This is a genomic window from Pseudomonas sp. WT-JTC (assembly GCF_056711565.1).
The window spans coordinates 4,350,149-4,580,834 of sequence record NZ_CM160042.1 but is presented as its reverse complement, the minus strand read 5'-3'; the positions used below and the strand labels follow the sequence as shown (position 1 = coordinate 4,580,834).

Annotated in this window: 188 protein-coding genes, 4 tRNA genes and 5 pseudogenes (2 of these 197 cut by a window edge); 108 read left to right on the top strand and 89 right to left on the bottom strand. The window is 61.1% G+C overall.

The features are described 5' to 3' along the window. Positions 1-796: the 3' portion of a sensor histidine kinase gene (locus AC06G5_RS20825; RefSeq protein WP_480458237.1), read on the top strand. The gene continues 518 nt to the left of window position 1, outside the view; 796 of the gene's 1,314 nt are visible here — the last part of the coding sequence; its start codon lies off the left edge, out of view; the stop codon is at positions 794-796. Positions 797-926: 130 nt separating this feature from the next. Here AC06G5_RS20825 and AC06G5_RS20820 read toward each other — a convergent pair whose 3' ends face one another. From AC06G5_RS20820 to AC06G5_RS20810, 3 genes and pseudogenes are all read right to left on the bottom strand, one after another. Continuing rightward, positions 927-2,603: an MFS transporter gene (locus AC06G5_RS20820; RefSeq protein ID WP_413423033.1), complete on the bottom strand. Its 1,677-nt coding sequence runs from the start codon at positions 2,601-2,603 to the stop codon at positions 927-929. Positions 2,604-2,915: 312 nt separating this feature from the next. Further along, a pseudogene (locus AC06G5_RS20815) lies at positions 2,916-3,509 on the bottom strand (methyl-accepting chemotaxis protein); the annotation flags it as partial. 264 nt (positions 3,510-3,773) lie between these two features. Beyond that, positions 3,774-4,844, bottom strand: a pseudogene (locus AC06G5_RS20810) (methyl-accepting chemotaxis protein); the annotation flags it as partial. A 578-nt stretch (positions 4,845-5,422) separates the two neighbouring features. Between AC06G5_RS20810 and AC06G5_RS20805 the strand changes: the two are divergent. The 4 genes and pseudogenes from AC06G5_RS20805 to AC06G5_RS20790 all read left to right on the top strand — a co-directional run bounded on the left by AC06G5_RS20805 (position 5,423) and on the right by AC06G5_RS20790 (position 9,008). Continuing rightward, positions 5,423-6,739, top strand: a complete 1,317-nt coding sequence (locus AC06G5_RS20805; protein ID WP_413423035.1) for a Na+/H+ antiporter family protein — start codon at positions 5,423-5,425, stop codon at positions 6,737-6,739. 215 nt (positions 6,740-6,954) lie between these two features. Next, positions 6,955-7,779: pseudogene (locus AC06G5_RS20800) on the top strand (cache domain-containing protein); the annotation flags it as partial. A gap of 36 nt (positions 7,780-7,815) precedes the next feature. Further along, the gene (locus AC06G5_RS20795; protein WP_431196858.1) at positions 7,816-8,637 is read left to right on the top strand and encodes a methyl-accepting chemotaxis protein; all 822 of its coding nucleotides are present in this window, start codon (positions 7,816-7,818) and stop codon (positions 8,635-8,637) included. 209 nt (positions 8,638-8,846) lie between these two features. Beyond that, positions 8,847-9,008 carry a metallothionein gene (locus AC06G5_RS20790; protein WP_085718940.1) on the top strand — a complete coding sequence of 54 codons (162 nt, stop codon included), beginning with the start codon at positions 8,847-8,849 and terminating at the stop codon, positions 9,006-9,008. A 27-nt stretch (positions 9,009-9,035) separates the two neighbouring features. Here AC06G5_RS20790 and AC06G5_RS20785 read toward each other — a convergent pair whose 3' ends face one another. Further along, positions 9,036-9,314: a hypothetical protein gene (locus AC06G5_RS20785; protein WP_413423037.1), complete on the bottom strand. Its 279-nt coding sequence runs from the start codon at positions 9,312-9,314 to the stop codon at positions 9,036-9,038. A 33-nt stretch (positions 9,315-9,347) separates the two neighbouring features. Then, the gene (locus tag AC06G5_RS20780; RefSeq protein WP_413423039.1) at positions 9,348-9,575 is read right to left on the bottom strand and encodes a DUF6555 family protein; all 228 of its coding nucleotides are present in this window, start codon (positions 9,573-9,575) and stop codon (positions 9,348-9,350) included. 146 nt (positions 9,576-9,721) lie between these two features. Between AC06G5_RS20780 and AC06G5_RS20775 the strand changes: the two genes are divergently transcribed. From AC06G5_RS20775 to mnmH, 5 genes are all read left to right on the top strand, one after another. Continuing rightward, positions 9,722-10,501 (top strand): AraC family transcriptional regulator, encoded by a 780-nt coding sequence (locus tag AC06G5_RS20775; protein WP_413423041.1) that lies wholly within the window; start codon positions 9,722-9,724, stop codon positions 10,499-10,501. 105 nt (positions 10,502-10,606) lie between these two features. After that, the gene (locus tag AC06G5_RS20770) at positions 10,607-10,780 is read left to right on the top strand and encodes a DUF1427 family protein (RefSeq protein ID WP_413423043.1); all 174 of its coding nucleotides are present in this window, start codon (positions 10,607-10,609) and stop codon (positions 10,778-10,780) included. 27 nt (positions 10,781-10,807) lie between these two features. Beyond that, positions 10,808-11,764 carry a quinone oxidoreductase family protein gene (locus AC06G5_RS20765; protein WP_413704383.1) on the top strand — a complete coding sequence of 319 codons (957 nt, stop codon included), beginning with the start codon at positions 10,808-10,810 and terminating at the stop codon, positions 11,762-11,764. Positions 11,765-11,940: 176 nt separating this feature from the next. Next, positions 11,941-12,975: a selenide, water dikinase SelD gene (gene selD, locus AC06G5_RS20760; RefSeq protein ID WP_413423047.1), complete on the top strand. Its 1,035-nt coding sequence runs from the start codon at positions 11,941-11,943 to the stop codon at positions 12,973-12,975. Continuing rightward, complete coding sequence (mnmH, locus tag AC06G5_RS20755; protein WP_480458236.1) at positions 12,975-14,078, top strand: tRNA 2-selenouridine(34) synthase MnmH; 1,104 nt, start codon at positions 12,975-12,977, stop codon at positions 14,076-14,078. Before selD ends, mnmH begins: the two co-directional genes overlap by 1 nt. 137 nt (positions 14,079-14,215) lie before the next feature. Here mnmH and AC06G5_RS20750 read toward each other — a convergent pair whose 3' ends face one another. Then, the gene (locus AC06G5_RS20750) at positions 14,216-14,887 is read right to left on the bottom strand and encodes a histidine phosphatase family protein (RefSeq protein WP_413704385.1); all 672 of its coding nucleotides are present in this window, start codon (positions 14,885-14,887) and stop codon (positions 14,216-14,218) included. Positions 14,888-15,254: 367 nt separating this feature from the next. On the opposite strand from AC06G5_RS20750, the gene AC06G5_RS20745 reads away from it, so the two are divergent. Both AC06G5_RS20745 and hemB read left to right on the top strand, forming a co-directional pair. After that, positions 15,255-15,965, top strand: coding sequence for a glutathione S-transferase family protein (locus AC06G5_RS20745; RefSeq protein WP_413423053.1), 711 nt, complete (start codon positions 15,255-15,257; stop codon positions 15,963-15,965). A 138-nt stretch (positions 15,966-16,103) separates the two neighbouring features. After that, the gene (gene hemB / locus AC06G5_RS20740; RefSeq protein WP_008021700.1) at positions 16,104-17,078 is read left to right on the top strand and encodes a porphobilinogen synthase; all 975 of its coding nucleotides are present in this window, start codon (positions 16,104-16,106) and stop codon (positions 17,076-17,078) included. A 139-nt stretch (positions 17,079-17,217) separates the two neighbouring features. On the opposite strand, the gene AC06G5_RS20735 is transcribed toward hemB, so the two are convergent. Next, the gene (locus AC06G5_RS20735) at positions 17,218-18,753 is read right to left on the bottom strand and encodes an FAD-dependent oxidoreductase (protein ID WP_480458235.1); all 1,536 of its coding nucleotides are present in this window, start codon (positions 18,751-18,753) and stop codon (positions 17,218-17,220) included. Between the two features lie 137 nt (positions 18,754-18,890). Here AC06G5_RS20735 and AC06G5_RS20730 point away from each other — a divergent pair, with 137 nt between their 5' ends. Further along, positions 18,891-19,985 carry a DUF1615 domain-containing protein gene (locus AC06G5_RS20730; RefSeq protein WP_413423058.1) on the top strand — a complete coding sequence of 365 codons (1,095 nt, stop codon included), beginning with the start codon at positions 18,891-18,893 and terminating at the stop codon, positions 19,983-19,985. Between the two features lie 256 nt (positions 19,986-20,241). Here the strand turns inward: AC06G5_RS20730 and AC06G5_RS20725 are convergent, their stop codons facing one another. Next, positions 20,242-20,526: a hypothetical protein gene (locus tag AC06G5_RS20725; RefSeq protein WP_413704388.1), complete on the bottom strand. Its 285-nt coding sequence runs from the start codon at positions 20,524-20,526 to the stop codon at positions 20,242-20,244. A 261-nt stretch (positions 20,527-20,787) separates the two neighbouring features. Here AC06G5_RS20725 and AC06G5_RS20720 point away from each other — a divergent pair, with 261 nt between their 5' ends. Then, on the top strand, positions 20,788-21,411 hold the full coding sequence (locus tag AC06G5_RS20720; RefSeq protein WP_480458234.1) for a glutathione S-transferase family protein: 624 nt from the start codon (positions 20,788-20,790) through the stop codon (positions 21,409-21,411). Positions 21,412-21,538: 127 nt separating this feature from the next. Here the strand turns inward: AC06G5_RS20720 and AC06G5_RS20715 are convergent, their stop codons facing one another. Beyond that, complete coding sequence (locus AC06G5_RS20715; protein ID WP_413423062.1) at positions 21,539-21,979, bottom strand: CBS domain-containing protein; 441 nt, start codon at positions 21,977-21,979, stop codon at positions 21,539-21,541. Between the two features lie 330 nt (positions 21,980-22,309). On the opposite strand from AC06G5_RS20715, the gene AC06G5_RS20710 reads away from it, so the two are divergent. Further along, a complete protein-coding gene (locus AC06G5_RS20710) occupies positions 22,310-24,670 on the top strand; it encodes a DNA polymerase II (RefSeq protein WP_480458233.1) in 2,361 nt (786 codons plus the stop codon). On the opposite strand, the gene AC06G5_RS20705 is transcribed toward AC06G5_RS20710, so the two are convergent. Both AC06G5_RS20705 and AC06G5_RS20700 read right to left on the bottom strand, forming a co-directional pair. Then, positions 24,635-25,105: a DUF1810 domain-containing protein gene (locus AC06G5_RS20705; protein WP_413423066.1), complete on the bottom strand. Its 471-nt coding sequence runs from the start codon at positions 25,103-25,105 to the stop codon at positions 24,635-24,637. The two genes, AC06G5_RS20710 and AC06G5_RS20705, sit on opposite strands and share 36 nt — an antisense overlap. A gap of 29 nt (positions 25,106-25,134) precedes the next feature. Next, positions 25,135-25,956: an aldo/keto reductase gene (locus AC06G5_RS20700; RefSeq protein ID WP_413423068.1), complete on the bottom strand. Its 822-nt coding sequence runs from the start codon at positions 25,954-25,956 to the stop codon at positions 25,135-25,137. Between the two features lie 255 nt (positions 25,957-26,211). Between AC06G5_RS20700 and AC06G5_RS20695 the strand changes: the two genes are divergently transcribed. After that, entirely contained in the window at positions 26,212-26,997 is a 786-nt protein-coding gene (locus AC06G5_RS20695; protein WP_480458232.1) for a sulfite exporter TauE/SafE family protein, read from the top strand. Between the two features lie 20 nt (positions 26,998-27,017). On the opposite strand, the gene AC06G5_RS20690 is transcribed toward AC06G5_RS20695, so the two are convergent. Next, positions 27,018-27,386, bottom strand: coding sequence for a VOC family protein (locus AC06G5_RS20690; RefSeq protein ID WP_413423131.1), 369 nt, complete (start codon positions 27,384-27,386; stop codon positions 27,018-27,020). 181 nt (positions 27,387-27,567) lie between these two features. Here AC06G5_RS20690 and AC06G5_RS20685 point away from each other — a divergent pair, with 181 nt between their 5' ends. Further along, a complete protein-coding gene (locus tag AC06G5_RS20685; protein ID WP_480458231.1) occupies positions 27,568-28,128 on the top strand; it encodes a DUF4174 domain-containing protein in 561 nt (186 codons plus the stop codon). Positions 28,129-28,204: 76 nt separating this feature from the next. Here AC06G5_RS20685 and AC06G5_RS20680 read toward each other — a convergent pair whose 3' ends face one another. Then, positions 28,205-28,840, bottom strand: coding sequence for an HNH endonuclease family protein (locus AC06G5_RS20680; protein ID WP_413423074.1), 636 nt, complete (start codon positions 28,838-28,840; stop codon positions 28,205-28,207). Further along, complete coding sequence (locus AC06G5_RS20675; RefSeq protein WP_413704390.1) at positions 28,833-30,200, bottom strand: AAA family ATPase; 1,368 nt, start codon at positions 30,198-30,200, stop codon at positions 28,833-28,835. The genes AC06G5_RS20680 and AC06G5_RS20675 overlap by 8 nt, the downstream gene beginning before the upstream one ends. Positions 30,201-30,723: 523 nt before the next feature. Between AC06G5_RS20675 and AC06G5_RS20670 the strand changes: the two genes are divergently transcribed. After that, positions 30,724-31,071, top strand: coding sequence for a DUF6124 family protein (locus tag AC06G5_RS20670; RefSeq protein WP_480458230.1), 348 nt, complete (start codon positions 30,724-30,726; stop codon positions 31,069-31,071). A 50-nt stretch (positions 31,072-31,121) separates the two neighbouring features. Here AC06G5_RS20670 and ampC read toward each other — a convergent pair whose 3' ends face one another. From ampC to AC06G5_RS20655, 3 genes are all read right to left on the bottom strand, one after another. Then, positions 31,122-32,231, bottom strand: coding sequence for a class C beta-lactamase (gene ampC / locus AC06G5_RS20665; RefSeq protein ID WP_480459913.1), 1,110 nt, complete (start codon positions 32,229-32,231; stop codon positions 31,122-31,124). A gap of 142 nt (positions 32,232-32,373) precedes the next feature. Further along, entirely contained in the window at positions 32,374-33,717 is a 1,344-nt protein-coding gene (gene gudD / locus AC06G5_RS20660; RefSeq protein WP_413423078.1) for a glucarate dehydratase, read from the bottom strand. 24 nt (positions 33,718-33,741) lie between these two features. Continuing rightward, positions 33,742-35,088 carry an MFS transporter gene (locus tag AC06G5_RS20655; protein ID WP_413423080.1) on the bottom strand — a complete coding sequence of 449 codons (1,347 nt, stop codon included), beginning with the start codon at positions 35,086-35,088 and terminating at the stop codon, positions 33,742-33,744. A gap of 280 nt (positions 35,089-35,368) precedes the next feature. On the opposite strand from AC06G5_RS20655, the gene AC06G5_RS20650 reads away from it, so the two are divergent. Continuing rightward, a complete protein-coding gene (locus AC06G5_RS20650; protein WP_413423082.1) occupies positions 35,369-36,079 on the top strand; it encodes a FadR/GntR family transcriptional regulator in 711 nt (236 codons plus the stop codon). A gap of 162 nt (positions 36,080-36,241) precedes the next feature. Here the strand turns inward: AC06G5_RS20650 and AC06G5_RS20645 are convergent, their stop codons facing one another. Further along, positions 36,242-37,153, bottom strand: a complete 912-nt coding sequence (locus tag AC06G5_RS20645; RefSeq protein WP_480458229.1) for a DMT family transporter — start codon at positions 37,151-37,153, stop codon at positions 36,242-36,244. 96 nt (positions 37,154-37,249) lie between these two features. Between AC06G5_RS20645 and AC06G5_RS20640 the strand changes: the two genes are divergently transcribed. After that, positions 37,250-38,113 carry a LysR family transcriptional regulator gene (locus AC06G5_RS20640; RefSeq protein WP_057397001.1) on the top strand — a complete coding sequence of 288 codons (864 nt, stop codon included), beginning with the start codon at positions 37,250-37,252 and terminating at the stop codon, positions 38,111-38,113. Between the two features lie 41 nt (positions 38,114-38,154). Here the strand turns inward: AC06G5_RS20640 and trhP are convergent, their stop codons facing one another. Continuing rightward, on the bottom strand, positions 38,155-39,480 hold the full coding sequence (trhP, locus tag AC06G5_RS20635) for a prephenate-dependent tRNA uridine(34) hydroxylase TrhP (protein ID WP_413423088.1): 1,326 nt from the start codon (positions 39,478-39,480) through the stop codon (positions 38,155-38,157). A 160-nt stretch (positions 39,481-39,640) separates the two neighbouring features. Between trhP and AC06G5_RS20630 the strand changes: the two genes are divergently transcribed. Continuing rightward, positions 39,641-40,702, top strand: a complete 1,062-nt coding sequence (locus AC06G5_RS20630; RefSeq protein WP_413423090.1) for an AI-2E family transporter — start codon at positions 39,641-39,643, stop codon at positions 40,700-40,702. Here the strand turns inward: AC06G5_RS20630 and AC06G5_RS20625 are convergent. The 3 genes from AC06G5_RS20625 to AC06G5_RS20615 all read right to left on the bottom strand — a co-directional run bounded on the left by AC06G5_RS20625 (position 40,699) and on the right by AC06G5_RS20615 (position 41,797). Further along, positions 40,699-40,890 (bottom strand): hypothetical protein, encoded by a 192-nt coding sequence (locus AC06G5_RS20625; protein WP_413423092.1) that lies wholly within the window; start codon positions 40,888-40,890, stop codon positions 40,699-40,701. The two genes, AC06G5_RS20630 and AC06G5_RS20625, sit on opposite strands and share 4 nt — an antisense overlap. Positions 40,891-41,005: 115 nt before the next feature. Next, a complete protein-coding gene (locus AC06G5_RS20620; protein ID WP_413704394.1) occupies positions 41,006-41,200 on the bottom strand; it encodes a hypothetical protein in 195 nt (64 codons plus the stop codon). 234 nt (positions 41,201-41,434) lie between these two features. Continuing rightward, a complete protein-coding gene (locus AC06G5_RS20615; protein WP_413423094.1) occupies positions 41,435-41,797 on the bottom strand; it encodes a hypothetical protein in 363 nt (120 codons plus the stop codon). Between the two features lie 246 nt (positions 41,798-42,043). On the opposite strand from AC06G5_RS20615, the gene AC06G5_RS20610 reads away from it, so the two are divergent. Continuing rightward, positions 42,044-42,862: a shikimate 5-dehydrogenase gene (locus tag AC06G5_RS20610; RefSeq protein WP_480458228.1), complete on the top strand. Its 819-nt coding sequence runs from the start codon at positions 42,044-42,046 to the stop codon at positions 42,860-42,862. 8 nt (positions 42,863-42,870) lie between these two features. After that, on the top strand, positions 42,871-43,389 hold the full coding sequence (locus tag AC06G5_RS20605) for a cupin domain-containing protein (RefSeq protein ID WP_413423098.1): 519 nt from the start codon (positions 42,871-42,873) through the stop codon (positions 43,387-43,389). 272 nt (positions 43,390-43,661) lie between these two features. Here the strand turns inward: AC06G5_RS20605 and AC06G5_RS20600 are convergent, their stop codons facing one another. Further along, positions 43,662-44,306, bottom strand: coding sequence for a YceH family protein (locus AC06G5_RS20600; protein WP_413428924.1), 645 nt, complete (start codon positions 44,304-44,306; stop codon positions 43,662-43,664). Positions 44,307-44,610: 304 nt separating this feature from the next. On the opposite strand from AC06G5_RS20600, the gene AC06G5_RS20595 reads away from it, so the two are divergent. The 10 genes from AC06G5_RS20595 to AC06G5_RS20550 all read left to right on the top strand — a co-directional run bounded on the left by AC06G5_RS20595 (position 44,611) and on the right by AC06G5_RS20550 (position 52,864). Continuing rightward, on the top strand, positions 44,611-45,351 hold the full coding sequence (locus tag AC06G5_RS20595; protein ID WP_322616459.1) for a glycosyltransferase family 2 protein: 741 nt from the start codon (positions 44,611-44,613) through the stop codon (positions 45,349-45,351). Continuing rightward, complete coding sequence (locus AC06G5_RS20590; protein ID WP_413428745.1) at positions 45,348-45,626, top strand: lipid-A-disaccharide synthase N-terminal domain-containing protein; 279 nt, start codon at positions 45,348-45,350, stop codon at positions 45,624-45,626. The genes AC06G5_RS20595 and AC06G5_RS20590 overlap by 4 nt, the downstream gene beginning before the upstream one ends. 3 nt (positions 45,627-45,629) lie before the next feature. Continuing rightward, the gene (locus AC06G5_RS20585; protein ID WP_413428744.1) at positions 45,630-47,039 is read left to right on the top strand and encodes an ArnT family glycosyltransferase; all 1,410 of its coding nucleotides are present in this window, start codon (positions 45,630-45,632) and stop codon (positions 47,037-47,039) included. Positions 47,040-47,190: 151 nt separating this feature from the next. Further along, on the top strand, positions 47,191-48,363 hold the full coding sequence (locus AC06G5_RS20580) for an acyl-CoA dehydrogenase family protein (protein WP_413428743.1): 1,173 nt from the start codon (positions 47,191-47,193) through the stop codon (positions 48,361-48,363). Beyond that, a complete protein-coding gene (locus AC06G5_RS20575; RefSeq protein ID WP_480458227.1) occupies positions 48,360-49,553 on the top strand; it encodes an acyl-CoA dehydrogenase family protein in 1,194 nt (397 codons plus the stop codon). Before AC06G5_RS20580 ends, AC06G5_RS20575 begins: the two co-directional genes overlap by 4 nt. A 13-nt stretch (positions 49,554-49,566) precedes the next feature. Beyond that, on the top strand, positions 49,567-50,349 hold the full coding sequence (locus tag AC06G5_RS20570) for an SDR family oxidoreductase (RefSeq protein WP_480458226.1): 783 nt from the start codon (positions 49,567-49,569) through the stop codon (positions 50,347-50,349). A gap of 2 nt (positions 50,350-50,351) precedes the next feature. Next, positions 50,352-50,810: a MaoC family dehydratase gene (locus AC06G5_RS20565; protein ID WP_413428740.1), complete on the top strand. Its 459-nt coding sequence runs from the start codon at positions 50,352-50,354 to the stop codon at positions 50,808-50,810. Positions 50,811-50,840: 30 nt separating this feature from the next. After that, positions 50,841-52,043 (top strand): acetyl-CoA C-acyltransferase, encoded by a 1,203-nt coding sequence (locus AC06G5_RS20560; RefSeq protein WP_413428739.1) that lies wholly within the window; start codon positions 50,841-50,843, stop codon positions 52,041-52,043. Beyond that, complete coding sequence (locus tag AC06G5_RS20555) at positions 52,044-52,433, top strand: steroid Delta-isomerase (RefSeq protein WP_413428738.1); 390 nt, start codon at positions 52,044-52,046, stop codon at positions 52,431-52,433. Further along, positions 52,430-52,864: a nuclear transport factor 2 family protein gene (locus AC06G5_RS20550; RefSeq protein WP_413428737.1), complete on the top strand. Its 435-nt coding sequence runs from the start codon at positions 52,430-52,432 to the stop codon at positions 52,862-52,864. Before AC06G5_RS20555 ends, AC06G5_RS20550 begins: the two co-directional genes overlap by 4 nt. 537 nt (positions 52,865-53,401) lie before the next feature. On the opposite strand, the gene AC06G5_RS20545 is transcribed toward AC06G5_RS20550, so the two are convergent. After that, on the bottom strand, positions 53,402-53,899 hold the full coding sequence (locus tag AC06G5_RS20545) for an SRPBCC family protein (protein WP_413428518.1): 498 nt from the start codon (positions 53,897-53,899) through the stop codon (positions 53,402-53,404). A 13-nt stretch (positions 53,900-53,912) separates the two neighbouring features. Next, positions 53,913-54,689: an SDR family oxidoreductase gene (locus tag AC06G5_RS20540; RefSeq protein WP_413428517.1), complete on the bottom strand. Its 777-nt coding sequence runs from the start codon at positions 54,687-54,689 to the stop codon at positions 53,913-53,915. Positions 54,690-54,968: 279 nt separating this feature from the next. On the opposite strand from AC06G5_RS20540, the gene AC06G5_RS20535 reads away from it, so the two are divergent. Genes AC06G5_RS20535 through dmpG form a run of 4 tightly spaced genes read left to right on the top strand, consistent with a single transcriptional unit; the run spans position 54,969 to position 58,559 of the window. Next, entirely contained in the window at positions 54,969-55,796 is an 828-nt protein-coding gene (locus AC06G5_RS20535) for an alpha/beta fold hydrolase (RefSeq protein WP_413704397.1), read from the top strand. After that, a complete protein-coding gene (locus AC06G5_RS20530; protein ID WP_413428515.1) occupies positions 55,793-56,584 on the top strand; it encodes a fumarylacetoacetate hydrolase family protein in 792 nt (263 codons plus the stop codon). The genes AC06G5_RS20535 and AC06G5_RS20530 overlap by 4 nt, the downstream gene beginning before the upstream one ends. A gap of 18 nt (positions 56,585-56,602) precedes the next feature. Beyond that, the gene (locus AC06G5_RS20525; protein ID WP_413428514.1) at positions 56,603-57,511 is read left to right on the top strand and encodes an acetaldehyde dehydrogenase (acetylating); all 909 of its coding nucleotides are present in this window, start codon (positions 56,603-56,605) and stop codon (positions 57,509-57,511) included. 13 nt (positions 57,512-57,524) lie between these two features. Further along, positions 57,525-58,559: a 4-hydroxy-2-oxovalerate aldolase gene (gene dmpG / locus AC06G5_RS20520; RefSeq protein ID WP_413428513.1), complete on the top strand. Its 1,035-nt coding sequence runs from the start codon at positions 57,525-57,527 to the stop codon at positions 58,557-58,559. Between the two features lie 64 nt (positions 58,560-58,623). On the opposite strand, the gene AC06G5_RS20515 is transcribed toward dmpG, so the two are convergent. The 4 genes from AC06G5_RS20515 to AC06G5_RS20500 all read right to left on the bottom strand — a co-directional run bounded on the left by AC06G5_RS20515 (position 58,624) and on the right by AC06G5_RS20500 (position 62,283). Beyond that, positions 58,624-58,791 carry a hypothetical protein gene (locus AC06G5_RS20515; RefSeq protein WP_413428512.1) on the bottom strand — a complete coding sequence of 56 codons (168 nt, stop codon included), beginning with the start codon at positions 58,789-58,791 and terminating at the stop codon, positions 58,624-58,626. A gap of 544 nt (positions 58,792-59,335) precedes the next feature. Further along, positions 59,336-59,884, bottom strand: coding sequence for an ADP compounds hydrolase NudE (gene nudE, locus AC06G5_RS20510; protein WP_413428511.1), 549 nt, complete (start codon positions 59,882-59,884; stop codon positions 59,336-59,338). A gap of 88 nt (positions 59,885-59,972) precedes the next feature. After that, positions 59,973-61,103: a helix-turn-helix transcriptional regulator gene (locus AC06G5_RS20505; protein ID WP_095967425.1), complete on the bottom strand. Its 1,131-nt coding sequence runs from the start codon at positions 61,101-61,103 to the stop codon at positions 59,973-59,975. Between the two features lie 136 nt (positions 61,104-61,239). Next, positions 61,240-62,283, bottom strand: a complete 1,044-nt coding sequence (locus AC06G5_RS20500) for a 3-ketosteroid-9-alpha-monooxygenase, oxygenase component (RefSeq protein WP_413428510.1) — start codon at positions 62,281-62,283, stop codon at positions 61,240-61,242. A gap of 146 nt (positions 62,284-62,429) precedes the next feature. Between AC06G5_RS20500 and AC06G5_RS20495 the strand changes: the two genes are divergently transcribed. From AC06G5_RS20495 to AC06G5_RS20485, 3 genes are read left to right on the top strand one after another with little or no spacing between them, the layout of a single operon-like run. After that, positions 62,430-63,269: an SDR family NAD(P)-dependent oxidoreductase gene (locus AC06G5_RS20495; protein WP_480458225.1), complete on the top strand. Its 840-nt coding sequence runs from the start codon at positions 62,430-62,432 to the stop codon at positions 63,267-63,269. Beyond that, positions 63,256-64,182 carry an alpha/beta hydrolase gene (locus AC06G5_RS20490; RefSeq protein ID WP_413428508.1) on the top strand — a complete coding sequence of 309 codons (927 nt, stop codon included), beginning with the start codon at positions 63,256-63,258 and terminating at the stop codon, positions 64,180-64,182. The genes AC06G5_RS20495 and AC06G5_RS20490 overlap by 14 nt, the downstream gene beginning before the upstream one ends. Further along, complete coding sequence (locus AC06G5_RS20485; RefSeq protein ID WP_413428507.1) at positions 64,179-65,294, top strand: 3,4-dihydroxy-2-butanone-4-phosphate synthase; 1,116 nt, start codon at positions 64,179-64,181, stop codon at positions 65,292-65,294. Before AC06G5_RS20490 ends, AC06G5_RS20485 begins: the two co-directional genes overlap by 4 nt. A gap of 421 nt (positions 65,295-65,715) precedes the next feature. Here AC06G5_RS20485 and surE read toward each other — a convergent pair whose 3' ends face one another. The 3 genes from surE to AC06G5_RS20470 form a co-directional block, all read right to left on the bottom strand. After that, the gene (gene surE, locus AC06G5_RS20480) at positions 65,716-66,693 is read right to left on the bottom strand and encodes a 5'/3'-nucleotidase SurE (RefSeq protein WP_413704401.1); all 978 of its coding nucleotides are present in this window, start codon (positions 66,691-66,693) and stop codon (positions 65,716-65,718) included. Positions 66,694-66,771: 78 nt separating this feature from the next. Further along, a complete protein-coding gene (locus AC06G5_RS20475; protein WP_413428782.1) occupies positions 66,772-68,151 on the bottom strand; it encodes a DUF1329 domain-containing protein in 1,380 nt (459 codons plus the stop codon). 23 nt (positions 68,152-68,174) lie between these two features. Beyond that, positions 68,175-69,752, bottom strand: a complete 1,578-nt coding sequence (locus AC06G5_RS20470) for a DUF1302 domain-containing protein (RefSeq protein ID WP_480458224.1) — start codon at positions 69,750-69,752, stop codon at positions 68,175-68,177. Between the two features lie 266 nt (positions 69,753-70,018). On the opposite strand from AC06G5_RS20470, the gene AC06G5_RS20465 reads away from it, so the two are divergent. Both AC06G5_RS20465 and AC06G5_RS20460 read left to right on the top strand, forming a co-directional pair. Next, complete coding sequence (locus AC06G5_RS20465; RefSeq protein WP_413704403.1) at positions 70,019-71,761, top strand: FAD-binding protein; 1,743 nt, start codon at positions 70,019-70,021, stop codon at positions 71,759-71,761. Continuing rightward, positions 71,758-72,636 carry an SDR family NAD(P)-dependent oxidoreductase gene (locus AC06G5_RS20460; protein ID WP_413428779.1) on the top strand — a complete coding sequence of 293 codons (879 nt, stop codon included), beginning with the start codon at positions 71,758-71,760 and terminating at the stop codon, positions 72,634-72,636. The genes AC06G5_RS20465 and AC06G5_RS20460 overlap by 4 nt, the downstream gene beginning before the upstream one ends. 254 nt (positions 72,637-72,890) lie before the next feature. Here the strand turns inward: AC06G5_RS20460 and AC06G5_RS20455 are convergent, their stop codons facing one another. The 6 genes from AC06G5_RS20455 to AC06G5_RS20430 form a co-directional block, all read right to left on the bottom strand. Next, positions 72,891-74,471, bottom strand: coding sequence for a FadD3 family acyl-CoA ligase (locus tag AC06G5_RS20455; protein WP_480458223.1), 1,581 nt, complete (start codon positions 74,469-74,471; stop codon positions 72,891-72,893). 72 nt (positions 74,472-74,543) lie between these two features. Continuing rightward, entirely contained in the window at positions 74,544-75,290 is a 747-nt protein-coding gene (locus AC06G5_RS20450) for an SDR family NAD(P)-dependent oxidoreductase (RefSeq protein ID WP_322615449.1), read from the bottom strand. 228 nt (positions 75,291-75,518) lie between these two features. Continuing rightward, positions 75,519-76,607 carry a 2Fe-2S iron-sulfur cluster-binding protein gene (locus AC06G5_RS20445; RefSeq protein WP_413704404.1) on the bottom strand — a complete coding sequence of 363 codons (1,089 nt, stop codon included), beginning with the start codon at positions 76,605-76,607 and terminating at the stop codon, positions 75,519-75,521. Positions 76,608-76,620: 13 nt separating this feature from the next. Beyond that, positions 76,621-77,376, bottom strand: a complete 756-nt coding sequence (locus tag AC06G5_RS20440; protein WP_413428786.1) for a glucose 1-dehydrogenase — start codon at positions 77,374-77,376, stop codon at positions 76,621-76,623. Beyond that, positions 77,364-79,043 (bottom strand): FAD-binding protein, encoded by a 1,680-nt coding sequence (locus tag AC06G5_RS20435; protein WP_480458220.1) that lies wholly within the window; start codon positions 79,041-79,043, stop codon positions 77,364-77,366. The genes AC06G5_RS20440 and AC06G5_RS20435 overlap by 13 nt, the downstream gene beginning before the upstream one ends. Before the next feature lie 9 nt (positions 79,044-79,052). Beyond that, a complete protein-coding gene (locus AC06G5_RS20430) occupies positions 79,053-79,568 on the bottom strand; it encodes a flavin reductase family protein (RefSeq protein ID WP_413428784.1) in 516 nt (171 codons plus the stop codon). A gap of 1,080 nt (positions 79,569-80,648) precedes the next feature. Between AC06G5_RS20430 and AC06G5_RS20425 the strand changes: the two genes are divergently transcribed. The 15 genes from AC06G5_RS20425 to AC06G5_RS20355 all read left to right on the top strand — a co-directional run bounded on the left by AC06G5_RS20425 (position 80,649) and on the right by AC06G5_RS20355 (position 95,845). After that, on the top strand, positions 80,649-81,833 hold the full coding sequence (locus tag AC06G5_RS20425) for an acyl-CoA dehydrogenase family protein (RefSeq protein WP_413427846.1): 1,185 nt from the start codon (positions 80,649-80,651) through the stop codon (positions 81,831-81,833). A gap of 123 nt (positions 81,834-81,956) precedes the next feature. Continuing rightward, a complete protein-coding gene (locus AC06G5_RS20420; RefSeq protein WP_096510012.1) occupies positions 81,957-83,078 on the top strand; it encodes an LLM class flavin-dependent oxidoreductase in 1,122 nt (373 codons plus the stop codon). A gap of 708 nt (positions 83,079-83,786) precedes the next feature. After that, complete coding sequence (locus tag AC06G5_RS20415; protein WP_413427845.1) at positions 83,787-84,146, top strand: DUF6124 family protein; 360 nt, start codon at positions 83,787-83,789, stop codon at positions 84,144-84,146. Between the two features lie 338 nt (positions 84,147-84,484). Next, entirely contained in the window at positions 84,485-84,724 is a 240-nt protein-coding gene (locus AC06G5_RS20410) for a hypothetical protein (protein ID WP_413427844.1), read from the top strand. 461 nt (positions 84,725-85,185) lie between these two features. Further along, on the top strand, positions 85,186-86,082 hold the full coding sequence (locus AC06G5_RS20405) for a VOC family protein (protein WP_480458216.1): 897 nt from the start codon (positions 85,186-85,188) through the stop codon (positions 86,080-86,082). An 11-nt stretch (positions 86,083-86,093) separates the two neighbouring features. Next, the gene (locus tag AC06G5_RS20400; protein ID WP_480458214.1) at positions 86,094-86,975 is read left to right on the top strand and encodes a CoA transferase subunit A; all 882 of its coding nucleotides are present in this window, start codon (positions 86,094-86,096) and stop codon (positions 86,973-86,975) included. Positions 86,976-86,987: 12 nt separating this feature from the next. Then, complete coding sequence (locus AC06G5_RS20395) at positions 86,988-87,776, top strand: CoA-transferase subunit beta (RefSeq protein ID WP_413704407.1); 789 nt, start codon at positions 86,988-86,990, stop codon at positions 87,774-87,776. Between the two features lie 23 nt (positions 87,777-87,799). Beyond that, positions 87,800-88,672 (top strand): enoyl-CoA hydratase, encoded by an 873-nt coding sequence (locus AC06G5_RS20390; protein ID WP_413427840.1) that lies wholly within the window; start codon positions 87,800-87,802, stop codon positions 88,670-88,672. 2 nt (positions 88,673-88,674) lie between these two features. Then, complete coding sequence (locus AC06G5_RS20385) at positions 88,675-89,742, top strand: NAD(P)H-dependent flavin oxidoreductase (protein WP_480458211.1); 1,068 nt, start codon at positions 88,675-88,677, stop codon at positions 89,740-89,742. Positions 89,743-89,754: 12 nt separating this feature from the next. Beyond that, positions 89,755-90,510, top strand: coding sequence for an enoyl-CoA hydratase family protein (locus AC06G5_RS20380; RefSeq protein WP_413427838.1), 756 nt, complete (start codon positions 89,755-89,757; stop codon positions 90,508-90,510). A gap of 10 nt (positions 90,511-90,520) precedes the next feature. Then, a complete protein-coding gene (locus AC06G5_RS20375) occupies positions 90,521-91,687 on the top strand; it encodes an acyl-CoA dehydrogenase family protein (protein WP_413427847.1) in 1,167 nt (388 codons plus the stop codon). A 10-nt stretch (positions 91,688-91,697) separates the two neighbouring features. Then, positions 91,698-92,753, top strand: a complete 1,056-nt coding sequence (locus AC06G5_RS20370) for an acyl-CoA dehydrogenase family protein (RefSeq protein WP_480458209.1) — start codon at positions 91,698-91,700, stop codon at positions 92,751-92,753. Between the two features lie 203 nt (positions 92,754-92,956). Continuing rightward, the gene (locus tag AC06G5_RS20365; protein WP_413704410.1) at positions 92,957-94,105 is read left to right on the top strand and encodes an acetyl-CoA C-acetyltransferase; all 1,149 of its coding nucleotides are present in this window, start codon (positions 92,957-92,959) and stop codon (positions 94,103-94,105) included. Positions 94,106-94,267: 162 nt separating this feature from the next. Then, positions 94,268-95,143 carry an SDR family oxidoreductase gene (locus AC06G5_RS20360; protein ID WP_413427835.1) on the top strand — a complete coding sequence of 292 codons (876 nt, stop codon included), beginning with the start codon at positions 94,268-94,270 and terminating at the stop codon, positions 95,141-95,143. A gap of 192 nt (positions 95,144-95,335) precedes the next feature. After that, positions 95,336-95,845, top strand: a complete 510-nt coding sequence (locus AC06G5_RS20355; RefSeq protein ID WP_413427834.1) for a DUF1993 domain-containing protein — start codon at positions 95,336-95,338, stop codon at positions 95,843-95,845. A gap of 186 nt (positions 95,846-96,031) precedes the next feature. Here the strand turns inward: AC06G5_RS20355 and sstT are convergent, their stop codons facing one another. Then, on the bottom strand, positions 96,032-97,264 hold the full coding sequence (sstT, locus tag AC06G5_RS20350) for a serine/threonine transporter SstT (RefSeq protein ID WP_413427833.1): 1,233 nt from the start codon (positions 97,262-97,264) through the stop codon (positions 96,032-96,034). A 304-nt stretch (positions 97,265-97,568) separates the two neighbouring features. On the opposite strand from sstT, the gene AC06G5_RS20345 reads away from it, so the two are divergent. Then, positions 97,569-98,723: an MFS transporter gene (locus tag AC06G5_RS20345; protein WP_413427832.1), complete on the top strand. Its 1,155-nt coding sequence runs from the start codon at positions 97,569-97,571 to the stop codon at positions 98,721-98,723. A gap of 5 nt (positions 98,724-98,728) precedes the next feature. On the opposite strand, the gene nhaR is transcribed toward AC06G5_RS20345, so the two are convergent. Continuing rightward, on the bottom strand, positions 98,729-99,628 hold the full coding sequence (gene nhaR / locus AC06G5_RS20340) for a transcriptional activator NhaR (RefSeq protein WP_413427831.1): 900 nt from the start codon (positions 99,626-99,628) through the stop codon (positions 98,729-98,731). A gap of 135 nt (positions 99,629-99,763) precedes the next feature. Between nhaR and AC06G5_RS20335 the strand changes: the two genes are divergently transcribed. Next, positions 99,764-100,006 (top strand): hypothetical protein, encoded by a 243-nt coding sequence (locus AC06G5_RS20335; protein ID WP_413427830.1) that lies wholly within the window; start codon positions 99,764-99,766, stop codon positions 100,004-100,006. Positions 100,007-100,035: 29 nt separating this feature from the next. Beyond that, complete coding sequence (locus AC06G5_RS20330) at positions 100,036-100,785, top strand: TerC family protein (protein ID WP_480458205.1); 750 nt, start codon at positions 100,036-100,038, stop codon at positions 100,783-100,785. A 79-nt stretch (positions 100,786-100,864) separates the two neighbouring features. Here the strand turns inward: AC06G5_RS20330 and AC06G5_RS20325 are convergent, their stop codons facing one another. Next, on the bottom strand, positions 100,865-101,032 hold the full coding sequence (locus AC06G5_RS20325; protein WP_413427828.1) for a hypothetical protein: 168 nt from the start codon (positions 101,030-101,032) through the stop codon (positions 100,865-100,867). 179 nt (positions 101,033-101,211) lie between these two features. Between AC06G5_RS20325 and AC06G5_RS20320 the strand changes: the two genes are divergently transcribed. The 3 genes from AC06G5_RS20320 (at position 101,212) to AC06G5_RS20310 (ending at position 102,465) form a co-directional block, all read left to right on the top strand. Further along, the gene (locus AC06G5_RS20320; RefSeq protein WP_413427827.1) at positions 101,212-101,946 is read left to right on the top strand and encodes a peptidase C39 family protein; all 735 of its coding nucleotides are present in this window, start codon (positions 101,212-101,214) and stop codon (positions 101,944-101,946) included. 94 nt (positions 101,947-102,040) lie between these two features. Continuing rightward, positions 102,041-102,247: a DUF6021 family protein gene (locus AC06G5_RS20315; protein WP_413704411.1), complete on the top strand. Its 207-nt coding sequence runs from the start codon at positions 102,041-102,043 to the stop codon at positions 102,245-102,247. 17 nt (positions 102,248-102,264) lie between these two features. Then, positions 102,265-102,465: a hypothetical protein gene (locus tag AC06G5_RS20310; RefSeq protein ID WP_413427825.1), complete on the top strand. Its 201-nt coding sequence runs from the start codon at positions 102,265-102,267 to the stop codon at positions 102,463-102,465. 56 nt (positions 102,466-102,521) lie between these two features. On the opposite strand, the gene pbpG is transcribed toward AC06G5_RS20310, so the two are convergent. Together pbpG and folD are read right to left on the bottom strand one after the other, a co-directional pair. Next, complete coding sequence (pbpG, locus tag AC06G5_RS20305) at positions 102,522-103,460, bottom strand: D-alanyl-D-alanine endopeptidase (RefSeq protein ID WP_413427824.1); 939 nt, start codon at positions 103,458-103,460, stop codon at positions 102,522-102,524. A 236-nt stretch (positions 103,461-103,696) separates the two neighbouring features. After that, positions 103,697-104,551: a bifunctional methylenetetrahydrofolate dehydrogenase/methenyltetrahydrofolate cyclohydrolase FolD gene (folD, locus tag AC06G5_RS20300; RefSeq protein ID WP_322615469.1), complete on the bottom strand. Its 855-nt coding sequence runs from the start codon at positions 104,549-104,551 to the stop codon at positions 103,697-103,699. Between the two features lie 274 nt (positions 104,552-104,825). Between folD and AC06G5_RS20295 the strand changes: the two genes are divergently transcribed. The 11 genes from AC06G5_RS20295 (at position 104,826) to AC06G5_RS20245 (ending at position 115,263) form a co-directional block, all read left to right on the top strand. Further along, positions 104,826-104,902, top strand: a tRNA-Arg gene (locus AC06G5_RS20295). A 32-nt stretch (positions 104,903-104,934) separates the two neighbouring features. Then, positions 104,935-105,010, top strand: a tRNA-His gene (locus AC06G5_RS20290). 57 nt (positions 105,011-105,067) lie between these two features. Continuing rightward, positions 105,068-105,152: transfer RNA gene (locus AC06G5_RS20285), tRNA-Leu, on the top strand. Positions 105,153-105,229: 77 nt separating this feature from the next. After that, a tRNA-His gene (locus AC06G5_RS20280) sits at positions 105,230-105,305 on the top strand. 386 nt (positions 105,306-105,691) lie between these two features. Further along, complete coding sequence (gene tig / locus AC06G5_RS20275) at positions 105,692-107,002, top strand: trigger factor (protein WP_413704412.1); 1,311 nt, start codon at positions 105,692-105,694, stop codon at positions 107,000-107,002. A 93-nt stretch (positions 107,003-107,095) separates the two neighbouring features. Further along, positions 107,096-107,731: an ATP-dependent Clp endopeptidase proteolytic subunit ClpP gene (gene clpP, locus AC06G5_RS20270; protein WP_008019823.1), complete on the top strand. Its 636-nt coding sequence runs from the start codon at positions 107,096-107,098 to the stop codon at positions 107,729-107,731. A 111-nt stretch (positions 107,732-107,842) separates the two neighbouring features. Beyond that, a complete protein-coding gene (clpX, locus tag AC06G5_RS20265) occupies positions 107,843-109,126 on the top strand; it encodes an ATP-dependent Clp protease ATP-binding subunit ClpX (RefSeq protein ID WP_008019824.1) in 1,284 nt (427 codons plus the stop codon). A 161-nt stretch (positions 109,127-109,287) separates the two neighbouring features. After that, positions 109,288-111,684, top strand: coding sequence for an endopeptidase La (gene lon, locus AC06G5_RS20260; RefSeq protein WP_413427021.1), 2,397 nt, complete (start codon positions 109,288-109,290; stop codon positions 111,682-111,684). 149 nt (positions 111,685-111,833) lie between these two features. Continuing rightward, positions 111,834-112,106, top strand: coding sequence for an HU family DNA-binding protein (locus tag AC06G5_RS20255; RefSeq protein WP_002552737.1), 273 nt, complete (start codon positions 111,834-111,836; stop codon positions 112,104-112,106). Between the two features lie 233 nt (positions 112,107-112,339). Further along, the gene (locus AC06G5_RS20250) at positions 112,340-114,211 is read left to right on the top strand and encodes a SurA N-terminal domain-containing protein (RefSeq protein ID WP_413427019.1); all 1,872 of its coding nucleotides are present in this window, start codon (positions 112,340-112,342) and stop codon (positions 114,209-114,211) included. Positions 114,212-114,414: 203 nt separating this feature from the next. Further along, positions 114,415-115,263 (top strand): DUF2242 domain-containing protein, encoded by an 849-nt coding sequence (locus tag AC06G5_RS20245; protein WP_413427017.1) that lies wholly within the window; start codon positions 114,415-114,417, stop codon positions 115,261-115,263. Between the two features lie 343 nt (positions 115,264-115,606). Here the strand turns inward: AC06G5_RS20245 and AC06G5_RS20240 are convergent, their stop codons facing one another. The 5 genes from AC06G5_RS20240 to AC06G5_RS20220 all read right to left on the bottom strand — a co-directional run bounded on the left by AC06G5_RS20240 (position 115,607) and on the right by AC06G5_RS20220 (position 122,441). Next, positions 115,607-116,647 carry an AraC family transcriptional regulator gene (locus AC06G5_RS20240; RefSeq protein WP_413427015.1) on the bottom strand — a complete coding sequence of 347 codons (1,041 nt, stop codon included), beginning with the start codon at positions 116,645-116,647 and terminating at the stop codon, positions 115,607-115,609. A 3-nt stretch (positions 116,648-116,650) separates the two neighbouring features. After that, positions 116,651-117,781, bottom strand: coding sequence for a nitrilase-related carbon-nitrogen hydrolase (locus tag AC06G5_RS20235; RefSeq protein WP_413427013.1), 1,131 nt, complete (start codon positions 117,779-117,781; stop codon positions 116,651-116,653). Positions 117,782-118,027: 246 nt separating this feature from the next. After that, on the bottom strand, positions 118,028-119,356 hold the full coding sequence (locus tag AC06G5_RS20230; RefSeq protein WP_413427011.1) for a TolC family outer membrane protein: 1,329 nt from the start codon (positions 119,354-119,356) through the stop codon (positions 118,028-118,030). Position 119,357: 1 nt separating this feature from the next. After that, entirely contained in the window at positions 119,358-120,698 is a 1,341-nt protein-coding gene (locus AC06G5_RS20225) for an HlyD family type I secretion periplasmic adaptor subunit (protein WP_413427009.1), read from the bottom strand. Between the two features lie 6 nt (positions 120,699-120,704). Continuing rightward, positions 120,705-122,441 carry a type I secretion system permease/ATPase gene (locus tag AC06G5_RS20220; protein WP_413427007.1) on the bottom strand — a complete coding sequence of 579 codons (1,737 nt, stop codon included), beginning with the start codon at positions 122,439-122,441 and terminating at the stop codon, positions 120,705-120,707. A 674-nt stretch (positions 122,442-123,115) separates the two neighbouring features. Between AC06G5_RS20220 and AC06G5_RS20215 the strand changes: the two genes are divergently transcribed. Beyond that, positions 123,116-133,666 carry a peroxidase family protein gene (locus AC06G5_RS20215; protein WP_480458197.1) on the top strand — a complete coding sequence of 3,517 codons (10,551 nt, stop codon included), beginning with the start codon at positions 123,116-123,118 and terminating at the stop codon, positions 133,664-133,666. A 291-nt stretch (positions 133,667-133,957) separates the two neighbouring features. On the opposite strand, the pseudogene AC06G5_RS20210 reads toward AC06G5_RS20215, so the two are convergent. Together AC06G5_RS20210 and AC06G5_RS20205 are read right to left on the bottom strand one after the other, a co-directional pair. Next, a pseudogene (locus tag AC06G5_RS20210) lies at positions 133,958-134,319 on the bottom strand (DDE-type integrase/transposase/recombinase); the annotation flags it as partial. Beyond that, positions 134,302-134,942: pseudogene (locus AC06G5_RS20205) on the bottom strand (type I secretion system permease/ATPase); the annotation flags it as partial. The pseudogenes AC06G5_RS20210 and AC06G5_RS20205, both read right to left, overlap by 18 nt. A gap of 674 nt (positions 134,943-135,616) precedes the next feature. Between AC06G5_RS20205 and AC06G5_RS20200 the strand changes: the two are divergent. The 5 genes from AC06G5_RS20200 (at position 135,617) to AC06G5_RS20180 (ending at position 152,101) form a co-directional block, all read left to right on the top strand. After that, on the top strand, positions 135,617-146,305 hold the full coding sequence (locus AC06G5_RS20200; protein ID WP_413427003.1) for a peroxidase family protein: 10,689 nt from the start codon (positions 135,617-135,619) through the stop codon (positions 146,303-146,305). A gap of 190 nt (positions 146,306-146,495) precedes the next feature. Further along, the gene (locus AC06G5_RS20195) at positions 146,496-147,071 is read left to right on the top strand and encodes a hypothetical protein (RefSeq protein ID WP_413704415.1); all 576 of its coding nucleotides are present in this window, start codon (positions 146,496-146,498) and stop codon (positions 147,069-147,071) included. A gap of 700 nt (positions 147,072-147,771) precedes the next feature. Continuing rightward, positions 147,772-148,419, top strand: coding sequence for a hypothetical protein (locus AC06G5_RS20190; protein WP_413428895.1), 648 nt, complete (start codon positions 147,772-147,774; stop codon positions 148,417-148,419). 586 nt (positions 148,420-149,005) lie between these two features. Then, complete coding sequence (gene hutH, locus AC06G5_RS20185) at positions 149,006-150,538, top strand: histidine ammonia-lyase (RefSeq protein ID WP_480458194.1); 1,533 nt, start codon at positions 149,006-149,008, stop codon at positions 150,536-150,538. Positions 150,539-150,691: 153 nt separating this feature from the next. Continuing rightward, positions 150,692-152,101: an amino acid permease gene (locus AC06G5_RS20180; protein WP_413428358.1), complete on the top strand. Its 1,410-nt coding sequence runs from the start codon at positions 150,692-150,694 to the stop codon at positions 152,099-152,101. A gap of 92 nt (positions 152,102-152,193) precedes the next feature. Here the strand turns inward: AC06G5_RS20180 and AC06G5_RS20175 are convergent, their stop codons facing one another. The 6 genes from AC06G5_RS20175 to AC06G5_RS20150 form a co-directional block, all read right to left on the bottom strand. Beyond that, entirely contained in the window at positions 152,194-153,102 is a 909-nt protein-coding gene (locus AC06G5_RS20175; RefSeq protein WP_413428357.1) for a MurR/RpiR family transcriptional regulator, read from the bottom strand. Positions 153,103-153,228: 126 nt separating this feature from the next. Then, complete coding sequence (locus AC06G5_RS20170; RefSeq protein ID WP_413428356.1) at positions 153,229-153,993, bottom strand: ABC transporter ATP-binding protein; 765 nt, start codon at positions 153,991-153,993, stop codon at positions 153,229-153,231. Between the two features lie 18 nt (positions 153,994-154,011). After that, positions 154,012-155,124, bottom strand: a complete 1,113-nt coding sequence (locus AC06G5_RS20165) for a succinylglutamate desuccinylase/aspartoacylase family protein (RefSeq protein ID WP_413428355.1) — start codon at positions 155,122-155,124, stop codon at positions 154,012-154,014. A gap of 9 nt (positions 155,125-155,133) precedes the next feature. After that, a complete protein-coding gene (locus AC06G5_RS20160) occupies positions 155,134-155,832 on the bottom strand; it encodes an ABC transporter permease (RefSeq protein ID WP_008018917.1) in 699 nt (232 codons plus the stop codon). Between the two features lie 13 nt (positions 155,833-155,845). Beyond that, complete coding sequence (locus AC06G5_RS20155; RefSeq protein WP_480458191.1) at positions 155,846-156,535, bottom strand: ABC transporter permease; 690 nt, start codon at positions 156,533-156,535, stop codon at positions 155,846-155,848. A gap of 91 nt (positions 156,536-156,626) precedes the next feature. Beyond that, complete coding sequence (locus AC06G5_RS20150; protein WP_480458189.1) at positions 156,627-157,403, bottom strand: ABC transporter substrate-binding protein; 777 nt, start codon at positions 157,401-157,403, stop codon at positions 156,627-156,629. Between the two features lie 324 nt (positions 157,404-157,727). Here AC06G5_RS20150 and AC06G5_RS20145 point away from each other — a divergent pair, with 324 nt between their 5' ends. Next, positions 157,728-159,767, top strand: coding sequence for an oxidoreductase (locus AC06G5_RS20145; protein ID WP_480458187.1), 2,040 nt, complete (start codon positions 157,728-157,730; stop codon positions 159,765-159,767). A 168-nt stretch (positions 159,768-159,935) separates the two neighbouring features. After that, entirely contained in the window at positions 159,936-160,862 is a 927-nt protein-coding gene (locus tag AC06G5_RS20140; protein WP_413704419.1) for a 1-aminocyclopropane-1-carboxylate deaminase/D-cysteine desulfhydrase, read from the top strand. 25 nt (positions 160,863-160,887) lie between these two features. Here AC06G5_RS20140 and AC06G5_RS20135 read toward each other — a convergent pair whose 3' ends face one another. From AC06G5_RS20135 to AC06G5_RS20125, 3 genes are all read right to left on the bottom strand, one after another. Beyond that, on the bottom strand, positions 160,888-161,448 hold the full coding sequence (locus AC06G5_RS20135) for a cytochrome b (protein WP_413428350.1): 561 nt from the start codon (positions 161,446-161,448) through the stop codon (positions 160,888-160,890). A 235-nt stretch (positions 161,449-161,683) separates the two neighbouring features. Further along, on the bottom strand, positions 161,684-162,511 hold the full coding sequence (gene phnX / locus AC06G5_RS20130; RefSeq protein ID WP_413428349.1) for a phosphonoacetaldehyde hydrolase: 828 nt from the start codon (positions 162,509-162,511) through the stop codon (positions 161,684-161,686). A gap of 165 nt (positions 162,512-162,676) precedes the next feature. Next, positions 162,677-163,786 (bottom strand): 2-aminoethylphosphonate--pyruvate transaminase, encoded by a 1,110-nt coding sequence (locus AC06G5_RS20125; protein WP_480458184.1) that lies wholly within the window; start codon positions 163,784-163,786, stop codon positions 162,677-162,679. 109 nt (positions 163,787-163,895) lie between these two features. Here AC06G5_RS20125 and AC06G5_RS20120 point away from each other — a divergent pair, with 109 nt between their 5' ends. Then, positions 163,896-164,759: a LysR substrate-binding domain-containing protein gene (locus tag AC06G5_RS20120; RefSeq protein ID WP_413428347.1), complete on the top strand. Its 864-nt coding sequence runs from the start codon at positions 163,896-163,898 to the stop codon at positions 164,757-164,759. Positions 164,760-164,851: 92 nt separating this feature from the next. Here the strand turns inward: AC06G5_RS20120 and AC06G5_RS20115 are convergent, their stop codons facing one another. Next, positions 164,852-165,724, bottom strand: a complete 873-nt coding sequence (locus AC06G5_RS20115; protein WP_413428690.1) for a LysR family transcriptional regulator — start codon at positions 165,722-165,724, stop codon at positions 164,852-164,854. A gap of 268 nt (positions 165,725-165,992) precedes the next feature. Here AC06G5_RS20115 and AC06G5_RS20110 point away from each other — a divergent pair, with 268 nt between their 5' ends. Together AC06G5_RS20110 and AC06G5_RS20105 are read left to right on the top strand one after the other, a co-directional pair. Next, on the top strand, positions 165,993-167,318 hold the full coding sequence (locus AC06G5_RS20110) for an MFS transporter (RefSeq protein WP_413428689.1): 1,326 nt from the start codon (positions 165,993-165,995) through the stop codon (positions 167,316-167,318). Positions 167,319-167,388: 70 nt separating this feature from the next. After that, complete coding sequence (locus AC06G5_RS20105) at positions 167,389-168,780, top strand: FAD-dependent oxidoreductase (protein WP_480458181.1); 1,392 nt, start codon at positions 167,389-167,391, stop codon at positions 168,778-168,780. A gap of 3 nt (positions 168,781-168,783) precedes the next feature. On the opposite strand, the gene AC06G5_RS20100 is transcribed toward AC06G5_RS20105, so the two are convergent. Beyond that, positions 168,784-170,205, bottom strand: coding sequence for a type VI secretion system Vgr family protein (locus AC06G5_RS20100; RefSeq protein WP_480458179.1), 1,422 nt, complete (start codon positions 170,203-170,205; stop codon positions 168,784-168,786). Positions 170,206-170,430: 225 nt separating this feature from the next. Between AC06G5_RS20100 and AC06G5_RS20095 the strand changes: the two genes are divergently transcribed. After that, on the top strand, positions 170,431-171,135 hold the full coding sequence (locus tag AC06G5_RS20095; protein ID WP_413428686.1) for a YebC/PmpR family DNA-binding transcriptional regulator: 705 nt from the start codon (positions 170,431-170,433) through the stop codon (positions 171,133-171,135). Positions 171,136-171,250: 115 nt separating this feature from the next. Here the strand turns inward: AC06G5_RS20095 and AC06G5_RS20090 are convergent, their stop codons facing one another. The 9 genes from AC06G5_RS20090 to AC06G5_RS20050 form a co-directional block, all read right to left on the bottom strand. Continuing rightward, positions 171,251-172,564, bottom strand: a complete 1,314-nt coding sequence (locus AC06G5_RS20090) for a leucine-rich repeat-containing protein kinase family protein (RefSeq protein ID WP_413428685.1) — start codon at positions 172,562-172,564, stop codon at positions 171,251-171,253. A gap of 81 nt (positions 172,565-172,645) precedes the next feature. After that, the gene (gene zapE, locus AC06G5_RS20085) at positions 172,646-173,770 is read right to left on the bottom strand and encodes a cell division protein ZapE (protein ID WP_413428684.1); all 1,125 of its coding nucleotides are present in this window, start codon (positions 173,768-173,770) and stop codon (positions 172,646-172,648) included. Between the two features lie 254 nt (positions 173,771-174,024). Continuing rightward, positions 174,025-175,071 carry an ABC transporter substrate-binding protein gene (locus AC06G5_RS20080; protein ID WP_413428877.1) on the bottom strand — a complete coding sequence of 349 codons (1,047 nt, stop codon included), beginning with the start codon at positions 175,069-175,071 and terminating at the stop codon, positions 174,025-174,027. An 18-nt stretch (positions 175,072-175,089) separates the two neighbouring features. Further along, positions 175,090-176,205 carry an NAD(P)/FAD-dependent oxidoreductase gene (locus tag AC06G5_RS20075; protein WP_413428878.1) on the bottom strand — a complete coding sequence of 372 codons (1,116 nt, stop codon included), beginning with the start codon at positions 176,203-176,205 and terminating at the stop codon, positions 175,090-175,092. Beyond that, entirely contained in the window at positions 176,202-177,557 is a 1,356-nt protein-coding gene (locus AC06G5_RS20070; RefSeq protein ID WP_480458175.1) for an FAD/NAD(P)-dependent oxidoreductase, read from the bottom strand. Before AC06G5_RS20070 ends, AC06G5_RS20075 begins: the two co-directional genes overlap by 4 nt. 145 nt (positions 177,558-177,702) lie before the next feature. Then, positions 177,703-177,993 (bottom strand): (2Fe-2S)-binding protein, encoded by a 291-nt coding sequence (locus AC06G5_RS20065; RefSeq protein WP_413428857.1) that lies wholly within the window; start codon positions 177,991-177,993, stop codon positions 177,703-177,705. A 7-nt stretch (positions 177,994-178,000) separates the two neighbouring features. Continuing rightward, positions 178,001-178,795, bottom strand: coding sequence for an ABC transporter permease (locus AC06G5_RS20060; RefSeq protein ID WP_480458173.1), 795 nt, complete (start codon positions 178,793-178,795; stop codon positions 178,001-178,003). 6 nt (positions 178,796-178,801) lie between these two features. Further along, positions 178,802-179,671 (bottom strand): ABC transporter permease, encoded by an 870-nt coding sequence (locus AC06G5_RS20055; protein WP_413428858.1) that lies wholly within the window; start codon positions 179,669-179,671, stop codon positions 178,802-178,804. Further along, a complete protein-coding gene (locus AC06G5_RS20050; RefSeq protein WP_413704423.1) occupies positions 179,668-180,693 on the bottom strand; it encodes an ABC transporter ATP-binding protein in 1,026 nt (341 codons plus the stop codon). The genes AC06G5_RS20055 and AC06G5_RS20050 overlap by 4 nt, the downstream gene beginning before the upstream one ends. A 245-nt stretch (positions 180,694-180,938) precedes the next feature. Here AC06G5_RS20050 and AC06G5_RS20045 point away from each other — a divergent pair, with 245 nt between their 5' ends. Beyond that, positions 180,939-181,775, top strand: coding sequence for an IclR family transcriptional regulator (locus tag AC06G5_RS20045; protein ID WP_413428860.1), 837 nt, complete (start codon positions 180,939-180,941; stop codon positions 181,773-181,775). A 123-nt stretch (positions 181,776-181,898) separates the two neighbouring features. On the opposite strand, the gene AC06G5_RS20040 is transcribed toward AC06G5_RS20045, so the two are convergent. Next, positions 181,899-182,651 carry an anti-sigma factor family protein gene (locus tag AC06G5_RS20040; protein WP_413427491.1) on the bottom strand — a complete coding sequence of 251 codons (753 nt, stop codon included), beginning with the start codon at positions 182,649-182,651 and terminating at the stop codon, positions 181,899-181,901. Continuing rightward, positions 182,648-183,154, bottom strand: coding sequence for a sigma-70 family RNA polymerase sigma factor (locus tag AC06G5_RS20035; protein WP_413427492.1), 507 nt, complete (start codon positions 183,152-183,154; stop codon positions 182,648-182,650). The genes AC06G5_RS20040 and AC06G5_RS20035 overlap by 4 nt, the downstream gene beginning before the upstream one ends. A 158-nt stretch (positions 183,155-183,312) precedes the next feature. On the opposite strand from AC06G5_RS20035, the gene AC06G5_RS20030 reads away from it, so the two are divergent. Both AC06G5_RS20030 and AC06G5_RS20025 read left to right on the top strand, forming a co-directional pair. After that, positions 183,313-184,398 (top strand): catalase family peroxidase, encoded by a 1,086-nt coding sequence (locus AC06G5_RS20030; protein ID WP_413427493.1) that lies wholly within the window; start codon positions 183,313-183,315, stop codon positions 184,396-184,398. Next, entirely contained in the window at positions 184,395-184,940 is a 546-nt protein-coding gene (locus AC06G5_RS20025; protein WP_413427494.1) for a cytochrome b, read from the top strand. Before AC06G5_RS20030 ends, AC06G5_RS20025 begins: the two co-directional genes overlap by 4 nt. Before the next feature lie 52 nt (positions 184,941-184,992). Here AC06G5_RS20025 and AC06G5_RS20020 read toward each other — a convergent pair whose 3' ends face one another. Beyond that, positions 184,993-186,144 (bottom strand): M14 family metallopeptidase, encoded by a 1,152-nt coding sequence (locus AC06G5_RS20020; protein ID WP_413427495.1) that lies wholly within the window; start codon positions 186,142-186,144, stop codon positions 184,993-184,995. Positions 186,145-186,625: 481 nt separating this feature from the next. Continuing rightward, positions 186,626-186,967 (bottom strand): DUF6124 family protein, encoded by a 342-nt coding sequence (locus tag AC06G5_RS20015; protein WP_413427509.1) that lies wholly within the window; start codon positions 186,965-186,967, stop codon positions 186,626-186,628. Between the two features lie 129 nt (positions 186,968-187,096). Between AC06G5_RS20015 and AC06G5_RS20010 the strand changes: the two genes are divergently transcribed. Next, on the top strand, positions 187,097-187,744 hold the full coding sequence (locus AC06G5_RS20010; RefSeq protein WP_413427496.1) for a LexA family protein: 648 nt from the start codon (positions 187,097-187,099) through the stop codon (positions 187,742-187,744). Positions 187,745-187,783: 39 nt separating this feature from the next. Here the strand turns inward: AC06G5_RS20010 and AC06G5_RS20005 are convergent, their stop codons facing one another. The 4 genes from AC06G5_RS20005 to AC06G5_RS19990 form a co-directional block, all read right to left on the bottom strand. Next, a complete protein-coding gene (locus tag AC06G5_RS20005) occupies positions 187,784-189,739 on the bottom strand; it encodes an acetyl/propionyl/methylcrotonyl-CoA carboxylase subunit alpha (protein WP_413427497.1) in 1,956 nt (651 codons plus the stop codon). Further along, a complete protein-coding gene (locus tag AC06G5_RS20000; protein WP_085718284.1) occupies positions 189,739-190,551 on the bottom strand; it encodes a gamma-carboxygeranoyl-CoA hydratase in 813 nt (270 codons plus the stop codon). Before AC06G5_RS20000 ends, AC06G5_RS20005 begins: the two co-directional genes overlap by 1 nt. Positions 190,552-190,688: 137 nt before the next feature. Further along, entirely contained in the window at positions 190,689-192,296 is a 1,608-nt protein-coding gene (locus tag AC06G5_RS19995; protein ID WP_413427498.1) for a carboxyl transferase domain-containing protein, read from the bottom strand. Between the two features lie 12 nt (positions 192,297-192,308). Then, a complete protein-coding gene (locus AC06G5_RS19990) occupies positions 192,309-193,472 on the bottom strand; it encodes an isovaleryl-CoA dehydrogenase (protein ID WP_413427499.1) in 1,164 nt (387 codons plus the stop codon). A 303-nt stretch (positions 193,473-193,775) separates the two neighbouring features. Between AC06G5_RS19990 and AC06G5_RS19985 the strand changes: the two genes are divergently transcribed. Further along, complete coding sequence (locus tag AC06G5_RS19985) at positions 193,776-195,473, top strand: AMP-binding protein (RefSeq protein ID WP_413427500.1); 1,698 nt, start codon at positions 193,776-193,778, stop codon at positions 195,471-195,473. A gap of 691 nt (positions 195,474-196,164) precedes the next feature. Here AC06G5_RS19985 and AC06G5_RS19980 read toward each other — a convergent pair. From AC06G5_RS19980 to AC06G5_RS19970, 3 genes are all read right to left on the bottom strand, one after another. Continuing rightward, the gene (locus tag AC06G5_RS19980; RefSeq protein WP_413427501.1) at positions 196,165-197,064 is read right to left on the bottom strand and encodes a hydroxymethylglutaryl-CoA lyase; all 900 of its coding nucleotides are present in this window, start codon (positions 197,062-197,064) and stop codon (positions 196,165-196,167) included. A 157-nt stretch (positions 197,065-197,221) separates the two neighbouring features. After that, positions 197,222-197,623 carry a MerR family transcriptional regulator gene (locus AC06G5_RS19975; protein WP_007980992.1) on the bottom strand — a complete coding sequence of 134 codons (402 nt, stop codon included), beginning with the start codon at positions 197,621-197,623 and terminating at the stop codon, positions 197,222-197,224. A gap of 137 nt (positions 197,624-197,760) precedes the next feature. Further along, entirely contained in the window at positions 197,761-198,690 is a 930-nt protein-coding gene (locus tag AC06G5_RS19970) for a LysR family transcriptional regulator (RefSeq protein WP_008053617.1), read from the bottom strand. A 166-nt stretch (positions 198,691-198,856) separates the two neighbouring features. Here AC06G5_RS19970 and AC06G5_RS19965 point away from each other — a divergent pair, with 166 nt between their 5' ends. Continuing rightward, positions 198,857-200,086 carry an acyl-CoA dehydrogenase gene (locus AC06G5_RS19965; RefSeq protein ID WP_413427502.1) on the top strand — a complete coding sequence of 410 codons (1,230 nt, stop codon included), beginning with the start codon at positions 198,857-198,859 and terminating at the stop codon, positions 200,084-200,086. A gap of 104 nt (positions 200,087-200,190) precedes the next feature. Here AC06G5_RS19965 and AC06G5_RS19960 read toward each other — a convergent pair whose 3' ends face one another. Next, positions 200,191-201,531, bottom strand: coding sequence for a substrate-binding domain-containing protein (locus AC06G5_RS19960; RefSeq protein WP_413427503.1), 1,341 nt, complete (start codon positions 201,529-201,531; stop codon positions 200,191-200,193). 190 nt (positions 201,532-201,721) lie between these two features. After that, the gene (gene xthA, locus AC06G5_RS19955) at positions 201,722-202,534 is read right to left on the bottom strand and encodes an exodeoxyribonuclease III (RefSeq protein ID WP_413427504.1); all 813 of its coding nucleotides are present in this window, start codon (positions 202,532-202,534) and stop codon (positions 201,722-201,724) included. Between the two features lie 257 nt (positions 202,535-202,791). Here xthA and AC06G5_RS19950 point away from each other — a divergent pair, with 257 nt between their 5' ends. The 7 genes from AC06G5_RS19950 (at position 202,792) to AC06G5_RS19920 (ending at position 214,608) form a co-directional block, all read left to right on the top strand. Continuing rightward, a complete protein-coding gene (locus AC06G5_RS19950) occupies positions 202,792-203,442 on the top strand; it encodes a GNAT family N-acetyltransferase (protein ID WP_413427505.1) in 651 nt (216 codons plus the stop codon). Positions 203,443-203,507: 65 nt separating this feature from the next. Next, complete coding sequence (locus AC06G5_RS19945; protein ID WP_480458163.1) at positions 203,508-205,235, top strand: autotransporter assembly complex protein TamA; 1,728 nt, start codon at positions 203,508-203,510, stop codon at positions 205,233-205,235. After that, positions 205,232-208,903: a translocation/assembly module TamB domain-containing protein gene (locus tag AC06G5_RS19940; protein WP_413427507.1), complete on the top strand. Its 3,672-nt coding sequence runs from the start codon at positions 205,232-205,234 to the stop codon at positions 208,901-208,903. The genes AC06G5_RS19945 and AC06G5_RS19940 overlap by 4 nt, the downstream gene beginning before the upstream one ends. Before the next feature lie 868 nt (positions 208,904-209,771). Then, complete coding sequence (locus AC06G5_RS19935) at positions 209,772-210,245, top strand: MarR family winged helix-turn-helix transcriptional regulator (RefSeq protein ID WP_008020670.1); 474 nt, start codon at positions 209,772-209,774, stop codon at positions 210,243-210,245. Beyond that, positions 210,242-211,711, top strand: coding sequence for an efflux transporter outer membrane subunit (locus AC06G5_RS19930; protein WP_413704431.1), 1,470 nt, complete (start codon positions 210,242-210,244; stop codon positions 211,709-211,711). Before AC06G5_RS19935 ends, AC06G5_RS19930 begins: the two co-directional genes overlap by 4 nt. Positions 211,712-211,726: 15 nt before the next feature. Then, positions 211,727-212,929, top strand: coding sequence for an HlyD family secretion protein (locus tag AC06G5_RS19925; protein ID WP_413426055.1), 1,203 nt, complete (start codon positions 211,727-211,729; stop codon positions 212,927-212,929). A gap of 146 nt (positions 212,930-213,075) precedes the next feature. After that, positions 213,076-214,608, top strand: coding sequence for a DHA2 family efflux MFS transporter permease subunit (locus tag AC06G5_RS19920; protein WP_413426053.1), 1,533 nt, complete (start codon positions 213,076-213,078; stop codon positions 214,606-214,608). Positions 214,609-214,741: 133 nt separating this feature from the next. On the opposite strand, the gene lpxH is transcribed toward AC06G5_RS19920, so the two are convergent. Together lpxH and AC06G5_RS19910 are read right to left on the bottom strand one after the other, a co-directional pair. Further along, the gene (gene lpxH / locus AC06G5_RS19915) at positions 214,742-215,494 is read right to left on the bottom strand and encodes a UDP-2,3-diacylglucosamine diphosphatase (RefSeq protein ID WP_413426051.1); all 753 of its coding nucleotides are present in this window, start codon (positions 215,492-215,494) and stop codon (positions 214,742-214,744) included. Further along, positions 215,491-215,994 carry a peptidylprolyl isomerase gene (locus AC06G5_RS19910; RefSeq protein WP_008020681.1) on the bottom strand — a complete coding sequence of 168 codons (504 nt, stop codon included), beginning with the start codon at positions 215,992-215,994 and terminating at the stop codon, positions 215,491-215,493. The genes lpxH and AC06G5_RS19910 overlap by 4 nt, the downstream gene beginning before the upstream one ends. Before the next feature lie 251 nt (positions 215,995-216,245). On the opposite strand from AC06G5_RS19910, the gene AC06G5_RS19905 reads away from it, so the two are divergent. Both AC06G5_RS19905 and cysS read left to right on the top strand, forming a co-directional pair. Further along, a complete protein-coding gene (locus AC06G5_RS19905; protein ID WP_413426049.1) occupies positions 216,246-217,943 on the top strand; it encodes a glutamine--tRNA ligase/YqeY domain fusion protein in 1,698 nt (565 codons plus the stop codon). 15 nt (positions 217,944-217,958) lie between these two features. Continuing rightward, positions 217,959-219,341 carry a cysteine--tRNA ligase gene (cysS, locus tag AC06G5_RS19900; RefSeq protein WP_322616746.1) on the top strand — a complete coding sequence of 461 codons (1,383 nt, stop codon included), beginning with the start codon at positions 217,959-217,961 and terminating at the stop codon, positions 219,339-219,341. Positions 219,342-219,467: 126 nt separating this feature from the next. Here cysS and AC06G5_RS19895 read toward each other — a convergent pair whose 3' ends face one another. Then, positions 219,468-221,321 carry a sigma-54-dependent Fis family transcriptional regulator gene (locus tag AC06G5_RS19895; protein WP_480458159.1) on the bottom strand — a complete coding sequence of 618 codons (1,854 nt, stop codon included), beginning with the start codon at positions 221,319-221,321 and terminating at the stop codon, positions 219,468-219,470. Between the two features lie 381 nt (positions 221,322-221,702). On the opposite strand from AC06G5_RS19895, the gene AC06G5_RS19890 reads away from it, so the two are divergent. The 7 genes from AC06G5_RS19890 to AC06G5_RS19860 all read left to right on the top strand — a co-directional run bounded on the left by AC06G5_RS19890 (position 221,703) and on the right by AC06G5_RS19860 (position 228,096). Next, entirely contained in the window at positions 221,703-222,797 is a 1,095-nt protein-coding gene (locus AC06G5_RS19890; RefSeq protein WP_413426044.1) for an ABC transporter ATP-binding protein, read from the top strand. Continuing rightward, positions 222,797-223,933, top strand: coding sequence for an ABC transporter ATP-binding protein (locus tag AC06G5_RS19885; RefSeq protein ID WP_413426042.1), 1,137 nt, complete (start codon positions 222,797-222,799; stop codon positions 223,931-223,933). Before AC06G5_RS19890 ends, AC06G5_RS19885 begins: the two co-directional genes overlap by 1 nt. Then, entirely contained in the window at positions 223,930-224,796 is an 867-nt protein-coding gene (locus AC06G5_RS19880; protein WP_480458156.1) for a carbohydrate ABC transporter permease, read from the top strand. The genes AC06G5_RS19885 and AC06G5_RS19880 overlap by 4 nt, the downstream gene beginning before the upstream one ends. Positions 224,797-224,805: 9 nt before the next feature. After that, positions 224,806-225,606, top strand: coding sequence for a carbohydrate ABC transporter permease (locus AC06G5_RS19875; RefSeq protein WP_480458154.1), 801 nt, complete (start codon positions 224,806-224,808; stop codon positions 225,604-225,606). 10 nt (positions 225,607-225,616) lie between these two features. Then, the gene (locus AC06G5_RS19870) at positions 225,617-225,889 is read left to right on the top strand and encodes a DUF2160 domain-containing protein (RefSeq protein ID WP_057399940.1); all 273 of its coding nucleotides are present in this window, start codon (positions 225,617-225,619) and stop codon (positions 225,887-225,889) included. A gap of 48 nt (positions 225,890-225,937) precedes the next feature. Continuing rightward, positions 225,938-227,680 (top strand): ABC transporter substrate-binding protein, encoded by a 1,743-nt coding sequence (locus AC06G5_RS19865; protein WP_322616743.1) that lies wholly within the window; start codon positions 225,938-225,940, stop codon positions 227,678-227,680. Between the two features lie 215 nt (positions 227,681-227,895). Continuing rightward, entirely contained in the window at positions 227,896-228,096 is a 201-nt protein-coding gene (locus AC06G5_RS19860; protein WP_480458151.1) for a co-regulatory protein PtrA N-terminal domain-containing protein, read from the top strand. 209 nt (positions 228,097-228,305) lie between these two features. Here AC06G5_RS19860 and AC06G5_RS19855 read toward each other — a convergent pair whose 3' ends face one another. From AC06G5_RS19855 to nuoN, 3 genes are all read right to left on the bottom strand, one after another. Beyond that, complete coding sequence (locus AC06G5_RS19855; protein ID WP_413704437.1) at positions 228,306-228,683, bottom strand: type II toxin-antitoxin system VapC family toxin; 378 nt, start codon at positions 228,681-228,683, stop codon at positions 228,306-228,308. Continuing rightward, positions 228,680-229,033, bottom strand: coding sequence for a type II toxin-antitoxin system Phd/YefM family antitoxin (locus AC06G5_RS19850; RefSeq protein WP_480458148.1), 354 nt, complete (start codon positions 229,031-229,033; stop codon positions 228,680-228,682). The genes AC06G5_RS19855 and AC06G5_RS19850 overlap by 4 nt, the downstream gene beginning before the upstream one ends. A 205-nt stretch (positions 229,034-229,238) precedes the next feature. Beyond that, positions 229,239-230,686: the 3' portion of an NADH-quinone oxidoreductase subunit NuoN gene (gene nuoN / locus AC06G5_RS19845; protein ID WP_008020698.1), read on the bottom strand. It continues 16 nt past the right edge of the window; only the last 1,448 of its 1,464 coding nucleotides appear in the window; its start codon lies off the right edge, out of view — the gene reads right to left on this strand; it ends in the stop codon at positions 229,239-229,241.

The following is a 230,686-nucleotide window of genomic DNA, read 5'->3' as shown; positions in this document are numbered from 1 at the left end:
GATTACCGTGCGCCGCGCCTTGCGGCCGCTGGAGCAGGCGCGCGAACAGATCGCGCAGTTGCAGCGGGGCCAGCGCTCGCAACTCGATGATCAGGTGCCGGTGGAACTGGAGCCACTGGTGGCGCAGATCAATCACTTGCTGGCCCACACCGAGGACAGCCTCAAGCGCTCGCGCAATGCCCTGGGCAACCTCGGCCACGCGTTGAAAACGCCGTTGGCGGTGTTGTTGAGCCTGGCCTCGAGCGAACAGCTTGAGGCGCACCCGCAATTGCGCAAGACCCTCAGGGAACAACTGCAGCAGGTCGAACAGCGGCTCAACCGGGAGCTCAATCGTGCGCGGTTGTCCGGCGATGCGTTGCCGGGCGCACTGTTTGATTGCGATGCCGAGTTCCCCGGATTGCTGGCAACCCTGAACATAATCCATGGCGAACACCTGGCGCTGAGCTACCGCGCACCGACCGGCCTGCAATTGCCATGGGATCGTGAAGACCTGCTGGAACTGTTGGGCAACCTGCTGGATAACGCCTGTAAATGGGCGGATGCCGAGGTTCGCGTGAGTGTGGCCGAAACGGCGGACGGGTTTGAACTGAGTGTCGAAGACGACGGCCCGGGCATCCCCGAAGAGCGTCGCGATCAGGTGTTCAGCCGAGGTACGCGGCTGGATGAACAAACCCATGGGCATGGCCTGGGGCTGGGCATCGTGCGCGACATCGTCGATAGCTGGGGCGGGAAACTGTCGTTACTGCAAAGCGAATGGGGCGGGCTGAAGGTCGTCATCGAATTACCCAGACACTGAGATCCATTGTGGGAGCGGGCTTGCTCGCGAAGGCGGTGTGTCAGTCGATAAAAATGTCTGCTGACACTCCGCCTTCGTCGGAACGCCGCCCGGAGCAAGCCCGCTCCCACAAGGGAGTGGCGCACCGGGCTCAGGTGTGATGAATCTCCCGATCCTTGGTTTCCGGCATGAAGAAAATACCCAGCACAGCCGTCATCACCGCGATGACGATCGGATACCACAGCCCATAGTAGATATCCCCGGTGGCCGCCACCATGGCAAACGCCACCGTCGGCAGGAAGCCACCGAACCAGCCGTTGCCGATGTGATAGGGCAGCGACATCGAGGTGTAGCGGATGCGCGCCGGGAACAGTTCCACCAGCCAGGCGGCAATCGGCCCGTAGACCATGGTCACGTAGATCACCAGGATCGTCAGCAGCAACAGCACCATCGGGTAGTTGGTCTTGGCCGGGTCGGCCTTCTCGGGGTAGCCGGCGTCCTTGAGGGCGGTGGCGAGGGTGGCGGTAAAGGCGTCGTTTTTGGCCTTGAAGTCGGCGCCCGGCATACCGGTGCCCTCGAAGCTCTCGATCACTTTCTCGCCAATGCGCACCTGCGCAACAGCGCCCGGCTCGGCTTTCACGTTCGCATAGGGGATGGCCCGCTTTGCCAACACGGTCTTGGCCAGGTCACAGGAACTGGTGAATTTGGCCTTGCCCACCGGGTCGAACTGGAACGAACACTGGTCGGGATTGGCAATGACCGTGACCGGATTTTTCTCCTGCGCGACGAACACGTCGGGGTTACCGTATTGGGTCAACGCATGGAAGATCGGGAAATAGGTCACGGCCGCGATAATGCAGCCGGCCATGATGATGCCTTTGCGGCCGATGCGGTCGGACAGGCTGCCGAAAAAGACAAAGAACGGAGTACCGATCAGCAGCGAGCCGGCAATCAGCAGGTTGGCGGTCTGCGGTTCGATCTTCAGCGTCTGCAGCAGGAAAAACAGCGCATAGAATTGCCCGGTGTACCAGACCACGGCCTGGCCGGCGGTGCCGCCGAGCAGGGCCATGATCACGATCTTGAGGTTGTCCCAACGGGCGAAGGATTCGGTCAATGGTGCCTTGGAGGACTTGCCTTCGGCTTTCATTTTCTGGAACACCGGCGACTCGCTGAGCTGCAGGCGGATGTACACCGAGATTATCAACAACAGGATCGACAGCAGGAACGGAATCCGCCAGCCCCAGGCTTCGAAGGTTTCGGTGCCCAGGACGGTGCGGCAGGCGAGGATCACCAGCAGTGAAAGAAACAGGCCGAGGGTGGCTGTCGTCTGAATCCACGAGGTGAAGTAGCCGCGTTTGCCCTTGGGGGCATGTTCGGCCACGTAGGTGGCTGCGCCGCCGTACTCACCGCCCAGCGCCAGACCTTGCAACAGGCGCAGGCTGATCAGAATGACCGGCGCGGCTACGCCGATGGTTGCATAGCCAGGCAGCATGCCTACCACGGCCGTGGAGACGCCCATGATCACGATGGTGATGAGAAAGGTGTGTTTGCGTCCGATCATGTCACCCAGCCGGCCGAACACGATGGCGCCGAAGGGCCGGACGGCGAAGCCTGCGGCGAAGGCGAGCAGGGCGAAGATGAAGGAAGTCGTTTCGTTGACACCGGCAAAGAAGTGCTTGGCGATGATCGCCGCGAGGGAACCGTACAGGTAGAAGTCATACCATTCGAACACGGTGCCCAGGGATGACGCGAATATGACCTTGCGTTCCTCCCGGGTGATTCCGTGATGGGGTGTATGGTCCGTGGATGTGCTGTCGATTACTGCCATGAGTATTCTCCGTCTTGCACTTGTTGTAGGCCGGAGTTCCCACCAACATTTACCCTACCCAGGCCCTGGGGGTGATGTCATCGAATTACGGGTCTTGCATACAGGTTGACGCCTTGAAACGCTGCAAGGTTCCTAGAAGCATAATCACCTTGTGGCAGATATCCACTCGCCACTACGCCTTAGGTTGAAAGGGGGGGGCTGGCACAAGAACTGTAGGAGCGAGCCTGCTCGCGATGGTGTGTCAGTGACGCCAAGGTGGCTGACACACCATCGCGAGCAAGCTCGCTCCTACAGGGGGGATGTTTGCGGGGTTTAAACGCGGAACTGATCCATCAGGCTCTGCTGCTGGTTCGCCAGGCTGTTGAGCGACTGGCTGACCCGTGCCGATTCATTGGCCTGGCCCGACAGCGACTCGGTCACGTCGCGAATGGTCGCCACGTTGTTGTTGATCTCCTCGGCCACCGCGCTTTGCTCTTCGGCGGCACTGGCGATCTGCATGTTCATGTCGTTGATCACGGTCACCGCATCACCGATCTGGCGCAGCGCCGTCACGGCCTGGCCAACCTGCTCGACACTGCCCTGGGCCTGACGATGGCTGTTGTTCATCGAACCCACTACATCTTGTGTGCCGCTTTGCAGTTGTTCGATCACCAGGCGGGTTTCCTCCACTGACTCCTGGGTCCGTCGCGCCAGGTTGCGCACCTCATCGGCGACCACGGCAAAACCGCGTCCGGCCTCACCGGCACGGGCTGCTTCGATCGCGGCGTTGAGAGCCAGCAGGTTGGTCTGCTCGGCGATCGCACGGATCACTTCCAGTACCGTGCCGATCTTCTCGCTGTTGGCTGCCAGGCCTTCGACCTGAACCATCGCCGCGCTCATGTCGGCGGCGAGGTTGTCGATGCTGGCGGTGGTGCGGTCGATCACGGTCAAACCCTGACGGGTCGCCTGATCGGCATCGCGGGCGGCGTGTGCCGCTTGCGCGGCGCTGCGGGCAACATCCTGGGCGGTGGCGCTCATTTCATGGGACGCCGTCGCAACCTGATCCACCTGACGGTACTGCTGTTCCATGCCGGCGCTGGTCTGGGTGGCGATGGCGGACGACTGGTCCGCGGTGCTGCGGGCGTCCTGCACCGAGCGTTTCACTTCGGCGATGATCGGTTGCAGCTTGTCGAGGAAACGGTTGAACCAGCCGGCCAGTTGGCCCAGTTCATCCTTCTTGTCGTAAGCCAGCCGACGGGTCAGGTCACCTTCGCCGCTGGCGATGTCTTCGAGCATGTGCGCCACGCCGAGGATCGGTTTGGTGACGCTGCGGGCCATCAGCCACACCAGCACCAGGCCCAGCAGCGCGGCGAGTATCCCCAGGCCGAGCTCGACCAGCGTACCGGCGGTGTTGCTGTCGTCCAGTTGCTTTTTCAGGGCTTCGGCGGGGCCGACCAGGACTTTTTCCGGCACGTCGAGCAGCACGCCCCAGGATTTTCCGCCGGGAATCGGCTGGAACGGTGCCAGCACTTTCAGTTGCTGATTGCTGTGCAGGCTGCCGGTCTTGCTGCTGGCGGCAAGCATGCGCAGCAGTTCGGCGCCACTGGCCTTGTCCACGGCCTCCAGGCGCTGGCTGAGTTTGCTGGCGTCCGGGCTGTAGCCGGCGAGCAGGCCGGCCGGGCTGATGATGCTGACACTGGTCTGGCCGTCGTAGAGCTTCTTGCTGGCGCCCAGGCTGACCGCTTGCAGGCTGTTGAGGTTGATGTCCACCGACAGCGAGGCGATGACCTTGCCGTTGACCATCAGCGGGAAAACGATGCTGGTCATCAGCACGTTCTGGCCGTCGATCTCATAGAAGTACGGTTCGATCACGCACGGCTTGAGTGTGGTGCGCGGGCACGTGAACCAGGCGTTGGCCGCTTCGCCGCTGGGGCCGGTGCTGGTGTCGGCCATGTCCTTTTCCGGCAAGGCCATGGACGTCACTTTGCCCGGCGTCGGCTGCGACCAGTAGAGGGCGAAACGGCCCTTGTCGTTGCTGCCCAGTTCGGCTTGGCCGGTGAACAGGTCGTCCTTGCCATCCAGCCCGTTGGGTTCGAACACCAGGGACAGGCCGAGCAGGTCCGGGTTGGCCTGCAGGGCCGACTTGACCTGGCGGGTCAGGTCTTCGCGCAGGTCGAAGGCATCGAGGAAGCGTTTCTCGGCCTGCTCACGCAGAAACAGTACCTGGCGGGAGAAACCATGGCCGTACTGATAGGCGTCCATGAACTGCTGGCGAATCACCAGCGCCTGGTTTTCGCCCTGGGACTCGATCCGGGCCTGGGCCGCTTCGGTCAGCATCTCCATGCTCGAGGCTTTCACCATCCCGGAGCTGTGCTCCATGCGGTACAGGGAAAGGCCCACCAGCAGGGTCACGATGCCCGCCAGGCACAGCCCGGCCAGCAGGGTGATTTTCCATTGAATGGAAAGTTGTCTGAGCGACATGGAGACGTCCTTATTCGATAAATATCTGAGACTTTGCACTGTAGCGGCCGGAATTTCGGTTTCTTTATCCCGTCTATCGGCTATCAAGCACTTCCCCCTGTAGGAGCGAGCCTGCTCGCGATGGTCGTCAACGATGATGATGGAAACCTGATACCCCAAGGTGCTCTCAAGTGCATCTCGAGCTAGCTCGCTCCTACAGGTCTCACATGCCGTTACATATCGATAGCGCCGGGGTGCTTTGACAAGTAGGTGATGCTGCGGCACAGTGCGCGCCCTCTAATAAAACCCATTCCTTAATCCGCTGGCGGCTCTTCGCAGACTGCCGGACGGAGTCTTTTCGTTTGTCTCGAGGTAAAGAAATGAATGCAGTAATTGCCGCGGTCGGCATCATGCTGGTACTCAGCCTGTCCCGCGTGCATGTAGTGATCGCCCTGATCGTCGGTGCGCTGGTCGGTGGCCTGACCGGTGGCCTGGGGATCGAGGCGACACTCAAGGCTTTCAACAGTGGCCTTGGCGGTGGGGCGACGGTGGCGCTGTCCTACGCCTTGCTGGGCGCTTTCGCCGTGGCCATTGCCAAGTCCGGCATGGCCCATGCGCTGGCGGACAAGGCGCTGGCAATGGTCGATCGCCAGCACGCCAGCGGCGGTGGTCAGGTCAAGTGGCTGCTGATCGGCCTGCTCTGGGTCGTGGCCATTGCCTCGCAGAACATCCTGCCGATCCATATCGCGTTCATTCCGTTGCTGGTGCCGCCGCTACTGTATGTGCTGACCAGACTGCAACTGGACCGTCGACTGATCGCCTGTGTCATGACCTTCGGTTTGATCACGCCCTACATGTTCCTGCCGGTGGGCTTCGGCAACATCTTCCTCAATGAGATCCTGCTGGCCAACGTCGCGCGCAGCGGGGTGGACATCAGCGGCATCAATGTGACCCACGCCATGGGCATTCCCGCCCTGGGCATGGTGGCGGGCCTGCTGATCGCGTTTGTCAGCTACCGCAAGAAGCGTGTCTACGATCTGGCAAGGATCGAACAGGTCGAGCAAGTGGCGGTGCAGTACAACCCGCTGAGCCTGATGGTGGCTGGCGTGGCCGTCGCGGCGGCGTTCATCGTTCAGTTGTTGCTGGATTCTATGATTATCGGTGCACTGGTCGGCTTCCTGATTTTCTCGGTGTCGGGCATCGTCAAATGGCGCGACACCGATGACCTGTTCACCGAAGGCATGAAAATGATGGCGATGATCGGTTTCATCATGATCGCCGCCTCGGGATTTGCCGAAGTGATGAAGGCCACCGGTGAGGTGCAGACGCTGGTCGAGTCGTCGGCGTCGTACATCGATCACAGCAAGGGCATCGGTGCCTTGCTGATGCTGCTGGTGGGGCTGCTGGTGACCATGGGCATCGGCTCTTCGTTCTCCACCGTGCCAATTCTGGCGGCGATCTTCGTGCCGCTGTGCGTGCAACTGGGCTTCAGCCCGTTGGCGATCGTGTGCATCGTCGGTACCGCCGGTGCCTTGGGCGACGCCGGGTCGCCGGCTTCGGACTCGACCCTCGGCCCGACCTCCGGCCTGAACATCGACGGCCAGCACCATCACATCTGGGACACCGTGGTCCCGACCTTCCTGCACTACAATCTGCCGCTGCTGGCGTTCGGCTGGGTGGCGGCGATGGTCCTGTAACCCCGGAACCCCGGAACCCCTTGTAGGAGCGAGCTTGCTCGCGATGGTCGTTAACGATGCCGCGTGTTTACTGACTAAACGCAGCGCTCTTGGGTCCATCGCGAGCAGGCTCGCTCCTACAGGGGCTCGCAAGTCCATCTCACAGCGTTCAACTTTTGCCCTGGCGTGCCGTTAAAGCTTTTACCCACGCCAACAAAATCAAAAGAGTGAACGTCATGCGCATGAGCCTCAAGGCTAAAGTCCTGTCCCTTGCCGTCCTCCCGGTGTTGCTGTTTGCGCTGGTCATCAGCCTGACCACGCTGTTCATTCTTCAGGATCAGGCGCGCAAGGAAGTCGAGCAGACCCGCGAACGCCTGCTCAGCGATGCCAAGGCGACCCTGCAAAGCTACGTGGCCGTGGCCATGACCGCGATCAAACCGCTTTACGACGCGGCCGCCCCCGGCGATCAGGCGGCGCGGGCCCAGGTGATCAAGCTGCTGTCGAGCATCACCTATGGCAAGGACGGCTACTTCTTCGGCTACGACTCCAACACCGTGCGCCTGTTCAAGGCCAGCAGTCCCGAAGGCGTGGGCCAGAGCTTCAAGGACAACCGCGATCCGAACGGTGTCTACGTCAACCGCGATCTGGTGAAAGTCGCCAGGGACGGTACGCACTACCTGCAATACAGCTCGCCATTACCCGGTAACTCCCAGGTGCTGGTGCCCAAGCTCGGCTACACCGAATACCTGCCGAAGTGGGACATGGCGGTCGGTACCTCGGTCAACCTCGACGGCATTGAAGCGCAAGTGGCGGTGGTCGAAGCCAAGGTCCAGGAGCGCATGCAAGGCATGGTGCTGAGCATCGTCGGCGTGGCGGTCGTGGTGCTGCTGGTGATTGCCGCTGCCGGAATGTTGCTGGCCAACACCATTCTGCGTCCGCTGCATCTGATGAAAGCCAACCTCGACGACATCGCGGCAGGCGAGGGCGATCTGACCCGTCGCCTGACGCTCACCAGTCAGGATGAGCTCGGCGAGCTGGCGGGCTCGTTCAACCGTTTCGTCGACAAGATTCACGGGCTGGTACGGCAGATCACCGAAATGACCTCGCAACTGACCGGGCTGGTGAGTCAGGTGTCCGACCAGGCCCATCGCTCGGACCAGGCCATGGAGCGTCAACGCCATGAGACCGATCAGGTGGCCACGGCGATCAATGAAATGTCGGCGGCGGCCCAGGAAGTGGCCAAGAGCGCGCAGAACGCCGCGGTGGCAGCCCAGCAGACCGACGAAGAAGGGCAGGCGGCCAAGCGTGTGGTGGCCGGCAGCATCGAGAAGATCCATGCGCTGGTGGACGACATCCGCAGTAGTGGCGTGTCCCTCGACAGCTTGCAAAAAGACGTGTCGTCGATTGTCAGCGTGCTCGGGGTGATCCGCTCGATTGCCGAGCAGACCAACCTGCTGGCGCTCAACGCGGCCATCGAAGCCGCCCGTGCGGGGGAGGCCGGACGCGGTTTTGCGGTGGTGGCCGATGAAGTGCGGGCGCTGGCCAGCCGCACGCAAATCAGCACCCAGGAAATCCAGGGCATGATCGACCGCTTGCAGGCCGGCACCCGGTCTGCAGTGGAGGCGATGCGCCGCTCCAGCGAGGCTGGCGATGGCACCTCGGCCCAGGCCAACGAGGCGGGGGCTTCGCTGGACACCATGGCGCAACTGATCGCGACCATCAATTCGATGAATGCGCAGATCGCCAGCGCCGCCGAAGAGCAGACCGCCGTGGCCGAAGAGATCAATCGCAGCGTGCACCAGATTGCCGTGGCGGTGGATAACGTCGCCGACGAAACCCAACTCGGTGCGCAAACGTCCCGTAGCCTGGCCGACCTCGGTCAGCGCCTGGGCAGTCTGGTCGGGCAGTTCCGTATCTGACAGAACAGAGACAAGACCTGTGGGAGCGGGCTTGCTCGCGAAGGCGGTGTGTCAGACAACAATTATCGTGACTGACACTCCCTCTTCGCGAGCAAGTCGAATCGTCGCACCGCCGCTCCCACAGGGATTTGTAATCGGCAGGAGCGACAGCCACTACACTTATCCTGTGCATCCGAGCACGGGACGACCTTGCTAGAGGAGTCAGCTCCATGATTGACCGTGAAAGTATCTGCGATTGTCCGAAATGTACCTGCAAACTCGGTGAACATCCGATTGCCCGTCACGGCAAGCATTACTGCTGTGAAGCCTGCGCCAAACACCATGAGCACGGCGAGGAGTGCGCTCATAAAGACTGCAAGTGCGCCCACTGAAAACCACGGTACACGCAAAAGTGGAGCCTAGTCCGGCTCCACTTCCAGCCTGAGGCTGCCATCCTCCAGGCGTTCGCTGCGGCGGACGTTGCCCTGCAAGCGCCGCCCTTCGACCCGCAGCACCAGGGTCCTGGCATGCTCCAGATCTTTCGGCAGTGGTGCCGGGACGCGTATAGCGAAGCAAAAGGCGTCATTTTCGACCTGTTCCAGTCCGATCCGGCACTCGGCGCTTTTGGTGATGCGGCCGAGCGACGTGTCCAGACCGTAGTCCAGTTGCGCAGGGCTGCTGATGGGTGTCGCGCTCATGTCCCTTCCCCCGAACCTGATGGTTGCCTGAGATTAGTGCGCCGGCCGCCACCTGACATTTTCCACGCCGAATTTTTCAGCCATCGGCTTGCTGGTCTTTTGCACCTTCTCGCGTCCAAAACGGGGGATTCGCCCCACCCCCGCGTCACAGCTCGCCCAATGCCAGGCTTCTGTGTTATCCATTTTTTCCAGTCGGATAATGAAAGACTTTGGAGCGCCATGGAGGGTGTACTCGATGACGAATAATTTTGCACTGTTCATAAAGCCGCGGTTCCTCCCTGTTGTACATAGAAGGATCGCGTGCCACCGGGAAAATTCACTCGGATAGTCGGACGGCGGCGGTTGCTGGCGACAAATTCGACGCCCCGTTACCATGCAGTCTTACCGTCCCCCAATGAACATTGACCATGGCCCTCGCCGCACCGCCTGACCTGAGTGACACCGATGTGCCTGTGCAGCCGCTGGCTCGCACCTATCCGCGCGGGTTGTACATCGAGCCCCATGAGCACGTCTGGGGCCAGTTGCTGTATGCGATGAGCGGGGTGATGTGGGTCGAGACGCCGCACGAGGCACTGGTAGTGCCGCCGCAGCGGGCGGTGTGGTTGCCGCCCGGCGTGCCCCACGGGATTCGCGTGGTGTCCGACCTGCAAATGCGCAATATCTACTTGCGCCCGTCCCTGGCGGCGACCCTGGATGACAGCGTGCAAGTCATCGAGGTCGGCGGCTTGCTGCGCGAGCTGATCGTCGGCCTGGTGGAGCAGGGCAACGACGGGCCGCCCGAGTATTACGACGCGCTGGTGGGGCTGGCGCTGCTGGAGCTCAGGCGCGCCAGGCGTTCGCTGCTCAAGATCCCGCTGCCGGACGATTCCGATCGACGGCTGATGAACCTGTGTCAGGCGGTCATGTCTGCGCCTTCGCTGGATATTCCGTTCGAACAGCATGCAGAAACCGCCGGTGCCAGCGTGCGGACCCTGGCGCGGCTGTTCAAGGACGGTTTGGGCATGGGCTTCGCCGAGTGGCGGCGTCAGGTGCAACTGGCGACGGCGGTGGCCGGGTTGATCCAGGGCGTACCGGTCAGCGCGATTGCCCGGGAGCTGGGCTATTCGCCGAGCAGCTTCAGTGACATGTTTCGGCGTGAACTGGGTGTCGCCCCGTCACAGTTTCCGGCGGCGCAACGCCAAGGCTGAATTCGCCGGGCCATGCTTTGGCCGAAATTCAGAAGCACTTGGCCGATGCTCGCCAGCGTCGCCCTCTAGACTCAACGCATACCTCAATTGCCCCCGGAGTCTGCCGTGAACTACCTCATGTCAGTGGCCATCGGTCTGGGCGTCGGTCTGCTCTACGGCGCGCTGGATTTTCGTTCCCCCGCACCCCCGGCCATCGCGCTGGTTGGCCTGCTCGGCATGCTCGCCGGTGAAAAGCTCTGGCCGATGGGGCGCGAGCTGGTGGCTGGCTGGATTTCCTGAACCCTCTTTGACTCGATGGATACGCCCATGAAAGCTCTGCAATTCGATAAAACCGGTGATCTCTCGGCCCTGCGCTACGTCGAGGTGCCTACCCCCGTTCCCGGCGCCAATGAAGTGCTGGTCGAGATCAAGGCCGCGGGGCTCAACCCCAGCGATGTGAAGAACGTGCTGGGACGTTTTCCCTACACCACCCTGCCGCGGATTCCCGGTCGTGATTTTGCCGGTGTGGTCGTGGCCGGCCCGCAGGCGCTTATCGGTCAGGAAGTCTGGGGTACGGGCCGGGAACTGGGCTTTTTCGCCGACGGTTCCCACGCGCAGTTCGTCAAGCTGCCGGCCAATGGCGTAGCGCTCAAACCCACGCACCTGAGCTTCGCCCAGGCCGCCAGCCTCGGCGTGCCGTACACCACGGCGTGGGATGCGCTGGAACGCAGCCTGGTGACCGCCGAAACCCGATTGCTGGTCATCGGTGGCGGAGCGGTCGGCAGTGCCGCGCTGGCCTTGGCCAAGGTGCGCGGTGCCCGGGTGCTGGCGGCTGCGCGGCGTCCCGAGCAGGTCAAGGACTTGCAGGACCAGGGTTACCAGACCCTGCAACTGGATAAACCCGAAGACCTTGGGGCCCAGGTCAACGCGGTCTATGCCGGCGGCGCCGATGTGATTTTCGACACCACCGGATTCTGGCTGCCAGCCTCGGTGCCAGCCCTGGCCGCGTTCGGTCGCATCGCGATCATCGCGGCACCGGTGGACGGTCACGTACAGTTGCCGGCCCTGGCGTTGTATCGCAAGGGCGGCTCAGTGGTGGGGATCAACTCGTTGCTGTACGGGGTACAGGCGTGTGCGGCCATGCTCGAGCAGTTTGGCCGGTTCTTCGATCAGGACCTGTTGCCGTTGCCGCAGGGCTTGTTCGAGTCGCCATTGGCCGAAGGTGTGGAGCGTTATGCCGAAGTGAATCAGGGCAGCGGTGACAAGGTGATTTTGCTGCCATGACCACGATCAATGTGGGAGCGGGCTTGCTCGCGAAGACGGCGGCACATCCGGCATTGATGTGTCTGACACTCCGCCTTCGTCGGAACGCCGCCCGGAGCAAGCCCGCTCCCACAAGGTCCGTGGCCCGCATGCCCCGCTCTGCTAGAATCGGCCTCATTGACCCTATGAGGTGCCCCATGAGCGAGCCGATTCGCCTGACCCAATACAGCCACGGCGCTGGATGCGGTTGCAAGATTTCCCCCCAGGTGCTGGAAGTGATTTTGGCCGGCAGCGGGGCGCAGAACCTCGACCCGAAACTCTGGGTCGGCAACGCCTCACGCGACGATGCGGCGGTGTATGCCATCGACGAAGAGCGCGGAGTGGTCTCGACCACGGACTTTTTCATGCCGATCGTCGACGATCCCTTCGATTTCGGTCGAATTGCCGCCACCAATGCCATCAGCGACATCTATGCGATGGGCGGCGATCCGTTGATGGCGATTGCGATCCTGGGCTGGCCGGTGAACGTGCTGGCCCCGGAAGTTGCCCGGGAAGTGATACGCGGCGGCCGTTCGGTATGTGACGAGGCGGGCATCCCGCTGGCAGGTGGGCACTCCATCGACGCGCCAGAACCGATCTTTGGCCTGGCCGTCACCGGTCTGGTGGATAAGCGCCACATGAAGCGCAACGACACTGCCACGGCCGGTTGCCTGCTCTATCTCACCAAACCCCTGGGCATCGGCATCCTTACGACGGCCGAGAAAAAGGGCAAGTTGCGCAATGCCGACATCGGCCTGGCCCGGGACTGGATGTGCACCCTGAACAAACCCGGCAGCCGTTTCGGCAAGCTCGACGGCGTAACCGCGATGACCGATGTCACCGGTTTCGGCCTGCTCGGGCACCTGGTGGAAATGGCCGACGGCAGCCAGCTCACGGCGCGTATCGAATATGACCGCGTACCGCGCTTGCCGGGTGTCGAGTATTACCTCGAACAGGGCTGCGTACCGGGCGGTACGCTGCGCAATTTCGACAGCTACGCCAGCAAGCTCGGGCGGCTCCAGGAACTGCACAAACGCGTGCTTTGCGATCCGCAGACCAGCGGCGGCCTGCTGATTGCCGTCACGCCGCAAGGCAACGAGCAGTTTCTCTCGGTGGCCGCCGAACTGGGCCTGAGCCTGGAGCCGATCGGTGAACTGGTCGAACGACAGAGCAACGCGGTCGAGGTGATTTGATGTCTGTCGACTGCACCGATTACCGCGACATCTTCCTCAACGACCGGCCCATGATGGACGCCCGCGCACCAGTCGAATTCAACAAGGGCGCGTTTCCCGGTGTGGTCAACCTGCCGTTGATGAATGACCTTGAACGCCAGCGGGTCGGCACGTGCTACAAGCAGCATGGCCGGCAGGCGGCCATCACGCTGGGGCATCAACTGGTGTCGGGCGCGGTCAAGGCCGAACGCATCCAGGCCTGGGCCGATTTTGCCAAGGCGCATCCCGATGGCCTGCTGTATTGCTTTCGCGGCGGCCTGCGCTCGCAGATAGTCCAGCAATGGCTCAAGGACGAGGCGGGCATCGATTACCCACGGGTAGGCGGCGGCTACAAGGCCATGCGTACCTTCCTGCTGGATACCCTCGATCAAGCCTTGACCCAGTGCGATTTCGTCCTGTTGGGCGGTATGACCGGCACTGGCAAGACCGAAGTGCTCAAGCAATTGGGCAACAGCGTGGACCTTGAAGGTCATGCCAACCATCGCGGCTCCAGTTTCGGCAAACGCGCCACGGGCCAGCCATCGAACATCGACTTCGAAAACCGTTTGGCCATAGATGTGCTGAAAAAACGCGCCCGGGGCATCGAGCAGATCGTTTTGGAAGACGAAAGCCGCGCGGTGGGCAGTTGTGCGTTGCCATTGCCGCTGTACCAGGGCATGCAGCAGTTTCCGATGGTGTGGCTGGAAGACAGCCTGGAAGGTCGGGTAGAGCGGATCCTGCGCGATTACGTGGTGGATCTGTGCGCAGAATTCATCGACGTGCATGGCGAGGAGGGCTTTGCGCTGTTTTCCGAACGGTTGCTGGCGAGCCTCAACAATGTGCAGAAACGCCTGGGCGGCGAACGTCATCGGCGCATGCTGGTTTTGATGGAAGAGGCGTTGGCAGAGCAGGCCCGTAGTGGCGCGGTGGATCTGCACCGCGGCTGGATCGAAGGGTTGCTGCGCGAGTATTACGATCCGATGTACGCGTTTCAGCGAGAGAAGAAAGGCGCGCGGATCGAGTTTGCCGGGGAGCGGGGGGCGGTTCTCGAGTACCTGCGTGAGCGAGTGAATCAACGAAAGTGATGTCGGTTTTACTGGTCCCTTCGCGAGCAAGCCCGCTCCCACATTTAATCAGCGCCGTTCACAATATTTGTGTTCGCTGGAGATCGAATGTGGGAGCGGGCTTGCTCGCGAAGGGGCCCGACCAAGCAATGAGTCACTCAGGTCGGACAGGTTTGCGAGCCATTATCCAGGCCTTGCTTGTACACATGGCTCTGCAAACTGGCCTTGCCGTTGTGCCAGGTCAGGGTGAGTACATACAGCGAGTCATAATCGCTGGACTCCCAGTCTTCCATGATGGTCATTTTCTTGCCGGTGGCTTCGCCGGCCACCGTGTTGATCAGCTCCGGCAGGTAGCCGTGCGACCAGGCGGTGTAGATGACCGAGTTGTGATACTTGTCGTGAAGCAGCTCTTCGGCCAGGTCACTGGTGTCATTCGCGGAAAAATTGATGTTCACCGGCAGGCCCAGCTTGATGGCGCTGGGGCTGATGGTCATCAGGGGACGGATGTAGCTGTAGGAATTGTCGAACTCGCCTTCCTCGACGTTACGGGTCGGGTTTGCGGCAAACACATAGTTGGCCTTGCCAAACTTTTCCGGCAGCAGCGTCGCCAGGTCGATGGCGCGGTTCAGTCCCTGGCAATTGAGCTGGCCCAGGCCACCGGCGGGTTTTTCCCCGTGGCGCAGGAAGACCAGCGTCTGGGTTCCATCCATCGGTTGGGCGCGGCTTTGACTGGCCTCCAGCGACAGGAACACCGAACTGACCGCCAGCAAGACGGGCAGCAGCAGGTAGGCGCGATGTCTGAAGCGGTTGGCAATATTGAACAAATTCATGAATAGAGGGTTCTTCAGCGCAATTCGGTTAAGTCTGACAAACCTTTACACCACGATGTTCCAGCGTCGGGTGTTTTCCATGTCGTTGAAACCGGTCCGTTTTCAAAGGGGTGGTGCTCAGAGTCCCCTGAGCCCGTTTGGTTCGATTCCGGTCGAGCGCGCAGCAATGTACCGGCAACCTTAACGGTTTTCAGTGAAGGTTAGCGACAGGATGTTGCGAAATCGTGGACACGCTACACCTGATGGTGTTGAAACGGTCGTGATCTCTTTTGATCTCGTCTATCAGCGAGATTAATGGCTGCAAGGGATCGCAGAGCCGCTATCTCCATTATGATCGTCACTCTCAATGTCTTCGTGGATCCAGCCCATGACCGATTTGTCCGCATTCCCCATCACCCGCAAATGGCCTGCCCAATACCCGGAGTGGATTCAGCTGTACTCCTTGCCGACCCCCAACGGCGTCAAGGTCTCGATCATGCTCGAAGAGATCGGCCTGCCGTATGAACCTCACCGGGTAGGGTTTGACACCAACGACCAGATGTCCCCGGAATTTCTTTCCCTCAATCCCAACAACAAGATTCCGGCGATCCTCGACCCCCACGGTCCGGACGACAAGCCACTGGCGCTGTTCGAGTCGGGAGCGATCCTGATCTACCTGGCCGACAAGAGCGGACAACTGCTGGCCCAGGAATCGGCTGCGCGCTACGAAACGATTCAGTGGCTGATGTTCCAGATGGGCGGCATTGGCCCGATGTTCGGCCAACTCGGGTTTTTCAACAAGTTCGCCGGCAAGGACTACGAGGACAAGCGTCCACGTGACCGCTACGTCGAGGAAAGCAAACGCCTGCTCAAGGTGCTCGACGGCCGCCTTGAAGGGCGCGACTGGATCATGGGCGAACGCTACACCATCGCCGACATCGCCACCTTCCCGTGGGTGCGCAACCTGATTGGCTTCTATGAAGCTGGCGATCTGGTGGGCATTCAAAACTTCCCTAACGTCACGCGGGTGCTGGAACGCTTCCTGGCGCGGCCGGCGGTGGTGCGCGGGTTGGAAATCCCGAAACCAGTCTCGAATTAAACCTCTTGCCTGTAGGAGCGAGCTTGCTCGCGATGGTCGTTAACGATGACGCGTGTTTACTGACTAAACGCAGCGCTCTTGAGTCCATCGCGAGCACGCTCGCTCCTACATTTCGTCCTCTGAAATTCAGGAATAGCCATGTCCAGTCAGTTCCCCGAAGCACGCCCACGCCGTCTGCGCCGCAATGCGAGTCTGCGCAGCCTGTTCCAGGAGACCGAGTTCAGCCTGAACGATCTGGTGCTGCCGATTTTCGTCGAAGAAGAAATCGACGACTTCGTGCCGATCAAGAGCATGCCCGGTGTGATGCGCATTCCCGAGTCGAAGCTGGCCGGCGAGATCGAGCGCTACGCCCGTGCCGGGATCAAGTCGGTGATGACCTTCGGCGTGTCCCATCACCTGGACAGCAGCGGCAGCGACACCTGGCGCGATGACGGCCTGGTCTCGCGCATGTCGCGCATTGCCAAGGACGCTGTGCCGGAAATGATCGTGATGTCCGACACCTGCTTTTGCGAATACACCGATCACGGCCATTGTGGCGTGTTGCACAACCATGAAGTCGACAACGACCAGACCCTGATCAACCTCGGCAGGCAAGCGGTGGCGGCGGCCCGTGCCGGTGCCGATGTGATCGCCCCGTCGGCGGCGATGGACGGGCAGGTCCAGGCGATTCGCCGGGCCCTCGATGACGCCGGCTTTACCCAGACGGCGATCATGGCCTATTCGACCAAATTCGCCTCGGCGCTCTATGGCCCGTTCCGCGAGGCGGGTGGCAGTGCGCTCAAGGGCGACCGCAAAAGCTACCAGATGAACCCGATGAATCGCCGCGAAGCGGTGCGCGAATCGTTGCTCGACGAACAGGAAGGCGCCGATGCATTGATGGTCAAGCCGGCCGGTGCGTATCTGGACATCATCCGCGACATTCGCGAAGCCTCGCGCCTGCCGCTGTCGGCGTATCAGGTGAGCGGTGAGTACGCGATGATCAAGTTTGCCGCCCAGGCCGGGGCCATCGATGAAGACCGCGTGGTGCGCGAGAGCCTCGGGGCGATCAAGCGAGCCGGGGCAGACCTGATCTTTACTTACTTTGCGATGGATCTGGCGTTGGCCGGAATCTAGGCACCAGCGCATATCCCCCCCTGTAGGAGCGAGCTTGCTCGCGATGGACTCAAGAGCGCCGCGTCTAGTCAGTAAACACGCGTCATCGTTAACGACCATCGCGAGCAAGCTCGCTCCTACAAGGAAGGATGTGGTGTCTTCAGGGCGCGCCAAAAAACGGCCGGATCCCGTGATCACGGAAATACCGTTCGATCACTTTCGGGTCCGAGCACGTCTCGGCGATCGCCACGTAGGTATCGGGCCGTAACAGATAAAACCCGTTGCGCCCCAGCCCCGCCGCTTCGAACGCCGGTCGCCAGTCGAACACGTGCAGCGGCAGATGGTGCTCGTGGCACCAGGCAATCATCTCGTCGCTGGTGTCGCCATAGACATGCACCTGCCAGGTCAGGCACTTGAGCGACTCGAAATTATCCCCCTCACCGTCATGGGCCCAGGGCAGGCGATCACCGCCATGCACGTGCCCGGCAATGCCTGCGCTCAATGGCATGCCCCGATAATTCAGGGTTATTTGCGATATCGTACGAAACATGAATTCGCGGGAGGTTTCGAACGAGGTTATTTTCGGGATCAAGAGCGGTGCCAGGCGTGTCCGTAGCAAATCGGCCATCCGCCCCTCGGCGGTGATGAAGTTGAATACCCGGTCAGTGGTGGCCACCAGTCTGCGGGCGAAGGCGATGCGCTCGGTTTCATAGGTGTCGAGCAGTCTGGCCTCGGCACCACCGCTCAACACGGCCGCCAGTTTCCAGGCCAGGTTGATGGCATCGCCAATCCCGGTGTTCATGCCCTGACCGCCCGCCGGGCTGTGCACATGGGCGGCATCACCTAGCAAAAACGCCCGGTCTTTGCGGAAGTGATCCGCCACCCGATGATGCACGCGATAGGTCGAAAACCAGTTCAGTTGCTCGATCTTCACCTTCATGTGCTCGATGGCCCGGCTGCTGACGTCCTCGAAGCGCAGGGTCTCGGCGTGTTCGGCGCGCTCGTCGCGCACCGTGCCGATCAGACGGGCACGACCACTGTCTCCCAGTGGGAACACGGCGAGGAAGTCCGCCTCGTCGAGATCCACGTGCAGTTCGCCGTTGAATGTCGGGCCGCTGCCCTGCACGTCGGCGACGTAGAAAATCTGCTGGTAAGTGCCGCCGGGAAATCCGGTATCCAGGGTCTTGCGCACAATCGACCGCGCACCGTCGCATCCGGCCAGGTAACAGGCCTGGCAGATTTCCTGTTGACCATCGGGCAGGTGCAGCGTGGCCGTGATGCCGTCTGCGGTTTGCTCGAAGCCTGTCAGTTCAGTGTTGCGTTCCACCACGATACCGAAGGCTTCCAGACGCTCGATCAGCAGCCGTTCGTGTTCGTCCTGCGGGTAAATCTCGAGAAACGAGTAGGGGGTCAGGCCCTCACCGATCTGAGACAGGGGCAGGCGCGCCACGGGCTCACCCTTGACCCAGAAGTTGCCGGCCACCACCCGATGGCCGTTTTGCACCACGGCGTCGTCCAGTCCGAGCTGGCGATACAACTCCAGCGTCCGTGCCTGGACGGCCAGCGCCCGGGACGTGGTGCCGGGGGCGGAGGTTTTGTCGACAATCCGCACGCGCACGCCCAGTTTGCTCAGCCACAATGCCAGGACCAGCCCGGTCGGGCCGGCGCCGATGATCAACACGTCGCTGCGGTGCATGAGCCTGTTCTCCTCGCTACGTGGATAAAGTATGGTCCAGTCGGGGAGGGCGGCAACCATCGGACTACCGCGGCCGTAGCCGCTGGCATGCCATTGGTCGTATGGTTGGCCCCGACCAACGGATTAGATGGAACGACATGCAAGCCAATCGATTGATCTCAAGCATCGCCGCCTTGCTGGTACTGGCCGGTTGCGGCAGCCAGCGAACCCAGGAGCCGGCGGCGCGCAGTCCGGCCGAAGTGAAGGCTGAGATTGTGCGTTTGCTGCCGGCGAAAGCTGCCGATCCCCAGGGTTGGGCCACGGATATCCAGGTGGCGTTTACCGCGCAAGACATCTCGCCGACCACGAAGAACCTGTGCTCGGTGCTGGCCGTGACCGAACAGGAGTCGACCTTTCAGGTCGATCCGAGCGTACCGGGGCTGGGCAAGATCGCCCGCGACGAGATCGACCGTCGTGCCGCCAAGGCACACATTCCAGGCCTGTTGGTGAGCGGAGCGTTAAAGCTCGATTCGCCCAATGGCAAAAGCTACAGCGACCGCCTGAATGCCGCGCGCAGCGAAAAGGAACTGAGCGCCATTTTCGACGACTTCATCGGCATGGTACCGATGGGCAAAAAACTGTTCGGTGGCTTCAACCCGGTGCATACCGGCGGGCCGATGCAGGTCGCGATTGATTTTGCCGAGCAGCAGGCCAAAGGTTATCCGTACCCGGTGAAGGGCTCGATTCGCCATGAAGTGTTTACCCGGCGCGGCGGCATGTATTTCGGCATCGCGCATCTGCTTGGCTATCCGGTGAGCTATCCGCAGCCGCTGTACCGCTTTGCGGATTTCAACGCGGGTTGGTACGCCAGCCGCAACGCCGCGTTTCAGAATGCGGTGAGCCGGGCATCCGGTATCCCGTTGGCGCTGGACGGCGATCTGGTGAACTACGGTTCGATCATGCCCGGTACCACGGAACTGGCCGTGCGTACCCTTGGCAAGCAACTGGACATGCGCAATCCGACGATCCGGGAGCAACTGGAGGAGGGGAAAACCCTGGCGTTCGAAGACAGCAAACTCTATCGGCGGGTCTTCGAGCTGGCCGAAAGGGCCGAGGGTCGGCCGTTACCTCGTGAAGTGTTGCCGGGGATCGTGCTGCAAAGCCCGAAAATCACCCGCAAACTCACCACCGCGTGGTTCGCCAAGCGGGTCGATGAGCGTTACCAGCGCTGCATGGCGCAGGCGGGGAAGTAATCGCGGGGTAAAAAGCACAAAAAACCCGGCTGTTGAGGCCAATGCTGTTCCGTCTAGCGAGAATGATCCCCTGTAGGAGCGAGCTTGCTCGCGATGGTCGTTAACGATGCCGCGGGTTTACTGACTAAACGCAGCGCTCTTGAGTCCATCGCGAGCAAGCTCGCTCCTACAGTGGGTGAATCCTTCTTGCGTGACTGAACAACATCAGGCTGTTGAGGCCGGGCTTTTCTTTGCGTCCTGCGGTAAAGCACTGCATTCAGACAGCGCGGCTTTCGATCAGGCGATCCGAGCCACCTTCGGCAACGCGGTTCTGCAGGAGCTTGTCGGAACCGCCTTCGGCAACACGTTTTTCCAGCAGGCGATCCGAACCACCTTCAGCCACACGATTCTCGATCAGGCGATCGGAACCACCCTCGGCGACACGGCTTTCAATCAGACGATCCGAGCCGCCTTCAGCGACCACAGGTTGAGCAGAAGTTGCGGCGAAAGCGTTAACTGCGAAAACCGAGAAAGCGATGCTGAGGAGGGTCTGGCGTTTCATGATGGTGTGCTCCGGGGTGCTGATGGGTTGGTATGGAGCAGATGTTACGCCGTGGATTTTTTAAGAGAACTTCATTGAGGTGATGGTGAACATCGACGGCAATGATAGGTACGACGCCATACCTGTTGTGAGCGTGATGGTGCGATCGCCGGACGGTCGCTGTGTGGCGGGTAGCGGCTTCTACACTGGATAGCTGGCGTGTTCGTCTGCCGGGACGGTTGATGAGGCGCCACAGAGACCGCAGTGTACAAGGAGGCGTTCATGTACCAGCTCTACGGTTATCGGAACTCCGGGGCGGCGGCCATCGAGGCTGCCCTTGTACTCGGTGGTATTTCTTTTCGCTTCATCGATGTCGAGACGTCTGCAGAGGCGGCCCAGGCGCTGGAGAAGCTCAATCCGCTCAAACAGATTCCGACCTTGCAGCTACCCGATGGCGGTGTGCTGACCGAGAGCGCGGCGATCCTGATCCACCTCGGCCTGACCTTCCCCGCATCGGCATTGTTGCCGCAAGACCCGGCCGAGCGGGGCCAGGCCATTCGTGGCCTGGCCTACATCGCCAGCAATTGCTATGCGGCCATCGGCATCATTGACTACCCCGAACGCTGGCTGGTCGAGGCGGATGAGTCGTCCAGGCAGAACCTCATGGCGGGAGCCCGCCGGCGCCTGCACTGGAGTTGGGAGGTGTTTGCCGATCAGTTCTCGGGCGAGTTGTATCTGGGCAGCGAGAAGCCAGGGGCCCTGGATGTGCTGGCGGCGGTGATCTCGCGATGGGCGGGCAGTCGGGAACATTTGCGCAACACCCGGCCGGGTTTTTTCGCCTGGCTGGAGCGCATCGACCGTCACCCGGCACTGGCACCGGTGTTCGCCCGGCATTGGCCGGCCTGAACACCGAAAAACCAAAGGTGGGAGCGGGCTTGCTCGCGAAAGCGGTGGGTCAGTCAACATTAATGCTGCCTGACACTACGCTTTCGCGAGCAAGCCCGCTCCCACAAGGGATCTTCGGTGTGTCGAATTATTCCCCGCGAATGTACTGTTCCAGCTGGCGAATCAGTTCAGCCTGTTCGGCAATGGCTTCCTTCACCAGGTCACCGATCGACAGCAGGCCGATCAATTTGCCATTTTCCACTACAGGCAAGTGACGCAGGCGCTTATCGGACATGATGCCAAGGCAAGTATCCACGGTTTGATGGGTGTCGACGGTAATCACCGGCGACACCATGATGTCACGTACCGGCGTGCCCACCGAGGAGCGGCCGTGCAGCACCAGTTTGCGCGCATAATCGCGTTCGCTGATGATGCCCACCACTTCATCATTGTCCACCACCAGCAAGGCACCGACGTTTTTCTCGGCCATCTTCATCAGCGCTTCAAGCACCATGTGATCGGGTTTGATCTGGTGCACTTCCTGATTCTTCTGATCTTTGAGCTTGAGCAGTTGGGCGACGGTTTTCATGGTGGTTACTCGGGTGTTGTCGTTGTCCTTGAAGAATCGTAGACGCAAGCGTTCAGGGCAAGGGCGAAAGCGGCAGATAACACGCAAAAAACGTCATTTGGCGGTTTTTCTTCCATAAGTCTCCTTTCAGGCCAGTAAATCACCCTGTGGGAGCGGGCTTGCTCGCGAAGAGGCCAGCCCATCCAACATCTTTGTCGGCAGGTAGTCCGCCTTCGCGAGCAAGCCCGCTCCCACAGGATTGATGTTGACCGCTGATACCGGCGGCAAACGCGCTATCCCGACCGATGACGGGTAGAATCCCCCTCTGAATCAACGTTGAGGTTTGCAGTGGTGGATCTACAGCAGGGCTTCGTCCTGACCCGGCATTGGCGCGATACCCCGGCCGGTACGGAAGTCGAGTTCTGGCTGGCGACCGATAGCGGTCCCCGGCACATCCGCCTGCCGCATCAACCGTCGGTGGCGTTCATCCCGGCCGGGCAGCGTCAGCCGGCCGAAAACGTTCTGCATGACGAGAAGAACGTCGAACTCAGGCCCCTGGCCCTGCTGGATTTCGAACATCGCCCGGTCCTCGGACTTTACTGCCAGCAACATGGCCAGTTGATCCGCCTGGAAACCGCGCTGCGCCGGGCCGGTGTCGAAGTGTTCGAAGCCGACGTGCGCCCGCCGGAACGCTACATGATGGAACGCTTCATCACCGCGCCGGTGCGCTTCAGTGGCACACCGAGTGCCGAGGGCCTGCTGCTCGACGCACAGATGAAACCTGATCCCGGCTACCGGCCGAGCCTCAAGCTGGTGTCCCTGGACATCGAGACCACGGCCCAGGGCGAGTTGTATTCCATTGCCCTGGAAGGCTGCGGCGAGCGTCAGGTGTACATGCTTGGTCCGCCCAATGGCGACGATAGCCAGGTGGATTTCCTGCTCGAATACTGCGATTCGCGGACCCTGTTGCTGAAAAAACTCAACGAATGGTTTGCCCGGTTCGACCCCGACGCGATCATCGGCTGGAATGTCGTGCAGTTCGACTTGCGGGTGCTTCACGAACACGCCCGGCGCCTGGCGGTGCCGTTGAAGCTGGGGCGTGGCGGTGAGGAAATGCAGTGGCGCGAACACGGCAGCGGCAACCACTACTTCGCTTCTGCGGCTGGCCGCCTGATCATCGACGGTATCGAGGCCCTGCGTTCTGCGACCTGGAGTTTTCCCTCGTTCAGCCTGGAAAACGTCGCGCAAACCTTGCTCGGCGAGGGCAAGTCCATCGACACCCCGTACCAGCGCATGGACGAAATCAATCGCATGTTCGCCGAGGACAAACCGGCGCTGGCCAAATACAACCTCAAGGACTGTGAGCTGGTCACGCGGATTTTCGCCAGGACCGAGTTGCTCACCTTCCTGCTGGAGCGGGCCAGCGTCACCGGTTTGCCGGCCGATCGCATGGGCGGTTCGGTGGCGGCGTTCACGCACCTGTATATGCCGCTGATGCACCGTCAGGGTTTCGTTGCGCCGAACCTCGGTGGCAAGCCCCCCGAAGCCAGCCCTGGCGGTTTTGTCATGGATTCGCAACCGGGGCTGTACGAATCGGTGCTGGTGCTCGACTACAAAAGCCTCTATCCGTCGATTATCCGAACCTTCCTGATTGACCCCGTGGGGCTGATCGAGGGGCTCAAACACCCTGACGGTAGCGAGTCGGTGCCGGGTTTTCGTGGCGCACGCTTTTCTCGAACCCGGCATTGCCTGCCATCCATCGTCGCCCGGGTGGCCGAAGGCCGGGAAGCCGCCAAGCGTGAACACAACGCACCGCTGTCCCAGGCGCTGAAAATCATCATGAACGCCTTCTACGGCGTGCTCGGCTCCAGCGGCTGTCGCTTCTTCGACACGCGCCTGGCTTCGTCCATCACCTTGCGCGGGCACGAGATCATGCTACGCACCCGCCAGTTGATCGAGGCCCAGGGGCATGCAGTGATTTACGGCGACACCGATTCGACGTTCGTCTGGCTGCGTCGCGCCCATGGTCAGCAGGAGGCGGCGCAGATCGGCCAGGCGCTGGTGGCGCACGTCAATCAGTGGTGGCGCGAACATGTGCAGCAGGAATACGGCTTGCAAAGCGTTCTCGAACTGCAGTTCGAAACCCACTACAAGCGCTTCCTGATGCCGACCATCCGCGGCGCCGAAGAAGGCAGTAAAAAGCGCTACGCGGGACTCGTGACCCGTGCCGATGGCAGCGACGAAATGGTCTACAAAGGCCTGGAAACCGTGCGCACCGACTGGTCGCCGCTGGCCCGGCAATTCCAGCAGGAGCTCTATTGGCTGATCTTCCTGCGCAAGCCCTATCAGGATTATGTGCGTGACTACGTGCGCAAGACCCTGGCCGGTGAGTTCGATGACCGGCTGATCTACCGCAAACGCCTGCGCCGCAGCCTCGACGACTATCAGCGAAACGTACCGCCCCATGTGCGCGCGGCGCGCCTGGCCGACGAGTACAACGACCGACAGGGTCGCCCGCGGCAATACCAGAACGGCGGCTGGATCAGCTACGTAATCACCGTCGCCGGCCCTGAACCGCTGGAAGTGCGCAGCGCGCCCATCGATTACGATCACTACATCACCCGGCAACTGCAACCGGTGGCGGACGCGATACTGCCGTTTGTCGACGATGACTTCTCAACCCTGATTGGGGGGCAACTGGGCCTGTTTTGAGTCCATCAGCGACAAGGTCCAGTCATCCAGGATGCCGTGGAAGTACTGGTTCAAGGCTTGCTGGAAAAGGCTGTCGTCGACGGCGACCTGGGCAAACAGGGTCATCGAGGAGTGAAACTTCAGGTCGTCGGGATGACCGAAAATCCCGGCCACCGAACGCTCCCGGATGTTCAGCACTTCCTGGGTGCAGGTGCGTAGCCGGGCGCCCAGCAACGGATGCTCGAGGTAGGCCAATGCTTCCTCCCGCGAGTGGATGGCATAGCGGCGCGACATCTCGCTGTCGCCGAGCCCGGCAAACTGCGGAAAGATGAACCACATCCAGTGACTGCGCTTGTGCCCATTGTTCAGCTCGTTCTGAACCCGGTCGAATACCGGTTCCTGAGCCTGGAGAAAGCGTTGCAGATTGAACGGGTCCAGGTGGTCGGTGCTTCTCATGGCGAAGCTCTCTGACTGACTGCGGTGGTTCAGACCATGGCCAGCCGCTGTTTGCGTTGTGGCGCGTGAAACGCTTGGTCCAGCGCCTCCAGATCCCCGGCTTCAAGCCGTAATTGGGCGGCTTGGGCGTTGAGCTGCACATGCTCGGGGCGGACCGCTTTGGGGATGGCGATCACGTCGTCCTGACGCAGAATCCAGGCCAGCGCCACTTGTGCTGGCGTCACTTCGTGTCGGGCGGCCACCTGTTTGAGGGTGGTGTTGGCGAGCATTTTTCCACCCTGGCCGATCGGACAGTATGCCATGACTGGCATCCGCCGTTGTTGACTCCAGGGTAACAAGTCAAATTCTATGCCGCGCTGCTCCAGATTGTAGAGCACCTGATTGGTGGCACAGGCCGGGGCGTTCAGTTCCAGCAAGTCATCGAGGTCGAAATTGGACACGCCCCAACGACCGATCTTGCCGGCTTCGCGCAGGCGTTCGAAAGCTTCGACCGTTTCCTCCAGCCGGTACTGACCGCGCCAATGCAACAAGTACAGATCGATGCAGTCGGTGCCGAGCCTGCGCAGGCTTCGTTCGCACGCCTGGGGAATGCCCTCGCGGCTGGCGTTGTGCGGGTACACCTTGCTGACCAGAAAGACGCTGTCGCGCTGGCCGGCGATGGCATCGCGGACCACTTCCTCGGCGCCGCCTTCGGCGTACATTTCAGCGGTGTCGATCAGGGTCATGCCCAGTTCGATGCCCAGGCGCAGTGCCGCGACTTCTTCCTTGTGCCGTGAGCGGTCTTCGCCCATCTGCCAGGTCCCCTGGCCGATAACCGGGACCCTGGCGCCAGCCAACTCAAGCGCGCGCATGCAAACCTCCTTCATGAATGCCGATGGTCAAATCAATGGGCAGCAGAATAGTCCATCGGTTCCCCGCAGTGCTCGCGAAGACAGACTGTCAGTCGATATTGATGCCAACTGACACACCGCCATCGCGAGCAAGCTCGCTCCTACAAGGGGGGTGGTGTTCAAGGCATAAAGATAGATCGCATCGATATAACTGGTTATAAGAAATATCGCTATGCTGCGGGCCAGATTTCCCCTGCGATCTTTGTGGAAGTATTCATGGATTTAGTGAACATCGGGTTGGTCGTCGCCGGGCTGGTCGTCGGCTTCATCGTCGGCATGACGGGCGTGGGTGGCGGGTCGCTCATGACGCCGATCCTGCTATGGTTCGGCATCAATCCGGCGACAGCGGTCGGTACCGATCTGCTGTACGCCGCCATCACCAAATCCAGCGGTGTACTGGTTCACCGAAGGAACAACAACATCGACTGGGCGATCACCGGCTGGCTGACCCTGGGCAGCGTGCCTGCGGTGGCGTTGACGCTGTGGTTTCTCAGCACCCTGCACAGCGCCCCCGAGGCGATGAACGCGATCATCAAGCAGGCCCTCGGTTTTGTGTTGTTTGCCACGGCACTGGCGATCCTGTTCAAGAAGCGCCTGCTCGACTTCGCCCACAAACGTGCGGGTGGCAACTACAGCCCCAGCGGGTTGCGCCTCAATGCGATGACGGTCATCACCGGGCTGGTCCTTGGCACCATGGTCGCGCTGACGTCCATCGGTGCCGGTGCGCTGGGCACCGTGGCACTGTTCATTCTCTACCCGATGCTACCGACCCGCCGCCTGGTGGGGACTGAAATCGCCCACGCCGTGCCGCTGACCCTGGTCGCGGGCCTTGGCCATGCCAGCATGGGCAACATGGATTGGCACGTCCTGGGTTACTTGCTGGTGGGGTCGTTGCCGGGAATTTACCTGGGCAGCCACCTGACCGGGCGTATCTCCGACGAACTGTTGCGCCCTTGCCTGGCGACCATGCTGTTGTTTATCGGTTACAAACTGGCGTTCTGATTCAAGCCGCCACGCCAGCTTCACTCGCGGGTGAATATTTCCAGCAGATGCCCGTCCGGGTCATCGAAATACACCCGCCGTCCTCCCGCGTAATCATTGATTTCCCTCAGACGCTGCTTGCACGGGTCGGCCCACCACGGCTGGCCGTTGGCTTGCAGGTGGGCGAAGGCCGCATCGAAATCCTCATCGCCAATCAGGAACGCGTAGTGCTGGGACGCTATCGGCGGGTCGTTGTCGTAGAAGTCCAGTGACACGCCGTTATCGAATTTGACGATCAGCATGGGGCCGAAGGGCTGCGGTGCGGGCAGGCCAAGGAGGCCGGTCAGGAAATTCGCCGAAACCTGCTTGTCCCGGCACCAGACGATGGTGTGGTTCAACTGGGCGCTCATGCGCAGGTCCTCACGATGGATCATGCGGGTTGTCATGAGTCTTCAGATTAGCTCAGCCTGTTGCGCTATGACCGCCCTGACCTAAGCTTGGGACAAGGCGAAAAACATTTGCGGTATGTCACCCGGAACGATCGCCGCGATGCGCAATCATTAGAGCGTGGATATCAAAAAGGAGATGCGCATGCTCATCAGGTCACTGACCCTGGCTACTTTGCTGGCGATTGCCGGCCCCTTGTTCGCCGCTGATGACGGCTCACCGTTGGACATGGACAAGGGTAGGGCCCGGCCACTGATTGTCATCGCTCCGAGCACTGTTGATCCAACCTGGGTCAGCCTGAAAAAATCGCTGGATGAGCCGGCCAATCGCAAGGGATTCACCGACCGCAACCTGGTGCTCTACACCGTGCTCAACCTGATGGGCCAGCGCGACGGCAAGGACCTCGGGTCGCAAGACACGGCGGCGCTGATCCGTTCGCTCAAGCTGGGTGTCGGCGCCAGGACCAGGGTCATTCTGGTCGGCAAGGACGGCGAAAAGAAACTGGAACGATCGGACGCCATCAAGCTGGACGAGATTTTCAGTACTGTCGATCAACAGCCGGCGGCCGAGAAAGAGTTTACGGCGACCGTGGCCGCGCCCGTCGCTGAGGCCGAGCCGGCGGTCAAAGGCACCAAGGCCGGGAAAAACAGCAAACCGGCGAAACCCGCCAAACCCGCCAAACCGCCTGAAATGCCGGATGATTGAACCCTGTTGCAGCGAGCACAGCCTGTGTTCGCTGCGCAGCATCGTAACTGGTAGCTGAAGAATCGCTGACTCTAGCTCAAGGTTGAGCCAGAAATTGATGGATGACATTAACCAGCACGGGTGAAAACGGCTGAAGACATTGTGCCGCGTCGGGAACCTTCAGATCCTCCAAAAGCAGGCTTAGGAGTTCTTCGTCTTCAAATTGCAGGTCTTCGGGAGGTACGCTCTGGCTATAAATGAGTGCATCAACCATCGCTTTTCGTTTGCCAACAAGTCCTTTGTTACTTTGCTCGGTATGACCCAGATTCAATGTCTGAATTGTTACCTTGGCCCGCTCGGTCTTTCCCGCGACCAGGCCGGATAAGTAGAACTTCAATTCGGACTCGCATTCGGCCATCAAGGGTGTAAGCGGCAACACTCGTGTTCCTCGACCATGACCGCATTGATGCGGGTGTTGGCAACTGGCGACGATGTTGGAAAAATCCAAGGTTCGATTCGGCGCACGATCCTGGGCTTCAAGGTGTTCGTTGTGAGCGCTATCAACGGTGATCGACTGACAGCAATACGCGCATAAGCCGTATTGTTCCGAGATACAGGATGATCGAATGGACCGACTTTCTTCCGGCGGTAAATCCCGGTAACGCAACGTGTTGTTCGAGCGTTTAAAGCGAGTCAACGAGGGTGGCTCCATGCCTTTGTCGATTTTACGCACGACGTAACTCCAACTTGCGAATCAACAAGGCCGCTTTCGCCAGTTCCAGATGTCCCTCTGGCAGCTCTAGAGAAAGCTCGGAATACAGTTTTTTCGCACCGTCCAAGTCACCATCCTGCAAATGCTTGAGCAATAGATTCAGACGTTTTTGCACTTCGCTGTTACGCACATCGGTGTCCATGACTTCCAGAAGCACCTGGTTGGCATCCAATCCATACAGGCCATTGTGCTCTTGCAATTCTCCGTCATTGAGCACGTAGCACAGCACGTCTTTCGCGTCGCTGATGACCAATGGCGAGTGAGTGGTCAGGACAAATTGGCAATTTGGGAAAGTCTCGCTCAACTGCCGAATCAGACTGCGTTGCCATTTGGGATGCAGGTGCAAATCGACTTCATCGATCAGGACGATGCCATCACCCTCCAATGGGTTGTCCAAAGATTGATTCATCATCGCCAATCGGCGAGCGATATCGCCGACCAGCGCCATCATCGACTTTTCGCCCTGTGAGAGCTGGGAAACGTTAAGCGTCACGCCGTCTTTGTCTATCGCCATGTGCAGACGTGGTTTGCGCTTTACTCTCAGGTTGGTAAAACCTGGCATGAACGCGGCGATGGCAGAGCGAACCGCTGTTAATTGACGATCGCGGGAAGACGCCTTCATTTGGGAAAGCGTTTTCCAGATGTCACTGTCATTGCCGAACTTTGCGAAAATCTCGGATAACGCAGTATCGGATACACCGGTCTCGTTTTCGCTATCTTCGCGTTCGCGGAACCACTCGAAGAAACGACGGAAGTCCACGCCACGATTCAATGCGTTGTCGTAACCGTCGAGTTGATCGAAGGTATGTTTGGTTCGGATTTTTAGTGGGATTTCCAGAACCGAGCGTTCGACTGGGTAGTAGGCGATTAGTGGGAGTGAGGCTTTTTCATCGATGGTTAGTTGAGTGCGATAGTGGTCTGCAAGGAGGCTGGCTTCCGCTAACTCACTATGGACATCGCTCTTTCGCCCTTGCCTGCCACGAGCAATGGCCCAGTTGAAGAGATCAGGTTTTCGATTATCTTCGGGCGAACTTCGTTGCGCCGCCGAGCTATCTGATACGGCAGTCAAAACGATTGCGACTGCAGCGCCGTTTCGAATGTCTTCATTTGCAAGGTGGCTGCCAATGCCCCTCTCGGTACGAATCCTGGCAACTAGCCAACTCAATGAGGTGGCCATTGATTTTAAAAGGGTGGTTTTCCCGGCACCGTTGTTTCCCACAAGCACCGTCACATTTGAGCGGTGTTTGGGGGTTGGGGCCAGATAAATGGTCATTTCGGTGAAGCGACCGACATCCTTGAGCTCGAAGCTGAAAATTTCCATTACAACGCCCTTTTAGGGTCAGTCGGTTTGAATAGTTGAGCGCGCATTATGTCATTCCCGGCAATGGATTGATCCGATGCCGTTCGCTAGCTTGGGAGGCTCAATAGATACAACGGTTTCACCCGCATCACAACGGTCATGAGCAAAAAGGTATTTGTAACTAGATGCTCATAAAACTGAGTGTGGGCAAAGGCCTTCACATGTGTCGGAAATTTCCTTCAAAGCGTGGCGTATCCCGTGAACTGGTGCCCATCGAGCCATATCGATAATCTTCGCCAGCCGCTGCAAATCAGCGGCCGGATGTGGAAGTCCGTTGGTTCAAGCCATCTACCAATGCCCCTAGAACGCAAGTCGACATTTTTTATGTCAACATTGCCGCGTTTTGGCGGCTGTGCGCGGGAGCACTTTCGAGTGCACCGGGTTTTGGTGGATTGACCTGGACTTCCACACCTGCGTACAGCTGCCACCCTCATGTGGAAGTGAGATGGGTAGTTTTCTCAACAATCCCCAATGGTACTTCTTCATGAAAAAGTTAAGTCCGAATCCCCCGGAATCCTCATCCGACTCAGATTTCCCTCTGTCAGACATCACCGAACCCGCCGTCAGCGCTCGCTTGCGCAACCCCAAACACGCCGACCCGGTCAGCCACATTTTCACCATCCTCCCAAACGTCGACACTCCAACGCTGCTGTGTCACGCCTGTGAAACCCTCGCGTCCCTGAACGTACTGGTCACCGATCTGGCCTGTCACCTGGAAAGCTCCAACCGCAATGTGGCGCTGTCGATTCAACAATTGGCAGTGGTGGGCGAGTTGTTGGTGAACCGGGCGCTGGACAATATCGACCCGCCCGAAGGTGCGCCGATAAAGTAAAAAAAGCGACCTCTAGAGGTCGCCCTGTTCTATGGAAAAGGAGGCACGGCTTACTGAGCCAGGGCGCCCAGTATCCGATGCGCGATCTTCACCCGCTCAGCATTGGGATAATTCTTGTTGGCCAGAATCACAATACCGATGTCCTCCGATGGCACGAACGCCACGTAAGCCCCGAAACCGCCGGTTGAACCTGTCTTGTTGATCAGTACGTTCTCCGGTTGCGTTTGCGGCGGATTCAGCCACTGGACGGTATGCGCCTCCATGGCCATCGGTGTGGAGTTGCCGTCCAGCAAATGATCCAGTGTGATCGGGTAGTGATACATCTCCCAACCGAGGCCCTGGGTCATGTTGCCTACGGTGTAGTAACCGCTGTGAGTCAAGGCGATGGCTTGCTGCAATGGCTTTTCCAGAGACGCCGGCTTCATGTTTGCGTCGACATAGGCCAGCAGGTCTGCGGCGCTGGTTTTCACCCCGTACGCCTCGGAATCCAGCGCGCCCGGACTGACCCGCACAGGCTTGCCGTCCTTGTTGTAGCCCTGGGCGTACAGCGCCATCTGATCCTGTGGCACATGCACATAGGTGTGCTTGAGGCCCAGTTTCGGCAGCAGGGTTTTCTCCATCAGGTCATCAAAAGGCTGGCCCATGCAGTGGGCGGCGAGGTAGCCGAACAGGCCGAGGCTGGGGTTCGAATACAGTCGGTGACTGCCGGGGGCGTAGAGCGGTTTCCAATGATTGTAATAACCGAGCATCTTGTCGGCCGAATCAGATTCGGCAGGAAATTGCAGCGGTAAGCCACCCGCGCTGTAGGTACCCAGTTGCAGCACGCTGATGTGGTCGAACGCACTGCCGTGCAGGGCCGGCAGGATCTGGCTGGCCTTGTCCGACAGCGACAGCTTGCCCGTGGCCTGGGCGTAAGCGGCAAGGGTGGCGGTGAAGGTTTTACTGACAGAGCCGATTTCGAACAGGGTGTCTCGCGTGACGGGCTTGCCGGTTTCTTTCGAAGCGACGCCATAGTTGAAGTAATGCGCCTGGCCGTTGACGGTGACTGCCACGGCCATACCCTGAATACCCTGGGCTTGCATCACCGGTTGTACAGCGTCGTTCACCAGTGTCTCGATTTGATCCTGTGCAACGCACTGGCCCGAGGCGAGCAGCGCCATGCAAGCCGCGATCGTTTTCAGCCTGTCCATTTTGAATTTATCCGTCGTTGATTCAGTTGCGCGCCATTTTAGGGGGTTAAGCGCTCAGCTCCGAGCGCTTTTTAAACCGGCCGCCAACAGGCGGCCACGCGCAACGGCCGTTTCAACGCACCAGGCACGGCCGCTTGTTGTCGAACTTCCAGCCCGGAATCAGGAACTGCATCGCCACGCTGTCATCCCGGGCGCCCAGGCCCATGCCTTTGTACAGTTCATGAGCTTTGGCGAGCTGATCCATGTCCAGTTCGACCCCCAGCCCCGGTTTCTGCGGCACCTGCACGCAGCCGTCGACGATTTTCAGCGGGGCCTTGGTCAGGCGTTGACCGTCCTGCCAGATCCAGTGGGTGTCGATGGCAGTGATCTCGCCCGGCGCGGCCGCCGCGACATGGGTGAACATCGCCAGGGAGATGTCGAAGTGGTTGTTGGAATGCGAACCCCAGGTCAGCCCCCATTCGTGGCACATCTGCGCCACCCGCACCGAGCCCTGCATGGTCCAGAAGTGCGGGTCGGCCAGGGGAATGTCGACCGACTGCAGCTGGATCGCGTGGCCCATCTCCCGCCAGTCGGTGGCGATCATGTTGGTCGCGGTTTTCAGGCCGGTGGCCCGGCGGAATTCAGCCATGACTTCGCGTCCCGAGTAACCGTTTTCCGCCCCGCACGGGTCTTCGGCATAGGCCAGGACGCGATGCTGGTCGCGGCACAGGCGGATGGCTTCTTGCAGTGACCAGGCACCATTTGGATCAAGGGTGATGCGCGCCTCGGGGAAACGTTCGGCGAGGGCCGTGACCGCTTCGATTTCGGCATCGCCGCTGAGCACGCCGCCCTTGAGTTTGAAATCCTTGAAGCCGTAACGGGCGTGGGCCGCCTCGGCCAGCCGGACCACCGCCTCGGCGGTCATGGCTTTTTCGTGACGCACGCGGAACCAGTCGTTTTCGGCGTCTGGCTCGCTGCGGTAGGCGAGGTCCGTTTCGTTGCGATCACCGACATAAAACAGATAGCCAAGCATCTTCACTGCATCGCGCTGTTGACCTTCGCCGAGCAGGGCGGCCACCGGCACGTCCAGGTGCTGGCCGAGCAGATCGAGCAGTGCGGCTTCCAGGCCGGTGACCGCATGGATGGTGATGCGCAGGTCGAATGTCTGCAGACCACGGCCACCGGCATCGCGGTCGGCGAAGGTCTGGCGTACCTGGTTGAGTATCCTCTGCCAGGTGCCGATCGGGCTGCCGACCACCAGGCTGCGTGCGTCTTCGAGGGTCTGGCGAATGCGCTCGCCCCCTGGCACTTCGCCGACGCCAGTGTGGCCGGCGTTGTCCTTGAGGATCACGATATTGCGGGTGAAAAACGGGCCGTGGGCGCCGCTCAGGTTGAGCAGCATGCCATCGTGGCCGGCCACTGGAACCACTTGCATGCTGGTGATGATCGGGGCTTTTGCGGTGTCTTGTGCGTTCATTTTGCAGTCCTTGAAAAGCGGAATTCAGGCGTGGTTGGGCGTGGGTTTGCCCTGCACCACGGCCGGTGCGGATTTCGGTGTGTTGCGGGCGGCAAACACGATGATGGCGGCGATGATCGAGGTCGCGGCCAGGCCGTACAGCCCGCCCTGGATGGAGCCGGTGTGCTCTTCGAGCAGGCCGAAGGTGGTCGGTGCAACGAAGCCGCCGAGGTTGCCCACCGAGTTGATCAGCGCGATGACGCCAGCGGCGATGCGTGCATCCAGATAGGCCTGGGGAATCGGCCAGAAACACGATGACGCCGATTTGAAGCCCAATGCTGCAAAGCAGATCGCAACGAAGGCGAAGACCGGCCCGCCGGTGGTGGACATGAACATCCCGGCAGCGGCGATCAGCAGGGCCACGGCGACCCAGGCTTGCTGGTGTTTCCATTTGGCCGACAGCGATGCGAAGGCGTACATGCCGACAATCGACAGCAACCACGGAATCGAGTTGAACAGCCCGACCTGGATGTCACTCAGGTCGCCCATCTTCTTGATGATGCTCGGCAGCCAGAAGGTCGCGGCGTAGATGGTCAGCTGGATAAAGAAGTAGATCAGGCAGAACAGGATGATCTGGCGATCCTTGAGCAATTTGCCCAGTGACGGCTTGATCGGCGTAGCGGCTTCGCGGGCCAGTTGTTCGTCGTCGATGGCCTTGACCAGCGCATCCTGCTCCTCACGGCTCAGCCATTTGGCATCGTGGGGCCTGGAGTCCAGCCAGAACCAGACAAACACGCACAACCCCACCGAGAACATGCCCTCGATGAAATACATCCATTGCCAACCGTGCAGGCCCAGCCCTTCGATTTGCAGGAGCAAACCGGACAGCGGGCCGGAGATCAGCGACGCGACCGCCGAGCCGCTGAGGAAAATGGCAATCGCCTTGCCACGCTCCGCGCCGGGCAACCAGCGGGTGAAGTAGTAGATCACCCCGGGGAAGAACCCGGCTTCGGCCACGCCCAGCAGAAAGCGCAGGATATAGAAGTGGGTTTCGTTCTGGATGAACGCCATGCTCGCGGCGACCAGGCCCCAGGTCAGCATGATGCGGGTCAGCCAGATACGCGCGCCGACTTTTTGCAGAAGGATGTTGGAGGGCACTTCGAACAGGGCATAGCCGATGAAAAACAGACCGGCACCGAGGCCGTAGGCGGCAGCGCCAATACCCAGGTCGTGTTCCATGTGGGCGCGGACGAAGCCGATGTTCACGCGATCAATGTAATTGACGATGAACATGATGACGAACAGCGGCAAGACGTGACGTTTGACTTTGGCGATGGCCGACTTCAGCGCTGAACTGGCGTCGTCGTGCATCCCGGAGATGGATGTATTCACTGCGTTTTCTCCCACTCGTTATTTTTATGCGGGGTAGGGCTGGGTGCTGCATTGTTGCTAGACATCATACAACTAGATTTTTTCATCGCGCAACCACGTTCATCCAACAAAATAGCGCGTTTGCAGAGGTTTTTTATTCTGCTGGTGATGCCTTCTGGCGTTTTTGCTGTCTGGATATGGGCTGGATGTTGAGTGTTGTCATACAAGCTGAGCGAGATTTTTCAGGATTCCCGCCAGGCGCGGTGCTACGATTCGATAGCCCTGATTTCCGGACATCCTCATGCAAGACGACCTCGAAGCACCCGCCCGCAAGCGCAGCCACAACCTGGCCCATGACCTGGTGGAAAAACTGACCCAGCGCATCCTGCTCGGCCAGATGTTGCCAGGTGACAAGTTGCCGTCGGAGAACACCATCGTTCAGGAGCACGGGGTCAGTCGTACGGTGGTGCGTGAGGCGATCTCCAAGTTGCAGGCCTCGGGGCTGGTGGAAACCCGGCACGGCATTGGCACGTTTGTGATCGAGCGCGCACCGGAGCAGGGGCTGCGGCTGAATGTCGACACGGCGTTGGGGGTGCGCAGCATTCTGGAGTTGCGCATGGGCCTGGAAACCCAGGCGGCCGCACTGGCGGCGACTCGCCGCACCGATCTGCAACTGGTGCAGATGCGTGAAGCGCTGGATGACTATCAAAGCCTGCTGGCCAACAACGACAGTTGTGTCGAAGCGGACCGGCGTTTTCATCTGCTGATCGCCGAAGCCACCGGCAACCTGTGCTTCACCGAAATCATGCAGCACCTGGGCAGTGCCATGATCCCGCGCACCCGGGTCAACGCCGCCGAGCGTGGTGCAGTGGACTTGAGCAAGCTCGGCGAGTTGGCCAACCTCGAGCACGAGGCGATCCTCAATGCCATCAGGCGCCAGGACCCGGATGCGGCGCGGGCGGCCATGTGGCTGCACCTGACCAACAGTCGCGACCGGTTTTCGCCCAGCTGACTGCTATTTGGGTGTTTTGTCAGTGACACCCAATCATCGTTCTTCGCGAGCAAGCCCGCTCCCACAGGGTTTTATGTTTGCCGCAGTTCTTGAGCACACATCACAACCTGTGGGAGCGGGCTTGCTCGCGAAGGCGCCGGCCCAGACGGCGCAAAGCACGGATCAGACCCGAGCAACCTGGGCAATGACCACACGCCGCTCCAGATTCAACGCCAGCACACTTGCCAACACCACCAACCCGCCGACCACGATCATCAGCGTCGGCCGCTCGCCGAGCGCATAAGACGCAATCACCATCGCCGTCGGCGGCGTCAGATACAGGGTCATCGTTGCCCTACTCAAATCGACATGCGCCAGTACATAGGCCCAGGCCAGGTACGCCAGGGCACTCGGGAAAATCCCCAGGGTGAATACGGCGAACTGTACGTGCAGCGGCGCCCGGGCGACCTGATCCATAAGGCCGGGCAGAAAGATCAACAACAGCGCCGTCCCGGACCACACCGTGTAACACACCAGTGTCAGCCCGTCGTAACGCCCGGTGTGATGTTTTTGCAGGGCGAAGTAGAGACTCCAGGACACCGCCGCCAGCAGGATCAGCAAGCCGTGGGCATCGAGGCTGCCCAGGCCATGATCGCCGGCCACCACTATCACCACGCCAAACAACCCGAGCAGCACACAACCCCAGCGCCACAGGCTTACCTGATCCTTGAACACGAAGCGCGCGATCAGCGTGCTGAACAGCGGCGTGGTCTGGGCCAGGACGCTCGAAGCGCCGGCGCTGACACCCTGTTGCCCGAAATTGATCGCCACGTGGTGCAGGCTCACGGCAAAGAATCCCAGGCCGAACATCAGCGGCAGGTCTCGCAGGCTGGGCAGGCGGATGCCCTTGAATATCGCGACCACGGCCATGAACGCGGAGGCCAGCAGGAAGCGCAGGAGTGCCAGGTGCGCGGGGTCGTAGGCTTGCAAGCCGATATGAATGCCGGTCGGGGAGAATCCCCAGCACACCACGACAAACGCCATGGCCAGGATGATTTTCCAGGGTGATACGGGGGAGGGGTTGAGCGGTGTCATGGTCGTGCACCTGTGGGCGGATGCACCGAGTATCAGAAAGCGCATCGTTCGCCACAACTGACTTATACTGCGCTAACCGTTCACTTTTGGTGATGTATGGAGCTGGCACAGATTCGCATGTTCAAGACCGTGGCCGAGGTCGGCAGCATCGCCCGTGCAGCGGAGGTGCTGCATTGCGTGCCGTCGAACATCACGGCACGGATCAAGGCTCTTGAGGCCGAACTGGGTGTCGCGCTGTTTCTGCGCGAAGGGCGAGGGCTGCGCATCAGCCCGTCGGGGCAGACCTTCCTGGCCTACGCCTCGAAAATTCTCGCCCTCACCGCCGAGGCCAAACGCGCGGTTGACCCGTCGGCCGAACCCTCCGGGCCGTTGCGCATCGGGGCCATCGAGTCGTCGGCCACCGGGCGTTTGCCGCGTCTGCTGGCGAAATTCCACAAGCGTTTCCCGCAGGTAGCGCTGGAACTGACCACCGGCTCCTGGGGGCAGTTGCTCGACGACACGCTCAATCACAAACTCGACGGTGCAATCGTGGCGGTGGATGTCGAGCGTTCGCACCTCAAGCGCACGCCGATGTACCGCGAAGACTTGCTGCTGATCGCCTCGACATCCCTGGGGCCGCTGCGGGACATCAGCGATTTGCAGGACCAGACCGTGTTCATGTGGCCCCAGGGCTGTCCGTACCGGGCGGCGCTGGAGCATTGGTTACTGCGCCAGGGGCAGGCGCTGCCGATTGTCAGCCTGGCCAGTTATGGCGCGATTGTCGGTTGTGTCAGCGCCGGGGCTGGCGTGGCACTGGTGCCCAAGGGGATCTTTGACCAATACGCCAAAGGCGCGGGGTGCGCGGGGTTTGAGTTCCCCGAACTGACCGCCGTCGACAACCTGTTTTACTGGCACGAAAACGCCGGGGTTCACCCGGCGCGTGAGGCGTTTGTGGCGATGCTCCGCGAGGAGTTCGCGTAACGCAGAATCTGTGGGAGCGAGCAAGCCCGCTCCCACAGGGGTTACGGCATGTTGATATCTCGCATTAGCAGGCCAAAACTCAGATCCACCGCATCCGGTATCGGCAGGTAAACGGTGTGCCCGTCGCCCGGTGCAACGTCGATCGCTTCACCCCTGGCGTTTTGCAACAGATGCAGATCGAAGTGGAAGTTGCCCTTGGGCGTCATCAGTTCCATGTGGTCGCCCAGGCCGAAGCGGTTCTTCACCTTGACTTCGGCCAGGCGATCTCGCCGCTCGCCGGTCAATTCACCGACAAACTGTTGCCGCTCCGACACTGAGCTGCCGTTCTGGTAGTTCTGGTACTCGTCATGCACATGCCGACGCAGAAAACCTTCGGTGTAGCCGCGCTGGGCGAGGGATTCCAGGTCGGTCATCAGGCTGCGATCGAAGGCCCGGCCCGCCGCCGCGTCGTCGATGGCCCGGCGATAAACCTGGGTGGTGCGCGCGCAATAGAAGTGGGATTTGGTCCGGCCTTCGATTTTCAGGGAATGCACGCCCATGTGCGTCAGGCGTTCGACGTGCTGCACGGCGCGCAGGTCCTTGGCGTTCATGATGTAAGTGCCGTGCTCATCTTCGAAGGCGGGCATCTGTTCCCCGGGACGATTGGCTTCCTGCAACAGGAACACCTGATCGGTGGGTGCGCCGATGCCCAGGGTCGGTTCGGGTTCGAATGTCCGGACGATCTCGCCGAGCTGGTTTTCCGTGGCCGGCTGCGCCGTGTATTTCCAGCGACAGGCGTTGGTGCAGGTGCCTTGATTGGCATCGCGCCGGTTCATGTAGCCTGACAGCAGGCAGCGCCCGGAATAGGCCATGCACAACGCGCCGTGCACGAATACTTCCAGTTCCATGGCGGGTACTTGCTGGCGAATCTCGGCGATTTCCTCCAGTGACAGCTCCCGCGACAGGATGATCCGGCTCAAGCCTTGCTGCTGCCAGAACTCGACACTTGCCCAGTTCACGGTATTGGCTTGCACCGAAAGGTGGATCGGCATCTGCCGATAGTGCCGGCGCACCAGCATGATCAGGCCGGGGTCGGACATGATCAGCGCATCCGGGGCCATCGCGATCACCGGTTCAAGGTCCTTGAGGAAGGTCTTGAGCTTGGCGTTGTGCGGCGCGATGTTCACCACCACGTAGAAGCGCTTGCCCTGAGCCTGCGCTTCGCGAATGCCAAGGGCCAGGTTGGCGTGGTCGAATTCGTTGTTGCGCACCCGCAGGCTGTAGCGCGGCTGGCCGGCGTACACGGCATCGGCGCCGTAGGCGAAGGCGTAACGCATGTTTTTCAGGGTGCCGGCGGGGGCGAGCAGTTCTGGCGCGGTGAGGTTCATGGCGGTGTCGGTCGCAAAAGCCGCCTAGGGTAAATGCCTTGTGCCGGGGTTTTATTGACCTGGATCCATACCAGATCAACAAACCGATGGCACTCGCGCGAGCCGCAGCGGACTAAACATCAGGGCGGAAGTTTTTCGTCCCCGCTGGCACGGAACGGACATGAACGAAACGACCCTGCAGGACAAATCGCTGACGGTTTTGCTGGTGCTGGTCAGCGCGGCCTTCATCTGGATCCTGCTGCCGTTCTACGGCGCGGTGTTCTGGGCGGTGATCCTCGGCATCGTCTTTGCGCCACTGCAGCGTCGGCTGCAATTGAAGTTCGGCTGGCAACGCAACCTCACGTCGCTGTGCACATTGAGCATTTGCCTGGTGATTGCGATTCTGCCGGTGATCATCACCAGCGCCTTGCTGGTTCAGGAGGGCGCGACACTCTACAAAAGCGTCGAGAGCGGCGAGCTCGACATTGCCGGGTACGTGGCGCAGTTCAAGCACAGCCTGCCGCCGTATTTCCAGCACCTGCTGGATCGCTTCGGCATGGGCGAGTTGAATGGGCTGCGAGAGAAAATCGTCAAAAGCGCGATGACCGGCGGGCAGGTGCTGGCCTCCCAGGCGTTCAGTTTCGGCCAGGGCACGTTCGAGTTCATCGTCAGTTTCTTCATCATGCTGTACTTGCTGTTCTTCTTCCTGCGTGACGGTGCGGAACTGGCGCGCAAGGTACGCATGGCGGTGCCGTTGCAGGAACAGCAGAAACGCCGTTTGCAGCTCAAGTTCAATCGTGTGGTGCGGGCCACGGTGAAGGGCAACCTGCTGGTGGCCATCACGCAAGGCGTGCTGGGCGGTCTGATTTTCTGGTTTCTGGACATTCCCAGTGTGTTGCTCTGGGCGGTGTTGATGGCGTTTCTGTCGCTACTGCCGGCGGTGGGGGCGGGAATAGTCTGGGCGCCGGTGGCGGTGTTTTTCCTGCTCACCGGGGCGATCTGGCAGGGCGTGGTGCTGGGGCTGTTCGGGACCTTCGTGATCGGGCTGGTGGATAACCTGCTCAGGCCGTTGCTGGTGGGCAAGGACACCAGGATGCCGGACTACATGATCCTGATCTCGACCCTTGGCGGCCTGGCGGTTTTCGGCTTGAACGGCTTTGTCATCGGGCCGTTGATCGCGGCCCTGTTCATGTCGAGCTGGGCCATTTTCATCGAAACCAAACCGCGGGTGCAGCTGCCTTAGGCGCTGAACCTGCCCGACTGCGCGGTACCGATGCGTTGCGACAGCGCCTGGGCGGCGGGCAGCGAAGTGAGCGGACCGCTGATCTGCACGCCATCCTGCACCAGATACCAGCAGGCGAGCATGCCCATCTCTCTGAGCTGTGGGGGGACGGCGCTGCCGATAACGGACATGATTTGAACCTGGGACATGACAAGTACCTCCATCAATCTGTGGAGTTACTTTAAGGTCCGGGTGCCTTGAGGGGTAATCAACGCTTTCGATAGTGGTCATTGATGCCAGCGGGGGCAAACGACCGTTGGTCGGTCAGTTGACCACCTGATCGAGCATATGAATCACTTCCTGCTCGTTGAGCAGGCCCTTGCGCACCAGGTTTTGCGTCAACAGCGAGAGAAACTTGGCGCTGCGATGACCTTCCAGGTGCTTGAGTTCGGTCAGTGCGTTGTAGACCTTGCTGGAGGTGCACAGACCGACGATGCGGTGCGGGTTTTGCGTTGGCATGTGGTCGTCCTTGTTGTTATCAACCTGTTATCGACGGACAGCCCCGAGCTTGCGGAACTGTCATGACAAAAATATGACCGTTTTGCGCTGCGCGGCAGAAAACGGGTCAGTCCATCTTGCCAATTTCCACCACGCGCACTGTCCCGATAGCGACCTTGGCGAGATTTTTCCAGACCTGCACCGACAAACGGGCATAAAAAAGCCCCGCTGTTTCAGCGGGGCCGGGTGAGCCCGTTACCAGCGACCGTGTCCGTAGTAGCCGCGTGGCGGACCGTAGTAGTAACCATGGGGTGGTCCGTAGTAAACCGGCGCCGGACGGTAGTAGATCGGTTGTTGCACGTAGACCGGAGCCGGCTGGTAGTAAACCGGAGGCGGTGGTGCGTAATAGGCCGGCGCGGGCTGGTAGTAGACCGGTTGCGGTGCGACATAGACCGGTCGGTTCGCGTTGATCAGGGCCGAGCCGACAATGGCAGTACCGACGATCGCGCCAAACACCGCCGGGCCTTGCCAGTAATTACCGCCACCATGGGCTTGCGCCTGTCCTGCGATAGCGAGGGCGCCGATCAGCAAGGCTACTGTGGGGACTTTACGGATCATGATAGTTCCTCGGTTCTTCAGCCCGGCGCTTGTGTCTGCAATAGACCCAAGGATTGTCGCGGGGATACTTCTAAGACAGCGTTTTTCTGAAAAACAGCACGGCCGTTGGGTAAATTTTGTGTAAGGTCTGTACCGACTTTCTTACCGACCCGTTCAAGCCCGTGCGCACAGGCTTATATGATCGATCAGAACCCGATGGCGGGCTAATCCCGTCCATCCGAAAAGTGCATTTGAAGGAGCTTCCCCATGCAGATGAACCCCAACAAAGACACCCAGCTGTGCATGTCCCTTTCAGGGCGTCCCGGGAACTTTGGTCTGCGTTTTCATAATCATCTGTATGAACAGCTGGGTCTGAATTTTTACTACAAGGCCTTTGCCAGTCAGGACCTGCCGGGTGCCGTTGCCGGCATTCGCGCCCTGCGGATTCGTGGCTGTGGCGTGTCGATGCCGTTCAAGGAAGCCAGCATTGCCCTGGTCGATGAACTCGACGCGTCTGCCGCCGCCATTCAATCGATCAACACCATCGTCAACACCGACGGCCATCTCAAGGCCTACAACACCGATTACATCGCCGTTGCCCAGTTGCTGGAAAAGCACCAGGTGCCCAAGGACTCGACCTTTGCCTTGCGCGGCAGCGGCGGCATGGCCAAGGCCGTGGCGAGCGCCTTGCGCGATGGCGGGTATGAACACGGCCTGATCGTGGCCCGCAACGAGCGCGCCGGGCGGGCGCTGGCGCAGTCGTTGGGGTATGAGTGGCAAGCCGAGCTGGGCAATCGTCGCCCGCAGATGCTGGTCAACGTCACCCCGATCGGCATGACGGGAGGACCGGAGGCCGATCAACTGGCCTTTGAAGCTGATGTGATCGAAAAAGCGGAAACTGTGTTCGATGTGGTGGCGATTCCCTCGGAAACGCCGTTGATCGTGCGTGCTCGTGCCGAAGGAAAACGGGTCATTACCGGCCTGGAAGTGATCGCGATCCAGGCACTGGAGCAATTTGTGCTCTATACCGGTGTACGGCCGACAGACGAGCAATTCCACAAGGCAGTCGCGTTTGCCCGCAGCTAGGAGGTTCCATGCATCCGCCCATTCTCAATCTGGATTCGGTCGAGCTTGAACCGTTGCCCGAAGCGTTTGCGCCGACGGGTGAAACCGCCGGTCGCTATCAACAGCGCCTGGCCCGTGTCGGCCAGCAACTGGGGGCGCAAAAGCTTGGTTATCGCTTGTATGTGCTGGAGCCAGGCATGCGCGGCAGCCCGTTTCACAGTCATCGGGTCAATGAGGAAATGTTCTATGTCGTGGCCGGGCAAGGGCAAGTCCGCCTGGGATCGGAACGTTTTCCAATCCGCGCCGGTGATGTGATCGCCTGCCCACCGGGCGGGCCTGAAAAGGCGCACCAGATCATCAACACCAGCAACGGCGAGTTGCGCTACCTGGCCGTCAGCACCCAGCAATCACCGGAGATCTGTGAATACCCCGATTCCGGCAAATACGCTGTGATGGACGACTTCAAGGTGGATGCCGAAGGTAATGCCTCGGGTTTTGTGGCGGTGGCCCGCCAGGCCGATGGGGTGGATTACTGGGACGGCGAGTAACCACAGGCACCGTCAAACCACTGTAGGAGCGAGCTTGCTCGCGATGGACGTCAACGATAACGCGGGCTGTCTGAATGAACGCGTCGTCTGGACGTTTTTCGCGAGCAGGCTCGCTCCTACAGGTTTTGTGTCCATCACAATTGTCGGTGAGTCCACGATCCACTGTGGGAGCGGGCTTGCTCGCGAAAGCGTCGGCACATTCAGAATTGGTGTGACTGGCAATCCGCTTTCGCGAGCAAGCCCGCTCCCACATTGGGATCTCTGTAGCGGGATTATTCCAGTCGCGCCAAACGCTCTTCCAGCGCCGCAATCCGCGCTTCCAGTTCTTCGATCCGTTCAACCGAAACCCCGCCACTGCCACGCTCGGCCGGGTTGTTCCGTGCCGCCATGATCGCCTCGATATCCGCCGGGTCGCCCAAGGCGTGGGTATAGCGGTCTTCGCGCTGACCGGCCTGACGCGCAATCAGCACGGCCAGGCCGCGGGCAATCAGGCGTTCGAGTTGATGCACAACCTGTTCGGCATCTTCGAATTCATGCATGCGGCCGCTGCGGGTCAGCAGTTCATTGACGGTCTGCGGGCCGCGCAGGAACATCAGCCCGGTCAGGATGACCTGCGCCGGCACCAGTTCCAGGGCCTTGTCGACCTTGTGCTCCCAGCGGTCGGCGCGGCTGCCCATCACCAGTTTGGCGAAGCCGCGTCCTTCGAGGGCGCGCAGGCTCTGGCCGACCTGGCCTTGTGTGAGGTTCATCACCGGCTCGCGGCTGGTTTTCTGGTTGCAGGCAATCACCAGGGCATTGAGGGTCAGGGGATAGGTTTCCGGGCTGGTGGCCTGTTTCTCGATCAACGAGCCCAGGATGCGGATTTCCGTGGTATTGAGCCGGGGCTCATCGAAAGTCGTCTCTTGCTCAGCGCTCATGGTTCTGCGTCCTTACCCGATTCATGTTTTTCACTTGCGTGGGTGCACTTTAGATGGGCAGGCGCCAATCGCAACAGAATTCGCTGCGTCATCAGAGCAATGATGACAAAAAGTGTATGAAATATTAACGCCATTTTTACAATTGGCCGGGCACCGTATGCGGGGTCGCGCGCGAGTGCGTCCAAAGGGCGAGGTATTGTTGGCGTCATCGCCCTGAACAGCTGAACCCTGCATCGAGTCGGCCGGTGTACTACACCTTCATTCGCCTCTGATAAAGAAATCCAATAAAGGCGAGAGTGACTCCATGAGCCAAGACATTTTTGTATCCGTACTGATTCCCGCCAAGAACGAAGCGAACAACCTCAAGCCATTGCTTGAGGAAATCCGCGTGGCACTGGCCGATGAGGCTTACGAAATCATCGTGGTCGACGATGGCAGCACCGATTCGACCCTGCAGGAATTGCGGCAGATGCGCCACGACGGCCTGGACACCCTGCGCATCCTCCATCACGAGCGTTCGCTGGGGCAGAGCACCTCGCTGTACCACGCGGCGCGCGAGGCCCGTGGGCAATGGCTGGCGACCCTCGATGGCGACGGCCAGAACGATCCGGCGGACATTCCCGGCATGCTCGCGCTGGTGCGCGGCGAACCGGGCCAGGTCGATGTGCAACTGGTTGCCGGGCACCGGGTCAATCGCCGCGACACCGCGAGCAAACGCTACGCCTCGCGTTTCGCCAACAACCTGCGCCGGCGCCTGCTCAAGGACGCCACCCCGGACACCGGTTGCGGCCTGAAGCTGATCGAGCGCGCGGCGTTCCTGCGCCTGCCGTACTTCGACCACATGCATCGCTATATTCCGGCACTGATCCAGCGCCATAACGGGCGCATGATCGTGCACCCGGTCAACCACCGGCCGCGCACGGCCGGGGTGTCGAAATACGGCAACATCGACCGCGCTCTGGTCGGCATTCTCGATTTGTTCGGGGTCTGGTGGCTGATCAAGCGCACGCGGCTGAACACCATTGCCCAGGAGATCGAAGGATGAACCTCTCCCGCGAAGCCTTGTGGTTGATCGTCGGTTTTGCGGGGCAGATCGCCTTTACCGGGCGCTTTGTCCTGCAGTGGCTGTACAGCGAGTACAAGAAACGCAGCGTGATCCCGGTGAGCTTCTGGTACCTGAGCATCGTCGGCAGCACCTTGCTGCTTGCCTATGCCATTTACCGCGAAGACCCGGTGTTCATCGCCGGGCAGGCGTTCGGCTCCATCGTGTATTTTCGCAACCTGCAATTGATCGCCAAAAGCAGAAGCCTGAAGGAGTAGGTCATGCGCGGATCGTTATCGACCCGAAATATTACGTTGCTCGTAGCCATCGCGATGGCGTTGCTGTTTTTCTGGGGGCTGGGCAGCGTGCCGTTCCTCAGTGTCAACGAGGCCCGCCGCGCCGTTACCGTGCGCGAAATGCGCGAGGCGGGCAGTTGGCTGCTGCCTTACATGAACGGTGACTTGTACCTGTCCAAGCCGCCGTTTTTCTATTGGGCGGGCCTGGTTTCAACGGCGGTGCTGGGCAGCTTGTCCGAGTGGAGCGTGCGTCTGCCTTCGGCGCTGGCCGCCGCCTTGTGCTGTGTTGGCACCTATCTGTACGGCGTTCGGCAGGCGGGGCGGCAGGTTGGTTTGTTCGCCGTGGTGTTCCTGGCCGCGAACGGTGCCTTCAGCCTGTTCGCACGGCGCTCGGAAATCGAGATGCTGTTGACCCTGCTGTGCTTCGGAGCACTGCTGGCGGCCTGGCAGTTCATCTTCCAGCAAGGTCGGGTCTTCTGGAGTCGGTTGAGCTATGTGCTGTTGGGTTGCGCGCTGCTGACCAAAGGACCGGTTTGCCTGTTGTGGGTGACGGCGCCGATCCTGGCCTACGCCTTGATCTACCGTGATGCCCGGGCCAAGGCTTATCTGTGCGACGGTTGGGGCTGGCTGATTGCCGTGGTGCTGGGCAGTTCCTGGTACGTGGCGGTGTCGGTGAATCAGGGCTGGGGGATCTGGGCATCGATCATCAGCGAAGACATCGTGAAGAAGATCGACGGGCAGGGCGCCGAGGCCTGGTACGCGTATCTGCTGTACCTGGCCGGTGATTTCTTCCCGTTCTGGCTGATCGTGTTCGTACAGCCGCGCAAGTTCTGGGCGATGATCCGCTCGCGCCGCGAGGCTGCCATGCTGCTGTGCTGCAGCCTGTTGCCGCTGCTGGTGTTCTCCCTGTTCACTGAAAAGCACGGCAAGTACCTGTTGCCGGTTTATCCGTCGATGGCGCTGCTGCTGGCGATGCACTGGTCGGCGGTGCTCGATGACCTCAAGGGGCGCTGGCGCACGGTCCTGGCCGTTGTGCCCTACGTGATGCTGGCCGGGTTTGTGGTGTTCTACATGTTCGTCGAGGCGCGGGTGTTGTCGCACCGGGTCGGTGGTCTTGAGCAGGTTGCCACGCTGGCCGATGGGCAGCGGGGGCAGAAGGCTTATACCCTCGGTGAGCCGGATATCCGTCTGGTCTATTACATGGGCCGGCCAGTGACGCCGCTGACGGTGGCGCAGTTGCAGTCCGAGTCCCGTCCGGCGGGGCTGCTGTTTGTGCAAGAACCCCTCGCGCCGCAATTGCAGAACCTGGCGTCATGCCAGGTCGGTGAAATCAACCCGTACCTGAAACCGGACCGTTCAGCGCTGCTCGTGCGCATGGGGGGCGACTGCCGCTGATCGGCGTCCCGGCCGAACACACACGCCAGCACATCACCCGTTCGGACTAGGCAGGGCTAACGATTCTGCCACGTCCGGCCGGCGCCAAACTTCAAGCTCAAAGGGGGCGTTGCGTCACGCACGCCCCGCCACACGAGCAGAAGGCGCCGCGATGGAGTTTGCATTCAGCGACGAACAGGAAATGATCCGCGCATCGGCCGAGGGCTTCCTCGCCGATGTCTCGGATTCTGCCGCCGTGCGCGCGGCAATGGCCAGCGAACGGGGTTTTGACGAAGCCCTCTGGCAGCGTCTGTGCCAGGAAATGTACTGGCCAGCCATTCATATCCCCGAAACCTTTGGTGGCCTCGGCCTCGGCTTTGTCGAACTGACGATCCTGCTGGAACAGATGGGGCGGCGTCTGCTGTGTTCGCCGTTTTTCGCCACCGCCTGCATGGCCACGCCTGCGCTGTTGCTGGCCGCCAATGATCAACAGAAGCAGCGTTGGTTACCGTCGATCGCCGACGGCAGCGTGACCGCGACCCTGGCGTTCAGCAGTGCCAACGGCTGGTCGGCCGACGATGTCCAGGCCACGGCGGTGGTGGAGGGCGACGGGTTCGTTCTCGACGGCACCCTCAAGCATGTGCTCGACGGGCACGGTGCTGACCTTCTGGTCATCGCTGCGCGGCAACCCGGTTCGACCGGCGAGGCGGGCATCAGCCTGTTTGCCGTGAGCGCCGAGCGGGCCGGTATCGAGCGGCAAATGCTGCCGACCATGGACCAGACCCGGCGCCAGGCGCGGATCCAGCTCAACGGCCTATACCTTGAAGCCGACTGCCTACTGGGTGAGCTCGGTAACGGCTGGTCGCACCTTGAGCGAGTTTTGCAACTGGCCTGCATCGGCCTGGCTGCCGAGCAGACCGGCGGCGCGCAGCAGGTGCTCGACCTCAGCGTGGCCTACATGCAGGAACGCCAGCAATTCGGTCGCCCGATCGCCAGTTTTCAGGCCCTCAAACACCGCGCCGCCGACATGATGCTGCAGGTCGAGTGCGCGCGTTCGGCCAGTTATTACGCCGCGTGCGTGGCCCAGGAAGCCCTCGATCCGCAGGGTGATCCGCAGGTCGCGGCAGAACTGCCGCTGGCAGCGGCGCTGGCCAAGGCGCAGTGCTCTGAAACCTATTTCGCCTGCGCATCCGAGTCGATCCAGTTGCACGGCGGTGTCGGCTTCACCTGGGAGTACGACCCGCACCTCTACTTCAAGCGCGCCCGCGCCAGCGAGAGTTTCCTCGGGCTACCGGCCTGGCATCGCGAGCGGATTGCCGCGGTCATTCTTGGAGAGCAGCCATGAAAATCAGTTTCAGCGAGCAGGACGAGCACTTCCGTCGGGAAGTCGCCGACTGGATGAGCGCCAACCTCTGCGGCGAATTCGAGCCCCTGCGTTTTCGTGGCGGTCCGGGCGATGAGCACATGTTTCCCGAAGAGCGCAAAGCCTGGGAGCGCAAACTCGCCGAGGGTGGCTGGACCTGCGTCGGCTGGGCGCCGGAGCACGGCGGGCGTGGTTTGTCGATCACCCGGCAAGTGATATTCCACGAAGAGTACGCCCGCGCCGGTGGTCCCGGTCGCATGGGGCACATCGGCGAAGGGCTGGCCGGGCCGACCATTGCCGCGTTCGGCACAGTCGAACAGCAACGGCGCTTTCTGCCGGGGATCGTCAGCGGTACGTCCTTCTGGTGCCAGGGCTATTCCGAGCCGGGGGCCGGTTCCGACCTGGCCAACGTCAAGACCCGCGCGACGCTGGATGAGGCGAGCGGAAACTGGGTGATCAACGGGCAAAAAGTCTGGACGTCCCTGGCCCACGAATCGGATTGGTGTTTTGTCATCGCCCGCACCGAACCGGGCAGCGTCGGCCATCGCGGTCTGTCATTCCTGCTGGTGCCGATGGCCCAGGTACAAATCACCGTGCGGCCCATCGAACAACTGACCTGCACCTCGGAATTCAACGAAGTGTTCTTCGACGATGCCCGCACCGACGCCACCAACATCATCGGCGCGCCGGGTGACGGCTGGAAGATCGCCATGGCGCTGCTCGGTTTTGAGCGAGGTGTCTCGACCCTCGGCCAGCAGATGCAGTTTCAGAACGAACTCAACGAAATCATCGCCATCGCCAAGTCCAATGGCGCAGACCGCGATCCGATCCTGCGCCAGCGCCTGGCCGAGGCCTGGAGCGGGCTGCGGATCATGCGCTACAACTCGCTGCGCATGCTCTCGGGCAGCCAGGACGGTTCGCTGCGCAAGGAGGCGACCATCTACAAGCTGTTCTGGTCGACCTGGCATGCCAGCCTCGGCAAGTTGGCGATGGACGTCCTTGGCGCCGAAGCGGAATTGCTCGAAGCCGCGCCTTACCAACTGACCCGTTTGCAGTCGCTGTACCTGTTCAGCCGCGCCGACACCCTCTACGGCGGCAGCAACGAAATCCAGCGCAACATCATCGCCGAGCGTGCCCTGGGCATGCCCAAAGAGCCGCGTCCGCGCGCCTGAAAGGAGAGAGTTCATGTCTGTACCTCAATATGTTGAAGGTCGCGGCCTGCTGCGCGGCAAGTCGGTGCTGATCACCGCAGCGGCGGGTGCCGGGATCGGTTTTTCCGCCGCTGTGCGCGCTGCCGAGGAAGGTTGTCGCACACTGATGATCAGCGATATCCATGAAGGCCGGTTGGCCGAGGCGGTGCTGAAGATTCGTGAAACCACCGGGTTGCAACAGGTCTTCGGCCAGGTCTGCAACGTCGCCGACGAAGCCCAGGTGCAACAACTGATTGCCTGCGCCGAACGTGACCTGCAAGGCGTCGATGTGCTGATCAACAACGCCGGTCTTGGCGGCTCGCGCTTGCTGGTGGAGATGGGCGACGAGGAGTGGAACCGGGTGCTCGATGTGACGCTCACCGGCACCATGCGCATGACCCGCGCCATGCTGCCGAAGATGATGGCGCGGCGTGCCGGGGTCATCGTCAACAACGCGTCGGTGCTGGGCTGGCGCGCGCAGAAAGAGCAATCGCATTACGCCGCCGCCAAGGCCGGCGTCATGGCATTGACCCGCTGCGCAGCGGTCGAGGCGGCTGACTACGGCATCCGCATCAATGCGGTCAGCCCGAGCATTGCCCTGCATGATTTCCTGCGCAAATCCGCGCCTCAGGCGGTGCTCGATCAACTGGCCGCCAACGAAGCGTTCGGCCGCGCCGCCGAAGTCTGGGAAGTGGCCAACGTGATGATGTTCCTGGCCAGCGACTACAGCTCCTACATGACCGGCGAAGTGTTGTCGGTGTCCAGCCAGAGGGCGTGACCATGCCACGTATTTTCGACACGCCGATGGCCTTGTTCGACGCCGTGGGTGAATCGCTCGGCGCCAGTGACTGGCTGTTGCTGGAGCAGGACCGCATCGACCGGTTCGCTGACGCCACTGGCGATCACCAGTGGATTCACGTCGATCCGGTCAAGGCCGCCAGCGGCCCGTTTGGCGCCTGCATTGCCCATGGCTACCTGAGCCTGTCGCTGGTCAACCTGTTCTTGCCGCAGATCGTCGAAGTCCGTGGCCTGGCCATGGGCGTCAATTACGGCTGCGAGCGAGTGCGTTTCCCCGCGGTGGTGCGCGTCGGCTCGCGGGTGCGCGGCAGTGCGCAACTGATCGCGGTCGAGGAAGTGAAGGGCGGCGTACAGGCGACCATCCGCGTCAGCGTCGAGATCGACGGCGAGGACCGCCCCGGCTGCGTGGTCGACACCATCAGCCGCTATTACCCGGCGTAAACCGGCCAGCAGAATTTCGAGGAATTGAGCATGAAAGAAGCCGTCATCGTTTCGACCGCCCGTACTCCGATCGGCAAAGCCTTTCGCGGTGCGTTCAATGACACCGAAGCGCCGCAACTGGGCGGCCACGTGGTGCGCGAAGCCGTGCGCCGCGCCGGCATCGAGCCGGGCGAAGTGGACGACGTGATCATCGGCGCCGCGGCGCAACAGGGTACGCAGTCCTATAACCTGGGGCGCCTGTGCGCGATTGCCGGTGGCTTGCCGGCATCGGTTGCCGGGATGGCTGTCGAGCGCCAATGCTCGTCGGGCCTGATGAGTATCGCCATGGCCGCCAAAGGCATCATGTGCGACGAAATCGACATCGCCGTGGCCGGTGGCCTGGAGTCGATTTCCCTGGTGCAGAACAAGCACAAGAACCTGTATCGCAACCAGTCGGGTTCGGTGATCGAGCTGGACCCGCACGCCTACATACCGATGATCGAAACCGCCGAGATCGTCTCCGCGCGCTATGGCATCTCCCGCGACGAGCAGGACGAATACAGCTACCAGAGCCAGCTGCGTACCGCCCAGGCGCAGAGTGCCGGGCGGTTCGACCGCGAACTGGCGCCACTGACCAGCCGCCAGATGATCGTCGACAAGGCCACGGGCGAAACCCGCCATGAGTCCGTCACCTTGCTGCGCGACGAGTGCAATCGCATCGACACCACCCTCCAGAGCCTGAAAGCGCTGGAGCCGGTGTGGCCGGGCGGCCAGTGGAGCGACAAGGGGCGTTTCATCACTGCCGGTAATGCCTCGCAGTTGTCCGACGGTGCGTCGGCCTCGGTGTTGATGAGCGCCAAACTGGCCGAGAAACGCGGCCTGGAACCGCTGGGGATCTATCGCGGCATGGCCGTCGCCGGCTGCAACTCCGACGAGATGGGCATCGGCCCGATCTACGCCATTCCCAAGCTGCTCAAACGCCACGGCCTGACCATGGAGCACATCGGCCTCTGGGAGTTGAACGAAGCGTTCGCCTGTCAGGTGCTGTATTGCCGCGACACCCTGGGCATTCCCGCCGAGCGCCTGAACGTCAACGGCGGGGCGATTTCCATCGGCCATCCGTTCGGCATGTCCGGGGCGCGGATGGTCGGCCACGCGTTGGTCGAAGGCCAGCGTCGCGGTTTGCGCTATGTGGTGGTGAGCATGTGCATCGGTGGCGGCATGGGCGCCGCAGCCCTGTTCGAGGTGGTCTGAATGATCAGCGCACAGCAGGTGCAAGAGAGCATGGCGCGTTATGTGGAGCTGGTGGATGCCGGCGACATCGAGGGCATCCTCGCGCTCTACGCCAAAGACGCCAGCGTTGAAGACCCGGTCGGCCAGGCGCCGTTGCAGGGCATCGACGCCATCGCGCGCTTTTACCGTGAAGGACTGGGGACGATGCAAGTCTCGGCGACCCTGACCGGCCCGGTTCGCGCGACGCTCAACGGTTACGGCGCAATGCCATTCCGGGTCGACATGGAGTGGGGTGGGCAACCGTGCTCGCTGCATGTGATCGACGTGATGGAGTTCAATGCCGACGGCCAGATCCGCTCGATGAAAGCCTTCTGGAGTGAGGTCAACGTGACTCCGCGAGGTGCCGCGTGAACCTGGAGCAGCGGATCGCCCGCCTGGAAGCGCTGGAGGACATCCGCCAGCTCAAGCATCGCTACCTCAATGCCTGCGATCTCAAGCAGGTCGAGGTGATTGCCGACTGCTTTGCCGAAGGTGAAGTGCTGATCGATTACGGTCCTTTGGGGATCTTTCGTGAGCGCGACAGTTTTGTCGCGCTGTACCGCGAACTGGCCTGCCACGAACGGGTCATCGACCTGCACCACGGAGCCAACCCGGAAATCGAGGTGCTTGGCGAGGATCAGGCCCAGGGCCGTTGGGCCCTGTGGTATTTCAATCTGGATGGCGAGAGCGGGGCGACGCGGCAGTTGGGTGGGTTCTATCAGGACCGTTACCGGCGTATCGCCGGACAATGGAAGATCGTCGCCACCCGTTTTACCGCTCACTCGCAAGTGGTGCGTTCCTGAGGGCAGCTCACTCCAGAGGCTGCCCCCTGTGGGAGCGGGCTTGCCCGCGAAGGCGGCGTGTCAGGCAACATTGATGCTGGATGTGCCGGCCTCTTCGCTGGCAAGCCAGCTCCCACAGTTTTTATGCTCACCCCGGCATTTCCCCCTGTGGGAGCGGGCTTGCCCGCGAAGGCGGCGTGTCAGGCAACATTGATGCTGGATGTGCCGGCCTCTTCGCTGGCAAGCCAGCTCCCACAGTTTTTATGCTCACCCCGGCATTTCCCCCTGTGGGAGCGGGCTTGCCCGCGAAGGCGGCGTGTCAGGCAACATTGATGCTGGATGTGCCGGCCTCTTCGCTGGCAAGCCAGCTCCCACAGTTTTTATGCTCACCCCGGCATTTCCCCCTGTGGGAGCGGGCTTGCTCGCGAAGGCGGCGTGTCAGGCAACATTGATGCTGGATGTGCCGGCCTCTTCGCTGGCAAGCCAGCTCCCACAGTTTTTATGCTCACCCCGGCATTTCCCCCCTGTGGGAGCGGGCTTGCTCGCGAAGGCGGTGTGTCAGGCAACATTGATGTTGGATGTGCTGACAGCCAAATCCGGATTCTGCGTGCGGCCGGTTTCGTAAAAGGCCTTCAGGTTCTCGGCAATCTGCTTCACCACCTTGTTGAAAGCCTTGGCCAGCAACCATTCCGCCAACCTGCCACCGCGCAGGCGGTAACTCATTTGCAGGGTGATGCGGGTCGCGTCGCCTTCGGCTTGCAAGGCATAACTGAAACTCGCCTCGCGAAACGGAAAGGGCGAGTCATTGCCGCCTTTGTGCAACCGCAGCATGAACCCCGTGCCTTCCTGCCACTGCACCACGCTTTCATCCAGATACTGGCCACCCTTGCGCAGCACCCGGCGACTGGCGCCGACGCCTTCCTGTGCGCCGGGATGAAACTGGCAACCGGTCAGTCCAGGTACATAGTGCGGTGCAAGGCTCAGGTCGCGCAGTTTGGCCCACACCGCTTGGGGGGACAGGTCAAGCAGGACACTGTGGCGGGTAATTGCGGGCATGTGGCAGCTCCTTTTATGAATGGGATTGGGCTGCATCGAGAAACGCCGGGCGTTCACCTGCGCCATGTACTGCGATATCCGCGCCACTGACGTAACGGGCCAGATTCGAGGCCAGGTACAAACAGGCATCGCCAATATCTTCAGGGTTTGCCAGGCGTTGCAGGGGAATGGTCGCCGCCACCCGGGCAATGCCCGCGTCGTCACCATAGTGCATGGCCGCCTGCTCGGTGAGAATCAGCCCGGCGGTCACGGCGTTGACCCGCACCTTGGGCGCCCATTCCACCGCCAGCGAGGTGGTCAGGTTCAGCAGTCCGGCCTTGGCCGCGCCATAGGCAGCAGTGCCAGGGGAAGGGCGGGTGGCGCTGACGCTGCAGATGTTGATGATTGCGCCGCCGTCGGCCTGGGCTTGCATCACCTGGTTGGCTTGCTGGCACAGGTTCAGTGGCGCGATCAGGTTCAGGCGGATGATCGCTTCGCTGAAACGCGGCGAGGCCGTTGCGGCATCGGCATTCGGTGAGCCGCCGGCGTTGTTGACCAGCACATCGAGGCGGCCGAAGCGCTGGACGATCTGCGTGATCAGGCCTGCCGATTGCTCGACGTCGCGCAGGTCACAGGCCACGAACAACGCCTCGCGCCCGCTACTGGCAGGCAAGGTCGGCGGGGCTTCGCGACCGCAGATCACCACGTCGGCACCGCACTCGAGGAAGCGCTGGCTGATGCCGCGTCCGACGCCTTTGCCGCCGCCGGTGACCAGTACCACTTTGCCGCGAAAGTCCATCGGATCAAGCATGGGGGGCCTCATTCAGTCGCTCGGAAATTTAACCGATGCTAGGTCTGCAACCCCGGCAGGCCAACGTCCAAAGGGACTAGAGATTGTCTGTGTAGGAGCGAGCTTGCTCGCGATGGTCGTCAACGATGACGCTGGATGCCTGGCACCCCGCGGTGTTCTCAGGTCCATCGCGAGCGAGCTCGCTCCTACACAGTGCAGGTGCGTAGTCCTGTCGGACGATGTTGATTGTCCGGGCCCTCGGAATAATCCGGCGACAACAACAGGCCGGGAGGACACCTTATGGGCGCTTCAGCGCAAGGGCACTTCGTTACGCTGCCGGATGGTTTGCAGCTGCACTACAAAGACACCGGCAGCGGCGAGCCGGTGATGTTTATTCATGGCAGCGGGCCGGGCGCCAGCGGTCACAGCAACTTCAAGCAGAACTACCCGGTGTTCGCCGAAGCCGGCTATCGGGTGATCGTCCCGGATTTGCCGGGCTACGGCGTTTCGGACAAACCCGACACCCTCTACACCCTGGACTTCTTCGTTGCCGCGTTGAGCGGTCTGCTCGACGCCCTGGATATCCAGCGTTGCGTGCTGGTCGGCAACTCCCTGGGCGGCGCGATCGCGATCAAACTGGCCCTCGACCAACCGCAGCGTGTCAGTCGCCTGGTGCTGATGGCGCCCGGTGGCCTGATGGAAAAGGAACAGTATTACCTGCAAATGGAAGGCATCCAGAAAATGGGCGCGGCCTTCGCCAAGGGTGAGCTGAACGATGCGGCAGGCATGCGTCGTCTGTTGGCCCTGCAACTGTTTGATGAAAGCCTGATCAGCGACGAGACGGTCAACGAGCGGGTAGCTGTGGTGCAACAACAACCGGTGTGTGTGCTGTCGACCATGCAGGTGCCGAACATGACCGCGCGCCTGGGCGAGCTGCAGTGTCCGATCCTCGGTTTCTGGGGCATGAACGACAAGTTCTGCCCGTCCTCCGGTGCCCTGACCATGCTTGAAAACTGCTCTGGCATCCGTTTCGTGATGCTCAGCGAGTGCGGGCATTGGGTTCAGGTCGAGCATCGTGATCTGTTCAACCGCCAGTGCCTGGCCTTTCTTCAGGAGGCCCGTCGATGAGCGTGCAATTGCGCCGTGAGTTCGGCGAAGAGCTTTATCAGGCGCTGCTCAGCGGCTCCACCCTGGCGCCGCTGACCGAGCGTTGGCCGTCGATCAGCATTGAAGACGCCTATCACATTTCCCTGTACGCCATTGAACGTCGAGTGGCGGCCGGTGACCAGATCGTTGGCAAGAAGATCGGCGTGACTTCGGCGGCGGTCCAGCAGATGCTCAACGTGCATCAGCCGGATTTCGGCTTCATCACGCGGCAGATGGCGTTCGATGACGACGCGCAGATTTCCCTGGCCGCCAACAAGCTGATCCAGCCCCGCGCCGAGGGCGAGATCGCCTTCAAGCTCAAACATGATCTGGTCGGCCCGGGTATCACCGAAGCCGACGTGATGGACGCCACAGAGTACGTGATGCCGTGCTTCGAGATCGTCGACTCGCGGATTCACGAGTGGCGCATCCGCATCCAGGACACCGTGGCCGACAACGCCTCCTGCGGCGTGTTCGTGCTGGGCGACAGCAAGGTCGATCCCCGTGAGCTGGACCTGCCCAACCTGCGCATGCGCGTGTTCAAGAATGGCCAGCCCCTGAGTGAAGGCCTGGGTTCGGCGGTGCAGGGCAATCCGCTGACCGCCGTGGCCTGGCTGGCCAACACCCTGGGCGCCTTCGGCATTCCGTTCAAGGCCGGGGAAATCATCCTGTCCGGCTCCCTGGTACCGCTGGAACCGGCCCGTGCCGGCGACCGTTTTGAATTGACCATCGATGGCCTGGGCAGTGCCCGGGTGTCTTTCTGCGCCTGACTTTTGGAGTTTGACCCAATGAGCAAAAAACTCAGAGCGGCCATTATCGGCCCGGGCAATATCGGCACTGACCTGCTGATGAAAATGTGCCGGTCGGAATGGATCGAGCCTGTATGGATGGTCGGCGTCGACCCGCAATCGGAGGGCCTCAAGCGCGCTCGCGAAATGGGCGTGAAGACCACTGCTGACGGTGTCGACGGGCTGCTGCCCCACGTCCTCGACGATGACATTCGTATTGCCTTCGATGCCACTTCGGCCTACGTGCATGCGGAAAACAGCCGCAAGCTCAACGAGCTCGGGGTGATCATGATCGACCTCACGCCGGCTGCCATCGGCCCGTACTGCGTGCCGCCGGTCAACCTCAAGGAGCACGCGTCGAGCCTGGCGATGAACGTCAACATGGTCACTTGCGGTGGCCAGGCGACCATCCCGATGGTGGCGGCGGTGTCGCGGGTGCAACCGGTGAGCTACGGCGAAATCGTTGCCACGGTGTCCTCCGGTTCGGTTGGCCCGGGCACGCGGCAGAACATCGACGAGTTCACCCGCACCACGGCCGGGGCGGTGGAGAAGATCGGCGGTGCGCGACGCGGCAAGGCGATCATCGTGATCAACCCGGCCGAGCCGCCGCTGATGATGCGCGACACCATCCACTGCCTGACCGATGACGAGCCGAACCAGGATGCAATCCGCACCTCGGTGCTGGAGATGGTCCGCGAAGTGCAGCGCTATGTGCCCGGCTACAAGCTGATCAACGGACCGGTGTTCGACGGGCGCAAGGTGTCGATTTTCATCGAGGTCGAAGGCCTCGGCGATTTCCTGCCCAAGTCCGCCGGCAACCTCGACATCATGACCGCCGCCGGTTTGCGCACGGCCGAGATGTTCGCCGAAGAAGCCCACAAGGGCACCCTGCAACTGCCCGTACGCTGAGTGGAGAATTGCCATGAATTTGCAAGGTAAGAGCGTGCGCCTGCACGACATGAGTCTGCGCGACGGCATGCACGCCAAACAGCATCAGATCAGTATCGAACAAATGGTCTCGGTGGCCACCGGCCTCGATGCCGCGGGCGTGCCGCTGATCGAAATCACCCATGGCGATGGCCTGGGCGGTGCGTCGCTGAACTATGGTTTCCCGGCCCATAGCGACGAGGAGTATTTCGCCGCGGTGATCCCGCAGATGAAACAGGCCAGGGTCTCGGCCCTGTTGTTGCCGGGGATCGGCACCCTCGACCATCTGAAGATGGCCCACGAACACGGCGTGTCGACCATTCGCGTGGCCACTCACTGCACCGAAGCGGACGTGTCCGGCCAGCACATCGGCATGTCGGCGAAGATGGGCCTGGACACCGTCGGCTTCCTGATGATGGCGCACATGGTCAGCCCGGAGAAACTGCTGGAACAGGCGCGGTTGATGGAAAGCTACGGCGCCAATTGCATCTATTGCACCGACTCGGCCGGCTACATGCTGCCCGATGAAGTGACGCAAAAAATCGGTGCCCTGCGGGCCGGGCTGAATGCCGGGACCGAAGTCGGCTTCCACGGCCACCACAACATGGGCATGGCCATCGCCAACTCCCTGGCTGCCATCGAGGCGGGCGCTGCGCGGATCGACGGATCGGTTGCGGGCCTTGGCGCCGGAGCGGGCAATACGCCGCTGGAAGTGTTCGTTGCGGTGCTGGAGCGCATGGGCGTCAACAGTGGTGTGGATCTGTACAGGATCATGGACGTGGCCGAAGACCTGGTGGTGCCGATGATGGACCAGCCGATCCGCCTCGACCGCGATGCGCTGACTCTGGGTTACGCCGGGGTCTACAGTTCGTTCCTGCTGTTCGCCAAACGCGCCGAGCAGAAGTACGGCATTGCCGCTCGTGAACTGCTGGTGGAGCTGGGGCGACGTGGCACGGTGGGCGGTCAGGAAGACATGATCGAAGACCTGGCGCTGACGCTGTCGCGGGCCAGGGGTGTACTGCCTACCTGATCCCGGAGAAACAAAAAAACCACCGATGATTCGGTGGTTTTTTTATGGCTGTTGCGAACCGCGCTCAAGGCAGCAGATTGCGCACCACTGGCGGATAACAGTTGATGGCCGCGCTCGAACAGCTGAAGTAGGCCGCGCTCGGTCGGTAGGCTTCATTCTTGAACAATTGACACAGACTGGCGGTGCTGCCGGCACAGACGAGGATGAACAGGGCGCAGGTGGCTTTTCGCATGGCGAGCCTCGACACGGATTTTTGTAGTTGTAGCGATACGGTATGACGGCGGGTGGCGCACGTCTTCGTCCGAATGGACTAGTTGATGACTGGAGAACCCGGCAGACCCCTTGTGGGAGCGCCCCCGGGATTTGCGTCTGGCCGAGATCCCCTGTGGGAGCGGACTTGCTCGCGAAGGCGGCGTGTCAGGCGAGGTAGATGTTGGCTGTGCCGGCCTCTTCGCGAGCAAGCCCGCTCCCACACGGTTGTTGGGCGTTCCCGGGATTTGCGTCTGGCCGAGATCCCCTGTGGGAGCGGGCTTGCCCGCGAAGGCGGCGTGTCAGGCGAGGTAGATGTTGGCTGTGCCGGCCTCTTCGCGGGCGAGCCCGCTCCCACACGGTTGTTGGGCGTTCCCGGGATTTGCGTCTGGCCGAGATCCCCTGTGGGAGCGGGCTTGCCCGCGAAGGCGGCGTGTCAGGCGAGGTAGATGTTGGCTGTGCCGGCCTCTTCGCGGGCGAGCCCGCTCCCACAGTGGTTTTTGGGTGACCACAGGTTTTGTGTGGTGTCAGGTTCGTCGGGCGAGGGCGCCCATGGCCATGAACAACGCTGCAATGGCCCGGGCTTCATGGAGTTCGCCGCGGGCCACCAGTTCGGGGATATGGGCCAGGGGCACTCGCAGGCATTCCAGGGGTTCGGGTTCGTCGCCTTGCAGTTGGCAGGGGCTCAGTTGTTCGGCCAGTACCACCTTGTAGCGGTGGCACAGGTGTCCCGGTGCCAGTGTCAGTTCGCCCAGTTCGGTCAGGCGTTCGGCGCGCATGCCGACTTCTTCACTCAGCTCGCGCTGCGCTGCCTGCAAATAGTCTTCATCGGGCTCGGCGCCGCCCTTGGGCAGGCCGAGAATGGTTTTTTCCACACCGACCGCGTATTCGCGCACCAGCAGCACATGCTCAGGATCGGGCATCGCCACCAGCATCACCGAGCGATAACCGGTGCCGCGCAGACGTTCGTAGACCCGCTGCTGGCCGTTGCTGAATTGCAGGTGCAGGGCTTCGATCTGAAAGTGGCCGCTTTGCGCCAGCAATTCAGTCTTGAGGATGGTTGGGCAGTTGCGCATGGGGCAGTCCCCTGTTTGGGATAAACACACTGTGCGCTGTACAACGGGAGCCGCCATCGTCCGAGCGGACGAGGGCGGGCAATGAGGGTTAACCGAGGGTCGCCACGCTGCGCAGGATCAGGCGCACCAGCATGGTCTGGCGGGTCACGCCGGTCTTGGAGAAGGTTGAGCGCAAGTGTGCCCGCGAGGTGTTGCGGCTGATGCCCAGCTCTTCCGACGCTTCGTCGAGGGTCAGGCCGTTGGCCAACAGCATCGCCAGCTGGGTCTCCGCCGGGGTGAAGTCAAACAGCGCGCGAACGATTTCCTGTGGCGCAGTGGACTGTTGCTCCGGGTCGCTGATGAAAATCACCACGGTCGGGCACTGCTTGCCCTCGCTCCAGTCCGTCAATGGCACCGAGCGCACGATGATCCCCAGGTCGGCTTTCCCGGACGGCCGCTGCACACGTAGGGCCTCGACCACCGACGGGTTGCTGCTCTTTTGCGACAGCAGTGACTGCTTGACCAGTCGGCGGAACTCCTGGGTATCCCGGGCCGTACCGACCTGCAGGCCATCGTTGACCAGTTTGATGCCGTCCTTTTCCTGGATCAGCCGGTCGGCAACCTGGTTGGTCTGCAGCACCTTGCCGGACTCGTCGAGGATGATCGTGCCGACCGCCATCTGGTTCACCGCGCCAGCGTACAGATTGCGCTCGGCTTCGATGCGGTTGAGCTGCATGTGGATCTTGATCGAGCGTTCCAGGTGCGGAATGAAATGCGTGAGCATGGCCTTTTCTTCATTGCCGAAGGGCTTGTCGTCACGTCCGCGGCTGATGCGAATGCGGCACTGGGCGCCGTCGACCGTGTTGATGTCGGCACCGAGGATGTGGAACACGTCCACCGGTTCGAGGAAATTCTTGTAGAACTCGGAGTTCTGCCAGTCGTCGTTGGAGACGAACTCGGCGAGGGTCACGACCTGGCGGTTGGGCAGGTCGACAAACGGGTCGAGGCTGAAAAAGTGCTTGTTATAGGACGCGGTCGCCTCGGTCGAGGTGCCGGTGGTGTTGACCATCAAGCCGTCCACGTGGGCGCTGGGCGGACGCAGGATGAAGGTCACGTACTTGCTGTTCAGATGCACATTGAGCTGATTGAGAAAAGTCGCCCAGGGAATGGTTTCCAGCGGACCCTGATAGAGGTTGCCGATCAAATCACTGAACGTATCGAGACTGAGGCTCTGCTGCATGGGGGAAAACCGTTTTTATTATTAGCGTTGGCGGTGGCCGAGAATAAGCGCCGTTATCGGCTCCTTGCAACGCTCGGGCTCAGGGCCTGACGGGCGGCTGCCGATCAGGCCCGGGGCGGGCGAAAAGCCGCTTGAGTCAGACCCGTTCGCTGGCGCGCACGACAAACTTCTTGTGTTCGGCAACGTCTGCCGACAGCGCCTGGACATCGGTGTAGAACTGCTCGTACCAACGGCGCAACTGATAGACCGGGCCGTCGCCGTCACACAGCAGCGGATTGTCGACACGGGTCTTGCTGTGCCAGATGGCCACGTCTTCGTAGAAGGCCGCCTGAGCCTGCGCCACGTAGGCCTTGGCCATCGCCTGGTTCTGCTCTTCGCTCAAGCCCGGGATCTTTTTCACCAGCACGCCGTAGCGCAGGGTGAAGCTGTCGAGGTCAATCGGTACGTGGCAATTGAGCAGGATCGAGTGGATCGGCTGGCCGTTCATGGCACCGTTCATTTCTGTGATCTGATAGGCCGGGCCGAAATAGGTGGCTTCGGTAGTCAACACGCTGTCGCCGGACAGGCGTTCACTGCGGGCGCGCATGATCTGGGTCGCCAGGTGGCCTTCGAAAACGTTGATGAACTCTTCGACCGGCGCGCCATGCACGGTGCCGAAGTGCGCCATATCGGCGATGTTGTCGATCAGTTCGCGGCAGTTGGTGCCAATCTGCAATTCGGCGACCTCCCAGGCTGCCCATTCGTCGTTGAAGCAGGCGTCGATGCGCGGAATGCGTTGTTCCGGCAGCGGCGGGTTGCCCTCGGGGTCATTCCAGACGAACAGCAACTGGTTCTCTTCCATGATCGGCCAGCTTTTGATTTTGGCCCGTGGCGGAATGCGTTTGGCATAAGGGATGTCATCGCACACGCCATCGGCGCCCCAGCGCCAGGCGTGGAACGGACAGCGGATCGAGTTGCCTTCAACGCAACCGGTGCTCAGGTCGGCGCCCATGTGCGGGCAGTAGCCATCAAGAATATGCAGCTCGCCGTCTTCACCCTGGAACGCCACCAGACGGGTGCCGAACACCTCCAGGCGATGGGCCTTGCCGTCGCGGTATTGCGCGGCCAGGCCCAGGCAATGCCAGCCTCGGGCGTAGCGGTCTTCCAGCAGTTTGGCTTCGATGCGGTGCAGGGTACTCATCTTGTTATTCTCCCAAGGGCTCACGGGTTTGGCGCATGTAATGGATTCTGCCGGCCCTGTAAAAGCGGGCATCGTCTGAATGGACGATGGCTGCTTCAGGCAGGCCCGCTCTACTGGCGCCATTGGACCCATGGCAGGAGTTGGCGATGAGTGATGAACAAGGGCCGGTAGCGGTGATTACCGGGGCCGCCAGTGGTATTGGCCGTGGCCTGGCAGAACACGCGGCGACGCTGGGCATGCGCCTGGTGCTGGCGGATCGGGATGCAGCGGGCCTGCAAGCCCTGTGCGACGAATTGAAGGCCAGCGGTGTGCAAGCGATTGCCTGCGTCACCGATGTCGGTGATGTGCAGCAGGTCGAGCGCTTGCGTGACCGGGCTGTCGAGCACTTTGGCGGGGTCGACCTGCTGTTCAACAACGCCGGCGTGATGCAGACCGGCTTCAGCTGGGAAATCACCGAGGCGCAATGGCAGCGCATGCTGAACGTCAACCTCAATGGCGTGATCAACGGCATTCGCTGCTTTGTGCCGCTGCTTATCAGTCAGGGCCGGGCAGCCCATGTGATCAACACCGCGTCCCTTGCCGGGCTGGTCAGCAGTCCGTTGATGGCGCCGTACAACGTGACCAAGCAGGCGGTGGTCGCGCTCTCGGAAACCCTGCATTACGAACTGGCCATGCTCGGTGCGCCGGTGTCGGTTTCGGTGCTGTGCCCGGGGCCGGTGGCCAGTGAAATCATGGCGTCGAACCAGGTGGTGGACACCGCCGGATCGGACTTCAGCCAACTGCTCGACAGCACCATTCGCCAGGGCATGACCCCGGCTGAACTGGCCGCGCAAGTGTTCGCCGCCGTCGCGCATAAACGCTTCTGGATTCTGCCCCACAAGGGTTTCAAGGCGGCCCTTGAGCGCCGGGTACAAAGCATCCTGGGCGAGACCAATCCGCAGTTTCAAATGGCCGACGTAGAGGACGATGCCCATGCCGCTCGATAAGCAGATCGCTGGCGTACTCCAGCAGTTTCGCGACATCCCGGAACCTGATTTCAGCCAGGTCGATGCCGCCCGGTACCGGCAGTTCTCCGACAACCTGCTGCCGGCCATCCCCGGCGATCCGATGAGCGAGGTGCGCGACCTGCGGGTGGCCGGCGCGGAGGGTGAGGTGGATGCACGGCTGTATCGGCCATCGGAAGAGCCCAACCTGCCGTTACTGGTGTTTTTCCATGGCGGCGGATTTGTCATGGGCAATCTCGATACCCACGACAATCTCTGTCGCTCACTGGCCCGCCAGACCGAGGCGGTGGTGGTGTCTGTGGCCTATCGACTGGCGCCGGAACACAAGTTCCCGGCAGCACCGCTCGATTGTTATGCGGCGACTTGCTGGTTGGTCGAACAGGCGGCCGAGCTTGGTTTTGATGGCAGCCGTCTGGCCGTGGCCGGCGACAGTGCCGGGGGCAATCTGGCGCTGGCAGTCAGTCAGTTGGCGGCGCAACGCAAGGGGCCGAAGGTCAGTTATCAGTGCCTGTTCTACCCGGTCACCGATGCGGGTTGCGACAGTCAGTCCTTCGAGGAATTTGCCGAAAGTTATCTGCTGTCCGCGAAGGCGATGCGCTGGTTCTGGGAGCAGTACCTGCAAGACCCGGCGCAGGCCGATGACCCACTGGCCTCGCCGTTGCGTGCCGAGAACCTGGCAGGCTTGCCGCCGACCACGCTGATCACTGCCGGGTTCGACCCGTTGCGGGACGAAGGCGAGGCGTTGGCCGAGTGCCTGCGCAAGGCTGAAGTCGCGGTGCGAGTGCAGCGCTGCGAAGGCATGATTCACGGTTTCATCAGCATGGCGCCGTTTGTCGAAGCAGCCGCGCAAGCGTTGTCAGACGCTTGCGTCGATCTGCGTGGAGCCCTCAAGTGAACGGCCTGACTTTCCATACCGTGCCGCAACTGATCGAAGCCATCGGCGCTGGTCAGATGGTGGTCATCACCGACGATGAAAACAACGGTGAAGGCTCGTTGCTGATGGCCGCCGAGCAGGCCGGCGCCGAGGCTGTAACCTTCATGGCAGTGCAGGCGCGCGGGTTGATTTGCCTGGCCCTGACTGAACAGCGCTGCCGCGCGCTGGGCCTGGACCTGATGGTGCCCAACTCCCGGGCGCAACATGGTGTGGGGTTTACCCGCTCCATCGAAGCGGCCACTGGGGTGTCCACCGGTATTTCGGCGGCGGACCGGGCGCGGTCGATCCAGGTGGCGGTCGACCCGGCCAGCGGTCCGGCGGACCTGGTGCAACCGGGGCATATTTTCCCGGTGCAGGCCTTGCCCGGTGGCGTGATGCAGCGGGCCGGGCATGTCGAGGCCGCCTGCGACCTGACACGTCTGGCGGGCCTGCAACCGGCGGCAACCCTGGTGGGGATTCTCAACGAGGACGGCGAACTGGCCCGTGGTCCCGAGTTGCATGGGTTCGCCCAGCGGCATGGGTTGCGGATCGGCACCATTGCCGATCTGATTCACTACCGCATCCTGCATGAAGGCACGATCGAGCGCGGCGGCGAGTATCCGTTGCATACCCGCCACGGCGAGTTCCAGGTGACGACTTATCAGGACACCTATCAAGGCTCGTTGCACCTGGCGCTGGTCAAAGGCCGGATCGACAGCTCCCGACCGGTACTGGTGCGGGTGCAAAGCATCGAGACGTTGCGTGATGTGCTGGGGAGTGAAAGCGAGAGCGGGGCGCAACAGTGGACCCTCGAGCGTTCGCTGGCGAGTATCGCTGCCGCCGATTGCGGCGTACTGGTGTTGCTGGCACAGAAGGAAACCGCCGACGGCGTGCTCGAACAGTTGCGCCAGCGCAGCGGCGGTAAACTGCGTACACCGCAATTCCCGCAGAGGACCCTGGGCATCGGCGCACAGATCCTGCGCGACCAGAACGTGCGCAAAATGCGCCTGATGAGTTCACCAGTGCCGTACAAGGCGGTGTCCGGGTTCGATCTGGAAGTGACCGAGTTTGTGCCGTTCCAACCGGCAAACTGAAACCAGCACAAAACCCTGTGGGAGCGGGCTTGCTCGCGAAGGCGGCATGTCAGGCGATGTAGAGGTTGGATGTGCCGGCCTCTTCGCGAGCAAGCCCGCTCCCACGGTAGTTTTTGGGTGGCCACAGGTTTTGGGTACACCCGCCGACCCTGTGGGAGCGGGCTTGCTCGCGAAGGCGGTATGTCAGGTGATGTGGATGTTGGATGTGCCGGCCTCTTCGCGAGCAAGCCCGCTCCCACGGTAGTTTTTGGGTGGCCACAGGTTTTGCGTACACCCGCCGACCCTGTGGGAGCGGGCTTGCCCGCGAAGGCGGCATGTCAGGTGATGTGGATGTTGGATGTGCCGGCCTCTTCGCGAGCAAGCCCGCTCCCACGGTAGTTTTTGGGTGGCCTGCAGGTTTTGGGTACACCCGCTCCCACAGTCAGGGCTTGATGCCCTGAAGTATTTTCTTCGCCTGATCCTGCACCGCCTCCGGTGCGGTCATGTTGCTGTCGATCACGGTGATCACCGCGTGGCCTTGCCACAGTTGATAGGCATCGGCCTTTTGCTGGATGGCGGTCGGTGTCGAGGGGGCAGAGAGGTTGACATGGACCACGCCGTCGGCGTCGCGCTTTGAGGTGAAGTTCACGCGATCCCAATTGCCGATCGGGGCAAAGCTTACGCCTTTGACTTCGCCTGGCGGCAGCGGCGGGTAGTTGAGATTCAAGCCGTTCACCCCCGGCAGGCCCAGTACATTCAGCTCGCACGAGTGTTTGTTTTTGGCGCAAGCTTGCCTGGCTTCGACGCCTGCCAGGCTCGCCTGCTCGATCACCTTGACGGCAAACCGCGCCGTGTCGTCCATGGCGCCGAGGGTCTTGCTGTAGCCGGCCTGCTGGTCGCGGATGATCAGGTCCATGTCGATGGCCGTGGACACCGCCACCGCCGGAATTCCCTTGAACATCGCCCGTACCGCAGCGTTCAAGGTGCCGGACATCTGCGTCAGCGGGCCGACGTTTTCGCCAAAGTTGCTACCCGATACCACCAGGTCTGGCGGCGAATCCTTGAGGATCACGTCAAGGCCGACGTTGACCGCATCCACTGGCGTACCGATGGCAGAGGTCTTGCCGGCAGGCGGGGTATAGCCCTGCGGCGGCCCGACGCAAAATTTGCCCGGCGCCAGTTCATTCACCGCCAGGGCCTGGCCGGGCACGACTACGCTGGCGGCGCTGATGCCGCTGCTGTCGTTCAACGGGCTGACCAGCGTGACCTTGTGCCCGGCAGCAGTCAGGGCGCGGTACATCGCATCGATACCCGGCGCGCGGCAGCCATCGTCGTTGGTCAGCAGGATGTTCAGGGCGTTGGCTTGCATCGACAGGCCAACGCTGGCCATGGCGATGATGCCGGTGAGGAGTTTGTTCATGGGCAGTATTCCGTGGGCGGCGCGGATTTCACAAAGCAAAACGCCCCGACCGAATGAATCGGTCGGGGCGTTCAGGTTTTAGCGGGTGCCGAGTTTGCGCAGGTTGCCAGGGGTGAATTCGTCTTCGGTGAAGGCGGTGGCGTTGAGCTTGGCCGGTTTCTGATCGACCAGCATGCGGTCAACCAGGTAGGAGCCGGCGATCAGGTCGTGGTAGATCCCCAGTCGAGCGTGGTAGCGCTGCATCTCGTAGGCGTAGATCGAGGTCTGCATGTTGGTGCGCCACAACTGGCCACGGCTGTCGTAGTTGTCGGCCATGGTCGCGGACCAGGTGTCCTCGTCCAGGTACAGCACGCGCTTGGCGTACACGTGGCGGGCACCTTCCTTGAGGTTGGCCTGCAACACCCAGACGCGGTGTTTCTCGTAGCGCATGTACTGTGGATCGATGTGACCGGTGGTGGACAGGATCTGGTCGGCCGTTACGCTCGGGTCGTCGATCTTGTAGTTGTGGTACGGAATGTAGATTTCCTTCTTGCCGACGATGGTCCAGTTGTAGCGGTCCGGCGCTCCGTTGAACAAGCGGTCTTCGTCATACACGCGGAAACCGCCGGCGCCGGTCGGCGAATCGTAGCCCACGGTCGGCGCGCGACGTACCCGGCGTTGCCCCGGACTGTATTGCCAGGCCTGGCGCGGCGAAGCGGTCGGATTGATGAACTCGTGACCGACCACGATCTCGCCTTTCTTGCGCACCGGTTCCAGGGTGGTGAGCAGGAAGTGTGTGAATACACCGTTCGCGGCCTCCGGGGTTTTGTCCGGGCTCGACCAGATCGAGAAGATCTTGTAGTTGACCTCTTCCAGCACCTTTTCCTTGTTGGCGTACACCACCGCCTGTTCGTAATTGGCCTCTTCAGTGCTGGCGCGCCCCTGCAAGGTATGGTTGAACATCAACTCGCTGCCGTTCTTCGGGATCGGGAACGGCGAGGCACCCCAGGCGTTTTTCGTGTCGTTGTTGTCATTGTCGAGTTCGGCAGTGACGGCGTTTTTCTTGATCTGGTCTTCCAGGCGCTGATCGAGGCGGAAGTCGCGGTGGCTCGGGTAGACCGGGATCTTGAAGGTATCCGGGTAGCGCTTGAACAGCGCTTTCTGGCCATCGGTCAGGTTGTCGGCGTACTTGTCCATGTTCTTCGAATCGATCACGAACAGCGGTTTTTCCGCGGCGTACGGGTCCGGGTACGGCGTGCCGGGGCCGGCGTATTTGAGTCCTGGTGGCAGGCCGCGCCATTTGCCCGACCAGGCCGGGATGCTGCCGTCGGCGTTGCCGGCTTTTTCGGCACCCATCGGGGTCAGGTCCTGGCCCAGGCGGGCGGCTTCTTCGGGGCTGACCTTGGCGTAGGCCAGGCCACTGCCGAGCAGGCCGACGGTCAGCGCAGTGCTCAATAATGTTTGGGTGAATCTGGACATGCTGTGCTCCTCCGATTGGGGAATCAGAACCGGTACTTGAAGTTGAGCGCGACGTTGTCGCGGTCGGCCAACGGGCTGTTGTTGGCGTTGCCGAGGTAGGCGTTGTAGCGAGCCTCGACGGTGAAGTTGCCGAGGTAGCGCCACGAGCTGCCGATGCTGGCGCGGTTATCGTTCTGGCCAGCGTTGATCGAGCCGACCATCGAACTGTCACCATGGGCAGCGGCGCTGAAGGTGACAGGCACCGACATGTCCCAGCCGCTGAACACGTCGTTGTAGTCAAAGTTCGCCTGCACCGTGTAGCCCCAGGCATCGCGGTCATAGACCAGGCTGTCGGTGCCCGGCAGCGAGAAGCCCGGCGCCAGGGCTACCGGCTGCGACTTGTCGTTGCTGATCACGGTGTTGTAGACCAGCTCGCCGGTCAGGGTGGTGTTGTCCGCCCAGGACGTCGGGCCGAGCACGTAGATCATCGACGTTTGCGCCTGCACGGTTTTGCCACGCACAGGGCTGGAGAAACCGTTGTTGACCATCACCGGCGTACCGTCGCGGTAGCTGACTTCACCGGCCCAGCTGACGTCGCCCAGCACGGTGGCGAAGCTCGCACCGAACAGGTCGATGTTGTCGAAGTAGCGCACCTGGTAGCGGCCCAGGGTCGAGGCGAAGTCCAGCGACGGGGTCTTGTCGTGGTAACGCGAGTAGTAGATGCCGAACTCGGTGTTGTTCAGCGACTCGGCGGCGTAGGTGAAGGCCAGACCGTACTGGCCGCTGTCGCTCGGTTTGTCGTCCTTGAGGCGGGTGACGAAACCGGAGGCGTCGTTGAAACCACCCTCGTCGATGAAGTCGGTGGTGGAGAAGTAACTACCCACGCCGAACAGCTCGGTTTTCTCCCACTTGTATTGGTAGTAGGCCTGGATACCCAGGCTTTCGGTCAGGGCGAACTGGGTGAACAGCTGGCCGACCGGCAGCAGGATTTCCTTGACCTCGACGCCCGGGGTGGTTGCCTTGGTCGCGTCCACCGGGCTCTGGGCTGCGGAAATACCCGGGTAGAACAGGCTCTCACCCCAGCTCACCACCTGGTTACCCAGGCGCGCGTTGAGGGCATGGCCGCTCACGTCCCACGTGCCATAGGCGTAGTAGTCGAGCATGCGCAGTTCATTGCGATGCTGGTCGATGGTGTCCTGGGGGAAACGGTCGGGCTGGCTGCAATGGCCGCCGGCAAAGCAGTTCGAGGTGCCGGTGGTGTTGTCGTTGTCATGATCGTAGACGTTGTCGTAGAAGCCCGTCGCCCGGACGAACACGCCGTAATCGTCTTGCCACTTGATGTTGGCTTCGGTGAGAAAGCCGCTGCGGTTGTTGATCAGGCTGCCTTTGTCGAACGCGTTGTCGCCGTCGTTGCCGTTGGCATTGGCGGTCAGTTTGTGATCGCGCGACTCGGTCCGCCAGGCGAGGCTGTAGGTCAGTGTGGTGTCCCAGTCGATGCTCAAGTCTTCGCTTGGCTGAAAGCTCATGGCGTTAACGTGAGCGCTTAGCCCGCCAGCCAGCAACAGCAAAGCCAGCTGTACGCGAGGGTGCTGTGTTGGTGGGGCGATTATTGTTTTTATCATGTCGTCCTCATGGCCCAGGTCAGACCTGCCCGACCTTCATTTCAGGGGGGTGATTGGTGCTGTGGGCGACTATGGAGTCACGACTTGCGCGCAACATCGTCCAAGCGGACTACGCGATTTGCAGGGGGTAGTTGCGGTGTTCGCCTTAGTCCCATCGGACGATGAACACCCGGCGCGCGCGGCGAACAATCCCGAGACCGACTGCACCGGGCGAAGATCCGGCGGTGGCGGTTTCTGCCTGATGGGCGCTGAACAAGGGTGATCGCATGAACGCTGCCGGGATCAAATGGGACGAGTGCTGTGATGTGTTGGTGATTGGCTCGGGAGCCGGGGGCATGACCGCTGCGCTGCGCGCCCATGACCTGGGCCTGAATGCGCTGCTGATCGAAAAGAGCGGCGAGTACGGCGGCACGTCGGCGGTATCCGGTGGCGGCATCTGGATCCCGGACAACCACCGGATCAAGGCCCTCGGCGGCAGTGATTCGGCGGCCGAAGCGATTGCCTACATCCGCGCCGTGACCCATGGCGAGATCGACGACGGGCGCATCGAAGCCTATGTCGAGCACGGTCGGGAGATGGTCGAATACCTGGAAAAGCACACCCGCGTGCGCTTCGAGGCGCAACCTCGCTACGCCGATTACTACCCGGAAGTCGAAGGCGGCAAACCGGGTTATCGCTCGATGGATCCGCAACCGTTTGACGCCGCCGAACTGGGCGAAGAGTTCTTGCGCATGCGTGCGCCGTCCCCCGGCACCCTGATGATGGGGCGCATGGCGATGACCATGAAAGAGGCGCAAGTGCTGCTGTGTCGTGGCCCCGGCTGGTTGCGCCTGACCCTGCGGGTGATGTGGCGCTACTGGCGTGACCGTGAGGGCCGGCGCTTGTCGCGCCGCGACCGCTTCCTGACCCTGGGCAATGCCTTGATCGGTGCCTTGCGCTGCTCGTTGCAGGATCGCGGCAAATCGCTGTGGCTCAACTGTGCACTCGAAGAGCTGTTGCTGGTCGGCGACCGGGTCGGTGGGGCGCGGGTCAATCGCAACGGCCAGTTGCTCAACGTCAAGGCGCGCTACGGGGTGATCATCGCCGCCGGTGGTTTCGAGCGCAATCAGGCGATGCGTGAGCAGTACTTGCCACAGCCGTCCCAGGCCAACTGGAGTGCCACGCCGCCCAACAATACCGGTGACGGCATTCGCGCCGGCCAGGCCATCGGTGCACGGACCGCGTTGATGGAACACAGCTGGTGGGCGCCGACTACTTACGTCAAGGGCGAAGAAAAGCAGCGTGCATTGTTTGTCGAACGCACCTTGCCCGGGTGCGTGATGGTCAATGCGGCGGGGGAGCGTTTCGTCAACGAAGCCGCGCCCTATACCGATATCGTTTATGCGATGTACGCCAACAATCGCGAGGGCGCCGCGAGCGTGCCGTGCTGGATGGTGTTCGACGCCGAATTTCGACGCAAGTACCCGTGCGGTGCCTTGCTGCCGGGTTATGCCCAGCGCGATTGGCAATTGCCCGAGCACCTGCGCGACTATTTCCACAAGGCGTCGAGCCTGGAACAGCTGGCGACGAAAATCGGCGTCGACGGCGCCGGGCTGGTCCGCACCGTGCAGCGATTCAACGGCATGGCCGTGCAGGGCGTCGACGAGGACTTCCACAAGGGCGAATCACTGTTCGACCGCTATTACGGCGACCCGAACGTGCAACCCAATCCGTGCCTGGCACCGTTGCTCAAGGGGCCGTTCTACGCCGTGCGCATCGACGCCGGCGACATCGGCACCAAGGGTGGCCTGCTGACCGACGTGCACGCCCGCGTGTTGCACGAGGACGGGCAAGCGATCAACGGCCTGTACGCCATCGGCAACAGCGCCGCCTCGATGATGGGCCGCACCTATCCGGGTGCCGGTTCGACCATAGGCCCGGCCATGACCTTCGGTTACCTGGCGGCCAATCACATCAAGCGCCATAGCGAAACCGCTTCAGCGAAAACCTTGTTCGGGAGTGTTGAATGAACAGCCAGCGTTCACAGATAGCCGTAGTCACCGGCGCCAGTCGCGGAGTGGGGCAGGGCATTGCCCTGGCCCTGGGGGCGGCGGGCATGACGGTGTATGTCACCGGTCGTGCTCCGGCGCAGGGCGGGTCGAATTTGTATGGGCATGCCTTGCGCGGTTCGCTGGAGGACACCGCCGCCGCGATCACCGCTGCCGGAGGGCACGGTATCGCGGTGGTCTGTGATCACGCCGATGACACGCAGGTCCGGGCGCTGTTCGAGAGAGTCGAGCAGGAATGCGGGCATCTGGATTTGCTGGTGAACAACGCCGCGTTCATTCATGACCAGTTGATCGAGCCAGGACCGTTCTGGGCCAAGCCGCTGGAGCTGGCGCGCATTCTCGACGTCGGTCTGCGCTCGGCCTACATCGCCAGCTACTACGCGGCACCGCTGTTGCTGAAAAGTGCTCAAGGCCTGATTTGCTTCACTTCGTCATTCGGCGCCGGCTGCTACATGCACGGCCCGGCGTACGGCGCGCAAAAGGCCGGAGTCGACAAGCTGGCGGCCGACATGGCGATCGATTTCGAAGGGCAGGGCGTGGCGGCGTTGTCGCTGTGGCTCGGCCCGCAACTGACCGAACGCACGAAGATTGCCGGCGAACAGCATGGCGAGCAGTACCAGGCGTTTCTGGCCCACGCTGAAACCCCGCAATTCAATGGGCGGGTGATTCATGCCTTGCTCAATGATCCGCAGTTGATGGCGTTATCCGGGCAGACCCTGATCACCGCCGAAATCGCCCCCGGCTACGGCATCAGCGAAGCCGAAGGCCGCCAGCCACCGTCCCACCGCGCCATGCTCGGCGACCCGCGCCAGCAGCATCCGGCGCGGGTGGTCTGACTCGGTCATCACGGCACACACAAAACCTGTGGGAGCGGGCTTGCTCGCGAAGACGTCGGTACATCCGGCATTGATGTTGGCTGACACTGCGCCTTCGCGAGCAAGCCCGCTCCCACAGTTGAACTGTGTCGGGCGGGAAATTTGTGTACACCCTCGAACATTGTAGGAGCTAGCCTGCTCGCGATGGTCTATCAGTTGCATTGATGTCGACTGACACACCATCGCGAGCAAGCTCGCTCCTACAGGGATTGCGTTTAGTCGGCTGGCTGCAGTGCCCACTCGCGCAGCACATTCTTGGTCACTTTCCCTGCCGCATTGATCGGCATGCTCTGCAACACCTGCACCCGGCGCGGAACCTTGTAGTTGGCCATCTGCTCACGGCACCAGGCGAGGAACCGCGCCTGTTCGATTTCCGCTCCCGGCGCAGGCAGCAGGAACGCCATCGCCACCTCACCCAGACGCTCGTCAGGAATACCGATCACCGCTGCCTGGGCCACGCCCGGATAGGTCAGCAGGCACTGTTCGATTTCCGCCGGGTACACGTTGAAACCACCGGTGATGAACATGTCCTTGAGGCGGTCGGTGATGCGCAAGTAACCCTGTTCGTCGAGCATGCCGATGTCGCCGGTATGCAGCCAGCCGTCGGCGTCGAGTATTTCCTGGCTGGCTTCGGGATTGTTGAGATAGCCCTGCATCAGGTTGTAGCCGCGGATCTGCACTTCACCGGGGATGTTCGCCGGCTGGCTGCGACCGCTGCCGCCGACACAGCGCACTTCCACCCCCGGCATCGCCCGGCCACTGGTGTTGGCGACCAGTTCCGCAGAGTCGCCAGCGCGGCAGATCGTGGCGAAACCGCAGACCTCCGTCAGGCCATACGCGGTGACGATGGTGGCGAATCCGAGTTCGTCGCGCATGCGGTGGATCATCTCCACCGGAATCGCCGCCGCCCCGGTCACCGCCACGCGCAAGGAGCCCAGGTCGAAATCGTTGCGTTGCGGATGGGCCAGCAACGATTGATACAGCGTCGGTGGCCCGGGCAACACGGTGATGCGTTCACGCTGCACGCATTCAAGCACGGCCTGCACGTCGAACACTTGCTGCGGCAGGAGGGAGCAGCCACGCATCAGCGCTGCCAGCCAGCCGGCCTTGTAGCCGAAGGAATGGAAGAACGGGTTGACGATCAGGTAGCGATCGCTCTCGCGCAAACCGACGATATCGCTCCAGTCGCGCACGATACGCAGGTTCTGGCCGTGACTGGTCATCACGCCTTTGGGTTTGCCGGTGGTGCCGGAGGTAAACAGCACGTCGGACAAGGCCTGCGGGCCAACGCTTTGTTCGCGGGTGCGCAAGGCCAGTTGCGGCACGTCGGTCGCCAGATCCATAAACCGCTCCCACGCCAGGGTGCCTGAACGGGCGCCGCGCAGGCTGACGATGTGGCGCAGCTCAGGCAGGTCTTCCGACGCGAGCATGCCGGGGTAGTCCGCGCCGAGGAATTCGCCGATGGCAAACAGCACGCAGGTGCCGCTTTCGCGCAGGATGTAGCCGGCCTCGCTGCCCTTCATCCGGGTGTTGAGCGGCACCAGGGCGGCGCCGACACTTTGCAGGGCGCCGGCGGCGACGATCCATTCCCATACGTTGGGTGCCCAGATTGCCACGCGGTCCCCGACCTGTACGTCGAGGGCCAGCAGCGCTCGGGCCGCCTGGCGGCGCAGTTGATCGAGTTGTCGGTAGCTGATGATGTGGCCCGCGTCCTCGATGGCCGGGCGGTCGCCGTAGGCCTGGGCAGCGTTGGCGAACAGTTGAGCGATGGTCAGTGCGGTGGCGACAGGCGGCATGGGGCCTCCCCGGTTAGAAGACAGTTGCGAAAAAGGGAGTAGGCCGGGCAGGGCGCCCGGCCGGATTGCGAATTACTGGGCGGGCGGGGCGAAACGGCGACCGGCGGAGAAGCCACCGTCCACGGCAATCATCTGGCCGCTGACAAAGGAGGCTTCGTCGGACGCCAGGAACAGCGCGACGTTGGCCACTTCTTCCGGTTGCCCGGAGCGGCTGAGCATGTGCTGCGAAGCGAAGAAGGCGTGGAACGCGTCATTGTCACGAACCATGCTGGTCATCGGCGTTTCGATCAGGCCCGGGCACAGGCCGTTGACGCGAATGTTGGCGTAGCCGTAGTCGATGGCCATCGAGCGGGTCAGCTGGTTGATGCCGCCCTTGGACACGTTGTAGGCCACGTTGCCGTCGCAGCCTTGCAGACCGAAGATCGAACCGACGTTGATGATCGAGCCGCCGCGTTGCGACACCATCGACTCCAGCGCGTACTTGCTGGTGAGCATGCTGCCGGTCAGGTTGATGTCCATCACCCGTTGCCAGTTGGCGGTGGTGGTCTGGGTCACGCTGCCCTGGTCGGCGACGCCGGCGGCGTTGACCAGTACATCGATGCGCCCGAAGCGGCTGATGACTTCTTGCATGACCTGCTGCACCTGCGCTTCGTCGCGCACATCCAGGGTCATGAACAGGCCGGGAAAGTCCGCCGGTGCGCTGCCGATGTCCAGCCCGACCACTTGCGCGCCTTCGGCCGCGAAACGGCGCACGCAGGCCAGACCAATACCCGAAGCGCCGCCGGTGACCACCGCGACCTTATTCTGCAAACGAGCCATAACTGCACCTCTTTATTGTTGTGGGCTAATGCTGTGGCCGAGTCTAACCGCAGCCTCGGCCCGAGTGATCGTCCGTTGAGACTAAGGCGACGGAGCGCCTTTGATCACGCCCACCTGTAGGAGCGAGCTTGCTCGCGAAAAACGCCCTGACAACGCGGGCATTCAGATACCCCGCGTTATCGTTGACGACCATCGCGAGCAAGCTCGCTCCTACAGGAGGGGCGGGTCTCAATCCGGGAATTTAAGGCGTACCTTCACCCCGGTCGGGCGGCTCTGGCAGGCCAGGGTCCAGCCTTCGGCCAGCTCCTTTGGGGTCAAGACGTCGTTGCGCGCCAACTGGACTTCACCTTCCTTGACCACGCACATGCACGCCCCGCAAAAGCCCTCTTCACAGGAGGACGGCACGTCCAGGCCCGCCGCCTTGCAGCTTTGCAGGAGGGTATCGCCGGGTTGGCAGGCAATTTCGTGTTGCTGGCCGTCGAGTTCCACGATCAGCGCTTCGCACTGCGACCCCATCGCTGCCTCGCGAGCGAGGGCTTCTTCGGCCAGCAGTTCATCCGGGTCCGGTGGTGAAACGAAACGTTCGACATGGATGCGGTCGGCGGCCTCGCCCAATGCCAGCAGGGTGCGCTCCACGGTGTCCATGAACGGTCCCGGCCCGCAGATGAAGTAGTCGCCGCCGGCCGATCCGCGCAGCAGATGACGGACCTGGTGGTCCGTCAGAAAACCCTGCACCGAATCGAGGACGTGCACTACGTGCAGTTGATCAGGATGCGCCTTGATCAACCGGCACAGCTCGTCCTTGAAAATCACCGACGTTTCATCGCGGTTGGCGTAGATCAACTTGATCGGTCGCCGGCTGCTGTGCAGCACCGATTTGAGAATGGAAAACACCGGGGTGATGCCCGAACCGCCCCCGAACAGGACCAAGGGCTTTTCGGTGTCCGCCGACTGCTGCGGGTCCAGGCAGAACAGCCCGGCCGGTGGCAGCACCTCCAGCCAGTCGCCGACCTGCACCTCGTTCATCCAGTTCGACACCCGGCCGCCGTCGACCCGTTTCACCGTGACCTTGGGCAGCGCGTCCGCGAGGGGCGAGCTGGCCATGGAATAGCAGCGGGTCAACAGTTTGCCGGCCAAGGGCACGCGAAAACTCAGGAACTGGCCCGGTTTGTAGCGAAAGCGCTCACGCAGGTCTGGCGGTATATCCAGCACCAGCGAGCGCGCGTCAGCGGTCTCGTCGATCACCGCACACACTTGCAATGAGACACTTGCCGTCGTGTGTTCGGCCGGGGTCAGGTTCTGTTGTTGCGTGCCCATGTTCACCTCGACCTCAGAGCCCGCTGATCAACTGCGCGTTGTCGACGCGGATCTCGGCACCGTTGACGAACCGCGACTCGTCGGTGGCGAGGAACAGCACCACGTTGGCAATGTCCCGTGGCGCGGCCATGCGGTTCATCGGGTCCTGGTCCAGCACTTCCTGCGGGATCGCCTGGCCACCGGCCAGAGCCTGGGTCATCGGCGTGTTCACGCCGTCCGGGTGCACGCTGTTGCAACGGATGCGGTAGCCCTGCTGCTTGCAGTGCAGGGCAATGGAGCGGGTCATCGCCGCCACCGCGCCCTTGGACGCCGAGTAGGCGCAGAACATCGGCATCGCGCCCAGCGCCGCGACCGACGACATGTTGATGATCGAACCGCCACCGGTTTCCTTCATGGCCTGGATCGCGTATTTGCAGCCGAGGAAGTAACCGTCGCCGTTGATCTTCTGCACCTTCTGCCACAGCTCCAGCGTGGTGTCCTCGATGCTGCCCAGGGCCAGGATCGCGGCGTTGTTGACCAGCACGTCGAGACGGCCGAAGTGTTCAACAGTAGTTTTCACCACGTTCTGCCAATCGCTTTCGCTGGCGATGTCGTGGCGGATGAACAGCGCGTTGGCGCCGATTTCCGCGGCGACCTGGCGACCGGCTTCTTCGTTGAGGTCGGTGAGTACCACTTTGGCGCCTTCGCTGGCCAGCAGCAGGGCGTCTTCGCGACCGATGCCGCTGGCGGCGCCGGTGATGATGCAGACTTTGCCTTCTACACGTTGCATTGTTGTTCTCCTGATCGTGCGGTTTGAAGTGCGAATTGGTCGGCCACGTGGGCGGCAGCCCGGCGACCGGAATAGATGCAATCGGCCAGGGACAGGCCGGAGACATACAGGTTGGAGGCGACACCGACCGCGTTGCGTCCGGCGCTGTACAGGCCATGGATCGGCTGACCGACGTGGTCCAGCACCCGACCGCTGGCCTCGCAGACCTTCAGCCCGCCCAGGGTGATGACCGGGCAGGGGAACAGGCGGCTGGTGAAGGACAGGTCGAGGGCGTACCACGGACCCTGGTCGAGGTTGGCGAGCATCGCCGAGGACTTGCCGAACTCGTCCGCCAGTTCGCCCCGCGCCGCGCGGCTATAACGTTCGACGCTCTGGCGCAGCAGCTCCGGCGGCAGGTTGCAGCGTTTGGCTAACCCGGCCAGGCTGGTGCTGCGTTTGGCGTTGAACAGCAGGTTGAGCAGCACCGGCAGGCGCTGGAAATTCCACACCTTGCCCGGGCCGACCTGACTGAGTGCTTCTCGAACCAGCGCCCGATTGAGAATCAGAATGGCCCGGCCGTCCTGTTCTTCTACCATGGCGTGGCCGAGGGTCGCTCCGTAGATTTCTTCGTTGGCGTAGCGCTGTCCACGGGCATTGACGATCAGCCCGCGGGCCCAGGCCAATGGCGGGTTGATGAAACGCCAGGCGCTGACCTTGTCCATCCGCGCCACGCTGCCTCCGGCACTCTGGCCCAGGGCGATGCCGCTGCCATTGCACCCGGTGGCGCCCAGCGGCAAACCGGCCAGGTACTGCGGCGCGTGTTGGCGCACCAGATCGCGATTGAAGATAAAACCGCCGCTGCTCAGCAGCACCGCCTGTTCGGCGCGAATCAATTGGCGAATGGCGCTGGTCTGTTCGATGCGACGCTGACGGGCGCGCAAGCGGTCGGCCAACGCCGGAGCGTACATATGAATGGCAGCGGCCCAGCGCGACAGACGCGCATGCTGCCGGGCCGCGCGGCTGCCGGAAGGCAACTGCCAGGCTTCGACACCGATGACCTTGTCGTCGCGGTCGAGCACCAACCGCCGCACTTCGCACTGGCTGCGCAGGCGTGCGCCGTGACGCAAGGCGCTGGCCTTGAGCGGGGCGAACAGACTGGCGCCGGACATGCCCGGACCTTTGGTGCGGTGGCCACGGGGTGCCGGTTTGGCGCTCGCGGCATAGGCCGGTACGGCTTCGTTGCCGGAGTAATAGAGGTAGTACTGGTCACTCGGGTACGAGGTTTTATGCGGCGGCACGCTGGCTTCGAAGGTTGCGCCCTGCCGCTCCAGCCAGGCCAGTTGCTCGCGGCTGCCTTCGCAGAAGTCCCTCAGGGTTTCACCACTGACAGCCTCGCCCACTTCCTGACGCAGGTAGTTGAACATGGCGTCGCTGGTGTCTTCATAACCGGCCTGGCGCTGATACGGTGTGCCACCTCCGGCATAAACAACGCCACCGCTGAGTGCGGTGGCGCCGCCTCCTTCGAAACGGTCCAGGGCCAGCACCGAGAGGCCTCGACTGGCCGCTTCGATCGCGGCACAGGCGCCGGCACCGCCGAAACCGACCACCAGCAAATCGCAGCGGTCATCCCATGGCAACTGGTCGGCGCTGTTTACTCGCAACGCCGTCAACCCGTTCATGCCGTCCATGCCCAGGCCTCAGCCGGCGACAGCGAAGGAGGGGATGGGTTTGGCGGTGGTGGTGTAGCTGCCGTCGAGATAGACCAGAGGGGTGATGGCGTCGCTGGTGTGGATCTGCAGGATGCGCCCGATGAATACGGTGTGGGTGCCGTAGCTGAAGTGGCCGTCCTGACGGCAGAGGATCGCCGACTGCGCGTCACCCAGGTAAGGAATGCCGCCGGGGCTGGTCAGCCAGTTGCCACGGTCGAAGCGCGCTTCGCCTTTGATCGCGCCGCTGCACAGGTGTGCGAGGTCTTGTTGCTCGACGCCGAGGATGTTGACGCAGAAGTCCGCGCCGGTCGCCAGTGCGGCGTGGGGCGAGGCGGTCTTGTTGACGCAGATCAGCAGCGATGGCGGTTCGGTGCTCAGTGAGTCGACCGCGGTGGCGGCCATGGCAAAACGTTCGGAGCCGTTGCTGGTGCTGATAATGGTGACTGACTTGGCCAGGCGGCGCATGGCCTGGAGCATGTCGGCTTTGAGGTTGGCGTCGTTCATCGCACTGGGCCTTTTTTTGTTGGGGTGGGTGCGATGGATTCTTGCTCTGGCTCTGGTCTTGAACATCGTCCGAGGGGACTAGGCCTTGGCGGCCTCTGGGCCGATCAGGCTGTTGTTGTGTTGTGTACATATCCGTTGCTGCGGTAACGGCGACTTAGGGTTTCGCCCTTACGGCGACTCACTTTTTTTACAAGCGCCTAAAAAAGTAAGCAAAAAAAACGCTCGCCCCGAACGTCCGGCCCCTCGCCTGGGCTCGGGGTTCCTTCGCTCCGGCATTCATCCGGGGGCATTGCCCTCCGGTCGGCTTCGCGCGACCTACATGCAATGGGTTCGACTGCGTCGAACGGCGCTGCGCGCCAGTCCCCGGATGAACGCCTCCACTCAGCCTGCCGAAGGGGCGGGTGGATCAAGATCAAGAGCGGCAGGCGAGCTAACGCTCGGCCTTGTAGGAGCGAGCTTGCTCGCGATGGACGTCAACGATGACGCGGGCTGCCTGAATGCCCGCGGTGTCCTGGCGTTTTTCGCGAGCAAGCTCGCTCCTACAGGGGAACGCGTGCAATTGCGATCAGGCCGGCCGGTAGGCCGCCTCGCTTTGGCTTTGGCTTTTGATCTGCTTGCCCCCTCGAGAGGCTTCGTTCCGGTTCTGCGTAGTGGGTAAACCGGCATGGATGCCGGTTTAGCCGCGTACGGCCATGGATGGCCGATCGCGGCGGGCCCACGGAGCAGGACCGGAGCGAGGGTATGCCGAGCCTGGGCGAGGCACCGAACGTCAGGGGCAAGAGCCCTTGGTTACTTGGGGCCGGGCGGCGCTCCGCTCTTCCAAGTAACCCGCCGTAAGGGCGGAACCCTAAGCCGCCGTTACCGCAGAAACGGATATGTACACCCTAAAAACCCCACACCGTCTGCCATCCAACACCCCCCTTTCAGATGTACCCGATACCTGTTCCCCCAAAACCACATGGTCCGTTTGAGGGATGTCCGCCCGGTCATGCATTGCTTGAATGCCAGTGTAGGGGCGCTACACCCGCCCCGTTGCACGCGCGCCCCGGCGGATGGGGTGAACAAAGGAGAACAATAAAAATGCTCAACCAAGACCTGATTCGCCAGCGTCTGAGCCAACGTGCCCGCGAGCTGGTGCCGATCCTGCGTGAGCGCGCCCTGAATGCCGCGCAAGCCGGCCAGTTGCCCGAAGAAACCCTGAAGGATTTCCAGGACGCCGGGTTCTTTCGCATCCTGCAGCCGGCCCGCTGGGAAGGCTACGAGCTGGAACCCAAGGATTTCTTCGACGTACAGATGACCCTCGCCGAGGGCTGCATGTCGTCGGCCTGGGTGCTGGGGGTGGTGGCGATCCACAACTGGCAGCTGGCGCTGTTTGACGACCGCGCGGCCCAGGATGTCTGGGGTAGCGACTCCAGCGTGTTGATCTCGTCTTCCTATATGCCGGTGGGCAAGGTCGAGCGGGTTGAAGGTGGCTTCAAGTTGAGCGGGCGCTGGGGTTTCTCTTCCGGCAGCAAGCATTGCGACTGGGCGTTCCTCGGTGCGCTGGTGCCGCCGGCAGAGGCGGGCGGGGCGCCGGATTACCGGACGTTCCTGGTGCCGCGCAGCGACTACCAGATTCTCGACAACTGGAACGTCATGGGCCTGGAAGCCACAGGGTCCCATGACATCCTGGTGGAAAACGCCTACGTTCCCGAGTACCGCACCCATCGCGCCCTCGACGGTTTCATGCAGAACAGTCCGGGCAACGCAGTGAACACTGCGCCGCTGTTTCGTCTGCCATTCGGGCAGATTTTCGTGCGTGCGGTTTCGTCGTCCGCTATCGGTGCCCTGCAAGGCGCGGTGGATCAGTTTGTCGAGCACAACCGCGCTCGGGTCGGGGTCAACGACGGTCGCAAAATGGTCCAGGACCCGGCCGCGCAATCGGCGCTGGCCAACGCCATGGTCTGCGTCGACGAGTGCAAGACCGTGCTGCTGCGCAATTTCGCCCTGATGCTGGAGCGTGCGCAGAAGGGCGAGCCGTTGAGCATGCCCGAGCGGGTGAAGATGCGTTACGACTCGGCACTGGTGGCCGACAAGTGCGCCAAGGCCGTTGGCGATCTGATGTTCAACAGCGGCGCTTCGACGATCTTCCGCAGCCACCCGATCAACCGTGCCTTCCGCGACATTCACACCGGGCGCGCCCACGTCGCCAACAGTCCGGCCAAGTATGCGTGGAACCTCGGCGGCGTGAGCATGGGGCAGGACAGCAATGACTTTTTCCTCTGATGGTTTCTGCTGAATCAGCTAGTCCGTTTGCGTGATTCGAGCGCCCTGCCAATACCCGAGCATGGGCGCAAGGCACAGGTCTCTGGCGCCGACTGCGCATCCAAATAAGCACAAGGATCAACCATGAAATTTTCCCTGATTTACGAAGCCCAGACGGTGGACTCCAGCCGCGAAGGCGACCGCAAGATTTTCCAGGACACCGTTGAGCAGGCGGTGCTGGCCGACAAGCTTGGCTTCGACACGTTCTGGTGCGTGGAGCACACCGCGCTGAGCAACTACTCGCACATGTCCGCGCCGGAAACCATGCTGGCCTTCGTGGCGGGTAAAACCGAGCGTATCGGTATCGGTCACGGCGTGGTCTGCCTGCCACCGGCGATGAACCATCCGGTGAAAGTCGCCGAGCGCATCGCCACCCTCGACCTGCTGTCCAAGGGCCGTGTGCACTTTGGCGTGGGCAAGGGCGGCACCCAGCAGGAAGCCGGGACCTTCGGCTACGACCTGGCGACCTTGCAGCCGCAGATCGACGAGATGATGTACCTGATCCCGAAAATGTTCGTGCAGGACGAGATCGAGCACAACGGCGACTTCGTGCAGATCCCCAAGCGTCCGATCCATCCAAAGCCGTATCAGGATCCGCACCCGCCAATGTACCTGGCATGCACCAACACCGAGTCGTTGAAAAATGCCGGCGGTCGCGGCATGGGCGCGCTGGTGCTGGGCTTCGGTGGCCCGGAAGAAATCGCCAAGAAGGTCGAGGTGTATCACACGGCCTACGACAACCGCGATGAGAAGAAGCAAGTGGGCTTCCGTCCTAACCGTCACATCGCCGCCCTGTGCCCGGCCATCGTGCTGGAGGACAACGAAGAAGCGCGCCGCATCGGCATTCGTGGTCAGCGCTACTTCATGGAGTCCCTGGGTTACTGGTACGGCGGTGGCGAGCGCCCGGACCCTGAAAAGTGGAAGGACGACACCTTCGTCGATGGCAACGGCCAGAGCGTGATCAAGTCGCGCTTCGCCTCGGAAGAAGTCAGCGTCGACTTCTCCGACCCGACCATGGCGATGATGAACCCCAACCACGCCTACGGCACCGTCGAGGATTGCATCGGCTACGTGCAGCGCCTTATCGATGCCGGCGCCGACGAAATCCTGTTCATCTGCCAGATGGGCACCGTGCCGCAGTGGGCGCAGCTGGAGACCTTGAAGAACATTGGCGAGAAGGTGATTCCGCACTTCCGCAAGGGTTGAAGGTTGACGCTAATGGCGTGAACACCGCATCACCCTTGTGGGAGCGGGCTTGCTCGCGAAGAGGTCGGCACATTCACCATTTATGTTGCCTGACCCACCGCCTTCGCGAGCAAGCCCGCTCCCACAGGTTCAGAGTCATACCCCAGTGCTTCATTTTTTCAGGCCTGGCACGGACGTCAGGCCAACTTTCCAACGGGTCCCCAAGGCCCGTTTTTTTATGCCTGCACCAATCCCCTGTGGGAGCGGGCTTGCTCGCGAAGAGGCCGGCACATTCACCATTTATGTTGCCTGACCCACCGCCTTCGCGAGCAAGCCCGCTCCCACAGGTTTTGTGGTTGTTCCCATCACCGATTTGGCCTTTAAACGGAGCCTGTTTAACGGCTGTCAGTGTTACTTGATGAAAGCTACAACACCTTGCGTCGCTGCCTACAGCTACGCCAGAATCCGCCGGCTTGTGCGCCTTGGACCCCCTCGGTAACTTGATTCGCGTCACTGCCCATCAGTGATCGGGTTTAGCAGCTCGGGTATAACCTAAGTCGTACGACGCTTCTATCAGTCAGGTTTTGTGCCTGTATTTTGATGGTGGCTGTACGCAGGGCGCCCTTGGGCGCGCCGGCTTCTTAGGTTCCCCGGTCTGCTAACCTGCGTGCAGCTGCCACCCTCTTCGTTTAGCAGCAGGAGGTTGGCGCATCATTAGGAACCTGAGATATGTTCAAAGTCACACCCAATCCCCCGGACACCGATCCGGCATCCCCGCACGAACCCGATTCCAAAAAACTCAACGAGGCCGCCGAGCGTGCCCTCGCTTACCACTTCCCCTCGACAGCCGACATCAAAGCCACTCCTCGAACAATCAGCACGCTGTTTAGTGTCGACCCTGAGGCCACGACCGAAACCCTGGTGGTCTATCTGGTCGAGACGCTGGCCTCGGTGGATGTGATGGTGCATCAACTGGTGGATCATCTGGAGGGCGGTGACCGCAATGCCCTGCTGGGTATCTCCAACAGCGTCATGCTGGCGGAGATCACCGCGAACCGCGTGCTCGATCAAATCGAATCGCCCGCATAAACCCGCAACACCACCGCCCCCTGTGGGAGCGGGCTTGCTCGCGAAGAGGCCGGCACATTCACCATTTATATTGCCTGACACACCGCCTTCGCGAGCAAGCCCGCTCCCACAGGTTCTGCGGCAAGGTCCCGTCACCAGAGTAGACGGATCAGACACAGCTGTACGAATTCGGAATAACCCATAATCAAGATCAAAAAAATCAGAGACGGCGACTATTCCTACAGGGAATTCTGCGCCTTGACTGAGTGGTCTAGAGGCCGTTTATTCTGCCGTCCTCAACAAGGAAACCGACGTCTATCAACGTTGTTGGCACGCGTCGTTATCAAGGAGGATGGTGTATGTGGATGCGCCTTATTCGTCGGCTGGACCGGGAACGTCAAGGTATAGGTTTCAATCAAAAGACCTTCGAACCAAAACCAAACTATTGCAACCACCTTCATTATGAAACCGCTGCTTTTGATTTTCCCGATCGCTCTCTTCGCTTTCCTCTACATCGGCTTTTACGAAAAGATGGAAGACGCATACCCGGAAAAAGTATTTTTCATCAAGAAAAGTCCGACAATTCAGATGAAGTTTGAAAATATTTTCGCGTACGAATCAGATGACAAAAAATTGAGTGAGCTAAGTGATACGGAGCGGCAGTTGGTCATCCAGTACTGCAAGTACCGGCTAGGTATAAAAACGACGTTGAAAAACCAAAACGAACTTGAAAAATGTAAAAGAAGGTAGGTTTCATATCTTTCTCAAACGGGCCTTTCTGGCCCGTTTTTTTGCCCGTAACACCACCCCTGTAGGAGCGAGCTTGCTCGCGATGGTCGTCAACGATGACGCGGGCTGTCTGATGCCCCGTGGTGTCTGGTCGTCCATCGCGAGCAGGCTCGCTCCCACAAGTTATTTTTGATGCCCCCAGCCATCAAATCCGCTAGTCCCATTGGACGATGTTGCCCCTCGCCGAACCCGTTTGAATAGGCCCTACATAAAGTCTCCCCCGGCAGTCGCCGAAGGGCGGCACCGCCTGAGAAAAACGAGGAGTGCATCCATGGATATCCGCGGTCTGGGTTACGTCACCCTGTTATCCAGCGACCTGGCGCAATGGCGCCACTACGCAAGCCAGGTGCTGGGCATGATGGTCATCGGCAGCGATGACGACGAGCACCTGTACCTGAAAATGGACGAGCGCCACTACCGCATCCTGGTGCAGAAAAGTGTCGGGAACGGCTTCGGTGCCTGCGGCTGGGAAGTGGCTGGCAAAGCGGCGCTGGAACAGGCGGTCAGCGAGTTGCAGCAAGCCGACGTGCAGGTGACCCGTGGCACCGCCGCCGAGGCCGAACTGCGCAAGGTCCAGGAGTTGGTGCACTTCAGCGACCCGGACGGCAATCGCCACGAGTTGTTCTGGGGCCCGTTGCAGGACTTCGCCCGTTTCGTTTCGCCGGTGGGCGTCAAGGGTTTCGTCACCAACGAATTGGGCATGGGCCATGTGGTACTGCCAGCGCCGGCCTTCGAGCGCTGCCGCGACTTCTACGAGCAGGTACTCGGTTTCGGCCTGTCGGACCTGATGAAAGTGCGCTTCACCCCGGACCCGGCCGAACCGCAAAAGCGTATTCACTTCCTGCACTGCAACAACGGCCGGCACCACTCGCTGGCAATTTTCGAGTGCCCGATGCCCCACGGTTGCGTGCACATGATGGTCGAGGTCAACGCGCTGGACGAAGTCGGTCGCGCCCTGGACCGCGTCCACGCCAACGGCGTGAAGCTGTCGGCCACCCTCGGCCAGCACACCAATGACCAGATGATTTCTTTCTACATCAAGACCCCGTCCGGGTTTGACCTGGAGTACGGCTGCGACGGCCTGGTGGTCGACTGGGATCGCCACACACCGTTTGAAAGCACCGTGGTCAGCCACTGGGGCCACGACTTCAGTGTCGGTCGCCAATGAGGAACATGACGATGGACAAGCAAATGACCACCGCCGAGATCGTCGGCCAACTGCGTGACGGCATGACCATCGGTATCGGTGGCTGGGGCCCGCGGCGCAAGCCGATGGCGCTGGTGCGCGAGATTCTGCGCTCGGACCTCAAGGACCTGACCGTGGTCGCCTACGGCGGTGCCGATGTCGGCATGCTCTGTGCCGCCGGCAAGATCAGGAAACTGGTGTTCGCCTTTGTCTCCCTGGATTTCATTCCGCTCGAGCCGTACTTCCGCAAGGCGCGACAGGAAGCGGCGCTGGAAGTGATGGAGATCGACGAAGGCATGCTGTTGCTCGGTCTGCGGGCGGCGGCGATGAACGTGCCGTTCATTCCGACCGCCGTGGGCCTGGGCACCGATGTGCTGCGCCACAACCGCCAGATCAAGTTGATCGCCTCGCCCTATGCCGATGGCAAGGACTGGGTGGCGATGCCGGCGCTCAAGCTCGACGCGGCGCTGGTCCACGTCGACCGTGCCGACAAACGCGGCGTGTGCCAGATCAGCGGCCCGGATCATTACATGGACGACCTGTTCGTGCGCGCCGCGACCCACAGCTACGTGACCTGCGATGAGCTGGTCGACAGCGAGTATTTCCATCAGGACAGCACCCACGCACATCAAGTGTTCTGGGAACGCAACCTGACCACCGCCGTGGCCCACGTGCCGGGTGGGGCGCACCCGTCGTCCTGCGCGCCGCTATACGGTTTCGACGTCGCGCACTTCAAGGCCTACAACGCCACGGTCCAGGCGGCCGATGGCTGGCAGGGCTACGTGCGCGACTACGTCGACTGCACCCACGAACAGTATCTGGAAAAGGTCGGCGGCCTGGCTGCGATCCGTGAACTGCCGTTGCCGATTTTCTAAGGGAACCTTCCGATGAGCACTACTACTTACAGCCTCGCCGAACTGATGATCTGCGCGGCCTCTGAAGCCTGGCGCGAAGACGGCGAAGTGTTGGCCACCGGCATCGGTGTGATCCCGCGTCTGGCCGCCTCGCTGGCCATGCTGACCAGCAATCCGCAACTGCTGATGACCGAATCCGAAGCCTACATGGTCGCCGAGCCAGTGCCATTGGGCGCACGCAACGGCTACGAGCCCAAGCGCGACAGCTGGATGGGCTTCTCGCGAATTTTCGACAACGTCTGGGGTGGCAAGCGCCATGCGCTGGTCGGCCCGACCCAGATCGACCGCTTCGGCCAGGCGAACATTTCCTGCATCGGCGACTACGCCAAACCGAAAGCGCAGATGCTCGGCGTGCGCGGTTTCCCCGGCAACTCGATCAGCCACGCCAACTCGTTTTGCGTGCCGAGCCATAACCGTCGGGTGTTCGTCGAAGGCGAGGTCGATATGGTCGCCTCGGTCGGCTACAACCCGGCCCGCCTGGCGCGGGGCTGGAAGCTGGACGACATCGACATTCGCCTGATCATCACCGACCTCTGCGTCCTGGATTTCCAGGGCCCGCAGCGGCAGATGCGCATCCGTTCGCTGCACCCCGGCGTGACCGCGGCGCAAGTCCAGGACAACACCGGCTTCGAGTTGCACGTACCGGACGACTGCCCGACCACCGCCGCACCGACTGCCGAGCAGTTGCAACTGATCCAGCGCCTGGATCCGCACAACCTGCGCGCCCTGCAACTTAAAGACAACCCGCCAGGCCAACGCTGAGCAACGCGTTGCGGAGAAAAGTGATGGCTGAAGATAACGATAACAACCAGGCCGACGTGGTGCTTTACGAAGTGCAAGGCGCGGTGGCCCTGGTCACCATGAACCGCCCCGAGTACCACAACGCGCAGAACTCGCAGATGACTTACGCGCTGGACGCGGCGTTTCGCCGGGCCTGCGATGACGATGAAGTGAAAGTCATCGTGTTGCGCGGCGCCGGCAAGCATTTCTCCGCCGGGCATGACATCGGCACCCCGGGCCGCGACGTCGACAAGACCTTCGACCGCGCCAGCCTGTGGTACGACCATGTGAACAAACCGGGCGGCGAGTTTCTTTATGCCCGCGAGCAGGAGGTCTATCTGGGCATGTGCCGGCGCTGGCGCGAGATGCCCAAGCCGACCATCGCCATGGTCCAGGGAGCGTGCATTGCTGGTGGACTGATGCTGGCCTGGGTCTGCGACCTGATCGTCGCCAGCGAGGATGCCTACTTCGCCGATCCGGTGGTGCGCATGGGCATTCCCGGGGTCGAGTATTTCGCCCACGTGCATGAATTGAACCCGCGCATCGCCAAGGAATTTCTCTTTCTCGGCGAGCGCATGCCGGCGCCACGGGCCTATCAGATGGGCATGCTCAATCGGGTGGTCCCTCGCGACGAGCTGGAACAACAGACCCTCGACATCGCCGGGCGCATCGCACAGATGCCGCGCCTGGGCCTGCAATTGAGCAAGCAGGCAGTGAACAACGCCGAAGACTTGATGGGCAAGCGCGCGACCATGGACATGGTGTTCGGCTTGCATCACTTCGCCCACGCCCACAATGAACTGGTGTCCGGTGACCGTCTCGGCGGCTACGACGCCAAGGCCATGGCCAGTTCGCAACGCAAAGCGGGCGGGGCGTGAGCATGGCCATCTCGTTGAATACCCGATTGACCGAACTGCTCGGTTGCCGTTATCCGATCATCCAGACCGCCATGGGCTGGGTCGCCGACCCGAAACTGGTGGCGGCCACGGGCAATGCCGGTGGCTTCGGTTTTCTCGCCGGGGCGACCATCGAACCGCAGCGGATGGAAGCGGCGATTATCGAGACCCGGCGCCTGACCGATCAGCCGTTCGGGGTGAATTTCCACATGTACCAGGCCAATGCCGGCGAGATCGTCGAGCTGGTGTTGCGCCACAAAGTCCGGGCGGTGAGCTACAGCCGTTCGCCCGGCAAGCAAATGATCAGTCGCCTGAAGGATGCCGGCGTGGTGTGCATTCCCACGGTCGGCGCGCTCAAGCATGCACAGAAAGCCGTGGAAATGGGTGCCGATGCGGTGACCGTGCAAGGCGGAGAGGGCGGTGGGCACACCGGTTCCGTGCCGACCTCGATGCTGCTGGATCAGGTGGTCAACGCCGTGTCGGTGCCGGTGGTGGCAGCCGGCGGTTTCAAGGACGGCAAGGGCCTGGTCTCGGCCCTGGCCTATGGTGCCGAGGGCATCGCCATGGGTACGCGCTTCCTGATGTGCGCCGACAGCCCGGTGCCCCAGGAAACGCTGGCGCGTTACCTCGCGGTCAAGGACCCGGCGGCGATCATCATCAGCCGTGCCATCGACGGCATGCCGCAACGGATGATCCGCAACGAATTGCTCAACCAGCTGGAAAACAGCGGCGGTCTCAAGCGCCTGTTGCTGGCGTTGCGCAGTGGCCTGGCTTACCGCCGCCACACGGGCATGAGCCTGACTCAGTTGCTCGGCAGTGCCTTGAAGATGCGCGGCGCCGGAGAGCTGACTGCCGCGCAAAGCATCATGGCCGCTAATGCGCCGATGGTGATCCAGAAAGCCATGGTCGACGGGCAACCGGCCGCGGGCGTATTGCCCGCCGGGCAGATCGCCGCATCCATCGACAGCTTGCCCAGCTGCGCCCAATTGATTGAACAGATCGTCCGCGACGCCGAAGCGCGCCTGGGCGAGCTGTGCCGCCGTGTGTCGTGAAGGAAAAAAGGCATGAAACCATTTAGCGTCAGCATCGATAACGGCATTGCCGAACTGGTCTTCAACCGGCCACCGGTCAACGCCTTCAACTGCCAGGGCTGGGCCGATATCGCCAGCGAAATCGAGGGCCTGGGCCGCCACAGCGACGTGCGGGTGATCGTGATCCGTGCCGAAGGTCGCGGCTTCTGCGCCGGGGTCGACATCAAGGAACTGGCCGCCGACGGCAACCTGATCGTCGCGGTGAACAAGGGCAACTACGACAGCTTCAAGGCCATCCACCGTAACCCGAAACCGGTGATCGTCGCCGTGCACGGCTTCGTGCTGGGTGGCGGCATCGGCATTTGCGGTGCCGCCGACATCATTGTCGCTGCCGAGTGCGCCACCTTCGGCGTGCCGGAAGTGGATCGCGGGGCCATGGGCGGCGGCGCGCATTTGCAGCGGCTGTTCCCGGTGCAGAAGGTCCGCCACATGTATTTCACCGGCGAGGCCATCGACGCCGCCGAGGCTTACCGCCTGGGCGCGGTGGAACGGGTGGTCAAGCGCGAAGACCTGCGTGAAGCCGCGTTGCAGATTGCCCGCACCATCGCCGCCAAGAGCCCCGGCATGATCAGCCTGGCCAAGGAAGCGCTGACCGGCATCGAAGACGGCAATCTGGAAGACAAATACCGCTGGGAGCAGGGCTTCACCCTCGAAGCCTACCGCTCACTGGACTCTCAGGAAGCACGCGACTCGTTCGTCGAGAAACGCGATGCCCGATTCAACGGCTGAAGGCATATTCATGGACCTGACCTATACCCCGGCCCAGCAGGCCTTTCGCGCCGAGGCGCGGACCTGGCTGGCGGCCAATGTACCGAGTGAACCGCTGCAATCGTTCGACACCGAACAGGGCTTTGCCGAACACCGTGCCTGGGAAGCAAAACTCAACGAAGGCCGATGGGGCATGGTCACCTGGCCGACCGAACTCGGCGGGCGCGGCTGCGACCTGATCGAGTGGCTGATTTTCGAAGAGGAATACTACCGTTCCGGGGCGCCGGCACGGGTCAACCAGAACGGCATCTTCCTGCTCGGCCCGACCCTGATGGAGTACGGCAGCGAAGAACAAAAGGCACGCTTTCTGCCGCGCATGGCCACCGGTGAAGACATCTGGGCCCAGGCCTGGTCCGAACCGGGTGCCGGCTCCGATATGGCGGCGATCCGCTCCAAGGCTGAACGGGTTGGCGACCACTACGTGATCAACGGCCAGAAAACCTGGTCGACCCGCGCGGTATGGGCCGATTGGGCGTTCGGCATTTTCCGTACCGACCCGCAGTCCCAGCGCCATAACGGGCTGACGTTCATCCTGCTGCCACTGAATACGCCAGGCATCACCGTGCGCCCGATTCCGCAACTCAACGGCCTGCCGGGCTTCGCCGAGATCTTCTTCGACGACGTCAAGGTGCCGCTGGAAAACGCCCTCGGTGGCGAAGGCATGGGCTGGCACGTGGCGATGTCCACCGCCGGTTTCGAACGCGGTTTGCTGCTGCGCTCACCGGCGCGCTTCCAGGAAACCGCCAGGCGTCTGGTGCAGTTGTACCTGGCCAACCGTGAGCAGGCCGACCGCGACCCGGCCATCGGCGAGGCGGTGATGCGTGCCTGGCTCGATGCCGAGGCCTACACCCTGGGCACCTACATGACCGCTTCGCAACTGGTGCAGGGCGGCAAGATCGGGCCGGAATCGTCGACCAACAAGATCTTCTGGTCCGAACTTGACCAGCGCATGCACGACACCGCCATGAGCATTCTCGGATTGCGCGGCGAGCTGCTGCCCCAAGCCCCGGCCGCCGGTGACGTCGGCCATTGGCTGGAAGGTTTCCTGTTTGCCCAGGCCGGGCCGATCTACGCCGGCACCAACGAGATCCAGCGCAACATCATCGCCGAACGCATGCTCGGCATGCCGCGTGCCTGAGGAATAGACCATGGACTTTAGTTTCAGCCGCGACCAACTGCTGTTTCAGGACAACGTCCGCAGCTTTCTGATCAACGAAGTCACCCCGGAACGCATTCGCGAACTGTGGCTCAGCGACAGCGGGCGCAGCGAGCGCCTGTGGGCCCAATTGGTCGAGCTGGGCCTGACCGCGCTGACCGTGCCCGAGGCGCAGGACGGCATGGGCATGAATGAGCTGGATTTCGTGCTGATTGCCCAGGAATGCGGTTACGCCGGCCTGCCCGAGCCGCTGGTGGACACCATGCTGGTCGGCGTGCCGTTGCTCGCTGCCCTCGACGGGCAACAGGCAACGCTCAAGCAATACTGGTTGTCGCGGGTCGCTGAGGGCAATGCGCGGCTGGCGGTCGGCGAGCCCGGTAACCCGCTGGTCAGTGATGCCCATGTTGCCGATCTGCTGTTGTTGGCCAATGGTGACGAAGTACATGCGCTGGAGCGCGATGCCGTGCGCCTGACCCGCAACGAGTCGGTCGACCCGAGCCGTCAGTTGTTCCAGGTCGAGTGGACGCCAACGCCCGCCACCTGCGTCGCAAGTGGTGAGCAAGGCCGGCGTTTGTGGGCGGCCGCCTTCAACCGTGGCGCCCTTGCCAGTGCCGCGCAATTGCTGGGGTTGGCCAAGCGCATGGTCGACCTGGCGGTGGACTACACCTTCGAGCGCAAACAGTTCGGCAAACCGGTCGGCTCGTTCCAGGCAGTCAAGCATCTGATGGCCAACGTCGCGGTGCAGATCGAGTTCGCCAAAGGCCCGCTGTACCGCGCCGCTTATGCGCTGGCCGAGCAGCAAGCGGGGCAGGACGTGCTGGTGTCCCACGCCAAGCTGGCCACGGCGGAAGCGGCCTTGCTCGCCGCGAAGAACACCATCCAGGCCCATGGCGCCATGGGGTACACCTGGGAAGTCGACTTGCACCTGTTCATGAAACGCGCCTGGGCGCTGGACAAGGTCTGGGGCGATCGCGGCCTGCACAAGGGGCGGATTCGCTCGTCCCTGTTCGATGGCGCTCCCGTGCTGGGTGCCGGCAGTACTTTCTGACGGCAACTGTAGTTGATACCGGTCAGTAATGGTGCCGTGAAACCTGTGGGAGCGGGCTTGCTCGCGAAGGCGGCATGGCAGGCAACATCATTTTTGAATGTGCCGGCGTCTTCGCGAGCAAGCCCGCTCCCACAGGTAATGCGGCGCTCCTACTGACGGGCATTGGCGAATGTGCCTGACTTCAACTGATTCCGAGGTAAACCATGCCTGAAGCCTATATTGTCGACGCCCTGCGTACGCCCACCGGGCGGCGCAAGGGTGGTCTGAGCCAGATTCACGCTGCCGACCTGGGCGCCCACGTATTGCGCGCGCTGGTCGAGCGCAATGACATTCCCGACGAGGATTACGACGACGTGATCTTCGGCTGTGTCGACACCATCGGCCCGCTGGCCGGTGACATCGCCCGCACCAGTTGGCTGGCCGCCGGCCTGTCGCAATCGGTGCCGGGTACCACCATTGATCGCCAGTGCGGTTCGTCCCAGCAAGCGGTGCACTTCGCCGCCCAGGCGGTGATGAGCGGCACTCAGGATGTGGTGGTTGCCGGTGGCGTGCAGACCATGACCCAGATCCCGATTTCCTCGGCCATGATCGCCGCCGAGCCCTTGGGTTTCAGCGATCCGTTCAGCGGTTCCGAGGGCTGGGTGCGGCGCTACGGTGCGCAACCACCGACCCAGTTCCGGTCGGCGCAGATGATCGCGGAAAAATGGGAACTGTCCCGGGCGCAGCTTGAAGCCTATTCGCTTGAGTCCCATCGACGTGCCTTGCAGGCCATCGAGCAAGGCCGCTTCAACCGCGAGATCGTGCCGCTGGCCGGTGTGCTGCATGACGAGACCCCGCGCCAGACCAGCCTGGAAAAAATGGCCGAGCTGGAATTTCTGTTCGGATGTGACCGGGTGACCGCCGCGGTATCCAGCCAGACCTGCGACGCGGCCAGCGCGATGCTGATCGTCTCGGAGGCGGCGCTCAAACGCTACGGCCTGACGCCACGGGCGCGTATCCATCACTTGAGCGTGCGCGCCGAAGACCCGGTCTGGATGCTCACCGCGCCGATCCCGGCCACGGCCTACGCACTCAAGCGTGCCGGCATGAAGCTCGAAGACATCGATCGAGTCGAGATCAACGAGGCCTTCGCTTCGGTGGCCATGGCCTGGTTGAAAGAGACTGGCTATCCCCACGAACAGACCAACGTCAACGGCGGCGCGATTGCCCTCGGCCATCCGCTGGGCGCCACCGGTACCCGCTTGATGTGCAGCCTGCTGCATGAGCTGGAGCGCAGTGGTGGTCGCTTCGGCCTGCAGACCATGTGCGAAGGCGGCGGCCAGGCCAACGTGACGATCATCGAACGTTTGTAAACCAGGATGCACACCGATCCTGTAGGAGCGAGCCGGCTCGCGATGGTCGTTAACGAATACGCGGGGTATCTGGATAACCGCGTCGTTCTTGAGTCCATCGCGAGCAGGCTCGCTCCTACAGAAGATTGTGTCGACCAGTGATGAATTTGAAGGATGTAGAACATGAAAATCTGTGAAAACCGTGTCGTCATCATCACCGGTGCCGGCGGTGGTCTGGGCCGGGCCTACGCACTGGCCTTCGCCGCTGAAGGCGCGAAAGTGGTGGTCAACGACATCAACCGCGACGCGGCGCTCGCCGTGGTCGGCGAAATCCTCGGGCAGGGCGGCAGTGCCGTGGCCAACAGCGACGACATCACCCGCTATGACTCGGCGGGGCTGATCGTGCGTCAGGCCATCGAAACCTTCGGCGACCTGAACGTGGTGGTCAACAACGCCGGCATCTGCCGCGACCGCATGTTCGCCAGCCTCAGCGAAGCCGACTGGGATGCCGTAGTGGCGGTGCACCTGAAGGGCCACTTCTGCATTTCCAGCCACGCCGTGAAGTACTGGCGAGAGCAGGCCAAGGGCGGCGCCAGGGTCGATGCGCGGATCATCAACACCAGTTCCGGCGCGGGTTTGCAGGGCTCCATCGGCCAGTCCAACTACGCGGCGGCCAAGGGTGGTATTGCTTCGCTGACGCTGGTGCAGGCGGCTGAACTGCGCCGCTACGGGATCACCGCCAATGCCCTGGCGCCGGCCGCGCGCACCGGCATGACCGAGCAAGTGTTCGCCGACACCATGAAAAAGCCTGAAGAGGGCTTCGATTACTTCGCCCCGGAAAATGTTGCGCCGCTGGTGGTGTGGCTCGGCTCCGAGGCTTCCGCCGAGGTGACCGGGCAGATGTTCGAAGTCGAGGGCGGCAAGTTGTCGATCGCCGATGGCTGGCGCCGTGGTCCGCAACTGGATCGCCAGGGCCGCTGGGCGGTCGGCGAGATGGGCGAAGCCGTCGCACAGCTGGTGGCTCAGGCCGTTCCGGCGGCCAAAGTTTACGGCAGCTGAAAAAGACCGGTCTCGAAAGGCCCGTGCATGGCTATAATCGGCCCCTGATAGCGATCACCTGTAGGAGCGAGCTTGCTCGCGATGGACTCCAGCGCAACGCGTTTATTCAGACTGGGCGCGTTATCGTTAACGTCCATCGCGAGCAAGCTCGCTCCTACAGATGACCCATGTTCCCTCCAGATGAGACCTGCCATGACCATTTCCCTGTACGACGCTTCCGTGCCTGTTTTCCAGCAAATGCTCAACGCCCTGAGCGATGTACTGAAAAAGGCCGAGGCTCATGCCACCGAAAAAAACATCGACCCTAACGCACTCCTGCAGGCGCGCCTGTTCCCGGACATGTTCCCGCTGGTGCGTCAGGTGCAGATCGCCGTTGATTTCAGCAAGGGCGTTAGCGGTCGTCTGGCTGAGGTCGAGTTGCCGAAGTACGACGACAGCGAAACCACCTTCGCCGAACTGCAAGCGTTGATTGCCAAGGCACTGGCCTTCATCGGCTCGATCGAGCCGGAGCAGATCAACGGCAAGGAAGGCATCGAGATCGTCACCCGTCCGGGCACGCCTAAAGAGAAACGCTTCACCGGTCAGGCCTACCTGCTGACCTACGGCCTGCCGCAGTTCTTCTTCCATGTCACCACCACTTACGCACTGCTGCGCCACAACGGCGTGGAAGTGGGCAAGCGCGACTACATGGGCGCGTTCTAAACCGTCCAGGTACAAAAAAGCCCGCCAAGGTTCGCGCCTTGGCGGGCTTTTCGTTACTGATCATTTTTCAGGTACTCCGCTGGACCTGTGGGAGCGGGCTTGCTCGCGAAGAGGCTGTCAGTTTCAACATCAACATCGACTGATAAACCGCTTTCGCGAGCAAGCCCGCTCCCACAGGGAGATGTGTCAGGCCAGGCGCTCGGCTTTTTGCTCTTCGCCCAGGCAGGCCGCCGCGGTGAACAGCACATCGGTAGACGAGTTCAGTGCAGTTTCGGCCGAATCCTGCAACACGCCGATGATGAAACCGACCGCCACCACCTGCATGGCGATTTCGCTCGGAATGCCGAACAGGCTACACGCCAGCGGAATCAGCAATAGCGACCCACCGGCCACACCCGAAGCACCGCAGGCGCAGATCGCTGCAACGACACTCAGCAGGATCGCGGTCGGGATGTCCACGGCGATGCCCAGGGTATGCACGGCTGCCAGGGTCAGCACGGTAATGGTGATCGCCGCACCGGCCATGTTGATGGTCGCGCCCAGCGGGATCGACACCGAATAGGTGTCTTCATGCAGGCCCAGTCGCTTGCTCAACTCCAGGTTGACCGGAATGTTCGCCGCCGAGCTGCGGGTGAAGAACGCGGTGATGCCGCTCTCGCGAAGGCAGGTCAGGACCAGCGGGTACGGGTTGCGGCGCAGTTTCCAGAAGACAATGATCGGGTTCATCACCAGCGCCACGAACAACATGCAGCCCAGCAGCACGGCCAGCAGGTGCGCGTAGCCGATCAGGGCGCCGAAGCCGGAGATGGCGAGCGTCGAGGCCACCAGGCCAAAGATGCCCAGCGGGGCGAAGCTGATCACCAGACGCACGATCACCGTCACGCCGTTGGACAAGTCACCGAGCACTTCACGGGTGGTGTCGCCGGCATGGCGGATGGCAATGCCCATGCCGATGGCCCACGCCAGAATGCCGATGAAATTGGCGTTCATCAGTGCGCTGACCGGATTATCCACCACGCTGAGCAACAGGCTTTGCAGCACTTCGCCAATCCCGCCCGGTGCAGTCACGGCAACGTCCTGGGTCGACAGTGCCAGGCTCGACGGGAACATCATGCTGACAACCACCGCGACGACGGCGGCGGCGAAAGTACCCAGCAGATACAAGAACAGAATCGGTCGGATGTGGGTTTCCTGACCGTGTTTATGGTTGGCAATCGACGCCATGACCAGCACAAACACCAGGATCGGTGCGACCGCTTTCAGCGCAGAGACAAACACTTTGCCGATGAATGCCGTGGACCTGGCCACGTCGGGGGCAAACAGGGCCAGGGCAATACCGGCGATCAGGCCGATCAGGATCTGCGTGACCAGGCTCAAGCGTTTCAGGCGTTGCAATAGGGAAGGGGATGAAGCGGTCATAAAACGGCATCTCTGATTTTTTAGGTGCAGGGTTTCGCAGGTGTGCAGCAACGAACAGGGCAGGCCGCAGGCAGGAAACCGAAAAGGGAATACTGGGTGTACGTTTTCAAGGGCGCGGACTTTATCACGGGCAGGCACGATCTTTCAGACCTGTGACGAACTGCCACCATGGCATTCAACGAGATAGGCAGGTTCGTGCAACCGCGTTTGGAAACACTCTGTTAAGATTCGCCATCCTCATTTTCATGTCTGCCAGTGGGCCTTCGGGTCATCGCTGGTGTCGTCGTTTTTTCTGGAGTTCTGCATGCTGTTGCCCATTCTTCTGTTGTCTGCCGCCGGTTTCACGGTGCTGACCACGGAATTCATCATCGTTGGCCTGCTACCGGCCATCGCCCGCGACCTGGACGTCAGCATCCCGCAAGCGGGTTTGCTGGTGACGCTGTTCGCCTTCACCGTGGCCGCGTTCGGGCCGTTCCTGACGGCGTACTTCGCCCGCTTCGAGCGCCGCAAGCTGTTCATTTCGGTGCTGATCATGTTTGGCCTGGCCAACACACTGGCGGCGCTGGCGCCGAACATCTGGGTGATGGCGTTTGCCCGGTTGATCCCGGCGCTGGGGCTGCCGGTGTTCTGGGCGCTGGCCAGTGAAACGGCGGTGGACATCGTCGGGCCGGATTACGCCGGTCGCGCCATCGCCAAGATCGGCTTCGGCATCGTTTGCGCCACGGTGTTCGGCATTCCGGTGGGCACGCTGATTTCCGATGCGTTCGGCTGGCGCAGTGCCTTTGCCATTCTGGCGGTCATCGCTTTTGCCAAGGCGTTGCTGCTGTTTATCTACCTGCCCAAGACCCATCTGCACCAGCATCAGGTGAGCCTGCTGTCGCAGTTCAAGATCCTGCGCAGCCCGCTGATGCTCGGTCACGTGCTGCTGTCGGTGGTGGTGTTCAGCGGTATGTTCACCGCCTACACCTACCTGGCCGACATCCTCGAACGCCTGGCCGGTTTCAATGGCACGGTGGTCGGCTGGTGCCTGATGGGCTTCGGCGCGGTCGGGCTGATTGGCAACTCCCTGGGCGGCAGGGCGGTGGATCGTCATCCGCTGATGGCGTCGATGATGTTCTGCGCGTTCATGATTGCCGGCTTGGTGGCGCTGGTGCCGAACATTCATTCGCCGCTCGGTCTGGCGGCGGCGATGGGCATCTGGGGCGTGACCCAGGCAGCGTTGTTCCTGGTCAGCCATGTGCGCCTGATGAAAGCTGCGCCCGAGGCGCCGGCGTTTGCCGCGTCGCTGAACATCGCCGGGGCCAACCTCGGGATCGGCCTGGGCGCGATGATCGGCGGCCGGGTGATCGACAGCGTCGGCCTGCAAGGTCTGGGTTTCGCCGCGGCGGCTTTTATCCTCGCCTCGATCCTGTTGGCCATTGCGCTGATGACGTTCAAGCCCCGGGAAGTCTGCGCCTGATCGTTTTAAATCGCGGTAAACAGTTCGCGTCGGGCACCTTCGGTAATGGCAACAATGCCGGGGTGCCTGACCTTGCGTTCCACTGAGATGGCATAGAACGACTCGCTCACGGCGTCGGTCTGGCCGATCACCTCCACGCCATATTGGCGTTGCACTTCATCGGCAATCACGCTCGGGCCGATGAAGATCCCGCTGCCGGATTGGCCGAAGGCCTGCATCAGGGCGCTGTCGTCGAACTCGCCGATAATCTGCGGCTGGACCTGCTGCTCGGCGAACCAGCGCTGCAAACGGCTGCGCACCACGGTTTCCGGGCCGGGAATCAGCAGTGGCGCACCGTGCAGGTTGCGCGGGAAGTCCCGGCCGTAACGTGCCGCCAGCTCAGGGGTGGCGAAGAAGCTGATCCCGCATTCACCGAGTTTCTGGCTGTAGCCCTTGATGTCCAGGTGCGACGGCATGGGGCTGTCGGAAATCACCAGGTCCAGGCGCTGGATCGCCAGGTCGGCCAACAAACGTTCAAGCTTGTCTTCACGGCAGGTGATGCGCAGCGGTTCGCTCAGCTCCATGGTCGGTGCGATCAGGCGGTAGACGATGGATTTGGGCACCACGTCGGCCACGCCGACGCGAAACAGAATCTGCTGTTCATTGGGTTGTGCCCGCAGCATCAGTTCCAGCTCGCCACCCAGCTGAAACATTTGCTCGGCGTAGGGCAGTGCCTGGCGTCCGGCCTCGGTCAGTTCGAGTTGCCGCCCGACGCGCCGGAACAATTCGATGCCAAAGGTCTGTTCCAGCAATGAAATCTGCCCGCTGATGGTTTGTGGCGTGAGGTTCAGTTGCTCGCAGGCGCGCACGATGCTGCCGGTCTTGGCCACCACCCAGAAGTAATGCAATTGCCGATAGTTGAGCATGATGATCTACAGTTCGTAAAAATCGAAGTATAACCGCTGAAAATACGAATTTTCCTGAAGTATTCACTTCCCTAGAATGCATCGTTATCAACGGGCCATCGTTCAGGTCCCGTTTGTTCTATCGAGGAAAGCATCATGAAGCTGAAAACCACGGCACTGTTGATCACGTCTTTACTGGTACTGGCCGGTTGCGACCAGGCCGAGAAAAGCGCGCAGCAGTTGATGGGCAAGGCCGCCGAAAGCGCCAAACAGGCAATTGACGATACCCACAAGGCCGCCGAGCAGGCGCTCAGTGACGCCACCAGCGGGTTGATCAGTAAAAAAGAATCAGCGGAACAAGAATCGGAAAAAACCGAATCTTCCTCCCAGGAAATCTAAACCGTATTACAACGAGTCAGGACTGACCCATGGACTACCTTTTACAACTTGCCGCCAGCCCCACCGCCTGGGTCGCCCTGGCCACCCTGATCGTGATGGAAATCGTGCTCGGCATCGATAACCTGATCTTTATCTCGATCCTGACCAACAAGCTGCCCTTGCACAATCGTCAGAGGGCACGACGCATCGGTATCGGCATGGCGTTGATCCTGCGTCTGGGCTTGCTGAGCACCATCGCGTTCATCGTTCAGTTGACCGCGCCGGTGATCGAGATTCTCGGCCACGCGTTCTCCTGGAAAGACATGATCCTGATCGCCGGTGGCCTGTTCCTGTTGTGGAAGGCGACCACCGAGATCCATCACAGCATGGACCCGGCCCCGGAAGATCCGAAATCGGCGACCTCGACGGTGACCCTGGGCTTTGCTGCGGCGATCGGTCAGATCCTGATGCTGGACATGGTGTTTTCCATCGACAGCATCATTACCGCTGTCGGCATGACCGAGCATTTGCCGATCATGGTCATCGCGGTGGTGGTGTCGGTGTTGGTGATGTTGTTGGCGGCTGATCCGCTGGCCAAATTCATCAACGACAACCCGACGGTGGTGATGCTGGCCCTGGGCTTCCTGATCATGATCGGCATGACGCTGATCGCCGAAGGCTTCGGCGCCCACGTACCGAAAGGCTACGTCTATGCGGCCATGGCATTCTCGGCTTCGATCGAGGTGTTGAACATGATGTCCCGCCGGGCCAGAGCGAAGCGTTTAGTCGCTGAGGCCTGACCGTCGCTGAAAGATACGGCCGCCTGAACTCCCGGGAGTGCAGGCGGCCGTTTTTATTGGTGTCGGGTAAGCGTGTTTGTCAGTGAGCGTTGGCGTGTTTGCGCTGCGTCTCGTGCGCTTTGGGCGCAGGTGCGGGTTGAACCGGGTGATGGTGGCGGCGAGTAATGCGCAGCACGCCCCACAGCATGGCGGCGGCTACCGCCAGCCAGCTGCAAATCAACATCGCAATGATCATGGCCAGGCTCATCTGTGCCTCCTCTTTGCCCTGCTGCGGGCACACACGCTTCGCTGTCGTCCCTTCAGAAAACAGTCTAGCCGCTGCTGTATTTCAGGCTATTGACCGAAAGTCGGCAGTCATCAACCAGTTCGCTCTATCGAATGCACTCGACTGCCGTTTAAAGCTATACCGAAGCGGCGCGGCGACCTATGATCGACGACCAAGCCGGGAATCGGATTGCCTGGCGTCTGAACCTGAACAAGAGAGAGATGATGGTGCGGGTATTTTCTCGAATTTTGTCGGCCATGCTGATAGCCGGTTGCGTGGCGGGTCTGGCGGGCTGTGCCGGGAGCGTTGCGCCCGAGATCAAGCGATTGCCGGAGCGAGTCGAGCTCAGCGGCCGATTTTACCGCGGCGATGCGTATCAAAGCGGGCCGCAGGTGTTGGCCAGCATGCTGTCCCAGCAGGGCATCGTGATCACCCCGGGTTTGCTCGAAAAACCCTTGCATTTGCCAGGTGGTGAAGCTCAGTTGCAACAGAATATGCAGAACCTGGCGCGCGAGTACGGGATGCTCGTTTATCCCCTCGACAGCAACCTTGCGGCCTTGTTGACGCAAGTCGCCGCCGGTTATCCGGTGATGGTGCGCTTTACTGAAGGCTCGGCCATGTGGGCCGAGCCGCGTTACGCCATTCTGGCCGGCTACAACCGCCAGAAGCAGACGGTGCTGTTGCGGGCCGGGATGGATCGCCGCGAACTGATGAGCTTCAGCTCCTTCGAGTCGGCGTTCAAGGGCGCCGGCGGTTGGGCCGTGCTTATCCAGAATCCGACACAGATCCCGGCTCAGGTCGATCAGCAACGCTGGCTCAAGGCTGCCAACGATCTGGCTCAGGCCGGTCAGGAGCAGGCCGCCGCCAAGGCGAAAAAAGCCTTGGCCGCGCACTAAGTCCGTTTGTCACCCGGCGGGCACCTTCGCTCGTCGCCAGCCTCCAATTCTTATGGGCCCGCAACATTATCCGGGCCGAGATCAGGAGGCACCGATGGCTCATTCCACAACGCCCGACGGTCCGCACTCGTCCGAACATTCGTCTGGCAATGAGCTGGGTTTCGACCCCGATTCCCCGGACCTTGCCGATCCACAGGTCGACCCCATCGGGCCTGCCAAGGCACCGAGGGACGTGAAACCGGGTGACAATCCCAAGGCTCCGGCAAAGCCCTATGATCCACTGGGTAATCTGAAGCCTTAGGTCCAATGGAGGTGCGTATGTCCACTGATTCCAGTTTCGACGACAAACGTCCGGAAACTGTCCCCACAACTCCCGAAAATAGCACCGACCCGGTGATGGATCCCGACAGCCCGTTGAGGGATCCTCTGGCGCGGCCAACGACGCCGAAGGGGTGGCGGGATCCGAGTACCGGTGATGGCATTCCGGATGACGACCAGATGCCGTTGCCCAACGATTAAGTGTCAGGCGAAAAAAAGCCCCGAATGATCGGGGCTTTTCGTGGGTTGCCGCTTTGTTACTTCGAGGCTTCAACCACACCGCTTTGGCGGTGCTTGAGGTTTTTATCCGATTTGTATTGCAAGGCAACCGACGGCACGGTCGCGCCCTTGCCGGTTTCAACCCAGTTGCGGATGCGCGTGGCATCGGCAAAGTGGGTGTATTTGCCGTAGGCGTCGAGGATCACCAGCGTAACCGGGCGGTTGCCCATGTGCGTCACCAGTACCAGGCAGTGGCCTGCTTCGTTGGTGAAGCCGGTTTTCGTCAACTCGATGTTCCAGTTCGGCTTGCCGATCAAATGGTCGGTGTTGCGAAAGCCCAGGCTGTAGTTGGGTTTACGGAACGATACGGTTTTTTCCTTGGTGGTACTCAATTCGGTCAGCAACGGATACTTGTGTGCGGCGACCAGCAGTTTGCTCAGGTCGCGGGCGGTGGATACGTTGCGCGGCGAGAGACCGGTCGGCTCGACGAAGTGCGTGTTGGTCATGCCCAGCGCCCTGGCCTTGGCATTCATCGCGGCAATGAACGCGGCGTAGCCACCCGGATAGTGGTGCGCCAGACTGGCGGCGGCGCGGTTTTCCGAAGACATCAATGCAATCAGCAGCATTTCCCGGCGCGGCATTTCGCTGTTGAGCTTGACCCTGGAGAACACACCTTTCATTTCTGGCGTGTCGCTGATGTTGATATTGATGTATTCGTCCATGTTCTGGCGGGCTTCAACCACCACCAGGCCCGTCATCAGCTTGCTGACCGACGCGATCGGAACGACCACGTCAGGATTGCTGGCGTAGATGACTTTATTGGTCTGTAGATCCATGAGTAGGGCGCTGCCGGAGGCGATCTTGAGATGTGCGGTATCTCGAGGTGCAGCCGTGGTGTCGCCAGCGCTGGCAACAGGCGTGATGAAAGTCCCTGTAACTGCAAAAAATAGGCTCAGGATGGAAAGACGGATTTTCACGCTGGCAGACTCGTAAAGTGTTGATAAGCCGTTCTGTAACGGGCTATTTCGTAAAAGCGCGACATTCTGGAGTATGGCTGAATAACTGTCGATGGTTGTTCAAGTAACAGGCGAAAGTCCTGAGAAACATGAAAAAAAAGTCATTTTCCGGCGGGCGGTCGAGGGTTTTTCACAGGCCAAAAAAACCCCGCCAGTGGCGGGGTTCCTTGACTCGCTGTGAGCGTGCGCGTTGAAGCTTAGCCGTGCAGGGTTTCAGCGGCGTACAGGGTGTTTTCCAGCAGGCAGGCGCGGGTCATCGGGCCAACGCCACCGGGTACCGGGGTGATCCAGCCGGCGCGGGGCAGGGCGGTTTCATAGATCACGTCACCGACCAGTTTGCCGTCGTCCTGACGGTTGATGCCGACATCGATCACGATCGCGCCTTCCTTGATCCATTCGCCCTTGACCAGGCCCGGCTTGCCGGCGGCGACAACGACCAGGTCCGCACGGCCGACATGACCGGCCAGGTCCTTGGTAAAGCGGTGGGTGACCGTCACGGTGCAGCCGGCCAGCAGCAATTCCATCGCCATCGGGCGGCCAACGATATTGGACGCGCCGACAACCACGGCATTCATCCCGTAGAGATCGGCACCGGTGCTTTCCAGCAGGGTCATGATGCCTTTGGGGGTGCATGGGCGCAGCAACGGGATACGTTGGGCCAGGCGACCGACGTTATAAGGATGGAACCCGTCGACGTCTTTATCCGGACGAATGCGCTCCAGCAGCCGGGAGGCGTCCAGGTGTTCGGGAAGCGGAAGCTGAAGCAGAACGCCGTCGATTGCAGGATCGTCGTTCAGGCGATCGATCAGCTCGGTCAGCGCTTCTTGAGTGGTTTCGGAAGGCAGGTCATAAGCTTGGGATAGAAAGCCGACCTCTTCACAGTCTTTACGCTTGTGCGAGACATAAACCTGAGAGGCAGGATCGCTGCCGACCAGGATCACCGCAAGGCCGGGCGTGCGCAGGCCTTGCTGGCGACGCTCGGTGACACGTTGGGCGATCTGCTGGCGCAGGCTGGCGGCGATCGATTTGCCGTCGATTAGTTGTGCAGTCATTGCGCGTGATTAACCATCGAGAGGGGAAAAAAAGAGAACGCATTCTCGCATGTCATGCGGTGAGGGCAAAGGCGCTTGGTCTGCAAATTCCCCTAACTCCTTTAATTAAATGAATTTTTTTTAAAAAGGATTTGACGACCTTCGGGGGGCTCTATACTATTCGTCGCACTTGTCGGGCACAGCCTAGCACTGGTTAGGAAGGTTGAGCGGAATTACGGTTCTGCGAGACTGGAAAGCACTTAGTTTGTAGTCCTCCAAGGTTACAGCTAACAAGGCGCCCGTAGCTCAGCTGGATAGAGCATCCGCCTTCTAAGCGGATGGTCGCAGGTTCGAGTCCTGCCGGGTGCGCCATTAGGCAGCTTTGGCACAAGTAGCGCAATATGGTGGGCGTAGCTCAGTTGGTAGAGCACGGGATTGTGACTCCCGTTGTCGTGGGTTCGATCCCCATCGTCCACCCCATATTTCGAAAGGCGCCAGATTAACAGTCTGGCGCCTTTGCTTTAAAAGGCTTCATCCGCGGATGTGGTGGAATTGGTAGACACACTGGATTTAGGTTCCAGCGCCGCGAGGCGTAAGAGTTCGAGTCTCTTCATCCGCACCAAATAAAGCTTCACTCAGGTTGTTGGCCTGGCTGGAGCTTCATAAAGAAGTTGTTTGGCTTCTTTAACAGGCAATATGGTGGGCGTAGCTCAGTTGGTAGAGCACGGGATTGTGACTCCCGTTGTCGTGGGTTCGATCCCCATCGTCCACCCCATATTTCGAAAGGCGCCAGATTGAAAAGTCTGGCGCCTTTTTTGTTTCAGCGGCCGCAGGTTCAGGGTCGCAGGGGCAGGGCGTTTCGTCGTATTTATGTTTCTCGATGATGCTGTCCTGCCCGCCGGCCTTGCTTGCGAGATCGGCTGTCAGGGGGATGACTGGCGACCTCTTCAATATATGAAAAGGTCGGCGCAGAGCCCTGGCGTGATTGGCTGTATTTGCCATCGGGGCGAGGTGCATTCGTGCATTCGCACCTATAAATTGCCTGCTGCTTTTTTACCCGTTTTCAGTAGGGTGACTTCTTGAGTTTGACCCACTAGAATGCATGCCCTTGATTCTGGGGTCGGAAACGGCCGGCTAACGTCTGTGCAACGAGGAATATCCATGCAAGTTTCTGTTGAAAATACTACTGCTCTTGAGCGCCGCATGAGCGTCACCGTGCCGGCTGAGCGCATCGAGAGCCAGGTCAACAAGCGTCTGCAGCAGACCGCCCAAAAGGCCAAGATTGCTGGCTTCCGTCCAGGCAAGGTGCCAATGAGCGAAATCAAGCGCCGTTTCGGTGCCGATGCTCGTCAGGAAGCCGTAGGCGACGTGATCCAGTCTTCCTTCTACGAAGCTGTGGTTGAGCAGAAGCTGAACCCGGCTGGTCAGCCTTCGATCGAGCCAAAGTCCCTGGAAGCTGGCAAGGACCTGGAATACGTAGCTGTATTCGAAGTGTTCCCTGAGTTCACCGTTGCCGGTTTCGAAGGTATCACCGTCGAGCGCCTGAGCGCTGACGTGGCTGATGCCGATCTGGACAAGATGCTGGAAATCCTGCGCAAGCAGAACACCCGTTTCGAAGTGGCCGATCGTGCTGCCCAGAACGAAGACCAGCTGAACATCGATTTCGTCGGCAAGGTCGACGGTGAAGTGTTCGCTGGCGGTTCCGCCAAGGGTACTCAGCTGGTTCTGGGTTCCGGTCGCATGATCCCTGGCTTCGAAGACGGTCTGGTTGGTGCTAAAGCTGGTGAAGAGCGCGTTCTGAACCTGACCTTCCCAGAGGACTATCAGAATCTGGACCTGGCTGGCAAAACCGCCGAGTTCACCGTGACTGTAAACTCCGTTTCCGAGCCAAAACTGCCAGAACTGACCGAAGAGTTCTTCGCTCAATTCGGCATCAAGGAAACCGGTCTGGAAGGTTTCCGTACCGAAGTTCGCAAGAACATGGAGCGTGAACTGCGTCAGGCGATCAAATCCAAGGTCAAGAATCAGGTAATGGACGGTCTGCTGGCCACCAACCCGATTGAAGTGCCAAAGGCTCTGCTGTCCAACGAAGTTGACCGTCTGCGCGTGCAGGCTGTTCAGCAGTTCGGCGGCAACATCAAGCCAGACCAACTGCCGGCCGAGCTGTTCGAAGAGCAAGCCAAGCGTCGCGTAGTGCTGGGCCTGATCGTGGCAGAAGTGGTCAAGCAATTCGACCTCAAGCCAGATGAAGCCCGCGTTCGCGAGATGATTCAGGAAATGGCTTCGGCCTACCAGGAGCCTGAGCAAGTTGTGTCCTGGTACTACAAAAACGACCAGCAACTGAACGAAGTTCGTTCGGTTGTGCTGGAAGAGCAAGTTGTGGATACTGTTCTGCAGAAAGCTAGCGTGACCGACAAATCGGTCTCTTACGAAGAAGCGGTCAAGCCGGTAGAAGCTCCACAAGCCGACTGATCACTTTTGCGGTAAGAAGCAAACACCATAAGCCAGCCTTCGTGCTGGCTTATGCGTATTCAAGACATAACTATTTGGGAGTGACTGCAGAGCATGTTCCGTAATTCGTATATTCAGCAGAACTCTGATATCCAGGCCGCAGGCGGCCTGGTCCCGATGGTTGTCGAGCAGTCCGCTCGTGGCGAGCGCGCCTACGACATCTACTCGCGCCTCCTCAAGGAGCGAGTGATCTTTCTGGTTGGCCCGGTAGAGGACTACATGGCCAACCTGATCTGTGCGCAACTGCTGTTCCTTGAAGCGGAAAACCCGGACAAGGACATCCATCTCTATATCAACTCCCCGGGCGGTTCGGTGACGGCGGGCATGTCGATCTACGACACCATGCAGTTCATCAAACCCAACGTGTCGACCACCTGCATCGGTCAGGCGTGCAGCATGGGCGCGTTTCTGCTGACGGCCGGTGCCCCTGGCAAGCGTTACTGCTTGCCGAACTCGCGTGTGATGATTCACCAGCCGCTGGGCGGTTTCCAGGGCCAGGCGTCGGATATCGAAATCCATGCCAAGGAAATCCTGTTTATCCGCGAGCGTCTCAACACGCTGATGGCCAAGCATAGCGGGCGCACCCTTGAAGAAATCGAGCGCGATACCAACCGCGATAATTTCATGAGTGCAGATGCTGCACGTGAGTACGGCTTGATCGACGAAGTGATCAGCCAGCGCCCTGTTTAAAATAAGCAGCTCAAAACAGGCTTGGTCGGCGGGTCCGACACCAGCGGGCTTGAAAAAGCCCGCAATAGCCTTCATCTTGTGTTGCAAGCCTATCGGATTTGGATCGAACGAATGACTGACACCCGCAACGGCGAGGACAACGGCAAGCTGCTCTATTGCTCCTTCTGTGGCAAAAGCCAGCATGAAGTACGCAAATTGATTGCCGGCCCCTCGGTCTTTATCTGCGACGAGTGCGTCGACCTGTGCAATGACATCATCCGCGAGGAGGTGCAGGAAGCACAGGCCGAAAGCAGCGCGCATAAATTGCCTTCGCCTAAAGAAATCAGCGGCATCCTCGATCAGTATGTGATTGGTCAGGAGCGAGCGAAAAAGGTTCTGGCCGTAGCGGTGTACAACCACTACAAACGCCTGAATCAGCGTGACAAAAAGAATGACGACGTCGAACTCGGCAAGAGCAACATCCTGCTGATCGGCCCGACAGGCTCGGGTAAAACCCTGCTTGCCGAAACACTGGCCCGCTTGCTGAACGTTCCGTTCACCATCGCTGACGCAACCACTCTCACCGAGGCGGGTTACGTGGGTGAAGATGTCGAGAACATCATTCAGAAGCTGCTGCAGAAATGCGATTACGACGTAGAAAAAGCCCAGATGGGCATTGTCTACATCGATGAAATCGACAAGATTTCGCGCAAGTCTGACAACCCGTCGATCACCCGGGACGTTTCCGGTGAAGGCGTGCAGCAGGCCCTGCTCAAGTTGATCGAAGGCACGGTCGCTTCGGTTCCGCCTCAAGGTGGTCGCAAGCATCCGCAGCAGGAATTCCTGCAGGTCGACACCCGTAACATCCTGTTCATCTGCGGCGGTGCATTTTCCGGTCTGGAAAAGGTTATTCAAAACCGTTCCACCAAGGGCGGCATCGGTTTCAGTGCCGAAGTGCGCAGCAAGGAAGAGGGCAAGAAAGTCGGTGAATCCCTGCGTGAAGTCGAGCCTGACGATCTGGTCAAGTTCGGTCTGATCCCGGAATTCGTCGGTCGTCTGCCGGTACTTGCCACGCTGGACGAGCTTGACGAGGCTGCGTTGATGCAGATCCTCACCGAGCCGAAAAATGCCCTGACCAAGCAGTATGCCAAGCTGTTCGAGATGGAAGGCGTTGATCTGGAGTTCCGTTCCGACGCTCTGAAATCGGTCGCCAAGCGTGCCCTGGAGCGTAAAACCGGTGCCCGTGGCCTGCGTTCGATTCTCGAAGGTGTATTGCTCGACACTATGTATGAAATCCCCTCGCAATCCGAGGTGAGCAAAGTAGTGATCGATGAAAGCGTGATAGAAGGCAAGTCCAAGCCACTGTATATCTATGAAAACAGTGAGCCGACCGCCAAGGCCGCGCCAGACGCTTAAGCGTCACGTAGCTCGAATAAAGAAGGGGCCTTCGGGCCCCTTTGCTTTTTGCGGGTTTTAACACTGTCTTTGTGCTTGTTTTTTTTCAAGGCAGCCCCCATCTTGGTTTCAAGCTTACTTCCATCTGTTTACGGCCTTATGGCCGCCGTAGAGGCGAAATCATGAAGACAACCATCGAATTGCCTCTCCTGCCATTGCGTGATGTCGTGGTTTATCCGCACATGGTTATCCCGCTGTTCGTGGGGCGCGAGAAATCCATCGAAGCCCTCGAGGCTGCGATGACGGGTGACAAGCAGATTCTTCTGCTGGCCCAGAGAAACCCGGCTGACGACGATCCCGGTGAAGATGCCCTGTATCGCGTAGGTACAATTGCTACCGTTCTGCAGCTGCTGAAGCTGCCTGACGGCACGGTCAAGGTTCTGGTCGAAGGTGAGCAGCGGGGCGCCGTTGAGCGCTTCAGCGAAGTAGACGGCCACTGCCGTGCCGAAATCTCCCTGATCGACGAAGTCGACGCGCCAGAGCGCGAGTCGGAAGTGTTCGTGCGCAGCCTGTTGTCGCAGTTCGAGCAATATGTGCAGTTGGGCAAAAAAGTCCCGGCTGAAGTCCTGTCGTCGCTCAACAGCATCGACGAGCCGGGCCGCCTGGTGGACACCATGGCCGCGCACATGGCCCTGAAGATCGAGCAGAAGCAGGAAATCCTCGAAATCATCGATTTGTCGGCCCGTGTCGAGCACGTTCTGGCGTTGCTGGATGCCGAGATCGATCTGCTGCAAGTCGAGAAACGCATTCGCGGCCGCGTCAAAAAACAAATGGAGCGCAGTCAGCGCGAGTACTACCTGAATGAGCAAATGAAGGCCATTCAGAAAGAGCTCGGCGACAGCGACGAAGGTCACAACGAAGTCGAAGAGCTGAAAAAGCGTATCGATGCCGCCGGCCTGCCGAAAGACGCGCTGGCCAAGGCGACGGCCGAGCTGAACAAGCTCAAGCAGATGTCGCCAATGTCCGCGGAAGCGACCGTGGTGCGTTCGTACATCGACTGGCTGGTGCAAGTGCCGTGGAAGGCCCAGAGCAAGGTGCGCCTGGACCTGGCGCGCGCCGAAGACATTCTGGATGCCGACCACTATGGCCTGGAAGAGGTCAAGGAGCGCATCCTCGAATACCTCGCCGTGCAAAAGCGCGTGAAGAAAATTCGTGGTCCGGTGCTGTGCCTGGTCGGTCCTCCAGGGGTGGGTAAAACGTCCCTGGCGGAGTCGATCGCTCACGCCACCAACCGCAAATTCGTACGCATGGCCCTCGGTGGCGTGCGGGACGAAGCGGAAATTCGTGGTCATCGCCGTACTTACATCGGTTCGATGCCAGGAAGATTGATTCAAAAGATGACAAAAGTGGGTGTCCGCAATCCGCTGTTCCTGCTCGATGAAATCGACAAGATGGGCAGCGACATGCGTGGCGATCCGGCATCGGCGTTGCTGGAAGTGCTCGATCCAGAGCAGAACCACAACTTCAACGATCACTATCTGGAAGTCGATTACGACCTGTCCGATGTGATGTTCCTGTGCACCTCGAACTCGATGAACATCCCGCCGGCGTTGCTGGACCGGATGGAAGTGATCCGTCTGCCGGGCTACACCGAAGACGAGAAGATCAACATCGCCGTCAAATACCTTTCGCCAAAGCAGATTGCTGCCAACGGCCTGAAGAAAGGCGAGCTGGAGTTTGACGCAGAAGCGATCCGCGACATTATTCGCTACTACACCCGTGAAGCCGGTGTGCGTGGGCTTGAGCGTCAGATTGCCAAGGTTTGCCGCAAGGCCGTCAAGGAGCATGCGCTGGAAAAACGCTTCTCGGTGAAGGTTACCGCAGACACGCTGGAGCATTTCCTGGGCGTGCGCAAATTCCGCTACGGCCTGGCCGAGCAGCAGGATCAGATCGGCCAGGTGACCGGGCTGGCGTGGACTCAGGTGGGTGGCGAACTGCTGACCATTGAAGCCGCCGTGGTGCCGGGCAAGGGTCAGTTGATCAAGACCGGTTCCCTGGGTGATGTGATGGTCGAGTCGATCACCGCTGCGTTGACCGTTGTTCGCAGCCGGGCGAAAAGCCTGGGCATTCCCCTGGACTTCCACGAGAAGCGCGACACGCACATCCATATGCCGGAGGGGGCGACTCCCAAGGACGGTCCTAGCGCCGGTGTGGGCATGTGTACAGCCCTGGTGTCGGCATTGACCGGCATTCCGGTACGCGCGGATGTCGCCATGACCGGCGAAATCACTTTGCGTGGCCAGGTACTGGCGATTGGCGGTTTGAAAGAAAAACTGCTGGCTGCCCATCGTGGCGGAATCAAGACCGTGATCATTCCTGAAGAGAATGTGCGCGATCTCAAAGAGATTCCGGACAATATCAAGCAGGATCTACAGATTAAACCGGTTAAATGGATTGACGAGGTCCTGCAAATTGCGCTGCAATACGCGCCGGAGCCCTTGCCGGATGTGGCTCCGGAGATAGTCGCGAAGGATGAGAAACGCGACGCAGATTCTAAGGAAAGAATTAGCACGCATTAGTACGTATTTGCCTGGGGGGCTTTCTTGACAGCTTTTTAGAGCCCTTGTTATAAAGCGGCTCTTAAGTGTCTGTAGGCCATTCAGCACTCGTTTTTGCTTTCACCAAAAAAACTTAGAATCATACTCAAATAGATATAAGGGGACTTAGAGTGAACAAGTCGGAACTGATTGATGCTATCGCTGCATCCGCTGATATCCCGAAAGCTGCTGCTGGCCGTGCGCTGGACGCTGTAATCGAATCCGTCACTGGCGCTCTCAAGGCTGGCGACTCTGTTGTTCTGGTTGGCTTCGGTACTTTCTCCGTAACTGATCGTCCAGCTCGCATTGGTCGTAACCCACAGACCGGTAAGACGCTGGAAATCGCAGCAGCCAAAAAACCAGGTTTCAAAGCCGGTAAAGCACTGAAAGAAGCTGTCAACTAAGTTCGATTCAGGTTTTTACCCATCCGGGTCGGGGTCATGCCTGACTTGGCAGCGGAGCGGCAGTCCTGACTGCAGGTCGCCGGTTCAAGATACCGAGGGTCGCCCGTTCGAGCCCTCGATCCGCTCCGCCAGTTACGAGAAGGCGCATCCTCGGATGCGCCTTTCTTCTATCCGGATTCTACCCACGCTCCACGGTTGCCTAATTTTGAAGTTCAACCGTTTCTGGGGGACGCATGCTGCAGAATATCAGGGACAATTCACAAGGCTGGATTGCCAAGACTATTATCGGGGTCATCGTTGTTCTGATGGCCTTGACCGGTTTCGATGCCATTTTCAAGGCCACGTCGCACAGCAATGATGCGGCCAAGGTCAACGGCGATGAAATCAGCCAGAACGAACTGAGCCAGGCGGTCGATATGCAACGCCGCCAGCTCATGCAACAGCTGGGCAAGGATTTCGATGCTTCCTTGCTGGATGAAAAAATGTTGCGCGAATCGGCTCTCAAGGGCCTTATCGATCGCAAGCTGCTGCTGCAAGGCGCAGAAAAATCGAAGTTCGCCTTTTCCGAAGCGGCGCTTGATCAGGTCATCCTGCAAACACCAGAGTTTCAGGTTGATGGCAAGTTCAGCTCCGAGCGTTTCGACCAGGTGATTCGCCAACTCGGCTACAGCCGTATGCAATTCCGCCAGATGCTGGCTCAGGAAATGCTGATCGGCCAGCTGCGTGCCGGCCTGGCAGGTAGCGGTTTCGTGACCGATGCACAGGTGCTGGCGTTTGCTCGTCTGGAAAAACAGACCCGCGACTTCGCCTCGCTGAACATCAAGGCCGACCCGGCGGCTGTGAAGCTGACCGACGAAGAGGTCAAGGCCTATTACGACGAACATGCCAAGGAATTCATGACGCCGGACCAGGTGGTCATCGATTACCTCGAGCTGAAGAAGGCTTCCTTCTTCGATCAGGTCAGCGTCAAGGACGAAGACCTGCAAGCGGCCTATCAGAAAGAAATCGCGAACCTGTCCGAGCAACGCCGGGCTGCGCACATTCTGATTGAAGTGAATGACAAGACCACCGAGGCGCAAGCCAAGGCGAAGATCGAAGAGGTTCAGGCCCGTCTGGCCAAGGGCGAGAAATTCGAGGCGCTGGCCAAGGAGTTCTCCCAGGATCCGGGTTCGGCGAACAACGGCGGTGACCTGGGTTATGCAGGTCCCGGCGTCTACGACCCGGCGTTCGAAAAGGCCCTGTATTCGTTGGCCAAGGACCAGGTCTCGGGGCCGGTTCGCACCGACTTCGGTTTCCACCTGATCAAGCTGTTGGGTGTGGAAGCCCCGGAAGTGCCAACGTTCGCCAGCCTGAAAGACAAGCTGACCCGTGGTCTGAAAACCCAGCAGGTCGAGCAGCGTTTCGTTGAGGCAAGCAAGCAACTGGAAGACGCCTCGTTCGAAGCGTCCGATCTGGCGCAGCCGGCGCAGGACCTGAAGCTGACCGTCCAGACTTCCAAGCCGTTCGGCCGTGAAGGCGGTGAGGGTATTGCGGCCAACCGTGCCGTGATCACTGCCGCGTTCAGCCCGGAAGTCCTGGATGAGGGGGCGAACAGCACTGCTATCGAGCTCGATCCGGAAACCGTGGTCGTGTTGCGTGCCAAGGAGCACTTGAAGCCTTCGCAATTGCCGCTGGAAAGCGTCTCTGCCGCGATCCGTGTGCAATTGGCCAAGGAGCACGCCAGCGCCGATGCCAAGACCAGGGCTGAAGCCCTGATTGCCAGCCTGCGTGATGGCAAGACCCCGCTGAATCAGGCGGTCGACGGTCAGGCCTGGAAAGTCACTGAAGCGGCGACTCGCGCTCAGGAAGGGGTCGACCCTGCTGTGCTGCAAGCGCTCTTCCGCATGGCGAAGCCTGCGACCAAGGACAAGCCGACCTTCACCAGCGTGACGCTGGCGGATGGCAGCCTGATGATCGTGCGTCTCAATGGCGTGAACGAAGCGGCGGCGCCGACCGAAGAAGAGAAAGCACAGTATCGTCGCTACCTTGCTTCGCGCATCGGCCAGCAAGACTTTGCGGCTTATCGCAAGCAGCTGGAAAGCCAGGCGGACATCAAGCGTTACTGATGCCTGAACAGGTTTAGCGCTGTACAGGAGACCCCGGCCGAAAGGCCGGGGTCTTTTTGTTTGGCCGTACGTCACTTGCCGCGGTGACTTTTGCGCAAAACCGGGGTCAATCAGCCTGTAACCGTTTTAAGACACAATCGATGCTCCGCTAAGCATCGATCTGTTGCACAATATGCCCCGAACCGTTTTCCTCAGGATGTTCAATGTTTAAATCACTTCCCATGCGGATTGTCGGGCTGGCAGCCATGCTTGCCGCTGCGGCCGGTTGTTCATCGAACAAAGGCGCCATCTACGAGCATGAGAACTTCGACGATTCCGGCACCTTTTCCCGAAACTATCCGGTCACCGATACCCAGAGCTGTGAAGCCGCCCGTCGTGCCTTGCTCAGCCAGGGCTACATCATCACCAGCAACGATCCGAAGCTGGTCAGCGGTCACAAGAGCTTCCAGCAGACCGGCGAGAACCACATGGAGATCAGCTTCAGTGTGGTGTGTGCCGATGATGGCAGCGAAGGGCATCACGCGACCGTATTCGCCAACGCCCTGCAGGATCGTTATGCGCTGAAGAAAACCAACAACTCCGCCAGTCTTGGTGTGGGTGTGTTGGGCTCGGTGTCGATGCCGATCGGCTCCTCCGATGACTCGATGGTCAAGGTCGCCAGCGAAACCGTATCGTCTGCCAAGTTCTACGAGCGTTTCTTCGCATTGGTCGAACTGTTCCTGCCGCCGGAAGCGAAAAAGGCTGCGCACATCACCGAAAAACCGAAAACAGACCTGGGCATGCCTGAAGCCAAGGCCGCACCGGCACCGCTCGCGCCTGCCCCGGCAGCCGCACCCGCTACGGAGCCTGCTGCAGTTGCTCCTGGACCGGCACCCGTTGAAGCAACGCCAGCGGCCTCCGAGCCGGTTGCACCGCCTCCTGAAGCGGCGCCAATCACACCGGCCAGTGTAGAGCCGGCACTGGCCCCGCAAATCGTCACGCCACCGGCGAACCCGAGCGACTTGCCACCGCCGAGCGAGCCCATTCCGGCGATGCCTGTCTCCGGCCAATGATGGTGGCACCACAGGATCGGGTCAGATGAACCGATCCTGTGGCCGCCTCAATGATTGACCCGCATCAAGCAAGTCCGATGTTCTGCGGGCTCCCGCGAAAAAACCAATGATAAATTCCTGACCAGCTGCTACGTTTTATTCAGTAGCGACAGAGTGTCGTGTCCGCGTCATTTTTCTTTCACGCAGGCACTTTATGCTCAAGGAATGGGTCATTTATTCAGACGTTTTTCAATACGGGTCGGGGGATTCAAAAATGGACGATTATCAAGAAGAGCTGCTCGAGTACCAGGCTTTCGAACTGGACCCACTGGAACCGGCGGAAGACGCTACCGAGTTGTAGGCGTCAGGCGGATTGGCGATGGCTGCGGCGAAATTCGCCGGGGGTCTGCCCGTTCCAGCGTTTGAATGCGCGTTGAAACGCTTCGGCTGAGGAAAAGCCCAGCAGGTAGGCGATTTCACCGAACGCCAGTTCGGTGTCGCGTATGTAGGTCATGGCCAGGTCGCGACGGGTTTCATTGAGGATTGCGCGAAATTGCGTGCCTTCCTCGGCAAGTTTGCGGCGCAAGGTCCATGTAGGCAGATTCAGGCGTGTCGCCACTTCTTCCAGGTCGGGCTCCCGGCCACCATTGAGCAACGGTCCCAGCAGCGCGATGATGCGTTCACGCAGGCTGCGGGTACGTGTCAATTGTTCCAGCTCGCGCTCGCACAGTTGCAGCAAATGCCGCCAGGTGCTCGGGCAATGCTCGGGGTTGCGCTGGGCGAGACTTGCCAGGCTCAGGCGCAGTTGATTGCGTTCGCCGCCAAACTGAATCGGACAGTCACCCAAAACGTCATAGGCCGCGCGGTAAACGGGTTCCTCGAATTCGATCTCGATACGTTCGGCGCGCAGCGGGGCGGGGCTGACGCTGGATAATTGCTGCAACCAGCCGGCGATGATCGAATCCACCACGAAGCGGTTGTAGGCGTTATAGGGGCTGATCGAATAGAAACGCAGCCATGCACCCTGGGCGTCTTCGTGAAAGCTTGATTGACCCCGATAATTGGAACCATACAAGGCTTCGAATCGAATCAGGCAGCGGGCGGCTTCACGTACTGTCGGCGCCTGGGCTGCGGTGACTCCTGCGAGGCCGATCTGGCTCAGGCGACTGAGTTGACCCATGCGCAAGCCAAGGGCCGGGTTGTCGGTCAGTTGAATGGCGCTGTGGCCCAGGCGCATGTAGCGAGGTATCGACAGCCGGGCACCGGCTTCGCTCAGACGCGCTGTATCGAGGCCGTATTGATCGAGCAATGGCTGCGGATCGACGCCATGACTGCGCACGGCATCGGCCAGGCTATGAACAAAGCCCACCGACAGATCGCCGAGGCGCATCGGCGGCGTTTTCATGGCTTACAACCAGAGGTTCAGCAAACGCGCACCATGGGCGTTGCCGTCGGCAAAGTGCTGGCCGTTACTGCTGAGGAAGCTGTGGCCGGCGCTGCCCTGATCCCAGAACTGGCCCCGCAGGAACACACTGATGCCGGCGACAGCCTGACTGGCCGGTATCTGGGTCGTGAGGGTCAGGCGCTGCCAGGCCTGGCCTTCACTGACTTCTCCAGGCTTCAGGTTGACCGATGCAGGCGCAGGCGATCCCCTGTAGCCGCGCCACGGCTGGTCCCAGGTGCCACGGCCGGCGACAAAGGCCGGTACCGCAACCAGCTGTACGCTTTGGTCGTTGAGCTTGAGGTAGTTTTCCGGGTACCAGCTGTCGCGGCCGATCAATACGCCCAGCCTTCCTGCGGGGGTATCAACGACGTTGAGCGAGTGCTCGCCATTCGCCTTGATCCCGTTCTGTCCTGCGAAAAACGGGTGCATCTGGCGCTGTGGCTGGCCGATCGGCAGGCCTTCGTTGTTGAACACTACACTGCTGTTGTACAGCGCGCCGCGGCCGATTTTCAAGGTGCCGTCGATGATGCTCGGTTCGGGCAGCACAATGGAGCCCGCTACCAGCGTCACGTGGAATTCCCTGGCCAGCCCTCCGAACAATGCCTGGTAGTCCCTGGCCATCGCCTTGGCTTTCATGCGCAGGTGGGCATCGTCCAGACGGTTGCCACCCTCGGCACTGATCAACGCCTTGGCGAACTTGAGGGGATTGCTCACCGCCAGCCAGTTCATGGCCTCCTTGAGGGTGCTGGCCTGATACAACTCATCCTTCTCGCCGCTGACCATCAGCCAGGTACCGATATGTTCCGGCAACACGACGACAGTCTTGCCGTTCAACAAACCCTGGTCCCGGGCTGCCTGCAGATAGGCTGCGAGCTTGCGGTGCAAACGCTCGGGACTTTGATAATCGGTAGGAAACAGTTCGGGCTGAATGCCCAACAGATTGCCACGGTCCGCAGGCGTACCCCGGTCGACAGCCAGGTTGATCCGCAGGTCCGAAAGGTAATGACCCACCGGCCGGTCAGCGGCCCACATCGCGTAGGACGTGAGGGCAGCGAGCAACGCCATGGAGAATGTCAGGTACAAGAATTTGCGCATGGGGAAACAGTTTACAGCCTGGAGCCGGGCTTGGCTTTTCATTAGGGGCTGGATCGAGCATAAAGGGAATCAAGGGCTTGGTGGGCAAATTTCAACGTTGGCGGTTTTTTCGCTGGCGGCTGCCTTTCTGCGCCGGGATCCAGCAACGAACCAATGGGTCAAACGAGAGGTGCATTGACTGGGGGGAGGCCATAAGAGGGGAGGCCGGTCAGCCATCACTTTGCTTGACCGGCTGGCTGGCAAGCGTCATTTGGTGACCAGCAGTTCCGGGCCGAGGTAGTCGTTGATCTGGTTGATATCGTCGTCGCCCAGGCTGCCCACCGAGGAGGCCAGGCGCAGGCGTGACATCAAATAGCGTATCTTGGCTTCGAACAGATCGTGGCGCGCAACGAAGAGCAGCTCTTCGGCATTGAGGACGTCCGAGTTGGTGCTGGTGCCGCCCTCTTTGAAGCCTTTGCGTGACGATGCCAGTGAGCGTTCGTTGGACTCCACTGCCTTCTCCAGCGCGCGAATGCGTTTGGCGCCGCTCAGAATGCCCTGATACTCACGAGTGGTTTCGGTGATGACTTCCTGTCGCGCGGCGTCGAGTTCGTCCATGGCCTTGTCGCTATTGGCACTGGCCTGGCGTGTCAACGCGCTGACGCCGCCACCGCTGTACAGTGGGATATTGACTTCCAGCCCGATCGAGCCGTAGTGGTTGCGTTGATTCAACTCGGAGAGTGACTGGCTCTCACCCGCGGTGTAGCCGGCAATGAAATCCAGTGTTGGCCAGTGGCCAGCCCTGGCACGATTCACTTCTTCTGCTGCGAGGTCGCTGCTATAACGGCGCGCATGGATCAGCGGGCTATCGGTCTGGGCTTTGACCAACCAGTCCTGCAGGTTGCTCGGTAGCAGCGGTGGTGTATCGAAGCTCGGGCGCAAGGTGGTCAGTGACTCGGGGGGTTCGCCGATATATTCCTCAAGCTTGCGGCGCGCGTTGATCAGGTTGTCTTGTGCTTCGATCAGCTCGGCGTCAGCGAGGTCGCGGCGAGCGGCCGACTCGTCGATGTCGGTGACGGTGCCGGCCCCCAGCTCCATACGCCGCTTCGCCGAAGCGAGTTGCTCTTCGAAGGCGGTCAGCTTGGACTTGGCCAGGACGATGGTTTCGCTGGCCAGGAGCACATCGAAATAGCTTTCGGACAAGCGCACCGCGGCGTCCTGGGTCTTGGCATCGAACACCGCGTTGCTGTAGTCGGCACGCTGCTGACCCTGGCGGTACTCGGCCATCTTCTGTTTGTTGAACAGCGGTTGGCGCAGGCGCACGTTGGCGCCCTTGGAGTCGTAATGGAGATCTCTGTCGATGCCGCTCTGGCTTTGGGAGCCATTGACCTTGTTGTGGTAGCCCGAGGCATTGATCTGCGGTAGCAGGCCGGCCTTGCCGATGGCGCGGTTTTCCTCGCCGGCCTGTTTTTCATGCACGGAGGCTTGGTAGATAGGGCCCTGGAACTGCAACAGATCCCAGGCTTGCTTGAGGTCCATGGCGTTGGCCGGCAGGGCCAACCCCAGCAGGCAGAAGAGCAGGCAACGACGTTCCATCTCATTGTTCCTTGAATGAGCTGTCCACACGATCAAGCATTGGTTTAAGAAGATAGCTGATCATGTTGCGTTCGCCTGTCTTTATGGTGACGCTGGCGGGCATGCCGGGGCGAATGTGATTGCTGCCAAGCAGACCCATGCCATCGGGCGTGACCTCCACCTGAGCCAGATAGAACGGTTGCTTGCTTTCCTCGTCCATCAGGCGGTCGGCGGAGATGGTCTTCACGCGGCCGGGGATGTTTGGCGTCCTGGCATGGTTGAAGGCCGGGAAGGAAATGTCCACGGGCAGGCCGGGGACCATCTTGTCGATGGCCTGCACGGGAATCATCGCGTCGACCTGCAGCGGCTCGTTGACCGGAACGATTTCCATGATCTTGAAGCCCGGTTGAATGATCCCGCCGACAGTGGCAATGCTCAGGGCCTGGACCATGCCATCGATGGGCGAGCGAATCACCGTGTGGGTCACTTCATAGTCGAGCGCGCGCAAGCGGTCGGCCAGGGTGGTGTTTTCCTTGGCGGTTTCAGTCAGCTGTGATTCGACTTCCTTCAGGTAGTCGTGCTGGCGCTGCAGGATGCGCAGCTTGATTTCGGTGGTCTGGCTACGCACGCGGGCGATGTTGTTGAGGTTCTCGGCCTGACCGGCGGAGAGCTCGGCATTGCTGCGTTCCAGCTCAAGCAGGCGGTTGCGCGGCACATAGCCTTCGGCCGTCAGCACGCGGGTGCCTTGCAGTTCCTGGTTGAGGAAGCTGATCTGCGAGGCGCGGGCGCTATAGACCTGCTGCAGGCCCTTGAGCTGCACTGCCGACGCTGCCAGGTTCTCCTGCAGGATGCTGATTTCGCCAGCAAGACCGACGCGCCGGGTGTCCAGCAGGCGCTGTTGCAGGTCCATGGCGGCTTCCAGGCGGTGGTCACCTTTGAAACGCTGGAGCAAATCGGGGTCGAAGTTCACCACGTCGCGGCCGTCACGTTCCGCTTCCAGGCGGTTTTCCACGGTCTTGCTGACGATGTACTGGGCGCTGACTGCCCCCTGTTCAGAAGCGGCACGCAACGAGTCGAGGCGGACCACCTCCTGACCTTTTGTCACCAGATCGCCTTCGCGAACGAGAATGGCCTCCACGGTACCACCGCTGAGGTGCTGTACGGCCTTGCGATTGCTGGTGACTTTGACCGTGCCTGTGGCTACCACGCCGGCATCCAGAGGCGCCAGCCAGGACCACAGGAGGAATCCGCCGAAGCCGGCGAGCACCAGCCACACGCCCCACCGTGCGGGCTTACCGACATCCAGATCTACCACGCTCTTGGTATCGGCTTTGATCATCTCGGTGTGTTGGCTCATTTGCATGATCGGTCACTCCCGTGCTTTGACGGAGGCTAGCGGGGTCGACGCGCCTGCAGGCATCACACTGGCCTTGCGCAGCGCTGCGAATACTTCATCGCGCGTACCGAGCATCTGCACGCCGCCGTCGCGCAGCATCAGCACCTTATCGACGGCGCAGAGTACGTTGGGACGGTGGGAAATCAGAATGACGGTGGCGCCACGGTCCTTCAGTTCGGCCAGCGCATCGACCAGGGCCTTTTCGCCGACGTCGTCAAGGTTGGCGTTCGGCTCATCCAGCACGATCAGATTGGGCTCGCCATACAACGCGCGGGCCAAGGCGATGCGCTGCTTCTGGCCACCGGAAAGCGGGCTGCCATCGGTGCCCAGACGGGTGTCATAACCCTGAGGAAAACGCAGGATCATCTCGTGCACGCCAGTGGTCTTGGCGGCGCGGATGACCGCTTCGCTGTCCACTTCGCCAAAGCGCGCAATATTGTCGGCGATGTTGCCCTCGAACAGCTCCACGTCCTGTGGCAGGTAGCCGAGCCATGGACCAAGTTCGCCCTTGTTCCAGGTGAATATGTCCGCGCCGTCCAGGCGCACTTTGCCGGCCTGCGCTGGCCAGACGCCAACCAGCAGGCGGGCGAGGGTGGATTTGCCCGAGGCGGACGGACCGATGATGCCAAGGCTTTCGCCGGGGACAAGGCTGAAGCCCACCCCACGCAGAATCGTGTTGTTGGTACCGGGGGCACCGGCATACACATTCTCCACCGCCAGCATGCCCTGCGGCCGCTGCAGCGACATGCTCGGTGGCCGGCGCGGATAGTCGTGCAGCATCTCGTTGAGCCGGCCCCAGGCCGAGCGGCAGCCGAGCAGTTGCTTCCACGACGCGATGACCTGTTCCACCGGGCCCAGTGCGCGGCCGGTGAGGATCGAGCAGGCAATCATCATCCCCGGGGTGATCTTGCCTTCGATTGCCAGCAGCGCGCCGGCGCCGAGGATCAGCGACTGCAACGTGATCCGCACGAAGCGTCCGGTGCTGCTGATCAGGGCGGCGCGGTCGGAGGCCATGGTCTGCATTTCCAGAATGCGCAGATGGCTCAGGTACCAACGCTTGCTGATCGACGGCAGCATGCCCATGGCCTCGATGACTTCGGCATTGCGCAGGTTGTTGTTGGCGTATTGGGCGGAGGAGAGGGCGGCCTGGTTGGCTTCGGCCAGCGGCTTCTGCGTCGCCTTCTCGGTGAGCCAGGCCAGGGCCACCAGAATCAGCGAGCCGATCAGTGTGAGCAGTCCGAGCAGTGGGTGGATCAGGTAGGCGACCAACAGGTAGATCGGCGTCCACGGTGCATCGAAGAAAGCGAAGAGGGAATTGCCGGTGACGAACTGACGAACCTGGGCGAGATCTTGCAACGCCTGGGCCGGATTACCTCCGGCGCGGCTCAGGTTGCGCTCGAATGCAGCAGTGAAAATGCGCCGGTTGAGCTCCATGTCCAGGCAGTTGCCGACCCTGATCAGCACGCGGGTGCGGACCATTTCCAGCGTGGACATCAGCAGGAACAGTCCAACCACCAGGACCGTCAACATCGCCAGCGTCGTGACGTTGCGACTGACCAGGGCTCGATCATAGACCTGCAGCATATAAATAGCTGGCGTCAACATCATGACGTTTATGACGCCGCTGAACCCTGCCAGCGAGTAAAAACTGCGGCGCATGCGAAAGAGCGCGTCGGCCAGTTCGGAACGGATGCTCGACTGCTTGGGCATGTTGGTCCTCCCACTTCGAAATGCCGGTCGCCCTTGTGGCGCAACAGCTAACGGTAAATGTAGTTCCTCAAACAGCTTATGCACACGCAGGCTGGTCGCTCTGTGGATGGCGAGTCTTCCGAAATCGCTGCGTTGCTCCCTTATGCAGCAGCGTAGGTGGCGGTGAAACAATTCGAAATAACATTTCGCTCTATACCTGCGCTCAACCGCCTATATGTCGTTTAAAAACAGCTAGTTGTAAGACTAAAGGACCAGTCGTCTGTTTTAGCGACGTAATATTGACAAAGAATTGCCATGGGACTTTAGTCTTAGTTATCGGGGGGGCCACCCGCCTGAAGCTTGCCATCGCTTTGGCAACGCAAGGCGCGGTGATTCTCCTGAGAGGAGCAGAATCATGTCGCTCATTTCGTGCTTTTTCAGAGGGACAGGGCTGTCCAGGACGTTCGCCTTCACTTCCAGATTCCATGGCCCGCCCATGGCTCGTATCCGCTCTGCCTGATCGACCGGCGAGCAATTCTCTACGCGAATTTCATGCGCGTATCCCGGGTCCGGGGTAACGCCAGATCTCTCGCCAAAAAACATGACTTACAAACTGCGTAAGCCAGCACTTGACTGGGCGCGGGAGGATTTTCTCGTCCCGTGCCTTTGTGCAGACAGATCGAGGGCAATCCAAAATGGCCAATTTCAACAAGTCGGACCTGGAGTTCATTCTCCAGCAGATTTTCATCGCGGAAGCGGATACTGCTGGCCAGTCGCTCGCCAGCCTGATACCGAACCCGGAATTTGCTTTCGGTCTGCGTACAGTCGACGGGACGTTTAACAACCTGAGACTCGGTCAGAGCGAGTTCGGCGCAGCCGACAACATTTTCCCGCGCATGACCACTCCAGTCTTCCGCCCGGCTGAGGCGGGCACCTCTTACACCCAGACCAGCGGCCTGGTGATCGACTCGCAGCCACGCACCATCAGCAACCTGATCGTCGACAATACCGCCAATAACCCCGCGGCGGTCGCGGCCACTTTCGATCCCGGTCTGGATGGTATCCTCGGCACGGTTGACGATGTCTTGAAGGCCGGTGCGCAGGTCATTACTGGAACCCGTACCGATGGCACGACTTTCCAGACCTTTTTCATTCCGAACCAGTCGCCGGACGTGGGTCTGTCCGCGCCGTTCAACCCGTGGATGACCTTCTTCGGTCAGTTCTTCGACCATGGCCTCGATCTGGTGACCAAGGGCGGCAGCGGCACGGTGTTCATCCCGCTGCAGCCGGACGATCCGCTGTTCGTTCCGGGCAGCCCGACCAACTTCATGGTGTTGACGCGGGCCACCAACCTGCCCGGGCCCGATGGCATCCTCGGCACCGCCGACGACATCCACGAGGCTTCAAACACCACCACGCCATTCGTCGATCAGAACCAGACCTACAGCTCGCACCCCTCGCACCAGGTGTTCCTGCGCGCCTATGAACTCGATGCCGCCGGCAAGCCGGTGGCGACCGGCAAGCTGATCACCAATCGTGACCTGGGCGCCGATGGCCTGTTCGGCACTGCCGACGACGTCGAAATCGGCGGCATGGCCACCTGGAAAGTGGTGAAGGCGCAGGCGCGCGACATGCTTGGCATCGATCTCGACGATCTCGACGTCCTCGACCTGCCGCTGCTGGCGACCGATGCGTACGGCAACTTCATTCGGGGGGCGAACGGCTTTGCGCAGATCGTGACCGCGACCGGCCTGGTCGAGGGCAATCCGCTGGCGCCGATCGACGCGTCGCTGGCGATCCGCACCGGTCACCAGTTCCTCATCGACATCGCGCACAATGCCAGCCCGGTGGACAGCCAGACCGGTGCGCCACTGACGGCCGATGCCGACCTCGTTGCCGGCGGCCCGGTTGCCGCAGGCTCCTACGACAACGAGCTGCTCGACGCGCACTACATCGCCGGCGATGGCCGGGTCAACGAGAACATCGGCCTGACCACCGTCCACTCCATCTTCCACTCGGAGCACAACCGGCTGGTCCAGCAGACCAAGGACACGGTCCTCGCCTCAGCGGCCGCCGGCGACCTGACGTTCCTGAACCAGTGGCTGCTGACGCCCGTCACGTCTGTTCCTGCTGATCTGTCGACCTTGAACTGGAACGGTGAGCGCCTGTTCCAGGCGGCGAAATTCGGCACCGAGATGCAGTATCAGCACCTGGTGTTCGAAGAGTTCGCGCGCACCATTCAACCGCAGGTCGATGCCTTCCTTGACTTCGATGACACAATCAATCCGTCGATCGTCGCCGAGTTCGCGCACACGGTCTTTCGCTTCGGCCACTCGATGCTGACCGAGACCATTGACCGGCTCGACCCCAACTTCGTCTCCAGCGAGATCGGCCTGATTCAGGCCTTCCTCAACCCGCTGGCGTTTGCGACCAGCGGCCCGACCCCGGAGCAGGCGGCCGGCGCCATCGTCCGCGGCTTGACGCGCCAGGTCGGCAACGAGATCGATGAGTTCGTCACCGAAGCGGTGCGCAACAACTTGCTGGGCCTGCCGCTCGACCTGCCCGCCCTCAACATCGCGCGCGGCCGTGATACCGGCATTCCGTCCTTGAACGCGGCGCGCCGTGAATTCTACGCCGGCACCGGCGACAGCCAGCTGAAGCCCTACACCAGCTGGGTCGATTTGGTGCAACACCTGAAGCACCCGGAATCGCTGATCAACTTCATCGCCGCCTACGGCACGCACGCCTCCATTACCAGCGCCACCACGCTCGACGCGAAACGCGCAGCGGCCACGCTCCTGGTGTTGGGCGGCGTCGGTGAGCCGGCGGATCGCCTGGACTTCCTCAACAGCACCGGCGTCTATGCCAACCTGGCAAATGGGGCAACCATTACCGGCGTTGATGCCATCGACTTCTGGATCGGCGGCCTGGCCGAGGAAAAAATGCCGTTCGGCGGGATGCTTGGCTCGACCTTCAACTTCGTCTTCGAGGACCAGCTCGAGAAGCTGCAAAACGGCGACCGGCTCTACTACCTGCACCGCACCCAGGGACTCAACTTCCTGAGCGAGCTCGAGAACAACTCGTTCGCCAAGATGGTGATGCTCAACACCGACGCGACCCATCTCCCGGCCCTCATGTTCTCGAGCCCGACCTTTACTCTCGAGGTCGACCCCACCAGGCAGTTCAACCGGAGCGTGATTGCCGGTCCGGACGGCATTGTGGGCACTGTCGACGACCTGCCTGGCAACACCGATCCCACTGGCGGCACCATGATCAACGGCGTCGAGATCACGCCGCTGGTCATCCGCGACAACCCCAACACGGTCGGTCCCGATACCAACTACCTGCAGTACACCGGCGAAGACCATGTCGTGCTCGGCGGCACCGCCGGCAATGACATTCTCGTCTCTGGCGACGGCGACGACACGCTCTGGGGCGACGCCGGTAATGATCGCCTCGAAGGCGGCTACGGCAATGACGAGCTCGAGGGTGGCGATGGCGACGACATCATCACCGACATGGGCGGCGACGACGTCATCCACGGCGAGGCCGGCAACGACGTCATCCACAGCGGCAACGGCACCAATATCGTCCTCGGCGGTGACGGCAACGATTTCATCGTCACCGGCGACGACTTTACGGAGGTCTTCGGCGGCGCCGGCAATGACTTCATGCTCGGCAGCCGGCTGAACGCACAAATGATGGGCGGCGATGGCGACGACTGGATCGAGGTCGGGACCCAGGACGGCGCCCCCGGCGACAATTTCGCCGGTAACCTGCCACTGGCTTTGCTGGCAGAGTTGGTCGCCGGCAACGACGTCTTCAGCGGTGACGGCGGCTTCGATGAAATGATCGGTGAAGGCGGCGATGACATCTTCATCGGCAGTGAGGGCCCGGACAAGATGTTGGGCATGTCCGGTTTCGACTGGGCCACCTACAAGGATGATCATTACGGCGTGACTGTGGACATGAGCCGCATCGCCTTCGAACAATCGGCCCTGTCGCCTTCGGTTGCAGGCGTGCATACCAAGTTCGCCCAGGTGGAAGGTCTGTCTGGGTCGGCGTTCAGCGACATGCTGACCGGCGATGATGCCGACGCGCTCACGATCGCCACTGCCGGCGTCCCAGGCAGCGTGCTCACCAATATTGACCTCGTCAACGGTCTGCGGGCGTTTCTTGGCGCGGCTGCAGCCGGCCCGGACGGTATCCTGGGCACGGCAGACGATCAGTTCGGCGCTGGCAACATCCTCCTCGGCGGTGGTGGCAGCGACATCGTCGAAGGCCGCGGCGGTGACGACCTGATCGACGGCGACATGTGGCTGAATGTGCGCATCAGCGTGCGCCAGAACCTTGACGGAACCGGGCCGGAGATTGCCACCTTCGACAGCATGGAGCCCATGATCCCGTTCATGCTCGATGGCACCTTCAACCCCGGTCAGTTGGTCATCGTCCGCGAGGTACTGACGGATGCCCCCGCCTTTGACACGGTCTTGTTCACTGGCAACCGGCTCGACTATACCGTCACCACTGTGGGTGGCGTGACCACCGTGGCCGACAGCGTCGTCGGGCGCGACGGCACCGACCGCCTGACCAATATCGAGCGGCTGCAGTTCAACGATCAGTCGCTCACCCTGCCAGGCGGGGTCGGGCTCAACAACGACCCGCTGGGCTTGCTGGCCATCCTCGACGCTGCCAGCAACACCCCGGACGCTACGCCGACCACGGGGCAGCTGCTGAGGGTGTCGGCTGCCGGCGTGACCGATGCCGACAACGCCGGCGGTGCCATCACCGGACCGATCGCCTTCTACTGGCAGTTCGAAGCAGTCCCGGGTACGGGCGTCTTTCAGGACATCACCCGTATTGCGGACGGGGGCGCAGCATTGGCGCACATAACCGGGCCGACCTTCAGGGTGACCCCGGATCTCGCCGGGCTGGAATTGCGCGTCAGGGCCGTCTACAAGGATCAAAATGGTGTGCTTGAGACTGCGTTCTCTGCTCCAACCGCAGCGGTCGTAGCCGGCGTTGCTCCGCCACCGGCAGCCCCGCTGCCGGCCGAGACTCCGGTCGCCAGCACGGGTGTGCACTATATCCGGGCCGATCTGCAGTTCATTCTCGACCAGATTCTGATCTCGGAAAGGAATGCTGCCGGTGAGGATCTCCTCAGCATGCTGCCGAATGCACGGGTGCCTTTGGGCCTGCGCACGGTCGACGGGTCGTTCAACAACCTGGTGACGGGTCAGAACGAGTTCGGTGCAGCCGACACGGTCTTCCCGCGACTGGTTCCGGCGCAGTTCGATACGGCGGAAGCGGGAACCTCTTACGCTCAGACCAGCGGCCTGGTGACTGACTCGCAGCCACGGACCATCAGCAATCTGATCGCCGACAACACCGCCAACAACCCGGCAGCGGTCGCGGCCACGTTCGATCCCGGTCCGGATGGCATCCTCGGCACGGTTGACGATGTCTTGAAGGACGGTGCGCAGGTCGTTACTGGAACCCGTACCGACGGCACGACCTTCCAGACCTTTTTCATGCCTAACCAGTCGCCGGACGTGGGTCTGTCCGCGCCGTTCAACCCGTGGATGACCTTCTTCGGTCAGTTCTTCGACCATGGCCTCGATCTGGTGACCAAGGGCGGCAGCGGCACGGTGTTCATCCCGCTGCAGCCGGACGATCCGCTGTTCGTTCCGGGCAGCCCGACCAACTTCATGGTGATGACGCGGGCCACCAACCTGCCAGGGCCTGATGGCATCCTCGGCACCGCCGACGACATCCACGAGGCTTCAAACACCACCACGCCGTTCGTCGACCAGAACCAGACCTATACCTCGCACCCTTCGCACCAGGTGTTCCTGCGCGCCTACGAGTTCAATGCCGCCGGCGATCCGGTGGCGACCGGCAGGCTGATCACCAATCGTGACCTGGGCGCCGATGGCCTGTTCGGCACTGCGGACGACGTCGAAATCGGTGGGATGGCCACCTGGAAAGTGGTGAAGGCGCAGGCGCGCGATCTGCTTGGCATTAATCTTACCGATGCCGACTTCGACAACGTGCCGCTGCTCGCCACCGACGCCTACGGCAATTTCATCAAGGGCCCGAACGGCTTCCCGATGGTCATGATGAGGGGCGCGGATGGTATCGCCGATACCGCCGATGATGTTCTCGTCGAGGGTAATCCTGCTGCGCCGATCAGCCTGGTCAATGCCGTGCGCACCGGCCACCAGTTCCTCATCGATATCGCCCACAACGCCGTTCCGGTGGACAGCCAGACCGGTGCGCCACTGACGGCCGATGCCGACCTCGTTGCCGGCGGACCGGTGGCCGCAGGCTTCTACGACAATGAACTGCTCGACGCGCACTACATCGCCGGTGACGGCCGGGTCAACGAGAACATCGGCCTGACCACCGTCCACGCGATTTTCCACTCGGAGCACAACCGTCTGGTCCAGCACACCAAGGATGTGGCCATCGCCTCCAACGATGTCAACTTCCTGAACCAGTGGCTGATGCCTGATGCCCAATTGTTGGTGTTGCCAACAACCCCGGCTGAGATCGCTGCCCTGCACTGGAACGGAGAGCGCCTGTTCCAGGCGGCGAGATTCGGTACCGAGATGCAGTACCAGCACCTGGTGTTCGAAGAGTTCGCGCGTACCATTCAGCCGAACATCGATCCGTTCCTTGGCGAACACCAGAATTATCAAACCGAGATCGACCCGGCGATCGTCGCCGAGTTCGCGCACGCGGTCTACCGCCTCGGCCACTCGATGCTGACCGAGACTATCGACCGGCTGGACCCCAACTTCGCCTCGAGCGAGATCGGCCTGATTCAGGCCTTCCTCAATCCGCTGGCGTTTGCGGCCAGCGGCCCGACCCCGGAACAGGCGGCCGGTGCCATCGTCCGCGGCTTGACGCGCCAGGTCGGTAACGAGATCGATGAGTTCGTCACCGAAGCAGTGCGCAACAACTTGCTGGGCCTGCCGCTCGACCTGCCCGCCATCAACATCGCGCGCGGCCGGGATACCGGGCTTCCGACCCTGAACGAGGCGCGTCGTGAGTTCTACACCGCGACCGGCGACAGCAACCTGAAGCCCTACATCAGCTGGGCCGATCTGGTGCAACACCTGAAGCACCCGGAATCGCTGATCAACTTCATCGCCGCCTATGGCACGCACGCCTCCATTACCAGCGCCACCACGCTCGACGGGAAGCGCGCAGCGGCCACGCTCCTGGTGTTGGGCGGCGCCGGCGAGCCGGCGGACCGGCTGGACTTCCTCAATAGCACCGGCGCCTTTGCCAACGTAACGCTGGCCGGCAGCGATGGAGTACTGGGTACTGCCGACGACCTGAGGGATGTGACGGTCACGGGCGTCGATGCCATCGACCTCTGGATCGGTGGCCTCGCCGAGGAAAAAATGCCGTTTGGCGGCATGCTCGGCTCGACCTTCAACTTCGTGTTCGAGAACCAGATGGAGAAACTGCAGAACGCCGACCGTTTCTACTACCTGGAACGCAACGCGGGGCTTAACTTCGTCACCGAGTTGGAGAACAACTCGTTCGCGAGGCTGGTGATGGCCAACACCGATGCGACCCACCTCCCGGCCGTCATGTTCCTGACCCCGGCCTTTACCCTGGAGGTCGACCCGATCAGGCAGTTCAACGCGAGTGTGATTGCCGGTCCGGACGGCATCGTGGGCACCATCGACGACCTGCCCGGTAATGCCGACCCTGTCGGCGGCATTCTCCTCACGCCGCTGGTCATTCGGGACAACCCTGCGACGGTCGGCCCTGATACCAACTACCTGCAGTACACCGGCGAAGACCATGTGGTGCTCGGTGGCTCGGCCGCCAATGACATTCTCGTTTCTGGCGACGGCGACGACACGCTCTATGGCGACGGTGCCAATGACCGCCTCGAAGGTGGCTACGGCAACGACTTCATCATCGGGGGCGACGGCGACGACATCATCACCGACATGGGTGGCGACGACACCATTCATGGCGGCGACGGCAACGACGTCATCCACAGTGGCAACGGCGTGAACCTGAACCTCGGCGGCTCCGGCAAGGACTTCGTCGTCACCGGTGAGGACTCCTCGGAGGTCTTCGGTGGCGCGGGCGACGACTTCATCATGGGCAGTATGGCCGACGAACAACTGATGGGTAACGAAGGTGACGACTGGATCGAGAGGGGAACCGCCGATGGTGCTCCCGGCGACAATTTCGACCCGAACGGGCTCGACTTGATACGCGGTAACGACATCTTCATCGGCACCGGCGCGCCCGACAGATTCATGGCCGAAGGTGGCGACGACATCATGTTCGGCAACGGCGGCGCGGGGGACCGCTACCTGGGTGGCTCCGGTTACGACTGGGCCGGCTTTAAGGACGACCCGTTCGGCGTGTCCGTCGACCTGGGCCTCGCCGACATCGCTATCGCGCCGCCACTGCCGGAGTTGGCGGCAACCGTGGCTCGGTTCCAGCTGGTGGAAGGTCTGACGGGATCGCACTTCAGCGACATCCTGCGTGGCGATGATGCCGATGCCACCGTGATCGCGGCTGCCGGTGCTCAGGGCAGCGTGCTCACCAACTTCGACCTGGTCAGCGGCCTGCGCTCGTTCGTCGGCGCCGCCGGCAACGGGGTGGATGGCATCGCCGGCACGGCCGACGATCAGTTCGGCGCCGGCAACATCGTCCTCGGCGGCGGCGGCAGCGACATCATCGAAGGTGGTGGTGGCGATGACCTGGTCGACGGTGACAAGTGGCTCAACGTACGTATCAGCGTGCGGCAGAACATTGATGGCACAGGTCCGGAGATCGCAACGTTCGACAGCATGGTCCAGCTGGAGCCGCTCATGCTCAACGGCACCTTCAACCCCGGCCAACTCGTTGCCGTCCGTGAGATCCTGACGGATGCGCCTGACCCCCTTAACCCTGGCCATTCCTTCGACACGGCCCTGTACACCGGCCTTCTGGCCGACTACACCGTCACCGAGAACGTCGACGGCACGGTCACCGTGGCCGACAGCGTCGTCGGTCGGGACGGCACTGACAGGCTCAGCAGTATCGAGCGGCTGCAGTTCGCCGATCAGTCGCGGGTCCTGGTGGCGGGCTTGAACGCCGAGCCGGTGGGCTTGCTGAGGATCAGCGATGGCACGCCGGCCGTTGGCCAAGTGTTGACGGTGTTGGCCGACACCGTCAGCGATGCGGACAATGTCGCTAGCGCAGGTGCGATCGCCAGTCCCATCGCCTTCGTATGGCAGGTCGAAACAAACCCGGGCACCGGTATCTTCGACGACATCGGTATTGCGCTCGGAGGCGGACTAGGAACCGCGACCGGTCCGACCTTCACGGTGACCGCGGCTGAGGAGGGACTGCTGCTGCGCGTCAGGGCCGTCTATCAGGACGCCCACGGCGTGCTGGAAAGCGTGTTCTCGGCGCCGACCGCGCCAACTGCGCCGCTCGGCGGCAGCCCCTTCAACGTCCTGCCGGTTGGCACTGTGCTGATCAGCGATACGACCCCGACGGAAGGCTCGGCCTTGACCGCCACGGATGCGTTCACCGACGCCAACGGGACCACAACCTCGGTGATTACCCGTCAGTGGCAGGCGGGGAACGGTGCAATCTTTGCCGACATCGCCGGCGCGACGGGCACGACCTTCACGCCCGGCCAGGCGCAGGTCGGTCAGCAACTGCGTATCGTCGCGAGTTACACCGATGACCTCGGCACACTTGAGCGAGTCACCTCTGCCGCAACGACAGTGGTCGGTGATGTGTTTGTCGGTACCGCCGGGGGCGACATATGGACCGGTACCGCAGGCGACGACGTGGCCAGCGGAGGTGATGGCAATGACCTCCTGAACGGCTTGGGCGGCAACGACATCCTCAATGGTGACGCGGGCAATGACGTGCTCATCGGCGGTGGCGGTACCGACACGATGGCCGGCGGTGCGGGCATCGATATCTACGAAGTCACCGACCTTGGGGACGTGGTGAGCGAGCTCGCCGGTGCCGGCGACGACTCGGTCTGGACCTCGCTGGCGAGCTACACCCTGGGGGCCAACGTCGAGAATCTGTATTTCGGCGGCAGCGGCCACTTTGCGGGCACCGGCAACGCGCTCGCCAACACGCTCGTGGGTGGTGCGGGTAACGACGTCCTCATCGGTGGCGCAGGTGCCGACGCGATGGCCGGCGGTGTCGGCAGCGACATCTACGAAGTCACCGACCTTGGGGACGTGGTGAACGAGCTCGCCGATGCCGGCAACGACTCGGTGTGGACCTCGCTGGCGAGCTACACCCTGGGTGCCAACGTCGAAAATCTGTATTTCGGCGGCAGCGGCAACTTTGCGGGCAGCGGCAACGCGCTCAACAACACGATCGTGGGCGGTGCGGGTAACGACGTCCTCAACGGCAGTGGCGGTAACGACGTCATCGTCGGTGGCGCAGGTGCCGACGCGATGGCCGGCGGTGTCGGCAGCGACATCTACGAAGTCACCGACCTTGGGGACGTGGTGACCGAGCTCGCCAGCGCAGACATGGATACGGTCTGGAGCTCGCTTGCGAGCTACACCCTGGGTGCCAACGTCGAGAATCTGTATTTCGGCGGCAGCGGCAACTTTGCGGGCAGCGGCAACGAGCTCAACAACACGATCGTGGGCGGTGCGGGTAACGACGTCCTCACCGGCGGCGCAGGTAACGATGTCATCATCGGTCGTGCCGGTGCTGACACGATGGCCGGCGGTGTCGGCAGCGATATCTACGAAGTCACCGACCCTGGGGACGTGGTGAGCGAGCTTGCCGGTGCCGGCAACGACTCGGTCTGGACCTCGCTCGCCAGCTACACCCTGGGTGCCGATGTCGAGAATCTGTTTTTCGGCGGCAGCGGCAATTTCGTGGGCTCCGGCAACGCGCTCTCCAACATGCTCGTGGGTGGTGCGGGTAACGACATTCTCATCGGCGGTGGCAGTAACGACCTGATGAGTGGCGGCGTCGCCGGCAACGATATTTTCGAGTTTGCTGCCGCGGGTTTCGGCAACGATACGATCCTGAACTTCGGCGCCAATCCGGCCGCAGGGCAGGACTTGCTCAATATCGCGGCACTGGGGATCAACAGCGCCACGTTCGCTGCCAACGTGAGCATAACGGCTGACGGGGCGGACACCGTGGTCGGGATCGGGGTGGACACCATCCGCCTTGTGGGTGTCAGCAGCGTGGCCGTTGATCAGACGGACTTCAATCTGGCCACTTGAGGTCCTGGCCAGTACTGTCGCAGAGAGCGTAGACAGCGGAGGGGAGGGCAATGGATGCCCTCCCTTTCTCTTTCCACTCAATTGCCTCATGAATGCATTCGGTGTGGGAATTCAGGGAGGGCTGAATCGACCAGGCTTTCTGTATTTGCTTCAGGCCTTTTTCGACGGCCACCCGTACCTCCGGTTCGGCGCGCGCAATCTCTCCACCCAAGGCTGGAAGGACACAACCTTCTTCTGGATGAAGGACATGAAAGGTACTTAGGTAGTTGCGTAAGCATTGCCCTGTAGCGGTCAACTAATCCCGGACACGACGTTAAGTTTTTTCTCGGCCTGAGCTGGGGCCAACCCACCGTTGAATTGGAGCGGTCGAATCCAGTTATACCGATGCATCAAATAATGGCCGATGTCTCGGTGCGCTTCTTGGGCCGTCATGTAGCCCATGGTCGGTATCCATTCAGTTTCAGGCTGCGAAACACGCGCTCCATCGGCGCATTATCCCAGCAGTTTCCACGACGGCTCATGCTCTGGCGCAGGCGGTAACGCCAGAGCCGTTGGCGAAACTGACGACTGCCATATTGCGATCACTGATCCGAGTGAAGCAGCAGCCCTTGAGGCCTTCCACGCTGTTCGTAAGGCATGTCCAGCGCCTTGATGACCTCGGCATTGCGCAGGTTGTTGTTGTTGTAGTTGTTGTTGTTGGCATATTGGGCGGAGGAGAGGGCGGCCTGATTGGCTTCGGTCAAGGGCTTCTGCGTCGCCTTTTCCGTGAGATAAGCCAGGGCAACCAGAATCAGCGAGCCGATCAGCGTGAGCAGCCCGAGCAGTGGGTGGATCAGGTAGGCGACCAGCAGGTAGATCGGCGTCCACGGCGCTTCGAAGAAAGCGAACAGGGAATTGCCGGTGACGAACTGACGAACCTGGGCGGCCTGGGCCGGATTACCTCCGGCGCGGCTCAGGTTGCGCTCGAATGCCGCAGTGAAAATGCGCCGGTTGAGGCCCATGTCCAGGCAGTTGCCGGCCCTGGTCAGCACGCGGGTGCGGACCATTTCCAGCGTGGACATCAGCAGGAACAGACCTGCCACCAGGACAGTCAACATCGCCAGCGTCGTGAGTTGCGACTGACCAGGGCTCGGTCATAGACCTGCAGCATAGAAATAGCTGGCGTCAACATCATGACGCTTATGACGCCTCTGAACCCTGCCAGCGAGTAATAACTGCGGCGCAGGCGAAAGAGCGCGTCGGTCAGTTCGGAACGGATGCTCGACTGCTTGGGCATGTTGGTCCTCCCACTTCGAAAAGCCGGTTGCCCTTGTGGCGCAACAGCTAACGGTAAATGTAGTTCCTCAAACAGCTTATGCAGACGCAGGCTGGTCGCTCTGTGGATGGCGAGTCTTCCGAAATCGCTGCGTTGCTCCCTTATGCAGCAGCGTAGGTGGCGGCGAATCAATTCGAAATAACATTTCGCTCTATACCTGCACTCAACAGCCTATATGTCTTTTAAAAACAGCTAGTTGTGAGGCTTAAACGCCGGTCGTCTGTTTTAGCGACGTAATATTGACAAAGATTTGCTATGGAACTTTAGTCTTAGTTATCGGGGGGCCCGCCCGCCTGAAGCTTGCCATCGCTTTGGCAACGCAAGGCGTGGTGATTTCCCGGAGAGGAGCAGAACTATGTCGATCATTTCGTGTTTTTGCAGAGGGAAGGGGCTGTCCAGGACGTTCGCCTTCTCCTCCAGATTCCATGACCCGCCCAGGGCTCGAATCCGCTCTGCCTGATCGACCGGCGAGCAATTCACCACGCGAATTCCAGGCGCGTATCCCGGGTCCCGGGTAACGCCAGATCTCTCGCAAAAAAACATAACCAACAAACTGCGCAAGCCAGCACTTGACTTGGCGCGGGCGGATTCTCTCGTCCCGTGCCTTTACCCAAATAGATCGAGGGCAATCCAAAATGGCCAATTTCAACAAGTCGGATCTGGAGTTCATCCTCAAACAAATCTTTATTGCAGAAGCGAATGCCAATGGCGCAAGCCTCATTGATTTGCTTCCCAACTCTCAGGTCCCATTCGGCCTGCGTACCGTCGATGGCAGCTTCAACAACCTGGTCACCGGCCAGAGCGAGTTTGGCGCCGCGGACAATGCCTTCCCGCGCCTGCTCGATCCTTCCTTTCTATCGCCGGCATACGCCGGCACAGGGTCGGTAACCGATCCGCAACCACGGATTATCAGTAACCTGATCGTCGACCAGACCGCCAACAACCCGGCGGCCTATGCCTCAGCGTTCGACCCGGGCCTGGACGGTGTGCTCAACTTTGGCGTGCCGGGTAATGACGACGTGCTCAAGGATGGCGTACAGATAGTCACCAGCCCCGGGCTGGATGGGGTGTTCGGCACGGCCGATGACAAGGACGTGTTCTTCATGCCCAACGTGTCGCCGGACGTCGGCCTGACCGCCAGCTTCAACTCGTGGATGACCTTCTTCGGCCAGTTCTTCGACCACGGTCTCGACCTGGTCACCAAGAGCGCTACCGACTTCGTGTTTATTCCGCTGCAGGCGGACGATCCGTTGTTCGTACCGGGCAGCCCGACCAACTTCATGGTGTTGCCACGTGCGGTGCGTACCGCCGGCGCGGACGGAATACTCGGCACGACCGATGATGGCCAGCCCAATACCACCTCGCCGTTCGTGGACCAGAGCCAGACCTACAGCTCGCACCCGTCGCATCAGGTGTTCCTGCGTGAGTACACCCTCAACGCGGCAGGCGATCCTGTTGCAACGGGACGCTTGATCACCAACCGCGATCTCGGCGCCGATGGCCTGTTTGGCACTGCCGATGACGGCAGCGGCGAAAATGGTGGCATGGCAACCTGGAAGGTGGTCAAGGCCCAGGCCCGTGACATTCTCGGCATCAATCTGACTGATGCCGATGTACATAACGTGCCATTGCTGGCAACCGATGCCTACGGCAACTTCATCCGTGGGCCGAACGGCATGCCGCAGGTGGTGATTCGCATCAGTAACGGTGCTGACGGCATCGCCGGGACAGCGGATGACGTCACTCAACTGGTCGAAGGCAACCGGGCTGCTCCGATCAGTCTGGCCAACGCCGTGAGCACCGGACATGGTTTCCTCGACGACATCGCCCACAATGCTGCGCCGGTAGTCGTCGGCGGGGTTCTGCAGGCGGATGCCGACATCGCTGTCGGCAATGCACAGCCCGTTGGCCCGGGCGGCAACAACCTGACCTATGACAACGAACTGCTCGACGCCCACTACATTGCCGGCGACGGACGGGTAAACGAGAACATCGGCCTGACCACCGTGCACCATGTGTTCCACTCCGAGCACAACCGCCTGGTCCAACAGTCCAAGGACACCATCCTGGCCTCCGGTGACCTGGCCTTCCTCAATCAGTGGCTGGTTGACGACGTGGCCGCCATACCAACTACCCCCGCCGGGATCGCGGCGCTGGTGTGGGATGGCGAACGCCTGTTCCAGGCTGCCAAGTTCGGCACCGAGATGCAGTACCAGCACCTGGTGTTCGAGGAGTTCGCGCGGACCATTCAGCCGCAGGTCGACGAATTCCTTGCGCCCAATGGGTATGACACCTCGATCAACCCGGCAATCCTCGCCGAGTTCGCCCACGTGGTGTACCGCTTCGGTCACTCGATGTTGACCGAGACCGTCGATCGCTTCGATCCTGCGTTCAATCCGCTCCTCACCAACCCGGCCAACCCGGACTCGCAACTGGGTCTGATCGCGGCCTTCCTCAACCCGCTGGCGTTCGCCGGCAGCGGGGTGACTGCGGACCAGGCGGCAGGGGCGATCGTTCGCGGTGTGACCCGCCAGGTCGGCAACGAGATCGATGAGTTCGTCACCGAAGCGTTGCGCAACAACCTGCTCGGTCTGCCGCTCGATTTGCCGAGCCTGAACCTGGCGCGTGGTCGCGACACGGGCATCCCTACATTGAACGAGGCGCGCCGTGAGTTCTACGCAATGACCGGCGACAGCCAACTCAAGCCATACATCAGTTGGGCTGACCTGGCGGACAGCCTCAAGCACCCCGAGTCGCTGGTCAACTTCATCGCGGCCTTTGGCACGCATAGCTCGATCACGTCGGCGACCACGCTGGCAGACAAGCGCGCCGCTGCCATGGCGCTGGTATTGGGTGGTGTGGGTTCGCCGGCTGATCGCCTGGACTTCCTCAACAGCACCGGTGCCTATGCCAACGTAACGACGGCCGGCAAGGACGGGATACTGGGCACTGCAGATGACCTGACGGGCGTGACGATCACAGGCGTCGACGACATCGACTTCTGGGTCGGTGGCCTCGCCGAACAGAAAATGCCGTTCGGCGGCATGCTCGGCTCGACGTTCAACTTCGTGTTTGAAACCCAGATGGAGGCGTTGCAGAACGGCGACCGCTTCTACTACCTGTCGCGTACCGCGGGCCTGAACTTCGGCACTGAGCTGGAGAACAACTCCTTTGCCAAGCTGATCATGCTCAACACCGATGTCACCCACCTGGCGAACACCGTGTTCCTGACGCCAACGTTCACCCTCGAAGTGAATCAGGCCACTCAGTTCACCGGCCTTGGCCTGGATAGCCGCGCCGATCCGACGGGCGGCATCATGATCAACGGCGTGGAAGTCGTGCCGCTGGTGATTCGCGACAACCCCGACACCCCCGGTGCGGACACCAATTATCTGCGGTACACCGGTGAAGACCATGTCGTCATGGGCGGCACCGCCGGCAATGACATCATCATCTCCGGTGACGGCGATGACACCCTTTACGGCGATGCCGGTGATGACCGCCTCGAAGGCGGTGCCGGGAACGATGCGGTACTGGGCGGCGCGGGCGATGACATCATTTCCGACTCGTTCGGCGACAACCGCCTGGAAGGTAATGCCGGTAACGATGTGATCGTGGTCGGCAGCATGCTTGCTGCAGGCAACCTGATCCTGGGTGGCGACGGCCAGGACTTCATCATCACCACCGAGGACATCAGCACCACCTTCGGCGGTCAGGGTGACGACTTCATCCTCGGTGCCAAGACCAACCTGCCACCTACCGGTAACGAAGGTGATGACTGGATCGAGAAGGGCACCCAGGACGGCGCGCCTGGCGATAACTTCTCGCCGCTGCTCAATGACGATGTGATCGGCAACGACATCTTTGTCGGTGGTGGCGGCTTCGACGAAATGATCGGCGAGGGTGGCGACGACATCTTTGTCGGCAGCGATGCCCAGGACAAGATGGACGGCATGTCCGGTTTCGACTGGGTGACCTACAAGAATGACAAGGTTGGCGTGACCGTTGACCTGAGTCTGGCTGCGCTGGCGCAACCACACGGCAATGCACCAAACCAGAATGCCGGCGTGTTCAATCCGGTCGGCGCCTCGCCCGCCTCGATTCTCGACCGTTTTGCCGAGGTCGAGGGCTTGTCCGGTTCGAATTTCGGCGATGTACTCAAAGGCGATGATGTCGACGCGGTCACTATCATCAACCACGGCGGTACCACGGGCAGTGCGCTGACCAATGTCGCGTTGATCCGCGGACTGGACCAGTTCCTGGCCGATGCCGGATTGCCGACCACCGGCTTTGCCACGGGCAACATCATCCTCGGCGGCAATGGCAGTGACCTGATCGAAGGCCGCGGTGGCGATGATCTGATCGATGGCGACAAATGGATCAACGTCAGAATTGCCGTGTATGCCCCTGGTGACGTCAACCATACCGGTCCCGAGATCGCCAGCTTCGACAGCATGGTCGACATGATCCCGTTCATGCTGGACCGCACCTATAACCCCGGTCAACTCAAGGCCGTGCGGGAAATCATGCCCGGCACTTCGGTGGGCGGGGCGGCCTTCGACACCGCCATTTTCTCCGGGATTGCGTCCGAGTATACGGTTACCGTTGACGACCGCGGCACAGCCAGCGTGGCGGACGATGTCTGGACAGTGGCAGATAGCGTAGCGGGTCGCGACGGCACCGATACCCTGCTGCATATAGAACGCCTGCAATTCGCCGATACCCAGCAAGTGCTGGTGCCGGGGCAGAATGCTCAACCGGTTGGCCGTCCTACCCTTACGGATGGAAACGGCGGGGCGATCACGGTGGGCGACACGCTGACTGTCAGCGTGGCCGGGGTACGTGATGGCAACAACGTCGCGCCTGGTAATCCGCAGGGATTAATCACCAACTCTTCGGTGTCCTACGTCTGGCAGTTCGAGGCCACTCCCGGCAGCGGCGTATTCGAGGACATCATCCTGTTGCCGGCGGGCGACCTGGCGTTCCAAAGCGCCGATGGTACCGCGTTCAAGGTCTCTCCTGACCTCGCCGGGTTGTCGTTGCGGGTCAAGGCGATCTATCAGGACGGTCACGGCACCACGGAGATCCTGTTCTCCACGCCAACGACTGCCGTAGCCCCCGGTGCACCGGTCACGCCAACGGCGGCGGTACCTGTAGTCGATGCCACCGCGGGTGGCCCGGGCCTTCACATGGTCCGCTCCGACCTCAACTTCATTCTTGACCAGATCAAGATTGCCGAAGCGGAAGCGTCCGGTCAGGACATCCTCTCGCTGATCCCGAATATCCGCGCGCCGTTGGGCTTGCGTGCGGTCGACGGGTCGAACAACAACCTGATGAACCTCAATGGCAACAACCACACCGAGTTTGGTGCCGCCGATAACGTCTTCCCGCGCTTGACCGATCCGGTCTTCAATCCGGCGGAAGGGGGAACGTCGTATACGCAGAACAGCGGCCTTGTGATCGACTCGCAGCCGCGCACCATCAGTAACCTGATCGTCGATCAGACGGCGAACAACCCGGCGGCCTATGCCGCGGCTTTCGATCCGGGCCTGGATGGTGTGCTCAACTTCGGCGCGGTGGGTAACGACGACGTGCTCAAGGATGGCGTACATATCGTCGCCAGCCCCGGCATGGATGGTCAGTTCGGTACTGCCGACGATCACGATGTGTATCTGTTCGAGAACACCACGGCGGACGCAGGGTTGTCTGCGCCGTTCAACGCCTGGATGACCTTCTTCGGGCAGTTCTTCGATCATGGTCTGGACCTGGTCACCAAAGGTGGTTCGGGCACCGTCTTCATCCCGCTGCAACCGGATGATCCGTTGTTCGTGCCTGGCAGCCCGACCAACTTCATGGTGCTGACCCGCGCGACCAACCTGCCAGGGCCGGATGGCGTTCTCGGCACGGCCGACGACATCCATGAGCAAACCAACACCACCACGCCGTTCGTGGACCAGAACCAGACCTATAGCTCGCACCCGTCGCACCAGGTGTTCCTGCGTGCTTATCAAATGACCGACAACGGCCCCGTAGCGACCGGCCGGTTAATCACCAACCGGGACCTGGGGGTGGATGGCCAGTTTGGAACCGCTGACGACGTCGAAATTGGTGGCATGGCGACCTGGAAAGTGGTCAAGGCGCAGGCCCGCGACATCCTGGGTATCAACCTTACCGATGCCGATGTCGATAATGCCCCGCTATTGGCGACGGACGCCTATGGCAATTTCATCAAGGGGCCGAACGGCTTCCCGATGGTGGTGATGAAGGGGGTTGACGGTCTGGGTGGCACGCCTGATGACGTCCTTGTCGAAGGCAATCCGCTTGCTCCCCTTGACCTGACCAATGCTGTGCGCACCGGTCACCAGTTCCTCGTCGACATTAACCACAATGCGGCGCCGGTAATCGTCGGTGGGGTTCTGCAGGCGGATGGCGATACCCTTGTTGGCAATGCGCAGCCTGTTGACGGGGCCGGCAACAACCTGACCTATGACAACGAACTGCTCGACGCTCACTACATCGCTGGCGACGGCCGGGTCAACGAGAACATCGGCCTGACCGCAGTGCATGCGATCTTCCACTCCGAGCACAACCGCCTGGTCCAGCAGACCAAGGACACCGTGCTCGATTCGGGTGACGTGGCCTTCCTCAACGAGTGGCTGCTCAATCCGGTGGCTGCATTGCCAACCACCCAGGCTGAGTTCGATGCGCTGCTGTGGAATGGCGAGCGCTTGTTCCAGGCTGCCAAGTTCGGCACCGAGATGCAGTATCAGCACCTGGTGTTCGAGGAGTTTGCGCGGACCATCCAGCCCAACGTCGACCTGTTCTTCGCACCGACCCAGGTCTACGACGTCGACCTCGATGCCTCGATCGTCGCCGAGTTCGCCCACACCGTGTACCGGTTTGGCCACTCGATGCTGACCGAGACCGTCGATCGCTACGATATCGACTTCAATGTGGTAGGTGATCCGAACAGTGCTAATCCCGATCAGCAACTGGGCTTGATCGCGGCGTTCCTCAACCCGCTGGCGTACGCCGCCAGTGGCGTTTCGCCAGAGGATGCGACCAGTGCGATCGTGCGAGGGGTGACCCGGCAAACCGGTAACGAAATCGACGAGTTCGTGACCGAGGCGCTGCGCAACAACCTGCTCGGCCTGCCGCTCGACCTGCCGGCGCTTAACATCGCCCGTGGTCGCGACGTGGGAATTCCCTCACTCAATGCGATCCGCCGCGACATCTACAGTCAAACCGGTGATACCCAACTCAAGCCGTACACCAGCTGGGTCGACCTGGTGCAGCACCTCAAACATCCTGAGTCGTTGATCAACTTCATCGCGGCCTATGGCACGCATGACACGATCACCGCGGCAACCACGCTGGAAGGCAAACGCGCTGCAGCCCTGGCGCTGGTCCTGGGTGGTGTGGGTGCGCCAGCTGACCGCCTGGACTTCCTCAACAGTACGGGGGCCTATGCCAACGTGACACTGCCCGGCAAGGATGGGGTATTGGGTACTGCCGACGACCTGAAGGGCGTGACAATCACGGGTGTCGATGCCATCGACCTCTGGATCGGCGGCCTGGCCGAAGAGAAAACCCCGTTCGGCGGCATGCTCGGCACGACCTTCAACTTCGTGTTCGAGAACCAGCTGGAAAAACTGCAGGACGGCGACCGCTTCTACTACCTGGAGCGTACCTCTGGCCTGTCGATGAATGCCGAACTTGAAAGCAACTCCTTCGCCAAGTTGATCATGGCCAACACCTCGGCCACGCACTTGCCGGGCCTGGTGTTCTCGGACCCAGGGTTCTACCTGGAAGTGGACCAGGGCAGGCAATTCAACGAAGGCCTGGTCACCGTCGATCCGCTCGGCCCGAACGGCGAGCAGGTGGTGTTCCGCGACAACCCGCTGACCGTGGGGCCGGACACCAACTACATTCGCTACGCTGGCGAAGAGCATATCGTGCTCGGTGGTACTGACGGCGCAGACATTCTCATCTCCAGCGATGGCGATGACACCGTCTGGGGGGATGCCGGCAACGATCGCATCGACGGCGGTAACGGCAACGACCAGCTGCGCGGTGGCGACGGCGACGACATCATCACCGACACCGGTGGCGACGATAACATCCAGGGTGGCGACGGCAACGACGTGCTGCACGGAGGCAACGGCATCAACCTGATCATTGGCGGGTTCGGCAACGACTTCATCGTGACCGGTGAGGACGCCTCCGAGGCCATTGGTGGTCAGGGCAACGACTTCATCCTGGGCAGCAAAGCCAACGAACAGGACATGGGTAACGAAGGCGACGACTGGATCGAGAAGGGCACCTCGGACGGTGCACCTGGCGATAACTTCGATCCGCTCGGCAACGACCCGGTCATTGGCAATGATGTATTCGTCGGCGGCAACGAGAACGATAAGTTCAACGGCGAAGGCGGCGACGACATCATGGTCGGCAGTCTCGGCATGGGTGACCGCTATATCGGCGGCTCCGGCTATGACTGGGCGACCTTCAAGGATCTCGCCCAGGGCGTGACCGTCGATTACAGCGACCGCTTCTTCGATGTGCCAGTGCAGCCGGGTTCGGGTGCTTCGGCACTGGTGCGTTTCGACATCATGGAAGGTCTGTCGGGTTCGTCCCACGGTGACTTCCTGCGCGGTGATAACGAAGATGCGACATCGCTGCCTACCGCAGGTGCAACCGGCAGTGTGCTGACCAACATCAGCCTGATCAACGGCCTGGCGGGTCTGCTGCCTGTCGGAGCGACATTCTTCGACGGTGGCAACATCATCCTCGGTGGCAGCGGCAGCGACCTCATCGAAGGGCGCGGTGGTGACGACATCATCGATGGCGACAAGTGGCTGAACGTACGCATCAGCGTACGGACAAACGCTGATGGCACCGGCGCGGAAATCGCCAGTTTCAACAGCATGGAGCCAATGGTCCAGGCGATGCTCAACGGTACTTACAACCCGGGTCAGTTGGTCATCGTGCGGGAGATTCTGACCGGCACTGACAACTTCGACACCGCGGTGTTCTCCGGTAATGCATCGGAGTACACCGTCACAGTCGATGGCAACGCTGTCATCGTGACCGACCTGGTGGCGGCGCGTGATGGTGTCGATCGCCTGACGGGCATCGAGCGTCTGCAGTTCTCCGACCAGGCGCAGGCGTCCGGTGTTGGCACCGCGTTGAACAGCGGTCCAGTGGGGCGTCTGGCGATCCTCGATGATGCCACCGGTGTGCGTACCGGCGCGTCTGTCGCCGGCCAACTGCTGCGCGTCAGCGACCAGTCGGTCCGCGACGCGGACAACGTGAGTGCGGCCAATCCGACCGGTGCGGTTACCGGTCCCGTGGCTTACTACTGGCAGGTCGAAAACGCTGCGGGCTCGGGTGTCTTTGAAGACATCACCTTTTTCGCCGCCGGCGAGGTGTCGCGGGCAACCGGCGCCACCTATCGGGTGGCGGATGATGTCGCCGGTCTGAACATCCGCGTTCGAGCGGTGTATCAGGATGCCAAGGGGACGCTGGAGATCGTCGACTCGTCGGGGAACAATGCACCGACTGCAGGGCCGACCATCCTCGGGGTCGCGTTTCCGAACCAGGTGTTGACCGCCGACACGTCGACCATCATCGACGTCGATGGCCTCAGCAATCCGCAGTTCACCTTCCAGTGGCAGGAGACCAATGGGGTCACCTTCGTCGACATCGTCGGAGCCACCGCCAGCACGTTCACGCTTGGCCAGGCTCAGGTCGGCGATCAGGTACGCGTGGTGGTCAGTTACGTGGATGACTTCGGTGCGGTCGAAAGCGTTGCGTCCGACGCTACGGCCCCGGTGGCCTCCGGTGATGTGTTTGTCGGTACCGCCGGTCCTGACACATGGACCGGCACGGCAGGCGACGACATTGCCAGCGGAGGTGCTGGCAACGACTTCCTGAACGGCTTGGGCGGCAACGACCTCCTCAATGGTGACGCGGGTGCTGACGTGCTCATCGGGGGTACGGGTGCCGATACCATGGCTGGCGGTCTTGGCGACGATATCTACGAAGTCACCGACCTTGGGGACGTGGTGACCGAGCTCGCCGGTGCCGGCAACGACTCGGTCTGGACCTCGCTGGCGAGCTACACCCTGGGTGCCAACGTCGACAATCTGTATTTCGGCGGCAGCGGCAACTTTGCGGGCAGCGGCAACGCGCTCAACAACACGATCGTGGGCGGTGCGGGTAACGACGTCCTCATCGGTGGCGCAGGTGCCGACACGATGGCCGGCGGTGTCGGCAGCGACATCTACGAAGTCACCGACCTTGGAGATGTGGTGACCGAGCTCGTCGGTGCCGGCAGCGACTCGGTGTGGACCTCGCTCGCGAGCTACACCCTGGGTGCCAACGTCGAGAATCTGTACTTCGGCGGCAGCGGCAACTTTGCGGGCAGCGGCAACGCGCTCAACAACACGATCGTGGGCGGTGCAGGAAACGACGCTCTCACCGGTGGCGCAGGTAACGACGTCATCATCGGTGGCGCAGGTGCCGACACGATGGCCGGCGGTGTCGACAACGATGTCTACGAAGTCACCGACCTTGGGGACGTGGTGAACGAGCTCGCCGATGGCGGCAGCGACGCGGTCTGGAGCTCGCTCGCGAGCTACACCCTGGGTGCCAACGTCGAGAGTCTGTATTTCGGCGGCAGCGGAAACTTTGCGGGCAGCGGCAACGAGCTCAACAACACGATCGTGGGCGGCGCGGGTAACGACACCCTCACCGGCGGCGCAGGTAACGACGTCATCATCGGTGGCGCAGGTGCCGACACGATGGCCGGCGGTGTCGGCAGCGATATCTACGAAGTCACCGACTTTGGGGACGTGGTGAACGAGCTTGCCGGTGCCGGCAACGACTCGGTGTGGACCTCGCTCGCCAGCTACACCCTGGGTGCTGACGTCGAAAATCTGTTTTTCGGCGGCGGCGGCAATTTCGTGGGCTCCGGCAACGCGCTCTCCAACATGCTCGTGGGGGGGGCGGGTGACGACGTTCTCATCGGCGGTGGCGGTAACGACCTGATGAGTGGCGGCGTCGCCGGCAACGATATTTTCGAGTTTGCTGCCGCAGGTTTTGGCAACGATACGATCCTGAACTTCGGCGCCAATCCGGCCGCAGGGCAGGACTTGCTCAATGTCACGGGGCTGGGGATCACCAGCGCGACGTTCGCTGCCAGCGTGAGCATAGCGGCTGACGGGGCGGACACGTTGGTCGGGTTCGGGGCGGACTCCATCCGTCTTGTTGGTGTCAGCAGTGCGGCCGTTGATCAGACGGACTTCATTCTGGCCACTTGAGGTCCTGGTCAGTACCGTCGCAGGAGGGCGGGACAGTAGAGGGAGGGGAGGGCAATGGAAGCCCTCCCTTTCTCCTTCCATTCAATTGCCCGTCAGGTATCGGGGTGCCAGCAGCGTACTGGCGCTCGTCAAAGCAGGTTGGAACCGAACTGCGAAATCAAAAAAACCAATGGAAAAAGGAAACCCGGCCTTGAACATTTCAGCCATCTGCCTCTTGAGCAGCCTGTTGGTTGCGGTCGCGGCTTCTGCTACCGGGGTTACTTCGGTCTTCGACCTGGGCTTCACCAGGTCAGCCACGGAAACGCTGAAAAAGCTGGATATCAACGACGCTTTTATTATCGCCGTCTCAAGTCCTGCTGCATTTACCTTCTGCCGAAAAGGATCGTCAACGCTCTGGAAGTATCAGGCACTGGATCTGGAGCAACAAGCTGCAATCCAGGTCGGCCAAAAGAAGTCCTTGACGGACTATCAGCGAATTACCGTTACGCAAGTCGATAGCGTTGCCTGCAAACAGGATCACCTGGCGCCATTGGTTAAACCGGCTATCAGGCGTGGACTTGTCCTCGGCCTGATTACCCTGTTTCTGCTGGTCGGCCTCCTGTATACCTACCGGGCAATCATGCATTGCCGTTATGACCAGACCGGTTTTTCGAAGCCCGGCTTGCAGCGATTGGGAGATTCCCGGTTTGCGTACAACTCAACGGTGATGGCGTTGGCCGCGTGGGGTATCGCTGTAGCTACGGCATTTGTTTACTTCGGATTTTGAGCACGCCGCGCAACCAGCAAGTGCAGTCGTGAGTTGCTTCCGGTATTAATCTGGATTCTCGTAATGCAGTTTGTGCTGCCTTGGTGAACCAAACCACCACATCGCTGATGTACTTGATTGATACCCTGATAGTTTCAATTAATCCTGCGTTGCTGCCGGCTTGAAAGGGTCGCCGGGTTATCGTGGAGTATGCAGTTGGTATTTGTTGTGGATGAGAGCCGCTCGCTATTGCGCGAGTTATGGGATGTATAACAACTGGTGGATCCAATATGCAGTCGTCGAAGTGCATTTAATCAATCAGCCCAGCTGTCGCGGGGAATAGCGGGGAAGTTTGCTTGTTACTGTCACTTCAGTTGCACTTGCGCTACGACACCGTTTGTCGGTGGCTTGTTCGGAAAATGAACATTGGAGCGTCTGGGGCCTCTGATTCTTCAGCGTGTCAGCCATGACCTGCTCGCGAAATTGCTAAAAAGAAGTGGAAATCGAATCTCAAATGCAGTGAGTGCAAATGGGGGGTATCTGAAGTTCAGGGAGGTAATAAACAAGCCGGTCATTGATTTGCCAAACGAATCAATGAGGTTAACAGTGCCGAGTCGATGATTTGGCTTATCTTGTAGAAGTAAGGTCGCACAGGGTTTTTATGTTTAAGAATCTTGTTATAAAGTCGATCTGTACTGTCGAATAAGGTGGAGAAATTACCGTGGCGATAAATACAATTATGAGTCTGCTGGGGAATAAAGAATTCCTGGAGTTTTTGCGTCTGGGTGTTGTTTACGTTCATTTGGTGGCGTGTTGTGTAGCCATTGGTCTGGTGTTGACCAGTGATGTCGCGATGGTTAAAGATCTTTTAAGGCGGAAGGTGCTCACTGAGCATGATAATGCTCACATGGAAAGTCTCCAAAAGTCTGTGGTCGTTGCACTAATAGCTTTGTGGATAACGGGGATCGCTGTCGTCGGTATTGATTACCAGGATAAAGGTGTCGAATACTTCATGAATCCAAAGCTTCAAGCCAAAGTCATTATTGTCGCGTTGCTGAGTTACAACGGCGTCCTGTTGCATCGCATGGTACTGCCGGCACTGCAAAAGGCAGGCTCCTTGCTCAACCTCGGATTCAGTGCACGGATGCTGGCGTTGGCCTGCGGTTCGTTGTCCGCCGTGTCCTGGATGTATGCCGCCATGCTGGGTGTCGGGCGCCCTTTGGCCTGGAAATTTTCCCTTTCCGAACTGTTGATGGCGTATCCGGTACTGATTGTGCTCGGGTTCCTGGCGATGCTGGTGCTGACCCAGCGAGCGAAACAACAGGACGTCTACGTTGCGCCTCAGCGAACAGTGGCAGGCGCATGCTAAGCCGGTTCTGCGGGTAAATCCTGCGGGCTTGCCCAGAGCCCGAGAGGTGGCGATTTTCCTGGTGCAGGTTTCAACCCGGACCTGCACCGCAAGGCCCTTTTGTTTTGAGTCTGTCCCGTCCTGAAGAAGTGAGCCTCGGTGTTACCAACCCCCACCGGTGTAGCGTAAAACCACGCTCAGGTAACAATCACCTCGTCCTCAAAAAATCCCCTCGAAAATTTCACCAACGCCAGAGCCCTTGATTCTGGCGCTCTCCAGCCCTTCCGAATTTTTCTTGAATGCCTGTCCAACAAGTTGGCCGCTTGATTGCATATGATTGTATGTACAAGTAAATGCGTGTGCGTATGAGTCCTTTGAGGCTCTCCGCGACAGCCACTGATTCGCTTGTCGCGCAACGATGCGCACAGGCTGGCTTGCCCACTGCCTGGGTTGGCTTGAATTGATCGCTTGAGCGTCTTTTTCGTGACTGACAGTAAACCTGCAACGTTTCGTGACTCGTCGATGCCGGTTACCCGATTGCAATTGAATGTGCCAAAGCGCAGGGCTTGAGCCTGCCAATGATTACCCCGGTTATAGGAGCCTGAAAATGCACACACTGAACCTGATCCCCGGCCAACTGAGCCTGACCCAACTGCGTGACGTCTATCAGCAGCCGGTGAAACTGACCCTCGACCACAGCGCTGCGGCCCAGATCGAGGCCAGCGTGGCCTGCGTGGAGCAGATCCTCGCCGAGAACCGCACCGCCTACGGGATCAACACCGGTTTCGGCCTGCTGGCCTCGACCCGCATCGCCAGCGAAGACCTGGAAAACCTGCAGCGCTCGCTGGTGCTGTCCCACGCCGCCGGTGTTGGCCAGCCGATCAGCGACGAGCTGGTGCGCCTGATCATGGTGCTCAAGGTCAACAGCCTGAGCCGTGGTTTCTCCGGCATCCGCCGCGTGGTGATCGACGCGCTGATCGCCCTGATCAATGCCGAGGTGTACCCGCACATACCATTGAAAGGCTCGGTCGGTGCGTCCGGTGACCTGGCGCCGTTGGCGCACATGTCGCTGGTGCTGCTGGGCGAAGGCAAGGCGCGTTACAAGGGCGAGTGGATGGAAGCGACCGAAGCGCTGAAAGTCGCCGGCCTGACCCCGCTGACCCTGGCCGCGAAAGAAGGCCTGGCCCTGCTCAACGGCACCCAGGTGTCCACCGCGTTCGCCCTGCGCGGCCTGTTCGAAGGTGAAGACCTGTTCGCCGGTGCCCTGGCCCTCGGCGGCCTGACCGTTGAAGCGGTGCTGGGTTCGCGTTCGCCGTTCGACGCGCGCATCCACGCCGCCCGTGGCCAGAAAGGCCAGATCGACGCCGCCGCCGCTTACCGCGATCTGCTGGGCGAGCGCAGCGAAGTCTCCGACTCCCATGAGAACTGCGAAAAAGTCCAGGATCCGTACTCCCTGCGCTGCCAGCCGCAAGTCATGGGCGCCTGCCTGACCCAGTTCCGTCAGGCTGCCGAAGTGCTGGCCATCGAAGCCAACGCCGTCTCGGACAACCCGCTGGTGTTCGCCGCCGAAGGCGACGTGATCTCCGGTGGCAACTTCCACGCCGAGCCGGTGGCCATGGCCGCCGACAACATGGCCCTGGCCATCGCCGAAATCGGCTCGCTGAGCGAGCGCCGCATCTCGCTGATGATGGACAAGCACATGTCGCAACTGCCGCCGTTCCTGGTGGCCAACGGTGGCGTGAACTCCGGCTTCATGATCGCCCAGGTCACCGCGGCGGCCCTGGCCAGCGAGAACAAGGCGCTGTCCCATCCGCATTCGGTGGACAGCCTGCCGACCTCGGCCAACCAGGAAGACCACGTCTCGATGGCCCCGGCGGCCGGCAAGCGCCTGTGGGAAATGGCCGAGAACACCCGCGGGATTCTCGCCGTGGAATGGCTGGCGGCGGCTCAGGGCCTGGACCTGCGCAACGGCCTGAAGACCTCGCCAAAACTGGAACAGGCCCGCGCCATCCTGCGTAACGAAGTGCCGTTCTATGAGAAGGACCGCTTCTTTGCACCGGACATCAATGCGGCGACTGAGTTGTTGGCTTCGCGCTGCCTGACCGAGCTGGTTCCAACCAAGTTGCTGCCGAGCCTGTAAGGCCCCCTCCTGTAGGAGCGAGCCTGCTCGCGAAAAACGCCTGGGCAACGCGGGCATTCAGGCAGGGCGCGTTATCGTTGAGGACCATCGCGAGCGGGCTCGCTCCTACAGCGAATCGATTTTGCGTCGGACAAGAATAAATAAGGACGAAAAATGCAACAGCCAGCAAAAGGTTTGAAACGAGGGCTCTCAGCCCGACATATTCGCTTCATGGCACTGGGGTCGGCGATCGGAACCGGGCTGTTCTACGGTTCTGCCTCGGCCATTCAAATGGCTGGCCCCGCGGTCCTGCTCGCATACCTGATCGGTGGCGCGGCGGTGTTCATGGTCATGCGCGCCCTCGGTGAGATGGCGGTGCACAACCCGGTGGCCGGCTCGTTCGGCCAGTACGCCAGCACCTATCTGGGGCCGATGGCGGGCTTCATCCTCGGTTGGACCTACGCGTTTGAAATGGTCATCGTCGGCATGGCCGACGTGACGGCGTTCGGCATTTACATGGGGTTCTGGTTCCCCGAAGTCTCCCGCTGGATCTGGGTGCTGGGCATCGTCTCGGTGGTCGGCGGCTTGAACCTGTGCAATGTCAAAGTCTTCGGCGAAATGGAGTTCTGGTTGTCGTTGCTCAAGGTCGCGGCCATCGTCGCAATGATCCTGGGCGGCTTCGGCATCATGCTGTTTGGCATCAACAGTGCGCCGGGTGCCCAAGCGACGGATATCAGCAATCTCTGGACCCAGGGTGGCTTCATGCCCAATGGCGTAGGAGGCCTGATCGCCTCGTTTGCGGTGGTGATGTTTGCCTTTGGCGGCATTGAAATCATCGGTGTTACCGCTGGTGAAGCCAAGGATCCGCAACATGTGCTGCCCAGGGCAATCAATGCCGTGCCGTTGCGTATTCTGCTGTTCTACGTGTTGACGATGCTGGTGCTGATGTCGATTTTTCCGTGGCAGCAGATCGGCAGCCAGGGCAGCCCGTTCGTACAGATTTTCGACAACCTGGGCATCAGCTCGGCGGCCACTATCCTCAACATCGTGGTGATCTCGGCGGCAGTGTCGGCCATCAACAGTGACATCTTCGGTGCGGGTCGCATGATGTATGGCCTGGCTCAGCAAGGGCACGCCCCGAAAGGCTTCGCCCGCTTGTCGCGCAATGGCGTACCGTGGTTGACGGTCGTTGTGATGAGCTGCGCGCTGCTGCTGGGCGTGTTGCTGAACTACCTGATCCCGGAAAACGTTTTTCTGCTGATCGCCTCCATCGCGACCTTTGCCACGGTGTGGGTCTGGCTGATGATTCTGTTGACCCAGGTGGCCATGCGTCGCTCCATGAGTGCCGAGCAGGTTGCGCAACTGAAGTTCCCGGTGCCGTTCTGGCCCTATGCGCCGATGGCGGCGATTGCCTTCATGCTGTTCGTCTTCGGTGTGCTGGGCTATTTCCCGGACACACAGGCTGCGTTGATCGTCGGTGTGGTCTGGATCGTGTTGCTGGTGCTGGCCTACCTGACGTGGGTCAAACCGATGGCTGGACAGGCGGCCCTGATTTCCAAGGAGTCCCCCCTCTCTCAGCGTTAATCTGATTTGAGTGAGCTACGAGAGAAACAGGCCGGCTGACACTTGTCAGCCGGCCTGTTTCGCTTTCAAGGCATCGCCAAACGATAACGGCATCACTTTTTCGGTGGTTTACCGCTGGTTGGGATGTGCAGGTACGACATCACGCTTTCTGTCAGTTCGGTCGCCAGTTTGACCGCCTCTTTGTTGCGCGCCATCACGCCGGCGACCAACCCTTCGATCAAGGCGAGCATTGCGATGTTGGAACTGGTCAACACCGGATGATCGCAAGGCGCAAACAGCACATGCTCGGCAATGCTGGTGAGCGGCGAGGCGGGTGAGTCGGTAATTGCCAGCACCGACGCGCCGCGTTCATTGGCGAAACGTGCCAGTTGCAGGGTGTCGAGGGAGTAGCGCGGCAGGGAGATCGCCAGCAACACGTCCTGATCGGTGATCGCGGCCAGTCGGTACGCGGCATTTTCGTTGCCGCCTTCCATGCTGATAGCGGTGGCGTCGGCGCAGAAGGGCATCAGGGTCGAGGCAGCGAGGCCGGCGAAGTAGACACTGTTGCCGAACCCCAGGATATAAATCTTGCGCGCGGTGGTCAGGCGAGTGACGAACGCTTCAAAGGTGTCGGCGTGGTTGTTGGTCGCCGCCGTGGCGAGATTGCTGCTGGCGCTCTGGATTTGTTCATGCAGGCCAAATGCGCCGCCAGGGCGATGGGCCAGTTCGTTGCGTAGTTTGTCGACCGGCGACACCATCTGCTGCAGCGTCGCGACCAGTTCGGCCTTCATGCCGGTGTAGCCACCGAGGTCCAACGCCTTGGCCAAACGGTTGACGGCGGCGGGTGAGGTCGACGTTTCGTGAGCCATTTCCTCGATGGTCAGCGTCGCGGCTTTCAACGGGTGACGCAGGATAAAGTCCGCCACCTTACGCAGTGACGGTGGCAGTTCGGAAACGATTTCCGTCAGTTTGCGCATGACCGGTGCGGCGTAGACCGTGGTGTCTTTTGATGGGGTTGGCATATCCAGCTCAACGGTTCCTGAAGGTGGGAGAAGGGCTGTGCCTGATGCCCTGACAAAGTTGGCTGGAGTGTATCTGAAGCCAACCCGGTCAGGGCAGCGCAGAGCAATCGGTCGTTGAACAGCGGACTACTTCAGGCTCCCGGCCAGAAACTGCTGAAGGCGCTCGGACTGTGGATTGACCAGCACTTCACGCGGGTCGCCGCGTTCTTCGACCAGGCCTTTGTGCAGGAACACCAGTTGGTTGGAGACCTCACGGGCAAAACCCATTTCGTGGGTCACGACCACCATGGTGCGACCCTCCAGTGCCAGATCCTGCATGACCTTGAGCACTTCACCCACCAGTTCGGGGTCGAGGGCCGAGGTTGGCTCGTCGAACAGCATCACTTCCGGCTCCATTGCCAGTGCGCGGGCAATCGCCACGCGCTGCTGTTCGCCACCCGACATATGGGCTGGCCAGGCATCCTTGCGGTGCGCCACCCCGACTTTGTTCAGGTAGTGCTCAGCCTTTTCCCGAGCCTCTTTCTTGCCCAGGCCCAGCACATGCACCGGGGCCTCCATGACATTTTCCAGGGCACTCATGTGCGACCAGAGGTTGAAGTGCTGGAACACCATCGACAGGCGTGAACGCATGCGTTGCAACTGCCTGGGCTCGGCAGCCTTGAGCCCGCCGAGTTTGTTGGTCACAAGTTTGAGCGGTTCGCCGTTGAGCACAATGTTGCCGGCGTTGGGCTGCTCCAGCAGGTTGATGCAGCGCAGGAAGGTGCTTTTGCCCGAGCCACTGGAGCCGATGATGCTGATCACATCACCGGCCTGGGCCTGCAGGGATATGCCCTTGAGCACCTGGTGGTCGCCGTAGCTTTTGTGCAGGTCCTGAATTTCAAGTTTGTACATGGTTTGAACTCTCTGGCATCAGTCGCTGAGCAAGCGGCCTTGGCGAATAGGGGTGTAGCCTGCGACTTTGGCCAGCCACAGACCGGGTTGGGCGAAACGCAGACGTTCGCGGGCGTAGAGGATGCCGTCGGTGCTGGCGCGCACTACGCTGTGGTGGTCGTTCAGCGGGTCAATGACTTCGAACAACGGGTCGCCGACCTTGACCTGCGCTCCCAGCGGTTGCAGAAAACTCACCACTCCCGGATGCGGCGCATACGCGTACTGCGCACCGGCGAAGGGCATCGCTTCACAACGGGACGGCGGTGCTGCCGGCCATTCACCGCTGATCAGGCCTTGCTCTGCGAGATAACCGAGAATGGCCTGGGCGCTGTCGATGCATTGCTCGCGTTCGGTGTCCGCCATGCCACGTAATTCAATGGTGGTGGCCGCGCACGACAGCGGGATATTGGCTTCAGGGAAGAGCTCGGTCAGGCGTAACCAGGGAATCGCGCAGGCTTCGTCGAAGGCACTGCCGCCTGCACCTTCGGCCAGCAGCGTGACGCCGGCACCCAGGCGCGCGGCCAGTGACTGCAAGCGTGGCCAGTGTTGCGGCATCGCATACAGCAACATGATCGATTCGAAATCGCAGTGCAGGTCCAGCACCACATCGGCGTCACAGGCATGCTGCAGCAACACGCGGCGCAGGCCGTCGAGTTCCGAGGCCGGTGGCGGCATGTCGGCGAGCACATCGGCCATGGCACGACGGATCAGTGCGACGTTGACGTCGGCGTCATTTCCCAGTCGACCTTCCAGCAATGGTGCGACGGCTTCGGCCAGCTCCGGGAAGTCGCGGTTGAAGTTCTTGCCGCTGGAGAACTCGAAGCGACCCTGATGGGTGGCCTGGAACATCTGGCCGATACCGATCGGGTTGGCCATCGGTACCAATTCGACGACCCCCGTCAGGCGGCCTTGTGCTTCCAGTTCAAGCAGGCGGCGCTTGAGTTCGACGGCGACACGCATCCCCGGCAGCTCGTCGGCATGCAGGGAAGCCTGGATGTACGCCTTGCGTGGTCCGCTGCCAAAACGAAACAGCGACAGCGTTCGTTCAGTGCCCGAAGCGCTCCACGGCAGCAGGTATTGAATGTGTTCCATATCAGCTCCTTAATGCTTGCGCGGTGCCAGATACGCCAGCCAGCGGCGCTCGGCCAGCTTGAACAGGCGCACCAGAATGAAAGTCAGGGCCAGGTAGATGAGGCCGGCGGTGATGAACGCCTCGAACGGCAGGTAGAACCGTGAGCTGACCGTGCGTGCCGCGCCGGTGATATCCACGAGCGTGACGATGGAGGCCAGGCTGGTGGTTTGCAGCATCATCAGCACCTCGTTGCTGTACTGCGGCAATGCCCGACGCAAGGCCGACGGCAGGAGAATGCGGCGGTACAGGGTCAGACGGGACATGCCCATGGCCCTGGCGGCTTCGATCTCGCCATGGGCAGTGGATTTCAGACTGCCGGCCAGAAGCTCTGCGCTATAGGCACTGGTGTTGATCGCGAAAGCCAGGCAGGCGCAAAAGGTGGCGCTGGACAGGTAAGGCCAGAGCACGCTTTGGCGCACGGCTTCGAATTGCGCCAGGCCGTAATAGATCAGGAACAATTGCACCAGCATCGGCGTGCCACGAATCACGTAGGTATAGAGCCAGGCCGGGAAGTTGATCAGCGGCGATCGCGACACCCGCATCAGCGCCAGTGGAATCGCCAGGACCAGGCCCAGGGCCAGGGAAATGAGCAGGACTTTGAGGGTCAACAAGGCGCCATTGAAGTACAGCGGCAGGTTTTCCCAGATCAGGTTGTAGTCGAGAATCATGGGCGGGCTCCCCTCACAGTTCGGCGGCTTTGATGCCGACCGAGTAGTGTTTTTCCAGATGGCGCAGCACCAGCAAGGACAGGCTGGTGAGCATCAGGTACAGCGCCGCCACGGCGAGGAAAAACGTGAACGGCTCGTGTGTGGCATCCGCTGCGTTCTTGGCTTTGAACATCATGTCCTGCAAGCCGATCACCGAGATCAGCGCGGTGGATTTGGTCAGTACCAGCCAATTGTTGGTGAACCCCGGAATGGCGAAACGAATCATCTGCGATACCAGAATTCGCCAGAACACCTGTGCCCCGCTCATGCCATAGGCCACGCCGGCTTCGGCCTGACCTTTGGGGATCGCCATGAAGGCGCCGCGAAAGGTTTCCGAGAGGTAGGCGCCAAAAATGAAACCCATGGTGCAGACACCGGCGATAAAGGGGTTGATGTCGATATAGCGGGTGTAACCGAGCGCCAGGGCAATGCGGTTCACCAGATCCTGGCCGCCGTAGAAAATCAGCAGGATCAGCACCAGGTCTGGAATGCCGCGTATCAGGGTGGTGTAGCTTTCCCCGAGCATGGCCAGCCATTTGAGCGGTGACAATCGGAAGGCCGCGCCGATCAGGCCCAGGGCAATCGCCATGGACATGGAGGTCAAGGCCAGGTTTATGGTCAGCCAGGCGCCATCGAGAATGCTCGATCCGTAGCCGTGAAGCATGATGAAGTTCCTCAAGCGAGCGCCGCGAGGCGCGCAAGACAAGCCCGAATCGGCGCCTGCAATGGGCCGGCACCGGGGCTATGGGTAAGGCTTACTCGCCGTAGATATCGAACGCGAAGTACTTGGCCATCACTTGCTGGTACTTGCCATTGGCGCGGATCGCATCAATCGCCGCACTCAGGCGCGCAACGTTGGCGGTGTCGCCTTTGCGCACGGCGATACCGGCGCCCCGGCCGAAGTATTTCGGGTCGTTGATGTCCGGTCCGGTCAACGCAAAACCCTGGCCGGCCGGTGTCTTGATAAAGCTTTCATCGGTGTTGACGATGTCGGCGAGGGTGGCGTCCAGTCGACCCGAGGCGAGATCGAGGAAGGCTTCATTTTGTGAGGAGTAGCGCACCACGACGACGCCGGCTTTTTCCAGTTGCTCGCTGGCAAAACGATCGTAGGTGGAGGAGCGTTGCACGCCGAGTTTCTTGCCCTTGAGGTCTACCAGAGGGTCATTGATCACGCTGCCGGCCTTCATCGCGAACTTGCCCGGTGTGTGGTAGTACTTTTTGCTGAAGTCCACGGACTTCATCCGGTCTTCGGTGATCGACATCGACGACAGCACGGCATCGATCTTGCGCACCTTGAGCGACGGGATCATGCCGTCGAATTCCTGAATGACCCACTCGCATTTGACCTTCATTTCTTCGCACAAGGCGTTGCCGATCTCGTAATCGAACCCGCTGACGTTGCCCTCCGGCGTCTTGAAGGAGAAGGGTGGGTAGGCGGCTTCGATACCGATGCGCAGGCTGTCTTCGTCGGCATGTGCCAGGAAGCTGAAAGCGCACAGCGCCAGAGCACCTAGAAGTTCTGTCTTGTTCATATTGTTGACTCCTTGGAGGGCATTGGGGGGAAACGGGTGCCCGCCATCCAGGTTGGCGCGGTGGATCAGTCCTGTGATCGGCGGGACTATAAATGACACAATAAAAATCAATAATCAATAGAGTGAAAAAAAACATATCAGTCCGAGTTGTGGTTCATCACAAACCCATGCCTGCGTTTGCCAATTACCGCTGCTCATTTCGATCATTAAGTTGTCAGTTACGGTCATTGAGTGGCGGCGGCGCGACTCTTAGTCTGTCGAACATGATTGATGGGGGCCGTAGAGCTCCTGCACTTTCCGTGATCGCTCGATGTGGAGTTACCGATGACCGCCGCTCATTACCCGCACCTGTTGGCTCCGCTGGACCTGGGTTTCACCACGCTGCGCAATCGCACCCTGATGGGGTCGATGCACACTGGCCTTGAAGAAAAACCGGGTGGTTTCGAACGCATGGCGGCGTACTTTGCCGAACGTGCCCGTGGTGGTGTCGGTCTGATGGTCACCGGCGGTATCGGCCCGAACGATGAAGGTGGCGTGTATTCCGGTGCGGCCAAGCTGACGACCGAAGAAGAGGCGCTCAAGCACCGTATCGTCACCCGTGCCGTGCATGACGCAGGCGGCAAGATCTGCATGCAGATCCTCCATGCCGGTCGTTATGCCTACAGTCCGAAACAGGTTGCGCCTAGCGCGATCCAGGCGCCGATCAACCCGTTCAAGCCCAAGGAGCTGGACGAGGAGGGCATCGAGAAGCAGATCAGCGATTTCGTCACCTGCTCGGTACTGGCACAAACCGCCGAATACGACGGTGTGGAAATCATGGGCTCCGAAGGTTATTTCATTAACCAGTTCCTCGCCGCCCACACCAACCACCGTACCGACCGCTGGGGCGGCAGTTACGAAAACCGTATGCGCCTGCCGGTGGAAATCGTCCGTCGCGTGCGTGAAGCGGTCGGCCCGAACTTCATCATCATTTTCCGTCTGTCGATGCTCGACCTGGTCGAAGGCGGCAGCACCTGGGAAGAGATCGTTCAACTGGCCAAGGCCATCGAGCAGGCCGGGGCGACCATCATCAACACCGGTATCGGCTGGCACGAAGCGCGGATTCCAACCATCGCCACCAAAGTGCCGCGCGCGGCGTTCAGCAAGGTCACGGCCAAGCTGCGGGGTTCGGTCAATATTCCGCTGATCACCACCAACCGCATCAACACGCCGGAAGTCGCCGAGCAGATCCTGGCGGAGGGCGATGCCGACATGGTGTCCATGGCGCGGCCGTTCCTCGCCGACCCGGATTTCGTCAACAAGGCCGCTGAAGGTCGCGCCGATGAAATCAACACCTGCATCGGTTGCAACCAGGCCTGCCTCGATCACACCTTCGGCGGCAAGCTGACCAGTTGCCTGGTCAACCCGCGTGCCTGCCACGAAACCGAACTCAATTACCTGCCCGTGCAACAGCTGAAGAAAATCGCCGTGGTCGGTGCCGGCCCTGCCGGTTTGTCCGCCGCGACCGTGGCGGCCGAGCGTGGCCATCAGGTGACGCTGTTCGATTCGGCCAGCGAAATCGGCGGTCAGTTCAACATCGCCAAGCGCGTTCCGGGCAAGGAAGAGTTCTACGAAACCATTCGCTACTTCAACCGCAAGCTGCAGACCACCAACGTCGAGGTGTGCCTGAACACCCGCGTCGACGTGGCCCGGCTGGTCGAGGGCGGCTATGACGAGATCATCCTGGCCACCGGCATTGCGCCGCGCGTGCCGGCGATTGCAGGTGTGGAAAACGCCAAGGTGTTGAGCTACCTGGATGTGATCCTGGAGCGCAAACCGGTCGGCAAGCGTGTCGCGGTGATTGGTGCCGGTGGTATCGGTTTCGACGTCTCCGAGTTCCTGGTTCATCAAGGCGTGGCTACCAGTCAGGATCGCGCCGCGTTCTGGAAAGAGTGGGGCATCGATACGCACCTTGAGGCACGCGGTGGTGTTGCTGGTGTCAAGGCCGCACCCCATGCGCCGGCCCGCGAGGTATTCCTGCTGCAACGCAAGAAGTCCAAGGTCGGCGACGGCCTGGGCAAGACCACCGGCTGGATTCATCGCACCGGTCTGAAGAACAAGCAGGTACAGATGCTCAACAGCGTCGAATACCTGAAGATCGACGACGAAGGCCTGCACATCCGCATCGGCGAAACCGGCGAGCCGCAGGTGCTGCCAGTGGACAACATCGTGATTTGCGCCGGGCAGGACCCGCTGCGTGAATTGCATGAAAGCCTGGTGGCGGCGGGGCAGAACGTGCACCTGATCGGCGGCGCGGATGTCGCGGCAGAGCTGGATGCCAAGCGGGCGATCAATCAGGGTTCGCGGTTGGCGGCGCAGTTGTAATACGCAGGTCCAGCGTGCCAATGGCTTTCGCGAGCAAGCCCGCTCCCACAGTTATTGCGTTGTTCGTGGGTTTTGTGAACGACACAAATCCACTGTGGGAGCGGGCTTGCCCGCGAAGGCGTCCTCAAGGCTGTTAAGATGCTGGTTCCCTACTCGGATCCGGCGTCAATGCTTCTCCCTCCCACCACCTGGCTCCCCCAGGCTCCCCTCGAACGCCTTCACCTCGACTGGCTCTCCGACGCCGGCATCGAAGTGGCGATCCTGCGTCTGGACCAGATCGACCCGCTGATCAGCGGCAACAAATGGTTCAAGCTCGTCGAACACCTGAAGACCGCCGACCGCCTGGGTGCCGAAGGCATCATCAGCCTCGGTGGAGCACACTCCAATCACCTTCACGCGTTGGCGGCGGCGGGCAAGCGTTTCGGCTTTTCCACCGTCGGCCTGTTACGCGGGCATCCTCAGGAAACCCCGACGGTCAAAGACTTGCAGGCGTTCGGCATGCAGTTGCACTGGCTGGGTTACGGCGGCTATAGGGCGCGACATGAAGCGGGTTTCTGGCAACCCTGGCAAATTCGGTATCCGACATTGCATCCGGTGCCTGAAGGGGGAGGTGGTTTGCCTGGCGCCCAGGGTTGCATGCCATTGCGAGCTACCGTATGCGCGCAATTGCAGGGCTTGGGCTGGAGCGATTACGACGGCTGGTGGCTGGCCTGCGGAACCGGCACGACGCTGGCTGGCCTGGTGCTGGCCGAAGCGGGGGATCATCCGGTGTACGGCGCCCTGGCGGTGCCGGATGATCATGGGGTGGCGCAGCAGGTCGAGCGGATCGTGCAGGAAGCCGGTGTGGTCGATGCGGCCTATGAGCTGTTTGCGGCCAGTCGCGGCGGCTTCGCGAAGGTCGATCAACTGTTGCTCGACTTCATTGAAAAGACCGGGCAGACCGGCAGCATTCCCCTTGAGCCGCTTTACACCGGCAAGGCGCTCATGGCCCTCGAACAACAAGTCGCCGCGGGCAAGTTCGCCCGAGGCTCGCGGTTGATCTTCGTCCACACTGGCGGTTTGCAGGGGCGACGGGGGTTCAGTCCACAAATCTGAAGCACACATGCAATCTCATGTGGACTCAGTTATCGCGGTTTACGCTCTTGGGCATCATCCGCAGCAAGGTGTTATCGCCCACCACGTAGTGGTGATACAGCGCGGCCGCGGCATGCAGGCCGATCAGCCAATAGCCGATAGTGCCGCCGAGCTCGTGCCAGTCCTGGAGTTGTCTGGCCAGGTCCTTGTTTTCCGCGATTGGCATCGGCAGGTCGACCCCATAGAACATCACCTGATTGCCTTTGGCGCTGGTGACCAGCCACCCGAGAATCGGCGTAACGATCATGAAAATGTACAGCGCCCAGTGCATCAGCCTGGCCAGTGTGGTTTGCCACTGTGGCGAAGCCGGGAAGACCTGTGGCGCGGGGCCGAGACTGCGTGCGAACAATCGCAGCCAGACCAGAACGAAGACGGTCAGGCCGAGCATGAAGTGTGATTCGACGATCAGCGTGCGCCCGCCACTGCCCTTGGGAAACATCCCGCGCAACTCGATACAGGCGTAAACCAGCACCAGCAGGACCAGCATCAACCAGTGCAGCGCGATCGATACGGTGCTGTAGCGCGAGGCGGAGTTTTTCCACGGCATACGGTATTCCTCAGAGGTCCGGTTTAAAGCCACCGTTCTTGTTTGACGGTGTCTGGTAACTTTAATCCTGTTTCACCGGGTTTGCCTGAGGCGATTGGCCGCTGGATGCTCTGGTTCGGGTAATAGACGGAAAAACCCTTGTAGGAGCGAGCTTGCTCGCGATGGAGTGTCAGATACGTTGATGTCGACTGACACACCATCGCGAGCAAGCTCGCTCCTACAGGGGGGGCGTTTTTCAGCTCGATTGCGGCATTTCGCCGTTGGCCAGACGCTTGTTGATGTCGGCGATCACTTCCGGCAGATCGGTGATGGTGTCGATCATGTAGTGCGGGCGCGAACTTTCGAACATCGCGTGGATACGCTTGCGCTCACTGTCCAGCTGGTCGCTTCCGAGCGCGCGATAACCTTCGTAGTCCAGGCCCAGGGCGTTGCCCGAGCAGATCAGCGCCACGGTCCACATGCCGGCGCGGCGACCTTCGAGAATGCCCGGCACGGTGTCATCGATCTTCACGCACGCGGCAACATCGTCGATGCCCAGGGCGATGACGTTGGCCAGCGCCTGGGCGGGCCATGGGCGACCATTCGGGACTTCGTCGGTGGCGACCACGTGATCGGCCACGTAGCCGTTGGTGGCGGCCAGATCGACCACTTTGTCCATGACCTGTTTCGGGTAACCGGAGCAGGAACCGATCTTGATCCCTTGCTGGCGCAGATTGGCGATGGTCTCCAGCGCACCCGGGATCAGTGCCGAGTGTTCGGCGATTTTTTCGATCTGCAGCGGCATGAAGCGTTGGTAAATCGCGGTGACGTCATCGTCGGTCGGCGTGCGGCCGAAGACTTTGCGATAACGCTCGGCAACGTCCGGCAGATCGCACAGGGTGCGGATGTGGTCCCACTTGCCCATGCCCATCGGGCCTCGGGCTTCTTCGATGGACACCTGGACGTCGAACTCGGCGAAGGCCTCGACGAAAATCTGCGTCGGGGCGAAGGAGCCGAAGTCGACCACGGTGCCGGCCCAGTCGAGGATGGCGGCTTGCAGTCTGGTTGGGTTGGCGTAGTTCATGGTGATCAAGTCCTGTAATAACTGGCTATTGGAGAGCAGCTTTTGGTGGGAGCGGCGGTGCGACGATTCGACTTGCTCGCGAAGGCGGTGTGTCGGTCGACAAATGTGTTGGCTGTCAGACCGCTTTCGCGAGCAAGCCCGCTCCCACAGGGAATGCGGTGTGGGTCAGATGTCGAGCACTTCCATCTCGCGCAACACCTCGCCAATCGCGGCCACGGCTTCGCGCATTTCGGCCGGTTGGACATGGCCGATGCAGCCGACGCGAAAGGTTTCAACCTGGGTCAACTTGCCGGGGTAGAGGATGTAACCCTTGGCCTTGACCCGCTCGTAGAACTCCTTGAACTGGTAGCGAGGGTCTTTCGGGGCATGGAAGGTGGCGATGATCGGCGCCTGGATCGCCGCCGGCAGGAAGCTGCGCAGCCCCAGTTTGCCCATCTCTTCCATCAATGCCTGGCAGTTGGCGGCGTAGCGTTCGTGCCGCGCCGGCAAGCCACCTTCTTCGTTGTATTGCAGCAGGGCTTCGTGCAGCGCGGCGACCACATGGGTCGGCGGGGTGAAGCGCCACTGGCCGGTCTTGGCCATGTAGGCGTGCTGGTCCTGCAGGTCCATCGCCAGCGAATGCGAATTGCCGGCGGCAGCGGCCAGGGATTCCTTGCGGGCAAAGACAAAGCCCATGCCCGGCACGCCCTCCAGGCATTTGCCCGAGGCAGCGATCAGCGCGTCGAACGGAATCTGTTGCGCGTCTACCGGTAGCGCGCCGAAGGAACTCATGGCGTCGATGATCAGGCGTTTTCCGTGCCGGGCAATCACATCGGCGATTTCCGGCAGCGGATTGAGGATACCGGTGCTGGTTTCGCAGTGAATCAGGGCGACGTGGGTGATGCCGTTATCGGCGCGCAGCAGGCGGTCGACGTCGGCGGCGGTGGTCGGCTCGTCTTCGGCGGTTTCGAAGGTGCTGAAGGAGCGGCCCAGCACTTCGCAGATCTTCGCCAGGCGTTTGCCGTAGGCGCCGTTGATCAGTACCAGAACCTTGCCGTCCCGAGGCACCAGCGTGCCGATCGCTGCCTCGACCGCGAAGGTGCCACTGCCTTGCAGGGGCACGCAGTGGTGCGTAGCGGCGCCGTTGACGATTGCCAGCAGTTGCTCGCAGAGGCTGGCGGTCAATTGATTGAAGCGGTCATCCCATGAACCCCAGTCGATCATCATCGCCTGACGGGTGCGGGCCGAAGTGGTCAATGGGCCGGGGGTGAGCAGGATGGGTTCGGCAGTACTCATTCTCATGTCCTCGCAATCGATGGGATGAAGCTACGGGGCTTAAATTGCAATTTGCCGTGATATCAATCAAATTGTTTGTTGTTATGCCAGCCATCAGTGAAGGTTATTCATGAACCTGTTTCAGCTCCGCGCCTTCGATGCCGTGGCGCGCGAAGGCAGCTTTACCCGGGCGGCGGCGCGGTTGTTTATCAGCCAGCCGGCGGTTACCGGGCACATCAAGGCCCTGGAGGAGCACTACCAGATCACCCTGCTGCGCCGCACCGCCCGGCGAGTGGAGCTGACGGAGGAGGGCACCAAGCTGGCGGCCATCACCCGGGCGATGTTCGGCCTGGCCGAAGAGGCGCAGGTGATGCTTGAAGCCAACCGGCAATTGTTGACCGGGCGTCTGGAGGTGGCGGCGGACGGTCCGCACATGGTCATGCCGATGCTCGCCAGCCTGCGCGCGCGTTATCCGGGGATCACGGTGAACCTGCGTCTGGGCAACGCCCAGGAAACCCTGGCGGCGCTGCTGTCCGAGCATGCCGACGTGGCGGTGCTGACCGAGGTCGAGCCGCGCAAGGGCTTGCATCTGCAAGCGTTGAACGAATCACGGATTTGCGCGCTGGTGCCCGACGGGCATCCCTGGGCGCAGAAGACCAAAGGCGTGCAGCTCAGGGAGCTGGATCAGGTGATCATGGTGCTGCGCGAACCGAGTTCGATTACCCGGCGCACCTTCGATGAGGCTTGCGCCCAGGCCAGGGTCAATCCGCGGGTGTTGCTGGAACTGGACAGCCGTGAAGCGGTGACCGAGGCGGTGGCCGCCGAACTGGGGGTGGGGGTGGTGTCGTCGGTGGAGGTCAGCCACGACCCGCGAGTGGCGGCGGTACCGATCATCGGCGAGGGGTTGGTGAACCGGCACATGATCGGGTGCATGGAGCGGCGCAGGGATTTACGCTTGATTCAGGCGTTTTTCGGGTTGGCGCCGGTCAGGTAGACCGAGGCGCGCCCTTCGCGAGCAAGCCCGCTCCCACAGGTTCAGCGCCATCTTTGTGGGAGCGGGCTTGCTCGCGAAGGGGCCGGACCTGTCTACACCAGGCTTTCGCGCACCATCTCCAGAAACGTCGCCACCACCCGCCGCGAACTCTGCTCGCGCAAGCACACCAGGGTTTCAGTCAGTCGTCGTTCGCAATCGGTAATCGGCAGCGCGCAAACCCTGGAGTCCGCACCAAACTCGGCGGCCGACACCACGCCCACCCCGATCCCGACCACCACCGCTTCCCGTGCGGCCTCCCGGCCCTCGACCTGAATCGCCGGGCGAATGCGGAACCCGGCGCGTTGCATTTCCTCTTCCAGGGTCTGTCGGGTCACCGAGCCGATTTCCCGCAGCACCAGTGGCGTGTCGTCGAGGTCCGCGAGGGTGATGGATTCGCGGTCGGCCCACGGGTGATGGCGCGACACGAACGCCACCATCGGGTCGTTACGCAGGGGCAGGGAGATCAGGCGATCATCGCTGACGTCACGACCCAGCAACGCCAGGTCGGCCTGGTAGTTGAACAGTCGGAAGAGCGACTCATCGGTGTTGCCGGTTTCGATCTTCACGCTGATCCCGGGGTAGCGTTCGCAGAACCGGGCAATCTGCGGTAGCACATGCACCGGTGCGTCCACCGCCAGAATCAGGCTGCCGGTCTGCAAGGCCTGGGACTCCTGAAGCAGTTCCTGGGCTTCCGCCTCGATCACGAAAAGCCGCTGGGTAACGCTCAACAGGCGCTCGCCCAGATCGGTCAGGCGCACCGAGCGCTTGTTGCGGTGAAACAGCAAGACACCGTAGCGCTCTTCGAGCTTGCGCACCTGGTCGGAGATCGCCGGTTGCGTCAGAAAAAGCCGCTCGGCGGCTTTGGTAAAGCTTCCATGGACCGCCACGGCGTGGAACGCTTTGAGCTGGGCGTGGGAAACCGACATGGCAATCTCCAGTAACAAGCTGACCTTATATTTGAAATACGATAAATCGATTTCACTTATTAATCAGTAATTGTTTTTATCCACCTCAGCCCCGCTGACCGGTCAGTCGAACAGCAGCGGGTGCCATGAGCCTGGGCGTGCAATAACAGGACTCATCTGACCGGTATCCGCCGTAGGGACAGGGCGATACCGCAGTGCTCAACAATAAAAAAACAGGCGTTTTATTCCAATTCTGCCGGCACACTCACACCCTGAGGTCAGAATCACAATGAACAAGCACATCGGCACCATCAAGCGTTGGCGCGTGCAGATCTTCGCGATCACCTGGCTCGCCTACGCCGCGTTTTACTTCACCCGCAAAGCCTTCTCGGTGGCCAAGCTCGGCATCGCCGAAGACCCGACCTTCATGCTCGACAAAATGGCCATGGCCAACCTCGACGCCATCTACCTGACGGCCTACGCCGTCGGCCAATTCACCTGGGGCATTCTTGCCGACCGCTTCGGCCCACGGGTGGTGGTACTGGGCGGGTTGCTGATTTCCGCCTGTGCGGCGCTGGTGATGGGCAACTTTGCAACCTTACCGATTTTCGCTACCTGCATGCTGATACAAGGCCTGGCGCAGTCCACTGGTTGGTCGGGGCTGTGCAAGAACCTCGGCAGCTTCTTTCCCTCCGAGCAACGCGGACGGGTTTTGGGCCTGTGGAGTTCCTGCTACGCCTTTGGCGGTCTGGTGGCCTCGCCGTTTGCCGGTTGGTGGGCGTACACGCTCATCGGCAGCTGGCATGCGGCGTTCATTTCCAGTGCGGCGGTGGTTGGGCTGGTCGCCGTGCTGTTTTTTATTTTCCAACGCAACAAACCGGAAGACGTCGGCTTGCCGGCGGTGGAGCCGGAACCTGAGCTGACCGCCGAACAGGCCGACGCGCAAAGCAAAATCAGCATGTGGGAGCCGTTGAAGGAAATCCTGCGCAACCGTACGGTGCTGGTGCTGGGGCTGGCGTACTTCATGCTCAAGCCGGCGCGCTACGCGATTCTGCTGTGGGGGCCGGTGATCGTCTTCGAACAGATGCCTTCGGTGGGCAAGGTCGGTGCGGCGATCATTCCGACCTCGTTCGAACTGGCCGGGTTGCTGGGGCCAATCATGATTGGCCTGGCCTCGGACAAACTGTTCGGCGCCCGACGCATGCCCGCTTGCGTGCTCAGCCTGTTGGCGCTGACGGTGTCTCTGGCACTGTTCATGGGCGCCCTGCACACCGGCAGCGTGGTCCTGGTGGTGGCACTGCTGTTTGTCATGGGCCTGACCCTCTACGGACCGGACTCGATGATCAGCGGCGCGGCGGCCATCGACTTCGGCACCGCCAAGGCCGGCGCCACGGCAGCCGGTTTCGTCAACGGCTGCGGCTCGGTCGGGGCGATTCTCGGCGGGCTGCTGCCGGGCTACTTCGACACCGTTACCGTGTTCATCGTCTTCGCCGGCTGCGCCATGTTCTCGGCGCTGGTGTTGATCCCGCACTGGAACAGCCGCCCGGGCGGCCTGAAAACCAACTACCCCTTCGTGCCCAATCGGGCGATGAACATCAAACCCCTGCGTACCTGAATCCTGTCCCTCGCGGCCTGCTGCGTCTGCGGCAGGCTGGCGTGTGGGCCACTGACTGGAGATTTCCCCCATGAGACCCTTTTGGCTGGACCAGGCCTTGAAGGCTGATGCATCCGAAACCTGCCCGCCGCTGGAAGGCGACAGCCGTGCCGACGTGTGCATCGTCGGTGGCGGTTACACCGGGTTGTGGACCGCGATCATGCTCAAGGAGCAGAACCCCGAGCTGGACGTGTTGCTCATCGAAGCGGACATCTGCGGCGCCGGGGCCAGTGGACGCAATGGCGGTTGTGCGTTGTCGTGGTCGGCCAAGTATTTCACCCTGGAACGGTTGTTCGGCGTCGAAGAGGCCGTGCGCCTGGTCAAGGAGTCCGAGCGCAGCATCCATGCCATCGGCGCCTTCTGCGAACAGTATGCGGTGGACGCCGATTACCGCCTCGACGGTACGCTCTACACCGCCACCAATCGTGCGCAATGCGGCTCGACCGATGCGGTCATCGCCGCACTGGAGCGCAATGGCATCAACTCGTTCACTCAGCGGCCGGTGGCCGATGTGCAGCGCATGGCCGGATCCAGCAAACACGTGGAAGGCTGGTTTTCCCCGGCCGCGGCCAGTGTGCAGCCGGGCAAACTGGTGCGCGGTCTGCGCCGGGTCGCCTTGCAATTGGGTGTGAGGATTCACGAAAACACCGCGATGACCGGGCTGGAAGAAGGCAAGCCGGCGGGTATTCAAACCCCCAATGGCACTGTTCGCGCCGATCGTGTGGTACTGGCGATGAATGCGTGGATGGCCCGGGCGTTCCCGCAGTTCGAGCGCAGCGTGGCGATCGTTTCCAGCGACATGCTGATCACCGAGCCCCGGCCGGATTTGCTCGAGGAAGTCGGCTTGACCAGCGGAGTCACAGTGCTCGATTCGCGGATTTTCGTGCACTACTACCACAACACCCCGGACGGCCGGATCATGCTTGGCAAGGGCGGCAATACCTTCGCTTATGGCGGACGCATGTTGCCGGTGTTCGATCAGCCTTCACCCTATGCCGGATTGTTGCAGAACAGCCTGGCGGATTTCTTCCCGGCGTTTGCCGACGTCAAGGTCGAAGCGACCTGGAACGGTCCGTCGGACCGTTCGGTGACCGGGCTGCCGTTTTTTGGGCAGATGAGCGCCAGTGGCAATGTGTTCTATGGTTTTGGCTATTCCGGCAGCGGTGTCGGGCCCTGTCACATGGGTGGGCAGATTCTGGCGTCGATGGTCCAGGGCCTGGATAACCCCTGGACCCGTTCGCCGCTGGTCAACGGACCGCTGGGTTTCTTTCCACCGGAGCCGATTCGCTACATCGGCTCGCTGATGGTGCGTAACGCCATCCGCCGCAAAGAGCGCGCGGAGGATCACGGGCGTCGGCCGCGGCATCTGGATGTGCGTCTGGCAAAGTTCGCCGCAGCGGCCGGAAAGGCTGACAAGGGCTGAGCGTCAGGGCGCAAGGTCCGAGCGGTTGAGCAGCCAGTCGAACAGCAGGCGGGTATCGCCGCGGGGCTCGCGCGGACGAGGGCGGCGAGGTTGTGGCTTTGGGCTCATGGCCGTACAGAGCACCGGGCGATCCGGGTCACTGTCGAGGAAAATCACCAGTACCTCGCTGCCGGCCACGGGCAAGCGGGCCGGATCGATCCAGTCCTCGACGGTGGTCAGCGCCAGCGGTAACCACAGGCCGGTGGACACCTCGTTGGTTGATTGCGTGGCGGGCCAGAGGATTACCTGAACCCGGCCATCCTCATCCACTGTCGCCGGTTGCCCGACCGGGCCGCACACCTGGCCGGGCTGATACCCGGGGATACTCGGCCGGGATTGATTGAGCGCTGGCCTGAACACCGTCGACCACGGGATGGCGCTGAATTGATTGCGGTAACCCTTGGCCACGCCCGCAGCGTCGTCGAGCAGAATGGAGGCGTGACGCCCCTCATGGCGGATTTCGGTGACCAGCCATTGATCGTTGAAATTCGCCAGCGGGTGCCCGGCCACCTGTACGATCCGGCCGCTGCGTAATGCTCCCTGGTTACTCTGACCGTGAATCTGCAGGTGCCGGCAACGCAGGCGTTCCAGTTGTCGACGGCTGAGCTGTTCGCGATGTTGTTGTTCGCGAGCGCGAAAGTGTCTCGCCGTGGCGAACGAGTGATTGGCTGCGCCGTCGCCAACGTCCGGTGCACCTGGATTCCTGGCACCTGGGCGCCCGGGGGAGAGCGGAGCGTCATGGCGCTGGAACAGTTCGCTGATCACAGGTTCGTGATGTTCGCCGAGGGCGTCGCTGCGCAACGGCATGAGCAGCGGTTCCTGGGGGAAACTCAGGCTGTCATCGGCCAACACCAGCACATGGCCGTCGCGCTGATGTTCGAAGTGATAGTGGATGCCTTCTTCCTCGCACAGCCGTTGCAGCAACGCCAGGTCGGTTTCTTCGTACTGGATGCAAAAAGGTCGCAGGGGATAATTCCCGGTTGTCAGTTCAAAGCGATAGCTGCTGGCGGGCAACCCGTGTTCCTCCAGTAACTGGCGCAGCATCATGGGTACGCTGGCGCACTGGAAAACCCGCCGGCATCGTTGCCGATCCAGCGCCTGGAGACGGGACACCAGCACCAGTTTGTAAGCGACCCGGTGCCCGCTTCGGTGTTCACAACTGGCGCTGTCCAGCAGGCCATGAATGCCTTGGTCGTGGCCAAATTCGAGGAACGCCGGTTGGTGCAGCAGTCGTTCAAGGTTCAGGGCCGGTGCCAGCCCGATCACCTCGATGTCGAATCGATAGGGCTGGTTGAGTGCTTCATGACCACTGAACCGGACCACCTGGAAGCTCAGGTCGTCATCGAGAAGGGTCAGGGTGGTGGGACTTTCCTTGTCGTTGTGCATCGAACACGCCGCTGCCGTGGAATAGGGGGCAGAGCGTACGAAACCCCGGCACATTGCGGGCAGGCTAAAGCGATATTTCCGAATCGCCCTACAACCGCTGGTGAAGATGTCGATACCAGTCGGGATTTTTTGGTCGATTGCCAACTTTAGGCCGTATAAACTTGCGCAAAGCGCCGGCCAATCATTGTCTCGGCGCCACAGATGCCACAGATAAGAGAGTGAGAAATGGGCGCACAGTGGAAGGTTAAACACAAAGAAGCGGCAGCCAATGCCAAGGGCAAGATCTTCGGCAAACTGGTGAAAGAAATCACTATTGCTGCGCGCAACGGCGCTGATGTTGCTACCAACGCACACTTGCGTCTGGTCGTTGAACAGGCCAAGAAGGCCTCGATGCCCAAGGAAACACTGGATCGCGCCATCAAGAAAGGTGCGGGCTTGTTGGGCGAAACCGTGCAATACCATCGCGTGACGTATGAAGGGTTCGCCCCGCATCAGGTACCCCTGATCGTTGAATGCGTGACCGACAACATCAACCGTACCGTCGCCGAGATCCGCGTGGCGTTCCGCAAGGGCCAACTGGGGGCTTCCGGTTCGGTGGCCTGGGACTTCAACCATGTCGGCATGATCGAAGCATCGCCGGACACCCCGGACGCCGATCCGGAAATGGCTGCCATCGAAGCCGGTGCACAGGATTTCGAACCGGGTGAAGACGGTGCAACCCTGTTCCTGACCGAGCCAACCGACCTCGACTCGGTACAGAAAGCCCTGCCGGAACAAGGCTTCACCGTGCTGTCGGCCAAACTGGGCTACCAGCCGAAAAACCCGGTCAGCGGCCTGAGCGACGAGCAGATGGCGGAAGTCGAGGCATTCCTCGAAGGCCTTGATAACCACGACGATGTGCAGGACATGTTTGTCGGGTTGGCGGGTTGATCTGATTCGTCAGTGACACCGTCTTCGCGAGCAAGCCCGCTCCCACAGGTTTAGCGCTGTCCCTGTGAGAGCGAGCCGGCTCCGGGCGGCGATCCGGCGATTGACCGCGCAGCGGTCACAGATTTTTCAATTGCTGCACGACTTCGTCAAACCCCGGCCGCGCCAGCACCAGTGGCTGACAGCAACGCTGCTCCAGATCCACCAGCACCCCGCGCAATTCATCGCTCAACCCCGAGTCGATCCGCTCCAGCAACTCCCCCAGCAACACTCCGAACGCCCGCACTTCGATCCGCTGCAAGGCACGGCTTTCAAGGCTGTCGGAAATCGCGTGGAACGACGCCGCACCAAAGTCCCCCAGCAAGCAATCACCCTGTTCATTCCATAGAATGTTGTGCCCATAGAGGTCGCCGTGGGTGATGCCATGGCCGTGCAGGTGCTCGGCCACCGAGGCAATGCCCGAGGCAATACGCAGCGCCACGGCAGCACTGAAGCGCAAGTCGTCGGGGTAAATATCGCGGCTGCACGACGCCAGGCTCGGCAATGCGGCGAGGTTGCGGTAGCTCGGTGCGATCAGTTGCATCACCAGCCCGGCGGTTTGCTGCGGGTGACCGACAATCCGCCCTTCGACGCGGATCAGGTTCGGGTGCAGGCCCGCGGTGATGCAGGCGTTCATCTCGTGCAGTGGCGAACCGTCGCTGGTCATTTCGCCCTTGTAGAGCTTCACCGCAACGGCCATGGACGGCTGGTCGGCCGGTTGCCAGGCGGCCTGATGAATCACCCCCGACGCACCTTCCCCGAGTTTTTTCTCCAGACGCAATGCCGACCAGTCAATGCGCGGTGTGGCGTCGAGGGCCGCGGCATCGGCTTCGGTTTCCAGCGGGTTGCCGGCGTACGCCAGCCAGGTCAGGCTCGGCAATTCCAGCAGCCATTGCGGTAACCCGGTCAACCGGTTGGCGGCGATGCGGATCAGTTCCAGCCGGTGGCACTGGCGCAACGACTCCGGCAGCGCTTGCAAACGGTTGCCGGCGAGCATGAGCTTTTGCAGGAAAGGGCGCTCTCCCAGTTCGCTCGGCAAGGTTTCGATGCAGTTGTCGGTCAGGATCAGCCAGCGCAGCAGCGGTGGGAGTGCCGCTGCGGGCACGTGGGCGATGCGGTTGGCCTTGAAGCCGATCATCGTCAGTGCAGCGCATTGGCCCAGGCAGGCCGGCAACTCGGTGAAGCGGTTATCGGAACAGAACAGCACGCGCAAACGGGTCAGGCGATGCAAGTCCTGCGGCAGGGCGCTCAAGGCATTGCCGCTGAGGTTGAGCACTTCCAGCGAGTCCGCCAGATCGAAAATCTCCCGGGGGAATTCGGTGAGGCCATCGACCAGATCCAGCCGCGTGATGCCTGACAACTCGCCGGCGCGCAATTGAGCAAGGGTATGCATGAACAGATTCGCTATTAAAAAAGGAATAGGCGCGTGGCCCCGGAAATGCGCGACATGATAGCGGCAAAGTCGGGTGATCTGTCAGGTCGGCTCGCAGACTTCAACCAGTTGCCCCAATCGACTGCGGGTGCGTGCCAGATCAGTGGCATCACCGTCCAGGCTTTCCCGCAGGGCGTGTTGCCCGAGCAGCGTCAGGTGCTTGTCCTGGTCGTACAGCACGTCGATGAGGTTGATGAAACGCTGTTGGGCGGCAATCGAGCATTCACCGAGCCGCGGCAGCTCATCGATGATCCAGCTATCGAAACGGCGGCACAGTTCCAGGTAGTCCATCACGGCGGTAGGTTGGTCACACAGGTCGGCGAAGGTAAAACCGATGCGCCGCTCATCGCAGAAACGGGCCTGGAAATGCCGGGTGCCCACGGGTAGCGCCACGGGCTGGGCGCCGCGATCCGGCAGATTCAATGATCGTCGCTGCACCGCACTGGCCGGCCACACGTAATGGCCTTGGGTGAACAGCTGTTGCGCGTGGTTGCGGACCTGGCTGCGATAGTCGTGCGGACCGCCGACTTCCATCACCTGCATGCGCGCATTGATCAAGTCGATCACCGGTTTGAAACGGGCGTGGTACAGCGGATTGGGCAGCAGGCCTTCGGGCGGGTAGTTGGAGGTGACCAGCAACAGGATGCCGCGCTGAAACAGTGCCTTGAACAACCGGGCGATGAGCATCGCATCACCGATGTCGTGCACATGGAACTCATCGAAACACAGCACCCGGCAATCGCTGAGCAGTGCGTCGAGGGTGATCGCCAAGGCGTCGGCACGTTCGCGGTGCTCGAACATGCCCTGGTGCAGTTGGGCGAAAAACTGATGGAAGTGCAGGCGTTGTTTTTTCGCGAGGGGAATGGCCCGGAAAAAACCGTCGAGCAGCCAGCTTTTGCCGCGCCCCACGGCACCATGCAGGTAAAGGCCGGGAAGGGGGTTCGGCGCAGCGCTCGCCAGTATGGACGCCTGCCGGGCCATGCAGTCGATCACGCGCTGCTGGCTGTGGCTGAGGGTGTAGCCCTGGAAGTGGGCCTGGTGGCGGAAGTAGTCGTGGATGACTTGGCCCGCCGCGACGCTGCCGGCAGCCGGTGCCTTGCCGAAAAGGCGACGCAACGATTGCCAGCGCGATTTGATTCGCGAACGATTAGGTGGTCGAACGGCCACTGGGATATCACCTCTGGTCTGCGGGCAGGCTCTCCGAGCTGCGGCGGCATAGTGTAACCAGAGCAGGGAATTTGCTTCCAGCAGTGTCAGTGCGCGTCGGAGCAGTTCCGACGGGGCCTGTAGGGGCGAGCTTGCTCGCGATGGACGTCAACGATAACGCGTGCTGCCTGAGTGCCCGCGTTATCCAGAGTTTTTCGCGAGCAAGCTCGCTCCTACAGGGGGCTTCGTTTGCAAAGTGCAGTCGTGTCGGTCGCCTATCGCTCGATATTCCGGTTCCACCGGGCATTCCACGCGGGGCGCTGTTCGTTGACCTGATCCCAATCCACCGCGATGGCCGTCTGCAGGTATTTTTTCATCGCTTCGACCTGGCCGCGGGTCCGGTCGGAGGTCGGGGTATTGGGGTTGGAAGGAATCTGGTCGCCGTCCTCAAGCGCAGCGGCCTGGGCTTCCGGGGTGAGCAGGAACGCGGCGAGTTTTTGCGCCAGTTCCGGCTGCGTGTTGTTGGCGATGGCGCATTCGGCGACGTTGAGCACCACGGCGCCTTCCTTGGGCTGTGCGTATTCCACCGGCATGCCCTTGAGTTTCAGCGCGGTGACCTGGGTCGGTGTCAGCGGGAACAGCGCGGCTTCGTCGGTCTGGAGCATTTCTGAAATCTTTGCCGAGCTCGGAATATATTCCAGCACGTTGCGCCCGACGGTGTCTGGCCAGGCCTTGAAGCCCGGATCGACGTTGGTTTCGCTACCGCCCTGAATCCGGTTGAACATCAGGAAGCCGTGCAGGCCGAAGGTAGAGGAGGCCATCGACTGGAACACAACCTTGTCCTTGTATCGAGGATCGGCCATGTCCATCCACGAGGTCGGCGCATTCCAGCCTTTCTCCTTGAACAGGCGGGTGTTGTAGGCCAGCCCGGTGACGCCGAGGCTGACGGCCACCGCTTCATCCTTGATGCGCCCCTTGGCCGGAATTTGCGCAAGGGTCGGGTTGTCCTGGAGTTTGCCGCACAGGCCCATGGCGATGGCGCGGTACATGATGCCGTCGTCGAGGAACATCACGTGCATCTGCGGGTTGTCCTTGCTGGCCTGGACCTTGGCCAGGATATCGGCGGAGGTGCCCGGCACGATCACCACCTTGACGTTGTTGGCCTTCTCGAAAGCCGGCAGTACCTTGTCGGCGTAAAGCCGCTCCATGGTCCCGCCGTTCATGCCCAGGTAAAGCACCGGTTCGGCGTTGGCCTGGGTGATGGTGAGCAGGGCGCTCATGCAGGACAAACCGAGCAGTGCGTTGCGTTTGAGGTTTTTCATTGGCGCGACCTTCCTCTATCAAGCTACGGAGATGGAGTGAAACCGGGTGATGGAAAACGCATCCAGCGACGTCTTTGACGCGCCGCTACAGATGATCTCGGTGAGCGCCTGGCCCACCGCCGGGCCGATCTGGAAACCGGCGCCGGCAAAGCCGAACGCATGCAACAGACCAGGCTGGGTACGGCTGTGGCCGATCACCGGTTGGCGATCGGGCAGATAACCTTCAGTGCCGCTCCAGGTCCGAATCGCCTGGGCGCCCTCAAGAAACGGGTAGAGCTCGACGGCCTGGCGCAGGATTTCCAGCACGGCGCCTTGACCGGGGCGGGCGCGGGCGTCGTCCAGAGCGAACCCCTGGCCGCCGCCCAACACGCAATTGCCGCGCGCGACCTGACGCGCATAGATGCCGCCACCCTCGACGCCAGTGCTGGCATCCATGACCAGCGGCAAGGGTTCGGTGACCAGCATCGCCGGGTGTCCGGAGTGCATCGGCACTGGCTCGCCGAATTGCGCGGCCAGGCTGCCGGCCCAGGCCCCGGCGCAGTTCAACAGCCAGGGCGCGTGCAGCTCCAGGCCGGTTTGCGTGCGCACGCGAAAGCGCTGGCCGTCGTGTTCCACGGTGGTGACCGTGCATTGCTCATGTACCTGCACACCGTGGCGCCGCGCCGCCCGGGCGAATGCAGGGGACACCAGACGCGGGTTGGCGTGACCGTCATCCGGGCAATACGAGGCGCCCACTGCGACGTCTCCCACCCATGGAAAACGCCGGCGCAGTTCGGTGCGCTCAAGCACCTGCAAATCGAGGCCGAAGCCCTGGCTGCTGGCGGCGTAGTCTTGCAGGGCACGCAAATCGTCTGTACTGCGGGCGAGTTTCAGGTGGCCGCTGCGTTGATATTCACCGTCGATGCCGATCAATTGCGGCAGTTGCGCCCAGATGGCGTGTGCCCGTTGCGACAGCGGCAATTGCGACAACGGTCGGCCTTGGCGGCGAACGCCACCGTAGTTGACGCCGCTGGAATGCGAACCGCAGAAGTCCCGCTCCAGCAGCGCCACGCGACGCCCGGCCTTGCCGAGAAACAGCGCCGCCGAAGCACCGACAATACCGCCGCCGATGATAATTGCGTCGACTTCGGTCATGCGTCGATCTCCAGGCCAAAGGGCAGCGGCTTGATGGGGGCCTGAGCCCGCAGCCGGCCGATGTCGGACACGGCGCGCCCACTTTCACAGGCAATGATTTCCGCTGCGGCCGCACCACACATCCGCCCCTGACAGCGACCCATGCCGACCCGGCAATGGGCCTTGACCCGATTGATTTCCCAATGACCCTCGCGCACCACTTCACGAATATCGCCGGCGCGGACTTCCTCGCAGCGGCAAACCATCACGTCATCGGCGATGCTGGAGGCCCAGTTCTCGGGAAAGGCGAAGGCGCGTTCCAGGCCCCGGCGAAAATCGCCGATGCGTTCCAGCACCTGTTCAAGCTGTGTGGCGCGTTGCGTCGGGATCAGGCAGCCGATGTCTTCGAGCAGCGCCAATGCGGCGCGCTCGCCAGCCATTTCCGCGGCGTCGGCGCCCATGATCCCGGCACCGTCACCGGCCAGGTAGACCTCGGCGACGCTGCTGCGCCCGGCGCGCTCACGTTGTGGCAGCCAGGCGCGGTTGAGCGGGTTCCAGGCAAACTCGCAACCGAGCAGGTCGGCGAGCTGGGTTTCGCTGCGCAGGCCGTGAGCGAAGGCGACGGCATCGCAGTCCAGTCGATGTTCGCCTTTTGTGTCACACCAGATCAGCGCCTGCACCCGTTGTTCGCCTTCGACGCGTTTCAAGGTTGCGCCCTGATGCACCGGGATGCCATGGGCGGCCAGCCAGCCACGGTAATAGATGCCTTTGGCCAACGTGGCCGGTTGCGACAGCAGGCCGGGCAGGGCGCGGGCCTGGGCGCTGAAGGGCGAGCTGTCGAGCACCGCGACCACCTTGGCGCCGGCCTTGGCGTATTGATACGCGACCAGGTACAGCAGCGGGCCGCTGCCGGCAAACACCACACGCTCGCCAATGGCACAGCCCTGGAATTTCAAGGCGATCTGCGCCGCGCCGAGGCTGTAGACCCCGGGTAGCGTCCAGCCCGGCACTGGCAGAATCCGGTCGGTGGCGCCGGTGGCGACGATCACCCGGGAAAACTCCAGCCGTGCGGCACGTCCGTCCTGCACGGTGTCGAGGGCGCCGTCCTCGGCGTTCCACACCAGGGTTTCAGGGCGGTAATCGATCTGCTCGCGCAGCTCATCGATGGTCTGGTGAAGGGCGTTGGCCTTGCGTGCTTCGAAGCCATACAGCTTGACCGGCGAGCGCTTGAAATTGGCCGGCTGACGCCGATAAATCTGCCCGCCACCGCGCGAAGCTTCGTCCAGCAGCACCGGGCGAACACCGTGGGCAACCAGGGTTTGCGCCGCACGAATACCGGCAGGGCCGGCGCCGATGATGACCACGGGTTTCATGCGCACCTCGGCTGCTGTGCTTTTGTGGGAGCGGGCTTGCTCGCGAAGAGGGCGGCACATCCAGTAGAGATGTTGACTGGCAGATCGCTTTCGCTGGCAAGCCAGCCCCCACAGGGGATTGGGTTTCTGCAGATGGAATGCAGGTTCATATCGATCGCCCCGGTTCGCGGTTGATGTGTTGCCCGGCTTCCAGCAAGGTCGAGCACGCGCGCACCCGGCGGCCATCGTCCAGGCGCACCCAGCAGTCCTGGCAGGCGCCCATCAGGCAGAAGCCGGCGCGCGGTTCGGCGCTGAAGTCGCTGCCGCGCAGGTGTTCGCTGCAGGTCAGCACCGCCGTCAGCACGGTGTCGCCGAGCAAGCCGCTGGCCGGTTGGCCGTCGAGGGTAAAGTCCAGGACCGGGCGGTCGCCTTCGGCCAGTCGTTTCAGCAGAGCCATGGCGCCCTCATTGTTTGCCCACCAGGACCCGATCCAGGCCATACACCCGATCGAGCAGAATCATGGTCAGCGCGGTCAGCGCGATGACCAGCGCCGACACCGCCGCCATCATCGGATCGATTGACTCGGTGGCGTAGACGTACATGCGTACCGGCAGGGTTTGCGTGGCCGGCGAGGTGATGAAGATCGACAGGGTGACTTCGTCGAAACTGTTGATGAACGCCAGCAGCCAGCCTCCGGCGACTCCCGGCAGGATCATCGGCAAGGTGATCTGGCGGAACAGCGTGAAACGCCCGGCACCCAGGGATTGCGCGGCGTGTTCGGCACTGCGGTCCAGTCCGATGGCCGAGGCCAGCACCAGTCGCAGCAAGTACGGCGTGATCACCAGCACATGGGCGAAGATCAGCCAGGCAAAGCTGCCGTTGACTCCCATCAGCGCAAACAAGCGCAGCAACGCCACACCCAGTACCAGGTGCGGAATGATGATTGGCGACAGAAACAGCCCGTTGAAAAAATCCCGGCCGGGAAACTCGAAACGGGTGATCGCCAGCGCCGCCGGCACCGCAATCAGCGTCGCCAGACTGGCCGCGCTGAACGCCAGGATCAGGCTGTTGTAGAACGCATCGACAAAGTCGGCACGCTCGAACACCGCCCGGAACCAGCGCAGGGAAAACTCGGTGGTCGGCAGGCTCAGGGTGTTCTCCGGAGTGAAGGCAACCAGGCACACCACCACCAGCGGTGCGAGCATGAACACCACCACCAGGGCGTGAAACAGCAGGGCGAAAGGACCGTTCCTGGACATGACGAATTATCCCAATGACTTCTTGTAGCGGCCTTCGATCATGCGGTTCCACGACAGCATGATCAGCAGGTTGATGAGCAGCAGGGCTACGGCGATGGCCGCACCCATGGGCCAGTTGAGTTCCGACAGGTACTGGTCGTAGATCAGCGTGGCGACCATCTTCAGGCGGCGTCCGCCGAGCAGGCCGGGAATGGCGAAGGAGCTGGCGGCAAGGCCGAACACGATCAAGGTGCCGGACAGGATCCCGGGCATGACCTGGGGCAGCACCACCTGACGAATCACCGTGAAGTGGCCGGCGCCCAGCGACAGCGCGGCTTGCTCGGCGGCCGGGTCGAGTTTCTGCAGCGAGGTCCACACCGGTATGATCATGAACGGCAGCATCACGTGAACCAGCGCAATCACCACTGCGAACGGCGTGTACAAAAGCTTCATCGGCGAGCCCCCGAGAGCTTGCAGGACCTGATTGACCAGGCCGTCGGCGCCGAGCAGCAGGCTCCAGCCGAAAGCGCGCACCACCACCGAGATCAACAGCGGGGTGAGGATCAGGATCAGGAAGATCGAGCGCCATGGCGTGCCCATGCGGCTGAGGATGTAAGCCTCGGGAACACCGATCAGCACGCAGAGCAGGGTGGTCAGCGCGCTGATCCACAGGGTGCGCAGGAAGATTTCGTAGAAGTACGGGTCGCCCAGCAGGCTGCCGTAGTGGTCGACGGTGTAGGCGTCGCTCTTGATCCCCGAGCCGTAGTCGAAGACGTTGAACGACAACAGCAGCGTCAGCATCAGCGGGATCACCAGCAGGCTGAAATACAATGTCAGGGCGGGGGCCGACAGCAGGTAACCCTGACGTCCCTGGTGAATGGCTGCGAGTGCACTCATGCCGTCACCTCGTCGACACTCAGCACCCGCAGCAGCGCCGCGTCCCAGTCCAGGCCGACCGACGTGCCTTCGCTCAATGGTGCCGAACCGTCATTGCGGCGCACCACGCAGAGTTCGCCGAGAGTCGTCGATACGCCGTACAGCCATTGGCTGCCGAGGAAGAAACGGCTGCTGACCTTGCCTTGCAAGCGACCGTGGCCTGCATCGCGCAGATCGATTTTCTCCGGGCGCAGGCTCAGGGTCAGGTCGCCATCGCCACGTTCGCACACCTGAACCACACCGGCCGTGTCGCGCTCGCCGGGCAGCAGGTTGGCTTTGCCGACGAACCCGGAAATGAACTCGGTACGCGGGTGTTCGTAGAGGGTGTAGGGCGCGTCGATCTGGGTGATGCGCCCGGCCTGCATCACCACCACGCGGTCGCTGATCGACAGGGCTTCGGACTGGTCGTGGGTGACCATCAACGTGGTAATGCCGACTTCGCGCTGGATGCGGCGGATCTCGAATTGCATCTCTTCGCGCAGATTGGCGTCGAGGTTGGACAGTGGTTCATCGAGCAGCAGCACCGGTGGCTGGATCACCAATGCCCGAGCCAGGGCGACACGCTGGCGCTGGCCGCCGGACAGCTCCCGTGGATAACGCTCCGCGTGCTGGTGCAGGCGCACCAGTTTGAGCACCCGCTCGACCCGTTGCCGGATCTCGGCGTTCGGCACCTTGCGCATGCGCAGACCGAAGGCGACGTTGTCCTTGACGGTCATGTGCGGGAACAGCGCGTAACTCTGGAACACCACGCCCAGGCCACGACTGGCGGGCTTGGCATGGGTGATGTCTCGACCGTCCAGGACGATGCGCCCGCTGGTGACTTCGACGAAGCCGGCGATCATTTGCAGGGTGGTGGTTTTACCGCATCCGGAGGGGCCGAGCAGGGAAACGAATTCGCCTTTCTCCACCGAGAGGTCAGTGGCGACCACGGCGTCGATTTCGCCGTAGCGTTTGCCGAGTTTTTCAAGTTGCACAAAAGCCATGAGTGCGCCTCCACCTGAGATTGTTATGCGTCGCCCGAAGGCGCGCTTTCTTGTATGGGCAGATACGAAAAATGTTGCCGGGGTGCGTTGGCGCTCGACTTGAGTCGGCTGCCACTGTTGTTCGAATCGCCCCTGTCTGGACGCAGATTAGGACGAAGACTAGGATGGGCTCAATGGCCTATTTCACTGAAGCGATGACTATTTTCAGTTTCATTCGATGAGTAAATTAATTGACGAGAAAATCCATGGCAGATTCCATTGAGCGGAATGAAAATAAAAATGAAGTCGGCGTAGGTGCCGTCTCAAGACTGTTTGCGGTGCTGCGTGCGCTGGGCGATACGGTCGAGGGTGGCGAACGCGTGACGCAACTGGCCCAGCACATCGGTTTGTCGCAACCGACCACCCACCGCTTGCTGCGCAGCCTGATGGACGAAGGCATGGTCGAGCAGGATGCGCGCAGCAAGCGCTATCGGCTCAGCCTGGACTTTTTCGCCCTGGCCGCCCGCGCGGGCAACAGCGGCAACCTGCGCGAACTGGTGCGCCCGGCACTGCTGCGGCTATCAGCGTCGCTGGGCGATTCGTTGTTTCTGCTGGCGCGCAGCGGTTTCGACGCGATCTGTCTGGACCGCAGCGAAGGGCCGTTTCCGATCCGCACCTTTACCGGTGACATCGGTGGGCGGGTGGCCTTGGGCGTGGGGCAGGGCAGCCTGGCGATTCTCGCGTTCCTGCCGGAAGAGGAACGCGACACAGTGATCCACTACAACTTGCCGCGGCTCAAGGACTTCCATCTGTATGACGAGGTGTTCCTGCGCTCGGAAGTCGAGAACGTGCGCAAGCTCGGTTACGCCGGGCGCAACACCGGCGTGCTGCAGGGCATGGCCGGGGTGGCGGTGCCGATTCTCGATCGCGAGGGCCGGGCGGTGGCGGCGTTGAGCGTGGCGACCGTAAGTGACCGCCTGGGGCCGGATCGGTTGCCGACGGTGGTGGAGATGCTCAAGCGCGAAGCAGCGTTGATCGGGCCAAGGATCAATCCGTTCGATCCGCTGCTGCGGCGGCCGTCGCAGGTGTTTGGACAGAATTGAAACCACCACAAGACCAAGTGTGGGAGCGGGCTTGCTCGCGAAAGCGGTGTATCAGATAAGTGAATGTCGACTGACACTCCGCCTTCGCGAGCAAGCCCGCACCCACAGGAGGTGGTGTTGTGTTCAGAACTGATTGGTCTGCCTCAGCATCTGCGCCATCGCCGTATCTGCCGGGCTGACCATCGCGTAGTTGTAGCCGCCACCCGACCAATATTCGGCCTGCAACCCGCCATCGCTACGACTGCCCCTTGGCAGCATGAAGTTTTTCGGTCCCGGTGGGCGCACGTAGAAGCTGATCTTTTGTCCCGTCAGGTTCTGGTAAACCACCATCGCTGCTGGCCCTTGATCGGTGCTGAGCAAGCGCCCGCTGACCGGTTTGAATCCGGCGCCGGCGAGGTCGGGCAAGCGATTGGCCCGGTTGAAATAGCGGTCGAGCCAGCCTTGCATATCGCCGTCATCGCTGGCCTTGTAGTCCGCCGGCAGGATCTCTTGCTGGGCAATCAGGCGATAGGCTTGCAGGGCGTCGGTCATTGGAAGCGGGGCGCCGACCAGGGTCATTTGTCGTGCCTGCCAGCCACTGAAACCGCCGATGCCGACAGCGATCAGCAGCACCGCGGCGCTGGCCAGGTGTCGGCGGGACTGACGTTTGAGGCGTTGGCGAATCAGTGCCGGATCGAGGTTCGGGTTGGCCGGTTGCTGCAAGGCACCACCAAGGGCTGCGCGCAGTTGCTGGGCGTCCAGTTGCCAGGCGCGCACTTGCGCGGACATTTCTGGATTGCTCGCCAGAAAAGTCTCGACCAGGCGTCGGTCGGCGTCGCTCAACTGGTGGTCGACATAGGCGTGCAGGTCACGCTCGCTGGGGGGCATGCTGATCATTTGAGTCTCCGCAGGGATGGGCGGTTGATTTCGCCATCGCTGAGTTGGCGCAGGGCCTGGCGAGCCCGGGACAGGCGGGACATCACGGTGCCGATGGGGACGTCGAGAATCTCGGCGACCTCTTTGTAACTCAAGCCTTCCACCGACACCCAGAGCAGCAGCGCGCGTTGCTCCGTGGGCAGTTGATCGAAGGCGTTGAGGGTGGATTGTGCCATCACGGTGCGTTCCACCGAGGGCTGGGGATCGTCACGCCCGGTGAAGAATTCGAGCATGCGCGCATAGCGCCGGGAGCGGCGGTGCGCATCGAGAAACTGTCGATAGAGAATCGAAAACAACCAGGCGCGCAAGTCGCCCTCGGCGCGTTTGCCGCCCCAACTTGACAGTGCCCGCTCCAGGCTCGCCTGTACCAGGTCGTCGGCGCTGCTCGGGTTACGCGTCAACGACACGGCAAACCGGCGCATACCGGGAATGATTTCTCTCAGTTTTTCGTCGATATCGTTCATCAGGTTCCGACAAGTCACTACGCTTGGGACTAGGAAGACGCCCCGTGCTGGAGGTTATTCCACGCTTGAAAAAATAAATACCGCGCATGGGAATAATCCTGTGTGCGGTTCGTCTGCTTGATTCTTCTCACTTGTGGCCGATGGCCCTGGAGTCTTTCATGGTAGATCGATCATCACCGCCAACCCGGCCACCCTTGAGTGCGGCGAGCCTGACGTTGCGTCTGGCTGGCATTGCCGTGGTCGTTGCCGCAGTGGCTGGGGCGTTTGCCTACGTCAACGGCACCTTCGACCCACAGCGCCTGACCCCGAAGAAACTGATCAACGTGCTGGAAACCAACAATGGCGTGCATCCGGGTTTCCGTCGCAACCATGCCAAAGGCGTGTGCGTGATCGGGCATTTCGAGAGCAGTGGCGAGGCGCGCAGCTATTCCAGCGCTCAGGTGTTCAACGAAGCACGGACACCGGTGGTCGGGCGTTTCGCCTTGCCGGCCGGTAATCCATATGCACCGGACAGTGCCGTGCCGATCCGCAGCATGGCCTTGCGTTTCACTCAGGCCAACGGCCAGCAGTGGCGTACGGGGATGAACAGCATGCCGGTGTTCCCGGTGGGCACGCCCGAGGCGTTCTATCAGTTGCAGCAGGCCCAGTCGCCGGTTCCCGCTACCGGCAAACCGGACCCCGCAGCGGTGCCGGCGTTCTTCGGCTCGCACCCGGAATCTGCGCCGTTCCTGGCCTGGATCAAGACCGCCAAACCCTCGGCCAGTTACGTGACGGAAACCTACAACAGCGTCAACGCGTTCTATCTGGTCAATGCCGCCGGGCAACGCCAGGCCGTGCGCTGGAATATGGTGCCGATGGCCCAGGACGCACCAGGTGCGACGGCACCGGAAGGCAGTGATTTCCTGGAGAAAGACCTGGTTCAGCGCATCGCCGCCGGCCCGTTGCGCTGGCAGTTGAACATCACCCTGGCCAACCCCGGCGATCCGGTCAACGACGCCAGCAAGGCTTGGCCCGAGGGGCGCAAGGTGTTGAACGCTGGCACCCTGGTGCTGGAAAAGACTCAGCCGCAACTCAACGGTGAATGCCGTGACATCAACTACGACCCGCTGGTGTTGCCTGCCGGGATCGAAGGTTCCGACGACCCGTTGCTCGCCGCTCGTTCAGCCGGTTACGCCAATTCCTACCTGCGTCGCACCAGCGAAGTGGGCCAGTTGCCCGCCGCCAAACAGGAGGCCCAGCAATGAGCACCCAACCGAACCACTTCGCTCCGCTGGCGCGCCTGCTGCACTGGCTGATGGCGCTGATGATCATCGCCATGCTGTTTATCGGCGCCGGCATGGTCGCCTCGGTATCCGAGCGGCATGAGTGGCTGATTCATCTGCACAAACCCCTGGGCGTCGCGATCTTGCTGTTGGTGATCGTGCGACTGGTGGTGCGTTTTTCCACTACGCAGCCACCGCTGCCGGCGGACATGCCGGGTGTGCAAGTACTCGCGGCCAAGGCTTCGCATGTCTTGTTGTATGCATTGATGCTGGTCTTGCCGCTGCTGGGTTGGGCAATGATTTCGGCGTCTGGCGAGCCGGTAATGCTCAGCAGTTCGCTGCAACTACCCTCGATTGTGCCGGCGAACGCGCAGGTCTTTGCCTTCCTGCGCAAGGCGCACGGGTATCTGGCGTATCTGCTGTTTCTGACCGTGTTGCTGCATTTGGCGGCGGCGCTGTTTCACGGCTGGGTGCGCCGTGATGAGGTGCTGGACAGTATGTTGCGGGGTAGGGGTCGCGGTTGAAAGCTGCCGATCAATCATTGTGGCGAGGGGGCAAGCCCCTCGCCACAGGTGGTCAGCGCAGGGTATCGACCATATCCGCCAGCGTGGTCAGCACATCCTTGCCCAGCTGTTTCGAACGCTTGCCCGACCAACCGGTTTCCGCGTTCGGATGATCGTCGTGATCCTTGAACGGCATTTCCAGGGTCAGCGACAGACAGTCGTACTTCTGGCCTACGCTGTTGCAGGCCAACGTCATGTTAGCCTGGCCCGGTTCATCGCGGGTGTAGCCGTACCTGGTCTGGAAGTCCTTGGTGGTGTGCTTCAGATGAGTGCGGAAGTGCTCCTCGAGCTTTTCGATCCGCGGCGTGTAACCGGGGTTGCCTTCGCAACCGGCGGTGAATACGTGGGGGATTTCCTCGTCACCGTGGACGTCGAGAAACATGTCGACGCCGTATTTTTCCATCTGTTGCTGAACGAACAGGACCTCCGGGCTGATTTCCTGGCTGGCGCTCTGCCAGGCGCGATTGAGGTCCTGGCCCATGGCGTTGGTGCGCAGGTGGCCATGGAAAGCACCATCCGGGTTCATGTTCGGCACCAGGTACAGGTCGGCGCTGGCCAGCAGTTTATTCAGCACCGGGTCGTCGTGTTTTTCCAGGCGTTCGATCACGCCCTCCATGAACCACTCGGCCATGTGTTCGCCCGGATGTTGCTGGGCAATCATCCACACCTTGCGCCGGCCTTCGGCCCCGGTGCCTTTGCGCAATAACTGGATGTCGCGACCTTCGACACTTTTGCCGGTGGCCAGCAACTCAGTGCCAGCCTTGCTCAGTGCTTGCTCGATCAGCCAGTCGTGGCGGCCACGGCTGTAGGGTTCGAAGTAAGCGAACCAGGCGTGAGTCTGCTCGGCTTCGAGGCTGAAGCGCAGGCAGTCGCCTTCAAAAATGGTCGGTACGCGGAACCAGTTGACGTGATCGTAGGACGCCACCGCCTGATAACCGGTCCAGGCCTTGTTATAGGAAGACTGGCTGGCATTGTTCAGGCGAAACCAGTGCTCCTGCCCGACATGCAGGCCGCTGGCCTTGAAGTGGAACCACTGGAAATGAGCACTGCGAGTGTCCGGGCGAATGGCCAGAAGAGGTTTGAGCGGGTCGCTGATGTCGATGACTTGGATGTTGCCGCTGTCGAAGTTGGCAGTGATGTCGAAAGAGGATTTTCCCACGGTCATAATCGAGTCCTGAATATGATTTTTATGGCGGCTACTTTACACGCAAGAGTGGGGCGAAACCGAGGGAAATTGCGGGGTGCAGGGGGGGCGTCCTCCTTGACGCCGTCGCAGCTTAGAGGCTGTGCGATTGATTCTCAAGTGCTATTTGTCGCTGGTTTTAACCAATGATGCCGGGCTTCTCTTGCCAAGCGGCATTCTTTTGATATCATCCGCGCCATCGAATTTGCGACACCCGAAGACTTCATTAGCCTGAAGCCAAAAGCCAGAAAACTGGCAAAAAAAGACCCGGCAAAAAGCCGGGTCAAAAACCGTGATTAGCCTGATGAGGAGATAGTCCGGGAGACCGACCTAAGGTCACCTGGTCCATCGACTGATCTCGCGATCAGTCGATGCAATAATAATCATTCTCGTTTGCAAGTCAAACGTTTTCACCTGCGCGATAGGAAAATTCTTTCCTGTCCTCTCGATTTACCTTCTCACCTCAACCGTTTTCATACTTCTCCAGCGACCGATCGACCATCGCCTTGGCCATGTCGATCATATGCACAGCCGAAAACGCCAGGTCGCGGTTTGCGCCTTGCAGGTGATTGGCTGACTCGTACGCGGTGGCGGCAGCGCAGCGCAACAGGTCCAAGGCATGGACCAGTGCCTCTTCGCCGCTGATATTGCGGTTCACATCAAAAAAACGCAGCTCGGCAACGTCCTCTGAAATAGCTGGTTTCAAGTAATAGTCCAGCGCGCGTTGTGCCGCTGCTGAGCCTTGGGGCGAGGTGAGGGTGGTGTCGATTTGCATGTCCGACAGGTCATTGGCGGGTGGGTTCATGGTGATGGCAAACTCCGTGTTAGATTCAGATCCGTGAATCGATACTAATACGGACTGTATTTGTGACGATAATTTAAATACTACAATTTGTGTTTTGATGGCCGGAGTCATCCACGTATCGTGCCGCACATGGATAAATGGATCGAATTGGTCAAGGCCAAGATGAGTGAACTCAAAATCACTCAAGAGATACTCGCCGAGCGCCTCGGGATGTCCCAGGGCGGCATTGGCCACTGGCTCAACAAACGTCGTGAACCCGGTATCGAAGACATGAACCGTGTACTGCGGGCGCTGGGCCTCGAGTTTCTCGAGGTGGCGCTGGTGATCCGGGAACCGCAGGCGTCAACAGACGACGATATCCCCCTGACACAGAAGTACAACCCGTACTTTCGCTACCCGATCAGTGACTGGCGCGAACCTGCCGAAGTGCGCGACGGCGAGGTCGCGGTGTATGCAAAGGGGCGCTCTGAGCTGTCCGATTACCACGCCCGGGGGGCTGCGTTCTGGCTGAGAGTGGCAGGCGATGCGATGACCGCACCCAATGGCATCAGCATCCCGGAAGGCATGCTGATTCTGGTGGACCCGGCCGTGGAAGCCGTGCCCGGCAAACTGGTGATTGCCCAGTGGCCGGACAGCGCCGAAGCCACATTCCGCAAGTTGATCGAAGAGGGCGGGCAGCGTTACCTGGTCCCGCTCAATCCGACGTATCCGAAAGCCTTGTACACCGAAGAATGTCGAATCATCGGCGTAGTGGTTCAGGCAACGACCAAGTTCTGATCAGATCGGTCCTCGCAGGGCGTAGGACCGATCTTCATTTCACGCTTCTTCCAGTTCGACCAGCGCACTGCCTTCGCTGACCATCTCGCCTTCCTGGCAATACAGCGCCTTGATCACCCCGGCGTGCGGTGCACGAATGCTGTGCTCCATTTTCATCGCTTCCAGCACCACCAGTTGCGCCCCGGCTTCGACCGATTGTCCGGCCTCCACCAGCACACGGACGATGCTGCCGTTCATCGGTGCGGTCAGCCCGCCGTGATGGCTATGGCTGGCCTCGACGGCGCTGATCGGGTCGTAAGCCTCGATGCGGCGCAACTCGCCATCCCACTGCAAATACACATACTCGCCACGACGTATGGCCCGGTGTTGAAGGCGCACGCCAGCATGCTCGGTCAGCAGATGCTCGCCCTTGAGCCGAGCGCTGTGGGCATCGATGGCGCCCAGCGTCAGCGCGCGGTCCTGGCCTTCACAACTCAAGTGAAGGGTGATTTCTCTCGGCAAGCCGGCACGCAGCCCACTACCTGCCGCCCATGGCGAACTCGGGTCATCGGCACGGGTTGCAGACGGTTGGCTCTGGGCAAACGCCTGGGCGGCTGCTTGCCAGAAATCATCGCTGAGTTCCGCTGGCGTCGGCAGCAACTGTTCCTGATAGCGCGGAATGAAGCCGGTATCCAGTTCGGCAGCGGCGAACGCCGGGTGACCGACGATGCGCCGCAGGAAATTGATGTTGGTCTTCAGGCCGCCGATGGCGAATTCGTCGAGCATGCTCAGCAGGCGCAAGCGCGCCTGTTCACGATCTTCGCCCCAGGCAATCAGCTTGCCGAGCATCGGGTCGTAGAACGGCGAAATTTCATCGCCTTCTTCAACGCCGCTGTCCACTCGACGCCCAGGCCCCTGGGCGGATTCGCGATACAGCTCCAGGCGACCGGTCGCCGGCAGGAAGTCATTGCCCGGATCTTCGGCATACAGTCGCACTTCGATCGCGTGCCCCACCAGCGGCACCTGATCCTGGGTCATCGGCAACGCTTCGCCGCGTGCCACGCGAATCTGCCAGGCCACCAGGTCGAGGCCGGTGATGGCTTCGGTAACCGGGTGTTCCACTTGCAGGCGGGTGTTCATCTCCATGAAGAAGAACTCGCCGCGCGCATCCAGCAAAAATTCCACGGTGCCGGCGCCGACATAACCGATGGCCTGCGCTGAACGCACGGCGGCCTCACCCATGGCGCGACGCAGTTCCGGGCTCAGGCCTGGCGCCGGCGCTTCCTCGACGACTTTCTGGTGCCGCCGCTGAATCGAGCAATCACGTTCGTTGAGGTACAGGCAGTTGCCGTGTTGGTCGGCGAATACCTGGATTTCCACGTGGCGTGGCTTGAGCAGGTATTTCTCCACCAGCATCCGCGAATCGCCGAACGACGATTGTGCCTCACGCTGTGCCGAGGCCAGGGCTTCGGCCAGTTGGCTGACGTCCTCGACCACTTTCATGCCTTTGCCGCCGCCACCGGCGGTGGCCTTGAGCAGCACCGGGTAGCCGATGCGCTCGCAGGCGGCGCGGAAGGTTTCCAGGTCCTGGGCTTCGCCGTGATAACCGGGCACCAATGGCACGCCGGCGGTTTCCATCAAGGCTTTGGCGGCGGACTTGCTGCCCATGGCGTCGATGGCCGAGGCAGGCGGGCCGAGGAATATCAGGCCGGCGCTTTCGATGGCGCGGGCGAACCCGGCGTTTTCCGACAGAAAGCCATAGCCAGGGTGAATCGCCTGGGCGCCACTGGCCTTGGCGGCAGCGATCAGTTTGTCGATTTGCAGGTAGCTGTCGGCGGCTTTGCTGCCGCCGAGGTCGACACGAATGTCGGCTTCGCGGCTGTGCCGGGCGTCACGGTCGGTGGCGCTGTGCACGGCCACGGTCGTCAGGCCCAGCGCCTTGGCGGTACGCATTACCCGGCAAGCGATTTCGCCACGGTTGGCCACCAGCAGGGTGGTGAGGACAGGTGCGCTCATCAACGGGGCTCCTTGGTGGTTTCGGCTTGCCAGCTCGGCGGACGTTTTTGCAGGAAGGCGCGCAGGCCTTCCTGACCTTCCGGGCTGACGCGGATGCGGGCGATGGCGTTTTCGGTGTAGCGGCGCAATGCCGGGGTCAGTGAGCCGTCGCCGACTTCGCGCAACAGATCCTTGCTGGCGCGCATCGCGGCCGGACTGTTGAGCAGCAGGTTGTCGATCCACTGCTCGACTTTCTGTTCCAGCTCGGCACTTGCATAGCTTTCCGACAACAGACCGATTTCCCGTGCCCGTTGCCCGCCGAAGCGCTCAGCGGTCAAGGCATAGCGACGTGTAGCGCGCTCGCCGATGGCTTGCACCACGAATGGGCTGATCACCGCCGGCGCCAGGCCGATGCGCACTTCCGACAGGCAGAACTGCGCGTCATCGGCACCGATGGCCATGTCGCAGCAACTGATCAGGCCCAGCGCGCCGCCAAAGGCCGCGCCTTGCACCACGGCCAGGGTCGGAACTTTCAGTTTGGCCAGGTTGTACATCAACTCCGCCAGTTCCCGGGCGTCATCGAGGTTGGTGGCGTAATCGAGTTCGGCCGATTGCTGCATCCAGGCCAGGTCGGCGCCGGCGCTGAAGTGTTTGCCGCGGCCGCGCACGATCAGAAACCGCAGGCTGGCATCGCTCGCGACTTTGTCGAGGGCGAGGATCAGCTCGCGAATCATTTCGGCGTTGAAGGCGTTGTTCTTTTCTTCACGGCTGAGCCACAGGGTGGCAAAACCACGCGGGTCGGTCAGCAGTTCGAGGGTGTTGAAGTCGCTCATATTGTCCGTCTCCACAACTCTGTTCTTCTGTAGGAGCGAGCTTGCTCGCGATGAACGCTCAACCGACGCTGGCTACCTGATGCCCCGCGTTATCGTTAACGCCTATCGCGAGCGAGCTCGCTCCTACAGAGGTCGGATCACATCCGGAACACGCCGAAGCGGCTCGGTTCGATTGGCGCGTTCAACGACGCGGACAAGGCCAGGGCCAGTACGTCGCGAGTCTGGGCCGGGTCGATGACACCGTCGTCCCACAGACGCGCGCTGGAATAGTAGGGGTGACCCTGTTCTTCGTACTGGTCGAGGATCGGTTGCTTGATCTCGGCTTCCTGCTCGGCACTGAAACCATGCCCACCGCGTTCGGCCTGTTCGCGCTTGACCTGTACCAGAACACCGGCAGCCTGTTCGGCGCCCATCACACCGATGCGCGCATTTGGCCACATCCACAGGAAACGCGGATCGTAGGCACGGCCACACATGCCGTAGTTACCTGCGCCGAAGCTGCCGCCAATGATCACCGTGAACTTCGGCACCTTGGCGCAAGCCACCGCCGTCACCAATTTCGCGCCGTGCTTGGCAATACCGCCGGCTTCGTATTTCTGGCCGACCATGAAGCCGGTGATGTTCTGCAAGAACAGCAAAGGAATGCCGCGCTGACAGGCCAGCTCAATGAAGTGCGCGCCTTTCTGCGCCGCTTCAGCGAAGAGAATGCCGTTGTTGGCGAGGATCGCGATCGGGTAACCGTGCAGGTAAGCAAAACCGCAGACCAGCGTTGTCCCGAACAGCGCCTTGAACTCGTCGAACACCGATCCGTCCACCAGTCGCGCAATCACTTCGCGCACGTCAAACGGTTGCTTGGCGTCGGCCGGGACCACACCGTACAACTCGTCACTGCTGTAGAGCGGGGCGATCGGAGTGCGTTGCTGAACCTCACCTTGCTTGCGCCAGTTGAGGTTGGCGACGCTGCGGCGCGCCAGCGCCAGAGCGTGCTCATCGCTCTCGGCGTAATGGTCGGCTACCCCGGAAATCTTGCAATGCACGTCAGCCCCACCGAGGTCTTCGGCGCTGACCACCTCACCGGTGGCGGCTTTCACCAGCGGCGGGCCGGCGAGGAAGATCGTCGCTTGTTCGCGGACCATGATCGCTTCGTCGGCCATCGCTGGCACATAGGCGCCGCCAGCGGTGCAGGAGCCCATGACCACGGCAATCTGCGGAATGCCCATGGCGCTCATGTTGGCCTGGTTGAAGAAGATCCGCCCGAAGTGCTCGCGGTCCGGAAACACTTCATCCTGACGCGGCAGGTTGGCACCGCCCGAATCCACCAGATAGATGCACGGCAGGCGATTTTGCTGGGCGATGGTCTGGGCACGCAGGTGTTTTTTTACCGTCAGAGGGTAATACGAGCCACCTTTTACCGTGGCGTCGTTGGCGACGATCATGCATTCGACGCCTTCCACGCGGCCAATCCCGGCAATCACGCCAGCAGCGGGAACGTCTTCGCCATACACCTGGTAGGCCGCCAGTTGGCTGATCTCCAGAAACGGCGAGCCCGGATCCAGCAAACGGTTGATGCGCTCGCGGGGCAGCAGTTTACCCCGCGAGGTGTGGCGCTCCTGCGCTTTCGGGCCGCCACCTTGGGCGACTTGGGCGAGCAGGGTGTGCAGGGCGTCGACCTGTTTGAGCATCGCCGCACTGTTGGCGGTGAACTCCGCTGAACGAGGGTTGAGCTGGGTATGCAGGATAGCCATGGACAGCTCCGTTTAGCGGGTTTCGTTGAACAGTTCGCGACCGATCAGCATGCGACGGATCTCACTGGTGCCGGCGCCGATTTCGTACAGCTTGGCGTCACGTAGCAGACGGCCCGCCGGGAATTCGTTGATGTAACCGTTTCCGCCGAGAATCTGGATCGCGTCGAGGGCCATTTGCGTGGCACGTTCGGCGGAATAGAGGATCACCCCGGCGGCGTCCTTGCGCGTGGTTTCGCCACGCTCGCAAGCCTGGGCCACGGCGTACAGGTAGGCGCGGCTGGCGTTGAGTTGGGTGTACATGTCGGCGACCTTGCCCTGGATCAACTGGAATTCGCCAATGCTCTGGCCGAACTGCTTGCGGTCGTGAATGTACGGCACGATCAGGTCCATGCACGCCTGCATGATCCCGGTCGGGCCACCGGACAGGACAACGCGCTCGTAGTCGAGGCCGCTCATCAGCACTTTCACGCCGCCGTTGAGCACGCCGAGGATGTTTTCTTCCGGCACTTCGACGTCATCGAAAAACAGCTCGCAGGTGTTCGAACCACGCATGCCGAGCTTGTCGAACTTGTTGCTGCGGCTGAAGCCTTTCCAGTCGCGCTCGACGATGAAGGCGGTGATGCCGTGGGGGCCTTTTTCCAGGTCGGTCTTGGCGTAGATCACATAGGTGTTGGCGTCCGGACCGTTGGTGATCCAGGTCTTGCTGCCGTTGAGCACGTACTTGTCGCCGCGTTTGTCGGCACGCAGTTTCATCGAGACCACGTCGGAACCGGCGTTTGGCTCGCTCATGGCCAATGCGCCGATGTGCTCGCCGCTGATCAGCTTCGGCAGGTATTTGGATTTCTGTTCGTGGTTGCCGTTGCGATTGATCTGGTTGACGCAGAGGTTGGAGTGGGCGCCGTAGGACAACGCCACCGAGGCCGAGCCACGGCTGATTTCTTCCATGGCCACCACGTGGGCCAGGTAACCCAGGCCGGCACCGCCGTATTCTTCCGGCACGGTAATGCCCAGCAGGCCCATGTCGCCGAATTTGCGCCACAGGTCGGCGGGGAACAGGTTGTCGGTGTCGATCTGAGCGGCGCGCGGGGCGATCTCTTTGGCGACGAAGGACTGAACCTGATCGCGCAGCATGTCGATGGTTTCACCGAGGGCAAAGTTCAGGGATGGGTAGCTCATGGGTCACCTTTTGGCTTTTTTGTCGGGTGGGGAGGGTCGTGATTCAGTTCTCACCTTTACGTTAACGTAAACCTGTGACGAATGGCTGTCAATCACCCTTTACGTTAACGTCAACTTGAGCGAGAGTAGAGGCAGTTCAAGATAGAAAAGCGGACCAACCCTGTAGGAGCGAGCTTGCTCGCGATGAACTTGAAGGCGACGCATTTTTCAGGCGGTACGCGTCATCGTTGACCTCCATCGCGAGCAAGCTCGCTCCTACAGGTAACCGCCGGTAGCCCATTAATAAAGACAATAGGGGTCGTCATGGATCAACCCAGTGCAAGCCCGCAACGCAGTTACACCCGTGGTTCCCAGGATAAAGCCTTGCTGGCGATGACTATCGGCCAGACGTTCGACAACACGGTTGCGCAGTACCCGGACGGGGAGGCGCTGGTGGTGCGCCATCAACAGCTGCGTTACACCTGGCGGCAATTGGCCGAGGCCGCTGACCTGCACGCCAGGGCGCTGTTGGCGTTGGGGTTGCAAGCCGGTGACCGGCTTGGCATCTGGGCACCAAACTGTGCGCAGTGGTGCATCAGCCAGATTGCCACCGCGAAAATCGGCGTGATTCTGGTCAACATCAATCCCGCGTATCGCAGTTCCGAACTCGAATACGTACTCAAGCAATCCGGTTGCCAATGGCTGGTATGCGCCGGGGCCTTCAAGACCTCGAACTATCACTCGATGCTGCAAGGCCTGGTGCCGGAACTGGCCGCGCAATCCATCGGCAAGTTGCACAGCGAGCGCTTGCCGGAGTTGCGCGGTGTCATCAGCCTGGATGCGCAGCCACCGTCGGGGTTCCTGCCATGGTCGCAACTGGCCGATCTGGCGGGCAGCGTGACGGTCGAGCAACTGCATGAGCGCCAGGACAGCCTGCATTTCGATCAGCCGGTGAATATCCAGTACACCTCCGGCACCACCGGGTTCCCCAAGGGCGCGACCCTCAGTCACTACAACATTCTCAACAATGGCTACATGGTCGGCGAAAGCCTGGGCCTGACGGCGGCCGATCGCCTGGTGATCCCGGTGCCGCTGTATCACTGCTTCGGCATGGTCATGGGCAACCTCGGCTGCATCACCCATGGCAGCACCATGATTTATCCAAACGACGCGTTCGATCCATTGCTGACCCTTGGCACCGTGGCTGAAGAAAAGGCCACGGCGCTGTACGGCGTGCCGACCATGTTCATTGCCATGCTCGATCAGCCGCAACGCGCCGGGTTCGACCTGTCGAGCCTGCGCACTGGCATCATGGCGGGCGCAACCTGTCCTATCGAAGTCATGCGCCGGGTCATCAGCGAAATGCATATGAGTGAAGTGCAGATTGCCTACGGCATGACGGAAACCAGCCCCGTGTCGTTGCAGACCGGTCCGTCGGACGATCTGGAATTGCGCGTCACCACGGTCGGGCGCACCCAGCCGCAACTGGAAAGCAAGATCATTGACGAGGCGGGCAACCTGGTGCCCCGTGGCACCATCGGTGAACTCTGTACCCGTGGCTACAGCGTGATGCTCGGCTACTGGAACAACCCGCAAGGCACCGCAGAAGCCATTGATCAGGCAGGCTGGATGCACACCGGCGACCTGGCGAGCATGAATGATGAGGGTTACGTGTGCATTGCCGGGCGTAACAAGGACATGATCATCCGTGGCGGTGAGAACATTTACCCGCGGGAGCTGGAAGAGTTTTTCTTTACTCATCCGGCTGTTGCGGACGTTCAGGTGATCGGCATTCCTTGCTCGCGCTACGGCGAAGAGATCGTCGCCTGGATCAAGTTCCACCCCGGCCACAGCGCCACCGAGCAAGAGCTGCAAACCTGGTGCAAGGAGCGCATCGCACACTTCAAGACGCCGCGCTACTTCAAGTTCGTCGAGGAGTTTCCTATGACCGTGACCGGCAAGATCCAGAAATTCCGGATGCGCGAGATCAGTATCGAGGAGTTGCGCATCAACAAGGCATGACGAGGCCTCTTGTAGAAGCGAGCTTGCTCGCGAAGAACTCAAGGATGCCGCGTTCATTCAGAATGTGCGCGTTATCGTTGGCGACCTTCGCGAGCAAGCTCGCTCCTACAGGGGGTGGTGAAATCTCAAATGCCAGACAGCACAAAGGGGAGCCGAGGCTCCCCTTTAATTTGTCGTTGCGCGTGCTCTTTTTTTATTATTGAGGGTCGGTCTGTTTTTGTTTTTGGCAACCGTTGCCCTTTACCGCTGTTTTTGGCGATCCCCATCCGGGATCAAGAGCAAACGTATTTTTTTGAGCGCTGATCTACTTTTTCGCCAAGCGATCCAACCAGTTCGGGAGCTACCTGAAGGTAGTTTTATTGTTCTCTGCCCGGTTGCGGGTAACTCCGAAAAGCACCCTGAAAAGCACATCTTCTCCAAAAAAATCTGTTAGCTGCGTCTCTGCCGTGTTGTTTTTGTTATGTCAGAGTCGTTACGTCTTGTTTTTATTAGGTTTGCCGCAATTTTTTTATTCTTGTTATGCGATAGATATAGCAGGAGGCATGCCAACTTTTTAAAAGCCTTTAAAATCAATGGTTTGGAGTTTTGTAGGGTTTTGCGCCTCAGGCAACACCCTACATTTTGTTTCCGTGTTACTCGCTTGCGCCCACGTTTGAGTCCGCGCGGTAACACCTGGACACACTCAGTGCACTCACTGTGCGCTGCGGGCCTTGGCCACGCGGGAGCCGGTAGGACGACCCAATACGCTGCAAATCCGCTGACCGGCGAGCACCAAGGCGTCGAGATCGATTCCGGTGTCGATGCCCAGGCCGTTGAGCAGGTAAACCACGTCTTCGGTCGCGACGTTACCGCTGGCGCCCTTGGCATAGGGGCAACCGCCCAGGCCGGCGATGGAGCTGTCGAACACCGCGATGCCTTCCAGCAGACTGGCGTAGATGTTGGCCACAGCCTGACCGTAGGTGTCGTGGAAATGCCCTGCGAGTTTTTCCCGGGGCACATCCTTTGATACCACTTCAAACATCTTGCGGGTTGCGCCAGCGGTGCCGGTGCCGATGGTGTCGCCCAGCGAAACCTCATAGCAGCCCATGGCATAGAGTTCGCGAGCGACCACGGCGACTTGCTCCGGGGCGACGTTACCTTCATAGGGGCAGCCCAGCACACAGGACACGTAACCGCGAACCGTCACGCCGTGTTGTCTTGCCGCGTCCATGATCGGTACGAAACGCTCCAGGCTTTCGCTAATCGAGCAGTTGATGTTGCGTTGGGAAAAAGCTTCGGATGCCGCCGCGAACACCGCCACTTCCTTCACTCCGGCCGCGAGGGCATCTTCGAAACCGCGCAGGTTGGGGGCGAGTGCGCCGTAGGTGACGTCCGGTTTGCGCTGGATCTGCGCGAAGACATCGGCGGAACCGGCCATCTGCGGCACCCACTTGGGCGAAACGAAACTGCCGACTTCTATATAGCCAAGTCCGGCTGCGGTCAGTGCATCGACCAGTTGCACCTTGTCGGCGACGCTGATGGGCTGGGCTTCGTTCTGCAGGCCGTCGCGGGGGCCGACTTCGACAATGCGTACGTGGGAGGGGAGGGACATGGGCTTCGACCTGTGCTGATTGTCTGAATGCTGAGAGAACCCTGTAGGAGCGAGCTTGCTCGCGATGGGCTCCCAGGCACCGCGTTTGTCCAGCAGACACGCGTTATCGTTAACGGCCATCGCGAGCAAGCTCGCTCCTACAGGGGGCGGTGTGGATTTACTGAATCGATTCCTGGCTTTTGAGCGTCTGCTCCAGCGCCTGCACGCAGCGCTCTTCGGCAGTGTCCAGCTCCAGTTTCATCTGTTCGATGTCCAGCAACTGCTGCTCAAGCTGCTCACGGCGCTCGCTGATTTTCGCCAGCATGCTGTGCAGTTGCTTGGTGTTACCGCTGGACGGGTCGTAGAGCTCGATCAACTCGCGGCATTCAGCCAGTGAGAAACCGATGCGTTTACCCCGCAGGATCAGCTTCAGGCTGACCTTGTCGCGAGGCGAGTAAATGCGTTCCTGGCCACGGCGCTCGGGGCTGAGCAGGCCTTGCTCTTCATAAAAGCGAATGGCGCGGGTGGTGATATCGAGCTCGCGGGCGAGATCGGAAATGCTGTAGGTCTGGCTGCTCATGGGCGCGCTCGCAAAAGGTCATGGCGCTAAGCTAATGGCAGGTTGACGTTTACGTCAAGGGGCAGAGGTCTTCGCTGTTCTGACTGGCCCCACCGCGAGCAAGCTTGCTCGCGATGGGGGCACCTCGGTATCAAGCCCTACACCTTCTCGAGCTTTTTCTCCTGCGCCGTCACTTGCTGGCACAACTCGATCATCTGCTCGCGCATCCAGCGGTTCGCCGGGTCCTGGTCAGTGCTTTCGTGCCAGTAAAGGTGGGTTTCCACCGGCGGTACATCGTTGACCGGCAGATAAAAGGCGTGCAGGTCGTTGCGGCGGGCGAAGCGTTCCGGCACGGTCATGACCATGTCCGTCTGCTGCAACACCTGCGAGGCCATCAGGTAATGCTGGGAGCGCAGGGCGATCTTGCGCTGGATGCCCATCTTGCCCAGCGCCAGGTCGACATAGCCGAGGCCGCTGCGGCGGCTGGAAATGTGGATGTGGGTCAGGCCCAGGTAATCATCCAGCGTGAGTTTCTCTTTGCCCGCCAGCGGATGCCCCTTGCGCATGGCGCACACGTAGCGGTCTTCCATCAATTTGACATGACGTACCTGCGGGTCGGTGTTGAGCGGCGCATCGACCGCGAAGTCGAGGCGTCCGGCGGCCAGTTCCTTGGTGGTTTCGCGACGTTTGGACAGGAAGCTTTCGATGATCACCGTCGGCGCCAGGCGGCGCAGGCGCTGGAACAGCGGCGGCAGGATCACAGCTTCGGTGAGGTCGGTCATGCTGATGCGGTAGGTCTTGACCGCCTGCTGCGGGTTGAATATGCGGCTTTCCTGCACCGACACGCGCAGCAGCGAGAGTGCGTTGCGCACCGGGCCGATGATGTTCTGGGCCATGGGCGTCGGCACCATGCCCTGGGCGGTGCGCACGAACAGCGGGTCGTTGAAGGTCTCGCGTAGACGCGCCAGCGCATTCGACACCGCCGGTTGGGTGATGCCGACGATTTGCCCGGCGCGGGTCAGGTTGGCTTCGGTGTAGATCGCGTCGAAGACGATGAAAAGGTTGAGATCGACCTTGCTCAGATTCATTACGCGGGCTCTCTTATTGTGTGGGCGGACTGACCGTGACGATCAGTCGATCATATATCGGTGATGAATGTTAATACACGCCGAGAATAGGCTAGGTAAATTATCAACGCTGTTCTAGCATCGATTGCATGATCTAAACAACCTCCCCCAAGAAGGTATCTTGCTCATGGATTTCGCTTATTCGCCCAAGGTTCAGGAACTGCGCGAGCGCGTGACAGCGTTCATGGACACCTACGTTTATCCCGCCGAAGCCGTGTTCGAACGGCAGGTCGCCGAAGGCGATCGCTGGCAGCCGACCGCGATCATGGAAGAGCTCAAGGCCAAGGCCAAGGCCGAAGGCCTGTGGAATTTGTTTCTGCCTGAGTCAGAACTGGGTGCCGGCCTGACCAACCTCGAATACGCGCCGCTGGCGGAAATCATGGGCCGCTCGCTGCTGGGGCCAGAGCCGTTCAACTGCTCGGCACCGGACACCGGCAACATGGAAGTGCTGGTGCGTTACGCCAACGAAGAGCAGAAACAACGCTGGCTCGAACCCTTGCTGCGCGGCGAGATCCGCTCGGCATTCGCCATGACCGAACCGGATGTAGCATCCTCCGACGCCACCAACATGGCTGCCCGTGCGGTGCGCGATGGCGACGAGTGGGTGATCAATGGCAAGAAATGGTGGACCTCGGGTGCTTGCGACCCGCGCTGCAAGATCCTGATTTTCATGGGGCTGAGCAATCCGGACGGGCCACGTCACGCCCAGCACTCGATGATTCTGGTGCCGGTGGACACCCCCGGGGTAAAAATCCTGCGTCCGCTGCCGGTGTTCGGCTACGACGACGCTCCCCACGGTCACGCCGAAGTGCTGTTTGAAAATGTCCGGGTGCCGTACGAAAACGTCCTGCTGGGCGAAGGCCGTGGCTTCGAAATTGCTCAAGGTCGCCTTGGCCCGGGCCGGATTCACCACTGCATGCGTTCGATCGGCATGGCCGAGCGTGCGCTGGAACTGATGTGCAAACGCTCGGTGAGCCGTACGGCATTCGGCAAACCCCTGGCGCGGCTGGGCGGTAACGTCGACAAGATCGCCGACTCGCGGATGGAGATCGACATGGCACGCCTGCTGACACTGAAGGCGGCGTACATGATGGACACGGTTGGCAACAAAGTGGCCCGCAGCGAGATCGCGCAGATCAAGGTCGTCGCGCCAAACGTTGCGTTGCGAGTGATCGACCGGGCGATCCAGATCCATGGCGGGGCAGGGGTTTCCAACGATTTCCCGCTGGCCTACATGTATGCGATGCAGCGCACCCTGCGCCTGGCCGACGGCCCGGATGAAGTGCACCGTGCGGCGATTGGCAAGTTCGAGATCGGCAAGTACGTGCCGAAGGAAATGATGCGTAGCGGGCATTAAGACCGCGGTGTTGCCATTCGCGGGCAAGCCCGCTCCCACAGGTATTATGTGGGAGCGGGCTTGCTCGCGAAGGCGTCATTCCCTTCAATGCAGCAACATCAGATTCAATACACCCAAACCTCAACCCGTCGATTCCTGATCCTTCCTTCATCGGCGCTATTGGCCGCCACCGGCATTTCGGCACCGAATCCACGAATCTCGCGAAACACCACGCCGCTCTTCACCAACTCCCGGCGTACCGCCATGGCCCGCAGTTTCGACAACAGATCGGCGCGCGCCGGGTCGCTCTTGGCATCGCCAAACCCCACCAGCGTGACCTGTCCCTCGGCCTTGCCGTGCTGTTTGATATAGTCGAGCACCCGCCACAGGTCCTGTCGGGCCTTGTTGTCCAGGGTGGCGCTGCCTTCCTCGAAGCGGAAGTTCACCGACAACCGTTGCGCGTGACGGCTCAGCGCCTGATAACCCTCGGGCATCAACGCATTGGGCGTCACGGCCATGGCCTGGACGGTTTGGGCAATAAATCCGTTGGCGGCCACAATGGCTTGACCGTCAGCGCTTTGGGCAAAGGCCACCAGGGCATTGGCCCAGGGATTTTTTTCGTTGGGTGGCAGGTAGAAGAACAATCGGCGGGACAGCGGATAGTCTTCGGTGGCAATCAGGCTGTTGAGCGGCAGCATGGCTTGCGATTGACCGTCGACAATGGCAACAGCCCTGGCCTGGCGCACGTAGGGTAAACCGATGAAACCGATGCCTTGTGGATCAGCGCTGACCGCATCGGACAGTTGTTCGCTGGACTCGAAGCGCTTCGCCGCGCTGCCGAGGGTTTTCCCACGATTACTGAGGACCAGTTCCTTGAAGGTGTCGTAGGTCCCGGACTGATCGTCCCGTGCATACAGATGAATCGGCCCGCCATGGCCGCCGATGTCTTCCCAGGTCTTCACTTCGCCACTGAAAATACGCGCCAGTTGCACGGTGTCGAGTTGATTCAGCGGATTGTCCGGGTGAAGAATGATCGCCAGGCCGTCGATGGCGATGACCTGTTCGGCGCTGGGGCTTTTCAGGTCACCGAGGGACTGCAGGCTGGCCAGTTCGCTGTCCTTGATCGGGCGCGATGAGGCGGCCAGATCGGCACGGGCTGCTTTTAGCGCAGTGAAACCGGTACTGGAACCATGGGCTGCCACCTCCACCACGATCCGACGGCCCTGGGCGGTTTCACCGACAATGCGCAGTTCGTTGGCGGTGTCCGGGGTTTCGCGGTGAATCCTGCGCAGGCCCTGCGCGCTCAACAACCCCTCGACCAGCGCCGGCCCCAATGCCGCACCGATGGTATTGGAACCCTGAATGCGCAGCACCGGGCCGTGTTCGGGTGTCGGCAAGTCGCCGGCCGAGCCTGCCTGCGGCAAGCCCATGCACAGCATCAACAGGAACAACACGCGCAGCATCATGCCGGCACCTTGTATAGCCAAAGGAGGTGTCGGGAGATTAAGTCAGTAAGGTTTCCGAAAAATGACACTTTGCAAATGTGGGAGCGGGCTTGCTCGCGAAGGGGCCATAACATTCAATGTCGATGTTGAATGTAGGACCGCCTTCGCGAGCAAGCCCGCTCCCACAGGGAATTAATGCAACCGTCAGAGATCAGCTCAACTCAAGCCAGATCGGCGCATGGTCCGAAGGTTTTTCCATGCCGCGCAGTTCGTAGTCCACCCCGGCGGCCTTAACCCGCGGCAGCAAGCCGTGGGAGGCGAGGATCAGGTCGATACGCAGGCCACGCTTGGGCTCGTCTTCGAAGCCACGGCTGCGGTAGTCGAACCAGCTGAAGGTGTCGGTCACGTCCGGGTTCAAGTGACGGAAACTGTCGACCAGGCCCCAGTTTTTCAGGCGGGCCATCCACTCGCGCTCTTCGGGCAGGAAGCTGCATTTGCCGGTTTTCAGCCAGCGCTTCATGTTGTCCGGGCCGATGCCGATGTCACAGTCTTCCGGGGAAATGTTCACATCGCCCATCACCACCAGTGGCTGGTCGTTCTTGAACTGGCTTTCCAGCAATAGCTGCAAATCGTTGTAGAAGCGTTCCTTGGCCGGGAATTTGGTCGGGTGGTCGCGGCTTTCGCCCTGTGGGAAATAACCGTTCATGATGGTCACCGGCACGCCGTTGGCGTCGGCAAAGGTGCCCCAGATGAAGCGCCGTTGGGCGTCCTCTTCGTCGGTGGCGAAACCTTTATGCAGGGCCAGCGGCTCCTGGCGCGAGAGCAGGGCGACGCCGTAGTGGCCTTTTTGCCCGTGGAAATACACGTGATAGCCCAGGGCCCTGACTTCCTCGAGAGGGAACTGGTCGTCGTGGACCTTGGTTTCCTGCAGGCCGATCACATCGGGCTGGTGCTTTTCGATCAGCGCCGCCAGCTGATGGGGACGGGCGCGCAGCCCGTTGATGTTGAAGGAGACGATCTTCATGGTCGGCAGTCCTGGCAAAAGGGCGATGCTAGCTGACATGGGGGAATCGGGCCAGTGTGGGGTGAGGGGATTCGGTTTTGCCTGTCAGCTTTATGTGGGCAGTGATGGCCCCTTCGCGAGCAAGCCCGCTCCCACAAAAGCAAAGGCGATTTCATTGCCTACACTGATTTCGGATCTGTAAGGAATTGTGTCAGTGCCAATCAGCTCGTAACAACAAGAGCGCAGCCTTCCGAGCTGTGCCGGGGAGATCGACCGTCATGCCCGAAACCTCGACCGCCATTGCCGATATTCACATGCTCGACAGCGGCTACGCCCGCGAAGCGCGTTCGCTGCTGTACCAGGCGTATCGACATGAGCCGACCTTCGGCTATTTGTTCGAAGCCGAGCGCCCCGGTTACGAACAGCGGGTTCGCGCCACCGTGCGCGAACTGGTGAACCAGCATTTTCTCCAGGACCTGCCGGCCATCGGCCTGCTGGTCAACGACCGCCTGATCGGCATCGCCCTGATCGCACCGCCGCAACGTCGTCTTGGCATCACCGAAAGTTGGGCCTGGCGCCTGCGCATGGTGCTCAGCACGGGGTTTCGCTGTACTCGTCGCTACCTCGAATATCACGCTGCCGTGGAGGCCTGCGTGCCGAACGACTCGGTGCACGTCCTGCCATTGCTGGGGGTACATCCGCAGTTCCAGGGCAAACACTTCGGCGAGCAGTTGCTGCAGGCCGTGCACAACTGGTGCGCGGTGGATGAAAACTCACAGGGGGTAATTCTCGACACCGGCAATCCGCGTTATCTGGAGTTCTACAAGCGTCAGGGCTATGAGGAAATCGGCGAGGTCGCCGTAGGACCGGTTCGCGAGCACGTGTTTTTTCACCCCAATCCTCAGGTGCTGCACACCGCATCGGCCTGAACCGAGAACTTTCCGGGGAAGTCATGCTCTATCACGCTCTCAAGCTCGTGATAGCATCCGCGCCTATGAAGTTTCCAGGAAGAAATACCAGCGCTGTGCTGATGCTGATGATCAGCTGCGCGGCGCTGGCACAAAGTGAATTGGATGTGCGTGTCAAACCGTCCAATGATGAGCTCAAGGCCAATATAGAAGGCTATATCGGCAGCCTCGGCGATCGCGACGAACAGGCGTTGCTGCGCTTCGGCCGTGGCGCCGAAGAACAGGCGCGCAAGGCCGCCCAGGCCTTGGGTTATTACCAGCCGCAGATCGACAGCGAGGTGAAGGGTGGCGACACGCCGCGCCTGGTGTTGAAGGTCGACCCCGGCGAACCGGTGCATCTGCGCAATGTCACGGTGCGTGTCGACGGTCCGGCTGCCTCCCTCAAGTCCTTTCGAGTCCCCAAAAGCGACGCGCTCAAGCCCGGTGCCGTACTCAATCATGGCCGCTACGAGGACGCCAAGCGCCTGATCCAGAATCAGGCTTCGCGCTATGGCTTTTTCAGCGGCCGTTTCACCCGTTCAAAACTGTCGGTCGACCCACGGGCCGGCGTCGCCGATATCGAATTGATCTATGAAAGTGGTCCGCGCTATACCTTGGGCAAAGTCAGTTTCCAGGGTGATACGCCGTTCGATGACGAGCTGCTGCAGCGCATGGTGCCCTTCAAGGCCGGTACGCCCTATGACTCGGAACTGATCGCCGAACTCAATCAGAACCTGCAATCGAGCGGTTACTTCGAAGGCGTGCGCGTGGACGCGGCACCCACGGCGTCCAGGAACGATGCGATCCCGGTCGACGTCAAGCTTGAAACCCGCAAGCCACGGACCATGGGCCTGGGCCTGGGTTTTTCCACCGACGTCGGCCCACGGGCCAAGGCCAACTGGACCCGGCACTGGGTTAACGCGCAAGGGCACAGTTACGGCTGGGAGGCCGAGATCTCGGCGCCACGGCAAAACGTCGGGCTGTTCTACGACATTCCGCTGGACCCACCGCTGACGGACAAACTGCGTTTTGCCGGCGGCTATCAGAATGAGGACATCGCGGGCACCGACACCCACAGCAAGCTGCTGACCCTTGGCCCCGAGTGGCACAGCAAATTGCCCAGCGGCTGGCAACGGGTGGTGTCGCTGAAATGGCAGCGCGAGGATTACCAACTGGGTGACGACTCGGGACTCAGTACCTTGCTGATGCCCGGTGTGAGCTACTCATACCTCAAGAGCGACAACCGCATCGACCCGCACAACGGTTATCGCCTGCAATTCGAAAGCAAAGTGGCCAAGGAAGGTCTGGGTTCCGACAGCAACCTGATCTACGGCACGGCATTGGTCAAAGGCTTGACCACGGTGTTCGACAACCATCGCTTCCTCGGGCGGGTGCAGGTCGGCGGCAGTGCCACCAACGGTTTCAAATCGGTACCGCCGTCGTTGCGCTTCTTCGCCGGTGGCGACCAGAGTGTGCGCGGTTACGACTATCAGAGCCTGTCCCCGGAAAACTCCGACGGTGACCGCATCGGTGGCCGCTACATGGTGGCTGCCAGCGCGGAATATCAGTATTCCATCGCCGAAAAATGGCGGATCGCGACCTTTGTCGATCAGGGCAACTCATTCAATACACTCGAACTGCCGAACCTCAAGACCGGGGTCGGTATCGGCGTGCGTTGGGTATCGCCGGTGGGGCCGATCCGCCTCGACCTGGCGCATGCGCTGGACGACGATGGTGGTATTCGACTGCACTTTTCCATGGGGCCTGAGCTGTGAAGCGTGGTTTGAAAGTAACGCTGCTGGCGATGGCGGCGCTGTTGATGCTGGTTGTGCTGACGCTGGCCACGGTGTTGGGCACGGCGACGGGCAGCCGCTGGGCGTTGGGCTTCGTACCGGGTTTGACCCTGGACAACTTCCAGGGCCGGCTGGGCGGGCAATGGAGTGCCGACCGGGTGTTGTGGCAACAGGACAACAACCGGGTCGAGCTGAGCCAGGTGATTTTTGCCTGGTCGCCGCTGTGCCTGACCCGCATGACCTTGTGCGTCGAGCAATTGCAGGCCGGTCAGGTCAGCCTGACCTTCCCGCCGGGTGCAGAAGAACCGGGCAGCGGCCCGATCACGCTACCGGAACTGAAGTTGCCATTGGCCATCGAACTTGGAGAGATCAAGGTCGGCAGCCTGTTGTTCAACGGCAGCGAAGAGCTCAAGGGTTTGCAACTCGCGGCGCACTGGACGACGGCCGGTTTGCAGATCGACTCTGCATCGTTACAGCGCGAAGACCTGAGCCTGAGTCTGTCCGGCCTGCTGCAACCGAGCGGTAACTGGCCGCTCAGCGCCGAAGGCAAACTGACCTTGTTGTCGACACCCGAGCCCTTGGCGCTGGCGTTGAAGATCGACGGCGACCTGCTGAAAACCCTGAACCTGAAAGCCGACAGCAGCGGTTACCTCAACGGGCAACTGACAGGCGAACTGAAACCGCTGGTGGAAAACCTGCCGGCCAAGGTACGAATCACCGCCGATGGCTTCAAGCCCGGTGCCGATCTGCCGGACACCCTGCAACTCAATCAGCTTGAGCTCACTGGTGCCGGTGACTTGAAGAGCGGCTACGCGCTGCTCGGCAAAGCCACGTTACCCGCCGAGCAAGGGCCGGTCGCCTTGGCGCTGCAAGGCAAGGTCGACGCCAGCGGCGCGCAGATCGCCGCGCTGGACCTGACCGCCAATGACAAGCAAAGCCTCAAGCTCACCGGGCAGCTGGATTGGAGCAAAGGCCTGAGCGCCGAGGCGAAGATCGACTGGCTGGACTTCCCGTGGCACCGGCTCTATCCGGTGATCGACGAGCCGGAGGTGACGTTGCGCCGCTTCAACGGCGAGGTGTCCTACACCGACGGCAAATACCTCGGTCACTTTGACGCCGCTGCGGATGGTCCTGCCGGCGCTTTCACCCTGGCCAGCCCGTTCGCGGGCGACCTGACGAAAATCTACCTGCAACAGATTCAACTCCAGGCCGGGCAGGGCAAGGCCGAGGGGCACTTGAACCTGCAATTCGCCGACGGCATTGCCTGGGACACCGCGCTGGACTTGTCGGCGATCAACCCGGCGTACTGGGTTGCGGAGCTGCCGGGCACGCTGGCCGGGCCGTTGCGCAGCCAGGGCGAGATGAAGAACGAAACGCTCAGCCTCAATGCAGACCTGGACCTCAAGGGCAAACTGCGCGGTCAACCGGCGGTGATCCAGGCCAAGGCCGATGGCCGTGGTGAGCAATGGAACCTCAACGCCCTGCAAGTTCGCCTCGGCGATAACAGCATCAGCGGCAAAGGCAGCCTGCAACAGAAACTCGCCGGGCAGATCGATCTCAAGCTGCCGCACCTGGCCCAGCTCTGGCCGCAACTGCGTGGCCAACTCAATGGCCGCGTGGATGTCGCCGGCACACTCACGGCGCCCCAAGGCAAGCTTGACCTGCAAGGCTCGCAACTGGCCTTCCAGGACAATCGCCTGCAAAGCCTGAACCTCGACGCCACGCTGGACAGTGCGCAACGGGCGAAAATCGACCTCAAGGGCAGCGGCATCCGGGCCGGCGACACCTCGCTGGGAACGCTGACCGCCAGCGGCCAGGGCGACATCAAAAACCAGAAGCTGAGCCTCGACCTGCAAGGGCCGAAGCTGAAACTGGCCCTGGGCCTGGACGGTACGTTGGACAAAGGCAATTGGCGCGGACGCCTGGCCAGCGGTGATATCCAGGCCGGTGGCCAGGACTGGAAGCTGCAAGGGCCGGCGAAACTCGAACGCCTGGCGGACGGCAAAATCAACTTCGGCGCTCATTGCTGGGCGTCCGGCCAGGCCAGCCTGTGCGGTGAAGACTCGCGCCTGATGCCCGAGCCGAAGCTGCGTTATCACCTCAAGCAATTCCCGATCGACAGCCTCGCGCAGTGGTTGCCGAAGGATTTCGCCTGGCAGGGCCGGCTCAATGCCGACCTGCAACTGGACCTGCCGGCCAGTGGCCCGAATGGCCAGATCAGCGTCGATGCCGGTGGCGGCACGTTACGCATCAAGGAAAAGGACCAGTGGCTGGACTTCCCGTACCAGACCCTGAAACTCACCAGCAAACTCACGCCCAAACGCATCGACACCGAACTTGATTTCGTCGGTGGCAAACTCGGTGAACTGATGGTGCAGGCGCAGCTCAATCCGTTGCCGAAGAACAAACCGCTAAGCGGCTCGTTCCGCTTGAACGGGCTGGACCTGTCGGTGGCGCGGCCGTTTGTGCCAATGGTCGAAAAGCTGGCCGGGCGCCTGAATGGCAGTGGCACGATTTCCGGTGGGCTGTTGGCGCCGCAGGTCAATGGCAGCCTGCAACTCAGCGACGGCGTGGTGGCCGGGCCCGAGCTACCGATGGAGCTGCAAAACCTGCACGTTCAAGCGCTGATCTCCGGTGAAAGCGTACAGCTCAATGGCGGCTGGAACAGCGGCAAGGCCGGGCAGGGCAGCCTGAACGGCAACATCGCCTGGGGTCAGGCGCTGGTGGTGGATCTGGCGCTCAAGGGGACGCAGTTGCCGGTCACCGTCGAGCCTTACGCCAAGCTTGAAGTCGCACCGGACCTGAAGATTTCGATGAAGGGCGACGAACTGGCCATCGCCGGCAAAGTGCTGGTGCCCAAAGGCGAGATCACCATTCGCGAGTTGCCGCCGTCGACGGTCAAGGTCTCCGATGACACGGTGATCGTCGGGCAGCAAACCGAGCAGGGCAAGCCGCCGCTGGCCATGAGGATGGATATCGAAGTGCTGGTCGGCGAGGACAAGCTGAGCTTTGCCGGGTTTGGCTTGACGGCCAATGTGCAGGGGCATGTGCACATCGGCGACAACATGGACACCCGTGGCGAGCTGTGGCTCAACGACGGTCGCTATCGCGCCTACGGCCAGCGGCTTTCGGTGCGCCGGGCACGCTTGCTGTTTGCCGGGCCTATCGACCAGCCGTACCTGGACATCGAGGCCATTCGCAAGACTGACGACATCATCGCCGGCATTCGTTTGAGTGGCAGCGCCGAGCAGCCGACCACACAGATCTTCTCCGAACCGGCCATGAGCCAGGAGCAGGCCCTGTCTTATCTGGTGCTCGGGCGTCCGCTGAGCAGCAACGGCGAAGACAACAACATGCTCGCCCAGGCGGCCCTCGGTCTGGGCTTGATGGGCAGTGCCGGGGTGACTGGCGATCTGGCGAAGAACCTGGGGATCCAGGACTTCCAGCTCGACACCCAGGGCAGCGGCACCACCACCAGTGTGGTGGCCAGCGGCAACCTGTCCGAGAAGCTCAGCCTGCGCTATGGCGTTGGCGTGTTCGAACCGGCCAACACCATTGCCTTGCGCTACAAGCTGAGCAAAAAGGTCTACCTCGAAGCCGCCGGCGGCGTGGCCAGTTCGCTGGACATCTTTTACAAGCGGGACTTCTAATTCTCAATCAAGCGGCGGTTCGGCAATCCGGTTTGCCTGCTCAGGCGGCCTGATAGCCTGTCTTTTGTTTGCGGTGTACATATCCGTTTCTTCGGCAACGGCGACTTAGGGTTTCGCCCTGACGGCGACTCACTTTTTTTACAAGCGCCTAAAAAAAGTAAGCAAAAAAACGCTCGCCCCGAACGTCCGGCCCCTCGCTTAGGCTCGGGGTTCCTTCGCTCCGGCATTCATCCGGGGGCATTGTTCTACGGTTTGCTTCGCTGCACCTCCCTGCAATGTGTGCGGCTGCGCCGCACGGCGCTGCGCGCCTATCCCCGGATGAACACCGGAACGAGGCCTGCCGAGGGGGCGGGTGGATCAAGATCAAGAGCGGCAGGCGAGCTAACGCTCGCTCCTGTAGGAGCGAGCTTGCTCGCGATGGACGTCAACGATGACGCGGGCTGCCTGAATGCCCGCGGTGTCCTGGCGTTTTTCGCGAGCCAGCTCGCTCCTACAGGGGAACGCGTTCAATTGCGATCAGGCCGGCCGGTAGGCCGCCTCGCTTTGGCTTTGGCTGTTGATCTTCTTGCCCCCTCGTGAGGCCGAACGTCAGGGGCAAGAACCCTTGATTACTTGGGGGCGGGCGGCGCTCCGCTTTTCCAAGTAACCCGCTGTAAGAGCGGAACCAATAGTCGCCGTTACCGCAGCAATGGATATGTACACCATCAACAATAAGGTCAGAAAAGCGGTGACATCCGTCTATGACCACAAAACCCGAAACCACCGGTCAACTATTTACCAAGCCTGCTAACTATTACGTTGACATTCGCTGCCTAGGCAGTAACATCTCGACATACATTCACTGCCTAGGCAGCTAACTGGTGGTCAGATGAAACATTTCTCTCCAGACGATTTCCACAATTGCCATCTCGGCCTGTTGCTCGGACGTGCCGCGCTGCTCAAGGACCGGATCCTCGACACCCGCATGGAACCCCACGGCATCACCGCCGCGCAGTTCAAGGTGTTGATCATCATGGCCCAGTACGGCGTCGACTCGCCGGGCGAGTTGTGCCGCCACCTGTCCCTCGACAGCGGTTCGATGACGCGCATGCTCGATCGTCTGGAACAGAAAGGTTTCCTTGCCCGCCAACGCTCCGACGCGGATCGCCGTCAGGTGCAGCTTGTACTCACGGAAGAGGGCCAGAAGCTCGCCGGGCTGTTGCCGCACATCGGCGCCGAAGCCATGAATGAACTGGCCGGTGCCATCACTCCGGAAGAGTTGAAAACCCTGGAGCTGATCCTGAAGAAAATTTTGCTGGCAGCCGGTGACCCGATCACCTTGCTGCGTGTAGGTGACAAATGAGCAGTAAACCCTTACGTACCGGCCTTGGCCTGGTGTTGTTGGCCATGAGCCTGGCCGGTTGCGCCAGTTACAGCGGCCTGAAGACCGAAGGTGTCAAACTCGACGCGAAAAGCCTCAAGGCCGGGCAATCCCTTGGTGGCGTGACCCTGTCGCCGGCCGCCTGGCCGAAAAGCGACTGGTGGAAAAGCCTCGGCGACCCGCAACTCGACGGCCTGATCCGCGAGGCCCTGCGCGACAGCCCGGACATGCAAATTGCCGACGCCCGTGCCCATCAGGCCAACGCTGCCGCTTCTGCAGCTGACGCCGAGCGGATGCCGACCCTGGATGCCAGCGCCGGTGTCAGCCGCTCGCGCCTGGCCCGGGACCAGGACCCGCGTGGGCAGGGTGACGCTTACGCCACCATTCGCAACATCAGCACCAGTTTCAATTACAACTTCGACCTGTGGGGCGGTCAGCGCGATGCCTGGGAAGCCGCCCTCGGCCAGGCCCGTGCTGCCGAAGTCGACCAGCAGGCTGCGCAACTGACGCTGGCCGCCGATGTCGCCAGGGCCTATAGCGATCTCGGTCAGGCGCACATCGTCTACGACCTGTCCAGCGAAGACCTCAAGCGCACCCGGCAAATGCTCGAGCTGAGCCAACGGCGCCTGACTGCCGGGATCGACAGCCAGTACCAGTTCCAGCAGACCGAAAGCCTGGAAGCCACCTCCCAGGCCAACCTGATCGACGCGCAAAAACGCCTGAACAGCGCGAAAATCGCTCTCGCGGTGCTGCTCGGCAAAGGCCCTGATCGCGGCAATGAGATTGCCCGACCCAACATTCTTCAGCCGAGCGCGGTAGCGCTACCTTCGGTACTGCCAGCCGAACTGCTCGGGCGTCGCCCGGACCTGGTGGCCGCGCGCTGGCGGGTCGAGGCGGCGAGCAAGAGCATCGACGCCGGCAAGACCCGGTTCTATCCCAACTTGAACCTCAGCGCCGCCGCCGGTGCCGAATCCTTGCTGGGCGATGCGATGTTTGGTTCGGCCAGCCGCTTCTTCAACATTGCACCGACGATCTCGGTACCGATCTTCGACGGTGGCCGCTTGCGCGCCGACCTCGATTCGCGTGACGCCGATTACGACCTCGCCGTGGCGCAGTACAACAAAAGCCTGGTAAAGGCGCTGGGGGATGTCAGTGACAGCATCAACCAGTTGCGCGATATCGGCCGGCAAATCGCTGCCCAGCAGCACGCCACCGACATCGCCCAGGATTCCTACAACACCGTGGTCCAGCGTTACGGTTCCGGCATCGGCAACTACCTGGACGTGCTCAGCATCGAGCAGCAATTGCTCCAGGCCCAGCGTCAGCTGGCCAACCTGAATGCCGAGCAGATTGACCTGTCGATCCAACTGATGCAGGCGCTGGGCGGCGGTTTCCAGCCTGAGGCCATAGCCTCGGCCGATGCCACTCCAGCCACGCTGACCCACTAATTCAAGGTACTTGTCATGGCCACTGCCGATACAACTCAACCTCCGGAAAACACCCAAGGCAACCCCAACTCGGGCAAGCGCAAGTTCATGCTGTTGGTGCTGGCTGTTGCCGTCGTGCTCAGCGGCGCGGGCGTCTGGGCCTACCACGAGTTTTACGGGCGCTGGAGCGAAAGCACCGACGACGCCTATGTGAACGGCAACGTGGTGGAAATCACGCCGCTGGTCACCGGCACCGTGGTCAGCATCGGCGCCGATGACGGCGACCTGGTGCATGAAGGCCAGGTGCTGGTGAACTTCGACCCGAACGACGCCGAAATCGGCCTGGAAAATGCCCAGGCCAATCTGGCTCGTACCGTGCGTCAGGTGCGTGGCCTGTACAGCGATGTGGATGGCATGAAAGCCCAGGTCAATGCCCAGAAAGCCGAAGTGCAAAAGGCCCAGGACAACTTCAGCCGGCGCAAGAATCTCGCTGCCGGCGGGGCGATTTCCCAGGAAGAACTGTCCCACGCCCGCGACGACCTGACCTCGGCGCAAAACGCCCTGGCCAACGCCGAACAAAAGCTCAAGACCACCAGCGCGCTGGTCGATGACACCGTGGTTTCATCGCACCCGGACGTGATGGCCGCCGCCGCGCAACTGCGCCAGGCTTACCTGAACAACTCACGCAGCGTCCTGATTGCACCGGTCACCGGTTACGTGGCCAAGCGTTCTGTACAGCTGGGCCAGCGCGTGCAACCGGGCACCGCGCTGATGGCGGTGATTCCGCTGGATCAGCTGTGGATCGACGCCAACTTCAAGGAAACCCAGCTGCGTGACATGCGCATCGGCCAGCCGGTCGAGATCGAAACCGACCTCTATGGCAGCGACGTCAAATACAGCGGCACCATCGACAGCCTCGGCGCCGGGACCGGCAGCGCCTTTGCCCTGCTGCCGGCGCAGAACGCCACCGGTAACTGGATCAAGATCGTGCAGCGCGTGCCGGTGCGGATCCACGTCAACGCCGAAGAGCTGGCCAGGCACCCGTTGCGGGTTGGTTTGTCGACCATGGTCGACGTGAACCTGCGCGACCAGAGCGGGCCGGTGTTGGCGCAACAGCCACCGCAGAAAGCTTCGTTCAGCACCAACGTCTACGACCGTCAGTTGGCCGAGGCCGACGCGATGATCACCCAGTTGATCCACGACAACAGCGCCGCGGTCAGCAAGACCGCGCAACGCTGATATGCCATTACATCGACCCTGTGGGAGCGGGCTTGCTCGCGAAGGCGGAGCGTCAGGCGACATCCATGTTGAATGTGCCGACCTCTTCGCGGGCAAGCCCGCTCCCACAGGGTTAGCTGCGCCCGTCTGGTTTCAAAGGATCCGCGATGAGCAATAACGCGTCTTTCACACCGCCCAGCCTGTTGCTCAGCACCATCGGCCTGTCGCTGGCGACCTTCATGCAAGTGCTCGACACCACCATCGCCAATGTGGCGTTGCCAACGATCTCCGGTAATCTGGGCGTGAGTTCGGAGCAGGGCACCTGGGTGATCACCTCGTTTGCGGTGAGCAACGCCATCGCCTTGCCGCTGACCGGTTGGCTCAGTCGTCGTTTTGGCGAGGTGAAGCTGTTTGTCTGGGCAACATTGCTGTTTGTGCTGGCCTCGTTTTTGTGCGGGATTTCCACGTCCATGCCCGAGCTGGTGGGCTTCCGGGTGCTGCAAGGGGTTGTAGCCGGGCCGCTGTACCCAATGACCCAGACCCTGCTGATCGCGGTTTACCCCCCAGCGAAACGGGGCATGGCCCTGGCGTTGCTGGCGATGGTCACGGTGGTCGCGCCGATTGCCGGGCCGATCCTCGGCGGCTGGATCACTGACAGTTACAGCTGGCCATGGATTTTCTTCATCAACGTGCCGATCGGACTGTTCGCGGCCTGGGTGGTGACGCAACAGATGAAAAAGCGCCCGGTGGTCACCAGCCGCCAACCGATGGATTACGTCGGGTTGATCGCGCTGATCATCGGCGTCGGGGCCCTGCAGATCGTGCTCGACAAGGGCAACGATGCCGACTGGTTCGAGTCCAGCTTCATCGTGATCGGTTCGGTGATTTCAGTGGTGGCCCTGGCGTTCTTCGTGATCTGGGAAATGACCGACGAGCATCCGGTGGTCAACCTGCGCCTGTTCGCCCATCGCAACTTCCGTTACGGCACCATCGTGCTGATTCTGGGGTATGCCGGGTTCTTCGGGATCAACCTGATCCTGCCGCAGTGGTTGCAGACGCGACTGGGCTACACCGCGACCTGGGCCGGATTCGCCGTGGCGCCGCTGGGGATCCTGCCGGTACTGTTGTCGCCGTTTGTCGGCAAGTACGCGCCGCGTTTCGACATGCGCGTGCTGGCAGGCGGGGCGTTCCTGGCCATCGGCCTGAGCTGCTTCATGCGCGCCGGGTTCACCAATGAAGTGGACTTTCAGCACATCGCGCTGGTGCAGTTGTTCATGGGGATCGGCGTGGCGCTGTTCTTCATGCCGACGCTGACCATCCTGCTGTCGGACCTGCCACCGAGCCAGATTGCCGACGGTTCCGGGCTGGCGACGTTTTTGCGGACCCTGGGCGGCAGTTTCGCGGCGTCGTTGACCACTTGGATCTGGATTCGCCGGGCCGATCAACACCATGCCTATCTGACCGAAAGCATCACCCCGTTCGATCCGGCGACCCGCGAAGCGCTGACCCAACTGGGCGGGGCAGGGGCCAAGGCTTACACGCAGCTGGAGCAGACGGTGATCAGCCAGGCGTACATCATGTCCACGGTGGATTACTTCACCTTGCTGGGCTGGATGTTCCTGGGGCTGATCCTGATTGTGTGGCTGGCCAAGCCGCCGTTTACCGCCAAGGCCGGGCCAGCGACTTCTGCGGGCCACTAAACACCACACAACCACTGTAGGAGCGAGCCTGCTCGCGATGGACTTCAGGGCAGCGCGATTAGTCAGGAAATACGCGTTACCGTTAACGTCCATCGCGAGCAGGCTCGCTCCTACAAGGTTTTGTGTTTGGCAGTCAGTTTGTAGGTGCGGCCAATTGCGGCGGCGGGGCGAAATCAAACGGCGCCAGGGCAAACCCTTGTTCGTCGACCTGCAACGCCCACCCCTGACGATCCCAATCCCCCAGCACAATGCGTCGGGCCGCCTGTTCGCCAAGCTGCAACTTGTGAATCGCGGGACGGTGGGTATGCCCGTGGATCAAGGTTTTCACCCCGAACTGCTGCATGATCCGCGGAATCTCTTCGGGCGTGACATCGACGATGTCATTGGCCTTCATCCGTGTTTGCGCACGGCTTTCACTGCGCAGCTTGCGCGCCAGTTTGTGCCGGGTGCGCAGCGGTAGATGCCGCAGGATGAACAGGGTGATCGGGTTGCGCAGGTAGCGCCGCAGCTTCATATAGCTTTCGTCGCGGGTGCAGAGGCTGTCGCCGTGCATCAGCAGCACCGGCTCGCCGTTGAGTTGCACGACACTCGGATCCTTCAACAATGTGCAGCCGGCTTCTTTGCAGAACGCCTTGCCGAGCATGAAGTCGCGATTGCCGTGCATCAGGAAAATGGCCGTGCCGCTGTCGCTGAGGTCGCGCAGGGCCTGGCAGATGGAACGCTGGAAGGGGGTCATGGCGTCGTCGCCAATCCACACCTCGAAGAAGTCGCCCAGAATGTACAACGCACTCGCCGAGCGGGCGCGTCCGGCGAGCAAATCCAGAAACGCCCGGGTGATGTCCGGGCGCTCCTCTTCCAGATGCAAGTCTGAAATCAGCAGTATCACTCAATGATCTCGGCTTTCTCGATGATCACGTCGTCTGCCGGTACGTCCTGGTGGCCGGCCTTGGAAGTGGTGGCCACGCCTTTGATCTTGTCGACAACGTCGGTGCCGGCGGTCACTTTACCGAATACCGCGTAGCCCCAGCCTTGAACGTTCTTGCCGCTGTGGTTCAGGAAGCTGTTGTCCGCCACGTTGATGAAGAACTGGGCGGAAGCCGAATGCGGCTCCATGGTGCGGGCCATGGCGATGGTGTATTTGTCGTTGGAAAGACCGTTGTCAGCTTCGTTCTGGATGCTTGGACGCTTGTCTTTCTTTTCTTTCATGCCTGGCTCGAAACCGCCGCCCTGGATCATGAAGTTACCGATGACACGGTGGAAAACAGTGTTTTCGTAGTGACCGGCTTTAACGTACTCGACGAAGTTGGCCACGGTGATCGGGGCTTTTTCGGCGTTCAGTTCGAGGACGATGTCGCCGAAGTTGGTAGTCAGTTTGACTTGGGTCATGATCGTTACTCACTTGAGGAATTCGTGGTTTTGGGACATTCGATCCCGCAACCGGTTCAGCCTGTCTCGGCCAAGGTGCGCAGTTTAGCGTGACAGGCACGAATTTCGAGGCTGTTTTTTCATTTACGGCCTATTAAATGCGACGGTTTACAGAGCGCGCTCTGTCAGGGCCTTGACAGCATCGGCTATGATAGCGGCTTTGTTTTGTCCGGCCTTCATTACGGCCATGCACCTGTACGTTCAAGGATCCTATGAGCAAGCCCACTGTCGACCCTACCTCGAATGCCAAGACCGGCCCTGCCGTGCCGGTCAACTTCCTGCGGCCGATCATCCAGGCAGACCTGGACTCGGGCAAGCACACGCAAATCGTCACCCGTTTCCCGCCTGAACCCAACGGCTACCTGCACATCGGTCACGCCAAGTCGATCTGTGTGAACTTCGGTCTCGCCCAGGAGTTCGGCGGCGTCACGCACCTGCGTTTCGACGACACCAACCCGGCCAAGGAAGACCAGGAATACATCGACGCGATCGAAAGCGACGTCAAATGGCTGGGCTTCGAGTGGTCCGGTGAAGTGCGCTACGCCTCGCAGTATTTCGACCAGCTGCACGACTGGGCCGTCGAACTGATCAAGTCCGGCAAGGCCTACGTCGATGACCTGACCCCTGAACAGGCCAGGGAATACCGTGGCACCCTGACTGAACCTGGCAAGAACAGCCCGTTCCGCGACCGTTCGGTGGAAGAGAACCTGGACCTGTTCGCCCGCATGAAGGCCGGCGAGTTCAAGGACGGCGCACGCGTGCTGCGGGCCAAGATCGACATGGCCTCGCCGAACATGAACCTGCGCGACCCGATCATGTATCGCATCCGCCACGCTCACCACCACCAGACCGGCGACAAGTGGTGCATCTACCCGAACTACGACTTCACCCACGGTCAGTCGGACGCCATCGAAGGCATCACTCACTCGATCTGCACCCTGGAGTTCGAAAGCCACCGTCCGCTGTACGAGTGGTTCCTCGACAACCTGCCGGTACCGGCCAACCCGCGCCAGTACGAGTTCAGCCGCCTGAACCTGAACTACACCATCACCAGCAAGCGCAAGCTCAAGCAGCTGGTCGATGAAAAGCACGTCAACGGCTGGGACGACCCGCGCATGTCCACGCTGTCGGGTTTCCGCCGCCGTGGCTACACGCCGAAATCGATCCGCAACTTCTGCGAAATGATCGGCACCAACCGTTCCGACGGCGTGGTCGACTTCGGCATGCTCGAATTCAGCATCCGCGACGACCTCGACCACAGCGCCCCGCGTGCCATGTGCGTGCTGCGTCCGCTGAAAGTCGTGATCACCAACTACCCGGAAGGCCAGGTCGAGAACCTCGAGCTGCCGTGCCACCCGAAAGAAGACATGGGCGTGCGCGCGTTGCCATTCGCCCGTGAAATCTACATCGACCGTGAAGACTTCATGGAAGAGCCGCCGAAGGGCTACAAGCGCCTGGAACCGGCCGGTGAAGTGCGTCTGCGTGGCAGCTACGTGATCCGTGCCGACGAAGCGATCAAGGACGCCGATGGCAACATCGTCGAACTGCGCTGCTCGTACGATCCGGACACCCTGGGCAAGAACCCGGAAGGCCGCAAGGTCAAAGGCGTGATCCACTGGGTGCCGGCCGCTGCCAGCGTCGAGTGCGAAGTGCGTCTGTACGATCGTCTGTTCCGTTCTGCGAACCCGGAGAAGGCCGAAGACAGCGCCAGTTTCCTGGACAACATCAACCCTGACTCGCTGCAGGTACTCACCGGTTGTCGTGCCGAGCCTTCGCTGGGCAACGCACAGCCGGAAGACCGTTTCCAGTTCGAGCGCGAAGGTTACTTCGTAGCCGATCTCAAGGACTCGAAACCAGGTCAGCCGGTATTCAACCGTACCGTGACCCTGCGTGATTCGTGGGGCCAGTGATTCAAGGAAGTTAACGTGCTTACGATTTACAACACGCTCACCAAGAGCAAAGAAGTCTTCAAGCCGCTCGATGGCAACAAGGTGCGCATGTACGTGTGCGGCATGACCGTGTACGACTACTGCCACCTGGGCCACGGCCGCAGCATGGTCGCCTTCGACCTGGTGACGCGCTGGCTGCGCTTTAGCGGCTACGATCTGACTTATGTACGCAATATCACCGACATTGACGACAAGATCATCAATCGGGCCAACGAGAACGGCGAGTCGTTCGAAGCCTTGACCGAGCGCATGATCGCGGCGATGCACGAAGATGAAGCGCGCCTGAACATCAAGAAGCCGGACATGGAGCCGCGTGCCACGGACCACATCCCGGGCATGCACGCGATGATCCAGACCCTGATCGACAAGGGTTACGCCTACGCCCCGGGCAATGGCGACGTGTACTACCGCGTCGGCAAGTTCATGGGCTACGGCAAGCTGTCGCGCAAGAAGATCGAAGACCTGCGCATCGGCGCCCGCATCGAAGTCGACGAGTCGAAACAGGACCCGCTGGACTTCGTGCTGTGGAAAGCCGCCAAGCCGGGCGAGCCGAGCTGGGAATCGCCGTGGGGCGCCGGACGTCCGGGCTGGCACATCGAGTGCTCGGTGATGTCGACCTGCTGCCTGGGCGAGACTTTCGACATTCATGGCGGCGGCAGCGACCTTGAGTTCCCGCACCACGAAAACGAAATCGCCCAGAGCGAAGCGGCCACCGGCAAGACCTACGCCAACGCGTGGATGCATTGCGGCATGATCCGTATCAATGGCGAGAAGATGTCCAAGTCCTTGAACAACTTCTTCACCATCCGCGACGTGCTCGACAAGTACCACCCGGAAGTCGTGCGTTACCTGCTGGTGTCGAGCCACTATCGCAGCGCCATCAACTACTCGGAAGACAACCTCAAGGACGCCAAGGGCGCCCTGGAGCGTTTCTACCACGCGTTGAAAGGCCTGCCGAACGTGGCTCCGGCTGGCGGCGAAGCCTTCGTCGAGCGCTTCACCCAGGTGATGAACGACGACTTCGGTACGCCGGAAGCCTGCGCGGTGCTGTTCGAGATGGTCCGCGAGATCAACCGCCTGCGCGAGAGCGATCTGAACGCAGCGGCCGGTCTGGCAGCCCGTTTGAAAGAACTGGCCAGCGTGCTGGGTGTGTTGCAGCTGGAAGCCGATGACTTCCTGCAGGCCGGTGCCGAAGGGCGGGTGGATGCCGCGCAAGTCGAGGCGCTGATTGCCGCGCGCCTGGCGGCACGTGCCGGCAAGGACTGGGCCGAATCCGACCGCATCCGCGACCAGCTCACCGCCATGGGTGTGGTGCTGGAAGACGGCAAGGGCGGCACGACCTGGCGTCTGGCTGACTGACAGCTGTAGTGCTTGAAAACAAAACCCGCCTTGTGCGGGTTTTTGTTTTTGGGAATGGCGGAAAATGCTGTTCCAGCAGTGCTCGCGAATGGCCTCAAACCGAACATCGCCAGTGCCGATCACTCGTCATTCCACCTGGCGCAGTCGCTTGTAAAGGGTATTACGGCTTACTCCGAGCCTGCGCGCCAAATGGGAAATATTCCCCCCAACCGCCTGTAACTGCCGGTTCAACTCCTCGGCATCATCAAGATCAACCGCCAGCGGCTCCTGCGTCTCCACGGGCTCCATCTCCAGATCGACAAAAAAGTCATCCGGCAAATGCTCCGGCCGCACCGGTTGTTCCTCGGCCATGGCCAGCGCCACCTGAATCACGCTGCTGACCTGACGCAGGTTGCCCGGCCACGGATGTCGGTCGAACAACTCCAGCACCTCACGGCTCAAACCGGCCCACTGACTCGGCTCTCGATGCTGCTCCCAAAGACGTTTGAACAGCGCCTGCTTGTCGCTGCGCAAGCGCAGCGGTGGCAACTCCAGGGTCAATCCGCCGATACGGTAGTACAAATCCTCGCGGAAACGTCCCAGTTGCACCTGTTCGCGCAGTGAACGGTTGGTGGCGGAGATAATCCGCAGGTCCACCGGGAACAACTCGCTGCTGCCCACCGGCTGCACACAACGCTCCTGCAACACGCGCAGCAGACGGGCCTGGGTCGGCAGCGGCATGTCGCCGATTTCGTCGAGGAACAGTGTGCCTTTGTCGGCCTTGCGGATCAGCCCGATACTGCCTTTCTGGTTGGCCCCAGTGAACGCGCCTTTCTCGTAGCCGAACAACTCGGATTCCACCAGTTCGGCGGGAATCGCTGCGCAGTTGACCGCGATGAACGCTTGTTTGCTGCGCGAGCTGGCCTGGTGCAGGGCTTTGACGAACACTTCCTTGCCGACCCCGGTTTCGCCGTGGATCAACAACGGGATGTCTTTTTCCAGCAGGCGTTCGGCCTGGCGCACGGCTTTTTCCACGCGGCTGTCGCCGAAGTGCAGGGTGTTGAGGCTGATCACCGCCGGTGTCGGGATTGCCACGGCAGGTTCGGCGCTCTTGTTTTCAGAAAATAGCCGCGGCTGGATCGGAACCTGCTTCGGCCGTTTCAGCAGGCACTGGAAGCGATTGCGTCCCGAGGCTTGCACGGAGAAGGGCAGGCCTTCGGGTTGATTCAACAATTCCAGCAACGAGACCTTGAACAGGCTCTCGACACTGACCCGCGACAGGCTGATGCCCAGCAGATTGTCGGCCCGGCGGTTGGCCGACAGCACCTGACCGGTTTCATCGAAAATCAGCAGGCCGGCCCATTGGCTGTCGAGGTTGTTCAGGCCGGTATTGAAGGTCAGTTGGAAATGTTGGCCATGGAACAGGTTGAGGATCAGCCGGTTTTCCACGGTCTGGCTCATCATCTTGACCATGCCCAAGGTGTGGGATGGCGGCAGATAGCTGTCACTGGACACGTCCAGCACCGCGATCACCTTACGCTCGGCATCGAAAATCGGCGCGGCGGAACCGGTCATGAAGCGGTTGGCCTTGAGGAAATGTTCGTCGTGCTCAATGTGCACGGCTTGTTCACAGGCCAGGGCGGTGCCAATGGCATTGGTCCCGGTGCAGCGTTCCATCCAGCTGGCGCCGGCGCTGAAACCCCGGGCCAGTTTGGGTTCGATGAAGCGCTGTGTTCCCCATGACGTGAGCACTTGGCCCTGATGGTCGGCGAGCATGATCAGGCAATTGGAATTGCTCAGGATGTTCTCGTAATACGGCAGCACTTCCTGATGGGTGGTTTGCACCAGTGAATGCTGGCTCTCCAGCAGTTGCGCGATGCCCTCGGCCGGCAACTGGTCGAAGGCCGGCGTGCTCTGATGGTCGAGGCCGAATGCGCGACAGCGGGACCAGGAGTCCTGGATGATGGCGTCGTGGGATAACGCGGGGGCAGGTACGGCCATTCAAGTCAGCCTCTGGTTAACGCTTTTATTGTTGTTATGGATATATCAACGACATACAACTCTGTAGGAGCGAGCATGCTCGCGATGGACGCTAACGATGACGCGGGCTGCCTGAAGGAACGAGGCGACCTCACCTCCATCGCGAGCTCGCTCCTACAAGGGCCGGAAAACGGTCTGTAGAGTGTTGTTCACTAATGTTCATTGTCAACCGTTGAAGTGTTCAGTTGTTCAGTCGCGGTTGTTCATTTGTGTTCAGCAACGAACGTGACTCCGTAGTCATTTTCAAGAATTTCAAACTGAATCAATCGTTTGCATTTTCTGGCACAAATGTCGCTATACAGCTCCGGTCGCTTGATTCCAAAAATAAAAAAAGGCCGAGCCATGTCATTAACCCTGGAGCATGTCAGCCGCACCGTCGAGGGCCAGACCTGGATCGACGATGCCAACCTGAGTTTCGAACCCGGTTCCTTCAACGTTTTGCTCGGGCGCACGCTGTCCGGCAAAACCAGCCTGATGCGCTTGATGGCCGGGCTGGACAAGCCCGACAGCGGTCGCATCCTGATGAATGGCGTCGACGTCACCCAACGCCCGGTGCGCTTGCGCAACGTGTCGATGGTTTATCAGCAGTTTATCAATTACCCGACCATGACCGTCTTCGAGAACATCGCCTCGCCGCTGCGCCAGGCCGGCGTATCCAACGAGCTGATCCAGAGCAAGGTGCTGGAAACCGCGAAGATGTTGCGCATCGAGAAATTCCTCCAGCGCCATCCCCTCGAACTCTCCGGCGGCCAGCAGCAACGCACGGCCATGGCCCGGGCGCTGGTCAAGGATGCCGAGCTGATCCTGTTCGACGAGCCGCTGGTCAACCTCGACTACAAGTTGCGCGAAGAGCTGCGTCAGGAAATGCGCGAGTTGTTCAAGGCGCACCATACCATCGCGATCTACGCCACCACCGAACCCAACGAAGCCCTGGCCCTTGGGGGCACCACGACCATTCTTCACGAAGGCCGGGTGATCCAGAGTGGCCAGTCTTCCTCGGTCTATCACCAACCGCAATCGGTGCTGGCGGCGGAGCTGTTCTCTGAGCCGCCGATCAACCTGATGCCGGGACGCATTGTCGGCAACGAAGTGAGTTTCGCCAACTTCGTGCACTTTCCGTTGAACGTCGACTTGCGTCCGGTGGGCGAGGGCGAGTTTCGCTTCGGCGTGCGGCCCAGCCATATCTCGCTGGTGCCGAGCAACGACGATGACCTCGAACTGGCGGTGACCGTCGAGGTGGCCGAGATCAGCGGTTCGGAAACCTTCCTGCACGTGCGCAACGAGCATTTCCTGCTGGTGCTGCACTTGCCCGGTGTCCACGAATACGACGTCGATGCGCCAATCCGCATCTACATCCCGACCCATAAACTGTTTGTGTTCGATACGCAGGGGCGGCTGGTACAGGCGCCGGGCCGGCGTGTCGCGAGGGTTGCCTGATGGCCGAAATCCGTTTGCAGAACCTCGCCCACAGCTACACCAGGACCCCGGTGGGACCTGAGGACTACGCGATCCGCGAGATGGACCACATTTGGGAGCAGGGTGGCGCCTACGCGTTGCTCGGTCCATCGGGCTGTGGCAAGTCGACCTTGCTCAACATCATTTCCGGGCTGCTCAGCCCGTCCCAGGGCCATGTGCTGTTCGACGGCAAAGCGGTCAACAACCTGACCCCGGAGAAGCGCAACATTGCCCAGGTTTTCCAGTTCCCGGTGGTCTACGACACCATGACGGTGTTCGACAACCTGGCCTTCCCCTTGCGTAACCAGGGCATGGCCGAAGCGAAAATTCACACCAAGGTGCAGGAAATTGCCGAAGTCCTCGACCTTCAGAATCTGCTGAGCAAAAAGGCTCGCAACCTCACCGCCGACGAAAAACAGAAAGTCTCCATGGGCCGTGGGCTGGTGCGCGATGACGTGTCGGCGATCCTGTTCGACGAGCCACTGACGGTGATCGACCCGCACCTGAAGTGGAAACTGCGGCGCAAGCTCAAGCAGATCCACGAGCAGTTCAACATCACCATGGTCTACGTCACTCACGATCAACTGGAGGCCTCGACCTTCGCCGACAAGATCGCGGTGATGTACGGCGGGCAGATCGTGCAGTTCGGCACGCCAAGGGAGTTGTTCGAGCGGCCGAGCCATACCTTTGTCGGCTACTTCATTGGCAGCCCGGGGATGAACCTGATCGAGGTGCAGCCGCAGCCGGGTGGCGTCGGGTTCGCCTCGACTCACCTGCCGCTGTCCGCGGCCATGCAACAGCGCATCGCCGAATCCGAATGGAAAACCCTGAAAGTCGGCATTCGTCCGGAGTTCGTCCATGTGTGGGACGAAGCCTTTGATGACGCGCTGCGGGCACAGGTCGTACACGTCGAAGACCTCGGCACCTACAAGATCATGACCCTCAACCTCGACGGCGTGCCGCTGAAGGTGCGCCTGGCCGAAGACAAAGCGGTGCCGCAAGGCACGGCCTTCATCAGTTTTCCGGCGCAATGGCTGATGGTCTACGCCGACGAATTTCTCCTGGAAACCCAAAGCATTAATGAAGCGTCTGCCAACAAAAAAGAGGCACAGCCATGAACAAGGTGCAGAACAACAAGGCCTGGTGGCTGGTGCTGCCGGTGTTCCTGCTGGTGGCGTTCAGTGCGGTGATCCCGATGATGACCGTGGTCAACTATTCGGTGCAGGACATTTTCGACCAGTCCAGCCGCTATTTCGTCGGCGCCGACTGGTACAGGCAGGTACTGCTCGACCCGAGGCTGCATGACTCGCTGCTGCGTCAGTTCATCTATTCCGCCTGTGTGCTGCTGATCGAAATCCCTTTGGGCATCGCCATAGCCCTGACCATGCCGACCAAGGGCCGCTGGTCTTCGGTGGTGTTGATCGTGCTGGCGATCCCGTTGCTGATCCCGTGGAACGTGGTCGGCACCATCTGGCAGATCTTCGGCCGCGCCGATATCGGCCTGCTCGGTTCGAGCCTCAATGCCATGGGCATCAGCTACAACTATGCGGCGAGCACCATGGACGCCTGGGTCACCGTGCTGGTGATGGACGTCTGGCACTGGACCTCGCTGGTGGCGCTGTTGTGCTTCTCCGGGTTGCGGGCGATTCCGGATGTGTATTACCAGGCGGCGCGGATCGACCGTGCCTCCGCGTGGGCGGTGTTCCGGCATATCCAGTTGCCCAAGCTCAAGAGTGTGCTGCTGATCGCCGTGATGCTGCGGTTCATGGACAGTTTCATGATCTACACCGAGCCGTTCGTACTCACCGGCGGCGGTCCGGGCAATGCCACAACCTTCCTCAGCCAGACCCTGACCCAGATGGCCGTAGGGCAATTCGACCTGGGGCCGGCAGCGGCATTCTCGCTGGTGTACTTCCTGATCATCCTGTTGGTGTCCTGGCTGTTCTACACCGCCATGACTCATTCTGACGCCAACCGCTGAGGCCCCGCCATGAGCAAGAGAAAGCTGATACCACTGCTGCTCTACATCCTGTTCCTGCTGGTGCCCATCTACTGGCTGCTGAACATGTCGTTCAAGAGCAACACCGAAATTCTCGGCGGCCTGACGCTGTTTCCGCAGGATTTCACCCTCCACAACTACAAGGTGATCTTCACCGACCCGAGCTGGTACACCGGCTACCTCAACTCGCTGTACTACGTCAGCCTGAACACGATCATTTCCCTGAGCGTGGCACTGCCGGCGGCCTATGCGTTCTCGCGCTATCGCTTCCTCGGCGACAAGCACCTGTTCTTCTGGCTGCTGACCAACCGCATGGCGCCACCGGCGGTGTTCCTGTTGCCGTTCTTCCAGTTGTATTCATCGATCGGGTTGTTCGACACCCACATCGCCGTGGCCCTGGCCCACTGCCTGTTCAACGTGCCGCTGGCGGTGTGGATTCTCGAAGGCTTCATGTCCGGCGTGCCCAAGGAAATCGACGAAACCGCATACATCGATGGCTACAGCTTTCCCAAGTTCTTCGTGAAGATCTTCATCCCGCTGATCGGTTCCGGCATCGGCGTCACGGCGTTCTTCTGCTTCATGTTTTCCTGGGTCGAACTGCTGTTGGCGCGCACCCTGACGTCGGTGAACGCCAAACCGATCGCAGCGGTGATGACCCGCACTGTCTCGGCATCCGGTATCGACTGGGGCGTGCTGGCGGCGGCGGGGGTGTTGACCATCCTGCCGGGCATGCTGGTGATCTGGTTTGTTCGCAACCACGTGGCCAAGGGCTTTGCCCTGGGCCGGGTATGAGGAACTGATGATGGAATGGATGAGTTGGACCGTCCCCACGACGGCGTTCTTCGGCGTCATTGCCTTGATCCTGGTGGGCATGACCACCTGGGAGTTGCGTTCGCCGAGCGTGCTTCGGCGAGGTTTCCTGCCGATTGCCACCACCCGTGGCGATCGGTTGTTTATCGGTCTTCTCGGCAGCGCCTACCTGCATTTGCTGGTAATCGGCGTCACCGACTGGAGCATCTGGGTCGCTTTCGCGTTGTCCCTGGTGTGGCTGTTGGCTGTGATGCGTTGGGGCTAGTCGAGTCGCTCGGCAATGTTGCTCCGAAATCCCATACAGGAGGTCTCTATGTTCGACAAAAACAATAAGCTGCGACATAGCATTTCATTGGCAGCCATGCTGGCACTCAGCGGGTTGAGCGCAGCGGCCTGGGCCGATGCCTATGAAGACGCTGCGAAGAAATGGATTGGCAGCGAGTTCAAGCCATCCACCCTGACGGCCGATCAGCAACTGGCGGAATTGAAGTGGTTCATCAAGGCCGCCGAGCCGTTCCGCGGGATGGACATCAAGGTCGTCTCGGAAACCATCGCCACCCACGAGTACGAGTCCAAGGTGTTGGCCAAGGCCTTCACCGAGATCACCGGGATCAAAGTCACCCACGACCTGCTGCAGGAAGGCGACGTGGTGGAAAAACTGCAGACGGTGATGCAATCGGACAAGAGCATCTATGACGGCTGGGTCAACGACTCGGACCTGATCGGTACGCACTTTCGCTACGGCAAGACCGAAGCGATCACCGACCTGATGGCCAATGAGGGCAAGGACTTCACCTCGCCGACCCTGGACCTCAAGGATTTCATCGGCCTTTCTTTCACCACCGCGCCCGACGGCAAGCTCTATCAACTGCCCGACCAACAGTTCGCCAACCTCTATTGGTTCCGCGCCGACTGGTTCGAGCGCGCGGACCTCAAGGCCAAGTTCAAGGAAAAGTACGGCTATGAGTTGGGCGTGCCGGTGAACTGGTCGGCCTATGAAGACATCGCGAAATTCTTCAGCGAAGACGTCAAGGAAATCGACGGCAAGCGCGTCTACGGGCACATGGACTACGGCAAGAAAGACCCGTCCCTGGGCTGGCGCTTCACCGATGCCTGGTTCTCCATGGCCGGTGGCGGCGACAAGGGCATCCCCAACGGCTTGCCGGTCGACGAGTGGGGCATTCGTGTCGAGGACTGCCACCCGGTGGGTTCCAGCGTGACCCGCGGCGGCGATACCAACGGTCCGGCGGCGGTGTTCGCCACCACCAAGTACGTCGACTGGCTGAAGAAGTACGCGCCACCGGAAGCGGCGGGCATGACCTTCTCCGAATCGGGTCCGGTGCCATCCCAGGGCAGCATCGCCCAGCAGATTTTCTGGTACACCGCCTTTACCGCCGACATGACCAAACCGGGCCTGGCGGTGATGAACGCCGACGGCACGCCGAAATGGCGCATGGCGCCGTCGCCGCGTGGCCCGTACTGGGAAGAGGGCATGAAGCTGGGCTACCAGGACGTGGGCTCCTGGACCTTCATGAAGTCCACGCCCGAGAAGCAGAAACTGGCGGCCTGGCTTTACGCGCAGTTCGTGACCTCGAAAACCGTATCGCTGAAGAAAACCATCGTCGGCCTAACCCCGATCCGCGAGTCGGACATCAACTCGCAAGCCATGACCGACCTGGCACCGAAACTCGGTGGCCTGGTGGAGTTTTATCGCAGCCCGGCCCGTGTGCAATGGACCCCGACCGGGACCAACGTGCCGGATTATCCGCGTCTGGCGCAACTGTGGTGGAGCCACATCGCCGAAGCCGCCAGCGGCGACAAGACCCCGCAACAGGCACTGGACGGACTGGCCAAGGATCAGGACGCAATCATGACCCGTCTGGAACGTTCGAAAGCGCAAGCCACCTGCGCGCCGAAAATGAACCCCGAGCGCGATGCGCAATACTGGTTCGATCAGCCGGGCGCACCGAAGCCGAAACTGGCGAACGAAAAGCCGAAGGGCGAAACCGTGAGCTACAACGAACTGCTGAAGTCGTGGGCGGATGCGCGTAAGTAAGCGTCTGTCATGTGAAACGCGAACGGCACCGAAAGGTGCCGTTTTACTTTGTGCCTGATGGACCGCTTTCGCGAGCAAGCGACTATGCGGGAGCAAGCACCCTCGCCACAGATACCTTTCAGGCTACATAACGGATATGTAATTTGCGCGCCACTGTCATGAAAGGTTCGGATTGTTACCTTGACCTCGTTAGTTAATTAAACGAGGAATCAAACATGAAACTTGCAGAACTGAGTGCGTTTGTAGCGGCGTTGGTGATGTCCTCTGTTGTTTTGGCAGAAGGTGGCGGTGACAAGGCGTTCGAAAAAATGATGGCGGCCAATGACCGCTCGGTGGAGAAGTTTGTCGCGAAGGAGCAGGCGAGTACCCCCGTCGTCTTGAATGAAAAAAAGGACGACAAGACCAAAGACTTGTAAGCGTGTCGCACTGGAACTAGCCCGTCATCGAATACCGATGGTGGGCTTTTTTATTGCGCAATGGTTTGGAGGTCACTTCATTTTCGACTCAGACGAGGTCTCGTGCAGGAGCTGGCTTGCCAGCGAAGAGGCCACTCCAGATAACAAAGTTCTCCAGCCGAGCAAAATCACTCACAGAAACATTCATCATTTGTGGTGTTTTGAACCAATCAGACCAAAACAGCCAAATCCGTGTACCTGGCAACCAATGGGTCGGCGGTCAGCAGTTTCATGGGTTCAGTCATGGCTGTTGCAACAATGAGGCGGTCGAACGGGTCACGATGATGATGTTCGAGGTCTTTCACGGCAATGGCATGCTCGGAAGTTACGGGCAATTCGATGAACCCGCTTTCGAGGCTGTACTGCCGGATTTCCTCCAGATCAACGTTCAGCTTTCCCAATCCGATCTTGATCGCCATCTCCCAGAATGACGCTGCGCTGACATATATGTCGGCAGCGTTCTCGATGAGCTTTCTGGCTTTGCCGGAAAGTCTGGGATCATCACTGAGTGTCCAGAGCAAAATGTGCGTGTCGAGCAGAAGCCTCATTCGTGAGCGCCTTCAAAAATATCGAACATGTCGTCCGACAGTGGCGCGTCGAAATCATCGGGAAGTACAAGTTTGCCTTTCATCGTTCCGATGCGCTGGCCGCAGGTTTTCCCCACCGGCACCAGCCGTGCGAGAGCCCGACCGTGTTTGGCAATCGTGATGATCTGTCCAGCGGCTGCGTCATCAACGAGTTTGGATAGATTGTTTTTTGCTTCGGCCAACGGAACGACGATCATGATTTCCCTCCGTGAATATTCTGGACAAATATAGCCAAAATATTCACGGAGGGCAAAAATGCGTGGTTTCTGAGGGATGGCGGGAGCCAGTTCGGAAAAGATGTCACGGTTCATTGTTCGCTCTCGTATTGGTTTCTCGATCCAGCAGTCATTAAAGATAAAACCGAGTGCTCGATCTTGATGTAGGACGAGGCGGGTAATACGGCGAGAGCTTTCGGGGATTGTCGGAGGAGGGGAGCGTGCTGGTAACAAATCCCACAAACGCAAAAACGGCACCCGAAGGTGCCGTTTCTGTTTACTACCGGGTATCGCTATGCGATCAACCCGCCAGGCCCGACTGTTGAACCAGGTTCAACAGCGGTTGTGGGTACAGGCCGAGGAAGAACGCCAGCACCGCGATGGCCAGCAGCATCACGCCGCCTGCCTTCTGTTCCCAGTGCAGTTGAGCGTCGACGCGGCGCAGGTTTGGCTCGATCAGGTACAGGGTGACCATCACTCGCAGGTAGTAGAACACGCCGATGGCACTGCCCAGTACCAGGGAGCCGACCAGCCACCACTGATGCGACTCGACGCCGGTGGCGATGATGTAGAACTTGCCGATGAAGCCCGCGGTCAGCGGGATACCGGCCAGGGACAGCATCATCACGGTCAGCACGGCAGTCAGGTACGGACGGCGCCAGAACAGGCCGCGGTATTCGTACAGGGCGTCTGCGTCACGGCCTTTGTATGGCGAGGACATCAGGGTGATCACGCCGAACGCGCCGAGGCTGGTGATCACGTAGGTGACCAGGTACACGCCGATGGCTTCCACGGCCAGGCCCTTGCTCGCCACCAGGGCGATCAGCAGGTAACCGAAGTGGGCGATGGACGAGTAACCCAGCAGACGCTTGAGGTTGCTCTGGGTCAGGGCCAGCAGGTTACCGAACAGGATCGACGCGATGGCGATGATGGTCAGCACGTTGCTCAGCACGCCGCTGCTCGCAGCAGGGGAGATCTGGAACAGGCGCACCATCACTGCGAACACAGCCACTTTGGAAGCGGTCGCCAGGAACGCGGCAACCGGCGCCGGGGCACCTTCGTAAACGTCCGGAGTCCAGAGGTGGAAGGGTACCAGCGACAGCTTGAACGCCAGGCCGATCAGCATCATGCCCAGGCCCAGTTGCGCAAGCGAGCTTGGCAGACCGGTAGCCGCCAGCGCCTGGCCGATGCCGACGAAGCTCAGGGAGCCGGCGTCAGCGTAGAGCAGGGCCATACCGAACAACAGGAACGCGGAACCGGCCGCCGACAGCACCATGTACTTGATACCGGCTTCCAGCGAGCGCTTGTTGAAGAAGGCATAAGCCACCAGACCGTAGACCGGCACCGACAGCAGTTCCAGACCGACGAACAACCCGGCCAGGTGCTGTGCGCTGACCAGCACCAGGCCACCGGCGGCGGCCATCAGGATCAGCAGGTACAGTTCTTCACGGTTGCCCGGGTAACCCGTGCCGCCATCGCCGAGGTAGGCGTGGGCAAGGGTCACACAAGCGAGGGTGGCGACCAGGATCAGCGCCATGTACAAGCAAGCGAAACTATCGATTTGCAGCAGTGGGGTCACAGCCAATGGCGCGACCTTCAAGGCTGGCAGGATCGACAGCAACGCCAGGTTCAGACCCGCCACCGACAGCAGGAAGGTCTGGGAGTGGTTGCGGCGCCAGGCAATTGCCAGCATCACCACGATGATCGTGGCGCTGGTAATCAACAGCGGCGCTAGCGCGATAAAGTGTT

What these genes read in the sequence shown, in the direction of transcription:
- AC06G5_RS20820 (WP_413423033.1), bottom strand. Translation starts at nt 2,603, where the DNA reads ATGGCAGTAATCGACAGCACATCCACGGACCATACACCCCATCACGGA.
- AC06G5_RS20805 (WP_413423035.1), top strand. Translation starts at nt 5,423, where the DNA reads ATGAATGCAGTAATTGCCGCGGTCGGCATCATGCTGGTACTCAGCCTG.
- AC06G5_RS20795 (WP_431196858.1), top strand. Translation starts at nt 7,816, where the DNA reads ATGACCTCGCAACTGACCGGGCTGGTGAGTCAGGTGTCCGACCAGGCC.
- AC06G5_RS20790 (WP_085718940.1), top strand. Translation starts at nt 8,847, where the DNA reads ATGATTGACCGTGAAAGTATCTGCGATTGTCCGAAATGTACCTGCAAA.
- AC06G5_RS20785 (WP_413423037.1), bottom strand. Translation starts at nt 9,314, where the DNA reads ATGAGCGCGACACCCATCAGCAGCCCTGCGCAACTGGACTACGGTCTG.
- AC06G5_RS20780 (WP_413423039.1), bottom strand. Translation starts at nt 9,575, where the DNA reads ATGAACAGTGCAAAATTATTCGTCATCGAGTACACCCTCCATGGCGCT.
- AC06G5_RS20775 (WP_413423041.1), top strand. Translation starts at nt 9,722, where the DNA reads ATGGCCCTCGCCGCACCGCCTGACCTGAGTGACACCGATGTGCCTGTG.
- AC06G5_RS20765 (WP_413704383.1), top strand. Translation starts at nt 10,808, where the DNA reads ATGAAAGCTCTGCAATTCGATAAAACCGGTGATCTCTCGGCCCTGCGC.
- selD (WP_413423047.1), top strand. Translation starts at nt 11,941, where the DNA reads ATGAGCGAGCCGATTCGCCTGACCCAATACAGCCACGGCGCTGGATGC.
- mnmH (WP_480458236.1), top strand. Translation starts at nt 12,975, where the DNA reads ATGTCTGTCGACTGCACCGATTACCGCGACATCTTCCTCAACGACCGG.
- AC06G5_RS20750 (WP_413704385.1), bottom strand. Translation starts at nt 14,887, where the DNA reads ATGAATTTGTTCAATATTGCCAACCGCTTCAGACATCGCGCCTACCTG.
- AC06G5_RS20745 (WP_413423053.1), top strand. Translation starts at nt 15,255, where the DNA reads ATGACCGATTTGTCCGCATTCCCCATCACCCGCAAATGGCCTGCCCAA.
- hemB (WP_008021700.1), top strand. Translation starts at nt 16,104, where the DNA reads ATGTCCAGTCAGTTCCCCGAAGCACGCCCACGCCGTCTGCGCCGCAAT.
- AC06G5_RS20735 (WP_480458235.1), bottom strand. Translation starts at nt 18,753, where the DNA reads ATGCACCGCAGCGACGTGTTGATCATCGGCGCCGGCCCGACCGGGCTG.
- AC06G5_RS20730 (WP_413423058.1), top strand. Translation starts at nt 18,891, where the DNA reads ATGCAAGCCAATCGATTGATCTCAAGCATCGCCGCCTTGCTGGTACTG.
- AC06G5_RS20725 (WP_413704388.1), bottom strand. Translation starts at nt 20,526, where the DNA reads ATGAAACGCCAGACCCTCCTCAGCATCGCTTTCTCGGTTTTCGCAGTT.
- AC06G5_RS20720 (WP_480458234.1), top strand. Translation starts at nt 20,788, where the DNA reads ATGTACCAGCTCTACGGTTATCGGAACTCCGGGGCGGCGGCCATCGAG.
- AC06G5_RS20715 (WP_413423062.1), bottom strand. Translation starts at nt 21,979, where the DNA reads ATGAAAACCGTCGCCCAACTGCTCAAGCTCAAAGATCAGAAGAATCAG.
- AC06G5_RS20705 (WP_413423066.1), bottom strand. Translation starts at nt 25,105, where the DNA reads ATGAGAAGCACCGACCACCTGGACCCGTTCAATCTGCAACGCTTTCTC.
- AC06G5_RS20700 (WP_413423068.1), bottom strand. Translation starts at nt 25,956, where the DNA reads ATGCGCGCGCTTGAGTTGGCTGGCGCCAGGGTCCCGGTTATCGGCCAG.
- AC06G5_RS20695 (WP_480458232.1), top strand. Translation starts at nt 26,212, where the DNA reads ATGGATTTAGTGAACATCGGGTTGGTCGTCGCCGGGCTGGTCGTCGGC.
- AC06G5_RS20690 (WP_413423131.1), bottom strand. Translation starts at nt 27,386, where the DNA reads ATGAGCGCCCAGTTGAACCACACCATCGTCTGGTGCCGGGACAAGCAG.
- AC06G5_RS20685 (WP_480458231.1), top strand. Translation starts at nt 27,568, where the DNA reads ATGCTCATCAGGTCACTGACCCTGGCTACTTTGCTGGCGATTGCCGGC.
- AC06G5_RS20675 (WP_413704390.1), bottom strand. Translation starts at nt 30,200, where the DNA reads ATGGAAATTTTCAGCTTCGAGCTCAAGGATGTCGGTCGCTTCACCGAA.
- AC06G5_RS20670 (WP_480458230.1), top strand. Translation starts at nt 30,724, where the DNA reads ATGAAAAAGTTAAGTCCGAATCCCCCGGAATCCTCATCCGACTCAGAT.
- ampC (WP_480459913.1), bottom strand. Translation starts at nt 32,231, where the DNA reads ATGGCGCTGCTCGCCTCGGGCCAGTGCGTTGCACAGGATCAAATCGAG.
- gudD (WP_413423078.1), bottom strand. Translation starts at nt 33,717, where the DNA reads ATGAACGCACAAGACACCGCAAAAGCCCCGATCATCACCAGCATGCAA.
- AC06G5_RS20650 (WP_413423082.1), top strand. Translation starts at nt 35,369, where the DNA reads ATGCAAGACGACCTCGAAGCACCCGCCCGCAAGCGCAGCCACAACCTG.
- AC06G5_RS20645 (WP_480458229.1), bottom strand. Translation starts at nt 37,153, where the DNA reads ATGACACCGCTCAACCCCTCCCCCGTATCACCCTGGAAAATCATCCTG.
- AC06G5_RS20640 (WP_057397001.1), top strand. Translation starts at nt 37,250, where the DNA reads ATGGAGCTGGCACAGATTCGCATGTTCAAGACCGTGGCCGAGGTCGGC.
- trhP (WP_413423088.1), bottom strand. Translation starts at nt 39,480, where the DNA reads ATGAACCTCACCGCGCCAGAACTGCTCGCCCCCGCCGGCACCCTGAAA.
- AC06G5_RS20630 (WP_413423090.1), top strand. Translation starts at nt 39,641, where the DNA reads ATGAACGAAACGACCCTGCAGGACAAATCGCTGACGGTTTTGCTGGTG.
- AC06G5_RS20625 (WP_413423092.1), bottom strand. Translation starts at nt 40,890, where the DNA reads ATGTCCCAGGTTCAAATCATGTCCGTTATCGGCAGCGCCGTCCCCCCA.
- AC06G5_RS20620 (WP_413704394.1), bottom strand. Translation starts at nt 41,200, where the DNA reads ATGCCAACGCAAAACCCGCACCGCATCGTCGGTCTGTGCACCTCCAGC.
- AC06G5_RS20615 (WP_413423094.1), bottom strand. Translation starts at nt 41,797, where the DNA reads ATGATCCGTAAAGTCCCCACAGTAGCCTTGCTGATCGGCGCCCTCGCT.
- AC06G5_RS20610 (WP_480458228.1), top strand. Translation starts at nt 42,044, where the DNA reads ATGCAGATGAACCCCAACAAAGACACCCAGCTGTGCATGTCCCTTTCA.
- AC06G5_RS20605 (WP_413423098.1), top strand. Translation starts at nt 42,871, where the DNA reads ATGCATCCGCCCATTCTCAATCTGGATTCGGTCGAGCTTGAACCGTTG.
- AC06G5_RS20600 (WP_413428924.1), bottom strand. Translation starts at nt 44,306, where the DNA reads ATGAGCGCTGAGCAAGAGACGACTTTCGATGAGCCCCGGCTCAATACC.
- AC06G5_RS20595 (WP_322616459.1), top strand. Translation starts at nt 44,611, where the DNA reads ATGAGCCAAGACATTTTTGTATCCGTACTGATTCCCGCCAAGAACGAA.
- AC06G5_RS20590 (WP_413428745.1), top strand. Translation starts at nt 45,348, where the DNA reads ATGAACCTCTCCCGCGAAGCCTTGTGGTTGATCGTCGGTTTTGCGGGG.
- AC06G5_RS20585 (WP_413428744.1), top strand. Translation starts at nt 45,630, where the DNA reads ATGCGCGGATCGTTATCGACCCGAAATATTACGTTGCTCGTAGCCATC.
- AC06G5_RS20580 (WP_413428743.1), top strand. Translation starts at nt 47,191, where the DNA reads ATGGAGTTTGCATTCAGCGACGAACAGGAAATGATCCGCGCATCGGCC.
- AC06G5_RS20575 (WP_480458227.1), top strand. Translation starts at nt 48,360, where the DNA reads ATGAAAATCAGTTTCAGCGAGCAGGACGAGCACTTCCGTCGGGAAGTC.
- AC06G5_RS20570 (WP_480458226.1), top strand. Translation starts at nt 49,567, where the DNA reads ATGTCTGTACCTCAATATGTTGAAGGTCGCGGCCTGCTGCGCGGCAAG.
- AC06G5_RS20565 (WP_413428740.1), top strand. Translation starts at nt 50,352, where the DNA reads ATGCCACGTATTTTCGACACGCCGATGGCCTTGTTCGACGCCGTGGGT.
- AC06G5_RS20560 (WP_413428739.1), top strand. Translation starts at nt 50,841, where the DNA reads ATGAAAGAAGCCGTCATCGTTTCGACCGCCCGTACTCCGATCGGCAAA.
- AC06G5_RS20555 (WP_413428738.1), top strand. Translation starts at nt 52,044, where the DNA reads ATGATCAGCGCACAGCAGGTGCAAGAGAGCATGGCGCGTTATGTGGAG.
- AC06G5_RS20545 (WP_413428518.1), bottom strand. Translation starts at nt 53,899, where the DNA reads ATGCCCGCAATTACCCGCCACAGTGTCCTGCTTGACCTGTCCCCCCAA.
- AC06G5_RS20540 (WP_413428517.1), bottom strand. Translation starts at nt 54,689, where the DNA reads ATGCTTGATCCGATGGACTTTCGCGGCAAAGTGGTACTGGTCACCGGC.
- AC06G5_RS20535 (WP_413704397.1), top strand. Translation starts at nt 54,969, where the DNA reads ATGGGCGCTTCAGCGCAAGGGCACTTCGTTACGCTGCCGGATGGTTTG.
- AC06G5_RS20530 (WP_413428515.1), top strand. Translation starts at nt 55,793, where the DNA reads ATGAGCGTGCAATTGCGCCGTGAGTTCGGCGAAGAGCTTTATCAGGCG.
- AC06G5_RS20525 (WP_413428514.1), top strand. Translation starts at nt 56,603, where the DNA reads ATGAGCAAAAAACTCAGAGCGGCCATTATCGGCCCGGGCAATATCGGC.
- dmpG (WP_413428513.1), top strand. Translation starts at nt 57,525, where the DNA reads ATGAATTTGCAAGGTAAGAGCGTGCGCCTGCACGACATGAGTCTGCGC.
- AC06G5_RS20515 (WP_413428512.1), bottom strand. Translation starts at nt 58,791, where the DNA reads ATGCGAAAAGCCACCTGCGCCCTGTTCATCCTCGTCTGTGCCGGCAGC.
- nudE (WP_413428511.1), bottom strand. Translation starts at nt 59,884, where the DNA reads ATGCGCAACTGCCCAACCATCCTCAAGACTGAATTGCTGGCGCAAAGC.
- AC06G5_RS20505 (WP_095967425.1), bottom strand. Translation starts at nt 61,103, where the DNA reads ATGCAGCAGAGCCTCAGTCTCGATACGTTCAGTGATTTGATCGGCAAC.
- AC06G5_RS20500 (WP_413428510.1), bottom strand. Translation starts at nt 62,283, where the DNA reads ATGAGTACCCTGCACCGCATCGAAGCCAAACTGCTGGAAGACCGCTAC.
- AC06G5_RS20495 (WP_480458225.1), top strand. Translation starts at nt 62,430, where the DNA reads ATGAGTGATGAACAAGGGCCGGTAGCGGTGATTACCGGGGCCGCCAGT.
- AC06G5_RS20490 (WP_413428508.1), top strand. Translation starts at nt 63,256, where the DNA reads ATGCCGCTCGATAAGCAGATCGCTGGCGTACTCCAGCAGTTTCGCGAC.
- surE (WP_413704401.1), bottom strand. Translation starts at nt 66,693, where the DNA reads ATGAACAAACTCCTCACCGGCATCATCGCCATGGCCAGCGTTGGCCTG.
- AC06G5_RS20475 (WP_413428782.1), bottom strand. Translation starts at nt 68,151, where the DNA reads ATGTCCAGATTCACCCAAACATTATTGAGCACTGCGCTGACCGTCGGC.
- AC06G5_RS20470 (WP_480458224.1), bottom strand. Translation starts at nt 69,752, where the DNA reads ATGATAAAAACAATAATCGCCCCACCAACACAGCACCCTCGCGTACAG.
- AC06G5_RS20465 (WP_413704403.1), top strand. Translation starts at nt 70,019, where the DNA reads ATGAACGCTGCCGGGATCAAATGGGACGAGTGCTGTGATGTGTTGGTG.
- AC06G5_RS20460 (WP_413428779.1), top strand. Translation starts at nt 71,758, where the DNA reads ATGAACAGCCAGCGTTCACAGATAGCCGTAGTCACCGGCGCCAGTCGC.
- AC06G5_RS20455 (WP_480458223.1), bottom strand. Translation starts at nt 74,471, where the DNA reads ATGCCGCCTGTCGCCACCGCACTGACCATCGCTCAACTGTTCGCCAAC.
- AC06G5_RS20450 (WP_322615449.1), bottom strand. Translation starts at nt 75,290, where the DNA reads ATGGCTCGTTTGCAGAATAAGGTCGCGGTGGTCACCGGCGGCGCTTCG.
- AC06G5_RS20445 (WP_413704404.1), bottom strand. Translation starts at nt 76,607, where the DNA reads ATGGGCACGCAACAACAGAACCTGACCCCGGCCGAACACACGACGGCA.
- AC06G5_RS20440 (WP_413428786.1), bottom strand. Translation starts at nt 77,376, where the DNA reads ATGCAACGTGTAGAAGGCAAAGTCTGCATCATCACCGGCGCCGCCAGC.
- AC06G5_RS20435 (WP_480458220.1), bottom strand. Translation starts at nt 79,043, where the DNA reads ATGGACGGCATGAACGGGTTGACGGCGTTGCGAGTAAACAGCGCCGAC.
- AC06G5_RS20430 (WP_413428784.1), bottom strand. Translation starts at nt 79,568, where the DNA reads ATGAACGACGCCAACCTCAAAGCCGACATGCTCCAGGCCATGCGCCGC.
- AC06G5_RS20425 (WP_413427846.1), top strand. Translation starts at nt 80,649, where the DNA reads ATGCTCAACCAAGACCTGATTCGCCAGCGTCTGAGCCAACGTGCCCGC.
- AC06G5_RS20420 (WP_096510012.1), top strand. Translation starts at nt 81,957, where the DNA reads ATGAAATTTTCCCTGATTTACGAAGCCCAGACGGTGGACTCCAGCCGC.
- AC06G5_RS20415 (WP_413427845.1), top strand. Translation starts at nt 83,787, where the DNA reads ATGTTCAAAGTCACACCCAATCCCCCGGACACCGATCCGGCATCCCCG.
- AC06G5_RS20410 (WP_413427844.1), top strand. Translation starts at nt 84,485, where the DNA reads ATGTGGATGCGCCTTATTCGTCGGCTGGACCGGGAACGTCAAGGTATA.
- AC06G5_RS20405 (WP_480458216.1), top strand. Translation starts at nt 85,186, where the DNA reads ATGGATATCCGCGGTCTGGGTTACGTCACCCTGTTATCCAGCGACCTG.
- AC06G5_RS20400 (WP_480458214.1), top strand. Translation starts at nt 86,094, where the DNA reads ATGGACAAGCAAATGACCACCGCCGAGATCGTCGGCCAACTGCGTGAC.
- AC06G5_RS20395 (WP_413704407.1), top strand. Translation starts at nt 86,988, where the DNA reads ATGAGCACTACTACTTACAGCCTCGCCGAACTGATGATCTGCGCGGCC.
- AC06G5_RS20390 (WP_413427840.1), top strand. Translation starts at nt 87,800, where the DNA reads ATGGCTGAAGATAACGATAACAACCAGGCCGACGTGGTGCTTTACGAA.
- AC06G5_RS20385 (WP_480458211.1), top strand. Translation starts at nt 88,675, where the DNA reads ATGGCCATCTCGTTGAATACCCGATTGACCGAACTGCTCGGTTGCCGT.
- AC06G5_RS20380 (WP_413427838.1), top strand. Translation starts at nt 89,755, where the DNA reads ATGAAACCATTTAGCGTCAGCATCGATAACGGCATTGCCGAACTGGTC.
- AC06G5_RS20375 (WP_413427847.1), top strand. Translation starts at nt 90,521, where the DNA reads ATGGACCTGACCTATACCCCGGCCCAGCAGGCCTTTCGCGCCGAGGCG.
- AC06G5_RS20370 (WP_480458209.1), top strand. Translation starts at nt 91,698, where the DNA reads ATGGACTTTAGTTTCAGCCGCGACCAACTGCTGTTTCAGGACAACGTC.
- AC06G5_RS20365 (WP_413704410.1), top strand. Translation starts at nt 92,957, where the DNA reads ATGCCTGAAGCCTATATTGTCGACGCCCTGCGTACGCCCACCGGGCGG.
- AC06G5_RS20360 (WP_413427835.1), top strand. Translation starts at nt 94,268, where the DNA reads ATGAAAATCTGTGAAAACCGTGTCGTCATCATCACCGGTGCCGGCGGT.
- AC06G5_RS20355 (WP_413427834.1), top strand. Translation starts at nt 95,336, where the DNA reads ATGACCATTTCCCTGTACGACGCTTCCGTGCCTGTTTTCCAGCAAATG.
- sstT (WP_413427833.1), bottom strand. Translation starts at nt 97,264, where the DNA reads ATGACCGCTTCATCCCCTTCCCTATTGCAACGCCTGAAACGCTTGAGC.
- AC06G5_RS20345 (WP_413427832.1), top strand. Translation starts at nt 97,569, where the DNA reads ATGCTGTTGCCCATTCTTCTGTTGTCTGCCGCCGGTTTCACGGTGCTG.
- nhaR (WP_413427831.1), bottom strand. Translation starts at nt 99,628, where the DNA reads ATGCTCAACTATCGGCAATTGCATTACTTCTGGGTGGTGGCCAAGACC.
- AC06G5_RS20335 (WP_413427830.1), top strand. Translation starts at nt 99,764, where the DNA reads ATGAAGCTGAAAACCACGGCACTGTTGATCACGTCTTTACTGGTACTG.
- AC06G5_RS20330 (WP_480458205.1), top strand. Translation starts at nt 100,036, where the DNA reads ATGGACTACCTTTTACAACTTGCCGCCAGCCCCACCGCCTGGGTCGCC.
- AC06G5_RS20325 (WP_413427828.1), bottom strand. Translation starts at nt 101,032, where the DNA reads ATGAGCCTGGCCATGATCATTGCGATGTTGATTTGCAGCTGGCTGGCG.
- AC06G5_RS20320 (WP_413427827.1), top strand. Translation starts at nt 101,212, where the DNA reads ATGATCGACGACCAAGCCGGGAATCGGATTGCCTGGCGTCTGAACCTG.
- AC06G5_RS20315 (WP_413704411.1), top strand. Translation starts at nt 102,041, where the DNA reads ATGGCTCATTCCACAACGCCCGACGGTCCGCACTCGTCCGAACATTCG.
- AC06G5_RS20310 (WP_413427825.1), top strand. Translation starts at nt 102,265, where the DNA reads ATGTCCACTGATTCCAGTTTCGACGACAAACGTCCGGAAACTGTCCCC.
- folD (WP_322615469.1), bottom strand. Translation starts at nt 104,551, where the DNA reads ATGACTGCACAACTAATCGACGGCAAATCGATCGCCGCCAGCCTGCGC.
- tig (WP_413704412.1), top strand. Translation starts at nt 105,692, where the DNA reads ATGCAAGTTTCTGTTGAAAATACTACTGCTCTTGAGCGCCGCATGAGC.
- clpP (WP_008019823.1), top strand. Translation starts at nt 107,096, where the DNA reads ATGTTCCGTAATTCGTATATTCAGCAGAACTCTGATATCCAGGCCGCA.
- clpX (WP_008019824.1), top strand. Translation starts at nt 107,843, where the DNA reads ATGACTGACACCCGCAACGGCGAGGACAACGGCAAGCTGCTCTATTGC.
- lon (WP_413427021.1), top strand. Translation starts at nt 109,288, where the DNA reads ATGAAGACAACCATCGAATTGCCTCTCCTGCCATTGCGTGATGTCGTG.
- AC06G5_RS20250 (WP_413427019.1), top strand. Translation starts at nt 112,340, where the DNA reads ATGCTGCAGAATATCAGGGACAATTCACAAGGCTGGATTGCCAAGACT.
- AC06G5_RS20245 (WP_413427017.1), top strand. Translation starts at nt 114,415, where the DNA reads ATGTTTAAATCACTTCCCATGCGGATTGTCGGGCTGGCAGCCATGCTT.
- AC06G5_RS20240 (WP_413427015.1), bottom strand. Translation starts at nt 116,647, where the DNA reads ATGAAAACGCCGCCGATGCGCCTCGGCGATCTGTCGGTGGGCTTTGTT.
- AC06G5_RS20235 (WP_413427013.1), bottom strand. Translation starts at nt 117,781, where the DNA reads ATGCGCAAATTCTTGTACCTGACATTCTCCATGGCGTTGCTCGCTGCC.
- AC06G5_RS20230 (WP_413427011.1), bottom strand. Translation starts at nt 119,356, where the DNA reads ATGGAACGTCGTTGCCTGCTCTTCTGCCTGCTGGGGTTGGCCCTGCCG.
- AC06G5_RS20225 (WP_413427009.1), bottom strand. Translation starts at nt 120,698, where the DNA reads ATGCAAATGAGCCAACACACCGAGATGATCAAAGCCGATACCAAGAGC.
- AC06G5_RS20220 (WP_413427007.1), bottom strand. Translation starts at nt 122,441, where the DNA reads ATGCCCAAGCAGTCGAGCATCCGTTCCGAACTGGCCGACGCGCTCTTT.
- AC06G5_RS20215 (WP_480458197.1), top strand. Translation starts at nt 123,116, where the DNA reads ATGGCCAATTTCAACAAGTCGGACCTGGAGTTCATTCTCCAGCAGATT.
- AC06G5_RS20200 (WP_413427003.1), top strand. Translation starts at nt 135,617, where the DNA reads ATGGCCAATTTCAACAAGTCGGATCTGGAGTTCATCCTCAAACAAATC.
- hutH (WP_480458194.1), top strand. Translation starts at nt 149,006, where the DNA reads ATGCACACACTGAACCTGATCCCCGGCCAACTGAGCCTGACCCAACTG.
- AC06G5_RS20180 (WP_413428358.1), top strand. Translation starts at nt 150,692, where the DNA reads ATGCAACAGCCAGCAAAAGGTTTGAAACGAGGGCTCTCAGCCCGACAT.
- AC06G5_RS20175 (WP_413428357.1), bottom strand. Translation starts at nt 153,102, where the DNA reads ATGCCAACCCCATCAAAAGACACCACGGTCTACGCCGCACCGGTCATG.
- AC06G5_RS20170 (WP_413428356.1), bottom strand. Translation starts at nt 153,993, where the DNA reads ATGTACAAACTTGAAATTCAGGACCTGCACAAAAGCTACGGCGACCAC.
- AC06G5_RS20165 (WP_413428355.1), bottom strand. Translation starts at nt 155,124, where the DNA reads ATGGAACACATTCAATACCTGCTGCCGTGGAGCGCTTCGGGCACTGAA.
- AC06G5_RS20160 (WP_008018917.1), bottom strand. Translation starts at nt 155,832, where the DNA reads ATGATTCTCGACTACAACCTGATCTGGGAAAACCTGCCGCTGTACTTC.
- AC06G5_RS20155 (WP_480458191.1), bottom strand. Translation starts at nt 156,535, where the DNA reads ATGCTTCACGGCTACGGATCGAGCATTCTCGATGGCGCCTGGCTGACC.
- AC06G5_RS20150 (WP_480458189.1), bottom strand. Translation starts at nt 157,403, where the DNA reads ATGAACAAGACAGAACTTCTAGGTGCTCTGGCGCTGTGCGCTTTCAGC.
- AC06G5_RS20145 (WP_480458187.1), top strand. Translation starts at nt 157,728, where the DNA reads ATGACCGCCGCTCATTACCCGCACCTGTTGGCTCCGCTGGACCTGGGT.
- AC06G5_RS20140 (WP_413704419.1), top strand. Translation starts at nt 159,936, where the DNA reads ATGCTTCTCCCTCCCACCACCTGGCTCCCCCAGGCTCCCCTCGAACGC.
- AC06G5_RS20135 (WP_413428350.1), bottom strand. Translation starts at nt 161,448, where the DNA reads ATGCCGTGGAAAAACTCCGCCTCGCGCTACAGCACCGTATCGATCGCG.
- phnX (WP_413428349.1), bottom strand. Translation starts at nt 162,511, where the DNA reads ATGAACTACGCCAACCCAACCAGACTGCAAGCCGCCATCCTCGACTGG.
- AC06G5_RS20125 (WP_480458184.1), bottom strand. Translation starts at nt 163,786, where the DNA reads ATGAGTACTGCCGAACCCATCCTGCTCACCCCCGGCCCATTGACCACT.
- AC06G5_RS20120 (WP_413428347.1), top strand. Translation starts at nt 163,896, where the DNA reads ATGAACCTGTTTCAGCTCCGCGCCTTCGATGCCGTGGCGCGCGAAGGC.
- AC06G5_RS20115 (WP_413428690.1), bottom strand. Translation starts at nt 165,724, where the DNA reads ATGTCGGTTTCCCACGCCCAGCTCAAAGCGTTCCACGCCGTGGCGGTC.
- AC06G5_RS20110 (WP_413428689.1), top strand. Translation starts at nt 165,993, where the DNA reads ATGAACAAGCACATCGGCACCATCAAGCGTTGGCGCGTGCAGATCTTC.
- AC06G5_RS20105 (WP_480458181.1), top strand. Translation starts at nt 167,389, where the DNA reads ATGAGACCCTTTTGGCTGGACCAGGCCTTGAAGGCTGATGCATCCGAA.
- AC06G5_RS20100 (WP_480458179.1), bottom strand. Translation starts at nt 170,205, where the DNA reads ATGCACAACGACAAGGAAAGTCCCACCACCCTGACCCTTCTCGATGAC.
- AC06G5_RS20095 (WP_413428686.1), top strand. Translation starts at nt 170,431, where the DNA reads ATGGGCGCACAGTGGAAGGTTAAACACAAAGAAGCGGCAGCCAATGCC.
- AC06G5_RS20090 (WP_413428685.1), bottom strand. Translation starts at nt 172,564, where the DNA reads ATGCATACCCTTGCTCAATTGCGCGCCGGCGAGTTGTCAGGCATCACG.
- AC06G5_RS20080 (WP_413428877.1), bottom strand. Translation starts at nt 175,071, where the DNA reads ATGAAAAACCTCAAACGCAACGCACTGCTCGGTTTGTCCTGCATGAGC.
- AC06G5_RS20075 (WP_413428878.1), bottom strand. Translation starts at nt 176,205, where the DNA reads ATGACCGAAGTCGACGCAATTATCATCGGCGGCGGTATTGTCGGTGCT.
- AC06G5_RS20070 (WP_480458175.1), bottom strand. Translation starts at nt 177,557, where the DNA reads ATGAAACCCGTGGTCATCATCGGCGCCGGCCCTGCCGGTATTCGTGCG.
- AC06G5_RS20065 (WP_413428857.1), bottom strand. Translation starts at nt 177,993, where the DNA reads ATGGCTCTGCTGAAACGACTGGCCGAAGGCGACCGCCCGGTCCTGGAC.
- AC06G5_RS20060 (WP_480458173.1), bottom strand. Translation starts at nt 178,795, where the DNA reads ATGTCCAGGAACGGTCCTTTCGCCCTGCTGTTTCACGCCCTGGTGGTG.
- AC06G5_RS20055 (WP_413428858.1), bottom strand. Translation starts at nt 179,671, where the DNA reads ATGAGTGCACTCGCAGCCATTCACCAGGGACGTCAGGGTTACCTGCTG.
- AC06G5_RS20050 (WP_413704423.1), bottom strand. Translation starts at nt 180,693, where the DNA reads ATGGCTTTTGTGCAACTTGAAAAACTCGGCAAACGCTACGGCGAAATC.
- AC06G5_RS20045 (WP_413428860.1), top strand. Translation starts at nt 180,939, where the DNA reads ATGGCAGATTCCATTGAGCGGAATGAAAATAAAAATGAAGTCGGCGTA.
- AC06G5_RS20040 (WP_413427491.1), bottom strand. Translation starts at nt 182,651, where the DNA reads ATGATCAGCATGCCCCCCAGCGAGCGTGACCTGCACGCCTATGTCGAC.
- AC06G5_RS20035 (WP_413427492.1), bottom strand. Translation starts at nt 183,154, where the DNA reads ATGAACGATATCGACGAAAAACTGAGAGAAATCATTCCCGGTATGCGC.
- AC06G5_RS20030 (WP_413427493.1), top strand. Translation starts at nt 183,313, where the DNA reads ATGGTAGATCGATCATCACCGCCAACCCGGCCACCCTTGAGTGCGGCG.
- AC06G5_RS20025 (WP_413427494.1), top strand. Translation starts at nt 184,395, where the DNA reads ATGAGCACCCAACCGAACCACTTCGCTCCGCTGGCGCGCCTGCTGCAC.
- AC06G5_RS20020 (WP_413427495.1), bottom strand. Translation starts at nt 186,144, where the DNA reads ATGACCGTGGGAAAATCCTCTTTCGACATCACTGCCAACTTCGACAGC.
- AC06G5_RS20015 (WP_413427509.1), bottom strand. Translation starts at nt 186,967, where the DNA reads ATGAACCCACCCGCCAATGACCTGTCGGACATGCAAATCGACACCACC.
- AC06G5_RS20010 (WP_413427496.1), top strand. Translation starts at nt 187,097, where the DNA reads ATGGATAAATGGATCGAATTGGTCAAGGCCAAGATGAGTGAACTCAAA.
- AC06G5_RS20005 (WP_413427497.1), bottom strand. Translation starts at nt 189,739, where the DNA reads ATGAGCGCACCTGTCCTCACCACCCTGCTGGTGGCCAACCGTGGCGAA.
- AC06G5_RS20000 (WP_085718284.1), bottom strand. Translation starts at nt 190,551, where the DNA reads ATGAGCGACTTCAACACCCTCGAACTGCTGACCGACCCGCGTGGTTTT.
- AC06G5_RS19995 (WP_413427498.1), bottom strand. Translation starts at nt 192,296, where the DNA reads ATGGCTATCCTGCATACCCAGCTCAACCCTCGTTCAGCGGAGTTCACC.
- AC06G5_RS19990 (WP_413427499.1), bottom strand. Translation starts at nt 193,472, where the DNA reads ATGAGCTACCCATCCCTGAACTTTGCCCTCGGTGAAACCATCGACATG.
- AC06G5_RS19985 (WP_413427500.1), top strand. Translation starts at nt 193,776, where the DNA reads ATGGATCAACCCAGTGCAAGCCCGCAACGCAGTTACACCCGTGGTTCC.
- AC06G5_RS19980 (WP_413427501.1), bottom strand. Translation starts at nt 197,064, where the DNA reads ATGTCCCTCCCCTCCCACGTACGCATTGTCGAAGTCGGCCCCCGCGAC.
- AC06G5_RS19975 (WP_007980992.1), bottom strand. Translation starts at nt 197,623, where the DNA reads ATGAGCAGCCAGACCTACAGCATTTCCGATCTCGCCCGCGAGCTCGAT.
- AC06G5_RS19970 (WP_008053617.1), bottom strand. Translation starts at nt 198,690, where the DNA reads ATGAATCTGAGCAAGGTCGATCTCAACCTTTTCATCGTCTTCGACGCG.
- AC06G5_RS19965 (WP_413427502.1), top strand. Translation starts at nt 198,857, where the DNA reads ATGGATTTCGCTTATTCGCCCAAGGTTCAGGAACTGCGCGAGCGCGTG.
- AC06G5_RS19960 (WP_413427503.1), bottom strand. Translation starts at nt 201,531, where the DNA reads ATGATGCTGCGCGTGTTGTTCCTGTTGATGCTGTGCATGGGCTTGCCG.
- xthA (WP_413427504.1), bottom strand. Translation starts at nt 202,534, where the DNA reads ATGAAGATCGTCTCCTTCAACATCAACGGGCTGCGCGCCCGTCCCCAT.
- AC06G5_RS19950 (WP_413427505.1), top strand. Translation starts at nt 202,792, where the DNA reads ATGCCCGAAACCTCGACCGCCATTGCCGATATTCACATGCTCGACAGC.
- AC06G5_RS19945 (WP_480458163.1), top strand. Translation starts at nt 203,508, where the DNA reads ATGAAGTTTCCAGGAAGAAATACCAGCGCTGTGCTGATGCTGATGATC.
- AC06G5_RS19935 (WP_008020670.1), top strand. Translation starts at nt 209,772, where the DNA reads ATGAAACATTTCTCTCCAGACGATTTCCACAATTGCCATCTCGGCCTG.
- AC06G5_RS19930 (WP_413704431.1), top strand. Translation starts at nt 210,242, where the DNA reads ATGAGCAGTAAACCCTTACGTACCGGCCTTGGCCTGGTGTTGTTGGCC.
- AC06G5_RS19925 (WP_413426055.1), top strand. Translation starts at nt 211,727, where the DNA reads ATGGCCACTGCCGATACAACTCAACCTCCGGAAAACACCCAAGGCAAC.
- AC06G5_RS19920 (WP_413426053.1), top strand. Translation starts at nt 213,076, where the DNA reads ATGAGCAATAACGCGTCTTTCACACCGCCCAGCCTGTTGCTCAGCACC.
- AC06G5_RS19910 (WP_008020681.1), bottom strand. Translation starts at nt 215,994, where the DNA reads ATGACCCAAGTCAAACTGACTACCAACTTCGGCGACATCGTCCTCGAA.
- AC06G5_RS19905 (WP_413426049.1), top strand. Translation starts at nt 216,246, where the DNA reads ATGAGCAAGCCCACTGTCGACCCTACCTCGAATGCCAAGACCGGCCCT.
- AC06G5_RS19895 (WP_480458159.1), bottom strand. Translation starts at nt 221,321, where the DNA reads ATGGCCGTACCTGCCCCCGCGTTATCCCACGACGCCATCATCCAGGAC.
- AC06G5_RS19890 (WP_413426044.1), top strand. Translation starts at nt 221,703, where the DNA reads ATGTCATTAACCCTGGAGCATGTCAGCCGCACCGTCGAGGGCCAGACC.
- AC06G5_RS19885 (WP_413426042.1), top strand. Translation starts at nt 222,797, where the DNA reads ATGGCCGAAATCCGTTTGCAGAACCTCGCCCACAGCTACACCAGGACC.
- AC06G5_RS19880 (WP_480458156.1), top strand. Translation starts at nt 223,930, where the DNA reads ATGAACAAGGTGCAGAACAACAAGGCCTGGTGGCTGGTGCTGCCGGTG.
- AC06G5_RS19875 (WP_480458154.1), top strand. Translation starts at nt 224,806, where the DNA reads ATGAGCAAGAGAAAGCTGATACCACTGCTGCTCTACATCCTGTTCCTG.
- AC06G5_RS19870 (WP_057399940.1), top strand. Translation starts at nt 225,617, where the DNA reads ATGGAATGGATGAGTTGGACCGTCCCCACGACGGCGTTCTTCGGCGTC.
- AC06G5_RS19865 (WP_322616743.1), top strand. Translation starts at nt 225,938, where the DNA reads ATGTTCGACAAAAACAATAAGCTGCGACATAGCATTTCATTGGCAGCC.
- AC06G5_RS19860 (WP_480458151.1), top strand. Translation starts at nt 227,896, where the DNA reads ATGAAACTTGCAGAACTGAGTGCGTTTGTAGCGGCGTTGGTGATGTCC.
- AC06G5_RS19855 (WP_413704437.1), bottom strand. Translation starts at nt 228,683, where the DNA reads ATGAGGCTTCTGCTCGACACGCACATTTTGCTCTGGACACTCAGTGAT.
- AC06G5_RS19850 (WP_480458148.1), bottom strand. Translation starts at nt 229,033, where the DNA reads ATGAACCGTGACATCTTTTCCGAACTGGCTCCCGCCATCCCTCAGAAA.